This window comes from Desulfonatronum parangueonense (assembly GCF_054656975.1).
In genome coordinates this window covers 2389342-2620027 of sequence record NZ_BAAHXH010000003.1, presented here as the reverse complement: position 1 = coordinate 2620027, position 230686 = coordinate 2389342, and the positions used below count along the sequence as shown (strand labels likewise).

Here is a 230686-nt window from a genome sequence, read left to right as displayed (position 1 = left end):
AAATAGTGATCGTCCGGGACGGTTTCGGGACCGAAATGCACGCGGGTCGGGCCGGGATGGAGCGTCAGGTAGGGTTCTTCGACGCTTTCGCCGTTGATGTACAGGTTTTCGTCCCGAACTTCGACGACATCACCGGGTACCGCCACCACGCGCTTGATAAAGTCCTTGGAGGGGTCTTCAGGATAACGGAAAACGATCACGTCCCCACGTTCCGGGTCCTGCAGGGAGAGGATGCTCCAGTCCGTGAAGGGCGCCTTGATGTCGTAGGCGAATTTGGTCACGAAGAGGCGGTCGCCGATCTGCAGGGTTTCCAGCATCGAGCCGGAGGGAATCTTGAAGGCCTGAATAATGAACGTGCGAATGATCAAGGCCAGAATCAGGGCAATGATCAAAGCTTCGGAATATTCTTTGAGAATTGTCTGCCAACGGGGGTTCATGGATGCTCCTTTTCCTAATCCTTGCGTAGTACGGCCAGAAAGGCTTCCTGGGGGATGTCGATGTTGCCCATGCGTTTCATGCGCCTTTTGCCTTCTTTTTGTTTTTCCAAGAGCTTGCGCTTGCGGGTGATGTCGCCGCCGTAGCATTTGGCGGTCACGTTCTTGCGCATCGGGGCCACGCGTTCCTTGGCGATGATGCGTTGCCCGATGGCGGCCTGAATCACCACCTCGAACAGCTGTCTGGGAATGACGGCCCGGAGACGGCTGGCCAGTTCGCGCCCCTGGGCATAGGCCTTGTCCTTGTGCACGATGATGGACAAGGCGTCCACTGTCTCGGAGTTGATAAGGATGTCCAGCTTGACCAGCTCCGAGGGTCTGAAATCAATGAACTCATAGTCCAGCGAGGCATAGCCGCGGGTTACGGACTTGAGACGGTCGAAGAAATCGTAAACGATTTCCGCGAAGGGCAGTTCGTACGTCACGATGACCCGGGTGGAGGAGAGAAAGCGGAGGTCTTTCTGGGTGCCCCGGCATTCCTCGCACAAGGCCAGCACGGCGCCGAGATAGTCGTTGGGCACGTGGATTTCCATGTGCACATACGGTTCGGCGATATGGTCGATCTTGTTCAGAGGCGGCAGCTTGCTGGGATTGTCCACGGGAAGGGTTTCCCCCTCCAGGGTTTTGACCTGATAGATCACCGAGGGAGCGGTGACCAGCAGGCGGGCCTGGAATTCCCGCTCCAGACGTTCCTGGATGATCTCCATGTGCAGCAGGCCCAGAAAACCGCAGCGGAAGCCGAAACCCAGGGCATGGGAGGTTTCCGGTTCAAAGGTGAACGCTGCGTCATTGAGCTGCAGTTTTTCCAGGGAATGCTTCAATGTGCCGTATTCGTTCGGCTCCACGGGGTACATGCCGCAGAATACCATGGCCGTGATTTTCTTGAATCCGGGAGCGGGGTTGGACGTGGGGTTGTCCGGATCGGTGATGGTGTCGCCGACCCTCGCGTCCGTGAGAATCTTGATGCCGGCACAGAGAAAGCCGACTTCCCCGGGCCCCAATTCTTTCAGGGCAATGGGTTCCGGGGAAAAAACGCCGAGCTTGGTGACCTCGAAGCGGGCCTTGGTGGAGTGGAGCAGAATATCCTGGCCGAGCTTGATCCGTCCGTCCACGACCCGGAACAGGACGACAACGCCCAGATAGGTGTCGTACCAGGAGTCGAAAATCAGGGCTTTCAACGGAGCGTTGACATCCCCCTTGGGCGGCGGCAGGTCCGTGATGATCCGTTCCAGCACAGCGGGCACGCCCTGGCCGGTTTTGGCGCTGATCAGCAGGGCATCCTTGCAGTCCAGGCCGATGATCTCCTCGATTTCCGCCTTGATGCGATCCGGTTCCGCGCTGGGCAGGTCGATTTTGTTCAGAACCGGGATGATTTCCAGGTTGTTTTCCAGGGCCAGATAGGCATTGGCCAAACTTTGCGCCTCAACCCCCTGGGACGCGTCCACCACCAGCAGGGCCCCTTCGCAAGCGACAAGGCTTCGAGAAACTTCATAGCTGAAGTCCACATGGCCGGGGGTATCGATCAGGTTCAGCACGTACTCCGAGCCATCGTTGGCTTTGTAGGGAATCCGGACACTCTGGGCCTTGATGGTTATGCCCCGTTCACGCTCCAGATCGAGGCGGTCCAGATACTGCTCCTTCATCTGTCGGTCGTCCACAAGCCCGGTCGCCTGGAGAATGCGGTCGGCCAAGGTGGATTTCCCGTGATCGATGTGCGCGATGATACAGAAGTTGCGAATGCGTTGCTGGTCAATCATAATGAGTTTGATTCCTTATCGTGCAAAGTCCGCCGGGGCAAGCAGAGTCAGGCCCTTGAGATAATCTTCGGCGATAATAACGTCCAACGAAACCCGTGAACTGCGGCAAAAAGAGGGAGCTTGGGGCTGAAAGAGCCCGGCCAAAGAAAAAGAACAACTATTGTAACTGCTCAGCACTTTCAGGAGAGGACTGAAGTGTTCCGGTTTGTCTCGATTTTTTCGGCATCGCCTGTCTGACTGAGCCGGGATTCGTTCATCGAACCATTGCCGAACGCCCGTAGCGCCGAATGAGATTTTTTCGAGCATGCCGGTGAAGGTCGGCACTGTCGCTACCCAGGTCTTTTCTTTGGCACTGCCGAGCAGTCACGAAAAATTCGTTGCAACACGGAAAAGGCCGCTACCTTCGGCAACGGCCTTTTCCTGGGTATTTCCGGGTTTGTCAAACCTGATCCATCGGTTCCGTGATTTTTTTCAAAACATGGCAGGTGTCAATAGCCTTCCCTTTCGGCAGGGCATTGGTATTGGTGTTGCCCCTTTACTCCTACAGACCCGTACTGGGCAATGGGATGTGCTTTTGAAACCAAATTTCGCTATTCCTGCGACTGCGTTGAGACAATCAAAAGAAAAGGTTCCCGTCCGAAATTTCCGGACGGGAACTGTGAATCGTTTGGTAAACGGCAATAAAGTGAAACAGGCTTTCTTGTCTACGACGTTCCCAATAAAAATCTGATTTCGTCGTCGGTCAGGGCGAACATCACCGAGGGTTTGGGTTTATGTGTTCCCCGCCGATCAGTATGATCCCGGCGATCCTTGCCCGACCGCAAGGTGTAAGGGCAATCCGGGCATATGCCATTGCGGCATTCTTCGGGAAGCTGAAGATCCGGAAAAGCGCGCCGTTCACCCATCTGTCGCCTGTCCAAGCCGCTTCTGCGGTCTGATCTCCGTCTTCTATCCATTCCGGGAGCCTTTCGAGGAGTTTCCTCCATGCCGCAAACCCACAGTGCTGGCTTCTCCATTGCTGATCATCCTATGATTTTTGGGGAAGTTCATTAAAACTTCCCGCATATTGAAGCTGTCAATCAAGGAGATCACCAAGGCGGAAGCCGCTGTCAGGCTAATGCGTATGCGGTTGATGCTCTTCCTTGAGCAGACGTCGGGACAACGGCATCACGTCCGTTGATTGAACACAAAAGATTTCCTCCCGGACTCCGACGGTCAGGGCATGGCACAGGACTTCGTCCATGTGTTCGACGGTAACGATCTCCAGGTCCTTGAGGATGTTTGCCGGAACTTCCTTCAGATCCTTGGCGTTGTCCGCGGGAATGATCACCTTGGAGATCAGGCCGCGGTGGGCCGCCAGAAGCTTTTCACGCAAGCCCCCGATGGGCAGGACACGTCCGCGCAAGGTGATCTCCCCGGTCATGGCCAGATCGTTGCGCACGGGCAGGTTGAGCAGGGCCGAGGTCAGGCTGGTGGCCAGGGTGATGCCCGCGGAGGGACCGTCCTTGGGAGTGGCGCCCTCGGGAACGTGGATATGGATGTCAATTTCCTTGTAGAAATCCGATTTCAGTCCGAACAGGTCGGAACGGGAGCGGACATAGGTCAAAGCGGCCCGTGCCGATTCCTGCATCACATCCCCGAGCTTGCCGGTGATCTCCACCTTGCCGCTGCCGGGCATCAGCGAAACCTCCACCAGCAACAGCTCGCCGCCAAGTTCGGTCCAGGCCAGGCCGGTGGCCACGCCGGGCTGCGACTTCTCCTCCCGCTCCCCGTATCGAAACTTGGGCACGCCGAGATAGGTGGCAACCATGCTTTTGTTCACCAGCACAGGCTTGTCCGAGCGTCCCTCCTCCACGACCTTGCGGGTGACTTTTCGGCAGATGGATGCCATTTCCCGCTCCAGGTTCCGCACGCCTGCCTCGCGGGTATAGCGGCGGATGATTTCCAGGATGGCGCCCTCGGAAAAAGATAAATCAGAATTCTTCAACCCATGCTGCGGCAGCAGACGCGGCATCAGAAAGTCCTTGGCGATTTTCATCTTTTCCACTTCCAGATAGCCGGGCAGACGAATGATCTCCATTCTGTCCTGCAGAGGGCCGGGAATGGAGTGCAGCGTGTTGGCCGTGGTGATGAAGAACACCTTGGATAGGTCATAATCCAGGTCCAGGTAGTGATCGCTGAAGGCATAATTCTGTTCCGGATCAAGAACTTCCAGGAGTGCTGCCGAGGGATCGCCCCGGAAGTCCGTGCTCATCTTGTCCACTTCGTCCAGACAAAAGACCGGATTGTTGTTTTTGACCCGGCGCAAGGACTGAATGATCTTGCCGGGCATGGCCCCGACATATGTTCGCCGGTGGCCGCGAATCTCGGCCTCATCCCGGACGCCGCCTAGCGAAATGCGGACGAATTCACGGCCCATGGCCCTGGCCACGGATTTGGCCAAAGAGGTTTTGCCCACTCCGGGCGGCCCCACAAGGCATAAGATCGGCCCCTTGATCTTCTCCACCAGGCTCTGCACGGCCAGGTACTCCAGGATGCGCTCCTTGGGCTTTTCCAAGGCGTAATGGTCTTCATCGAGGATCTCCTGGGCCGCTTTCAAATCCAGCGTTGTCGGTTCGACGGTGTTCCAGGGCAAATGCAATATCCAGTCCACATAGTTGCGGACAACGGTGAATTCCGCGGAGGAAGGCGGCATCTGGCGCAGTTTTTTGATTTCCTTGGCGCATTTTTCTCTGGCCTCGTCGGGCAGATTCTTAACCTCAAGCTGCTTCAACAGTTCGTCGACTTCCTGGCCTGATTCCTCCTCCCGGCCCATTTCCTTCTGAATGGCCTTGATTTGCTCGTTGAGGTAGAAATCGCGGTGATTGCGTTCAATCTGCTGTTTGACCCGGGACTTGACCTTCTTTTCCAGGGAGACCAAATCAATTTCCTTGAGCAGCAGTTCGTAGGTTTTCTCAAGACGGACGAGAGGATCCGGCTCTTCCAGGGCAGCCTGCTTTTCCGGGAAAGGAACCTTGAGGTGGGGCATCACGCTGTCCGCCAGACGCCCTGGCAGGTTGAGAGATGCGATAGCGGCCATGGTTTCCGGTGCAATTTTTTTGTTCACCTTGGCATATTCATGCAAGGATTCCTGAACCGCGCGAACCAAGGCCATGGCTTCGGGCGATTCATAATCCTCGCTGGGAACGCCCTGCGCCAGAACCATGGGGCAACCGGGATCCACTTCCTGAATGCCGTGCTCACGAGACCACTTGGCACGGTACAGGCCTTCAAAAAGGACCTTGATGGTTCCGTCCGGCAATCGGAGCAGTTGCAGAATGCGGCTGACCGTCCCCAATTCGTAGAGGTCGTCCTGGCTGGGTTGCTCGGCCTCGGGGTTGTTCTGGGTGACCAGGAAAATCTGCTTGTCAAATTTGTTCAAGGCGCGCTCTATGGCCTTGATGGACGTTTCCCTTCCCACGAACAAAGGGACAATGGACCGTGGAAACATGACCACTTCCCGGAGCGACATCATGGGCAGGCGTATTTCTTTCACGAAGAGCGATTGGTCGTGTATTGATTTTTCAGACATGGCTGATCCTTTTCGGATGATTGTATCGGATGAGAGCGGGTTGTATCGAATTGCTCAGAAGAAGGTGTTGCGAGATAGGTAAGATTATCGGGACAACCTGAGCAAAAGGATAGGTAATCTTGAAAAGGAGATAAGCTACGGAAGGGCAATGTCAATGTAGCGGCCGCACAGGCGCGGCCGCTTGTCAGAACTTGAACTCGTCGGCAATGAACGAATTCATTTTAGATGAAGCGGCGATTTCAGGCTGTCTTGGCTTCCTGCTCGTAAATCAACAATGGTTCCGACTCGTTTTCCACCACGGACTTGTTGACCACGCATTCTTTTACACCTTGAAGAGACGGCAGGCGGTAGGATGTGTCCAGCATGATGCCTTCCAGTACGTTGCGCAGTCCGCGGGCTCCCGTCTTTCGTTCGATGGCCTTTCGGGCAATGGCCCGCAAGGAGTCCTGGGTGAACCGCAGCCGAACGTTCTCCATCTCGAACAATTTTTGATATTGCTTGACCAGGGCGTTCTTCGGTTCGGTGAGAATCCGCACCAGATCGTCTTCCTTGAGGTCCTGTAGCGTTGCGAGAATCGGCAACCGGCCAACAAGTTCAGGAATGAAGCCGAACTTGATCAGATCCATGGGTTGCACGTGCTGCAGCAGCGAACAATCCGGAGTTTCGGACTGCTGTGACAGACAGGCGCCGAACCCCATGGCTTTGGTCTGGGTCCGATGCTGGATGATCCGCTCCAGGCCGATGAATGCCCCTCCAACGATGAACAAAATATTGGAGGTGTTCATGCGGATGTATTCCTGCTGCGGGTGTTTACGACCGCCCTTGGGCGGGATGTTCGCTTCCGTTCCTTCGATGATTTTCAACAAGGCCTGCTGAACGCCTTCTCCGGAAACATCCCGAGTAATGGATGGACTGTCCGCTCTTCGGGCGATCTTGTCGATTTCATCGATGTAGATGATTCCCTTGGAAGCGGCTTCAATATCGAAATCCGCGTTCTGGAGCAGCTGGACCAGAATGTTTTCCACATCCTCGCCCACATAGCCGGCTTCCGTAAGGGTGGTGGCGTCGGCGATGGCAAAGGGAACCTTGAGAATGCGGGCCAGGGTTTTGGCAACCAGTGTTTTACCGGAACCCGTGGGACCCATCAACAGGATGTTGCTTTTGTCCAGTTCCACGTCGCTGGACATCTGGGATGCGTAGAAAACCCGTTTGTAATGGTTGTGGACGGCCACGGACAGAATTTTTTTGGCCTGATCCTGGCCGATGACAAATTCATCCAAAAGTTTGTGCAGTTCGGTGGGGGTCAGAAGTTTTTCGTCCGCACCCTCCGTGGACATGTCATCCTGGGTAATGATTTCGCCGCACAAGGTGATGCATTCATCACATATATAGACGTCGGGACCGGCGATAAGCCGGCGCACCTGTTCCTGATTCTTGCCGCAAAAAGAGCAGCACAGTTGCGGATGCAGGTTTTTTTTCTTGGCCATGAATACCTCTCGTTGCAGATATGTAACTGCTCGGCAACATGCCGGGCATGCTGGACCGCGTGGGCTGTGAAACGCGGAGTTCAGTTCAAGCAGAAAAGTATGTGGAGCCCAGTAAGCAGCTACGCGGGTGTCTTCAGTTGGACCCGGGAAGCGAGAACCTTGTCGATCAGGCCATAGGCCACGGCTTCCTCGGCACTCATAAAATAATCGCGTTCCGTGTCGTGGCGAACTTTTTCCATCTCGGCGCCGGTATGGTCGGCCAGAATCTCCGTGAGTTTGGCCTTCAAGCGGATGATCTCCCTGGCCTGGATGTCGATATCCGTGGCCTGTCCCTGAAAGCCGCCCATGGGCTGATGGATGAGGATCCGGCTGTTGGGCAATGCGTACCGCATCCCTTTGGAACCGGCCGCAAGCAGCAGGGCGCCCATGCTCGCTGCCTGGCCGAGGCACAGGGTGGCCACGGGAGAGGAAATATATTGCATGGTATCGTAGATTGCCAGGCCCGCCGTGACGGAACCGCCCGGCGAGTTAATGTACATGTTGATTTCCTTTTCCGGATTTTCCGATTCCAGAAAAAGAAGCTGCGAACACACAAGGTTGGCGACGTTGTCGTCAATGGGCGTTCCCAGAATGAGAATCCTGTCTTTCAAAAGACGGGAGTAGAGGTCGTAGGCTCGCTCGGTCCGCCCTGTTGTTTCTATGACTATCGGCACGCCCATGGGCATGATTTGTCCTCCTGGATTGGAATGGTCTCCCGGAAGTCAAGCCCGGGAAAAAATATGGTCATTGGCATTGAAAGTCAGCTTTTCGAACCGAAGGTAATTAGCAACTAAAATGCCAATGGCAAGCCGGAATGTGCAGATGGGCATGGCGTCCGCCAGATTGGCAGAACTTGCGGATTGGCAGACTGGATCGGATGCCATGCTCCATTGTGTTTTAGACGCGTGGAAGACCAATTGCAGTTGGCCGGAAAGTGGACCCGAAAAGACTATTCCGCGGGCTTTTCTTCGCCGGCATTCGCCTGATCCTGGGCGGGAGTCGCCTCCACTTCCGTAACCTTGGCCTTGGAGTAAATGAATTCGATGGCCTTGTCGGACAGGATGCGATCGGTAACGGCCGGCATCAGGTTGTTCTGTTCGTGAAAATGCTTCAGCCCCTGGAAATCCTGGCCGGTCTTCTGGGCCATATCCCGGAAGAAGGCATCCTGTTCCATGGGAGAAACCCGGAAACCTTCCTTGGTGGCCACGGCAAGCAGAAAAAGCTGTGACTTGACCAGACTTTCGGACTGTGCCCTGAACTGCTCCCGGATCTGCTCCATGGGCATGCCCATGGCCTCGATATTCTTGCCTATCCGCTCCAGACGGTTCTTCATTTCCATGACCATGCGGTCGATCTGGTCGTTGACCATTGATTCGGGCAGTTCAAAATCCACCTGGGAAGTCAGGGTGTCCAGGATCTTCTTCTGGGCCGCGGACTTGTTCACCTGGTTGCGGGTTTCCAGATATGATTTCTGGATGGCCTCCCGCAGCTGTTCCATGGATTCGAATTCGCCCGCCCGCTTGGCAAACAAGGCATCAAACTCGGGAAATTTCTTCTGCTTGATTTCCTTGAGGGTGACATTCATCGTAACGGTCTTTCCGGCAAAAGCTTCATTCAGGAAGTCGGGCGGAAAGGTTATTTCGGACTCCGTGTTCTGGCCAGCCTTCAGTCCCTGGATCATGGACTCAAAGGCCGGCAGGGCGCCTCCCTGTCCCAGTTCGATCTGGAAATTTTCGGCCTTGACTTCGTCAATCGGCACCCCCTGGTCGAAAGCTTGGAAATCCACCACGACCAAATCTCCGTCCTGAGCGGGGCGATCTTCCTCCAGGGGGACGATTTCAGCCATGTTGTTCCGGATGCGATCCAGAACCTTTTGCGTTTCGACGTCGCTGGCAACCGCTTTTTCCTGTTCCACGGCAATGCCTTCATAGGGCGGCAGTTCGAACTGCGGCGCGATTTCAAAACTGATGGTGTATTCAAACGGCTGATCCCGGACAATAAGTTCCGAATCGACGTCGATCCGGGACAACGGCGTAACGCCAAGTTCATTTATCACTTCATTGATATGGCAGTTGATCAGATCATTGGTTGCTTCATCGTAGATCTTTTTCTTGAACATGCCTTCAATAATCGAAGCGGGCACCTTGCCCTTGCGGAATCCCTTGATCTCGGCATCCCTGCGATAGAGAGCAATGGCGACGGCCAGGGCTGAATTGACTTCTTCCGGCGGGGTGACGATCTTCACGGTCCGTTTGACCGATGACGGTTCAAGTACTTCATATTGCATGACTGACTTCCTCCTTGGAGATGAATGGCATGTGGGGCAGATACTGCTGCCGTGCAATGTTTTTATTGCAAAAAATACAGGTATATTTCATGCCTCCTCCAGGGGAAAAGGCATATACCTCGTCGACAGGACGAAAAAGGGCTAATCCATAGCAATTAGTCGAATATATCGCAATGATCAGGTGGAATAACGGGAAATGGGGATTCCGGAGCGGTTTAGGCGGGAGAACCAAATGAGTAACTTCTCGTCATTTTCAGAATAGAACTGGGGTGTTCCGGATTGTTTCGATTTCGGCATCGCCTGTCTGACTGAGCCAGGATTCGTTCATCGAACCATTGCTGAACGCCCGAAGCGCCAGATGAGGTTTATTCGAGCAATGGTTCGATGTTACGAAGCCGGCGCAGGAGTTGCGATGTTGAAAAAAAGAGACAATCCGGAACGCAGCTAAATGGTTACTCAAATGATATGATAATACCTGTGCGCGTGACAGGGAAGAATCAGGTTGCGAGCCTTGTTGCTGGTGCGAGAGGGGGGACTCGAACCCCCACGGATAACCGCCAGATCCTAAGTCTGGTGCGTCTACCAATTCCGCCACCCTCGCAGACAAAAAAAATGCAAAATTAGTCAGGAGAAGGCCCCTATGTCAATGCGTTGGGTGCTGAAGTGTGCTGAAGTTTTCGAGGAACGAACGCATTCACCAAGAAAACGCAAGGCAGATTTGCCGGCCTCACCCATGTCGCGACTGAAGTTGTTCACGTATGCCCGGATGTGGGCTTGCAGGACAACGTCGTCCAGTTCCTGGGCCAGCCCCTGGACAAGGGGCCATACGGCTTCCGGATGGGCCGTTGCATGTTCCAGGCTGAGCTGGATCTGTCGGGCCGCGGCTTCAAGCATGTCCGAGTCCAGATCCTTTCGGGCGAGGATGCATCCCAGCGGCAGAGGCAGGTCGCCGCTGCGATCCTTCCACCATTGCCCCAGGTCCAGCAGGCAAACAAGGCCGTACTCCCGCAGGAGCAGGGCGCTTTCATGGATCAGCAAACCTGCGTCCACACGTCCCCGGCGCACCTGGTCCACGATTTGGTCATAGCGCATTGGAATCAATTGCGCCGGTTCCGGCCATGCCTGACGCAACAGGGCCGCGGCGGTGGTCTGCAGTCCAGGTACGGCAATGGTTTTGGGAACCGTCGGGGCGGATGCGACCAGCTTCGGCCCGTGTTCCAGACCAAACGCACCTCCTGATCGCAATATGGCGTATTGATCCCTCAGCAACAGGGCCTGGGCCGCGGAAACCTTGATCAGATCATATTTTCCCCGTGCCGCGGACTCGTTGAGCTGCTGCACGTCGTCCCAGATGAACGAGGCGTCGCGACCGGTCACGAACTCGCACCGGCCGAGTATCCAGCTGCCAAAGATGAAGGTGTCGTTGGGACAGGGAGATATGCCCACGGTCAAAGGCGGGGTCAACGTCTTCATTCCACTCCGATCCTCTGGAAAAGTATGCGGGAAGTTTCGGCCAGGCGGCGCTTTGCTCCAGGCAGGTCCCAATGACTTGCGGCTCGTGAACCCACCAGATTGGAAATGGTACGCACCTGAACAAATGGCGCCTTGAATCGCCGACAAGCCCAGGCAAGAGCAAATCCTTCCATGTTCTCCACGTCGGCACCATGCCTGGTCCGCAGTGCTTCAGCCCGTTCCACGGTTCCGGAGACTCCGGAGACGGTCAAAGCGGCAACCTTGCTCAGTCCGGCGACATCGAGGCCCATTGCCGCGGCATTCGATTCAGGCTCGAGCTTGAGGCGGTCCCAGACAGGAACGCCATCGGCCTTGCCAAGGGATAAGCCGATCCCCTTGGGATCAATCCCTGATGCGGTCAGCAAACCGTATTCGGGCCAGATTTCCTCGTCCACAAGGACAGCTTTGCCCAGGGGCAGCGTGTCCAGGCAGAAGGCGCCCGCCACGCCCAGGTTCACGACTCCAACCGGCCCGGGCAGGACTCCCAGGAGATGGCCCAGGGAAATTCCGGCATTGATCGGACCGACACCGCAAACCAGAAGAACCAGATTTCCCCAACGCTCTTTCCGCTCCACCCAGCCAAACTCCTCCGGAATGTCGCCGACGCGGTGGGCGAACACGGAGCGCATTTCCATGACCGTGGCGGTAACCACGACCAGGGTTGGTGAGTTGTCATTATCTGGTATGGTCATGTTGGGCATGTACAGATTTGGTAACTGCTCAATAAGGCAGGGCAACCAACCACCGCGGATCCGTGCTGCCTGGATAGCGGACGCGCCGGCCTGCGCCGGTATGACGGAATGGAGTATATCGGTAACGAACTTTCTCGATCGTCACCCCGGCGCAGGCCAGGGTCCAGGTGTTTTTGTATGGTCCACTGCCCAGAGTTATTGAGCAGTTAGCAGATTTGTAACTGTTCACTCTTCAGGCAATTGCTCAATAAGCTGTGGCAAGCGTGGACTGGGTGCCACAAGTTGTGCCAAGCTGCCTCTTTCCGCTCTAAAACTGAGTAGTTACGATTGTCAAATTTTTGTCACCACGAAGGACACGAAGAGAACGAAGAGAACACAGGGAAAAGTATATGGCATCCAGCTTCGCCTCTCTGATTCAACCATTTCATACCCAAAAATAAATCTTCGTGGTCGAAATCTGCCTGCTTCCAATTCTGGAGGCGAACAAATCTGCCCCGTAACCGGGCGTGTCCAACTGGACAAGGAACGGCCCGAGAAGATATCAGCAGTGCATGACCTTCGATCTGAAACTTCTGCTTGCAGCCCTCGGCCTGGCCCTTGTTCTGGAGGGCATACCCTACTTTCTCTGGTCTGAAAAAATGCCCGGATATCTGCGTTTCCTTTCAGAGCAGCCTCCCGCGACCCTGCGCAAGATGGGGTTGGTCGCCATCATTTCCGGTCTTGTATTTCTGGCTCTGGCTCGCCGATATCTCTGATTTCGGTCAGTTGAGAAACTGGGCCGCATCACCCGCTTTTTCCGCGATATGGAGCTGGACGATGCCGAATGTCAGCGGCACGGAATAGACGCGCTCGAACCCGGCAGCGGCTAGTTCCCGGGAGAGGTTCCGGGCCGTGGGAAACTCCTGGATGGATTCGGCCAGGTAGCGATAGGCATGGGGATCTCCAGAAAATATCCGCCCAACCATTGGCAGGATGTGGTTCAAATAGAGATTGTAAAATCCCTGCATGATCTTCTGCCGCCCGGTTCCGAATTCCAGAATGCAGAATCGACCGCCCGGCGTGAGAACCCGAAGCACCTCCTGGTAGGCCGCCTGCCGTGGCTTGATGTTGCGTATTCCAAAGGCAATGGTCACGCAGTCCACGGATTCCGTGAGCACGGGCAGCGCACGGCCATCCGCGACAACAGGCTGGATGCTTGTTTCATGGGCAGCGCGAATCTTTTTCTGGCCGCGGCGCAGCATGGGTTCGGAAAAGTCCACCGCCAGAACCCGCACGTCCGGCATGTGACGGCGTATTTCCCGGGAAACATCCAGCGTGCCCGCAGCCAGATCCAGAACGCGCCTGGTCTGATGCGTCCGTACGCACTGCCGGAGCCGCTTGCGCCAGGTAATATCCCAGCCGAGGCTCAGGAAGTGATTCAAGAAATCATACCAGGGGGCGATTCTTCCAAACAGGCTGACCACCTGCTTGCCGTGGTCTCCATGTTCCGTTTTCATGGAATTCCTCACCCGTTCAAAACGGCAGTTCGGGGTCATCGTCCTCGTCCAATGCTTCCATCCCGTCTTCAAAACGAATGGTGGTCAAGACGGAGCGATAGATTTCCCGAAACTGTTCAGAAAAATTGGTTGGAGAAATCCGGTTGGTTTCAATGAACTTGACCACGATCTCCTTGGCCACTTGCAAGGCCTGCTTCTGCATTTGATCCACGACATCCTCCACGGCAAAATAAAAACCCGCCCTGGGGAAATGGTCTTGACCACCATGATCAAAACCGGGCGGGAAAAAACAGAAAAACCGTCAAGCCCTCCTGTTTTTTAATTTTTGGCGAACTTGTTCAGCATGCATGGATGCTTTCCACAGTTCAAAACGTGCAACTATTCAGCATATACTTTGTGGCCACTCGCCAGAGCTGGATTCCGGCTTTCGCCGGAATGACGTATCATACAACGTCCTTTCCAGTTAGTCATACCGGCGAAGGCCGGTATCCAGTCCGATTTTTCTCGGATGAGCTGAGTGGTTACCAAAACGTAAACATTGAGCAGGCGTAATTGCTCAATCAGATCAGGCAATCTCCCGTCGGAATTCCTTGCTGCCTGGATACCGGCCTGAGCCGGCATGACGGAATGAAAAGCCGCGTTGGCAAGTTCACTCGGCCGTCACCCCGGCGCAGGCCTGGGCCAAGTGTTCTAATGCGGTACACTACCCGGAGTTGTTGAGCTGTTTCGAGAAGGCGCTTGTACGCTAGCTTTCTTCCTGACTCAAGGCCTGGATCTCCTCACGGATGATCTGCGCCGCGGCACCTGGAACGGCCTTGTGGATTTCATCGAGAAGTTCAGCGCGAAGTTCGGTGCGTAATTGTTCAATTCTCGATTCAATGGCCTCAGGGTCCATGTCGTCAGGCTGCTGATCTGATGCCTGGAGCTCTTGAGCCTCTCGCAGAATCGACCACTCTTCCTGCATCGCGTTGAACTTTTCCTGGAGTCTGGTCCAGTAGTTCAAGGAGTTTTCCAGGTCTCCGGCCAGGGTGCTTCTCTGCCCCTCCCACTCCGTCCGCAAGTCCTGGATCTCGCTTCGAACGGTTTCCAGGATGCGACTCTCCTGCTCCTCAAGGCCGCTGTCCGGACTGCCGGGTTCTTCCTCTGAACCCTGGTTCCGGTCCTGGAGCTCTTCCAGTCGTTGGTTCAGCTGGGAAAACTGCGTCTCCACATGGCCGACCAGATACTCCTTGAGTTCGCCCGCGGCTTCTTCGATCCTCTGTGTCATCTCTTCCCGCAAGACCCCAGTGAGCTGTTCAAGGCGCTGTTCCTGGTCTGCCTTCAGCTGCTCCGCCAACTCCTCCAGGCGTTGCGACTCATGGGATAGCCGCGACTCCACCGCCTGATCCGCCTGGCGAAGTTGTTCCAGCTCTTCCAGGGTTTGACTGCCGGTTTGCCGGACCTCCTGCAACAAGGAGTCAAAGCGGGAGTCAGCCTGCCCGCTCACCTGCTCCAGCAACGCGTCCATGTCCGGCTGAACCGGTTCGATCTGTTCCAGGGCCGCCTGTTTCAACTCCAGTTCGTCCAGACGTCGCAGGATCGTTTCCAGCATGGACGGGTCGACAGCTTGGTGGGCGCCGGAATCCCCACCCTCGGGAAAATTGGCCGCTATTGATGCATCATCGGTGAATTTCGGGAGTGAATCCTCCTGCTGATCAGAGGCCGGCTCTCCAGGCCTTGCCGCAAGCTGCTCGTCGGCGATCTCGTCGCTCATCGCTTCGGCAACAAGATCGGTGGATGATTCCGGAGGCAACGATTCCGTATCATGGGGTTCTTCCGTGATTTCCAGGGAAAGTTTGTCGGCGTCATGGACAGCACTCATGGGCTCTTGCGCGGGCTCATTCCGGTCCGTCGGCTGGGCTTCCAGATCGGGATCAGCTTGAAGCTCCTGAGCCTGGGGCGGCTTTTCGGCAAACAAATCTTCGAAATCATCTTGAATTTCGGAAAATTCATCAGCGACTGTATTCTTGTCTGCCGGGGCAACCTGCCCGGCCGGTGCTTTCCCTGGTGCCTCTTGGTCGGCAAAAAGGTCGTCGAGATCCAGCGAGTCAGGGTCCATGGAGCGCGGACTGCCTGACGGCTGGTCATCCTTGGACGGACCTGGGCCGAGATCCGCGAAGATTTGATCTATCTCCCGTTCCAGGTCCAGGTCGTCCAGCATCCCATCGGAATCGCTCGCGGAAGATTTCGACGGTGCAAGGTTGGGTCTTTCTGGGTGACCCTCCTCAATAACGTCGGTCAGGTCAATAATGTCGTTGTGGGCGGATCTGGGCATGCTACCTTCCTTGATTTGGAGATCACGCGGGAACGTGCGGAGTGCTCATTTGCATAAACCAGGAACGTTTGAAAAAACAAGAGGGGTCGCGGCAAACCGCGACCCCTCGAGAATTGCTGATCAGTCTGGAAGGAATTAATCCCTGGGGTGACAACCGACACAAGCGACAGGGCCGGTGGGTTCGTCCTTCTGACGCAGATCGCGGTGACAACCGATGCACTGATCATGATAGGCTTTTTCGAAGAAACGGATGTCCCTGCGCTCTTCCGGGCTTTCCGGATGGATCAGGTCGTGACAACCGGCATCCATACAGCCCTCGGTGACGTCACCGGTGTGGTGACAATGGTAGCAGTCAATGTCTTCGTGCACGGAGTGCGGGAACGGAATTGACTGTACCTTGGGCTCATATCCTTCCGGCTTCGGGATCATGTAGTCGTCTCCAGGAGCGGGAGCCGCGTGCTGGGCTACGCCCATGGTCGGCAGGATAAAGGCGACGATCAAGGCAGCGATGGCCAGTGTCAAAATCATGGACTTTTTCATGGTAATTCACCTCCTTTTAAATGGTTTGTGCAAAAATACACATGGGTGTTGCCATTATGGCAGGAGTGGAAGTGAAGTCAAGGCGGAAAACACCCTTCAAGATGTTCATGCGAGATGTTCATGGTCGAAATGACTCCTGCCGCAGCATGGCGAGGTTGTCCGGAATCGGCGGCGCAAGGTCCAGATTCTACAGCACCTTGATTTTCTCAGAACTCTGAAGGAAGTCATGGCCGGCCTTGTTCAATGCCGATTCTCCGCCCATGACCACAATCCGGCCCTGGGCGCTGAAATGCTCCAGCACGTCGGCCGCCGCTTGGAAGTCCGCGGCGGTAGAGGCCAGGATTTCGTCGCGGATCCGCTGCCGGAATGAGTCGTCCTGGCGGGTCAGGTAGCGGCGCAGGGAAACATGCCCCTTGGCGTCCGGCAGCAGGTGCGCGTCCAGGTCTCCGATGGCCCCAATCACGGCCTTGTTCAATTCTTCGTCCGCGATCCTGGTCTTTCGCAGGTAGCCGGCCGCGGCGTCAAAGGCGTCCAGGGTTCTGGTGATGTGCGGATCCCGGTAGGAGACCATGGTCAGCCCCCTGCTCAAGGCATCGAAGATGCAGAAGGCGCCGTATGCTCCTCCCTTCACGCGAACCTGTTCCCAAAGCCAGTCCATGCGCAGATACCGAAAGACCACCATCAGCGCGCCGAGAGAGCAGGGCAAGGGCTCCTGGACCAGAACCCCCTTGCCGACGTAATTGACCGGGGCCGGGATGAGCAGTCCTTCCTTTTCGCCGTGACGGCGTGGAGACCAGGCGACGTCGCCGGATGAGGACCCCGAAGCGGGAAACAGGGACATGAACTCCTTGATGCGCGGTTCGATCTCCGAGAATATCCGCTGCTCCGTCGTCACGTTGAGCAGGACGGCGCTGTGGTCCATGAGGCGGTTGAGAATGCCCTGCAACCGGGAATGGACCTGGTGCCAGTTTGCCTCGGTCTCCTGCACCAGGGTGCGCAGGAAAAACAAATAACTGACTCCGCCCATCTGTTCCTCGACCCAGCCCGCCAGGGAAAAAACGGATCGCAACCTGGTGTTCACCAGGGAATGCCCCCGTGGAATGAGCATCCGCTCGAAACCGGCTTTCTCTTCCAGCAGGAGTTGCATGAATCGCTGTTGATTGTTCAGGTCCGGAAGGAGCAGCATATCCCGGAAAATGGCCAGCATCTCGTCCAGATCCTGCTCCATGGCCTTGCCCCGCAGAAAAAGCCGTGCAGCGGGATCGTCGCGATCATGGCCGCGTTTGGAGGAAATGAAGGTTTCCGGCCAGATGCCACCGGTCTTGCGGCTGATTCTGGTGGCAAATGTCGCGAAGTCCTCTTTTTTTGTGCCGATTTCCACCAGGGCTTTTCCCAGCATCGCGGCATAGGGCAGATCTTCAAGATCCAGCCGACGCAAGTCGAAGGCCAGTTCGAGATGAACTATGCGGGTGGTGGGCTGATCATGAAACAGAATCTCCGGCCCGTTCCATTCCAGCACGGTCCGGGGAATCAGCTTGTTTTGGGTTTCCAGATCATCCCGGGTCAAACAAGGAATGGCGGCCAGGTCTTGCGGGGAATCGGGCGTCTCCTGCCATTGCCGAAGCTTGGCGGTTTGACTGATCGCGGCATTCATCGCGGAGGTATCCATTTGCCTGCGCACGTCGTCAAGGCGTTGCTCTTCCTCGGCCTGCATTCTGGCCCCGAGTTCCGGATCGGGAAGCAGCAGCAGGGAGCTGTGGTGGGCATTGTTCAGCAGCCGGTTCTGGATAAGTTCCTCGAAGACCCGCTTGCCGGATTGCAGGTCCGCCTTCAGTCGCTCCAACGGGCCTTCGAAGGCCAGAACTTGCAAGGGGTCCGCGTCGTGGAGCCAAAAGGTCAGGGCCTGGAGCATGGCGCCCAGTCCGCGGGGAAACCGGCCGCTGTTTCGTTCGCGGAGCTGGAACTCAACGCTGTTCATGGCGGCTTCCGTCAGGTCCATGGGCACCCCGTCCCGAACAAGAGCTTCCAGGGTTTCCCGGACAAGCCGCTCCACCTGGGGCGCATCCTCGGGTCTGATGCCGCGCAGCCCAGTGGAAAAATAGAGTTGTCGCAATTCCGACTCCAATCCCACTCCGGCCAGATCGTCACCGAATCCGGAATCGATCAGCGCCTTGCGCACGGGCGAGGACGGCATCTCGATGAGCAGATACTCCAGCACCTGCCATGCCAGATTAGAGGACACGTCCAAGGTGTCGCCCACGATCCAGTTCAAAGTCAGCATCGCCTGTCCAGAATCGCTTTCCTGATCGCTGACCGGATAAGACCGGCTCACCCGCTTGGGCTCGGCAAAGAGGGTTTGAACCTGGACGTGGGATTCCACCTCCAGGCGGTCAAAATCCTGAAGGTATCGGCTCATCATTTCCAGGCGCTGTTCAGGATCGTCGTTTCCGGAGAAATAGATGAAGGAGTTGGAAGGATGGTAGTAGCGGCGATGAAAATCGCTGAATTGCTCAAAGGTCAGATTCGGGATGTGGCTCGGATGACCGCCTGAGTCCAGACCGTATGTGTTGTCGGGAAAGAGCGACTGCTGCGAATACTCGGACAGCAGCCCGTCCGGCGAGGCGTAGGCGCCCTTCATCTCGTTGTACACAACCCCCTGAATGGACAATGAGCCGTCCTCGGCGAGTTCATAATGCCATCCCTCCTGACCGAAAACCTCGGGTGTCAGGCGGGGATAAAAAACCGCGTCCAGATAGACGTCGATCAGGTTGTAAAAATCCCTGACATTCTGGCTGGCTACGGGGTAACAGGTTTTGTCCGGATAGGTGAAGGCATTCAAAAACGTCTGCAGTGATCCTTTGAGCAGTTCGACAAAGGGCTCCTTGACGGGATATTTGCGCGATCCGCAGAGAACGGAGTGTTCCAGGATGTGCGCAACGCCAGTGGAATCCGCGGGCGGCGTCCGGAAAGATATGCCGAACACCTTGTTTTCGTCATCGTTGATCAGGGACAGCAACTTTGCTCCTGTCCGCCTATGCCGGTAGAGCCGGGCGGTGGAATTCAATTCCGGGATAACCCGATCTTGAAGAATTTCAAATTCGTGAGACATGGATAGAACCTCTGGGGATGAATTTCTGTCGGGCCGGGCTCGGTGACGCAGCGTCTGAAAACTCGACCGCAACTGGTTTTTTTTGATAATTACTCAGCAGTGCCGGGGAAAAAGCTTGGATAGCGATAGCCGGCCTCATCGGTACGACGAACTCGAAAAAAGGCTTGCTCCGATTCGTCTTTCGGCCAAGGCCGGTAACAGCACCGGGTTGTGACATACGGATGATATGCCGAGTAGTTTCGTTTTTTTCTGACATTGACAGGCGCTGGTGGTCAAGGTATCGGCTTGTAACAATTATCACAAGGAGGATATGCGGCATGAATATTTTGATGTTTGGACCGAATGGCAGCGGAAAAGGCACCCAGGGCTCATTGATCAAGGGAAAATACAATCTGGCTCACATCGAGTCCGGTGGAATTTTCCGGGAACACATCGGGCAGGGTACCGAACTGGGCAAGAAAGCCAAGGAATATATCGATCGCGGCGATCTCGTACCGGACGACGTGACCATCCCCATGGTCCTGGAAACCTTGAAGAGCAAAGGCAAGGACGGCTGGTTGCTGGACGGATTTCCCCGCAACATGGTTCAGGCTCAGAAGCTTTGGGAAGCCTTGCAGGAAGCCGGCATGAAGCTGGATTACGTGGTTGAGATCCTTCTGCCCCGGGAAACGGCGAAGAACCGCATCATGGGCCGCCGCCTCTGCGTCAACGACCCCAATCATCCCAATAACATTTATATTGATGCGATCAAGCCCGACGGCGACAAGTGTCGCGTCTGCGGCGGGGAACTGAAGTCCCGTGCCGACGACCAGGATGAAGGCGCCATCAACAAGCGGCACGACATTTATTACGACACCACCACCGGCACGTTGGCCGCTGCCTATTTCTATAAGGATCTGGCTGCCAAGGGGCAGACCAATTACATTGAGTTGAACGGGGAAGGCAGCATTGACTCCATCAAGCAAACTCTGCTGACCCAGTTGCCCTAGGCGTAGTTCGGAGCCGACTTTGTTGCCAATTTCCTGTCTCAGAGCAACGGGTCGGTTCCCTCAAGTGTTTTTCACGACCTTGCTGCAGATGTGGGCCCAGCGGTTTTATGCTCCGAATCGGACGCATTGACTATTTGAACGTCTGGCCGCTCTTCATGGGCCTGCGATCAAGGCTGGAGCCGGAAGTGCGGGACCAGGTGCGCCTGGTCGCGGGACATCCATCGGAACTGAATGCTGCCCTGGCATCAGGGGAACTGGACATCGCTCCTTCCTCGTCCTTTGAGTATCTGCTCCACGCGCAAAGGTACAATCTGCTGCCGGATTTGAGCATCTGCTCCCACGGACCAGTGCGCAGCGTACTTCTGGCGTGCCCTTTCCCGCCACGGGAAATGCCGGATCGACTTGCCGGAGGACTGCAGGTTGGGCTATCATCCGCTTCTGCCAGTTCCGTTGCGCTATTGCAGATTTTGTGGAGATTTTGCTGGAAATGGCCGGAACCGGAATGGGTGGAACTTCGACCGGGTGAAGGATTGGCTACAGGCAAGCCATTTCTGGAAATCGGCGACCAAGCTTTGCGTTTGAACTGCGAAATGCCCTCAGGATGGCATTTGGTGGACCTGGGGCAGGCATGGAAGGATTTCACGAACCTGCCGTTTGTTTTCGGGGTCTGGATGGTTCGCCGCAATCTGCCTGAGCAAACCGGCCAACTGCTTGACCAACTTGTGAACGCCTTGCATGACGCGGCCAATGACTTTGCCAGGCAGTCATGTGCCGTGGCGACATCAATTGACCGTCCTGCATGGTTGACCGAGAAGAACCTGGAAGATTATTGGCAATGCATCCGGTATTCCTTTGGTCCGCAAGAGCAGGCCGGCCTGATGCTTTTTGGCGATTATATTCGCCGCCTGGGACTGATTCCCGCGGTTCCGGGGCTCTCCTGGAGCGCCCCGATGAAGCGCGACAAACATCTGGTTGCTTGATTCTGACGGAATCTTTGGGTAGTAGCGCAAATACGGCTGCGGACGATCTAACAAACAATGGAAACAGGAGGATTCTCAATGAGTGCTGCGGAACAACATGAAGCCAAGACCGACGCTCAAAAGCCCGGTTACAAGCCTATTGACGAAGAGGTCTTTGAAATGAAATCTGGAAGCGATTTTGGTAAAGTGGCTCTTTTTGTCGCACTGCTGGCCGTGATCTTGATGGTCATACTGTATTTTTCACAACAGCAAAACATCACGGGCATGAGCGACCAGCTGGGTGAAGTGCAGCAGGTAAGACAGGAAATTGTCGTGGTCCAGGATCAGATTGCCTCTCTTGAAGCGGAAATGGAAGCCCTGAAAGGCTTGCCCGCAGAAGCTCGTAAAATCGTTATTTCCAGCCTCCTCAATGAATCCGCGAGCAAGATCAATTACCTGAGCACCCGCATGGAAACCGATGAACAGCAGGCCAAAATGCGGGAGATCCAGAAGATGCTCGAGGAAGTTCAGGCCGGAATCGAATAACTTCCATTTGATTGCTTTCCGATAAAGAATATTAATATATTCGGTTCATCAACCGGCAGATCACATCACTTGATGCTTGCCGTTTGATGAACCGAAAACTCCACACGCCGACGTAGCTCAGTTGGTAGAGCAGCTGATTCGTAATCAGCAGGCCAGGAGTTCAAATCTCCTCGTCGGCTCCAGGAAATCAAGGGTTTACGCTGAAAAGTGTAAGCCCTTTTTTCTTGTATTCAAAAATAGTAGGTATCTGTTCAGCAAATCCACGGAAAAGATCTGGATACCGGCATTCGCCGGTATGACTGGTGTAGATACAGCTTGCTTCGATAAGTCATTCCGGCGAAAGCCGGAATCCAGTGCAAGTGAATGACCATCCCCCGGATGAGCTGAATAGTTACGGTCTTTTCAACATTTTTCGAAACCGATTCCGACCCCGACACCGACCCCGATGTCGGAGGCAGCTCGCACACCATGTACTGAACAGTTACAATAGTAGTAGGTAGCCGAAAGCTGACCGCTTTTCAGCTTATATGCTCACCCGGATCTGCCATGGACACAGCATGCAACACTGACCGATACTTGAAGCAAGTATTTGAGATAATTGCTGCCCACATGAAAGAGCATCCGGCACGCATTTATCTCTTTGGCTCCAGGGCGGCAGGTACCGCAAGAGTTTTTTCCGACTGTGATATTGCCATTGAACCTGTGCGAGACCTGCCTTTGGGGCACTTGAGCCGACTTAAGGAAAAACTTGAAGAAAGCCATGTTCCCTACGTCGTTGAAGTGATCGATCTTTCGCAAACTAGTGAGGAGTTTGCCCGAAAAGTGCGTGATGAAGGTATATTATGGATAAATACCAGCAACGCCTGAAAACCGCGGACGCTGCCTTGCAGACCCTATTTGAGGTCATCGGTTTACGCGAAGTTTCGGTTATTCAAAGGGATGCCGCTATTCAACGTTTTGAATATTCTTTTGAGGCGGTGTGGAAGGCAGCCAGAGCGTATCTGCTTGAAGTCGAGGGAATTGACGCGGCTTCACCTAAAAAGGTTTTGCGCGCTTCCGGGGAAATCGGACTTCTGTCCGAGGAACAGGTCTCCCTTGGTTTGCAAATGGTGGACGACCGCAACCTGACATCTCATACATACCATGAAGGACTGGCGCAGAGAATATATGAAAGACTTCATCCATATGCTGACTTGATGGATCTATGGCTGGCCAAAATGAAATCTTCAATATGACGTGCAAGGTTTTTTGTCCCCCCTCTCGCACTGGATTCCGGCGTTCGTCGGAATGAATTGTCGCAGCAAGCCGTTTCCAGATCGTTCATGCTGGCGAACGTCTCCGCTATCGCTATTCAGGTCTTTTTTTCGAAATTTTGCTGAATAAATCAATACGAGTCGCTTTGACATTCGAGTTTATGAATTCAAGGTGCTTTTGGTCTGGCAAAAACCATGTTTGAGGTATCGCCGGATTCCTGGATAATTCGGCGGACAGAATGGTTGTTGCCGGTTGCCGGGGTTGTGTGACAAGACGGCATGAGATTCAGATCAACTTCAACAGAGTTATATCACGGCATGAAGAACAAGAAACGAATACTTATCGTGGAGGATGACGCCCTGCTGGCCATGGGGGTGGAGGACATGATCACGAGGTTTGGGTACCACGCTCTGCCGCCGGTGGCGACAGGGGCGGAAGCCATTGCCGCTGCGGAATCAAATCGTCCCGACCTGGTGCTCATGGACATCAACCTGGCTGATCAAATAAGCGGGATCAATGCCGCGGAACGCATTCTGAGTTTTGCTGACATCCCCATTGTCTATCTTTCCGGCCATTCCGGCGACGCAATGCTCAACCAAGCCAAATTGACCAAGCCCTACGGGTACCTAGTCAAGCCGGTAACGGAAGCGGAGCTGAAGGCCTGCCTGGAAATGGCTTTGTATCGCCATGCCATGGACAAGAAGCTTCAGCAGAGCGAGGAACGATACAGGAGCATTGTCGAAAACATCAATGATGCGATGATTATTCACGATCATGACGGCAAAATCATTGACACCAACGAAATCGCCTGCCGAATGCTGGGATACCGACGATCGGAATTGATGAAATTCAGCCTGAAGCAGCTTCTCCGGCCGGAGAATGTGGCTTACTACAATGAGCAGATAGCCAAGCTTCGAGATTCTTCCGGAAATGTTTTTGAGATGGAATGCCTGCACAGGGACGGCACGGTATTGTTCTTTGAGATCAGTGCGCGGCTTGTGGTTGATGAATCTGAAGGCGTGATTCAATGTTTTTGCAGGGATATCAGTGAGCGCAAGAAACATCAGGAGGAAATCAACAGAAAGAACGAGGAGCTGCGGGAAATCATCGCCGCGAAAGACAAGTTTTTCTCCATCATTTCCCATGACCTGAAGAGTCCCTTGTCCGGATTCATGATTTTGACCAGGATGTTGTCCGAGGAGTTTACGACCCTGCCCTTGAAAGACCTCCGGGAGATGGCCCGACAACTGGCGCAGTCCACGGAAAATATCGTCAGCCTTCTGGAAAACTTGTTGGAATGGTCACTCCACCAGCAGGGGTTCATGGCCTATGAACCCGTCTCCCTGCCCTTGACCGATCTGGTCCAGCGAAATCTGGATCTGTTTCAATCACTTGCCAGGGATAAGAAAATCATCCTGAGAAGCAATGTATCGCCAAGACTGAGGGTCCATGCAGATAAACTCATGCTCGAAACCATAATCCGGAACCTGCTTTCCAATGCGATCAAGTTCAGCATGAGCGGCGGAAAAGTGGATATTTCCGCTGTTCGTAAAAACGGCCAAGTCACCTTGGCCGTGCAAGACAACGGAATGGGCATTAGCCATGAAGCGTTGGAGGAATTGTTTGTGTTGAATAAGAAGGCATCCAAACAGGGAACGGATGGCGAACTCGGCACCGGCCTGGGGTTGCTGCTGTGCAAGGAATTCGCTCAACAACATGGAGGCAAAATCTGGGTTGAAAGCGCCCTTGGAATCGGAAGCACTTTTTTTGTCTCGCTGCCCGTTGAGCCACGCCTGGCGGCGAAGTAGCCGTCCTCTAGGACCTGGTCAGAATCCTACCGTCTCCGTCAAAAAGCTTATACCGTCTGATCGAACTGACACGAATCCTTCAATGTCTTCCCCTTGACGATGAACATGGTCGTCTCGGCGATATTGGTGGCCATGTCCGCCACTCTTTCCAGCCGTCTGGCGATATTGATGCTTTGCAGGCCGCATTCAATGGATTTAATATCCCGGCTGTCCCTGGTCATATAGTTAATCGTGTCCTTGATCACCGCGGAATTGAGTTCATCCACCTCGAAGTCCATACGGCAGACAATAACGGCCTTTTCTACGTCGGACGAGGAAAAAGCAATGATGGACTCCTGCAGCATGTCATAGCTTTTCTGGCCCATGAGCAGAATTTTGTCGTAGACGTCCAGGGGCGGATTGAGACTCAGAAAAATTATAGCATCAGCGATATTGGCCGCCTCGTCGCCAATCCGCTCCAGATCCACGCTCATGCGCATGCAGCCGAGTATAAGCCTCAGATCCCTGGCCACCGGCTGTTCCAGGGCCAGCAGACGCATGCACATTTCATAGACCTGGACCTCCAGTTCGTTGATCTTCTTGTCGTTGTCCACGACTTCCTGAGCCAGATCCGCGTCCATTCTGGAAAATGCCGTAACCGTCTTGCTCACGGCCTGTTCCGTCTGAACCACCATCTGCATGACCCTCATATTCAGCCTGTCCAATTCTTTCGCCAAGTGCGACATTGATATGCTCCTGATTGATGTTCAGATTAATATGTTACTGCAAGGATTTGCGTAAAGAGAACCAGAAAATGCTTCCTCCGTCGGTGCCGGGTACGGGGCTTTGGACCCAGATTTCTCCACCGAGGTTGCGAATGATGTTTTTGCAAATAGCCAGTCCCAGTCCTGTGCCTTTGATCTTGTTCTTGAACTTCTTGACCCGGTAGAAGCGTTCAAAGATCCGTAGCTGCTCCTCCCTGGGAATCCCGGGTCCGTTATCCTGAACCCCGATCAGCACCCGGTCGTCCTCCCTGCGGCAGATGACCATTATTTCACCATGTTCGGGCACGTACTTGATGCTGTTCTCGAACAGGTTCTGCAGCACCTGCCGCAATGATTCCGCTTCGCCGATCACCTTGAGGCAGTCCGCATGAAGCTCCATGGAAAAACGAATACGCTTTTGGTCCGCATAATGGCCGCAGTTTTTCCATGAATTTTCAATGACGGGCTGCAGGTCAACGCTGCCGAGGACGATTTTTTCAGGTTCCGATTCGATTTTCGAGAGCTGCAGAATATCATCCAGGAGCCTGATCATGTTGTTGGTGTTCTTTGAGATAATCTCCAAAAACTCGGCTCCGCGCTTTTCCAGAAACTCTCTGTTTTCCAGCAATGTTTCGGTGTATCCCTTGATGGATGTCAGAGGAGTCCGCAATTCATGGGAGGCATTGGCCACGAAATCCTTGCGGATGCTTTCCAGGCGCCTGATGTGCGTGATGTCGTGAAACACAAGTATTGCCCCGATCTTTTTGCGATCCTCGGGCGAGACAATATTTACGGCATAGTGTTTCTCTTTGAACTTCATTTCCAGAATCTTGTTGCGTACCGAGTCGCTGGCGATGACCTCGTCGCAGCAATCTTGCAACTCGTTGTTCAAAAACACCTCCAGAGGTCGTTTTCCCAGAAAATTTTCATGATGGTTGAAGTGGGCTGCAAAGGCACGGTTGAAGCTCATGATGCGCCCGTTGTTGTCCAGCGCGACCAGGTCGTCCTTGATGCCGTCCAGGATGGTCCGCAGTTCCGTCTTTTGCGCGGAAACCACCTCCATGTTGTTTTCAATATTCTGGGCCATTTCGTTAATGGATCCAACGAGAGGGTCGAATTCCTTGCCAGGGGAGGAAGTAATTCGTGTTTGGTAATTTCCGCCTCCAATGGCCTGGGTCAGACTGATCATGGGCTGTAGCTTCAACGTCAATCGTCTGACCAGCAAGAACACCAGCAGTCCCGTGAGAATGAGCGAGAGCAGCATCATCTGCCACAGTCCCGTACTGACCCGCATGAAAAACGATTCCATGGTGGCATAGGGGGTGGCCATCCTGAGAATCACCGTTCCAAACGGCGCTAGATCGGTTTTTCTGGCGAAATATATCAGGTGGCGGTCCACGGTCCGGCTGTGCCGGATGCTGTACCCATGGCCGTCCTGAATGGCCTGCAGAAATTCCTCTCTGGAGCCATGATTCTCGATCAGCCGGATTTCATCGAGAGGAACCATTGAATCCACCAGCACCCTGCCGTTGGAATCGATGACGGTAATCCTGTCGACGCTTGTCCGGCCGATTTCCCGGATGACCGCATCCAGTTCCTCCAGGTGTTGGAGATCAGTCCTGGCCAAGGTCCATGCCAGAATGGACATCCGTTCAGCGACGCTCTTGACCATCTCCTGCTTCATTTCCTCTTCCACGGTTTCCAGAAAATAATAGGAAGGGATGGCCAGGGCGATGATCAAGGCAACCCAAAAGGAAAAAATCAGTTTGATCTTGAGGGAGAATCTGTTTTTCTTCACGGTCTCAGGTCTCATCTCCATTCGCTTCAGTCCTGCAGGTCGAAGGTATAACCCAATCCCCTGGACGTGTGGATGTGGTGGGCGTACCGGCCGAGCTTGATCCTGAGCCTGCGGATATGCGTGTCCACCGTCCTGTTGTATCCTTCGAACTTGTAGCCCCAGACGTTGTTCAGGAGGCTTTCCCGGGAGAGCACCTTGCCCTGATTCTGGATGAACTCGGCCAGGAGCTTCAATTCCGTGGCCGTGAGGTTCATGTTTTTTCCGTCCAGCTTGAACTGCATGGCGGAGAAGTCGAACTCCATGCCCTCATGTTTCCAGGTCTTGCCTTCCCCGTTTTCCACCGGCCCATCCCGCCGGATCAGGGCCTTGATCCGCAACAGCAGCTCCCGAATGCTGAAGGGTTTAATGACATAGTCGTCCGCTCCGAGTTCGAAACCGACGATGCGGTCCACTTCTTCGCCTTTGGCCGTGAGCATGAGCACCCTGATCTGTTTCAGCTTTGGATCGCTCTTGAGTCTGCGGCACATCTCCAGACCGTCCATGTGCGGCAGCATCAGATCGAGCAGGATCACCTCGGGAAGTTCTTCCTTGGCAATCTTCAGACCGTCAAAGCCATTGTCCGTCACAAAGACCTTGTAGCCGGCGGACTCAAGATTGAGCAGCAAAAGATTCTGGATATCCTCTTCGTCTTCGATGACCAGCACCTTGTTCGTGAGCATGCCAACCAATCCCCTTCAAAGTTGATGAACCTGGTTTGTGACAAACCGAAATTGCCGATTCAACAGAAGATACTTGTCACCCAGCACTTACCGTACAGCCCTGTCTTCGTCCCCCATCCTCTGCCAGGGAGTATCGGCTGGTGATTACCCGGATTCTCCTACATGTGATGCTGTTACATTCATGTTACATGGACATTAAATTCCAGTGACAGAGTCGGGCATTATTTGCAACAGCCGCTAATGATTTGAAATAACGAATCAAAAACGGTTAATGTTCCTGGGAAGATGGCGGTGTCGCAATGCAAAAGAAATGTCATCTTCCTGTCATATTCCTGTAACATTGTCCTCCTATCTTGCCGTCATGGAAAAGGCGCAAGGCATCGCCATCCCGGCGAGGCGGTTTTGAACCAATATCAGGAGGAGTTTCTGAATGCGCAAGTTTTTAGCAATTATCGCCCTTGTAGGCATGCTGTCCGCGAGCAACGTCTCCGCCCAGACCGGAGTGGATCCGGAACTTCCGGAATACACGCCGGTCAGCGGCATTTCCGGCAACCTGTCCAGCATCGGCTCGGACACCCTGAACAACTTGATGACCCTGTGGGCCGAGGCCTTCCGGGGCTACTATCCCAACGTGAACATCCAGATCCAGGGCGCCGGCTCGAGCACGGCTCCACCGGCCCTGATCGAGGCCACGGCCAACTTCGGTCCCATGAGCCGCCCCATGCGCGCTTCCGAGATCGAGCAGTTCGAGCAGCGCTACGGCTACAAGCCCACGGAAGTGGCCACGGCCATCGACACCATCGCCGTGTACCTGAACAAGGACAATCCGCTGGATTGCCTGTCCATCCCACAGGTTGACGCCATCTTTTCAGCCACCCGCCGTTGCGGCCATGGCGAGGACATCACCCGCTGGGGTCAGTTGGGGCTGACCGGCGCCTGGGCCAACCGGGACTTCACATTGTACAGCCGCAATGCCGTGTCCGGCACCTATGGTTTCTTCAAGGACAACGCCCTGTGCGGCGGCGACTTCAAGCCGACCATCAACGAGCAGCCCGGATCAGCTTCCGTTGTCCAGGGAGTGACGGAGTCCCTGAACGGCATTGGCTACTCCGGCATCGGGTACATCACCTCCGGCGTGAAGGCGGCGGCCCTGTCCAAAGAGACCGACGGAGCCTGTTACGAGCCCAATGCCGAGAATGCCGCGGCCGGTAATTATCCTCTTTCCCGTCTGCTGCTGGTCTACGTGAACAAGCATCCCCAGGAGCCCCTGGCCCCGGTCGAGCGTGAGTTCCTGCGCCTGGTGCTCTCCAGGCAGGGTCAGGAAGTTGTTGTTCGTGACGGCTACATCCCTCTGCCGGAATCCGTTGCCTCCCGTTTTCGTCAGCAGCTCGGGCTGTAGTTCCCAGCCGGCCTGATTTGGCCGCACCGCTCCGTGCAACGGCATGGAGCGGTGTATTTGCCTGACCATTATGTATTACGTCTTCAAAACGGTACCATTTCAGCCCAACTCGACTTGAAATCAGCATCGCAATCGAAATCGAAATCGTAAAAAACAAGTTGCTTGCTGAATGGCTTCGATTTCGATTGCATGCCGGCTTTTGTGCCATGCTTAAAGCAAAGCGAGAACAGGCTCGGGCGATTAAACGTTACTGAACACCTTCATCTTACGTACAGGACGTCCCATGAACAACGGTTCTTCATCCTCCTCTGAATCCGCTACCGCCCTGGGCAAATTGTTCGGGGCCATGCCGGATGCCCGGACGCGGGCCTCTCTGCGCAAAGTCCGCGCCTTCAAGGATGGATTGGCCAAATATTTTATCAGTTCCAGCGGGCTCGCCGTTGTCTTTGCCCTGGCACTGATCTTCATCTTCCTGTTCATAGAGCTGGCACCCATTTTCGCGCCGGCGGACATGGAGCAAAGGACCTCGTTCAGCGCCCCTGGCGGGTCTGATGCCGAAACGCTGCTTCTGGACATGGATCGGTATCAGGAGCTGGGTGTACGGTACAAGAGCGACGGAGCGGTCGTATTTTTCAATCTGAACACTGGAGAAACGTCCTGGCGGGAGATGATCGAGTTGCCTCCGGACGTGACGATCACCTCCTTCGCTTTCGGTGAACCGCGTTCCAACCTGGTGGTCTTGGGGCTGTCCAATGGAACGGCCATCGCGGCAAGGCACGATTTCGATCAGGATTGGACCGGAGGAGCGCGGGTCATAGTTCCCCGTCTGGAATTCCCCCTGGGTGAGGAGCCGATTCCGGTGGATTCCCAGTCGCGTCCGCTGAGGCAAGTGGCCGTCCAGCGCGGCGCGGGCGGCGCCATTCTGGCCGCGATTACGGATGACAACCGAATTCTGCTGTCACTGCTGAGCACTCGAGTGAATTTCATGACCGGGGAAACCGAAGTCTCCGCCTCCCAGCACGATCTCGGGCCAGCTCCGGCAGAGGGCAAGCGGGTGCTCATCTCATCGAACATGAGCAATCTGTTCGTGGCCGATGCCCAAGGCATGCTGCACTACTACGATGTCCGACGTCCGGCCCAGGCACGGCTGGCGCACAGCCTGGCCGTGGTGCCGGATGCCTCCGTATCCGTCACGGCGCTGGATTTCCTGCTGGGCACGGTGTCCATCATCGTCGGCCGTTCAGATGGTTCCTTGAGCCAGTATTTCCTGGTCCGTGATGCTGACAATGAAAACTTCATCACCCACATCCGCGACTTCCTTCCCCATCCCGCGGCTGTCACCATGCTGGCCTCGGAGTATACGCGCAAGGGGTTCGCCTCAGCGGACGCTTCCGGCGGTATCGGCCTGCATTATCCCACGTCCCACCGCACTGTCCTGCAGATGCCGGTGACGTCCAGCCCGATTCGGACCCTGGCCTTCTCGCCCACGAATCGGGCCCTGCTGGCCGAGGATGAACAGCGGGTCGTGCACCTGCTGGACGTGGCCAATCCGCATCCCGAGGCCTCCTTCAAATCCCTGGGGCAGCGGGTCTGGTACGAGGGTCGGTCCGAACCGGCCTTTGTCTGGCAGTCGTCCTCGGCTTCGGATGAGTTCGAGCCCAAATTCAGCCAGGTGCCCATCACCATCGGCACGCTGAAAGCCGCCTTCTACGCCATGCTTTTCGCCATGCCCCTGGCCGTGCTCGGAGCCATCTACGCCGCCTACTTCATGAGCCCCAAGCTGCGTGCCGTGGTAAAGCCGTCCATCGAGGTCATGGAGGCTTTGCCCACGGTTATTCTCGGATTTCTGGCCGGACTGTGGCTGGCGCCGTTCATGGAGGACAATCTCCCGGCAGTTTTTTCGATCATCTTGCTCATGCCGCCAATGATGATTCTTACTGCCTTCGCCTGGTCCAGACTGCCGAGCAGGCTTCGGATGCTGGCGCCGGACGGATGGGAAGCAGCGATTCTGGTGCCGGTGCTCATCGGGTTGGGATGGGCCTGCATTGCGATCAGTCCCTACATCGAGATCTGGTTCTTCGGCGGCAGCATGCGCCAGTGGCTGACCGAAGTGGGCATCACCTACGACCAGCGCAACGCCATGGTGGTGGGGCTGGCCATGGGGTTCGCGGTCATTCCGACCATCTTCTCCATTGCGGAGGACGCCATCTTCAACGTGCCCAAGCACCTGACCCAAGGGTCCCTGGCCCTGGGCGCCACCCCTTGGCAGACCGTGACCCGGGTGGTCCTGCTCACGGCCAGTCCGGGCATCTTTTCGGCGGTGATGATCGGCTTCGGCCGGGCCGTGGGCGAAACCATGATCGTGCTCATGGCCACGGGCAACAGCCCGGTGATCAATTTCAACATCTTCGAGGGGATGCGCACCCTGTCCGCGAACATAGCCGTGGAGTTGCCGGAAACCGCCGTGGGGAGCACCCATTACCGGATACTTTTCCTGGCGGCTCTGTTCCTGTTCGCGCTGACTTTCGTGGTGAATACGGCGGCGGAGGTCGTGCGCCAGCGTCTGCGCAGGAAATACAGCTCCCTGTAGTTTGAAAGCTGACTTTGCCTTCAATCAACAATGGAAGAAATTTGGTAACTACTCAGCACACGTTATGTGATCTCCTCCGGCAATCGGGGTCGGGGTCGGTATCGGAATCGGTTTCGAGAAGGTTGTGGCTCCCTCCAAGGATTCGCTTCCGATCCCGATACCGATACCGACCCCGCCTGCGATGCCAAAGTCCGCAGGGCAGCAGCATGCTGAACAGTTACGATTATTTGACAGGGTGAACAGGACACAAATGCGTTGCGAGCGATGCGTCAACATGGGTAATTCCCGGTTATCAAGTTTGAGGATGATGGCATGAACGTACGGCAATGGTTCAAAAGCGGCTCCCCCTGGATCTGGCTGACCGGAGGAATGATCAGCCTGAGCATGATCATGGTGTTCGGGCTGCTGGCCCTGATCGCGGTGCGTGGTCTGGGTCATTTCTGGCCCGCACCGGTGGTGGAATTCGAGTTTCAGGCGGCTCCGGACAGCGTGGTCCGGGTGCTGGGTAACCCGGTCCGTTCCCAGAGCGTGGCCGGAAGCGTGCTGCGGGAGAGTGGACACCCCATTCCCGAAGACGTGGATCTGACGCAGCGATTCCTGATCAAGCAAGGCAACCGGGATCTGACGGGCCGCGATTTCGTCTGGTATCCGGAACCCCAGATCGTTTCCGAATGGACTACGCCCCGGGAGGCCATGGTCCTGGAGCGGCGGGAGTGGGGGAACTTCTTCGGCTTTCTGCGCGAGGTGCGGGAATCCGGGCAGGTTGTGGCCGAGGGATTCGCGGCACGAGCGGAACTGATCCCGCGCGTGGAGCGGGCCAATACCCTGGCCAAGGAAATCACCCGCATCGAGCGCCATGAAATCGGCGGGCTGAACCGGCAGATCGAGCGCATCCGCCTGGCGGAACGGCGCATCGAACTGGATCGGGAACTGGACGAGGCCACCCGACAGGAGCGGATGGCGGAATTTCGTGAGCAGCGGGATGAGCTGAATCGGCAATACGAGGTGATCAATACGCGCCGTCTGGAACTGGTGGCGGAAATGCGCCGTGATTCACTCCTGGCAGAGGCAGGCGACGGCAGAATTGTCGAGATCCCCGTGGCCAACGTGGTACACGCTTTCTGGCCCAACGACATGTCGCTCGCGCAGAAGGCGCATCATTATGTGACCATGATCTGGGAGTTCCTGAGCGGGTATCCGCGGGAGGCCAATACCGAGGGCGGCATTTTTCCGGCGATTTTCGGCACCGTGCTGATGGTCATTTTGATGTCCATCGTAGTTACGCCCATGGGAGTCCTGGCCGCGATCTATCTGCGGGAATACGCAAAGCAGGGTCTGCTGGTGCGCATCGTGCGCATTTCGGTGAACAATCTGGCCGGGGTGCCGTCTATTGTTTTCGGCGTGTTCGGTCTGGCGTTCTTCGTCTATTTCATCGGCGGCAATCTGGACAGAATGTTCTATGAGGAATCCCTGCCCTCGCCGACCTTCGGCACGCCGGGACTGCTCTGGGCCTCCCTGACCCTGGCCCTGCTCACCCTGCCCGTGGTCATCGTTTCCACCGAGGAGGGCCTGGCGCGGATTCCGAGTACCATCCGCCATGGCAGCCTGGCCCTGGGCGCAACCAAGGCCGAGACCCTCTGGCGGACGGTGATCCCGTTGTCCACTCCGGCCATGATGACCGGTTTGATTCTGGCCGTGGCCAGGGCTGCCGGGGAAGTCGCGCCGCTGATGCTGGTGGGCGTGGTCAAGCTGGCGCCCAACTTGCCCGTGGACGGCTATTTTCCCTACCTGCATCTGGAACGCAAGTTCATGCACCTGGGCTTTCATATCTTCGACGTGGGGTTCCAGAGCCCCAACGTGGAAGCATCACGACCCCTGGTCTATGCCACGGCCCTGACCCTGGTCGTGATCATCATTACCCTGAACCTGACGGCCATCACCATTCGGAACTACCTGCGCGAGAAGTATCGCAGTGAAAGTGATTGATTTCTGCTCGGGCGATCCAACACCTGACGGAAGGAAGACATGTACCCTCGGCAGCCTTCAACATTTGGAAAGAAAATGAACGCGACAAACAATACGACAAAAACCCATGGCATCATGAACGGTTTCTTCGCGGAGTCGGACCAGAAGAAACTGGATTTCAGCTCGGAGAGCATCGCCCTGGAAGTGGACAACCTGCAACTCTACTACGGCAAGGTCCATGCGTTAAAAAACATCAACATCAAGATCCCCAGCCGCCGCGTCACGGCGTTCATCGGACCCAGCGGGTGCGGCAAGTCCACCTTGTTGCGCTGCTTCAACCGGATGAACGATCTGATCGACATCTGCCGGATCGAGGGCAGCATCAACCTGGACGGCCGCAACATTTACGACCGCGGCGTGGACGTGACCGAATTGCGGCGTCGGGTGGGCATGGTCTTTCAGAAGCCGAATCCGTTTCCCAAATCCATTTACGAAAACGTGGCCTATGGGTTGCGGCTGCAAGGGGTGAAGGAGAGGAAAAAGCTGGACCAGGTCGTGGAGCACGCCCTGCGCGGCGCTGCCCTGTGGGACGAGGTCAAGGACCGGCTCCATGAAAACGCCTTCGGCCTCTCCGGAGGACAGCAGCAGCGCCTGGTGGTGGCCCGGGCCGTGGCCATCGAGCCGGAGGTGATCCTCCTGGACGAACCCTGTTCGGCCCTGGATCCCATTTCCACGGCCAAGATCGAGGAACTGATCTTCACGCTCAAAGAAAAATATACCATCGTCATCGTCACCCACAACATGCAGCAGGCGGCCCGGGTTTCCGACTACACCGCCTACATGTATCTCGGCGAACTCATCGAATACATGGACACGGTCTCCCTGTTCACCCAGCCCAAGGAAAAAGCCACGGAAGACTACATCACCGGCCGCTTCGGCTGATTCCAGGCTGCGTGAAACACCGTCCCGATGCGTCAGCCGGCCGCAAGGACAGAAACCCGGTATCTCAGCAAATCAGCAGAGTACGAAGCTTGCTCTAATCACTCAGCAACCTTTGCATCACAGGATGGTCATGAGCGCTCACGTTGATTGTTTCATGCCGCAAAAAGATTTGATTCCCAAGGACATTATTTCTTCCGCGGAAGGCGGCAAGGCCTTGTGCATGTCGGAGCTTCCGGACAAAACCACCCCCCGGGCCTGCGTGTTGATGCGTCATGTTCCCTGTGTCGCTCCGGACACCACGTTGACGGACGTCTATGACATCTTCCGGAAACACCAGAGCCTGATGGTCCTGCCCGTGGTCCGGGACGGTAAGCCGGTGGGTTTGATCAACAGGAACAAGCTCAACGAGATGTACAGCCTGCCGTTCACCAGGGAACTGCATGGACGAAAACCTATCAAGGCATACATGGTCGGCAATCCGGTGATTGTGGACAAGGACGTTTCTATCGACGACCTGGCCCGCATCATTATTGATGCCGGCATGCAGCACATGTACGACGGGTTTATTCTGACCGAAAACGGGAAATATGTCGGCATCGGCAACGGGCATGATCTGCTGAGCGCCATCACCGAACGCAAGCAGGCCCACCTGTATTATCTTGCTCATTATGACGCCCTGACCGGTCTGCCCAATCGGCTCCTGTTCAGGGACCGTCTGCTCCAGGCCTGCAACAGCGCGGATCGCAACGGGCATATGGTCGCGCTCCTGTTTCTGGACCTGGATCGGTTCAAGCTGATCAATGATACTTTGGGTCACGGGGTGGGCGACCTGTTGCTCAAAAAGGTGGCTGCCCTCCTGCGCGAATCGATCCGCAAGAAGGATACCGTGGCGCGACTGGGAGGGGATGAATTCACGATCATCCTGGATGATGTCGACTCCATGCAGAACGTGGCCCTGGTGGCCCAAAAAATTCTGCATTTCATCGCCCAGCCGTTTATCCTGGAAGGCAATGAGGTCGTGGTCACCACAAGCATCGGCTTGGCATTTTATCCCACGGATGCGCGGGATGCCGAGGAGCTGCAGAAGAACGCCGACGCGGCCATGTATCATGCCAAGGGAAGCGGAAAGAACAACTTTCAGTTCTACACGGCAAAGATGAATGAACTGATCGCCAACCGCCTGAGCCTGGAAAACAAGCTCCGCAGGGCCGTGGAAGAGAACCAGCTCCTTCTGCATTACCAGCCCCAGGTCGAACTCTCCACGGGTCGGGTTGTCGGCGTGGAAGCGCTTTTGCGATGGAATCATCCCGTCGAAGGATTTATTCCGCCGTTAGCGTTCATCCCCCTGGCCGAGGAACTGGGGCTGATGGCCTCCATCGGAGAATTTGTGCTCCGGGAGGCCTGCATGCAGAACAAGCGGTGGCAGGATCAGGGCATCTATGTCTGCATGGCGGTGAATCTGGCCGGCTGGCAGCTGGAACAGCCGGACTTCGCGGAAACCGTGGGCCGCATCCTGCGGGATACCGGTCTGGACCCCCGCTGCCTGGAACTGGAACTGACCGAGAAGGTGCTCATGAAGAACATCGATCAGGCCCTGCGGACCTTGAACGAACTGGGGAAGATGGGCGTGCTGGCGGCCATCGATGATTTCGGTACGGGATACTCATCCCTGAGCTATCTGCTCAACCTGCCCATCGACACATTGAAAATCGACAAATGTTTCATCCAGAGCATCGGCCGCCAGGAAGACGGGGCAACCATCGCCACGGCGGTCATCGCCCTGGCACGCAGCCTGAAGCTCAGCGTGGTGGCCGAGGGCGTGGAAACCGAGGAGCAGCGTCAGTTTCTCAGCGAGCAGGGCTGTGACTTCATCCAGGGATACCTCTTCAGCCGCCCCATGGCCGCCCCCGACCTCACCCCGCTGCTTCTCAAACACGCCTCCCTCCCCACTCAACGCAAACTGAACTGCTCCGCCGAAACGATCAACCCATGAGCATGACGCGGCTTATGAAATGCCCGCGTATCCCGCCTGGGCTTTCGGCCGATTTTAATGACCAGCTTGGGTCTGAGTCCACTATATGCCCGGCCGGAAATGAGATCAGGCTCTCAAAAGTCTTCGTTCTAGTAATGTCAGCATGTCGCGACGGCAGTCGGAAATTTTTTAATGGTTGCGTAATCAATGTCTCTGTTTTATCTGAATTGACAGTTGGTTAAATGGAAGTCTGAGGTACTCGGTGAACCGTTATCCGACGATTTCTGGAAAAGCGCTGATAGACTTCAGCACCTGAGTCTTGGAGTTGTCCGGAACTTTAGAATCAATTGTTAAGGACACTCCATATCCTTGAGGAGATCATCATGGAACTTTCAGCTATATTGACACCCGCTCCGGAGGGGGGCTACGTGGCCTTCAACCCCGAAACCGGCACCACCACACAGGGTGAAACTGTCGAGGAAGCATTGAACAATCTTCGCGAGGCAACAGAGCTTTACCTGGAGGAATTTCCGCTTTCCATCAGCGGACGTCCCTTGCTGACCACCTTCCAAGTATCGGCGTATGCCTAAGCTGCCCGTCGTCTCAGGTGCAGATGCTATTCGTGCGTTGGAGCGCCTGGGCTTCGTGGCAGTACGCCAGCGTGGCAGCCATATTGTCATGCGCCGCGGTTCTTCAGGCTGCGTTGTGTCCAACCACAACGAGTTGAAAGTCGGCACCCTCCTCGGCTTGCTCAAATAGGCGGGCGTATCCCCCGACGAGTTCATCAAGTCGCTCCATGCCTAACCTATTGCTCCTCAACCACACCACCTTCCCCACAACGCAAGCTGAACTGCTCTGCTGAAACGAGCACAATTGCGGCATGATCGCCGATGATGCTCTGGTCCCTGTCCGTCCCAATGTGATGCCCCTGGAATTCCAATACTCCACATAACCCATTCCGCTGACTCATCCCCATAAATCCCATCGCCTATAGCCCATAGCCCTCAACCCGCATCTCGTTACAAAAAATCAACACGACTGTAACACAACCGAGTTGATTCCAATGCACCAATCCAAATAAGTTCAACAGTGACGATTATGTATCGTCACTGTTGAACATCATCATTAAAGGAGCAATGGAATGAAAATGAAGTTGTACATCAAGTTGGGGATCGCCTCTCTTCTTGCGCTGTTCATCTGCGTGAGCATGCTTTCTACGAATGTCCAGGCAGATGAGATCACCGTCTACACCTCGTACGAGGAAGACGAAGCCGCGGCGTTTCTGGCCGCGATGCAGCGCGATCTGCCGGATCTGAAAGTGAACATGCTGCGCCTTTCCACGGGGGATCTGCATGCCCGGATGCTCGCCGAGGCCGCGAATCCGCGCCATGACGTGATTTGGGGCTGGGCCGTGACGAACATGGTTGATCCCCGGATTCTGGACATGCTGGAGCCCTATGAGCCAAAGGGGATTGAGCGCGTTCCGGCCCGGTTTCGGGATCCGGAGAACCGCTGGTTCGCCAAGACCGGTTACATGGCCGCCTTTTGCGTGAACAACGAGGTCCTGGCCCGCAAGAACCTGCCCATGCCCACGTCCTGGGAGGATCTGTTGAAGCCCGAGTTCAAGGGGGAAGTGGTCATGCCCAACCCGGCGAGTTCCGGCACCGGATACCTGCAGATCGCCTCGATTCTGCAAATGAAGGGCGAGGAAGATGGCTGGCAATACCTGGAAGGATTGGACAAGAACATCGCGCAGTACATCAAAAGCGGTTCCCGGCCCTGCAACATGGCCAGCGCCGGGGAGTTCGCCGTGGGAGCTTCCTTCGCCCTGCGCGCCATTAAGAATATCGGTGAAGGATATCCCATCACCATGGTCATTCCCGCCGAAGGCGCCGGCAATGAACTGGAAGCCACCGGACTGATGAAATCCTCGCGGAACAAGGAGGCGGCCAAGCGATTTATCGACTGGACCCTCTCCGATGCAGCGGTGCAGGAGTATTACAACTGGAAAGAGATCGTCACAGTCAGCGGCGGAACCATGCCGGAATCTTTCCGCAAGGCAGGGCTGCCCGAAGACATCGGTTCGGTGATGGTGGACATGGACTTCGGCTGGTCCGCAGCCAATCGCGACCGCATTCTACAGGAATGGCAGACGAGATTGGAGCGCTGATCTGTTTGTCCGCGAGCTCCCGATCCGGAGCGGGAACGCAAGAATGGATGCACGGCCGCCGCGATGCGACGGCCGCACATCCTGAAACACGAGCAACTATTCAGTATGCGACTGGTGTTGCCGAGTTGGGCATCGGAGTCGGGATCGCTATCGAGATCGGTATCGATAATGAATTCAGGGGGCATTGGACATCTCGAAACGATTTCAAACCGATTTCGATACCGATACCGATACCGACCCCGACCCCGATTTACGTGGGGTATCCCACAAAACGTGCTGAGCAGTGATAAACACGATTGCAAAGGTGATAGCATGTCCCTGGAAATTCGCAATGTTACCAAGATGTTCGGCGAGCTGAAGGCGTTGGACGATGTCTCCATTTCCATCGAACTCGGCTCTCTGGTTTGCTTTCTCGGACCGTCAGGATGCGGGAAGACGACGTTGCTGCGGGTGATTGCCGGACTTGAACGCCAGGACCGGGGTGAATTGGCCCTGAACGGAGAGGATTTGTCCCTGGTTCCAGCTCGCGATCGCAATTTCGGCGTTGTTTTTCAGTCCTATTCCCTCTTCCCGAACATGACCGTTGCGGCCAACGTCGCCTATGGCCTGGAATGCCGCAATTGGGCGAAAGACCCTATCTCCCGGCGGGTGAAGGAAATGCTCAACCTGGTGCATCTCAATGATCAGGCCGCCAAATTCCCCCACCAACTTTCAGGCGGCCAGCAGCAACGCGTTGCCCTGGCCCTGCCCTTTACCCACAATTAATTCGCCGACGTTTTCCTGTTCCATTAACCATACCCCGTAGCACATGGCTTGCATTTTTTCGTAGCCCTTCCAGAGAATTTGATGGCCAGGAGGCGGATCGTTTTTTCGACCGAGGTATCCGCCAAGATTTGCAACCAACTGAACTGCATTAAACACGCAGTGAGGAGGATTTAAGAAGTTTTTTTTGAAAAAGCTTCAAGAACTCGCAGCTCCAAGCTGGAGAACAGGATATCCGCCAGCAAGTCCGGGGTCTCACGGCCAAGCAGGGTCATGAGCATGATTCGCCAAGCAATGACCATTTTGATGGCAATGGCCCGACGCAGTCGTTCGGCTGTCTCGTGAGCGAGATCTTCAATGCGGCAACCGGACTTGAGGACGCGATGCCAGTCCTCGATGCGCCAACGCAACTGGTACCAATTCAAGCATATTTTTGCATCATCGAAGGATGCGACCGCAATGGTCGTCAAAAGAAACCATTCGACCCGGTCGTCGTTGGCCGGCGGATGTTTCTCCCGTATATGCACCACCCAGATGTCCACCGGCAGTTTCTCGAGATTGGAGCCAGGAGGCCGAATTTGAACGGGCATGGCGCGCAGTTCCAGAACCGCCTTACGTTCACCTCTTTTCGCCCGGGCCTTTTGCTTGGACTTTTTGGGCCGCGCACTTTGACGCGGCACGGAGATTTCAATCCTGCCCAAAGCTTTTTGTTCGGCAACGGTTGCAAACAGTTTGCCGGGTTCACCGCCGATGTTGCGATCATGCTTAGCCCGTACCAGGAGATCCACGCTTGAGTTGGCACGTTGCTCGTCGAATAGCTCGAAGAAATCCGCCTCACGGTCGCAGACATGAATCAGACGTGTACCAGGCAGCTGTTCTTTTATTTCGACAAGGTCACGATGGTGCTCAATCCAATCAAATGTTTTCTTTTCCTCGATGGGCACTGTACTGGATGGCCGTTTTTTTTCTTCCGGGGACAAGGGTTCCGGAGCCTTGCACGAGCCTTTCAAAATACCCAAGGGAAGGCCTTGCGTATTCACCACATACGTCGAGCACATTCTCAAACCTCGTGTCTGCGCACCGGTCTGGTTGCACCCTATAACCCCCAATCCCTGGCATTTGGACAGATTGTTGTAGTTCAGGTCCGACTTGTCCGTGATGCACAAGACGACCTGCTCCGCCTGCATGCGCCGTATCGTCCGCTCCCGATGCGGCAAGAGAATGTTTTCCATCGTCATCGCGGAGTCGTCAGGCTGGTCGATCATACGGTAATACCCCTTGGTCGCCGCCCAGTCTCCCTTGGCAACTCCGCTGTACGAACTGCCTGGTTTGTCAGAAAATTCTTTTGCACAGCGCACGAGCCTTTTGCGCAATCGGGCATCCCCAATCGGAGCGTTTGCGAATTCGTTTTGCGCCCATTGATCCGCATCCAGGCCGTCAGTAAGCTCAAGGGGGCCAGGAACCTCTTTCGGCGCGACTCCCATGTGCTCCCGAAAATCTTGGTCGAGCGCAAAGACGTAAATGTCCTTGATGTTGAGAGCTGGATCACGATGATTATCTTGCCTACCGCGCCCTTTTGTGCACCCAACATGGACCCAGTTCGCTGCCCGAAAACACGTTCCTGTGCTCGATTCCACGAATGTTTCTACAAGCAATGGGTTGTAATTATATGCATATTTAAAATCCTGGGCCATTGCCGCCAGCCCCATGCTCAACACTTTTGAGGCCAAATTGCGGCAATGGACACCAGGACGGATCAAAAAACGATTCAAACCAATGATATAATGCAAATACGCTCGACGCTGTTCGTAGCTCCAGCCGATCCATGCGTCGCGATCAGCCAAATGCAAGGCCGCGGCGGCAAAACCCAAACCGCCTAGCAATCCATGATCAGATTTGACCAGATATCGCAATTGTCGCCCAACAAGAGGCCCAGCGCCATGAGGATGGTAGGTAATCATCATTTCGTTCCAGGTGCGCATCTGCATGTCTGTGCGTACCAAGGTAAGCTGCAAGCCCTTCAGATCCTGAGCCTGACAAGGAACGTTAAGTGGCTCGGGAAGAGGTGCATGTAAGCGGCGGGGCGTTCGAATCTGCGGTTGTTTTTTCCCCGCTGGCAAGACAAAATGCCCTGCCCTTTCCAATTCGCGCAATGCCTTGATGCATCCTCCAGTCTGCTCCAACCCACGCGTGTCGAAAAAGTCGAAGTGCTGACAAACGGCTGACGCTAGAGAATTTCTGGTTGAATGTTCCTGCTTCCCAATCATCCCGCGCAAATATTTCAAGTTGGCAGGCTGGGCCAAAATCCGCTTGAGTTGGTTTTGTGTCTCCATGCGTAGAGCATAAACAACTTTGTTTCCGTTGTTCCGTTTTTTCTATGGGTAAAGGGCAGAGCTAGGCGACGGATCTGCATGATTTGGTTGCGAAGCTGAAGAAGTTGTAAGCCGAAATGAATGAATATTTTGTCAGATCACTGGGAAACGTGAATCCGGAGAAAAAGCTGCGATCCATTGTTGAGGCTGCCAATGGGTAACTCGACTGGGAAGTACGCCGCGACGACATCCTCCGGTCTCGCAACGCCGGATCATTTCGCGGATTCAGGCTCCGTGCTTATTGTTGACGACGATCCTGTTTTTGCCTGGATACCAGAAAAAATCCTCACCAACGCCGGGTATCGCGTTTTCAAGGCTGAAACCGGAACTGCCGGACTGGATTCCATTCGCCGGATGCGTCCCCATCTCGTCCTGTTGGACGTCATGCTTCCTGACGGCAGCGGGGCTTCCTGGAAGATGCTGCCCAAGGAAGCCAATGGAGGGGCGGCGGCCCTGACCGCCATGGATGCATCCCACCAGGCGGGTGAACCCTTTGGCCTGGTGTTGATCGACATGCACATGCCGGACATGGATGGCGCGGCACTGGGCAGCGCCGTCAAAGCCGACCAGAGGTTCTCGGATATCGCCTTGATCCTGATCACCGCCCTGGGAGCGCCTGGAGATGCCCGACGATTCGCCGAACTTGGCTTTGCCGCCTTTTTGAACAAGCCCGTACGCCAATCAGAACTGCTCGACACCATTCTCTTCGTCCTGAACAACCCGAGGGTGAAATCCGCGAAAAATCCCATCGTTACGCGGCACATGGCCCGAGAAAGACTTCGCCGGAGTCTTCCCCGGCCCAGTTTCTCCGGCAAGGTGCTTGTGGTTGACGACAACCAGGTGAATCAGCAGGTCGCTTTGGGCATCCTTCAAAAAATGGGTCTAGACGTCGCAACGGCATCCAATGGACGGGAAGCGCTGGAAGCTCTGTCCAGCACGAAGTTCAATCTTGTATTCATGGACGTCCAAATGCCGGAGATGGACCGGCTCGAGGCAACCAAACTGATAAGGAGTCAGGAATCGGAAAACGAAAGTCGGGAGCCGGAAATCAGAGGCCGGATCTCGGATGTTGGAAGAATTCCGATCATCGCCATGACCGCCGGCGCCATGCAACATGATCGGGAAATGTGCCTGGAGGCCGGCATGGACGATTATGTGGCCAAGCCCGTGAATCCCTCGACCTTGGCCAACATCATGGAAAAATTCCTGCCTGTTTCTCCAGGTCGGCCGGATGGAAACGATTCTGTTCGGCGGGACGCTGCCTCGACTCCATGGCAATCAACACCGCCTCCTGATTCAGGTCAGACACCCCATGGCGAAAACCTGCCGATCTTTGACTAGGGTCAGTTGCTGCACCGGGTGATGAACGATCACGACCTGGCACAAGAGGTGTTGAGTGCGTTTATCGGGGATACGCCACAGAGATTGGAAACGTTGCGGGAATGCGTCAGAGTCGGCGACATTCTGAGAGTCCGGGCAGAAGCCCATACCCTCAAGGGGTCAGCTCAGAACGCCGCATGTCCATCTCTGGCCGCCGCGGCCAGGAAACTGGAACAAGTCGCTCAGGGAGACAATATCCGCTTGATGGCCGAACTACTGCACGAAATAGAGAAACAGTTTGCTGCACTCAAAGACCTTCAGGGTCAAAGGCAGCCAGGATATTTTTGACCGGGCCTTCTGTGGACGACACGGCTAACCGGATCTGCTGCAACAACCGGGCATTCCTGTGCAAAGATTACAACTTATGCGGAGTTTGATGATCTTGCTCCTGAGTCCACGCTCCAGCCGAAAACTGGGCTCTATGCATTACACCGCTGCCGCACCGGGCTGCGGAACTCGCAGGATTTATTCTCATTGTTGCCCAAGTTATTGAGCAGTTCCGCTTTATGAAAGACTGGTATTCAGTAAACAGGATTGGAAATTCTGAATTCATAGGAAAGCCGGAATCCGTTCGAGTGAGAAAACAATGAGACGTAAAGATCGAGCAGTAGACATTGAGGAGGCAAGAAGCCTCCTCGGAACAGCGGAATTCGGCATCTTGTCCATGGCGTCCCTGAATGGCGCACCCTACGGCATTCCTCTGAACTTCGCCTTTGATGGCGACTGCATCTACTTCCACTGCGCTCCGGAGGGAAAGAAGATCGAGTTGCTTTCCGTCAACGGAAAAGTCTCGTTTTGCGTGGTCGGCAAGACAGAGGTGCTGCCTGAAAAGTTCGGAACAAAATACGAAAACGTTGTTGCCGCGGGGATAGCGGAAGAGCTTTTCGATGAGGAAAAAAAGGAAGGACTGGTCTTGCTCGTCAGGAAATATTCACCCGACTACTTCAAGGAAGGGCTCGAATACATGGACAGATTCTTCTCCAAGACCAAGGTTTTCAGGATCCGCCTGGAGACGATTACGGGCAAGGCCCACAGATGAGGGACACCTGAAGCAGGTCGCACAATGATGCTGCTGCGAGGAGAGTGGAAAGACGGGGTCGTGCCACCTTGTGACACTTGGGTCACATCCAGTGGACTGACATGCTTCAGATAACTATATCTTCATAAAAAAGGTGACTGCTCAAAAAATTATGGCAATCAACGAAAAATTCCGGGAGCGCCGCACCCCAGTGCGACCGCGGTGTATCGCGATCAGGACAAAGTTCCGACTGGAGCACAACCCCAGTCGCTGAATCACGAAACTCCATTCCGGAGCACTCCTTGCACGGTAAATCTCATCGCCCAACCTTTGAGCAGTTACTAAAAAAGGAGATGAAGCCATGAAACCATTTTCCTTCTTGCCCGTTATTTACTCGAAGCTGTCTCGTTCCGGGGCCATGCTTGTCTTGACTGTAACTCTGGTCTTCATGCCGGCATGCGGCAATGCCGAACAGGCAGCCTATCACGTCGTCACGGTCGCCGAGGGGCTGGACACGCCCTGGGCCATGACCTTCTTGCCGGGCGACGGTCGCATTCTGGTAACCGAGCGTGGCGGGAGGCTGCGGATCGTCGATCCGGGCAGCGGCGATATCGACGAGCTGACAGGCGTGCCGGAGGTCGATGCGCGCAACCAGGGAGGGCTCCTGGACATCGCCGTTCATCCCGCCTTTCCCGAGGAGGCCTGGATCTACCTGACCTGGGCGGGTGAGGACCAGGGCCGCACCGCCACCCATCTGGGCCGAGCCATGCTCGATCTGGACGCGCTTGCGCTCTCGGACCTCGAAGTGCTGTATGTCGCCGATCCGTTTTTTGACTCGACGGCGCATTACGGTTCACGCATCGTGTTTCGCGACGGCTATGTCTTCGTCGGCTTCGGCGACCGCAACTTCAAGAACTTCGGCCCCGAGCACATCTCCCAGGATCTCTCCAACGCCAATGGCGCAACCATCCGTCTGACCCTGGACGGCTCGGTGCCGGAGGACAACCCCTTTGTCGATCAGCCGGACGCGGATCCGGCCATCTGGTCCTACGGGCACCGCAATATCCAGGCCATGACGGTTCATCCGGAAACCGGCGCGATCTGGCTGGCGGAGCACGGCGAGTCGGGCGGCGACGAGATCAACATCGTGACCCGGGGCGGCAACTATGGCTGGCCCCTGGCCAGCTACGGCGTGGACTATCGCACAGGCCAACCTTTCGCCATTCCCCATGACGAGACCGACGAGTTCATCGCGCCGGTCTTCCACTGGGGCCCGGGCCGCACGGACCACTTCCCGCCCTCGGGCATGACCTTCTACATCGGCGAGGCCTTTGCCCAATGGCAGGGCCATCTGCTTGTGGGCAACCTCTTTCACCGTTACCTGGGCCTTTTTGCCGTGGATGGGGAATCCGTCTCGCCTCCGGAACGGCTTCTCGAAGGCGAGGGCTTGCGGATCCGCGACGTGGCCGTGGGCCCGGACGACGGCTTCATCTACGTGATAGCCGACGACGGTGACTCCCCGCTGCTGCGCCTCGAGCCGGTTGCCAACGACACTCGGCAGTAATGGAATAACCTCACAATTACGGGCATGAACTTCAAATTCATGCCCGAACTTCAACTTGCTTCATGCGTCCGGCAATGGTTCGATGAACGAATCCTGGTACAGTCAGACAGGCGATGCCAAAAAATCGAGACAAGCCGGAACAATCCTTGTCTTGTTGCGAGATGTTCCGAGTAGTTACGAAGCATCAAGCATCCTGTAGGCACGGCTTACGAAAGCATGGCCAGGGGGTGATGTCCCAGGAACAAATCGGCTGGCGGACCATGATGCTCACTGACGAATACGACAAGCCCATCCTGGACAATACCGAGAATTCGGACATCGTCCTCGACATGCGCGATAGAACGAACCCAGGCCTCCAAATGCGTCCACCGCGCTTCATGCCGGAACATGCGTCATCACCCCGTCCCGACGTCCTGAATAACTGCAGTCGCGGTCATTTTCCATGACCGGCCCCTCTCCCTCCCTCGCATGCGCCTGCCGTTGTCGACATGACCACTTCAAGAAGACTCCCTATGGGTTTCAGGGGGTGATCAAAATACAATGTGGCAGAGTTCTTTCTCTCTAAACTGCAGGACGGTGCTGTTTTCTTGGGCACCCCTTCTGGCTGCTGCCATAATGCTCGGCGTGTTCTCCCCATTGGAAAACTCTCCCTGGCTGGCCTGTGTTCTGCTTGCGCCACTGATTCATATGCTGCGGCATGGCGGACAAACGGGAATCTTGAAGGGATTGATTGCCGGATGGATCTTTGGAACCCTCAGTTGGGCTTCCGGTACCCTTTGGCTGCTGAATGCCATGGAAACCCTGATGAATCTCCCTCTCTGGCAATCCGGGCTATCCCTGGTCGGCATCTGGCTTTACCAGGGGATCCCCTTTGCCCTGTTCGGGGCGGTCTGCGGCTGGATGAATCAGAGGGGGGCTCCGGGAGTCCGCTTTTCTGCGCCTGTCTTTTGACCTTACTGATTTATCTGCGTCCTGCTTTATTCCCGGTTTCTTGGGCGGTAACGGCGGCCTTATGGCCTGAGTTCATCCAGATTGCCGATCTTGGCGGAGAGCTGCTGGTCTGTTTTTGTCTGATCTGGGCCAACTGCCTGACATCGGATCTCTTTTCCGGGATCAGGCAGCGTGATGTTAAGGCCTTCGGGGTGAGTTTCCTTTGCCTTTTCATTCTTCTGGCTGCGGTTCTCGGATACGGAGTCTGGCAAATTTCCACTCTTCACGGCGATGCACAGAAAGTCGAAGGACAGAGCCTGAGTGTGGCTTCGGTGCAGCCGGTTGTTCCCGTTCGCTGGGATGAGAAAGGATTGGAGAACTTCAGAACCGATGAGGCTCTGACCCTGCAGGCGCTGATCAAGAACCGGGATCTTGTTCGGGGCGCGGATCTCCTTGTGTTTCCAGAGCTTCCTCGGTTTGACTGCCGCTCAGAGGAATTTGAAGACAGCGGACTTAAGGCAGAATTAGAGCGCCTTCTCGTTCCGGTTCTACTGCATGGGCACGAGGAGATTTTGGCCCTGGAGGCTCCCGTGATACAGAGAGCGGATGCGGATGATCGCATGATTGTTGAACAGAGAATTGATGCCCGGTACAGCACTGTTTTCCACTTGGCCCCCGGGAAAGAATGCGCTCCGGCCTATAGAAAAAGGATTCCGGTTCCTTTTTCAGAAACCAGCCTGTATGCATATTTCTTTCCGGAAAAAGAAGTGAAACCGGTTCGAAAACTTTGGTTGTCCAGAGGCGAGAGCCCCGGCCTTGTTCATATAGGGTCATTTGCGGTCCAGCCCTTGATCTGTTTTGAAAGCGGCTTTGCAAGCCTTGTCCGGGAAGGTGTTGCCCAGGGAGCCAATCTTTTGGTGGAAGTTTCCAATGATGGCTGGTTTTTCAGCCGGAGAGCGGAAATGAAGCATTTGGGTATGGCGGTTTTTCGTGCAGTGGAGTTTCGGCGTCCCCTGGTCCGGTGCAGCAATTCAGGAAGCGGCGCCCATGTCAAGGCAACCGGCGAGATTATGACTGGCTCTTTGACGCCCCATGGCAAGGTCGTTGTCACTCGGGAAACGCTCTTCTTTCCTGATGTTCTGACAGTGTTTGCACGGTGGGGAAATGTCTGGCTGTGGGGTGCATTTTTGATCGTCATCTGGCAGTTTCGAGGTGCAATTGGCCCGAGCAGGAAGAGCTGACGATTTTGTTGATTCTCTTCAGAAGTGAGCAGTAATCTTATTGAACTGAAGTCTTGACGGATGGCATGATTTGCTATTTAGAAATTCATGCGTGCTCACTTCAAAAGGAGAAATCAATGTTTCGTAAAAAGCCCCTGCTCTTTTGTGTCTTGATGTTGATGCTTCCGCAGTTTGTCCTGGCTACTGGCGGGGTCAACGAGGATAACTGCAAAGCCGTCGGTTCCGTGGTGGTCAAGTGCTATGACTGCCAAGCCGGCGCGCAGCGTTATCTGGGCAATGTGGCTGTCCTGACAGGCTATGAAGAGGCCCAAGGCAAAAAATTCTGTGTGGTGTCAGCTGAAGCGATACAGGCATGCTCCCGGGCATTTGGGGTTCCTGAGTATAACATTGGATACTACACCAAGTTCAAAATCGGGATCGATATCAAGGAAGAGACTTACAGAACATCTTGCGTTGAAGCTGTAGGTAATAGGACAAAAGGAATCAAGCACTGCATCACCCTGGAAGTACGTTCGTCCCTCTCGGCGGTGGGTTTCCTGGCGCTGATCACGACCCGCCTTGCCCGCGCGGGCATCAGCGTCAATCCGCTTTCGGCCTTCCATCATGATCACCTGTTCGTCCCCTGAGAAATGAAAGAGCGCGCCCTGGCGGAACTCTTTGAGCTGAGCCGTTCGCGTTGAAATCACTCTTGTGCAGCCAGCAATTGGAGGCAATTACATCGCCGGTGACTCCGGGCAGGATTCGGCAGATGAGTTTGCTGGTCTACGATTTCCTGATGTTGACTACATTTGACATGCTGTCCGATTTTGATACCTTTTTCGGACTGGAGGTAAGTAAATGAATATTACAAATGATATCAAACCGGTAACTTTTCTGAAATCCCGAGCGGCCGATCTACTGAATCAAATTAATGAGACACGTCGGCCTGTCATAATAACCCAAAACGGTGAGCCCAGGGCAGTATTACAGGATCCCAAAAGCTATGAAAACATGCGCAACGCTATTGGCATCTTGAAGCTTATATCCGAAGGTGAATCCGATGCCAGAGAAGGGCGAGTTAAAAGCCAGGAAGATGTTTTCAATAGTATTGAGAATGGATTGCGGGAAAGTAGTTAATGAACGAGAAATATCAAGTTGTTTGGGCTGAAATAGCGCAAAATGACTTGAAAATAATCATTGATTATATTGCACTGGATAGTCCTGAAGATGCCAAACGAATTCTTCAAAAGATCAGGCAAACGACATCGACGCTCTATATAATGCCGGATCGTGGCCGAATTGTTCCCGAATTAAAAGAACAGGGAATAAATGTATACCGTGAGTTGATTGTTGCCCCCTGGCGAGTGATATACAGAGCATCAGATACAAAAGTTATTGTGTTATCAGTTATTGATTCGAGACGAAATGTTGAAGATGTTTTACTGGATCTATTTTACAGATAATTGTATTACTAGCCAAACCGCTGTAGGTGACAGTGTAATTGCATGCTGAGCAGCACGTTCGATTTTCCCGTCGTCAGTGTATAATTGCTTGGCTTGTCAATTTTTCAGCGGTCCGGCACAACCTTCACCGCGACTCTTCCCATTGCTTCGTCCCTCCATTCCTTCGGCATTTTTTCGATTGCATAGCGCAAGGCGGTCCTGGGCATGATTGCTTTTCTGGCGAGAACATACTCGAAGACTTCTTTTTGATGCACCTGCCCGGCTGACTTCAGCATCCATCCGTACCCCTTCCGAACCAGGTCGTCTGCGTCCATGAGCACGATGTCGGCCATTGCAAACACTTCCTTCAGGAATTTTCCCCGCCTGGCCGGAATGATCAGGGACACCGCGGAGGCGCGGCGCATCCAGCGGTTGGGGGATATGGCCCAGGTTTGCAGATTGGGCAGGCTTTCCGGATACATTTCGAGAAACGAGCCCACGGTATGGTTGCAGAGTGTGTCACAGGAAGCCCAGTTGGCGACGTAGCGGTTGACCCATCTTTCAAAGACCAGAAAATCGCCGGGTTCGTAATGTTTCCGCAGGGCATGGGACCAGTTGCAGGCAATGAAGCTTTCTTCCAGATATCCCGATTGCCACAGCTCTTCACAAAGATCGAAAATCGTCTCCTTGCCCGATTTGCTGATCTCCTTGAAATACTTCTTCGCGATCCTGGTCACGACGGCCGTTCTGACCCCGTAGAGCTGGACCTGTTCCCGAAAGAACCGCTGTCCGCTGGTTTTCGTTTGCGGATCCGCTTCCTGCTCCAGCTCCGCTCGTATTCTCCGGACAATGTCGCTCATATATTGCTCCTTGCGTGTTTCCTGCATGTTTGAACATCTGCATCCGCAGGAAAAACATCGACAAGTCGCCTGTCATGTAAAAAATCCTGCGGAGAGAGTATGAAAATTCACCATGGAACCTCTTTTGCAATGACACAACATGCTCAACGGGGCCGGAACGAGCCGGAGTATGAAGGAGTTCAGGAAGGCAATCGAAGGGCGGGAACAGCCGCATGATGTGGGCAAGGACGAAATGGGGGTTCTAAGGCAAAATACAGTCTGTTTTGGGAAGCAAATATGGAAAATACAAGAGATTAGCTCTGTCCCTGCTCCCGAAAGCTGCCTTGGTCATGGATAAACTACCTTGTAAATTCATCACGTGATGGATAAATTGCAAGGACGCATCCTCCTTTCATCCAGTCGGCTCTGAAACGTCAATCCGCGGTGGCCCTGATCGGGCCGCGTCAGGTGGGGAAAACCACGCTGGCCTTGGCCAACGGCAATGACCTTCCATCGCTGTATCTTGACCTCGAAAGTCCCGGAGATCGTCAGAAGTTGGCGGAACCGGTTCTTTTCCTGAGCAGGTATGAGGACCGCCTGGTCATCCTTGACGAGATACACCGTGTGCCGGAACTGTTTCAGTCCTTGCGAGGCATCATCGACCAGGGACGAAACCGTGGACGGCGTGTCGGCCGGTTTCTGCTTCTCGGCTCCGCTTCCATTGAGTTGCTCAGGCAGTCGGGCGAAAGCCTTGCCGGTCGGATCGCTTATGTGGATATGGGGCCGTTCGATGTGCTGGAGGTTGCGGATGTTCCATCGAAACAGTTCGACCTCTGGGTTCGTGGCGGTTTCCCGGACAGTTTTCTCGCTGAAGACGACCCGACAAGCCTGGCCCTGCGAAAGGATTTCATCCGGACCTATCTGGAGCGGGATGTTCCGATGTTCGGTCCGCGCCTGCCCGCGGAGACGATGCAACGATTATGGACCATGCTTGCGTACGGGCAAGGCACGCTCCTGAACGCCTCCCGCATTGCGGCGAGCCTTGGGGTCAGCGCTCAAACCATAACGCGGTATATCGACCTGCTCGTGGACCTGCTGCTGGTGCGCAGGCTATCGCCTTTCCATGTCAATCTGGGCAAGCGACTCGTCAAGTCACCAAAAATCTATGTGCGCGACAGCGGCCTGCTGCACGCACTACTGGACATCACGGACCATAATGAACTTGCCGGGCATCCCGTGGCCGGCGCGAGCTGGGAGGGATTCGTGATCGAGAATCTCCTGGCCGCGGCCCCGGTTCGGACCCGGGCGAACTTCTTTCGTACGGCAGCGGGCGCCGAAATCGACCTGCTGCTGAGACTTCCCGGTGGCGAACTCTGGGCCGTCGAAATCAAGAACAGCCTTTCCCCCAGACCTGAAAAAGGATTCCATCTCGCCCTTACGGACGTGAATCCTTCCAGGGCATTCGTCGTCTATCCGGGCGAAGAACGGTATCCGATCAGTGAAACCACGGAAGTCGTCAGCCTCAATGAAATGTGCATGATACTGGCGGCAGGGTAAGCTGGAATGCATTCGTCGCTTTCGGCGGTCGGCTTCCCGGCGCTGATCACGACCCCCTGGCTATCGAAAAATTGGAGGTAAGCCATGGCGGCAAAGAATGATAAATAATACGTATCGGGTTACCTGGTCCGAGGATGATAGCGAGTATGTGGGCCTGTGCGCCGAATTCCCCAGCTTAAGCTGGCTGACTGAAACACCGGAAAAGGCTTTGAAGGGAGTCCGGAATCTTGTAGCGGATATACTGCTGGACATGAACAATGCTGGCGAGCCGATTCCAGAACCAATCGCAAGCAAGCAATTCAGCGGAAAATTCATGGTCCGGGTACCGCCCGAGGTTCATAGGAAACTGGCCATTCAAGCCGCTGAAGGCGGCGTAAGCCTGAATCGCATTGCCAGCTCCAAATTGAGCCAATAATCCGCGCACGCAGTAGGGGGGCGCGCGGTGACCCAGGCGTTCCTGAAGATGAAGAAGTTCGACCTGGCAAAGCTCAAGCAGGCCTACGAACAGTTCCAGCAGCAGCCCGATCCGTTCCGCCGATTCACGACATCACAACGAATAACCGCCTTAATCAAAATCGGTTTGACGGCCGGATTTGGACTCGATGATGAGCGGTTCCAGGAATCGGGGGGATGGCCTTGAGCGAGCATCTTTTGGAAAACAGCATGCCAGTCCGTTGAAAAATCCCCAATTGCTGCGTCTCTTCAAAAATTCAAACTCTCACGTATGACAAAATACGCTTCGTTCTTGAACTTTTTTTGCTCCTTGCACTTGGGGTTTTTGAACGGACTGTGGATTAGGACTTTTCAATATTCAGTTACGAATCGGTTTTCCCATGGGCTTGTCGCAAGGTCTTTTCATCGTTGACCCAGGCATGGATAATGATTTTAGCGGTGGAGTCGTAACGGAAGAACAGACGAAAGCGTCTGCCGATCTTGGCCCTGCGCCAGTGGCGATGGGCCTTGCCCAGGGTTGTGCCCTGACGATAGACCGAGCGGCTTGGGTCGCTTGGAATGGTTTCCAGTATCAGCCGCGAAAGGGCATGAAAAAGTTTGGCGTTGGCATTGCTCTGCCAGTCTGAGGGAGTCGCCGCCCTGGCCCGTTCACAGGCCTCGGAAAGCCGTTCCAGTTGCCGGAGCAGGCAGTCATGAAAGAGCAATGTCCACCCGTGGCGCTGCATTACAGGGCCACGTTCCCGGAGATTTCCTGATCAAGGTCTTGGTCATGTTCACATGCCGCGACCAGACTTTTGACAAGGTCGTCCGGGAGAGTGGAAACATGGCGGCCATGGGCGATGTCCTGTTCCAGCAGATTCAGGAAAGATTCCAGGGCCGGATCGGTGTGCTCATCCTCCCCGGTGATCACAATTTCATCACCGCACAGGGTGAAGGCCAGCTTGGAACCGGCATCAAGGCCCAAGGCCTGACGAATTGATTTGGGCAGGGTGACTTGGCCCTTGGAAGTCATGGTGGCCACTTCGCGGATTGTCGTCATGCTCTCTTCTCCATCTTTTTGCTCGCGGTAAGAATTTCTCCTTACACGGTCAAGCTGACGCATTCATTCTTGCCAATGTAAAAGGACATGGCTCTACCCATAGTATCTATTCAGTAAATCCGTGAAAAAGATCTGGATACCGGCATTCTCCGGTATGACCGATGTATATACGGCTTGCTTCGATAAGTCATTCTGGCGAAAGCCGGAATCCAGTGCAGGTTATATCAAAAAAGAATGAAATACCTCATAAAGCAAGACCTGAACCCAAGTGGGCGCTGGTTCAGATTGTTGATGCGTAGAGTCTGCGTGCCAGGGGATGTGTGAGTTGGTCGAGCCGGTGGGTTTCCATCGTTTCGATGATCCTTCCTTGGTGGAGAACGGCCATTCTCCGGGCGCACCGGGCCGCGGCCTTGAGGTCGTGGGTGATCAGGAGCATGGCTACGGACAGCTCACTGGACAGGCTTTGGAGCAGGGTGAGCAGTTTTTCCTGGAGCAGAACGTCCAGGCCTGAAGTCGGTTCATCCAACACCAGAAATTCCGGTTGTACGGCCATGGCCCGGGCGATGCAGACGCGTTGCTTCTGCCCGCCGCTGAGCGACCCCACGGGTACGGCCAGCAGGTCCTGGGGCAGGCCGACCTTGTCCGCTGATTCCTTGACCCGTTCTCGGCGTTGTCCGCGGGTCAAGGCGGTCAGGTGGACCAGCGGTTCGGCGATGGCTTGTGCCGCGCTCCAGGACGGGTCCGCTGATTCCGAGGTGCTTTGAAAGACCATCTGGATATGCGGGTAGAGGGTGCGCATCGGACCCCAGTCGGCATAGGGCCGGCCGCGGAAGTGCAGCGTCCCGGCGTCCGGCCGCTCCAAACCCAGGGCAAGGCGGGCCAGCGTGCTTTTGCCGGACCCGCTTTCCCCCACCAGGGCCACGATTTCCCCCGCTTCCACGGCCAGGTCGATTTTGTCCAGGGCCATGTGCGACTTTTTCCCGGACCCCCGGTAGTTTTTACGGATCGCCCGGGCTTCCCAAAGCGTGGTCACACGCCCCCTCCATTTGTCAGTGCGTCCAGGGTCGCCAATCGGCCCCGGTCCATGACCACCAGATCATCCGCATACCGGCGGACCAGATCCAGGTCGTGGCTGATGAAGAGCACGCCCATGCCCTCGACGGTCCATTGCCGGATCAGATCCAGCAGATCCTTGCGCAGTCCGGCATCCAGGGCCGTGGTCGGCTCATCGGCCACCAGCAGGCTGGGCGCGCCGGCAACGGCCATGGCCAGAACAACCCGTTGGGCCATGCCGCCGCTGAGTTCGTGGGGGTAGGCGTCCAGCACCCTTTCGGGATCGTCAAGCCGGACCTTGTCCAGCAGGGCCAGGCATCGCGCCCTGGCCTGGGCGCGGGACGATTTTGTCCCGTGGCGCAGCGCTTCGACCAGTTGCGAACCGACCCGGCGCACCGGGTTCATGGCCGCCACCGGGCTTTGGGGAACAAAGCCGATCTCTCTGCCGAGCAGGGAGCGAACTCCGGTCGGATCCAGCTCCCTGCCCTTGAAAAACACCCGGCCCGAGGTCAGCTCGACACCCTGGCGCAACAGCCCGAGTACGCCGCGTACCAAGGTCGTCTTTCCGCTTCCGCTGTGGCCCACGAGCCCGGCGAAACGCCCGTGGGCCACATCCAGGGAAACGTCCCGGACGGCCTGAAATGCGCCACGCGACGTTGCATAGGCGATGCTCAGGTTCTCGAGGGCAAAGAGGCTTAGGGGGCGCATTGGGGATGGATTCCGTTCAGGGCTTGGCCAGATCGCGGTACAGCTGCCACGTGCCCACGGAGACCGTGAAATCGGCAAAGTCCCTGGGAACCGCGATGATGTTGTTGCGATGAAAGAGCACCCAGGCCGGCATCGCAAGGCCCAGGCCGTCCTGAATGCCGTGGTGCAGGTCCAGGCGACGTTCCCGGTCCGCGGTGGTCTCCAGCTCATCGATGAGCGCCGTGATTTCCGGGGAGGTGTAGACCTTGTAGGTCGAATTGTCGTGATAATACCCGAATCGGTAATGGGTGAAGGGCTCGTTGTGGGGGATCAGCCATTGCCCAAGCATCAGCAGGTCGTAGTTCCCGTTGCGGAATTGCTCGGTAATCGCGGCGGATTCCACGGGATTGAGCACCACCTCGCAACCCACGGCCTTCAAGGCATGTTGGATCGCCGCGGCCAGGAGCATGTTTTCGGCATTATTGGCCACCACTGTCAGGGACAGTTTCATGGGGGAACCGTCCTTTTCCATGACCCCGCGCGGACCGGCTTTCCATCCGGCTTCGGCCAGCAATGTCTTGGCCTGATCCAGGTCAAAGCGCGGCATGTACGGCGTGGGCGAAACGAAGGCTCCGAAGCCGGAGGCGAAGAAGGTTCGGCCCGGTTCGGCGGTTTCGCCCAACAGCTCCGGAATCATGGTTTCCAGGTCCAGGGCCTTGGCCAGGGCGCGGCGGACCAGGGGATCGGAAAGCAGAGGACGCCGGGTGTTCAGGTAGATGTTTTCCGAGGTCTGGCCGGTCCGTTTCAGGATGGTGAACGACTCGTTTTTTTCAAGCCGCTGGACCGCGGTCAGGGCCCCCCGGAGACTGACCAGGTTCACGTCCCCGCTTTCAAAGGCCATGACCCGGGCGTCCGGATCGCGGATGATCCGGAAGATCACCTGGTCGATGCGCGGCTTCCCGCCCCAATAGCTGGGATTGGCCCTGAGCACGCACTCCCTGCCCTTTTGCCAGGACTCCACCGTGAACGGTCCCGTGCCGATGGCCGCAATCACCTTGCCTTGGTCATCCACAGCGGCGGGACCGACAATGGACAGGAAGGGCGGAGTCAGGTGGGAGTCGAAAATGAATGTCGGCGCGTTCATCCGGAACACCACGGTTGCCTCGTCCGGCACGCTGATCTCCTCTATCCCGGAAAGCCAGCTTTTTTGGGCGCCTTCCCGAAGGCGCTCGAAATTCATCTTGACCACCTCGGCGGTCAAGGGCGATCCGTCGTGGAAGACCACGTCCGGACGCAGGAAAAAGGTCCAGGTCAGCCCGTCCGGGCTCGCTTCCCAGTGGGTGGCCAGGCCCGGCGTGATCTTGAAATCCAGGTCCAGCTCCACCAGCGTGTTGTAGACCAGCGGGCGAAATGCCCATGGGGATTCATTCAGCGCGGGATCGAAACCGGCAATGTCCACATCCTCGCCGATGATCACCGGGTTCATGGCGGCCTGGGCCGTTTGGTTCCAAACCGACGCAAGGCCCAAGGTCAAAACAAGGGCCAAGACCAGAGCCAAGGCCAGGGGCTGGGTCTGAAAGGCCCTGCCCGACCGTCTGACGCAAGCGTTCATGTGCTCCTCCGTGTTGTTGCGGACTTTACGGTGAAGTCCTGGTTTTACAGATAGCCCTTGCGGGACAGATCCAGTTTCTTTTGCAGGCCCATGCCCATCAGCTGCCCACCCAAAACGGCCAGGAAGATGCAGAACCCCGGCAGGAAGAACAGATACGGCGCGGATTGCATGTAGGTTTTGCTCTCGCTGAGCATGGCCCCCCACTCCGGAGCGGGGGGGGTGGCGCCCAGGCCGAGAAACGAGAGAGATGAAACGCTGAGTACGATTCTGCCCATTTGCAGTGTCGCGAGAACGGCGACCGAAGGCAGGAGTTTGGGCAGAACGTGGCCGATCATGATCGCCCAGGTTCCTGCTCCGGAAATAATCGCGGCCTGGACGTAGGCCCGCTCCTTCAGGCTGACCGTCATGCTCCGGGCCAGCCGGAAAAAACGGACCCACTGCACCCCGCACAGGGCCAGGATCACGCTGGAAAGGCCGGGCCCGAGGATCCCGGCGATGGCCAGGGCCAGGATCAGTCCGGGAAAGGCCATGACCCCGTCGGTGAACCTGGTCAGCAGGCCGTCGACCCAGGCCGAACCCTGACCGGCCAGGCAGCCCAGCAGGGTTCCGGAGACAACCGTGAACGAGAGAATGGCGAAGACCGCGGTGAAGGTGATCCTGGCGCCGTGCAACAGGCGGGACAGGACGCACCTGCCCAGCTGGTCCGTGCCCAGGAGAGCGGAGCCTTCAAAAGGAGGGATCAGGCGCTGGGACAGGTTGACGTCAGTGGGATCGGCCGGGGCGATCAGGGGCGCGAGAAGGGCCAGGCCGGCCAGAGTCCCCAGCAGCAGAGCGCCGCAACTCAGGGTCACCGTGCCCTGCTTGTGGCGAAATAAACCGCAGCTCACCGCGCCTCCAGGCGCACTCTGGGGTCTATCCAGGCGCAGAGCAGGTCAGCGGCCAGATTCACCAGGGTGAAAACTCCTGCCATGGCCAGGACGTAGCCCATGACCACGGGAAAGTCCCGGTTGAAGACCGCCTCCACGGCCAGCACTCCCATTCCGGGCAGGGCGAAGATGTTTTCCACCAGGACGGTCCCGGCCAGGAGCATGCCCACGGTTACGCTCAGCGAGGCGATCAAGGGAATCAGGCTCGGCTTGAGGCGATGAAGCAGCAGAATCCGGGTTTCGGACAACCCCTTGGACCGGGCAAACAGGACGTATTCCTCGTCGTCCGTTTCCTGGATGCACGCGGCGAACAGGCGGGCGTTGTACAGCGCGGGGCCCAAGGCCAGGGTCAGGGTCGGCAGAACCATGGACCAGGGCCGCCCCAGGCCGACGGCCGGAAAATAGCCGAGCTGGACCGCGAAGATCCACATCAACAGCAGCCCGAGCCAGAAGGATGGGACCGCGCTGCCGAAGACCGCGCCGGCCCTGGTCAGATAGTCCCAGAACCCACCTTCCCTGGCGGACGCGAGGCCCAAGACCAAAGATACCAACAGGGTCGCCAACAGGGCTCCAATGGTCAGGTTCAGGGTTACCGGGAAAGCCCGCTTGATCTCATCGCCGACGCGAGCACTGGTATAGTAGGACCCGCCCAAGTCGCCCCGGACGATTTGCGAAAGCCAGACCGCATACTGGACAAGAAAGGGTCGATCGAGGCCCAGTGCCTGTCGCGCTTCAGCCAGCGAGGCCTCATCCGCGACGGATTCCTGCTGCTGGAGCAGAATCAAGGCCGGATCACCCGGCGCGGCCTTGAGCAGGCAAAAGGTCAGGAAGGTGACGAACAGGGCCGTGATGAACACGCCAAAAAGTCGCCTAGTCGCGAAACGGAGCATGAGTGGCCTCTGTCCGGGGATCAGGAGTGAACGTTCGTGAATGCAGTCAGGGCATGTATTAGCCAAAGAAACTTCACTCATTATACCGTTGGAGCAATTATTACAACAAAGAAGCGCGATAGCATTAATCGTGTTACCATTGTGGGTGGGAAATGTTACTCTTTGGGTAACTATTCAGCTGCGTTCCGGATGGTCTCGATTTCGGCATCGCAACTCCTTCGCCGGCTTCGTAACATCGAACCATTGCTCGAATAAACCTCATCTGGCGCTTTGGGCTTCGGCAATGGTTCGATGAACGAATCCCGGCTCAGTCAAACAGGCGATGCCGAAAAAACGAGACAATCCGGAACACTCCAGTACTATCCTGAAAATGCTGAGTAGTTACCTCTTTGGCCATAAGGCAGGCCGACGTTGGGACGTCAGTCCCATGCGTGCTGACGGAAATCGTTTTGAAGATCGGATAATCGTGCCTTTTACTCAGCTGGTCCGTCACGGCGGGATAGATTGTGAAGCTTGGCTCCGGCAGGTGGACGGTCTTTGGTTTCCGAAATATCCATATGCGGGATGGACTGAGAGGTGGAAAGTGGAGGATGACTGCCAATCCATCTCCAAATCGTGGCCGGTGAGAGTAACGATAGTTCAGCGCCGCCCCCGCCAATTTTCAAGCGAACACGGCAATAGCATCGGCATCAGTGGTCCTTGGAAGGGTTGATCCCCATCAGCACCCTCGCGTTCTCCCGAAAAACGTCCAGCAGTTCCATGCCCGGAGCGGGAAAGTTGATCACGCGGACCAGCGCGGCGTTTGCCGCCTCGGCAATGGGCGCTCCGGCGGGCATGTGGGCATTGTCCAGGACGATGTCCGGCTTTTGGGCCGACAGACGCAGCAGTGCACCGGGTTGAAGCAGCCCGGGACCGAAGGTTCCCGCCAATTCCAGCCCCGCGAAATCAGCCCATACGGCCATGAATACCTGAGCAACGGCCCGGTTGCCTTGGGTTGCGAAGTGTTCTCGCAGGGTCGTGTTCAGCCTGGCGTATTCCGTGTCGAATTCCAGGAGAAATTGTTCAGCCTTGTCCCGGGTGCCGAAGAGTTCGCCCAGGCGGAGGACTTCCTTGTGGATGACCACGGGGCTGTTTTCCAGGTGCGCTTCCACGAGTCGGGCCCGGCTTCCGGCGGCGTCGCGCAGGCGCTGGGCGAAGCCCTCGAAGCCGCCCAGGATGATGTAATCCGCGTCTTTGAGACGCAGCAGATCAGAAGGTTTGGGATCGTAGTCCGGCGGGTGCTGCAGGGCTTCCGGGGCGATGACCAGGACGTCTTCGGCCCCGGCAGCCCTGGCCAGAGCCGCGGCCCAGCCCGTGGCCGCGGCGACTGTCGGAGACGCGGCAGGGACCGGGGATGCCGAAAGCAAAAAAAAGAGCAACAGCAGCGGAGTCGCAAGCGTTGTCATGGAAATCGTCAGGCGGTTCATGAGCGTTGTCCTTTCAGGGCGTTGATTGCGTAAGTAGCCAAGGTGACGGCCCCGGCCGTGAGCACCAGGACCGGGCCCAGGGGCTGGTCCAGGAACACGGCGATGAGAAAACCGGCCAGGTTGCCGAAAAAGCCGAATACCAGGGCCCAGACCGCGATGGAGGTCAGGCTTGTGCCGATGTTGCGCGCGGCCAGGGCCGGGAGAATGGTCACCGCGTCCACCAACAGTGCCCCGGTCAGGCGGATGGTCCCGGCTATGGCCACGGCGATGAGCACGTACAGGGCGATGGTCAGGCCGCGTACGGGCACCCCGGAGCACCAGGCCATTTCCTGGTCAAAGAGCAGCAGGGCCAGGTGTCGGCGCTTCCAGAAAAAGAGCAGTACCAGGGTCAGGCAGATTACGGCCAGGAAGACCACGTCCAGCGGTCGTACGGCCAGGATGGAGCCCCAGAGCAGTTCAAAGGCTGCATTGGCGTGCACCCCGCCCAGGGAAAGCACTAGAAAGGCCAGGGCAATGGAGACGACCATGAAAAAACCCATGGCTCCGGGCGCGCCGGCCGGCCGGTTCGCGAAGGAGGCCAGTAACCGTCCGGTCAAGGCGCAGAGCACCAGGGCCAGAAGCAGCGGGTCCAGGCCGAAGACCTGGCCCACGGCCACGGCCAACAGGGCCACGTGCATGATGGTGAAGCGCAGGGGATAGATGTTCAGGCCGACGATGAACACGCCAACCAAAGGTAGGCCCAGTCCGGAGATGAGCAGGGCGATGAAGCCGCGCTGGACCGGGGCCAGGCTGAGCAGGTCCATGAAATCGGCGACGTTCATCCGCGCACCTCCCTTGTACAACAAAGCGCCTCATGTTTTGAGGAATATTCGCGGATCCGGCCCTGGGCCATGCGCAGGACGCGGTGGCATTTCGCGGCCAGGTCCATATCGTGGGTCACCAGGAGCAAAGTCGCGGGCAGGGTCGCGAGCAGGGCCGCCACTTGTTCCTGGCCAGAAAAATCCAGGGCCGCGGTGGGTTCGTCCGCCAGGAGCAGCCCGGCCCCTCCGGCCAAAGCGCCCAGCGCCCTGGCCAGGTAGGCCCGTTGGAGCTGGCCCCCGGACAAGGCGGTCAAGGGACGGTGCAGAAGTTCCTGGATGCCCAGTTCGCGAGCCGCGTTCAGGGCGGCTTGCGCTTTGTTCCCCGCTGTATTTCCGGCGGCCAGCAGTTCACGCACGGTAAAGGGGAACTGGCCCCTGGGCTGGCGCTGCGGCATCCAGGCCATGTCGGGATGCGCGGACATCGGGCCGGGCGGCAACGGCTTTCCGTTCAGCAGGATCGTCCCCCGGAAGTTCCGGTGCAGACCCATCACGGTGCGGAGCAACGTGGTCTTGCCCGAACCGTTGCCGCCGATCACGGCCACGTGTTCGCCGGGCGCGACATGCAGCGACACGTCCTGAACCACCGGAGCCGTGCCGAAACGACAGGTCAGTTCATGAATGTCCAAACGTGTCGGGGTCATCTGGAGTAGGATTTGCGTGCCCTGGCCAGATAGCGGCCCGGCTGGTCCACGACCTCGGGCACGTCCAGTCCTGCGGTCTGAAACAGATGGCGCATGCCCGGCGCGTCTGGCAGGACGTCGTCGGCCACGGTCTCATGGGTGCCGTGGTGCCGGGCCAGTTCTTCCCGGCTGAGCAGATGGGCGATGACCACCTCGCCGCCGCGTTTGGCGACACGGGCCATTTCCCGCAGTGCCTGTTCCGGATCGGGGAAATGGGGAAAGGCCGCGAAACAGATCACATGGTCGAAGCGTTCCGGATGCAGGGGAAGGTGCAGCGCATCGCCTTGAAAGAACATATCCAGCGGGGAGAGTTCCTTCTTGCGGGCTTGGCGGAGCATGTTTTCGGAGATGTCGAAGGCCAGCAGGATGCCTTGCGGTCCGATCATGGGCCGCAGATAGGGCTGGAGCACCCCGGATCCGGCACCCATGTCCAGGACACGGGCGCCGGGTCGGATCTGAAAATCGCAAATGAGTTTTTCCAGGCGCTCCCGGACTGGCGGCGGGTAGCATTTGTCCTCCCACTGCTCGGCTCGGCTGTTGAAGAATTGCCGTTGGCTTTCCATACCTTCTAGAACTTCAGGGCCATGCCGACCATGCCGTTGATCCCGGGCATGGGGTAGCCGGGCAGGTATTCGTATTTGGCGTTGGTCAGGTTCTCTCCGGCGATGAACAGCTCGGCGTCCATGTTCCAGGAATCCAACCGTACCAGGTAGCTGAGCTTGCCATTGAGCAGGGCGTAGCTGTCCACTTCCGTGTCGTTGGCCGCGCCGTCGCGTCGGGCCTGGGAGGTAACGTGCATGTCCGAGACATACTGTCCGTCCAGGCTGAGTTGGAAGTTGCCCAGAAAGCGCCAGTTCAGTCCCGCGCTGAGGGTGGTCTTGGGGGCGTAGGGCAGGTCGCCGGGATCGGTGTCCAGGAAGGTCGCGCCGACGAACAGGGACAGGTCGTCCAAGGGGATGTAACTCACGGTGGCCTCGACACCCTGGGTGCGGTAGTCCCCGATGTTGGCGAATACCGGAGGCGGAGGCGGCGGTGGGACAATCACGTAGCGATCCTTGCCCTTATCCCGGAAAAAGGTCAGGTCCGCGCGCAGCCTGTCCCAGGAGTGGCTGACGCCGATCTCGTAATGGTCCATGGTCTCGGCCTGGAGATCCTTCCAGGACCGGCCCAGCATGGGGTTGGCATATTCGGACAAAACCACCGTATCCAAGCCCGGATAGAGCACGCCCCTGGAGTATCCGGCATGGATCTGGGTATTCTTGTACCCCAGCACCAGCCCGGCATGAGGCGCGGTTTTGGCATCGAACTCGTTGTGATTGTAGTGGCGCACCCCTGCCGAAGGGATGGCATGAAACCCGTCCAGGTCGCCGATGAGTTGACTGACGGCGACATACGGGGAGAGGATGCGCATGGTCGGGCCGTCCCAGTTGGCTCTGACCCCGGCGGCGTTCTTGGCCTCAAGCTTGCCGTCGATCACGTCCCAGTCCACCCCGGCGATGATTTCGCCGCCGCTCCAAGGCCGGACGATCTCCCGGGCGCGGACCCCGGAAAAGATGAACTCGTTCCAGAGATCCTTGCTGGGCGGAAGCTGGTCGTACCAGTCGCCCTTGCCCGAATTGGCGAAAACCTTGAGCGATCCCTCGAACATCTCGTAGGCGTGGCTCAGGGTGACGTGGCCCAGCCAGGCGTTGGTCTCGTATTTCCCCTGACGTGTCGCGGCTTCCCGGCCTTCGATGCCGGGGTCGCGAGCGAAGTTGTCCGTGTGCAGGCCAAATGCGGTGACGTCCCAATACTCGCCCAATTCCATGCCCACTCTGCCGAAATAATTGGTCAGCCTGCCGTCGCTGTTGTCCCTGTGACCGCTGGAGCGGCGGAAACTCTGGCCCAGATAGTAGTCGAACCTGCCGACCTTGCCGCCGTGTTCGGCTGTCTCAATGAAAGTGGAATAGCTGCCTCCGGCTGCCTTCAGGTTCGTGCGGAACCCTTCCGCGCGCATCCGCTTGGGATCGATGTTGATCACGGCAAAGGCATTGCCGAAGTGCTGCGGCTGCGGACTTTTATAGACCTCAATGGACGACGCCGGGTCGATGGAGAGCAGGTCCAGGAGCGGGTGATTCCAGACGCTCATGTACATGGGGACCCCGTCGATGAAGGTCTTGATCTCCGACCCAGGACGGCTGGAGCCCATGCCCCGGATGAACACACCGCCGCCCTCGGCCCCGCCGAAGGAGCCGATGGGGTTGTAACGGGAAATGTTCACGCCCGGAGTGCGGCGCAAAGCCGTTCCCAGATCCTGGGCGTTCAGGTCGCTGATCTGGTCTTCGGTCACCACCGTTGCACTGGCCCCGTAGCGGTCCACCTGGTTGCCCTCGATGATGGGTGTGGACACGACGACGATGTCCTCCAGTTCATGGGTTTGGGCAAAACCAAGCCCGTAGGGAAAAAGCCCGGACAGACACCAAGTCAGTCCGAAGACCAAAATGATGATTTTGAGCGCGTGCTGCATGACAAAACCTCGCATAGAATTGGCTGGTTGCAAGTGGGCAGTCAAAGATTTGTATACCTTTGAACAAAAGAGATATGTATAATTAAAATAGTAATAAAAATATTACAAGAAAAATTAATTTTTTTCAAAATAGTAGCACGATCAAGGGTAGATAGTGTTACCCGTGCAATGCCAAGGATGCCCCTGCCAAGCATCCTCACGGTCGTTGCGCATCTCCCCGCAACAGCAAGGGTGCTGCTCGGGGCAATGGGTTGACGTTCCCGACTGTTCGAGGCGTGACCAAGATCTTCAACAAAACCTACCGCAACCACTTGGCGACATCACGGGGCATCGAGCTGCGTGAGCAGGGTTTGATTGCGCCTTTGGACCAGCGGGCATCATAGGAGTCAGGTCTTGTATTTCGATTTCTTGCGAGGTTAGCTGAATACATAGTCAGTAAGCGTCAAAACAACTACTTCTTACATCATGCCTCTATTTCTGCCATAGGATTCTTCTCATCAACCTTTGAGGAGGAATCACAATGGCAATCAGCAATCGTAGGTCAGATCCCGAGAAGGCCAATTTCTGGCGCGAGCATGTAGCCAAGTGGCGGGCAAGCGGTTTTTCTCAGGCGGAGTACTGTCGGCAGAACTGCGTTTCCATCAAATCACTGGGATATTGGAAGCGCCGGTTCGAACGTGACCGACAGCCTTCTTTGCCTCCTGTCATCGTTCCCGTCCCACGGCAGCACCTCGTCCCGCCCAGCCCTCGGCAAGGTGAGGGGGCTTTGCGTGTCCACCTTGGTCATCGCTTCACGGTGGAGATCTGCGGAGACTTTAGCGTGCCAGTACTGAGAGCATAGGGTTGTTTTTACTTGCGTGGCGCAAATATTCACGTTTAACTTCCGTTTCACCAAATCTTTTTCATCCAAGGGAGGCAATCATGGGACGCATAGCCAGGTTTGTCCGAAATGACCGCTCCACCATCTACCATATCATGTCCAGGACAGCCCTGGAGGGCTTTCCTTTACAGGACATCGAGAAAGACCATCTGATGACCATTGTCGCCAGGTTGAGCAAGTTCTATTTTGTTGATTTGTTGGGGTTCTGCTTGATGGGCAATCATTTTCATCTAGTGGTGCGGATGCACACGGAAGAGGCAGCCTCGGATGAAGAGATTGGGAAGCGTTACCGGAAACAGTTCGGCGACGATGCCGTGATCATGCCGCATCAGGTACAGGACTATCGCCGGCGTCTGGTCAACCTGGGTGCATTCGTGAAGGACATCAAGCAGGGCTTTACGCGGTTCTTCAACAAACGTCGTAACAGAAAAGGCTTTTTCTGGGGCGACCGGTTCAAAAGCATTATCGTTCAGGAGGGAACCAGCCTGGTCAACCTGCTGGCGTATGTGGACCTCAATCCGGTGCGGGCCGGTCTGGTTCAGAAGCCCGAAGATTATCGCTGGTCCGGCCTCGGCTATCTGTTACAGACCGGCAATCGGCTTGGGCTTTTGGATTTGGACCTGGGGCTGAAGGAGTGGAATGAATTCGTTCCCAAGGAGATCATCCGCAAGTATCGGCAGTTCGTCTATGAAACCGCAGCCATGGACACCGGGAAAGGCAAACGGATGAAAAGGGAAGTGGTTGAAAAGGAGCGCAAGAAAAACTACCGCCTCAGCCGCGTCGACGTATTCCGCCACCGCTGCCGATACTTCACGGATAGCGGCATCATCGGCTCAAAAGAGTTCGTGACCGAGGTGTTCGGCGGGGTGAAACACCTGCTGGATTCCAAGGATGAACGGAGGTTTACGCCGGTTGGGGGTGTGGAGGGGGTGTATTCGATGAAACGGCTATCGGCTGTTGTCGGCTAATTGTTATTGCTGTCCAGTTTTTGGGTGGAGAAGCCGGCTTGGAGAGAAGCTGGCGCGTGAATTGGGAGTTGTCTTGCTGAATGAATTACATTCGCCTTTGGTAAAGCAAAGTAAAAACGATTACTTACCCTCCTTCCGATAGAGCCTGGCCAAGACATGAACGGGCACGCCGCAGGCGAAGCCAAGGATCATGAGCTGGTTGATCAGCGTGGTTCGCAGCAGGCCGAGGTTGTGCCAGCGGCGGGATGACGTCAGGACCGGCTCCGGCAGCGTGATGATCCGGCCGCGGCGGCGGAGGCGGCGCATCAATTCGAAGTCTTCCATGATGGGCAGGAGTGAAAAACCGCCCAACTCCTGAAACACCCTCTTTTACATATGTGACCCTTGGATGCAGGATGTGTAGGATGTGCATAAACCCGGGCGCGGCTCGTGCTCGGCCCCACCTTAGACGGCTCCATCCTCCCAAACCGAGACGCAAACTCCAGTTGACACCCTCTCGATCGTTAACTCCAGTTTACACATGATAGAAGTCCGTACAACCGCCCAGTTTAGAAAATGGTTCGATTCCCTCAAGGATCGTAAGGCGAGAGCCCGGATTCAGGCTAGAATCGACAGAGTGGAGATGGGCCATTTTGGAGACATTGCACCTGTTGGTGATGGCATAAGCGGAATTGCGCATTTTCTATGGCCCGGGTTACCGAGTGTACTTTGTGCAAAGAGATGCTGTTGTCGTGATACTTCTATCTGGTGGCGACAAAAGCTCTCAGCAAGCTGATATCGCCAAAGCCAAAGAAATCGCCAAACAATTAGAGGTATAGGCTATGGGTATCAAGACAACTCGATGGGATTCCGCTGAACATCTTAAAACTGATGAAGACATTCAGCTTTATCTTGAGGCTTGTATCGAGGAAGCTGGTGATGATCCAGCGTTCATTGTTCATGCCCTGGGCGTCATTGCTCGCGCCAAAAACATGAGCCAATTGGCAAGGGATACTGGCTTGACTCGTGAAGGGCTGTACAAGGCATTTTCCCCGGATGGCAATCCTACATTTACTACAGTAGCAAAAGTCGCGAAGGCGCTTGGATTGCAGATTACAGTGCAGATGTCATCCAAAAAGCCTTCTAACCAGCAATTCCACGCGACCAGCAGAGCTGGCGCGTGAATTGGGAGTTGTCTTGCTGAATGAATTACATTCGCCTTTGGTAAAGCAAAGTAAAAACGATTACTTACCCTCCCTCCGATAGAGCCTGGCCAAGACATGAACGGGCACGCCGCAGGCGAAGCCCAGGATCATGAGTTGATTGATCAGCGTGGTTCGCAGTAGGCCGAGGTTGCGCCAGCGGCGGGATGACGTCAGGACCGACTCCGGCAGCGTGACGATCCGGCCGCGGCGGCGGAGGCGGCGGACCAGTTCGAAGTCTTCCATGATGGGCTGGGATGTAAATCCGCCCAACTCCTGAAACACCCTCTTTTCCATGAACAGCCCCTGATCACCATAGGGGTATTGCCATGCCGAGGAGCGCAGGTTCGCCACACACTCGATCAGGCGCATGGCCGGACGCGGGCTGTCCGTGCGCAGACTGAATGCGCCGGCAATCACGGCCGGATCGTCCAGGGCTTGGCGGATCAAGCGGGTAAATCCGGCTGGCGGCAACGTGTCCGCGTGCAGGAAGAGCAGCAGGCGGCCCGAGGCGCGGGCGGCGCCGATGTTCTGTTGGGCCGCGCGGCCGGCTTGTGATTGCAGGACCAGCGCGCCGCGGCGGGCCGCGATTTCGCGCGTGGCATCCCGGCTGCCGCCGTCCACCACGATCACCTCGAGATTCTCGTCCTGGTCAGCGTTTTTGAAGACGTGTTCCAGAGTTCGGGGCAGGGACTGGGCTTCGTTGAGGCAGGGGATGATGACGGAAATCCTGCTTTGGCCCGTAAATGCGTCCGCGAACCGCGGATCATGGCGCAGGGCGTCCAGGTCCTCCGGCCTGTCCACGTCCTGCAGCTCGGGGAGGGTCGTAATTGTCAGTCCCAGTCGTTTCGCCGCGTCCATGGTTTGGGCGAAAACCGACGACGAGCCCCAGTCCATGTTCTGGAACAGCTCGGGATGCGGGCGGTGCATCCCGATGAGGTAGTAGCCCCCGTCCTCGGCCGGGCCGATGACCAGGTCGCTGCTTTCCAATGCGGACAGCGCCTGGTCCAGAATGGCCTTGTCCAGGCAGGGCACGTCCGTACCGATGACCAGCACCGGCCCCATGCCGGGGGTTGTTCGAAAGACCGCTTCCAGGCCATGATGCATTCGCCGGCCGAGATCATCCCCGTTCTGCTGAAGATACCGCAAATCATGGCCCAGCCAGGACCGGAACTTTTTGAGCGGCGCGCCCGTGAAGCCCACATGGATGTTGACGCCGCCGTTTCCGGCCAAGCCGCGGGCCACGGTCACGACATGCTCGGTCATGCGCCGGTGCAGCCGGGCCGCTGTTTCAGGCCCCAGGGCCGGGATGAGCCTGGTCTTGACCCGGCCCGGGACAGGATAGCGGGTGAAGATCAGAATATTGGCCGGGCTGGGCATGGTTGACGCGTCCATGATCCAATCCTAACGCAAAACATGAATCCGATAAACCAGATGACATGGCGAGCATGCCTCCGTTTCCCCGCAAGGCGATGCAACGGTCCGAGGAGCCGCAACAGGTGCACTGAAGACGCCCAGTGGACACGTTCAGAACTGGTTATAAGTTTAAGGGGATGGTCCTGCCCCTTTCCAGGAACGTCCCAACCCTTGAAGCTGGGCCATTTCATCATTGACAATCCTTCGATCCGGTCACCCGGCAAAAGGAATTAGATTGCCGCGGTGACCGGTTTCCATAACGTCAGTCACACCCTGGAGGAAAGCGAAATGACGACCCGAACCCTGGACCTGATCATCATCGGCGGCGGCCCCGGTGGCCTGACTGCAGGCATCTATTCCCAACGTGCGGCCCTGCAAACGGTTCTCGTGGAGAAAGGCGTACCCGGTGGACAACTGAACAATACGGACATCGTGGAAAACTGGCCGGGTACCGAGTCCATCTCCGGTGCGGATCTGGCCGCGGCCATGACCAGCCACGCCAAGTCCTGCGGCCTGGAAATCCTGGCCCGGGAAGTGGTGGAGCTCGAACCGGGGCTGGAAGAACATATCGTGCGCCTGGACAACGGCGACGAACTGTACGCTCCGGCCGTGATCCTGGCCTGCGGGGGGCAGCCCCGCCGGCTGGGCATACCCGGCGAGCTTGAAAATTACGGCAAGGGTGTTTCCTACTGCGCGGTGTGCGACGGTTTCTTCTTTCGGAACAAGCGCGTGGTGGTGATCGGCGGCGGGGACACCGCGTTGGAGGATGCACTGTTTCTTTCCAAGGTTGCATCCAGCGTTCATCTCGTGCATCGCCGGAACGCCTTTCGCGGCGGCATGATTCTGCAAAAACGTGTTCTGGCCGAACCGAAAATCCAGGTGGTCTGGGACAGCGTGGTCACGGCCCTGCACGCCGACGCTTCCGGCGTGCATGCGGTGGACATCCGCAATGTCAAAACCGATGAGGAACAAGTCCTGCCCGCGGATGGCGTGTTCATCTTCATCGGTTTTGAGTCCGACAACCGCCTCGTGCCCGCCGGGATGAAGATGAATCCTCAAGGGTTCGTTGTCACCGACGAGAAATGCGAATCGAGCATCAGCGGCATCTTCGTCATCGGCGATCTGCGGGAAAAGTTCATCAAACAGATCGTCACCGCCGCGGCAGAAGGATGCATCGCGGCCCAGGCCGTGGCTCATTTCGTTGAGGAAAAAATGGGAAAGGCGGCTTCCTGCGCGGTGTGACGTCTCTTGCGCAGCCGCACAACCGAATGCGCGATTGATGTGTTTCTTCCTCCGGGTCAGATTCAGTGAATGTGGCGCCAATTTCCGGTTGTGATCTTGCCAAAGCGGACGAGGAATATTACTATCGAATTTCGATAACGAAGATGGAGGTATTCGTGGAACATGATTTGATGCAGGAGCATCATGACCTGCTCTCCGGCCTGGTTCGGCTGCATGTGCTGCATCATGCCGCGCTCCAGGAAATCTACGGCCAGTGGATGATCGAGGAGCTGGCCGAACATGGATATCGGCTGAGCCCGGGAACCCTCTATCCAATGCTGCATGCCATGGAACGCAAGGGATACCTAGTCTCCCGCAAGGAGCAGGACGGGCGGGTGTGGCGGAAATATTACCGGATCACGGAGAAAGGCCTGGAAGGTCTGGCTGTGGCCAAACGCCATCTCGGGGAATTGATCAAGGAAACAATGGACCGGAATCCACAGGGGGATCCGATATGATGTCCGAATCGAACAAAGCGCACAGGGTCTGGGAGGTTTTCAAGGCTTTTCTAGGCATGGGGCTGACGTCCTTCGGCGGGCCAATCGCCCATCTCGGGTATTTTCGTACGGAGTTCGTGGCTCGTCGAAAATGGCTGGATGAAAAAAGCTATGCCGATCTGGTGGCCATGTGCCAGTTTCTGCCCGGCCCGGCCAGCAGCCAGGTGGGATTCGCCCTGGGGCTGATGCGGGGCGGGCCTTTGGGCGCTGCCGCGGCCTGGGCCGCATTCACCCTGCCGTCGGCCCTCATCTTGATCCTGTTCGCGTATGGCGCCTCCTTCATGGAAGGACCGGCGGGCGCGGGCGTCATTCACGGCCTGAAGGTCGTCGCGGTGGCCATTGTCGCGCATGCGGTATGGGGCATGGCCAAGAACCTCTGTCCGGACCGGGAGCGGGCCACCATCGCACTGGGCGCGGTCCTGATCGTCCTGCTGACCGGGGGTGCGCTGGGGCAGATCTCGGCGATCATTGTCGGAGCCCTTGCCGGGTTGTGGATCTGCAGGGGGCAGAGCGACTACTGCGTCAGCCGTGCACATTTTCCTGTTTCACGTCTGGCCGGGTTCATCGCCGCGGGGATCTTCGCGATCCTGCTGTTCGGATTGCCCCTCCTGGTCATTGCCACGACCTCCCAGGGGCTGGCGCTTTTTGAATCCTTTTTCAGGGCCGGAGCTTTGGTGTTCGGGGGCGGCCATGTTGTCCTGCCGCTTCTGGAAGCCGGGCTTGTCCAGCCTGGGTGGGTCACTCCGGACGAGTTTCTGGCGGGATATGGCGCGGCGCAAGCCGTTCCCGGACCGTTGTTCACCTTTGCGGCCTATCTCGGCGTTGTGGTGGATCCGTCTCCGAACGGAATACTCGGCGCCGTCATCGCCCTGATCGGGATTTTCGCTCCGGGTTTTCTGCTGCTGGTGGCTGTTTTGCCGTTCTGGAACACCTTTTGTCGATCAGAAGGAGCACAGGCTCTGATGCGCGGAGCCAACGCCGCTGTGGTCGGCATTCTGGGAGCGGCCCTGTACCACCCGGTCTGGACGAGCGCCATTCTTGGCTCCTACGAATTTGCCCTGGCCCTGACCTGTTTCGTGCTTTTAGAGAAATGGAAGGTTCCTTCATGGGCCGTGGTGGTTGTCGCCGGGCTGGGCGGGTTGAGCATCAGTCTCCTCGGACAGGCTTAAAAAGCAAGTCAACAGGATAGGAAACAGCAAACGAAGAATGCGGGAGATGAATGTGAAGCCATTGTTTGAATTCTTGGACGTGAAGTACCTCGACGTGCTGGATCTGCCCAGTCTGCGCATCGACGAAGGACGGATCACGGCCCTGGTCGGCGCCAGCGGCAGCGGCAAGACCACGGTTTTGCGCATGCTCAACAAGATGATTTCGCCCACCAGCGGCCGGATTCTGTACCAGGGGCGGGATCTCACGCAGGAGAACTCGGTGACCCATCGCCGGGACGTGGTCATGCTGTCCCAGACCCCGGCGCTGTTCGGGGCGACGGTTCGGGAGAACCTTGTGGCCGGGCTGCGCTTTCAGGAGCGGGAGGAGCCGGAAGACCAGGTGCTCACGCATATGCTGGAACAGGTCCGGCTGGCCAAGGCGTTGCAGGAGCCCGCGGACAAGCTGTCCGGCGGAGAACGCCAGAGGCTGGCTTTGGCTCGGGTGCTGCTCATGAAGCCGCGGGTCTATCTGCTGGATGAACCGTCCTCGGCCCTGGACGAGGAGACCGCGCAGCTGATCTTCGAGATGCTCACGAGCCATGCCCGGAACGACGGCAAAACCATTGTCATGGTCACCCATTCCAAGGCCGCGGCGCGGGACCATGCAAACGTGATCATCGAAATGTCCGGCGGCAGATGCCTGAACAGGGGGTGCGAGGCATGAATGATATTATCGATCTGACCATCTTTCAGGTCGCCCTGGCGTATGTCTTTATCCTGATCGTGCTGGCCATTGTCCGCATCCGGGGCATCCGACGCGAAAAGGAGATCGTGATCTCTTCCCTGCGCATGACATTGCAGCTCGTGCTGGTCGGGTACATCCTCGTCTACGTCTTTGCCAATCCCAGTCCGATCATTACCGCTGCGATCGTGGTGGTGATGACGGCCTTCGCGATCCACACTGTCTTTCGAAAGTTCCGGGCCGTGTTGACCGCACCCATGCGCCGGGTCGTGGCCTTTTCCATTTGTTTCGGCACGCTCTCCTGCATCGCCTATTTCCTGCTGGTGGTGGTGCGCATCACGCCATGGTATGATCCGCAATATTTCGTGCCCATCGCCGGGATGATCATCGGCAACTCCATGACCGGAATTTCCCTGGGCGTGAAATCCCTGCTGGACGGCATGACTGCGCGCAGGCATCTGGTGGAGGAGGCCCTGATTCTCGGCGCAACGCCCAAGGCGGCCACCAGGGAGATCGTCAATAGCAGCTTCGATTCGGCCATCATGCCCACCATCAATTCCATGATCGGCATGGGCATCGTCTTTCTGCCGGGCATGATGACCGGGCAGATTCTCTCGGGTACGGACCCCACCACGGCCATCGCCTATCAGATCGCCATCATGCTCGGCATCCTCGGGGCAGTGGCGCTTTCGATCATCACCATGCTCCAGCTGGGCTATCGGACGTTTTTCAACACGGAAGATCAACTGCGCTGATTATAGCAAGATTTTAACCGCAGATTACGCAGATTGGCGCAGATTTAAATTTGGAATGATAGGGGGATTCGTGGATATTCTCATCGTCTGCATCGCGGCCTTGATTGCCGCGGCTTTGACCTTGTTTTCCGGTTTCGGCATGGGTACGCTGCTCATGCCGGTTTTCGCGATCTTTTTCCCGGTGCCCGTGGCCGTGGCCCAGACTGCGGTGGTGCACCTGCTGAACAACATCTTCAAGGCCGCCATGTTCGGACGCAACGCGGACAAGGGCGTGCTCCTGCGTTTCGGAGCCCCGGCCTTGATCACAAGCTTTCTCGGGGCCTGGGTGCTGCTCTCCCTGGCCGAGGCATCGCCTTTGTTCTCCTACACCCTGGGTGGCCGGGAATTCCATGTCCAGCCGGCCAAGCTGACCATCGCCATACTCATGGCCGGTTTTGCCGTTCTCGAAATCTGGCCCTGGTTCCAGAAATTGTCCTTTGGCCGCAAGTACCTGCCCCTGGGCGGCATGCTCAGCGGCTTCTTCGGCGGCCTGTCCGGCCATCAGGGCGCCATGCGCAGCGCCTTCCTGATCAAGAGCGGACTGAGCAAGGAGGCTTTCATCGGCACCGGAGTCATGCTGGCCGTAATTGTGGATATTTCCAGGATGACCGTCTATGCGGGCATGCTCGCTTCCGCCGATTTTCTGAACAATCCGGAAACAGTGATTGCCGCCACTTTTGCCGCTTTTGTGGGCACATTTCTGGGCGCGCGTTTGGTCAAGAAGGTGACCATCAAGTTCCTGCAGGCGATCGTATCCGTGATGCTGTTCATCGTGGCCGTGGGACTGGGTTCCGGCTTGCTGTAAATGAACGAAAAACACACCCTTTTTGATCCCCTGGTATCACACAAGGGGATCACTTTTTTTTGTTTGTTCCTGTTGCCTTGACGTAAGTGAAGGCAATCTTACATCTGACGTTTCGTCAATAAATTTGCCGCTGCCGCTTCTTGGGAAACCTGAATCAATTATCTTAAAATGAACCGCTTTCAGGTGAGCGTGAAGACCGCGGATCAACGCCTGGAGCTTAAACTTGACGAATCCAAAACGGATTTTAATCACTGAAGACGACGGATTACTCGCCATGGCCCTGGAAAGCCTGCTGATCAATCTGGGGCATGTCGTTGTAAAAGCCGTCGCCACGGGTGAAGATGCCATTGCCGCGGTCAAGGATACGCAGCCTGAGCTGGTACTCATGGATATCAATCTGGCTGGGAGAATGAATGGAGTTACCGCTGCCGAGCATATCCGAACCTTTTCCGACATCCCCATCGTCTATTTGACCGCGCATTCAGAAGAAGCGATCGTTCGAGAGGCGAAAAAAACAAACCCGCATGGTTTCCTGCTCAAGCCTATACTGAAAAAGCAACTCAAAGCTTGTTTAGATAGTTTGTAAGCCTGTTCACCTGATCGGTTCTTTCGGCCGATTTGCCTCCTTTACTCCCGCAAAATCCCTTCAATGCCCATTGTTGAACCTTTACAATAATGTTAAAGGGTTTTCTTTGACGTTGGGCAAGCGAGAAACCACTGCCATCCAATCTCACAACAGACGGGATGCCAACAATAACGGCGTCCTGCTTTTTCGTTGAACAGATGAAGTTGATCAAAAGTAGATGCCTGTATTTCCTCAAAAATCGGCCAAGCCCGAGCGCATGGCGAAAAGTTACGCCGAATGTCTTGAGGAGATTTCAGTAGCGTGCGAGTGACTTTATGCAAAATGAATTATCACATGACCGCGCGGATCAAAGTGAACAGACGATGCATCAGCAAGATGAGAAACGGAAGTTGAAATGGATTTTTGTGTTCTTTGCAGGATTCTGGACAATTCTCGTCATTCTGCTGGTGGAAGTGAACTACCGCCATGCCCATTCCACATCCGTTCAAATGGTGAATGCCAGTGCCCGGGACATGTATATCCGGGATTCCGTATATCGCCGGTGGGCAGCTGCTCAGGGCGGCTTCTACGTGCCCATCACACCTGAAATGCCTCCAAATCCTTACCTTGAACATATTCCGGACAGAGATTTCACCACACCCTCCGGAAAAATGTTGACTCTGGTAAACCCTGCCTACATGACTCGTCAGGTCCATGAAATGGGACAGAAGGAATACGGCCTGCGCGTCAAGATCACCAGCCTCAATCCTCTCAGGCCGGAGAATGAGCCGGATGAATGGGAGGCAAAGGCTTTGTCGGATCTTGAGGAAGGTGCTCCAGAGGTATTTTCTCTCGACACACAAAACAATGAGCCTCATTATCGTTTCATGAAGCCCATGGTTGCGGAAGAGGGATGTTTAAAGTGCCATGCGGAACAAGGTTTTGTACTCGGCGATGTTCACGGAGGAATCAGTGTGTCTGTTCCTTGGGAGCCTTTCAGAAATAGTCTGCGCGCACTCCAACGCACGGACTTGTTTGCGTATGGCGCAATCTGGGCCTTTGGCTTTCTGGGGCTCGTGATTGCCCGGCAACGCATCCATCTTCATCTTTCCGAACGTCGGCAGGCGGAAGATTCGCTGAGGGCGTCTCTCAAGGAAAAAGAGATGTTGCTTCGCGAAGTGCATCACCGGGTGAAGAACAATCTGGCGGTTGTTTCCGCCTTGTTGAACATGCAGCGCCAGACCGTGGAGGATCCGGTCGGCGCTGCGGCATTGAAGGATCTGGATGGACGGATCAAGACCATCGCCCTGGTTCACGAGCGGCTCTATCGCAAGGGGAATCTGGCGGAAATCGATTTTCAGGATTATCTGGATTCACTGCTGAGGGAAATTCACGCTTCCATCGGCCTCAATGACGACATCCGCTGCGTCGCCAAGGCCCACGGCATTATCCTGGGAATCGACGTCGCCGTGCCCTGCGGCATGATTGTCAACGAACTGGTGACCAATGCATTCAAGCATGCATTTCGCGACCAAACGTTCCGCGGCGATTCTCGGACAAAGGAAATCAGCGTCTCCATGCAGGAGGACGACAAGGGCTGCGTGCTCGTCATTGCCGACAATGGCATGGGAATGCCCGGAGAAATTGATCTTCAGTCAACAGGTTCGTATGGTTTGCGGATCGCCAGGATGATCGCGACGCACCAGCTGCGTGGCAGCATTGACCTGGATCGGTCAAATGGCGCTCGTTTCGTCATCACCTTTGATTTCAGCCAAAAAGAAGCCTAGATTTGGCTTTGCAACAGGAAAACCGAGCATAGCACCGTTGGGGCTTCTTTTCGAGTTGATCGGCTCATAAAACGGGATCAGCGCAGAATAATGTACAGGATGCCCATGAACAGGGGCTGGTGGAGCAGGTAGACGGCTAGGCTGTTACGGCCCAGCCAGGAAACGGGTGCCAGGACAGAAGGCAACCTGGAAACGCTCTGGATTGACAACCGGCCTTGCGCAATCATTTTTCCGAGTGGAATGCCCAACAGCAGAACACCGAACCACGGCAGCACCGGGACGTAATCTTCCGTGAATGGCTTGTGCGTCATCATGCCCAGCCAGTGCAGCCAGGGATGGTTGAATACCGGGTGTTCGAGAAATAGTCCCGCAAGCAGGAAGAGCAGGGCAAAAAGCAGGTTCATTGCGTGGAAACGCAAGAAAAACAGTGCTAACATTCTGCCGACAAAGATGAAGTGCAGGATTCCGAAAACAACCCAGGTTGCGGGGAACAGCAGGTACGTGCTCAGGGAAACCATGGCTGCCGCTGCTCCCAGGATTGCCTGTCTGCGGACGAAACGCCACGGCTTGAGGCCGTTGCGGGTGGACAGGGCCAGGCTGACGCCCACGGCCAGCACGAAACCGCTTACAATGACCGCGCGAAAAATCAGCCAGAATGGATCAGACTGAAAATTGAAGCGTACAATGCCGAAATACTGCAGGTCAAAACAGAAATGGTAGACCAGCATGAGCAGCACTGCGCTGCCGCGGAACATGTCCAGGAGGGATATCCGGGATGGTGTTGAATCGGCGGGCATAGTAATTGAAAGATCATGTTTGAGGCACGCATGACACTTACCCGGATTTTCCGGAATAGCAAACAGGGGATTTGGCTCCTGGCAGTCCTTACGCTGCTGGCCGTCGTCCAGGGTTGCGCTCCCGTCAGACAGGTCGCCACGCCTGCTCCCATCCATGTTCTCACCGAAGCTGCGCCTTTCGGCGCGACCATGACGCTGGAGGAACTGATCCGGCAAACTCTTGCCCATCAGTATCCTTCACCTGGAATCGATTTTCCCGTACCCGAAAAGACCGGCCGGTACTTCATCGAACTGGCTCACGAGCCGGTGATGCTGCAACTCGCAGCCGGGGTAACGACGTTTCAGGCTGGTCCGCGAGCCGAAGCCGCCCCGCGAACCGGTAATCCCACTGCCGTTGGTTTGGCCGCCGGTCTGCAAAATGGAGACATTCGCATCTGGAGTTCCTGGCCATGCCCGTTATTGACCTTGCCCAGGGAAACACCGGTTTCACTGCTGGCCTGGGACGGATCGGGGCCGTATCTTGGCGCCGTGGGAGAGATTTCCAAAGATGAACTGCATATCTTTGATCTGCGACACTGCGCCCATGTGGCGACTGTTTCCAGTGAACGTGCGCTCCGTGCCGCGGCCCTGTCCTCTTCGCTGACCTGGGTCGCATTGGTGGATGCGGGCCGGCGACTGCATGCCGGGTCACCAGAGAAACCGCTTGAATATCTGGGTACCCTGCGCTACCCGCCCCTGGCCGTGCAGTTCAGTCCGCGGGAAGGTCTTCTCCAAATCGTTGATCAGGCCGGGTGGCTGCTGATCTGGACCTTGCCGGGCCTTGACCTGCTGGACCAAAAACGTATTCCGGGTGGTCCCTTTGAAGCCGCGATGTTTCATGACGGACGCCTTGCTTTGCGCGTTGTGGAAAGAGACGAGGATTTTCAACAACTGTCCGAATTTCCGCCCGGTGAGCGAACCGTTGTCTGGGACGTTCCGGAAGGGCGCATGTTTTCCGGGGATGTATTCACGGATTCGCAATCCGTCGATTCCGATGGTCCATTCATCCTGCTGGAACAACTCGATCTGGAATCGGGAATCCTGATCTTTCGCACACAGGACGAGCACTGGCTGCGCAAGCTGCATTTTGGCTCACCACAAATGGAAGTTCAAGTCGCACCTGATGCGGGCTTGCTGCGAATCCGCGACATCGACCATGTTCACCGCTGGTATTCGTTGCGGGATGGGTCGCTCACAGCACCCCCCGAACCCGCGCCCGCTGAATTGCGGCCGCTCCCGGTGGATGTCGACGCAACAGTTCGCTGGCGCGGTCAGGAATACGTTTTTGCCGATCCGGTGCTGGCTCGTGACGGATACCTGCTCCTGGCCCGGCATGTTCCAGACAAACGCTTCTTCCTGTGGTGGGTGGCCATGGAATCGGACTTCACAGGTTCGCTTCCCGGAAACGGGCTTCTCCCGATCCGGGAGAGCCTGCGCCCGGATTTGCCTCCGCGTTGGATTTCACTTCCAGGCAGTCATACAGTTCCACGCCTGGGATCCGGCTCTCCTTGATCTTGCGGCCTTGCTGCTCAGACACATTACCGACCTCAGCATGGAGGAGATTGATGAAACATAGTCCAGGCTTCAGCCTGATCGAACTGATGATCGTTGTGGTCATTCTTGGATTGATGGCCACGCTGCTGGTACCCCGAATCATGGATCGTCCGGAGGAAGCCAGGGTGGCCAAGGCCCGCATGGACATCCGGACCCTGGAATCCGCCTTGCGTCTTTACCGCTTGGACAACGGGGTCTATCCGACCACGGAGCAGGGGCTGGCCGCATTGATCACGAAACCGGAAAGAGGCGCCCCGCCCTGGAACTATCGCCCGGGTGGGTATCTGGAAGCCTCTTCCGTACCCCGGGACCCTTGGGGCAATGAATACCGATACCGATCTCCGGGACAGCAGGGCCGGGATTATGAAATTACCAGTCTGGGGTCCGACGGCAAGGAGGGCGGTACCGGCTTTGCCAGAGACATCAACAGTTGGGAACTGGACGAGTGACGACCGCGAGGCGCAACTGTAACGCAACCCGGCAGACAGGCCTGACCCTGATAGAACTGCTTATAGTGTTGCTCATCGTGAGCCTGGGCTGGTTCACCCTGCTGCCCAGACTTGATCCCACGGCCCCCCGCCGTGCAGACGCTCCCTTGCACGAGTTGAACGTTTTTCTGGATCAGGTTCGCCATGCGGCATTTTTTTCAGGACGATTTCAGGAGGTCCGCCTGGATCATGTCCAGGGGCGCTTTGTTTGGAACGAGGCCTCGCACCGCATGCATCAGCCGGTAACCCGCTGCACCATCAACGCGGCGCCTTGTCCGCGTACGGAGGCATTGCTGCGCATCTATCCCGCGGGCTATATGGATCCTCTGGTTCTTGTATTCGCCAACGGTGAACAATGGCGGACCAGCGAACTTGACGTGCGGTTGCTGGCTTCGGAGCGTCAATGAAACTCACCCAGCCACAAAATAGTGCCGCGGGATTTTCCCTGGTGGAGGTTCTGGTAGCCCTGGTCGTGGCCGCGACCATGGCTTCAGGCCTGCTCGCACTCCAGCATCACGGCCTGAACCAGGCCAGGGAAGCCGACCTGCTCTGGGACCACCTGGGTATGGCCCAGGAAGCGCTCATGGGCGTGGAATTGGCCCGTGCCGAAACACAGACCATGCCGAACTGGCACGTCGGCCTGACGCCTGCCGCGCCGGAGCGGCCCACACCCTGGTTTTTTCTGATCACCCGCACTGCCGGGCGTGAAATGAACTGGTCCTGGCCCTCTGGCGCACCATGATTTTCAAGTCCCTGCCCCTTGATTCCATGCCCCCTCGGCGCTTTGGCCTGCACCGGCTCCCAGAGGTCAGGGCAAGTCGCGGCTGTGGGGTTTTCGGCTTCACCCTTCTGGAAGTTCTTGTCGCTCTTGCCGCCGCCGGTCTGCTTGTGACCATGGTTGCTTCTGTTCTCATGCGCGGAGCCGTGGCATCGTCGGCTCTGGAGCAGGCGGCGGAGGCGCAGCGCGCGCGAGGCGTGCTGCATCGACTGCTGAGCATGGACCTGCGCTATGTTCTTCCGGATACGGAAATCACCTTCACGGAGCACGGTTTTTCACTGGAAACAGGACATAACCATCTTCTCCCCGGCCCCATGCCGATGACGGTAACCTGGTTGTTCTCAAACCAGGGCCTGCGACGCGACGAGGAACAACTGGATCTGACATATGTCCGATCAAAGGTCATCATGCCGGAGATGGAGAGCTGGGCTCTTGCGCTTTACGATTTAAGTGAATCCAGATGGATCGATCTGCGGTCATGGCTGCGTGCCGGAGACAGGCCGTCTCCGGCAGGCATGCGGCTGGATTTGCAGGCTCCCGGGCATGCCCCCTGGCGGTTCGTTTTCCGTCTGCCACTGCACCATGAACCCGCGCTCTAGAGACGACAATCCGCGAGCCTTGCAGCCGCAGGGGGCCATTCTGGTTCTGGTCCTGGCGACCTTGCTTCTTTTCAGTACGCTTGTTCTTCAGGTCACCCAGCGCGCCGCTCATGTCGTCGAAGATCACGTTTTTCTGGTCCAAACGCTTCAGGCGGAACTGCAGGCCGAAGCGGCCCTGACAAAGGCCCTCGGATTGCTTGGGCAGGTCAATGCGGCAGGTTCAGGCCACGCCGGACGACCTGAATTGTTGACCTGGCAGGAAGACGGCATCCGGATCATGGTCATGCCGGTCAATGCAAAGTTGAACCTGAATGCTTTGCATCCACCAAGTCTTCACCCCCAGGGCATGCAACGCCTGCATGACGCCTTGTCCCGAATTCTGCGTGACGCGGCTCTTGAAGCGGAGGTTCAGGACATCCTGCTCTGGCTTGGCCTGGGATACGATCCGGACAAGCCGGGGTCCGAACGTTGGGCGGACATGCCCTATGCCGATGTTCAGCCGAACTATCGCCCCAGAAAGGGAGCCATGGAGCGGCCGGAGGAGCTGCTGCTGGTACGTGGATTCAACAGGCTTGATCCGGATTGGGTGCGGGACCGGTTCACGGTGTGGGGCCGGGACGGCCGGGTCAACCTCAACTTTGCCGCGTCCGACGTCCTGCTGGCTGTGGCACCGGAACTGGAAGCCTACTGGCCGGCTATTGACCGGCACCGGACAGAGCGGGGATTCAGGAGCACCGACGAACTGATGTCCCAAATCAGGCTGCCCATGGACCTTTATCAGCGTGTGCTGCCCCTTCTTGCCCTGGAATCGGACATTCTCGAGATCTCTGTTGAGGTCCGTCAACCTGCATGGTATGAATTGCACCGCGTGATCGTGGAACATTCCACCATCCTGGTGGAAACTCCGCCCCGCATCCTTGCCAGGGACATCCTGGAATCCAGACCTCTGGACATTGCTCCGAGAAGAGACGTCCAAACTGGAACGATGTGACCGGCGGCTCGGTCTTTGGATCACCAACTTGCGACACTGAATTTCACGGTTTGAACGGCGAGCTGAATTTGCCTCCAGTCCTTTCTTCCAACACTCCTTTTTATCTGGTCCGGTTCATCAATGACGTTCCCGTTTGGGAACATTTTGACGGACAGGCCCTCCATCCCGCGCAACCGGCCCGCTCGACGCGGACCATGCCGATTCTGGTCCTGCTGCCGGATCGTTTCTTTTTCTTTTTCCAGCCGGACATTGCCGATCATGCCGGAAGTCATCGTCAGCTGACCGCTGCCGCCAAGTTGCAGATCGAGCAATTGTTTCCGGCCGCCCCTTCTTCGAGCAACGGCTCCGGGATTCTGTCTGATGCCGAAAAAAAACATTTTCTGGGGTATTTTCATCATCCTGCATTGGAGGCTTTTACCCGCCGCCATCATGACACGATTCGAAAGGCCAATGCCGTAACCACGCCACTTTTTCTGGCCTGGAACGCCGGTTTTCTCCACGGCGTCCGGGACTGGGTATGGGAAAATCCGGAAGAGAAGACATTTGCGTTCCTGCGGGGCAATGTCCTGAATTGTTTCCATGGCGATGAGACGGAACTGCGGGAAAGACTCGCTGTTCCGCCATTGGACGGCAAAAATGCCTCCGCCGCATCCGCACCCAGGCGATGGCAATTCAACGACCTGCTTCATGTTGCTCCCGTTGTCGGCTGGTCGACCCTGCGCCTTCCGTTGCCGACGGAGAACGGCAACAGGGCCGATTTACGCAAACTCGCGGGATTTTGTATCGCGGCGGCGCTTCTTGGCGGGCTTTTTTCTTTCGGCCAGGCATTGCGACTTTCAACACAGATGTCGCAACTCTCGCACCTGGAGCAGGCGACGAACATCTTGTATGCCGAAGTACTTGCCCCTCCTCTCGGCGACGACCCGTTCGGACGCCTGCTTTTCCGCCTCAGCCAGCTTCAGGGCTCTGACCGGACGGGTCCAGACCCCTTGTCCATGCTCGGAGTTCTTAGCTCTTCAGCTCCTCCAGGCTTCCACGTGGAAAGCTTCTCCATGGGACCGAACACCGGAACCGTCAGGGCAAGATTAGCGGATTACGAACAGCTGGAGGCCCTGCTTCGTGCCCTGGAGGGCCAGGGGAACCTGCGGTTTGACCTGGACCAGGCTTCCAGTCTGGAGGCCGGTATTCTCGTGACGCTGCGAATCAGTTATTGAACTGCGGCGGATCAGAAGAGGTGAGTACGACTGCCCCGCATCACTATCAGTAGATATTTCAAAGCAGGAAGCATGTTTGCATCGACGATTCAACAAGTGACATACTGGCGGGATTGGCCACCGGAGCGGCAACGCGGTGCGCTTTATCTGCTGATGACGCTCAGTGTATTGATCTTTTTTTTCCTCTGGATCTGGCTGCATGCCTGGACCATGCGTACTGAGGAACAAGGTCAAATGGCACTGGAGCGTCATGCGCGGGTTCTGGAAATGGTTCAGGAAATTCGCGGCTTGGAGCGAGAGCACGGCCGACCGCTGGCCGACATGCCTGTACTGGTCGCCGTGCGGCAGGTCAGCAGGGACATTGGTCTGGAGGACAAGCTCATTTCGGTCAGGCCGGCTTTGCAAGCCACTGGCCGAGACGGAGTCCAGCTCTACTACGAGCGATTGAATCTGCCGGATCTGCTCGCGCTCCTGGAGGCCCTGGGCCATGGTGCCGGGCTGCGAACCTCAACCTTGACCTTTAACCGGCGCATGGACAATCCGTCCCTGGCCGATCTGCAATTGGTACTTTTCCGATGACCTCCGAAAAATCAACGCAAGCCGCCGCTGACGCGGTCAGTGCGGAACCCGGTTTTTTCAAACGCCTGGGAGTAACCGGGACCATATTCTTTATCGGGTTGCTCCTTGGTCTGCTTTTTTTTCTGTCCCGCGAGATCCTTTGGAGTCAGGTGCTCAGGAACACTCTTGGGAATCTGCCCCAGACGACCTGGTCCTGGCAGACAGTTGGCGCCCGTGGCTTGACGCATATAACGTACGGCGGATTCGACATGATGATGAATCAGAACCGCCTCTATTTTTCTGAGTTGACGATCAATCTGGGAACATCCAGACCGGTGACCCTGGAAGCCTCCACCGGTCCGGTGCTGTTTGCCGGACTCGGATGGGACAGGAACTTAAATCTTTCCGGAGCAGTGAATATTCAACAGATGCTTCCGGAGTTGCGGGTTCAAGGTATTCTGGAAACGGAAGGCTTTCTGCAATGGCGAACCTGGAATGAACCGCCTTACCAGGGCGAACTCCAGATCCATGCCCCCGGACTGCTGGTGCTCGCTCCGGGAATCATGACCATCAACCTGCAAGGTCATGCTTTCCTTGATGGCAATCATCTGCGCCTGACCTCCATCCGGGCCGACGGCCCCATTGCCCTTGTCGCGGAGGCGGAAGCCTTCCTGGACTGGGACAACCTTAAAAATTCCACCTACACCATTTCCGGCACCCTGCTCGGACTTGGCAACATGCCGTTCTCCGCTTCAGGACGGCTGGGCAGCATCTGGTAAGAATCAGGAGACGGACAGTTTCAGCCCAATTGACGATAATACCGGACTGAAACACTGCCATGCACTCATGGCGCGAAGTGTCTTCCCCAGCCATGTCGACTGGGTAAAAGTCCGTCTTTGGCAATACTCTGTGACGCCCAGTTGTTTCAGGCCAACAAAAAACGGCCGGGCCGCAATAAGCAGCCCGGCCGGTTGTTTGGAATTCAGTGGTTGTTTATTTGCTGGCTAATCTGGAGCCGGTGAATTCCGGATAGGCCTCCAATCCACATTCGGCCACATCCATGCCCTGGTATTCCATCTCCTCATCCACCCGGATTCCGATGGTCAGCTTGAGGACCAACCACAACAGCAGGCTGGCAATAAAGACAAATCCGAAAATGCAGACGATCCCGGCAAGCTGTCCGAAGAAGGTAGCATCATTATTGGACAAGAGAACCGCCAGCAATCCCCAGATACCGACAACGCCGTGAACGGAAATGGCGCCCACAGGGTCGTCAATGCGCAACTTGTCCAGGGCGACGATGGAAAACACCACAATCACGCCGCCGACAGCACCAATGAAGACTGCCAGGATCATGGACGGTGTATCAGGACCAGCGGTGATAGCCACGAGTCCAGCCAAGGCCCCGTTCAAACCCATCGTCAAATCCGCTTTGCCGAACATCAGCTGAGCCGTGATCAATCCAGCCACCACTCCGGCGGCAGCCGCAAGGTTGGTGTTGGCAAAGACCATGGCGACGGCATTGGCTGATTCCACATCAGATACTTTCAGCTCAGAGCCGCCGTTGAATCCGAACCATCCCATCCACAAGATGAAGGTTCCCAGGGTGGCCAATGGCATGTTGGCGCCTGGAATGGGATTGATCTGACCATCAGGACCGTATTTCCCTTTTCTGGCTCCCAGCAGAAGCACTGCCGCCAAAGCCGCTGATGCCCCGGCCATATGCACGATGCCTGACCCAGCATAGTCGGAGTAGCCAAGTTCATCCAAAAATCCGCCGCCCCAACTCCAGTATCCCTGAATTGGATAAATGAAGCCGGTCAGAACGATGGCGAAAATAAAGAACGACCACAATTTCATCCGTTCGGCCACGGCGCCGGAGATGATGGACATGGCTGTGGCGACGAAGACAACCTGGAAAAAGAAGTCCGCGATATTTGAATAATACGGTGCGTCCTCCCCGCCACCGAGAACATCCGCCACGGTATTGTCGCCACCTACCAGAAATCCGATTCCGGGGATGATGGAACTGTTGGAATCTCCGTACATGATGTTGTAGCCCACGATCAGATACATTATGCAGGCGATGGAATACAGGCCAATATTTTTCGTCAGAATTTCAACTGTATTTTTTGAGCGAACCAAGCCTGATTCAAGCATTGTGAACCCGGCGGCCATCCACATGACCAGCATTCCGGACATGAGAAAATAAAATGTATCCAGAGCATAACTAATTTCAAGCAACTGTTCCACGACGCTGTTCCTCCATAAGATGGTGACGTTGGATTACGTTTTCTTTACCAGTAGCGGACTCTGCTAAAGTGCTTCAGGTCCGCTTTCGCTTGTCCGGATGCGCACGCATTTTTCCAAATTGTAGACAAATATTTTGCCGTCACCGATTTTTCCCGTATATGCAGCGGACTGAATAACCTGCACGACCTTGTCTTCCATATCGTCAGCTATCGCCGCTTCCAGTTTCAGCTTTGGTCTGAAGTCGACAACATATTCAGCGCCGCGATAGACTTCCGTGTGCCCTTTCTGTCTTCCAAAGCCTCTGACCTCCGTCACCGTCAGTCCCTGAACACCCGCTTCCATCAATGCTGTGCGCACGTCATCCAGCTTGAACGGCTTGATTATCGCAGTAATCATTTTCATTAATTGTGCCTCCTTTTGGGTTGTTGTTGAGTTTGAATTAGAAAAATCAGGTGTTTCTCCAGTATCTCACCATATTGCAAATCCTGGAAATTGTGGATTCACAAGATGATCTTGTACGTGAAATCTTTGCAGTAGCACCTGTGGATCCCTTCGATCATTGATAAGTTGCATGAGAAATCTCCTCCCGGCTTGAATTGGTGTTGAACAGTACAAAGCAAGTGTTGCGCCATTCAAGATAAAATGTTGGAATTAAAGAACTAAATTAGTCCGCACCATTTCGGCTTACATATTTTTTTTCAAAAATGTAAATATATGTCAGTAAAAAAATGCCATTTTAAATAAAAATTACATTTATGAAACATAGTGTTTTTTAATTTGGAGCAAGGTGTTGTGCTCATGAATCGTATTTTTGTCATGAGTGAACAAGCTCCATCAGCAACTGGCTAATAATGATCGTGTGGGGATGATTCGGAAAAAAGGAGAGAGCGAAGTGAGTGGAGGGGTGAGGGGGGAGGGGGGAGGAGACTGGTTGGGACTGGCGGAGGTTTGAAGTTCTCCGCCTTGGGAAAGACTTGGAGGCAAACGCGGAATTCAGGACTTGCTGACAATTGTCGCGAAGTGCTCAACTGTTCCGGCTTGGGAAATCATCAGGCAAATACACGGCAAGCTCGAATAAGGGGGGATGGATGCCGGCATGGGGCGGTATGACTGTAACTACTCAATAACTCCGGGCAGTGAACCATAGAAAAAACACCTGGACCCCGGCCTGCGCCGGGGTGACGACCGAGAGAACTCGCTTTCGAGGTACTCCACTCCGTCATACCGGCGCAGGCCGGTATCCAGGCAGCACGGATCCGCGGTGGTTGGTTGCCCTGCCTTATTGAGCAGTTACGTATGACTCTGGGAGGCATCGAGCAAGAACGTCATTCCGGCAAAAGCCGGGATCCAGCGCTGATGAACGATCATGCACCGTAAGTGCTGAGGAGTTACTTCATCGGTAACATTCAGCATAAGCTGCCGTTGCCCAGTTCAGCTCGCTGTCGGTATCGCTATCGGGATCGGTATCGGGATCGTGATCGCAAGCAAAGCCGTGCGGAAGGAGCCTCAACGTTCTCGAAACCGATTTCAACCCCAATTGCCGGAGGTAGATCACATAACGTGTGCTGAGGAGTTACATCATCGAAGCAGTTCTTCGCGTTCCTTGAAAGTTTCGCGAATTTTTTTCAGTTCGGATTGTTGCTCGGTTGAACGGGCATGTTCTTCAGCGCGAGTCATATGGAAGCCAGCCTGTTTTTTGTCACCGGAATAGATGGCAGCATAGGCGAGATGAGTGTGTGCGGTAAAAAGCTGTCCGGTCTGACCCAAGACACGGCCCAGAAGAGCATGGACAGATGCTTGTTCCGGCAGGTGCTTCAAAATTCGCTCCAGGAGTTTGATTGCCTCATCATCCTGGTTCAGGGCAATCTGAAGCCGGGCATAGTGAAAAAGGGCCATCAAATCCCGGGGGTTGCGCAAAACTGCTTCCTGAAGCCTGCGACCTGACTCAGCAAAATTTCCTTGTCGCAGAAAAAAAACTCCGGCCTCGCGCAAGGTAAGTGGATCGTGTGGAGAACATGCCAAGGCCTTCTCGAAAGCAGCCTGGGCTTGGGCTATTTTGTTGACGCGGTTCAGGGCAATGGCAAGTCCAAGGTCATCCAGGCAGGATCCAAGCTCTTGTCCTTGAAAAAAAGCCAAGGCCTGGTCCGGTTCGGTGTACCTGGCCATGACCAGCATTCGGGCACGCTGATAATTATCGTTATTTTCTTCACGTTCCCGGATGTGGGCCGGTAAACGGTCCACCCTGTCCCTCATGGAAGAAATCCGTTCGTCGATCCCTGGATGGGTACTCAGATACAAAGGAGCGGAACCACCCAGCCAGCGCAGCTTACGGATCGCCTCAAATGACTGAACCATGCCCTGGGGCCGAAAACCCGATGCGACAAGATAGTTCATGCCGACTTGATCGGCCTCACGCTCGTCTTCCCTACTGTAGGAGAGCATGGCGCTCTGTCCTGCGGCAACCGAGCCGTAAAGCAAGGCGGACTGGGCATCGCCGCCCAGAAAGACGCTGGCCAGGACGCCAAGCAGCGTAGCCAGATTGACAAGCTGCGCCTTTTCAATGCGACTGGCGATATGCCGTTGCGATACGTGGGCCAACTCATGGGCCACCACCCCGGCAAACTCAGATTCGTTCTCCAGGTGCTGCAAAAGCCCGGTATGCACGAAAATATGTCCGCCAGGCCCGGCAAAAGCATTCAGCGCGCCATGACGAATCACTCCAATCTGAATAGGAAATGGTTGCGGCGGCATCTCCTGCTTCAGGCGCTCCAGAATACCTTGAACATATTCCAGAATTTCCGGATCTTCCACCATGGGCATGCGGGAACGGATCAGGATGTTGAATTTCCTGCCGAGTTCGACTTCATCGGAAATGGTAAACCGGCCCAGAGAGAGCTGCGCTTTTGCGGGTGAGGGAAAAAGAATGGTGAAGATCAGGAACGTGAGTGCCAGCGTGAGGAAAAATTTTCGCAAAAATAGAAATTGCGAAAATTTTTTGAAAGGCTGGCGCTCATTACGTGGCAGGCGGCAAGTGGCGTAGAAGAGTTGCCAAAAACGATCTTGTTTCGTCATCTCCAGTTTATAGTGACTGCGGGACAATAGGCAAGCAGGACTCATTTCAGGAGCACCAAAAGCCCGCACCTCGCCTATCCGCTACTTGTTCATCATATCAAGAAATTCACGGTTGGCTTTTGTCCCCCGCATCTTGCCCAAAAGAAAATCCATGGAATCATGCGAATTCATCGAAGACAATATTTTGCGCATTATCCAGACCCTGTTCAATACGTCCTCGTCAAGAAGAAGCTCTTCCTTGCGTGTACCGGAACGATTGATGTCAATCGCGGGATAGAGTCGCTTGTCCGCCAGGTGTCTGTCGAGGTAGATCTCCATGTTGCCGGTACCCTTGAACTCTTCAAAAATGACTTCATCCATCCGGGACCCCGTATCAATCAGCGCCGTGGCAATAATGCTCAGACTTCCGCCCTGTTCAATATTCCGGGCTGCGCCGAAGAAGCGCTTGGGACGCTGAAGAGCGTTGGCGTCCAGTCCGCCGGAAAGAACCCGGCCCGAAGACGGTGTAACCGTATTATAGGCGCGACCAAGTCGGGTTATGCTGTCAAGGAGAATAACCACGTCGTACTTGCGTTCCACAAGGCGTTTAGCCTTCTCCAGCACCATTTCCGCAACCTGGACGTGGCGCGTCGGGGGTTCATCAAAGGTGGAACTGACAACTTCGGCATTGACGGTCCGCGCCATGTCCGTAACCTCTTCCGGACGTTCATCGATGAGTAAAACAATCAGGTATACGTTGGGGTGATTGGCATTGATCGAGTTGGCAATGGTCTGCAAAAGCACGGTTTTACCGGTGCGGGGAGGAGCAACGATCAATCCGCGTTGTCCCATGCCGATGGGGGTCAACAAGTCAATAATCCTGGAAGAATAGTTTTCCTTGCCATTCTCTATGACAAAGCGCTTGTCCGGATAAATCGGTGTAAGATTGTCAAACAGGACAAGTTGTTTGGATTTTTCCGGAGGGGCGAAACCGATTTCCTTGACCTTGAGAAGCGCGAAATAACGTTCCCCATCCTTGGGCGGCCGGATCTGTCCGGAAATGACGTCTCCGGTTCGCAAGCCGAAACGTCGTATCTGTGACGGAGATATGTAAATGTCGTCAGGTCCAGGCATGTAGCTGTACATCTGAGATCTGAGAAAGCCAAATCCATCCGGAAGAATCTCGAGCACTCCTTCTCCGAAAATGGATCCATTCTGTGAGGCGCATGCCTGAAGCAATGCAAAAATGAGTTCCTGCTTGCGGAGGTTGCTTGGATTTTCCACCTTGAACTGGTTTGCCAGTTCCGTCAGTTCATACATGGATTTGGTTTTCAATTCAGACAGATTCATAGTGCGTACCTTCGGTCTTTTCTCCTAAGATTGTTAAAGGAAAGGTGTCTGTTCAGCGATTCTGATCCAGCACGGCAACTGGCTTGGCGTGTAAGATCTGCTCCTGTATAAAGAGCAGGATGAATTGTGTACGATGCAGTCCACGTGAACACTGATACCGTATTCAATGGTATTGCTTCAAGAATGTTAGTCGTCAGGAGGTTACGTGGTCGTGAATGTCATCAGAAAAAGCGAGCCTAAAGAAGTGAATTTGATATGAGGCGTCGTGACATTATAAGATACACTGTATCTTGACATGCATGATTTGTTGACTGTCGTCAACATATTCAATCGAAAGGGAGCGTTTGCCAAGGAGATTAACGACAGTCAGACTTGAATCATGCAAGGTATATTAATGGATATTGCAGGTTCGCAACAAGGAATCGGAGGATGCTTCAAGATTTTGAAGGTAAAGTTGTTTCATATATGGAAATGTTAGAAAAGACAAGGAAAAGAGATAAATTCTCGTATAGGATTACACCGAGTCAATACATGAGATAACATAACCGGTGAAACGTAACTGTTCAGCAAATTCAGATACAAATGAGTCGGCAGCGTCGGCCTTCACCGGCATGACTGACGTGAAAACAGGTTCTTCACTAAATTATTCCAGGGATTGCCGGAACCAGTGCGGATTTATGATCAAACGGATGATATGCTGAGTAGTTGCGAACAAACATAAAGGAGAAACGGGCGTTTGTTCAAGGCGTAACAGATAAGCCGGAATATCCCTCACAAAAAACTACTCCGCAACACTTTCCTCTTCAGCTGGCTTGAAAATGTCATCAAAAAAAGAATAAATTCTGGTCCGTATATCCGCGGGAGTACTTGAAAGACAAAATGCAAGTTCAGTCGTGATAAGATGCAATGCCTGTTCCAGAAGGCGTCTTTCGCCAAAAGATAGCTCTTTGTCTTTACCGATGAGGATCAATTCCTTGAGGACATAAGCGACATCCTGAAGGTTTTCACTTTTCAGCTTTTCGGAGTATTCTCGATACCGTCTATTCCAGTTTTGGCCGGTATATCCGGTAAAGTCAGACCGATCCTGGATGTATTCCAGCATGGCCTCGCCCTGGTCAGGCGTGCAAAGAGGCCGCAGTCCGACATTGTTCGCATTTTGAACCGGCACCATGACCATCACGTTGTTATTCAGAATGCGGATAACGTAGAGATTAGTCTGGCATCCACCGATGTCCTGGCTTTCGACCTTCTCGATCTTTCCAACACCTTGTGCCGGATAAACAACTAAATCATTAACCGAGAACACATTCACCACTCCTGATAGAGGTACCGAAACGGGCTGAATTTTCCCAAATGCCTTTTTTCACAATATCCTGAAGTTTGTGAAGAGTCCATGGTTTTCTTGATGAGCTATCGAGGTAACTACTCAACCGCGTTCGGGCTGTCTTGATTATGCGGTTTCGCCTGTGACTGTGCCGACGAAAGTGGTTTGGGTTTGCTGTGATATTCCATCATGGCCGCTGGTAGTCCTTTGGTGCAAAAAGTCGTGAGCGCACTGGCGGATTTGTCGAGAACGTCCGAGTACACGGCGGTAAGTTCGGGCTGGATGTTTCGCAAGACATATCCGGCGGGGTCATGTCCCTTGGGCGGCCTGCCGATGCCAAGACGCAGGCGGGCGAATTCATTGGTCCCCAGTGCGGTGGCAATGGAAAGGATTCCCTTATGGCCCGCCGCTCCACCACCCATTTTGAAACGCAGCATGCCCGGCTGAAGATCCAGGTCGTCATGAACGACAATAAGATCTTCCGGACCAAGCCGGTACCAGCGGATAAGAGGACCCACGGCGTCTCCGCTTCGATTCATGAAAGTCAGCGGCTTGAGAGCAAGCCAAGTCTCTCCTTCAAAATCGCCGCGCCAAAGTTCGCAGTTGGCGACAGGGGAACTGATGTTTCGCCAGAAGGAATCTTTTGAAGCAAAAAGTGCATCCAGGGCCAGAAAACCGAGATTATGTGGTGTTCGGTGATATGCAGCGCCCGGGTTGCCGAGGCCAACTATGAGGCCACGAAATCCTTGTTTCATCATGGATTGTTTGAAGTGAAGCGCGATTCCTGCTGAATGTGGAACCTGGTGCTGCTGTTAATCCGAATGTGGGAGTGGATATTCTGCCGTCTATTGGAAAGGGGAAAAGCTGTTGTTGAAGTCGGCTGGAGTAAAGTCTGACCAAGCCCGTGGGATATGTCTTTGCCCAAGGGCTTGGTCAGTCCGTAAGTGTCTATTCAGCCTTCTCAGCTTCGCCTCCCTCGGCCCCAGCTTCACTTGTCGAAGGACTTGTCACGCCGACAACAGCGAAATTGTCGTCGAAAATGAATTCAACGCCTTCAGGAAGTTTCAAATCCTGAATATGAATATTCTGATTGATTTCCAAAGTAGTTACATCAATCACAATTTTTTCCGGAATGGACATGGGAAGCCCTACGACTTCGAGTTCATCACGAAACACCTGCAGTACGCCGCCAAGGATAATGCCTTTCGCTTTCCCGGTAACTTCAACAGGAATGTAGACGGTGATCTTCTTCGTCAGGTCGACACCAAAAAAATCGACGTGACTGATGGTTCCCTTGACGGGGTGAAACTGAATGTCACGAATGATGGCAGGTTGTTGCTGGGTCTGACCATTTTCACGAATCTCCAGTTCAAAGACCTGCGACAGACCGACCTTGTTGAAAAGTTTTTGGAGCGGCGTCCGCTCAGCGGCAAAAAGAAGATTCACGCCTTGAGCGTTGTAAAAGACCCCGGGAACGGCAGACTTGTCCCGCAGACGACGGCAAGGGCCACTGCCTGTTTCCGAGCGCACGGCCACACTGAGAGTTGATTGACTCGACATGGATATATCTCCTTGGAAAATTTATTTAGACAAATAATACACTGACGGATGATTCGGTGTGGATATTGTGGACAGCCTTGGCCAAAATGCTCGCGACGGACAGCGCGTGAATCTTGGAGCAGGCCAGAGCTTCATTTTTCAAAGGAATGGTGTCCGTGACAAGAATTTGGCTGAAAGCGGAGTCCTGCAAACGCTGGACGGCCGGTCCGGAGAGCACGCCATGGGTTGCGCAGGCGACAACACTTTTTGCGCCTTTTTGCATAAGCACTTTGGCAGCCTGTACCATGGTGCCTGCGGTATCGATCATATCATCGAGGACCACGGCCACTTTATCCTCCACATCGCCGATGACGTTCATGGCTTCAGCCTGGTTCGGACAGAGGCGACGTTTGTCAATGATGGCCAAGCTGGCACATAAGCGTTTGGCGTATGCTCGGGCCCGCTCCGTCCCCCCGGCATCCGGAGAGACGATCACCAGTTCGCTCGGGTCGGTGATCAGGGATTTGATGTGCTGAAGCAGCACTGGCGCGGCATAAAGATTGTCCACGGGGATATTGAAAAACCCCTGGATTTGACCAGCATGCAGATCGATGGTCAACAGCCTGTGCACCCCAGCGACAGTTAGAAAATCGGCAACCAGTTTGGCGCTGATCGGTGCCCGAGGAACAACCTTTCGGTCCTGACGCGCATATCCATAGTAGGGGATTACTGCGGTAACACGCTTGGCGCTGGCTCGTTTGAGGGCGTCAAGAACCAAGCAGAGTTCCATTAAGTTGTAGTTGACTGGTGCGCATGTCGGCTGGACAACGAAAACGTCGTCTCCGCGGACATTGTCGCCGATCTCGATCCGGATCTCGCCATCACTGAATGTTTCAACAAGGCACGGCGTCAGCAGGCATCCAAGATGGTCGCAAATTGCCTTGGCTAGTGATGGATTGGCTGAACCGGAAAGTATCTTGAGTTCACCGTGAAGTGCCATGAGGGAAGATCCTTGATGAGTGGCTGGGGTGGGAGGATTCGAACCTCCGAGTGCGGATTCCAAAGACCCGTGCCTTACCGCTTGGCGACACCCCAATAATCAGTGAGGAATTCACATTGCTCAGAATGTGTATTGATATGTCGGAACATCCATCTGCCGTAGCTGTTCCAAAACCCTTGGCGTTGCGGCCTGGTCTCGAAACAGGGCAAATACGCTTGCTCCGCTTCCGCTGAGCACGGCACCGTCGGCACCGTGGCTCAGCAGCAGTTCTTTCACAACACGTAATTGCGAATATTTTTGAAATACCGGGAGTTCAAAGCTGTTGTGAAAGACGAAATTTGACAAAGCAGAAATACTATCTGGTATCATGACAGGTGTCAATGAAAAGGGAGGGGGGGATTTGCGGGACTGATGGTCATCCCAGGCCTTGTACGCCCAAGCCGTGGAAACGGAAATTTTTGGGCAGGCCAGGATCATGGTCAGCCCTTTCATGGGAAGCTGAACAGGCGTCAATTGGTCGCCCCGACCGGTAGCTATTGTCGGCTGGTTCGTCAGAAAGAAAGGAACATCCGCTCCGAGATCTGATGCCATGAGGCGCAGGGCAGGTTGATCAAGACCGTGATCGCCAGCGAAATTGTTCAGGAACAAGAGAAACGATGCCGCATCACTGCTGCCTCCGCCAAGCCCGGCGCCCATGGGAATGAATTTTTCAAGATAAACCTGAATGTCCGGGGCAAACCCCGTGGCGGAGGAAAAGGCATGGTAGCTATGAAAAAGAATGTTTTGATTGACTGGAACTGAAGGATCTGAACAGCGCAGTTGGAGGCCGGCACCTGGTTGGCCGGGCCAGATGGTCAGGATGTCGTGCGGTGTCGGCAATGGGAAAAATATGGTCAGTAGATCATGGTATCCGTCTGCACGTCGACGGACAATGTCCAGAAAAAGATTGACCTTGCAGCCCGGGTGCAGGGTAACAAGCCAGTTGTTGTAAGGATTTATGAAAGACATACAGCGTCGCGGGCAGGAGCAGCGACTATCATGTTTGGGTTGGGAATAAAGATCAAACAGGGCGGAGCAGTACTCTCCGCCCTGTTTGACATGTGATGATACTTATTCGAAGGGAATTGTTCGAAAAATTGTTTGGGTATGACGTCGGATCAGGAGCATGATGACCCCTCTCTCGGTCGCTTCCTCCAATATCGACTCAAAGGCGTCCACGCTGTTCACTGGCTTTTGGTTCGCCTCGATAATTATGTCACCGGCACGGACATCACTGCGGGCGGCCTGGCTGTTGGCCTCAACCTCGGAGACCAGCAAACCCTGAGGGCGTGACATGCCCATGGCCTGAGCTTCCCGTTCGGAGATGGGACGCAAAGTTATACCCAATGCTGTTGCCTGATCTTCAGTTTGTGGCGCCGGACGGTCCCGCTGAGCCAGACGCTCTGTATCTCTGGTTCCCAAGGTTACATTGAAATTCTGTTCCTTGCCGCCCCGAATCGCGACGACCCGAACTTCCTTACCCGGTTCTTGCTGGGCAACAACGCGCAACAGCGAACTGGAGTCCACGACATCCTGCCCATTGACGGAAACAATAACGTCGCCGGAACGCAATCCAGCCCGATCGGCAGGTTCACCGGGAATGGCCTCGGCAACCAATGCGCCGTTGGTAGTGGGCAAACCAAGCGCCTTGGCCGTATTTTCGTCCAGATCCTGAATGGTCACGCCCAGCCAGCCGCGCTGGACGGTTTTGTGGTCCTGAAGGTGGCTAATGATTTCATTGCCGATGTTGCTGGGAATGGCAAAACCAATGCCCTGACCCGTGGCGACAATGGCCGTGTTGATGCCGATGACTCGGCCTTCCATGTCAAGCAGAGGACCACCGCTGTTTCCGGGGTTGATAGAGGCATCCGTCTGAATGAAATCATCGTAAGGTCCTGTGCCGATAATTCGTCCCTTGGCGCTGATGATGCCGGCCGTCACCGTGTGGGAAAGCCCGAAGGGATTGCCGATCGCAACCACCCACTGCCCTACTCTGGCCTGATCGGAATCACCGAACTGCAAAGTTGGCAACTCCCTTTCGGTTTCAATTTTAAGCAAGGCCAGATCCGTTTCGGCGTCCCGCCCGACGACTTCCGCTGTGTACGACCTGTCATTGTCCAGAAGATTTACGGTAATTTCCGTGGCATCCCTAATGACATGGTTGTTGGTTACGATGAATCCGTCAGGGGAAATGATGAAACCGGACCCGAGAGATTGGGTCCTGCGAGTGGGAGCCTGATCGCCGAAGAAACGCTCAAACTGCTCGAAGAAGTCATCAAATGGGGTTCCCCGGCGCTGGAAGGGCGAGAAAAACCTTCGCAGATCCTCGCCACCGGTAACAACCCGCACTGTGCTTATATTGACGACAGCCGGGGCTGCCATTTCGGCCAGGTCGGTGAATTCGGGCAGCCGAGCCTGAGCTGAAAGGGTAAATAAGAAAAAAAACAGAGCGGCGAAAAAAGCGTTGCGAAGCAAAATCATGAAATTACCTCCTAATTTGCGACAAAAAAAGTTGTTGCCGGTTCGACACATTACGCATTGAAAGTAGTGTCGAATTGCCGGGGGGCAAGAAAGAGGTAGACCTTTGATTACCGGGCTGCATGGCTAGTAGTCCGTAATACTAAAGGTTTACAGGTGTCAGGTGACATAAAGCCTTTGATTCCGAAATATTCGCTCATAGCCATGAGTAAAATGTTGGATGAGATGCTTTACTGGCACAGAACGGCGCCAATCCGCCCACTCTCCTCCTGGTAGCAAAAGGAAAATGAGTCCAAGGCATTCATCAGCAGGAGGGGAAGTAGGTGGACTTCCGCCGACCTGTACTAGAAACTTGGCTTGATATTTTGAGGCCTTTAAAAAAAGAGCTTGGAGGAAAATCAGGATCTAGGCCCCACGATTGTGGATACTGAAATGCCGCCGGCGCTGGCCCAGACTCTGGCTCCTTGGCCCGCGGCGAGATTGACGAGCAAAGCCTCAGCAATTCCCGCATTATCAGTTGTGACTGTATTTGGGCTTAGCGTGCCGTTGTTGGTGCTAAAATTCACGGTGATCCCGGGCGCTGGAAATCCCCTGGTGTCCGTGACGGTTGCTCGGATCCGCCACCCGGAGGACGCTTCATCTGTAGCCCCCAGGCTGAAGGCCTGAAGTTGAATATCCCCAATAACAACTCCGTCACCGATTCTGATAGTGGTCGTGGTGCGCGCACCACTGGCAAAGGAAGCTTCTACAATATCGACCCCTTGTCTGGGGCCGGCATGAAAGATGGCTTTGGCTGAGCCATTTGCATCGAGACGATCGGTTACGACATCCAGATAAGAACCACTTTCATTATGTCGAATTGAAAAAGTTACCTTTTCCCCCAACGTGTTACCCGCAACACTGTCATCAGCTCTTGCCGTAACCTCTGTTCTTCCCCCCACCGGGACATTGTTATCCGCCGCTGTCAAAGAAACAGCTGTCACCGTGCTTCCGCCACCACAAGAAAGCAGAAACAGTGAAACAACAAGGATTAAACATTTAAGTTGGAGATAAAATTTCATGGTTTGACCTTTTGCTTGAATCTCGACAGTTGATTGAACAGAGGGATTGGTCAGGAGAAAAGTGATCAAAAAATGAACGCGGCTGTTACAGTTCGCATATTTTTTGAAAATGAAAATTTAAATTTTAGGCTGGATGATGTCAATATTTAAAATATTTACAAAATGAATCAATCGGATGGTGAAGCATTTCTTTGGCAAGCGATTATGATTGTCAGGGGGGAGCAAAATAAGGTAGAAAAAAATTTCCTATATAAGAATGCTAAAATTGATAAACGGAGCGTGCCGTGCGGATATCAAAAACATTTTTTCTCTGGTCAATCGTAGGCTTGCTTGTTCTGGGGTGTAATCAGGGGGTGAACGATGAGCCGGCGCCTTATGACGTGCCGGGGGTGAGCGATTCGGAGATTTTGATCGGCTCTTCCCTGGCCTTGAGCGGGCATGCGAGTTTTCTGGGGACGCAAACGTTGCGCGGAGCACTTTCGTACATCAATCATGTCAATGAGACGGGAGGGGTGCACGGGCGGAAGATTCGGATTATCGCCTACGACGATGGGTACGACCCACCGCGTTGCCTTGCGAACACGCAAAAATTAATCGTCGAGGATCAGGTCTTTTCCCTGTTCAGCTATGTCGGCACGCCAACCACTGTCAAGATCCTCCCCCTCATCGAACAGGCCCAGATTCCATTGCTGGGCATCTTCAGCGGGGCAAATGCTTTTCGGGAGCCTTTTAACAGGAATATCATCAACATCCGGGCCTCGTACTATCAGGAAACACGGGAAGTGGTGCGGCATTTCGTTGAGGATCTCGAACTCACGAAGATCGCGGTCTTCTATCAATACGACGCGTATGGTTTCGACGGCCTGCGAGGAACGGAACTGGCCCTGCGCAACTACGACCTGGCGCCGGTGGCCAGGGGCAGCTATACCAGGGGTACCCAGGACATCAAGGAAGGATTGGACGCCATTGCGGAGTCGCAGGCCGAAGCCGTCATCATGGTCGGTACCTATGATGCATGCGCAAAGTTCATCAAGCAGGCACACGCCAGAGGATTTTCCCCGATTTTCCATAACGTCTCGTTTGTGGGCTCCGAGGAACTGGCTCGCATACTCGGCAAGGAAGGCGAAGGCGTGATCATCACCCAGGTCGTTCCGCCGCCGGACTCCTTGGAATCCCAAGCGTTGCTGTGGGGAGTCGTGGAATACCTTGAGCGGCACAAGCGGGCGTTTCCCGAGGACCAGCCGAATCTGGTCGCCCTGGAAGGATACATCAACGCCAAAGTGCTCGTGGAGGGTCTGCGTCGGGCCGGCAGGAACCTAAGCCGAGCCAAATTTATTGACGCCATTCAGTCCATCCAGAATTTTTCATTGGGCATCGCCAATACCTTGTCGTTCAGCCCAACCAACCATCAGGGTCTGGAGCGAGTCTATTTCACGATCATTCGAAACGGTCGACTGGTGATTCTCACGGACTGGAAAAAGTTGCGCCCCCAAGCGGCTGATCCAGAGGAAGACGTGCGAGAACAGGACGACGAACCTGTTGAAAATGGTATTTAATCCGGGACAGCCTTGATTTTCCCGCATGATGGAGTCTTATGATTTCCTTCAAAGAAATCAGTTTGAAAAACAAGATATTCTTCTCGACCCTGGCCATGGTCCTGGTCATCAGCGCGGCCATTGCCCTGCTGGCCAGATGGATTCTGATTTCCAGTCTGGTCAATGAACTTACCGCGCGCGGCATCGCCATCGCGCAAAGCATCGCTGATCAAGGCAGAGGATACGTTTTGACACGAGACCACGCCAACCTGGTCAGCCTGATCTTCGACGCGGCACAGCTTGGGGAACGCAGAATGCTGGTGGAGTATATCTTCATCGTGGACGATGAGCAAAATGTCCTGGCGAACACATTGATCCGTCCATTCCCGGAAGAACTGCGCTTTGCCAATCCCATTCCCTTGGACCGCAACTACAGCATTGCCCGGCTGACCATTGATGACGCCTCAGTCTACGATATCGCCGTTCCGGTTTGGGAGGGCATCTACGCTATTGGTACCGTTCATGTCGGGTTGAAGCAGCGTCATATCGATCAACTGATCGGCAAGCTGCGGATTACCTTTCTCGGCTTTATTTTTGCCATTTTCATCATTATTTTTTTGATCAGCCACAAGTTTTCCAAGTATGTGACAAAATCTCTGACCCAACTTACCAAACTCGCCGACGACATCACCCAGGGCAACCTGGATATGAAGCCCCTGGGAACCAGCGAGATGGACAAGGAGGAGCATTGCCCGGCCTACCACAATACGGACCTGCCCTGTTGGTATGTGGACAAGACATTGGGCAGGGTCAGCCTTGATTATGCTCCCGAGAAACCGGCCTACTGCACGGACTGCCTGGTCAAGAAAAAGAAGTCCGGCGATGAGGTGCAGCAGTTGGCGGACTCCTTCAAGCACATGGTCCGCAGCATCAAACTCTACCGCAACCGGGTCCGTGAATCCGAAGAGAAGTATCGATCCTTGTTCCGTAGCGGTCCGACGCCGATTTTTGTGCTCAGCATCAGGACATTCAGGATCCTGGACGCGAATCCCAGCGCATTGGCCACATACGATTACACGAAAGAGGAGATGCTGAAGACCTCCTTTTTGGAGTTGGCCCCTGAATTCAAGTCCAAATTCTCCATTTTTTTCAACGAGAATCCAGCTGCCGAGAGTTTTATCTATCCCAAGGCCATGCATTTCAAAAAAGGCGAGGTGCCGTTCTACGTAAATGTGGTTGCCTGCAAGACAAGATATCTGGATCGGAATGCAATCATTGTCTCCACATCGGACATCACGGAAATGCTGGAAAAAGACGCCCAGCTCATTCAGGCCAGTAAAATGACCAGCCTGGGTCAGTTGTCGGCCGGCATTGCTCATGAATTGAACCAGCCGCTGAACATGATCAAGATGGGCAGCGAGTTCCTGGACATGGCCGTGAACGAGCAGACTCCGCTTTCAGATGAGAGTCTGCGCCAGATCAGCAACGAGATGAGCGCCCAGGTGGACAGGGCCACGGAAATTATCAACCATCTTCGTGAATTTGGTCGCAAGTCCGACTTTTCCAAGGAACCCATCGACATCAACAAGCCCGTTCGGGGCGTACTGTCGATCATGATGCACCAATTGAGCCTGCAAAACATTGTCGTTACACTGGACCTGAACGAAAGCCTGCCGCCAATACTGGCCCACGTGAACAGGCTGGAGCAGGTTCTCTTCAACCTGGTGACCAATGCCCGTGACGCCATCATGGACAAGTACGTCTCTCTTGAAGAAGACGGACTCCGGGAGATCACGATCCGTTCTTTTCAGGAACATGATCGGATTTGTCTCAGCGTGACTGATTCGGGCTGCGGCATGAGCGACAAGATCGCGAAGAAGATATTCGACCCGTTCTTCACGACAAAGCAGACGGGCATGGGCATGGGACTGGGGCTGTCGATCTCTTACGGGATCATCAAGGATTACGACGGAACCATTGACATCAAAAGCGAAGAAGGCAGTGGGACCACATTCACTTTGAAGTTTCCCGTTGCGGATCAATAATGGAGGCTCGCAAATGCGAAAAATTCTGGTGATAGATGATGAAAAGCCGACCCTGTCCATGTTTCGACTTTTCCTGAACGCGTATGGCTTTACGGTATTCACTGCCGAGAATGGCGAGGAAGGGCTGGAAGTCTTTCAGAAGGAAGAACCCGCCATCGTCATCACCGATATCAAAATGCCGGGGATGGACGGCCTCGAGGTCCTGAAGCGAATCAAGGAATTGAACCCGTTAGCCGAGGTGATCATCATTACCGGCCACGGCGACCTGGATCTGGCAATTCGTGCCTTGAACATGAATGCCACGGACTTCATCAACAAGCCCATTCAAAAGTCCGCTCTGGACCAAGCCTTGCGCCGGGCCGAAGAACGCCTGGCCATGGCTGAAAACGAGGAAAAAGACATCTCATGGGATCAGGATGGAGAGTTGGCATGCATCGATATCCGCGGCAATGTGAACGCCGCCTCCGAACCGTTGCTTTTGGAAACCTACGGGCAGATAAGCGAGGGCAACCTGCGCAAGATCCTGTTTCGGTTCAGCGAAAACGCGTCCATCAACGGTGCGGGTATCGCCGTGCTCATTCAGCTGCTGACCGAATGCAAGAACCGGGGGCAAGCGGTGATCATGACCGGCTTGGCCGAAAATTTCCGAAAGGTGTTCGAGATGGTCGGAGTCACCAAGTTGGCCCGGATCATGATTGACGAGTCGGAAGCGCGCAAGCAGTTGAAAAAGATGTAGACAGCTCTTCCGCGGAGTGCACATGTAACAGGTTTTACCGACCTTGACTTGGAGGGTACAGATGTTTCTCACAAAAATTTTTTCATCCATCGCCATGGGGTGCCTGTTGCTCTGCCTGACGGTAAATTCCGCCGCGGCCAAAAATACGCCCCAAGTGGGCGATCGGCTTGAAGATGCCATGGCGTACAGCCTTCCCGCTCCGGGGCCCGACGAACACAAAGCCTATCTGGGCCTTGAGCCGGACCAGGACAGCATGTCGCTCCAGGAATTGGAGAAACCATACATACTGGTGGAGGTCGTCGGCGTTTATTGTCCGGTTTGTCATACGCAGGCCCCGGACATGGTCCGCCTTTTCCATCGGATTCAACGGGATGCGGATCTCTCCGGGAAGCTGGTCATGGTGGCTTTGGCCGCCGGAGCCACGCCCATGGAGGTGGAGCATTTGCTCAGAACATGGCGGCTTCCTTTTCCGATTCTCCAGGACGGCGACTACAGCCTGCACAAACTCCTTGGCGAGCCGGACACACCGTTTACCCTTCTTGTCGATGGCGAGGGAACTGTCCTCTATGCGCATCTTGGCCGCATCAATCCCGACAACCTGTTCCACGAGCTCCAGAAACTCCCATAGCTCCCAACTGACCATACCAGCGAGATCAACGCGAGGCACCCCCCCTCCCAAGGTGAGCCATGGACCATTCGCATGAGATGAACGTATCAGCGCCCGTGAATGAAGAGCGTCGCGCCTTTCAGCTCAATGTCCTGTTCGAGACGGTTCTCGAGTTGAGTCAATTGACCGATCCGTCTGATGTCATGGAGGCTTTCATTTTGCTGAGCATGGGCTCTTTGGGCACGGCCCAGGCTCTACTCGCCGCCAGGGGTGAGCAATCGTCACACAAGAAAGTTATACTGCGCGGTTTCTTAACGGATTGCCAGGATGCGCTTGATGATCTGCTGACGGCCTTGGCCGGAAAGGTTTCCGCCGGGGAGGAAGTACTGCCGCATCAGGTCCGGGTCGTGGCGATGAATGAACCGGCCAAGAATGAAGGGCTGCCCGACTCGTTGCGCATTCTGGTCGAGTGGTACGTGGACAAACATTGTTTTGGGGTGCTGGGGTACGGACCGAAGGTCAGCGGGGAACCCTATGATCATCAGGACGAGGAGTTCCTGTTGCAGCTGACATCAGCGTTCATGGACGCCGTGAAAGTCGCCGCTGTCAGCGAGACCATCCGCCGGTTGAACGAGGAGTTGCAGATCAGGAACGAAAACCTGCACCAGGCGTTACTGATTTCCCAGGAGACGCAAGCGCGCCTGGATCAGCGCTATTTTCACTTCAGAACAGTCTGCGACACCACCCGGGAACTGAGCGGCAACCTGGACAAGGACAGCCTGCTTTCCTCATTCCTGCTTTCGGTCATGGGCGCTTTCAGTGCCCAACAGGGATTCATCGTCTTATGGAACCGGGAAGACCAAAGTATTTCTTCGATGCATCGAGGGTATCCCACCGAGGCAGTCCCGGATTTCGACGCCCAGCGACTGAATCAGATTTTCAGAGCCTTGCTGCATCCCCCGTTTGTTCCGAGCCAAGGGGAAAAGCATTACCAGGTGCTGGACCGTGATTTACTATTGTCTCTGGGCCTGGACGACACCTCGCAACTCGCTGCCGCGTATTTGATTGATTCCAATTGCTATGGCCTGATTGGAGTCGGAAATTGCCTGTCTCAGCAAAAAGACGGGTTGTCGGACCAGGAACTGTTTCCAACTCTGCTGCAGGGGTTTCTTGTCAGCCTGGGGAATGCATTGGCCTTTGAAACCATCCAAAAGTTGAACAGCGACCTCCTGCAAAAAAACGCGGAGCTACGGCAGACCCTCGAAGAACTTCAACAAAGTCGACAGACGATCAGTTTGCTGGAAGCCGCGGCCAATCGGATCAATTCCCTGCTCATGACGGAAACCCTGCGCATAAAGCGGGTCACCCTGGTGGACTGCGTGGCGCTGTTCGTGATCAGCCTGTTGTTGGGGCTGATTTTCAATATAACCAGCCCTGGAGGGATACCCATTCGCCCTGAAACATGGGGGCTGCCGCCGCCGAATCTCATTGATGTTTCCTGGGCTCGGCTGAAGCATGAATCCCGGGCTGCCTTGTTTCTGGACGCCCGGCCTGTCGAGTTCTACAACCAGAGTCATGTAGCCGGAGCGGAAAGCCTGCCGTCCAATCTGTTCGACTTTGTCTACTCCATGCGCTTTGCTCACCTTGATCCGCAGACGGATATCGTAGTTTACGGTCGAAATATCAGCAGGCGTTACGATGAAATGGTGGCCGCAAAACTTATGGAGCGGGGCATGGTCAATGTGCGAGTCATGGACGGCGGCCTGCGGCAATGGCAACGACAAGGGCTTCCGGTGGGACCATGAGCAAGAACGTTCTGATCCGGGTTCTGACCCATGAATATGTAGCCTTGGCTCTTCGAGTGTACATCGGGGGACTGTTCATCTATGCCAGCATGTATAAAATCAACTATCCCGCCGAGTTCGCGGAGAACATCGCCAGTTACCAACTGGCGCCTTACTGGTCGGTCAACTTTCTTGCCGTGTTCATGCCCTGGTTGGAACTCGTCTGCGGCGTGTTGCTGGTCGTCGGATTTCGAGCAAAATCGGCGGTGACGATTATCGGGGGCATGCTGGTCATGTTCACCGTTGCGGTGACAATCAACCTTCTGCGCGGTTCACCCATATCTTGCGGTTGCTTTACCAGCGTGGAGGACCCCATTTCCTGGTGGACCGTGATTCGGGATCTGATCTGGGTCGCCATGGCGGTCCATATTTATCATTTTGACAAAATCCTGCACCTGGAAAACCACTTCACGTCAAGACTCGAGAGAATGGCATAAATTGTTGCTGAGAACGGCGTAAAGCTGTTCTCTCGTCGCTCATGCGAGGTGTAACATGCACAGGTCGTGTTCTTGGTTTGCCGCTATGGCACTTGTCGCGATACTCTGTGGGGCCTGCGCGGAACCTTCCTTGCTGGAGGGAAAATATGAAAGCGCATCGGATGCCCCGTTGTTTGTCTTCCTGGACCTGCAACCCTCCGGGCAAGGAACCTGGGAGACTGACATGGACATGGTCGCTTTTCGCTGGCAACAACGAAATGGGGAGATTTGGCTGCATACCCAGACGGGCGGAGTCGTGATCGGAACGGTTGTGGACAAGTCTAAGCTGCGGATATCTCTTCCCGGGGTTGGTCCGATTACTTTCGAAAGGGTCCCCTGACAGACCGATTTGATCCTGCCGAAATGTTGGTCGTTTGCTCAGGAAAAACGGACCGGGTAAGTGCGGTGCTGCGCTACGGACAACCTTCGGCTTGAAGTAGAAAATATAATGGTAACTACTCAGCTGAGGTCCGGGTTGCTTTGATTTTGCGGCCTCGCCAACTTCTTCGCCGGCTTCGTAACACCGAACCATTGCATGAATAAACAACACTCGTGCTCCAGGAGTCCGGCAATGGTTCAGTGAACGAATCCTGACTCAGTCAAACAGGCGAGACCGTAAAATCAAAGCAACCCGGGCCATCCCTGCTTCAACTGCTGAATAGTTACATATAATGTTGCTTGCTGCGGAAACAAAAAGGCCGGAACCCTCAGGGTTCCGGCCTTTTTGTTGAACGTTAGTCGTTGCGGGACCGCGAAGCGATCCCGCGATGATTACATGATTATCCGAATATCCGTTTTGCCGGTGCAGCGACTTTGGCCAAGGCGGCTTGGCGGCTGAAGACCGGAACGTCCGCTGAGGCCACGGCATACCTGTGGTATGCGCGCGGGGCTTCCTCGAACAGGAAAACCACCCGCAGATCCTGCGCATCGCCGAGGACCGCCTCTGGCCTGTACTTGCGGACGACTTCCAGGCGCTTGTTCGCCATTTCCATCATCGCGTCCCGATCGCCGAAGTTCATGGTCCCTGTGGGACAGCTCAGGACGCAGGCCGGCAGCCTGCCGTTCTGGACCCTGTCGAAGCACATGTCGCACTTGCTCTGGATCAATGATTCCTGGTCCAGGCGCGGAATGTCGTAGGGACAGGACATCCTGATTTCCTCGAAATCCAGATTACGGGTATGTTCCGTGAACAGCACGGCGCCGGTTTCCGGATCCTGCAGGATGGCCTTCTCGTCATACATGTCCCCGACCATCTTGCATGGCGGATAGATGCAATGGCGGCACTGATCCGGGAAGAAATACCACTGCCTGAATTTGTCCCCTTCCATGACTTCGGTAAAGCGGACCAGCTTGTAGGTGTTGAAGGTCAGATCCTTGGGGTTCTGAAAGGAACCCCAGTTCCGGGTTTCTTCTGCCGGCAACCTCTTCCACTGCTTGCAGGCAACTTGGCAGCCCCGGCACGCAGTGCACAAGGTCGTATCGATAAAGAATGTCTTTCCTTGCATCGTGCACTCCTCCTTAGGCCTTTCTGATGTTGACCATGAATGTTTTGGTCTCAGGGATGAAGGTGTTTGGGTCGCCAACGGCTGGTGTCAGCAGGTTTGATGAATCTCCGCCGTCTATAGGATGGACCCAGCCGTAGTGCCAGGTGGTGCCAACCATGTGGATGGTCTGGCCCATGACCTTCATCGGTTGCAGCCGGGGAGTGACAATGGCCACGGCCTCAATCTGGCCGCGCATGTTTTCGACGATGACCTTGTCGCCGCTTTCAATGCCGCGCAGCCTGCCCAGTTCGGGGTCAATTTCCACGAAGTTCTGGGGCATTTGTTCAACCAGCCACGGCGTCCAGCGGGTCAAAACCCCGCTCTGCCAGTGTTCGGTGACCCGGTAGGTCGTGCCGACAAATGGGTAGCGCGGATCGCAGACGGCACGCTTGACGGCCTCCCCGGTGAATTCGAGGGCGGTCGGGTTGTGCAGCCGACTGGAGAAGGGATGCTCCTCAAAGGGGCATTCCATTGCTTCGAAGTGTTCCGGGAACGGACCGTCGGCCAGTCCAGGTCCGAAGAGTCGACCATAGCCTTCCGCGGTCATGATGAAGGGATGCCGTTCGCCGGGCGCCCAGCCACCGTCCGGAACGTCGCCGACCCATTTGGAGCCGTCCCACTCAATAACCGCCTTATGTGGAGCGTACGGTTTGCCTTGCGGATCGCAGGAGGCCCGGTTGTAGGCGACCCTGCGGTTCATGGGCCAGGCCCATGACCAGTTCGGGAACAGGCCGATATTGGCCTGCATCTCGGTCTGGGTCTTGTCTCTGCGGGCCATGTTGTTGCCGGCCTCGGTCCAGGCTCCGGAGTAGACCCAGTTGCCGCAGGCCGTGGAGCCGTCGTCCTGGAGCATGGCAAAGCCGGGCACCTGGGTGCCGGCCTTGTAGGTGGTGTCGCCGATGGTCACGTCCTTGACAAAGTAGCCGTTCATCATCTTGGCCACCCGTTGCGGATCGAAGTTGTGCGGGAAATTCTTGTCCGGATCAGCGACGTCCTTGGTGTTCAGGTTGATGATCGGATCCGGGAATTTGCCGCCTTCCTTGGCGTACAGGGCGCGAACCCGGCGCAACAGTTCCAGGGCTATGGCGCCGTCGCGGACGCAGTCTCCCATGGGCTCGGGCCCGGCGTAGCGCCACTGGACCCAGCGGCCGGAGTTGGTCACGGAGCCTTCTTTTTCACAGAACACGGCGGGCGGCAGGATGAAGACCTCGGTCTTGACCTCGGCGGGATTCATGCCCGGTCCTCTCCAGAAGGAGGCGGTTTCGTTGTCGAAGACATTTGCCACCACCAGCCAGTCCAGCGTGGCCAAGGCATCCCTGGTTTTCTGGGAGTCCGCGCCGCTCGCGGCCGGGTTCTGGCCCCAGGCGAAGTAGCCCTGGAATTGGCCCTGGTGCATGTGGTCGAAGAGTACCAGCCATGAGCAGTTCTGGCCCGGATCCAGCTTGGGCAGGTAGTTGTAGCTCGCGGCGGGTTCCTGGTCCGGGTACATGGCCTTGAGCAGGCTGGCGATGTACTTGGGCCGGTTCTGCCACCAGTTGGCGCTCTTGGGGTCGGCGCTTTTGGGCGTGGTGGCGTTGTAGGCCTCCAGGCTGTCCAGGTTGGCCCTGGGTGCGGGCATGTAGGCCGGGATGATGTGGAACAGCAGGGCCTGGTCCGTGGAACCCTGCACATTGGACTCGCCTCGCAGGGCGTTCACCCCGCCGCCGGCATTGCCCACGTTGCCCAGCAGGAGCTGGATCATGGCCATGGCCCGGATGATCTGCACGCCAGTGGTGTGCTGGGTCCAGCCCATGGCGTACATGATTGTCCCGGACTTGTCCGGAGCGCCAGTGGCCGTGTAGAGCTTGTAGAATTCCTCGAGCTTGTCCTTGGGTGACCCTGCTGTTTCACTGACCAGGTCGATGGTGTAGCGCTCGAAGTGTTTCTTCATCAACTGGAACACGCAGTTGGGATCCTGCAGAGTGGGATCCTTTTTGGCGATGCCCTGGTCGTCCATCTGGAAGGACCACGTGGTCTTGTCGTAGCTCGCTGTCTCCGGATTGAATCCGGTGAACAAACCGTCATCAAACCCAAAGTCCTGGTTCACCAGAAAGCTGGCGTTGGTGTAATTGACGACGTAGTCCTTGAAATAAAGATCATTGTCCAGGATGTACTTGATCATGCCGCCCAGGATCGGGATGTCCGTGCCCGAGCGCATGTCCATGAAAAAGTCCGACCTGGCGGAGGTCCTGGTGAAGCGTGGGTCAACGCTGATCAGGGTGGCCCCTTTTTCCTTGGCTTTCATGACCCATTTGAAGGAGATGGGATGGTTTTCCGCCGGGTTGGCGCCCATCATCAGGATGCAATCACTGTTCATCAGGTCGATGTAGTGATTGGTCATAATGCCGCGTCCGAACGACTCTCCCAGAGCCGCTACAGTGGCGCTGTGTCAGATCCGGGCCTGGTGCTCGATGTAGGTCAGCCCCAGGGTGCGCATCAATGAAGAGATCAACCAGTTTTCTTCGGTGTCCAGGGCCGCGGAACCTGTGTGACAGATGCCGGTGGTCCGATTGACGATCTGGCCTTGGTCGTTTTTTTCCACAAACGTGGCGTCTCGGGTGTCCTTGACCTTGCGGGCGATCTGGTCCAGGGCCCAGTCCCAGGTTCTTTCCTCAAACTTGTCGGAGTTGGGGGCGCGGTAGAGGACCTTGGTGAACCGGTCTTCGTTCTCGACCAGTTGCCACAGAGACGCGCCCTTGGCGCACAGGGAGCCTTCGTTGATGGGATGGTCCGGGTCGCCTTCAATGTTCACGGCCCGGCCCTGGTTGGGACCGCTTTGGGCCGTGTGCACGATCAGCCCACAACCCAGGGAACAGTAACAACAGATCGAGGTTGTTTCCTTGGCATCCTGCAGTTTCAGCAACTGCGCCCTGGCCACGGTGGGTTTGAGATCAAATCCCAAACCACCGAAGGCCAGCGCCGAGCCGGCCACGGCTGAGAATTTTAAAAAGTTTCTGCGGGTAATCTGCATACAGCCTCCTTACCTGGTACGGTTGACGGAAGAACTCACTGACCACGTATTTCCCGAGCCTGAAAAACCAAAAGATCGTATCCATATGCCTGGCATAAGATCGTATTCCGTTTGCCGGCCAACCGACAATGGAGCAGAACACTTCGACAGGCCCGCAAGAAAGCATTGCGAAGCCGAACCATTGTCCGCACCAACAGCGGTTTAAGCTGAAAGCCGAGCCCAAAAAATGGCAGGGTTGATGCAAGAGACTGGTTCAGGAACATAGCGTTTCAATCCAGGCTGTATATGGTTTCGATCATGTAGCCAATTAATGGATTGAAATGAGTTGCAGGTCAACAAATATCCGATTACGCAAATTTTGGCACAAATCGGCAAAGCAGGCTCGCGGTCATTTCGAAGATGTCCTGGTCCCGGTTGTTGTAACGGGCCTCCAGTTCCTTGACGTACAGGGGGAATTTTTCCGGCGACAGCCCTCGATAGCGGCGAATGTTGTCCAGGAGGTAACCCAAAAACTCAGGTGTCTTGCCTGCTTCGCCATGCTCCGGCGTCAGGCCGAACTCCATGAACCTTGGAGGAGGTTGGTGTGAACAGAACAGCAAGGCATGATAGCGTTGGTACGGTGCGCTGAAGTATGTTTTTCCCCAGTGGCCTAAACGCAGGCCGAAGTTCTGGTGAAAATGAAACACGGTTTCCGGATGCAAACCCGATACAAGGTCGACAAAAGCCATGCCGGAGTGTTCAATGACACCGAAAACCGGAGTCGTGAGATTGCTGCAGGGCTTGACGGACAGAACTCTTCCCGAGGTTTTGAGTTCGATGCTGCGTTCAGCGCCGAAAAAATCCCGAGCGTCGATGGCATTGGCCGCAATGGCGCACCGGATCGTTGTTATGGCCTTGTAGACGGTATTGTAGGCCAGACCCATTTCTTTGGTCATGGCCAGGACAGTCAGGTCGAGCTCGAACAGTTTGATCAGCCGTAGCCACTCCCGGCATTTCAAGTCGCAATTGTTGATCCAGCGGCCGGTAAAGTCATGGTAAGTATACGCGCATTGGGCGCAACGGCGTCGGCCGTCAGTTAAAGGATAATTCCGGCGTTGTCTGCAGCGGGGGCAGAAGCGCTGGTGGTTTTTCCAGCAGAACTTCAACAAATACCGCCGAGCATTGTTCTCGGAGAGGATAAGCTTTTCGTAATCGACGATACACATGACCGGTTTCCATTTTTTTTGAAAACGACCAATATGGCGGCTTTCTGCATGAATTGTAACCATTCAGCAAACACGGTGTATGGGCCATTCTCCAGCACTGGATTCCGGCTTTCGCCGGAATGACATCGCGTATCATGTCGTTTTGTGTCAGTCATACCGGCGAAGGCCGGTATCCAGTCCGAATATTCGCGGATAAGCTGAGTAGTTACCATGAATCAAGAAAAATTTCGGTTACGCTTGCAGTTCCCCGCTTGCGGTCCGCATTGTCCCGCCTCGCTTCCCTTGCAGCATTTTTTGGCCGGATACTTGAAAGTGCGAGCGTTTTTCGGCAATGGGAAGAGAAACAATTTTGCATGATGACAGAACGTCAATATCGATGCCCCAAACGGGGTGCAAGGTCGAGGACGATTGGGGCATCACTTCTTTTCGCTGCAATGTGCGTTAGTTTTGAAGCTTTTTCAATATGTTTGAGTTCAAAAAATGAAATCAAACCAAACCAAACGGTATTCGGGCGTATCTGGTTACGGCGATCAGTGGCGCGTGAATCGTCTATGCCGGCAAGACATCCACAACGAAAAACATAGACATTGTTGGCAAATCCACGCATTATCCGCTTGAGGTAATTCAGTATGGAGTCAAATTAAAGCTATCTTCAGCAAGATTTGTTTTCTCATTCCGGGCGGCGACTCAGCGGGACTTGGCCTTCCATTTACTTTAACTGATGAATCCCCAGAGGCTCCTGCGGAAACTGCCCACCAGAAACAGATCATTTGAAACGAGTATGCTGCCATACGTATTCCAGGTCCGCATCTAACGCAGGAGGTAATGGTGATGGTAGAGATGAAAAAAATTCTTTGCGCCATTGATTTTTCTGAAGTCAGTCCCATGGTGGCGGAGTATGCGCATTCCCTGTCCAAGGCCTTTGGCGCTGAAGTGATTTTGTTGTACTCGGCCCCGTCATTGAACCAATACGTCAGCTTCCATGTTCCTCCAAACTCCATCGAGACCTTTGTCGGCGAAATAGTCACCGGCGCCGAGCAGAGCATGGAGGCGTTCATTTCCCAGCACCTTCCGGATGTAAACGTGACCGGCCGTGTGGTCAGTGGCTATGCCGCGGAGGAAATCGTCAAATGCGCGGACGAGGAAAACGTGGACATGATCGTCATGGGCACCCACGGCCGCAAGGGCATTGACCGAATCCTCTTCGGTTCCGTCGCGGAGAAAGTCGTCAAGGCCGCCAATTGTCCCGTTTTGACCTTGCGACCTTTCTGTGCCGTCCATTTCCCGAGCAAGTGATCCCGCGAGGCATTCGCACGCAAGACAAGTTTTGGAGTAACATTTCTTGGCAATTACCATTGAGTTTCGAAAAAAAGGTCCTCCTCCCGGCGTGGACCTCGGCAGCGGCTGGATCAAGGTTGTTGCTTTGGGTCTGCGCCGCAAAAAACCGCAATTGAGCCGGATCGGCCGCCTGCCGCTGGCTGTCGGCGACATGGACAAGGGAGAAAAGGCCGCGGACAGACTGGCTGATCTTTGGCGCAATCTGGAGATCCGGGAGAAAAGCGTGGTTTCTGCGATGACCGGGCATGCGGTGATCGTCAAGAAAGTGAGCATTTCCACCGAGGCCGCGACCAACATGGAACTCTTTTTGGCCAAGGAAGCCAAGCAATACATTCCCTTCGATCTTCAGGACGTCTATCTGGACCATCAAAATCTCGGCCCGGGCTCAAAGGAAGGGACAACGGACATTCTCCTGGTGGCCAGCAAGAAGCGTGAGGTGGAAGAGCGCCTTCTCATCCTGACCAAGGCCGGACTGGAAGTCCGAGTGATGGATGTGGACGCCTTTGCGTTGAGCAATTGCTTTGAATTCAATTACCCTGAATATGCCGATGAGCCCCAATATCTTCTTGATATCGGCGGTCATTTAAGCGTGTTCTGCGTCGTTTGGAAAAACCAGTTGGTTTTTCATCGTGAGTTGAGCGTTGGTGGACAGCAGTTGACGGACCGGCTGGCTAAGTTGCTGAACCGCACCAAGACGGAATGTGAAAAGCTGAAAATCAATGGCCCCGGCGAGCTGCCGGCAACAGAAACGGCTGCCATGGAAGACGAACTGGACGAGGTCGTCGCGTCCTGGGCATCCGAGGTTCGCCGGTTGATTGGGTTCTATCTTGGATCGTCACCCGGTTCCAAACCTGCCGCAATTTTGTTTCTGGCGGGCGGCGGAAGCCTGCTTTCCGGATTGCGGGACAAGCTGGCCAGGGATCTGGAAATGGATGTGCAGTATCTTGATCCCTGGCGCAAACTCGAACCGGATGTCTCCCGATTTGATCCAGCCTATTTGCGGGCCGTGGGGCCTCAATACGCCGTGGCCACCGGGCTGGCGCTACGGGAGGCCGTGCAATGATCCGCATCAACTTGTTGCCCCCGGAAAAGCGACCCAGGATATCCACCCTGCGCCTTGATCTGGGAGCCCTGGTCTTCGCCCTGGTCCTGGTGAGCGGCGCTATCCTCTTGTCCCATCTTTGGGTCGATGCCAAGCTGTCCGATCTCGAGAGAGTGCACGAAGCAAAACAGGCCGAGAACAGGGCGCTGACAGCTGAAGTCGCTCAGGTTCGGCGGATGGAGAGTGAGATCAAGGCTGTTGCCTCCAAAATAGAAATCATCACCGGCATCCGGAGAATTCAAACGCTTCCGGTTCGATATATCGACGCCTTGATCTCACTGCTTCCCGAGGACCGGATTTGGTTTGAGACCTTCCAGCTGGACCGCAACGGCGTGCTCCAGCTCAAGGGCGTGGCCATGGATAACCAGTCCTTTGCGGCGTACGTCGAGATTTTACGCACCTCCGACTTCGTGCGGAGTGTCGTTACCGAGCGGACTCTGCGCCGAGAAGTGCAGGGGCTGACCTTGGTGGAGTTTCACTTTCGGGTCACCTTTGGACCGCCGCCTGACGAGTATTTTCAACGGGAGGCCGCGTATGGATAGCCAGGCTTTGACGCAACGCCTGGAAACCCTGAGCAGGCTCCACAAGCTGTTGATCCTGATCGTCCTGGTGGTCGTTACTCTCGGCGGTTATGCCTTTTTCTCCTTCATGCCCAAGCTGGAACGGATAACGCAGCTGGAACAGGAGATCGAGACGCTGGAAGCCTCCATAACGGCCAATCGGCGACTGGCCGCACGGTTGCCGGAACTGGAGGAGGAAATGGCTGCCCGCGAGTACGAGTTGCTGCTGGCCAAAATGCTGCTGCCCGAAGACGCCCAGGAACGCGAGCGGCTCCTGGCGGCCATCGAGCGTCTGGGGATGGACGTGGGAGTTGAGTTCCTGCTGTTTCAGCCGGGAAACGAGGTGGCGCATGATTTCTATGCATCCCGGGAGGTTCAACTGCGGATGCGGGGTGAATTTCATAACCTGATCACTTTTTTTGATCGCATGTCGCGCCTGGACCGGCTGGTCAGTCTGGATCGCCTGCGACTGCAGCCGGTGGCCGCAGCCGGCGCCGGGCCAGTGGTTCTGAATGCGGAGAGCAGCATTCAAGTCTACCGCGCATTAACCGAGCAGGAGATCAAGGCCGCCGAGGAACGCGCAGCCCAACAACAGCAAGGTCGACGACGACGTTAACCCAGGTTTATTGCGTTAATGCTCCCGCTCCTTAATCAGGACACTTCGGACCAAATCCTGAATCACGATGAGTAATGACAAACTTTTTTATTAAATCCACTTTTTCTTCGATTCTTCACGAAAATTTTCCACTGATCATTGCGCTGCTTGCCATATTCATGGCTGTTTCGCAGGTACATGCCCAGCCGTTGGGTGATGCGGATGATTTCACCAGCGAAACGGAAGCCGGCTTGATGGGCACAGCCTTGGAGTTGCCGCCCTGGTTGCGGACCCCGGACGGGTACTGGTACAGGCCGGATGGCAAGCCGGACCCATTTCGACCCTTTGTTCGCCCCACTCCCCCCGAGGAAACCTTTCGCCCGCAGATCCCGCAGCGAGCCCTAACTCCCTTGGAACGCGTGGAGGCGACCCAGTTGCGGGTTGTGGGCATCCTCTGGGATGAACTGTTCCCGGAGCGGGGACTGGCCATGGTCGAAATGCCCGACGGCAAGGGATATGTTCTTCGGCAAGGAATGTCGGTGGGACGATATGGCGGCGCTGTTCAACAGATAACGGAGGGTGAGGTTGTCATCGTGGAACAAGGTCGGGATATCGCCGGGCGGGAGCAGTCCAGGGAAGTCATACTCAGGTTGAATCCAAGCCGGGGAGATGGTCATGATTCGTAGTTTCGACAGGGCTCCGCTTCTTGCCGATAATCGCGCCTCGGCATTTCTTTTCCTGGCGATGGCAGCAATACTGTTTCTGGTCGCGACTTTGACGGGCTGTACCGCAAAAACGCAACCTGCACCTACTTCCTCTGCCCACAACGAGATGATTGTGCCTGAGGGAGCCGGAACAGCTTTGACTCCTGAATTTTCTTTCGTTGGCCGGGATTTCTTGCCTGATTCCGATTCAATGCCGCAAAAAGTGGCATCGGCCGTCGATCCGTCGCGCAATCAGCTGCGACGAGTGAATTTCTTTCAGGATGATGACGCGATAATCGGAGTCGTCCTTGAAACTTCACGTGAGCCGGCCTGGCGACTGGCACCGGCCCGACCCGGGCAGATCAGGATTGTTCTTCCGGATCTCGTCAGCCCTCCCGCATTGACCAAGCTGCATCAACTGCATGGATTCGCCCATCCGGTAAAAAGCGCCCTGCTCCGCAACACCGTGGAAGGTCTTGAATTGCTGCTGACTGCCACCAGCCCTGTTGCCATTGAATCGGATACATTGCCTGAAAGGGTGGTCCTGCGATTTGTCGATGAGACGCAGCCTGAACCTCCCGCAAGAGGTCCTGCGCCCGCCGTGCCGACACCTCCTGGTCAACAGCGGGGGGCGCTGCAACCAGACATGGCTGCTGGTGCGACTCCAGCGCGGGAGGAAACCCTCTTTCCCGGCATGCGGGAAGAGTATGTCGGAGAGCCCATATCCATTGATCTGCAAAACGCGGAGGTGGAGCATGTCCTGCGGCTGATCGGGGAGGTGGCCGGATACAACCTGATCCTGGACTCCGGAGTCGGCGGGCGGATCTCCATGAAGCTGGACAACGTGCCCTGGGACCAGGTCCTGGATCTGGTGCTTGTCCAGAGAAATCTGGGCATGGTGGTTCGCGGCAATATCCTGCGCATCAGTCCGATACAGCAGCTGGAAGCCGAGCGGGAACAGCTGCGCCGCGCCCGGGAAGCAGCCTTGCAGGCCGAGGAAACCATCCAGCGCCTGGAGCCGCTGCAAACATCCTACATTCAGATCAATTACGCCACGGCCGCCGAGATGGACGTCCGCACCCGCCCGTTCCTCAGCGAACGAGGACGACTGAACTTTGATCCGCGGACCAACACCCTGATCGTGACGGACACACCTTCCCAGATCAGGCAGATTCAGGGTATGGTCAATCGTCTGGACAGGCCCGAGCGCCAGGTGTTGATCGAAGCCCGAGTGGTCTATGCCACCGATGACTTTCAACGAGGTCTTGGGGTCCAATGGGGCGGCGGAATCGAGGGCGTCACCACGGAATATTATCGTGGAGTGTACGGTACCTTGGGAGGATTGGATGTGCCCGGTGCGGGCGTGGCCCAGACCGGATACCTGGTCAATACCCCTATGGCCGCCGGAACTCCCACGTTCGGAATCGGCGGCTTCATTTCCAAGCTCATGGGTCCGGACATGTTCACCCTGGATGTCCAATTGCAGTTGGCGGAGCTGAAGAATACCGCCCAGACCATATCTTCGCCTCGGGTCGTCACATTGAACAATCAACGTGCTCAAATCGAGCAGGGTACGCGCCTGGCCATCCAGGTGCCGGATGAACGCGGCACCCGGACCGATTATGTGGACGCGGTGCTGATGCTCTCCGTCCTGCCGCAGATCACTCCGGACAACAAGTTAATTCTGGACCTGGAAATCAGAGACGACAATCCCGTGGGGAACGACATTGATACCAAGACGACGCGCACGCGGTTGATGGTGGATAACGGCCAGACACTTGTCCTTGGAGGAGTGCTCAAGAGCAGTGAAGATCGGCTGGAAAACCGCGTTCCGGGATTCGCGGATCTTCCCGGTTTGGGATGGCTCTTCAAAAGTCGCGCCGATCGATCAAGAAGTCAGGAGTTGTTGATTTTCATCCGACCGAGTATTTTGTAATCCGGACGAGCCATGCAAGAGAGCGAATTCGCTCATTTTTTCCAATGGAGTCTGTCAGCAGGCTCCATTGGTCATTTTTATGGAGAATAATGTGCAACCCGACACCTTTGTTCGCCCCGAAATCAAAGACTTCAGCCCCTACAGTCCAGGACTGTCCATCGACGAGATTCGATCGAAATACCACTTACAGCGCGTAATCAAGATGGCCAGCAACGAGAATCCCCTGGGCGTTTCTCCCCTGGTGCAAAATACGTTGGCCAAGCATATCGGCGGCGTGTTCCGCTATCCGCGTTCGGGCAGTCCGGAGTTGCGCGCGGCCCTGGCCCGTCACCTGGACGTGCCGGAGGAATGGATCGTGGCCGGCAATGGCTCGGATGAGATCATTGATCTGCTGATCCGGGTCAAGGCCCGGCCGGGCAGGGACCATGTCCTGCTTTTCGAGCCCAGCTTCAGCATGTATCGCCTTCTTGCCAGATTGTGCGGCGTGGAAGTGCGAAGCATACCGCTGGATGACGATTTCCAATTCCCATGGGTCCGAATGCTGCAAAGCGTGACGGATGAAACAGCCATGGTTTTCGTGACCACTCCGGACAATCCCACCGGATATGCGCCAAAGGTCCAGGAACTGGAAAGCATTGCCGGGCAGCTGCCCCCCCATGCCTTGCTGATCGTTGATGAAGCGTACATGGATTTTGCTCAACCCATGGACGAATATTCCCTGTTGCCGCGTCTGAAAGAAATGCCCAACGTGGTCGTGCTTCGAACCTTTTCCAAGTTGTACGGATTGGCCGGGCTGCGTCTGGGATACGGGGTCATGCCGCCCTGGCTGGCGGATGCCCTGATCCGCGTCAAGCCTCCCTTCAGCGTGAACAGTCTCGCCGAAGTCGCGGGAATGGCCGCGTTACAGGATCATCATTTCGTTAGGGCCACCTTGGAATGCGTGATATCAGGTAGGATATATCTGTCTGCGGAGTTGGAACGACTGGGATGCCGTGTCTTTCCCTCCCAAGCCAATTTTCTGCTCTTCAAGCCGGGTCGAGACGGTCGCAAGAAGCTGTCGGCCCAGGATGTCTTTCAGGAATTGCTGCGCCGGGGAGTGATCATCAGGCCTCTGAAAAGCTACGGTCTGGATGAATATCTGCGGGTGAGCATTGGGACTGAAGAGGAAAATCAGATTTTTATCCGGGAACTGGAGGCCGTGCTCCATGGCTGAACAATCCCGCGAACAATCTTTGGCCCAACCTCTGATCGTCACCCTGGATGGACCTGCCGGTTCGGGCAAAACCACGGTGGCCAAGATGGTCGCGGCTCGATTGGGCATTGCCTATCTGGACAGCGGAGCCATGTTCCGGGCCTTTGCCCTGCACCTGGGGCCCCAAAGCTGGACCTGGAGCGAAGATCGTCTGCGAAACGGTCTTGCCGGGCTGGAGTTCCTCCTGCAAGGACGGGGCGGGGAGTCGGTATTGCTGCTCAACGGGGAGCCCTTGGGCGAGGAGATCCGGCAGGAGGAGGTGGGGATGTGGGCCTCCAATCTGGCCCGGTTGGATGTGGTTCGGGCGATATTGAAGCAGGCCCAGCAGCGTCTGGGAGCTGAAACCTCCTTGGTGGCCGAGGGACGAGACATGGGCAGCGTGGTTTTTCCCCAGGCTCGCTTCAAGTTTTTCCTGGAAGCAACACCCGAGGAACGGGCCAGACGGCGCTGGCTGCAGCTCAAGGAAATGGGTGTGGAGGAGGATCTGGACGTGTTGACCGCCAATTTGCGCCGGCGCGACGATCAGGACCGCAACCGGGCCATCGCCCCGCTCAAACCCGCGGCTGATGCCGTGCTCATCGACACGGCGGGCTTGAATCCGGAGGAAGTCGCCGAAAGGATCTTCGAACTTGTATCGCTCGGTGCGACGTTCTATGCTGAAAATACGCCATAGTGATAATCAACCTTACAGACAAATCAACGAGTACAATCACCCATGCAAGGCAATATACCAGATTCGATCGACTTTGTTCGCTTGTTGAAAGACTCCCTCGCCGAGATCCTGCGACATGAAGATCCCTCTCGCTTCATGACCTGGGCTCGCCGGGTTTTTCCAGACTATCTCGGCCAAGATGTTTCCCTGGCTCAAATTGACGCCAAGACTAAGGATCAAATGGCGACAATATTTGCCCGAACAATCTGGAACTCCACCCCCTTGCCGGGGAATGACTTCCGTCCCAGGCCGCTGCCCGTACAACGCCGGAATGATCGCTGCGATTGCGGATCGGGGAAGAAGTTCAAGCAGTGTTGTGCAGTAATGAACCCGAACATTGAGATCTTAAGTGAGGAGGAAGCCTGGCATATCATGGTGGATATCATGCCGGACCAGCTCCTGACCGAGGCCCTTGAGCGCAAGCGGGTGCCCCGCAACGCCATCATTTCCATTGCGCAACATTTCCTGAACAACAGGCAGGTAGAGAAGGCCACAACCATTTTGGAGTCGGTGTTTTCCGGCAAGCTGAACCGTCTCGACCCGGACATGGCGGAATACGCCTTTGATCTGCTGATGGAAGCGTATGATCGACGTCTTCAAATTAACCGCAAGCTGGCCTTCATTGAGAGTATTCTGAACAATGCCCCTCGTGGGCCGTTGCGTTCCGTGGCCCTGCAACGCAAGGCCACCATCCTGGCCGATCAGGGAGACTTGCCTGAAGCCTGGGAGGCGTTTGGTCAGGCCATGCGGGAAGACCCGGAATCGCTTTCCTTAAGCATTCTTGAACTGCAACTGCTGATGATCGAATCCCGCTTTCAGCAGGCCAAGGACCGTGCCGCATTCTGGCATGCCAAAATTTCCAAAGTGTCGGGCAAGCTGGAAGAACCACAAAAAATTTTGAATTTCCTGCAATCCGTCATGGATGATCCCCAGGCGGTGAGAAAATCGATGTTGGCCGTTCCCGGCATGCACTTGGATGATGACAATGTCGAGGACGAGAATGAAATAGACGTCGAAATCATGGGTCGGGTTCAGAGGTTGCAGAGATGGATCGCCAGTTATGAAGACCAGCCAGCGCCATGGTACCGTTTGTACCCACTTGAGCATTTCGGCAAGGACAGGGAAGACGGGCACAAGACTCTGCTTTTGCGATATTTTGCAAGCGCCGGCCTGTCTGACGACGTGGCAGAGGAAATCGTCGTCGAGACAATGCAGGCTTTGCGAGACGAGGCCCGTGATCCGGAATCCCTAATCACCCAGATGGACCTGGACACCTGCCGGGTAATCCAGCCGGAAGATGAAGGTCTTGTGGAACTGGAGCAGTCCTGGGAAGAGGTATTTCCCATGCTGAACCGCCCGGGTGTCGTGAACGGTGATCAAGAAGAAGTGACTCTCGTCTGGGAGGCAGACGCCTTTGACGAATGGATGGAGCTGCTTGAAGAGCATCCTGAAGCCATTGGAAGTTTCAATATCCTGGACGACCTGCATACCGCCATGCTCTATCTGCCCCAGGAAGGCATACCTGTTCGGTCGATATCCGGATCAGTCGCCATGCTGACGAAAAGAGCCTGTGAAATCATTTGGCAGGTGAAGTTCAAACCGGAAGAGAAACTGCCCTGGCTCCTTCCCCAAAATCGCCCCATGCTCCGCTGCTTGACCAAATCCATTGAAATGCATCTTGCTCTTGAAGATTTGGATGAAGTGGAGCGGTCCGCCAATCTTTATCTCAAGCTTAACCCTACGGACGAAGAGAACGTTGTCTCGCTGCTGTGCTCAGCGATGCTGCGACTTGGCAAAGATGATCAGGTTTTGCGTCTTGCGGAGAATGATCCGGAAAATGATCGTCCTGAACTGGCCTTTAGTCGGGCCATCGTTCTTTTCCGGCAAGCTCGCCTGGATATGGGCGAATCAGCCATGATGGAAGCCATGGAGTCTTTCCCCATGGTTCCCGAATATCTGTTCGAGCCGGAGATCGACGCACCGGATGAGGACGACTACGAAGGCGATGAAGAAGATGGATTCACTTTCGAAGACGCGATGGTGGCCTGGGATTATGTCCGAATGAACCGGGATGTATGGGAATCCGTACCCGGGCTGATGAAATGGGCGGAGGAGCTGTTTGATCGGATGGTGGGGGAAGAAGAATAATGCTTGGAACAGCGCGACATCATGTGTTTCGTTTTTCGTCTTTCTTCGAATCCTTTGCCCCCATGGCGATAAAAAAATTGATATGAACCGACTCATCGGGTTTCGCGCTTCGTAACTATTCAGCAGTTGAAGCAGGGATGGTCCGGGTTGCTTTGATTTTGCGGTCTCGCCTGTTTGACTGAGCCAGGATTCGTTCACCGAACCATTGCCGGACTCCTGAAGCACGAGTGTTGTTTATTCAAGCAATGGTTCGGTGTTACGAAGCCGGCGAAGGAGTTGGCGAGGCCGCAAAATCAAAGCAACCCGGACCTCAGCTAGAGTAGTTACCGCGCTTCTTCATTTCAGTGTCGCAAATGATCACTGATCCCCGGTCTTGTCCACGCGGTGCGACATGGCTTCGCTGAGCCGCTGGGCCATGTCCTCGCGGCGGACGTCGATTTTTTCCTGGACTCGGCACCGGAACAGCAGTTTCTTGAGATCCTTGGACAGTTTTTCCAGTTCTTCCACGGTCAGCTTTGCACACAGATTCAGGATTTCATCAATTCTTGCCTGATTCATGATTTTTCACCTCGCTCCAGAGCGCATTCCAGGCATCCAGATCCAGGCCTTCCAGGTCGATTCCCTTGGCTTCGGCCAATAGCGCCAGTTGCTCAAAGCGGCGCAGGAATTTTCGGTTGGCGCGGTCCAGGGCCTCGTTGGCCTTGAGTCCCTTGCGCCGCCCGTATTCCACCAGGGTGAACAGATAATCCCCGTATTCTTCCAACTCCTTGTCCGCTCCGCCCTCCGCTCCATTGGTCCCCTGATGCTCCGCGGCATGCCATTCCCGCCACTCCTGATCCAGTTGTTCCCGAACCCCTGCTTCGTCCTGCCAGGAAAAGCCCAGACGCGCGGCTTTGGAATGGATTCTGTACGCCCGCAGCAAGGGCGGTAATGCGGTGGGGATGCCTTCAAATGGTCCTCGTCCGGTTTTTTCTTTTTTCTTTTCCTTTTCCCAGTTGGCCCATAGCGCATCCAGATCAGCGAATTCTGCATCCGCGAAGACGTGAGGATGGCGACGAATCATTTTCGCCGCGGATTGATCCAACACCTCGCTCAAGGTGAACCGACCCTGTCGTTCCATCCATGTGGTCACGAACAGCAGCAGGAACCATACATCTCCCAGTTCTTCGCGCATGTCTTCGGAATTGTGCGACCGGATCGCATCCACCAGTTCATGGACTTCTTCCACCAGATAATCGGCCAGTGTCTGCGGAGTCTGATCCCGGTCCCATGGGCAACCGCCGGGGCCCAGAAGCCGTTCCAGAACGTCGCGCAGGCGTTGCAGGGCGAGATGATCAGCATTCATGGCTATTGTTCCGGGGCGCGGGTCAAACGCTGCTGTACGTTTTCACGCCATTTCTGGCGCAGAGGCTGACTTTTATCCTCGAACTGGCGACGCATCTCAGCAGGCAAAAGATCCGCCAGAATGGTGGAAAAGCGGTTAATCTGAGGGGCCAAACGGGATTCAACCAGGATATCGGCCTTGGGAGAAAGAAATGTCGTCAGCAGCAGGACCAGAAGAACGCAGATCAGCCCACCCTTGAGCAAACCGATCACGCCGCCCGCGAACCGGTCCACCCAGCCCAGCAGAACGACCCTGAGCAGATGCCGCAATACCGCGGCGATCATGAGCACGCCCACGAGGCCGGTGCAGAAAACCAGAGCATAACTGAGCAATTGGGCTGTGCCCGGGTCGGGGATTATGCTTTCGACGAGGGGTGTGAGCTGGGAATAATACCTGTTCGCGAGGACGAAACCGACTATGAGTCCGATTACGGAGGAAATCTCGCCGATAAAGCCGCGAAAAAGCCCACGAATCAAGGTGAATCCCAGAATGACAAGGATCAGGATGTCCAGTGTGTTCATATCGGTTGTCGGCATTTGGTTTCCATGAAAGACGTTGGTGTTCAGTTGCTGAAATTGCCGGAATCAAGAAGAATTGAGGATCATCAAAACATGATTTGAACTTATCAGCATAATTGCTGTTGCTGAGTTGGCTCGGTCTCGAGCTGGATTCAGTACCGGTTATCGGGGTCGGTATCGCTATCGCTATCGGTATCGGTATCGAAACAAGGTCAAGTTGGGGTTAACATTTCTCGATTCCTACCCCGAACCCCGATTCCGCAGGAAGCGCACCCAACACGTGCTGAAGTAGTTACCATGATTGGATCAAGCTGGTTGGGGTCGGGTAATGACCCTTCTCAACCTGCCATTACTCCTGATTCTGGGCAACATGTCCGAATTTCGAAGTAGACATGAAAGGTTGAAAAGGTCAGGTCAATGGCACATGACCGATCTGAAGATGAACGCAGAAGCCCTTGCCATCTTGTTGTCGGTTGATTTCCGCCTTTGACCTAAAAACAGGTGTCTTGTCAAAACATCTCAAATAATAAAATGATGACGCAACATAAAAAAATAAAGTTATCCTCAAAACAAGAGAGCTTGCCGCGTGTTCTCCAAGAAAGCCCCGCAAAGCCACACGCTCAATTCCGGAGTTGTTCTGGATTTCCTCAGGAACACACTTCCGTTCAATGAATTGTCAGGAGAAGCTCTGGAGGAGCTGGCCAAGGACGCGGCCTTGGACTTTTTTCCCAAGGGCTCCGTCATCCTGACCCAGGGAGTCTCGGAAGTCACGCATCTCTACTTGATCCAGAAAGGCGGAGTGAAGCTTTACCTGCAGGACGAGTCCGGTGATGCAACACTGAAGGACTTTCGGGGCGAAGGGAACGTTTTCGGTGCGCTGGGCATCATCCGGGGCGCCCCGGCCAGCATGACGGTGGAGACGGTGGAGGACACCTTCTGCTTCCTGTTGAACAAAAATTCTTTCCTGGCCCTGGTTCAGAATGATATCCGAATTGCGCAATACTACTTAAAGTCTTTTTCCGAAAACTACATCCATAAATCCTTTTCCGAACTGCGCCGCCAGCGCCTGACGCCCAAGGGCGAGGGATCGCTGATGCTGTTCAGCGTTCCGGTGACGGACCTGATCAAGCGCGACGTGGAAGCCACACCGGGAACCTATTCGGTGCAAAAGGCCGCGGAGTACATGGCCCGGCAGCGCATCGGCTCCCTGCTGGTGGAGGATGCCAAAGGCGTGGTGCGCGGAATCATTACGGACAAGGATCTGCGGTCCAAAGTGGTGGCGAAAGGATTGGAGTACCGGACGCCGGTGCGTGAGATCATGAGTTCGCCGGTGCGGACGATCCCGGCCGATGCGGTCTGTTTCGACGCATTGCTGTTCATGATGACCCACCAAATCCACCATTTGGCCGTGGAAGACGGCGGCAAGATCGTCGGCGTGATCACCAGCCACGACATCATGGTTCTGCAGGGGCAGTCGCCGCTTTATCTGTTCAGAGAAATACTCGGCCAGCGCACCTTTGAGGGGCTGCACGAGGTTTCCAGGCACGTCCCGATGGTTGTTCGACCGCTGATCGAGGAAGGCGGCAAGGCCAACAACATTACCCGGGTGATCACCGTGCTCAACGACATGATCCTGGATCGCCTGTTGACCATGTTGCAGGAAAAGCTCGGTCCCCCGCCGGTCCCATTTTGCTGGCTGCTCATGGGCAGCGAGGGCCGCAGGGAGCAGACCTTTCGCACGGACCAGGACAATGCCTTGATTTACGCCGATCCGCGGGATGCTCAGGAAGCGGAGAAGGCTGAACAGTATTTCGAGAAATTTTCGGAACTGGCCATTGAACACCTCGTGGCCTGCGGATTTCCCCGTTGTCTGGGTGAGATCATGGCGTCAAATCCGAAATGGCGGCTGCCGTATTCGGCCTGGCGAGCCAATTTTGACCGCTGGGTGAGCGTCCCGGAGCCCCAGGAAGTGCTGCACTCGACCATCTTCTTCGATTTCAGGGCTGGATACGGCGACAAGTCGCTGGCGGAGCGGCTGCGTGACCATCTGACGAGTTCGCTGAAGGGCAAGGAACTGTTCTTTCGGCATCTGGCCCAGGACTGCGTCACCTCGCGCGCTCCGCTGTCTTTTTTCCGCAGCTTCATCGTAGAGCGCGACGGCGAGCACAAGAACAGGCTGGACCTGAAGGCACGCGGGCTGGTTCCATTCTGGGACTTTGCCCGACTGATGGCCCTGCGCCATGGCGTTCGGGAGACAAACACGCTTCAACGGCTCAAGGCATTGGCCGACGGCGGGCACATTCCCAATGAACTCCACGGCAAGTCCAAAGAGGCATATGAGTTCTTGATGCAGATGCGCCTCGTTCATCAATTGAAGTTGATGGAAAGCGGAGCTGTTCCGAACAACCATCTGGACCCGGCGAAGCTTTCCGAGTTGGAAAAACAGACTCTTAAGGGCGCTTTCTCGGTCATTACCAGCCTGCAGAATTATCTGAAATCGTCCTTCAAGTTGCATGTATGAGGGAAGCGGAAATGGTGGAGTTACAAAACCGGCACAATGCGTTGCGCAAATTGCCTTGAAGCACAGTGCTGTCCTCGTCTTACACCAACGTGTTCGTGAGAATATGAAGATGACCCCGATCCTGTCCGTGTTTTCCCCACTGCAGGGCCTGATACCCAACTGGCAGCCCTGGTCGTGGAGCAGGCCCGAGGAGCACCCGTTGCTCAAGGCCAATCGGGAGCATTTTGCCGCCTTCAGTCAGGACAAGCCCTTAACGGAATATGAGTTTATCGTTTTTGATACGGAACTGACCGGCTTGCATGAACGCCGGGACGAGATCGTCTCCATCGGAGCGGTGCGGATTCGGGAAATGCGCATTGATCTTCAAAACTGCTTCTACACCTGCGTTCAGCCGGATCAGTGCGTGCCCAAAAGCAGTACGCTGATTCACCGCATCACTCCCGGCCAGACGGATGACGCACCGAAGCTGGAAAAGGTGCTTCCGGAGTTTGTTTCCTTTTGCGGCCAGGCATTGCTGGTGGGTCACAATATCGGCCTGGACATCGGTTTCGTGAACCGATCCTTGATGAAGCACATGGGCGGCATCTTGCGCAATCCTTGTCTGGATACCATGCGTCTGGCCATGCAATACAAGGAATCGCAATGGGAAAACTACTATGATCGCTACAATTTAAGCGTTTCCTACACCCTCGGTGATTTGAGCAGGGAGTACGGCCTGCCATTGTTCTCCGAGCACAACGCGCTTCAGGACGCCATGCAGACAGCCTATCTCTTTCTGTTTTTCGTGCACAAGCTGCACGGCGGGAAGATCAAGACCCTGAAGGATCTGTATCTGGCCGGACGAAGCTGGCGGTGGTTGTAAAACCCTTCGACCACCTGCCCCTGGTCGCATGATCGGACCGCGACCAAGACAAATGAGCGGCGCCCTGCGGAGGAAAAGGCAATGGGGTCTTTTCCAGGCAGTTTCCATATCCAACCATAAATCCTCGGGAGGGGTAAAGATGAAAACACGTATGGATGAGTATTGGGGAAAGAATTTGCGCCTGATCGGCATTCTTCTGGGGATTTGGGGACTTGTAAGCTTCGGGTTCGGCGTTCTCCTGGTAAACCTACTGAACAAGATTTCCATTGGCGGGTTCCCCCTGGGGTTCTGGTTCGCCCAGCAGGGATCGATCTATGTCTTTGTCGTACTCATTTTTGTCTATTGCCGATTGATGAACAAAATGGACAAGGAATACGACGTTCAGGAATAGGATCACAATAATCTCATCGGGAGACGCTGACGGCTTCCCGTGAGAACAGGAGAGTGCCATGTCTATCTTAGCTTGGACCTACATAATGGTTGGTTTGACCTTCGGACTGTATTTGACCATCGCATGGCGTTCGCGGGTGAAAGACACGAAGGGATTTTACGTCGCCGGAGGCGGGATTCCGCCCTTGGCCAATGGTCTGGCCACCGCGGCGGACTGGATGAGCGCCGCATCATTCATTTCCATGGCCGGAATGATTTCCTTTCTCGGCTACACCGGCGCCGTGTACCTGATGGGCTGGACCGGCGGGTACGTGCTGCTGGCCTTGCTGCTGGCCCCGTATTTACGCAAGTTCGGCAAGTTTACCGTGCCGGATTTCGTGGGCGATCGCTTCTATTCGGACACGGCTCGACTGGTTGCCTTGATCTGCGCCATTTTCGTTTCTCTGACCTATGTGGCCGGGCAGATGCGCGGCGTGGGCATCGTCTTCAGCCGATTTTTGGAAGTGGAAGTGAACACGGGGGTCATGATCGGCATGGCCATCGTCTTTTTCTACGCCGCCCTGGGCGGGATGAAAGGCATTACCTGGACTCAGGTGGCCCAGTACTGCGTGCTGATCACGGCGTTCGTGATCACCGCGGTGGCCATTTCCATCAAGGTCACCGGAAATCCCATTCCCCAGATCGGTTTCGGCTCCACCATCGCCGAAGGCCAGTACGCCGGTCAATATCTGCTCACGGCTCTTGACGACATTGCCACGGACCTGGGGTTCCGGGAGTACACCTCGGCCTTTGGCGAAGGGAACATGAGCATGCTCTCGGTTTTCTGCATCACCATGGCCTTGATGGTGGGCACGGCGGGTCTGCCCCACGTGATCATCCGTTTCTACACCGTGCCCAGTGTGAAAGCCGCACGGATCAGCGCCGGATACGCCCTGCTGTTCATCGCCATCCTGTACACCACGGCTCCGGCTGTGGCGGCTTTCGCTCGGTACAACATCATCGACACCTTGAACGAGCAGCCGTACGCCGAAGCGCCAAGCTGGTTCCTGAACTGGGAACGCACCGGACTGGTGGCCTGGATCGACAAGAACAACGACGGCATCATGCAGTTTCGCGCTGGAGCGGCATTTGAAGGAGCTCCGCGATTCACTGATGAAAGAGGTGAATACGGGCAGAGAATTGTCGCCAATCAGCCCACACCCAACGACAATGAACTGTATATCGACCGCGACATCATCGTTTTGGCCAACCCAGAGATCGCCAACCTGCCGAACTGGGTTATTGCCCTGGTGGCCGCCGGAGGACTGGCCGCGGCCTTGTCCACGGCCTCAGGGCTTTTGATCGTCATCTCTTCATCCGTTTCCCACGACCTGTACTACCGGATGATCAATCGGCAGGCGTCAGAAAAACAACGCATGCTTATCGGTCGGATCATGATCGGCATAGCCGTGCTCATGGCCGGGTATTTCGGGATCAATCCGCCAGGGTTCGTGGCCCAGATCGTGGCTTTTGCCTTCGGACTGGCCGCCTCGTCCTTCTTCCCGGTGATCATCCTGGGAATCTTTTCCAAGCGGATGAACAAGGAAGGGGCCATTGCCGGCATGATCGCCGGGATCGGATTCACCATGTTCTATATCATCCAGACTCGATTCTTCGGTGTTGATCCATGGTTCTTCGGGATCACCGCCGAAGGCATCGGTACCGTGGGCATGGTCCTGAACTTCCTCGTGGCAATCGCCGTGTCCTCGGTAACCAAGGCCCCGCCTCAAGAAATCCAGGATCTGGTGGAATCCATCCGCTCGCCCCGGGGAGCCGGAGCAGCCGTGGATCATTAACCGCAGCGTCAAAAGAAAGCCATTCGCCCCTGGTCCATGTTACAACATGGGCCAGGGGCTTTTTTTGTAACTGCTCAAAAACTTGTGGCAATCAACGATTAAACCCAGGGAGCGCCGCACCCCGGTGCGACAGCGGTGTAACGCATACAGGAAAAGTTCCGTCTGGAGCGTGGCCCCAGTAGCTGAATCACGAAACTCCATCCCGGAGACACTCCTTCACGGTAAACCTCACCGCCCGACTTTTTTGAGCAGTTACCTTTTTTGTCATCATCAGTTTGTCCCGTTCAGCACTCTCTTGGCAACCTCCGCGAAACGTGCACAAGTTGAGCAGTTTACTCTGATCGTATATCGAAACCATTTCATGCCGCGTTGAGATTGTGCCGTGCAGCAACTTCCGGTATTCACCGTCGACAAAATGGCTTGTGTCAATAAAATGACAAATCGTTTCGCATGATGTTCGTCAAGTCCTGGGCTGCTGCATGGTTGTAAGCAAAAAGTAGTATTCAGTGGATATAGCTCCAAACAATACCGCGACACAAATGATAACGGATACGCTTGTTGAGACGTCTCCATTCCAAAAACCACCCTGATGACGCAAATATTCATGGTCTTGCGTCAAGAAGGATGTATTTTTGCTGTCGCCTCACTATGGATTCCGGATTTGCGAAGGAAATTCCCCTTCAAGTGAGATGAAAACCGTCTGTTGCGGACTAAACTGCGGCCATTTGATCCGCATGAAGCTTGTGCGGGACCCAAGGCAGAGTCGTCCGGCTCTTGGTATGGCTTTTGATTAAGCGGCGGCTCATCGGCCAGGAATACATGGTTGGGACGGTGGCCCGCACCCAGCACGTTCCACCATGACTTGTAAGGTTTTGACACTCAATTTGGGGATATTCATGAAGTTTACCAGCCTGTGGAAACCGGAAGGCGAATCCGGAACTCAAACTGCCTGGACGTGCAGATACGTCACGCGTGTTGTCGTGATCATGCTGCTCGCCGTGTGGATGGGCTCCGCCACAAGTCCGGCTTGCGCTGAATCCCAATTTCTCAAGCTGCCGCGATTTCCCTCCATCAGCCCGGACGGTTCGGAGATCGTCTTCAGCGCCGGCGGAAATCTCTGGCTGGCGCCTGTCAACGGCGGCGAAGCAAAGCGGTTGACCAGCCATCACCTTGATGATCTGTACTCAAGCTGGAGCCCAGACGGGCAGTCCATCGTCTTCACCTCCATGCGCGACGGGTACATGAACCTTTGGCGGATCCATCGCGACGGCACCCGATCAACCCAGCTCTCCTACAGCGATCGCTTCATCTACAATCCGGATTGGACGCGAGACCAGGAGGACCGTGAGGTGATCACGTTTTCCAGCCTGCTCGAGGCTGATGTCTATCGCGACCAGCGGCCCTACCGGATATCTCCGCAAGGCGGGGAGCACGAGCGCCTCCACGGCGCCTTTGGTTCCGATCCACGATTTTCTCCAAACGGCAAACGGATCGCCTTTACGCGCGGCGGGCACTATCACGACTGGAACCGGCGGCATTACCGGGGACCGGATGCCATGAACGTCTGGATTCACGATCTGGTAAACGACCGTTTTGAGGCACTCACCGATTGGGAGGGCGACGACGGCAACGCCAGGTGGGTGGACGACAACACGTTGATCTTCATGTCGGACCGCCAGCTCGACACGGTGAACCTTTACCTCATCCGCCTTGACGATGATGCTCGGGAGGCAAAACGGCTGACGAGCTTTACAGGACGGGATGTTCATCATTTTGACGTTTCCCGGGATGGCGGCACAGCCGTCCTTCAGGTGTGGGATCGCCTCTATTCCCTGGATCTGGGCGATCCCAACGCGGAACCCACGCCCATCGCCCTGCGAATCGGGGATGATGGTTGGGATGGCCACGCACTGCGCTGGATCAACCGCGACGTGACCGAGGCGGCATTGAGTCCGGACGGAAAGATGATGGCCTTTATCGCCTACGGGAGGGTCTATGTTCGCCATGTGGATGCATATAGCCCCACCCGGGCAGTGACGCCGGATTCCCATGCGCGTCATCAGGATATCGCCTGGTCACCGGATGGATTGGATTTGTATTTTTCCAGTGATGAGGACGGCACGTCTTCAATCTACAGGGCCGTGGTGGAACTGACCCGCGAGGAAATCCAGCTTGCCTACAAAAGTCGGCAGACTGAAGCCCTCAAGATCGCGGAAGAAATCGCGGAAGAAGCTCGGAACGCGGCCGAAGCATTCGTACCGCTCCATGTTTCGCCGGACCCGCAGTACATGTATGCGAGCCTTGACAGCACCATGGTCGAGGATCCCTTTACTCCAGTAGGGCCAAACGATCCCCTGGATCCCGTCGACCCGGATCCGGGCCAGGATCTGCCCGAGGATGAATCTTCGGAGCCGGAAGAGAATTCGACGCCGGATCAGTGCCCTCAGGCTTCCGGGCAACAGGAACCGGCCCGTTGGCATGACGCCGTGCAGTTCAGCGTTCTGCCGGTTGTGGCCGAGCAAACTAATGACCGCAATGCCTCTCCTTCCCCGGACGGCAATTCCATCGCCTTTCGCCGCGGCCGCGGCGATCTTGTGATCATGGATATTGCCACGGGCGACAAGCGTACCCTTGTCAGGGGCTGGGACAGCAACCTGGAGTGGCGCTGGTCTCCGGATGGACGCCATATCGCTTATGCCCAGAACGATCTGAATTTCAGCACGAACATCTTTATCGTGCCGGCCGACGGGTCAAAGGAACCTGTGAACATCACCCGTCACCCACGCAACGACTTCAGCCCAAGGTGGTCGGCGGACGGCCGAAAGCTGACCTTCGTCTCCAATCGAACTGGCGACAGCTATGATCTATACAGGGTCTACCTTGATCCGGACATGGACAACTGGACTCGGGCCGAAATGAACAATTACTACCGGCAAGCGCAACAAGCCGCTGAAAAGCGTCGTCCCCTGCCGGTTCGCAAGCCCGGCACAAGGCTTTCCATTTCCCAACCCGAATGGCAGGTTTCCCGTGGACTGGAACTGGAAAACGCCTGGCGCCGGGTGGAGCGGGTCACCTTCTCTCCCGCAAACCAGTTCGGCAACGAAATGACGCCCAGCGGGGACCGCTACGTTTTCAACAATGGCAGTGAGGGGCTGGTGGTGGTGAACTGGGACGGCAGCGACCGCAAGCGTCTGGGTCCTCGCGCACTGGTCCAGCACCTGAACGTTGTCGGCGACCGAGTGGTCTACATTGTCGACGGCCGAGTCAGCGTCGCGACGCTGAACGGACGAACGAACACGCGAGTGGACATTTCCGATCGCATTCGAATCGATCTCCGCCAGCAGTCCTTGCAGAAGTTCCGGGAAGCTGCACGGGTGATCGAGGAAGCGTTCTACCGTCCCGACCTGAAAGGCCTGGACTGGAAGGCGCTCGTGGCGGAGTACGAGGAACTGGTCGTCCGGGCTCGGACCGCCGGCGAGTTCAGCGACATCACGAACCGTTTGCTGGGAGAGTTGGCGGCCTCGCATATGGGACTCCACAATCCTGGGCCCGGCTCGGCGCTGCGTGAACCCTCAGGGCGTCTGGGCATTGACTATGAACAAGTAGCCCTGGAGAACGGGCGGAAAGGCTACCGGATCACTGAAATCATCCCCGGCGGACCCGCGGATCGCGGTCCGGTCCGCATGCAGCAAGGCGACATCGTCACGAGTATCGACATGCGGGACTTTGAGGAATCCGACACGTTGCTGGCTCGCTTGCGGGGAAAAGTGGATCAGGAAATCATCATCGGCTTCGAACGGCCGGTGGGCAACAGGCGGCTTGCGTACCAGAAAATTCTTACGCCGATTTCATACCATGAATTCGCGCACCTCCGGTATGAAGCCTTTCAGGAAGAAAGCCGTCGTCGCGTCTCCGAACTGTCCGGAGGACGTATCGGGTACATTCATATCCAGGCCATGAACGAGGCGTCGCTGGAACGGTTTCAGGCCTATCTGTATGCCGCGGCGGAAGGCAAGGACGGGCTGATTATCGATGTGCGCAACAATGGCGGCGGGCATACCTCCGACCGGATCCTGACGTCCATCATGGCCTCAGAGCACGCCTACACCATCCCGGCGGGAGCCGAGCCCTACAGGTACGGCCGCTATCCTCAGGATCGGCTTGATGCCCCACGGTACACCCTGCCGATCAACATGCTGGCCAATGAAAAGAGTTTTTCCAATTCGGAAATCCTGGCCCATGCCTTCCGCACGCTCGGCCGCGGCACCCTCGTGGGCCGGCAGACCTACGGCGGCGTGATCTCCACCGGAAGCTATTCATTGATCGACGGGGCCACGGTGCGTACGCCCTTCCGGGGCTGGTACCTGCCTTGCGGCACCGACATGGAGCACAACGGCGCCATGCCCGACCTGATCGTCGACAATACGCCGGAGGATGAAATCGCAGGCCGCGACCGCCAGCTGGAGGCGGCCGTTCGGGATATGCTGCAAAAGCTGCCGCTCCATGCCGCGGCAACGCGGCCATGATGCAGTTCGGTGATGCAGTCTCTGGTGGAGAGTGAAGTCAGCCACCATGAATACGGTGCATTCATGATCTAGACTCACACACACTCTTTTAACTTCAACAATCCAAACGTCTCAAAAAAATACCCCCTCCCATCGCCTCACGGCATGGGTGGGGGTATTTTTTTGATGAAACCGAAATCAAAAATTAAGTTTATGTTGTGATTTTATTTATTCCTGAAGGGACTCATAGACCTTGCCCACCAGTTTTTCCGACGGGGTGAGGGTCTTGGCGCCTTTGGTCCACTTGGCCGGACAGGCTTCCTGGGGATTTTCCCGAAGGTGGATGTTGGCCTCCATCTTGCGGTGCAACTCGTCGCAGTTTCGTCCCACGTTGTAGAAATTGATTTCCGAAGAGACCAAGACCCCGTCGGGATTGATGATGAACGTCCCCCGCAGGTCCAGACCTGTTTCACAGTCATATACCCCGAAGTATCGGGACAGTGCGGCATTGGGATCCGCGGCCATGACGTATTTGACGTTCTCCAGAAGCTTCTCGCTGTTGCGCCAAGCCAAGTGCGCGAATTTCGTGTCCGTGGATACGGCAATCACTTCACATCCCAATTGTTCAAGCGCCTGGTGCTTCTCGGCCAGATCGGCCAGCTCCGTGGGGCAGACAAAAGTGAAGTCAGCCGGATAGAAAAAAAGGATGGTCCACTTTCCGTCCTGCTGGAGCTTTTCCAGATTGATCGTGCCAAACGAACCTTCACGGGGATCATACGTTTCCAGCGTGAAATCACAAACCTTTCGGCCGATCTTGGCATGTTCGATGGGATGGTGGTGATGGTGGGCGTTGACTTCGCAGCTCATGACAATACCTCCTGGGATAAAGGTGACCACGGGAGTGGAAACAGTCTTCAAAAATGAATGATTCATATTATCAGCAAGGACTCGCTTTTGTCAACAAGTCGGTGTTACTTCTCAGGACATTTTTCGTCGAACAACCTGAAATGCCTTAGGTTGGTTGTAACTACTCAGCACGCTGGGCGGCGTTGATCAAGAATCGTTGCCTTGAATGGCTTCCGCGGACCAAAGAATGGAAGGAGGAAACGGCATGTCTTCGACTCTGATCATCTTGATTTCCATTCTGGCTGGAGGTGTTGTTTTCGGCCTGCTTGTCCGGAAGAAAGGCGCGAATTGCCTGCCGTGACTGTTCATCTACGGCCCGCTGGGAGCGGGCTTGCTTACCTATTATCTATTGTCTAGGATTTTTTGACGCCTTCCATAAATACACACCTGCATCGGACGGTCAATGCCCAAGGAAAACACCCATCTCTGGTTCGCACAGCGTCTTGTGACACGCTTGCAAACTGACGACCTCCCCCATTCCTCGACCAAGCTGATTTTGAGCCAGCCTCAACTTTTCTCACTGGGATCAATTATTCCGGATGCGTTTTTCTACCACAGCCGCGTTCGCGGCCGACGCATGGCCAGGATTCTGCATGGGTCCGATCCTGGCATGCGGGCCGAGGCCTTCAGTTCCATGGTCGTCCAGGCCGGCGAAGACGCTTCCGGGAGGGATCAGGCCTTTGTCCTGGGGTACCTGTCCCATGTCGCTCTGGATGCGACCTTCCATCCGGTGATTCACGCCCTTTCCGGGAGACGTCCCGGCCAGCCTTCCACAGGCGCCACCAGATCTTTGCACCGCCTTCTGGAAACCGGTCTCGACCGGCTCGTCAACCCGACAAGCCATTATCCGAACATCATTGCGCCATTTTTGGCCGACCGGGTCCAGGTTCTGCACATTCTGACCGGGCAATCCGGTCTGCGATCCAGCGACGTTCGCACCGCTCTGAGCAACCAGTTGCTGGTAAACCGGCTTGTGATGGGCCGTTTTGCACACAGGCTGCTGAGCTTGTGCCATTGGCCTCCGGCATTGAATCTCTCGGCTCTTCGAAATTTATGCTATGTTCAACTGGACGAGGAAGCCGGTTTTCTTCCAGGCGAGGCAGCCGCGATACCCACAGTCTGGACTGCCTTTCACAAGGTGAACAGGGAACGTCTTTTTGAGCGGGCTGAAAATCTCGCAATGAAGCTGTTCGGTCTTTGCTCAGATCACTGGGCGAAGCGACTGGACTTTGCCGAGTTGAGGCAGGCCTTTCCCCAGAAGGCCTGTGATTGATGCAGAAGAGATGAACTGTAACTGCTCAAAAACTTGTGGCAATCAACGGTTAAATCCAGGGAGCGCCGCACCCCAGTGCGGCAGCGGTGTAACGCACTCAGGACATAGTTCCGACCGGAGCGTGGCCCCAGTAGCTGAATCACGAAACTTCATCCCAATGCAACTCCTTGCACGGTGAATCTCATCGTCCGACCTTTGAGCAGTTACGATGAAGTGAATTCCGCCTTGATAGATTCCGGGAGAGTACCTATTCATCACCTTGCGGTTGCCGAGTTTGTCATCAAAATCGGTATCGGAAGCGAAGTCATATACAGTTTTGGAAACCGTTTTCGACCCCGATGCCGATAACCGGAGGAAGTGCGTAAAACAGAACGTGTGCTGAGTCGTTTACCAGGAGATTCCAGTCAACCATGTATACCACAGTTTCCATCGCCGTTGTCGCGGTTTTGCTCTATCTGGGGCTGACAGGACTGGTGTATCTGCGCCAGGATGCGCTGATTTATTATCCTGTTGCCGAAATCACACAGAATCCGGCGGACCACGGCTGGGAATTCGACGACCTGACCCTGCGCACGCAGGACGGCGTGAACATTCACGCCTGGTTCGTTCCCGTGGAAAACGCCCGGGGCGTGGTCTTATTCTGCCACGGCAACGCCGGAAACATCGGACACCGGCTGGATTCCATCCGAATCTTCCGCGACCTGGGGCTATCCGTGCTGATCTTTGACTACCGGGGCTTCGGCCGGAGCGAAGGTCAACCCAGTGAAAGCGGCACATATCAGGATGTCCGGGCTGCCTGGAAGTTTCTTCTTGCGGAAAAGGGTGTTGCTCCGGAACGGATTATCATTTTCGGACGATCCCTGGGCGGGGCCGTGGCCACCTATCTGGCCTCCAGCCAACCTGTGGGGGCATTGATCATCGAATCCGCCTTTACCTCGTTGCCGGACATGGCCGCCAGACTCTACCCGTTCCTGCCGGTGCGCTGGCTGGCGAAATACAACTACAATTCCCTGGCTCGAGTAAGCGATGTGCGGGCGCCCGTGCTGGTGGTGCACAGTCCCGAGGATGAATTGATCCCCTTCGCCCATGGGCAGGCCTTGTACGCAGCCGCACCGGAACCGAAGATGTTTTTGGAAATCTCCGGGGGCCACAACAGGGGCTTTCTGAGCTCCGGAGCGGTGTACGTGGAAGGGCTGCGATCGTTCCTGGAGCAATATGTTCTCGAATAAAGACATTGTCCATCTTGACAGCCCCTGGCCTCCACCCAGATTTTCCAACCGAATGACTGGGCACAAGGTCCCTCGTCTCCCACTGAATGAACATGCGTTCGGCGAAATTCGGTCAGAACAGACTGAAGACCCGGCGTAGCGCTTGATCAAACTGCTCCATGACCTCCATGGCAAGTTCACACCGAATCGCTACCGAACTTGATTTTGAGGTTCGCCGTTGATATTGTTTGCCTAAAGGTCATTATGACCATTTTGAGGAGGTATTAATTATGCCGGAAGTGTCTGTGGCTGAAATAAAAGGTCATCTGTCGGAATTTATCGCCAAAAGTGCCTATGCCGGGGAGCGCTTCATCATTACCAAAAGAAACAAACCTGTTGCCGCCCTGGTCAGTCTCGAAGACCTGCGTGTCATCGAACAGCACGAACAACGTGAAGGGCTCGCGTCCATTGCCGGCAAATGGAAGGATTTCGAGGAGGTGGGGGAGCAGATCGAAGACCTGCACCAGGTGCGAAACGATTCAGGAACACGAACCGATGTTTCTCTTTGACACCGACGTCATCACCAATGTCCTGAAAAAACACCCCTCTCAAATCTTGCTCCAACGCCTTGCCGTGGTGCCGAGGAACCAACAATACATTTCCAGCGTAACCGTGACGGAGATCGTTTACGGCGCGATGAAGAGCACTCGACCCGCATACCACCTTGGCAATCTGGAGAAAGTCCTGTTGCCTTCCGTGAATGTCGTCAATTTTGACGCAAAGGCCGCTTATGTTTGCGGACGCATCCGGGCGGAACTGGAGCGCATAGGCCAACCGCTGGATCTTGCGGACCTCCAGATCGCCGCGACGGCCATTGCGGAGGATTTCACCCTGATAACCGGAAACACAAGACATTTCATCAGGATCAGGGAGTTGAACGCCGAAAACTGGCTGTGACGGGCAAGGGTTGTTTACTGTGGTCGTTTTACAGCAACCGTTGACAAGCCCGGCGTTTTGAACAACTTCAAAAACTCGTTCGAAGCAGCAACTTGGTCACCTCCCCTCCTTTTCGCCCTCAAACAGGAGAATCGTCATGTCCAATTCGTTGATCGTGGTGCTGGTCGTACTCGTCGTACTTGTCGCCCTTGGATTCCTGATCGTCGGCATCTACAACCGGCTGGTCACCTTGCGAAACCGGTACAAGAACGCCTTTGCCCAGATCGATGTGCAGCTCAAGCGACGCTACGATTTGATCCCAAATCTGGTGGAAACGGCCAAGGCGTATCTGGCGCATGAACGGGGCACCCTGGAAGCGGTGATCATGGCGCGCAATCAGGCTCATGGGGCCATGCAAGCCGCGGCGGCCAATCCCGGACAGGCCACGGCCATGGCCGGTCTGGCCGGAGCGGAAGGCATGCTCTCCGGAGCGCTTGGACGACTGTTCGCCCTGGTGGAGAACTATCCGGACCTGAAGGCCAACCAGAACATGATGCAGCTGACCGAGGAGCTGACCAGCACGGAAAACAAGGTGGCCTTCGCCCGCCAGGCTTTCAATGACAATGTGATGACCTACAATATCTACCGGGAATCATTTCCGCAGAACATGTTCGCCGGAATGTTCGGCTTTGAGCGCGCCGCCCTGCTGGAGTTTGATGGCAGTGAATTCCGTGAAGCGCCGAAAGTGCAGTTCTAGCGTCAATTGTATCGAAACCCATATTTCCGACAAAGTCATGGATTTCTTCGAGAGCCAGGAAAGGGCCCGCCGTAGAAGCGGCTTGATGGTCGTGCTGTTTATTGTGGCTACGGCAGGAATCGTGCTCACGGTCTACCTGCTGGTGTTTCTGCTGCTGATGGTCGAGGCGCCGACAGTGGCTGCGGCATGGCGGGATTTTCTCGGCATGATCGAATTCCTGATCCTGCTGGGCGTGATCATCCTTTTCATCATCGGATCCGGCACCCTGTTCAAGATGGCCCAGTTGCGCCGGGGCGGAGCAGCCGTTGCCGAATTGCTGGGCGGTCGCCTCCTCGCCCCGGACAGCCGCAATCCGGATGAACGCAAGGTCCTGAACGTGGTTGAGGAGATGGCCATTGCTTCCGGCGTGCCGGTTCCACCGGTCTATTTTCTCGACCAGGAAAGCGGCATCAACGCCTTTGCCGCGGGGCAGACGCCCGGAGACGCCGTTATCGGGCTGACCAACGGCAGCGCCAGGCTCTTGAGCCGTTCGGAACTGCAGGCCGTGATCGGCCACGAGTTCAGCCATATCCTGAACGGCGACATGCGATTGAACATTCGTTTGATGAGCGTGATCCACGGCCTGATCATTCTCGGTCTGGCCGGACGGATGATGCTGCGCATGGCCGTTTATAGCGGAGGGCGTTCCAGGGATCGCAAGGCGTCCGCATTGCCCCTGTTGGCCGGCGTTGGGTTCATCATTGCCGGTTCCCTGGGCATGTTTTTCGGCAGCATGATCAAGGCTGCGATTTCCAGGCAGCGTGAGTACCTCGCCGACGCCTCGGCCGTGCAGTTCACCAGGGATGCCCAGGCCATGGCCGGCGTGCTGAAAAAGATCGGCGCCCTGTCTCAGGGATCGCGGCTGGAACACCAAAATGCGGCCCAGGCCAGCCACATGTTTTTCGCCCAGGGCGTGGGAGGGTTCATGAATTCCCTGTTCGCCACCCATCCACCCCTGGAGGAACGCATCCGGCGGGTGGATCCGCGCTGGGATGGGACATATCCGGTCCTGACCGAGCATGTTTCACCGGATGCCCGGAACGACCGGCATGCACAGCGAGAGGATTTCGCCTTCTCCGGTTTGGCCCCGGCCGCCTCCGCCGATCCGGCAGACGCGGCCAGAACTCCCCGAGCCGCGGAATTGACCGCCACGGTGGGGCAGTTGGACGAGGCCCATGTGGTCCACGCCCAACTGCTTAAACGCCGAATTCCTCCGCATCTTGTGGAAGCCGCTCACGATCCGGTCCACGTCTTCGCTGTTGTATTTGCGCTGCTCCTGGACAAGAACCAAGTCGTGGTCGAAAAGCAGCTGGATGCCATTGGAGCCGGATTCGGAACGGTCCTCAAACAGGACGTCCTCAATTTCGCTGCCGCGAATGTACGGCCGGAACTGCGTTTGCCGCTGCTGGACCTGTGCTTCCCCGCCCTGCGCCGGATGCCTTTTGATCGTTACCCCGTCTTCCAGAACACGCTGCAGGCGATGATCAGGGCCGATGGGCGGGTGGGGCTTTTTGAATGGGCCGTGCACCATGCCGTGCTGCGCCATCTTGAACCCTCCTTTGAAAACCGGAAGTCGCACGTGTTCGGCCATGTGGCCCTGCATCAGGCGGCATTCGAAATATCGCTGATTCTCTCGGCCCTGGCCCATGTGGGCGCCAAGCCTGAAGACGTGGCCATGGCCTTTGCCAAGGGAACAGAGGAACTGCGCCTGCCCGGCCTCGAACTGCGATCCAGGAAAGAATGCGGCATCCAAGCTCTGGACCGGGCCCTGGAAAAACTGAACCGACTCCGGGAATCATCCAAGCGGGATCTGATCACGGCCTGCTCCGAAGTGATCGTGGCGGACGGGATGGTCAGCATCCCCCAGGCGGAAGTGCTGCGAGCCGTCTGCGACGCTCTGGAATGCCCGATGCCGCCGCTGCTGCCGGGGCAGACGGCTCAGCCTTCCCCCCATGATTCGTGACACTAGAATTCGGTATCTGACGGTATCTGGCGTTATCTGAGCATGTCTCCGCAACGATTGGCAGGCGTTTCCAATTATGCGTGAAATTCCTGAGCCAATCCGGGACAAATCTGACGCATCCGGAACATAAAATCGGCTCGACCCGTAAAGTGGATCGTTTGCAAGCCCAGACCAGCGGCCCGTTGCACATGCCCTGCGTTGTCGTCCACAAACAGGGTGCGTTCTGGAGCCAGATCGAGTTCCGCCAGGACGCGCTGGAAGGTTTCCGGTCGGTACTTGCTCAGCCCCAGCCGGTAACTGTTGAAAACCTGCTCGAAGAACTGATAAAATCCATACCGCTGATCCAACTCCTCCAGCCAGTTGGTCTGGTCGCTGAGGATGGCCACCCGGATCCCGGAGGCATCAAGAAGCCGTACGATTTGAAGCATCCAGGGCCGTGGGACGAACCGCTCCAGAATGTTTTTCCTGATCGTGTCTACCGGCGCGGGCAAGCCGACGCGAGCCTCGAGAGCAATCCAGAATGCCGCCTCGTCGATGCGTCCCTCAAGATAGCCCGATTCAAAAATAGCTTGACTGACCTGGCCGAAAAAATCCATCCCGTTTCGGCCGTTTTCCTCGGCAACGGCGCACAATCCCTGAAAAAAACCTTCCTCAGCCAGCACCCCGCCGAAATCAAAGAGCACCCCATCCACCCCGCACGGCAACGTCATCATCCATCCTCCTGCATGTTCGACGTCAAGACGTCAATAGCAAATATCTCGTTATTTTCGAGCCTGACCATTGGGAAAAGTCTCAACGGCACAGCCTTCATCAGTATTATTCCAGCTTGTTGCCGCTACACCATGGCTCATCCAAATGAATACTTCATGTTGTCACCGTGACGATTGTGCATCGAAGATTCCACGTCATCTTGCTCCTGACGGGAATTGCTCCTAAAGTCCAACAATCTGCGCGGGACATGTCCGCGATCTTCATCTATTCGACATCTTTAATTGATCATGGGCATGAGCAGGAAGTCGTCATCCCTCAGCCGCTTCGGCCAAGGAGCTTCCATGGAAAAGTTCTTCAATACATCCGGCCCCATCAAGCCCGAACACCATTACAACATTCCGCCCCTGCACCGGGTGGACTGGGATGAAGTCAACCACCTGATCCGCTCGGAACGCTATTTCGTCCTACACGCACCGCGTCAGACCGGCAAGACGAGTACGCTTTTGGCCATCATGGCCGAGTTGAACCGGGAAGGTCGCTTTGACTGCACCTACGCCAACATCGAGGGGGCCCAGGCAGCCCGGGGGGACGAGACCAAGGGGATTGTCACAGCCTGCAGCGCCATAGCCGGGTCTATCCGTCTTTATCTGAACCAGCCCGAAGTCTTTGACTGGTTGAATTCCACGGGTCGCGAGCAACCGGCCCCCGATCTCTTGCGCCAGATGCTGGAGCGTTGGTCGCAAATCTCGTCCAAGCCGGTGGTCCTGCTCCTGGACGAGGTGGACGCCCTGATCGGCAATACCCTGATCTCCCTGCTGCGGCAGATCCGGGCCGGATACGCCCAGCGTCCCGCCGCCTTCCCCCAGAGCATCGTTCTTTGCGGGGTGCGAGACGTACGCGATTACCGGATGCACGGCGCGGGGGAAGAGATCATCACAGGCGGCAGCGCCTTCAACATCAAGGCAAAATCTTTGCGCATGGGCAATTTCATTCAGGAGGAAGTCGTGGCCTTGTGGCAACAGCACATGGAAGCCACGGGTCAGGTATTTGCTCCGGAGATTTTCGACGAACTGTGGCTGGACACCATGGGCCAACCCTGGCTGGTCAACGCCCTGGGTTATGAAGTGACCTGGGAAAACAGGGAAGCCCGGGACCGGACGCGCGCCATCACACTGGAGGACTACCGGGCCGGCCGGGAGCGACTGATCCTGTCCCGGGCCACGCATCTGGATCAGTTGGCGGACAAGCTCAAGGAACCGCGGGTACGGGCAGTCATTTCTCCCTTCCTTCAGGGTCGCTCCGAAGAGGGGATGCAGCCCGACGACGTGGATTACGTGTTGGACCTGGGCCTGCTGCGCCGGGAGATCAATGGTCGATTGGAGATTTCCAACGCCATCTACCGGGAGGTTATCCCCCGGGAGCTGTCCTGGGGCAGCCAGATGGTCATCGAGCAGAACCGGGCCTGGTATGTGGGGCCGGATCACCGGCTGGACATGGATGGGCTCCTGGCCGCATTTCAGCGTTTCTTCCGGGAGAACTCCGACATCTGGCTGGAGCGTTTCAACTACAAAGAGGCCGGTCCGCAACTGCTGATGCAGGCCTTTCTGCAGCGCATCGTCAACGGCGGGGGGCGGCTGAGCCGGGAGTACGGCCTGGGACGCCGCCGCACGGACCTGTTTTTGGAATGGCCCCTGGACGAAGCCGCCGGCTTATTCGGGCCCGTGCAGCGGGTGGTCATCGAACTGAAACTGCTCCATGCCCGGAAAAGTCTGGAAACCACTCTCGCCGAGGGCCTGGAGCAGACCGCCGACTACGCCGACCGGGTCGGCTCGGAAGAAGCCCACCTGGTCATCTTTCACCGCGACCCGGAGATGAGCTGGGAAGAGCGGATCTGGAAGCGGCGGGAACGGCATGGAGCATGGGAGATCGAGGTCTGGGGGTGTTAGGGATGCTGGAATGCTGGGATGGTGAATCGTTCGCACTCTCAAGCGAGGAGGTATCGGGCGTTCCAGCCTTCTCAGGAATGGATCGAGCATGGCATTCTGTCCCATTCCATGCCTGTTGCGGTCCACATGAAATCAGTCAACAACTGTCCCTCAGCCGCCTCGGCCAAGGAGCACTCATGGAAAAATTCTTCAACACATCCGGACCCATCGACCCTGCCGATCACTATTCCCTGCCCCCGCTCCACCGCGTGGATTGGCAAGAAGTCAATCACTTGATCCGGACCAAGCGCTATTTCGTCCTCCACGCTCCGCGTCAGACAGGCAAGACAAGTACACTTTTGGCCATCATGTCCGAATTGAATCAGGAAGGTCGGTTTGACTGCTCCTACGCAAACATCGAGGGGGCCCAGGCCGCGCGGGGTGACGAGACCAAGGGGATTCCGGCGGTGTGCAGCGCAATTTCACGGGGTGTACACAACCACCTGAAGGATGAGCGAATCAAGGATTGGCTTGAGGGAGAGGGCCGGAACACGGTGGTCCATGACCAACTCACGAGCCTGCTGGAGCATTGGTCGCAAATTTCATCCAAGCCAGTGGTTCTTCTCTTGGACGAGGTGGATGCCCTGATCGGCGACACCCTGATCTCTCTGCTGCGGCAGATTCGGGCCGGATACGCCCAGCGTCCCGCCGCCTTTCCCCAGAGCATCGTTCTTTGCGGGGTGCGGGACGTACGGGATTACCGAATGCATGGCACGGGAAAGGAGATTATCACCGGCGGCAGTGCCTTCAACATCAAGGCCGAGTCACTTCGCATGGGCAATTTCACGGAGGAGGAAGTCCGGACCTTGTGGCGACAGCATACCGAGGCCACGGGCCAGATCTTTGCTCCGGAAATTTTCGAGGAATTGTGGCTGGACACCCGTGGCCAGCCTTGGCTGGTCAACGCCCTGGGGCACGAGACGACCTGGAAGGACAAGTCCGCCCGGGATCGGACTCGCACCATCACCCTGGAGGACTACCGCGCCGGTCGGGAGCGGCTGATTCTGTCCCGAGCCACGCACCTGGATCAGTTGGCTGACAAGCTCAAGGAGCCGCGGGTGCGCACCGTGGTCGCGGCCCTGCTCTCCACGGAACAGACCGGGATGCAGATGCCCGACGACGATTTGCAGTATGTCGAAGACCTGGGACTGATCCGCATTCGTCCCCATCTCGCCGTCAGCAATCGCATTTACCAGGAGATCATCCCCCGCGAGCTGACCTGGTCCACCCAAACCATGATCGCCAATCAGGAACTGGCCTGGTACCTGACTCCGGATCACCGTCTGGACATGGGCAAGCTCCTTGCCGCGTTTCAGCAGTTTTTCCGTGAAAATGGCGAAAGCTGGGTGGAGCGTTTCGAGTACAAGGAGGCCGGCCCGCAACTGCTGCTCCAGGCGTTCCTGCAGCGCATCCTCAACGGTGGCGGTCGGTTGAACCGGGAATTCGGCTTGGGTCGTCGCCGCACGGATCTGTTTCTGGAATGGCCCCTGGACAAAGCCGCCGGCTTTTTCGGCCCTGTGCAGCGGGTGGTCATTGAACTGAAACTGCTCCATGCCCGGAAAAGCCTGGAATCCACTCTGGCCGAGGGCCTGGAGCAGACCGCTGACTACGCGGACAAGGTTGGCTCGGAAGAAGCCCACCTGGTCATCTTTCACCGCGACCCGGACATGAGCTGGGAAGAACGGATCTGGAAGCGGCGGGAGCGGTATGGAGGATGGGAGATCGAGGTTTGGGGATGTTGAAGGATGGTTTCAGCCTCATGATAATCTTGGCTGCAAAGTTGCGGCCACTCGCAACAACATTCCCCGTAACCAGGAAAGGTAGGCAAGCAGCACGGGCACGTCCGCCTCGGCCCAATCCTGGCCGGGCAGTTCTTCTGGCAGCAGCTAGGCCGCCTGGTCATGCTCGGTCAACGTGAATCGGCTCGATCCAACGGTAGCAGATATAGGGATGAAGGGTCACCCCAAAGAAGGTGTAGCGATGGCTCACCGGAGGAAGGGCCGTGTTGATCGTCACGACCATATCCAGTTCCTCTTGGACTTCCCGAAGCAGGCAGGTCCGCTGGTCTTCTTCAGGGCTGATCTTGCCCCCAGGAAACTCCCACTTCAGAGGCAGACGCATGAACAACCCGCGCCTGGCCGCCAGAACCAGACCGCCATGCTCGATGATGGCGCAGGAAACGTGGATATGGTTGCTTTTTTCTTTTCGCACCCAGTCTACGCCTCATCGCCGGTTTCGTTGACGAGACGGGTATCCCGGCTGATCCAGTGGCTGCACCTGCGGATCAGTTCTTTCACGACAAGCTCCCTGTTCAGCCCTTCACTCCATTTCGGAAACATCCCCAAAACCATATCGATCTTTTCCGAGATCAGATCGGAATTGATGGCTGTCCTGTCTTCCTCATCAAGCAGGAGTTCCTGGGCGATCTTGATGACCTTTTGACCATGATCGAAATTTGTGCCTTCATTGACCATCTCCTCGAGGGTTACGCTCCAAATCATGATTTCCGCCCTCTTCGGGGCAGGAGTGGATCAGTCAAATCGATGATCAGGACATCGTAGCCGACTCGAACCGTGTCCGAAATAGCCTGAACATCCTGGGCAGGGTCAAAAGGGATCAATTCGATTCTGGCGGATCGTAGCTGCACAGGCTCACAGAGAGCGAGCCGCTGCCTAAATCCATCTCCAGCATGTGAATCCGGCCACCGGGCCATTAAGTGTTCTATAGAACTGGGTATGTCTTAACGGCGCGGCTGGAGCCGACAAAGCGAAAGTCGCGGCTGGACGTATTACGTTTGGACCGATCGAAGACCGTACGTCCAGCCTTTTTCGCCACACGGTCTCTCATTCCAGTTGCTATTGAATTGCCACACGACCACCATCATTCTGTAATATTGCCGGGCATACCTGGACGGCATTGCTTTTCCGGATCATTGATCCCCTGGCCCCGCCCCCTCCGCCCTCCCCATCATCCTGTCAGCGGGGTGGCCTTGAGCTCCTCCAGCTTCGACTATCGTTTCGACAGCAGCAAGATCGAATCTGCATTCGGCCTGCAAGCGACGCCCTACCGGGAGGGGATCAGAGCGACACTTTTCGTGCTGTAACGCACATCTGGGGAATGCTGAAACCGGTTGTCCGGCCTTGGGCGTCTACGCTGAAGACAAGAGTGCCATTAAAGTCTCCTCTGAAGAGAAATTCATCCTGCGCCACCGGATACAGATCCATTCGTCCCGATCCATCGGCATGAGCCAATCGGAGCATCAGGCCGGAATCTTCCAGGTAAACCTGAAAATCCATGTCAATGGCCTCATTGCCCGTGGGTCTGTACGTGCCAACATACGTTCCGACATATGACAGCAGGGTCGCTCGTGGCACATCCACGAGCTGTGCTTCCTCGGGTTCCTCAATGTCCGGCCAGCCGTACGCCCTGGCGACGCTTCTCACGATCTCGAACACCAGCGAGGTACCGCTTTCACCGTTGGTCATCACGACCACGCCCTGCCCCCGATCCCGCCAACCCATGAAATAGGTTCTATATCCCCGGTTGCCGCCGGTATGCTTGAAGACCAGGTCGTCGGCCCTGGTCTCGACTTTAAAGCCCAGGCCGAACTCCGAGTTCGGCCTCAGGGTCAGGATGTTCATCGCTGTCTTCTGTTCCAATGCGATCCCATGCCCCCTGGCCGCGTTGATCATTTCAACGAGCAGAAGACCAAGGTCGGATGGCGTGGTCCAGAGGCCGGCGGCAACGAGTTCGGGATACGTATTCCATCCTCCAGGAACGACGCTCCCGTCCCCGTCGTGGCCTTTGGCCGCGTTGGTTGCCAACGGACCTTCCAGGGGTTGCGCGAAGTCGCTCCTGGACATGCCCAGGGGGGTGAACAGATGACGCTGCATATATTCACGCAAAGGCATCCCGGTCACCTCCTGGGTCATCAAATGCAGCACTTCCATTCCCCCACCCGAGTAGGAACCTTTCGTTCCCGGAACGTAGACCACTTCAACGGGCTGGCTGTTGGAGGGTGAAATGCCCTGGAGAATCTGCAAAATCGTCGGTAACGCCTCGCCGGGCGCATATCCGTCGAATCCTCCGACGCTCGTCCCCCCGGTATGCGACATCAGCCGCTCCACCGTGGCCTTCTCTCTGATTGTGTGGACAGTATCGGGAAGAATCCAGGAGGTGAGGTAGTCGTTCACGTTGCGGGTGATGTCCAGGGTCCTGGACTGCGCGAGCAGCATGATCCCGGTCACGGCAACGGGTTTGCTGATCGAACAGGCCTGGAAAACGGTGTGCCAGTTGACCGCCCTGCTTCCTCCGGCCTCGAGCACCCCATACCCCTTGGCCCATTCGACAACCCCGTTGTTGACCACGGCGATTCCAACTCCGGGAACCCTGAAATGTCGCATCCTGTCTTCCAGGTGCAGCAGGGGCGATTCCTCGCCGGCCTTGATCACGGCGGGTATCAGGGAATTCTCAACGGCGGCGACGTGTCCGGACTCTTCTCCGCTCCCACCTCCGCAGCCGGTGATCAGCACGATGATGAAGATCAAGAGGGAAAAAGTACGGATTGATTTTCTCATGGGGGTTTTCCTCACGAAAGCGATGACGACATTTCCCTGGCCGCCTCAGTTCCCGACGCCCCCCCCGGCGGCATTCAGGAAGACGCTCCGGCGAGGCAAAAAAGTACACGGAATCGTCTACGTAAAGCGGAATTTTTATGTCGTCCATAACCTGGAGAGCATCTTCTTGGCAATAGCGAACAAGGAAGAGCATTCGCTTGATTGTTACGGAAGCGGAAGATAATTTGTGCGAGACAGATATCAGGATGGATTCGAGCGGGTTGACGCACCTGGTGGCAATCAGAAGAAGATCCCAACCATCGCGTGCAATTGGATATACTACCTCTGGCCCGGCACCACGCCAGTAATTTCGTTAGAGCACTGCGTATGAGAAAAACACGATAGATCACAAGATATGAGGGATGGTGAATCAGGGTGAACGTTAAGGTTCAGGTGGAATTATGCGCATCCACAACAGGTACAGACAAAGAGGAGATGCACGGGGCTGCACGGCACCTTACGAACAATAAAGAAAGTGTGGTCGTGTATGCTTCAGATGATAAACCCGACACCATAGTGGCTGAGTTTACAATCAATAAGGCAAGGCAAATGGAAGTGGTCGATAGAATCGCCAGAGAGTTCAAATTCAGGATAAGCCACTACAGCCAGTCAACCATATCCTTTCCAGAAGCTTCCTCAAGGTGTACTCCAAATTCGAAAAGCCGCTACACGCGCAAACAGGGTCAGTATCTGGCTTTCATATACTACTACACCAAGCTCAACGGCTATCCACCGGCAGAGGCCGACATGCAAAGGTATTTCAAGACCACGCCTCCCGCCATCCATGGCATGGTGGTGCAGCTTGCGAAAAAAGGCTTCATCGAGAAGAAGCCCAACGAACCACGCAGCATAAGGCTCCTTCTGTCACGGGAGGAACTTCCAGACCTGGAATAGCCGGCCATGCTGCACCTGCCCGTGGGCATCAACACCTTTTCCACCATCCGCTCCACCTTGTCCCTTGGAAAAATTGCATTTACGTTCAACCTCAAGCCACAATCACCAGCCTCCACGAGGCGACCATGCAGTTCCCCTACGGCATCAGCAATTTTCGCGATATCGCCACCAACGGCTATTTCTATGTTGACCGCACGGATCGGATTCCCCTGCTGGAACGCGGGAAATACCAGCTTTTCATCCGGCCCCGGCGCTTTGGCAAGAGCCTGCTCCTGTCCACCCTTTTCAGCTATTACGATTTGGCTTCGGCCCATCTTTTTGACGTGATGTTCGGCCACCTGGCCATCGGCCGGAATCCAACCCCGTTGCGCAACAACTCGTTCATGCTGCAGCTGGACTTTTCCTGCGTGGACCCCACGGGAACGGTGGACCAGATCAGGCGGGCGTTGCATGATCATGTCAATATTCGGATCGAAAGTTTTTTGAAGTACTATCAGGATCATGGCGTCCACGGAGTGAACATTGACCCGGATAACGCCCTCAGCTCACTGGAATCACTCGCATCCTCAGTCCAGGCAAGCGACCGGCCGCTCTTTCTGCTCATTGACGAATACGACAACTTTGCCGACGAAGTCATGATGAGCGCCCAGAGGGACTCCCAGCGGCGCTACGAGGCCCTGGTCTTTGAGGAAGGACCGTTGCGCACCTTGTTCAAGGCCGTGAAATCCCTGGCCGGACAGGGCCTGATCGACCGGATCTTCATCACCGGGGTTTCGCCGGTGGTCATGAGCGATATCACCAGCGGGTTCAATATCGCTGAAAACATCTATCAACGCCGGCAACTTAACGATCTCTGCGGGTTCAGGGAAGAAGAAATCGCTCGGGGCATGGATATTGTCGCGGAAGCCTGCGAGCTGGATGCGGCAGCGCGAAAGCAGGCTCTGGAAATGATGCGGACGTGGTACAACGGATATCGGTTTTCCCCGGATGATGACGGCAAACTGTATAACCCTACCCTGGCCCTGTATTTCTACAAAATATTTTCCTTGGACTGTAACTATCCCAGAGAGATGTTGGACGATAATCTGGCCACGGACCGGTCCAAGCTGGAATACCTGGCCCAACTCCCCGGTGGCGGGCAGTTGTTGCTGGATCTCCTGGCTGAGAGCGCCCAGGTCCAGGTGGAGCGCCTGGCCAATCGCTTCGGGATGCGGGACATGCTCCGGGACCAGAGCAAGGACAACACCTTCATGGCTTCCCTGCTGTACTACTTCGGCGTACTTTCCCTGGAGGGCCAGACTCCTGACGGTGAGCTGCTCCTCCGGGTGCCCAACTTGGTGATGCGCAAGCTTTACGTGGAACAGATCGCAGAAATGCTCCTGCCTGATCCCATGCTTCGTGACGAGGGCAAGGACGCCGCCAAGCAACTCTATCAAAAGGGCGACATGGCCCCGCTGTGCTCTTATGTGGAAGAAAAGTATTTCAAGGTCTTCCACACCGCGGACTACCGCTGGGCCAACGAGCTGACGGTGAAGACGGCCTTTTTGACCCTGCTGTACAATGACATCCTCTACGTCATGGACTCGGAGCCGGAACTGCAACGCCGCCGGGCAGACCTGACCATGATTATCCGACCTGATGCCAGGCGGTTCACGATTCTGGATATCCTCATCGAGTTCAAGTTCGTGACCCTCAAGGATGCCGGAATCAGCGGTGAGCGGGCTTTGGGGATGAATGCCGAGGATCTGCGCGGTCTGCGGTTGATGCGCCAAGCCATGGACGAAGCCCGGGACCAGGTAGGGCGGAACATGGAGATATTGAACCAGCGGTATGGGAATTTGCGGCTGCGCGGGTATGCGGTGGTCAGTTTGGGGTTTGAGCGGATTTGGTGGGAGGAGATTGACATGGAGTGAAGGGGAAACAATGGAATTGTGGTCCCCAAAACCGGACAGCAATGTTCCCATGAAAATCTGGATTATCAATCCTGATTTTCATGGTCAACGATGATCTCCGGTGGACCGGGGGTCATATCTGCTGTTGACCCGCAAGCCCCATCGCCCGCTACGCCAGATACCGCTCCACCCAGTGCCGCATCAGCGGATCGAACAGGGCGTTTTTGAATCGATGGCTACGATATTGACTATGACCACCTTTGAAGCCTAGTTTACCTGAAGAAGAGGCCGCATGGCATGAGGCAAATGGTTCATGCCCAGATAACTGGCTTCCGACTTCGCAAGTTTTGACTGATCAGGCCGCGGCTGCATACGCTCGGTGGCAGCCCATACGCCTGCATATCTTACTCTCAAATATGTCGCCCATCAGCAACACCATCCCACATGCACCTTCTCTTCTGCTCGTCATCCTGCTTGCATTGACCCTGGCAGGGGCACCCGTTGCCTTCACCGCCGTCTCCTCCGGTCTTTACGATGGTTACGACGAGTGCTGCTCTCCCGAGGCCGATTCAGAGGGATTATCAAAGAGCAGTCCCTGCATCCTTGTTTTCTGCCCATGCGGCTTGTGCGCGCCGGTGGTCATGGCAGGCAAGGCGACGAGCATCATCATTACTCCGCGCAAAGAAGCGGCACCGGACCCTTTTCCGGATATCCGCCGCAAGGGCATCTCGATGCTCATCGAGCGCCCTCCTGAACCCGCCTGATTCTCCTTCCTGAACACCCACGTTCCGCGGCAACCTTCGAACCGCTCCGCCTGACCCTCCACCCATGTCCAGACATGACCGGTGTTGGATCGAGCCTCATTCCGAGACGAAGACCTGGAAGCGGTTATTTGCCGGCATGGCTGCCGTGGAAATGACTTGCCGCAGCAGGTCATTCCGGCGAAAGACGGTCTCCGGCGCCTGTGGATGACCAACCCGAACCTGCTGAATATGAACAAGTAATTTTTATCCCAACAAGGAAAATCTCCATGCGAAAATACGTACTCGTTTTTGCGCTGATATCCATCAGCGTCATCGGGCTTGCGGTCTTCAACCCAACACCCAGCCCCGCACTCAACGTGAACGACGTTGCTTTTGATCCCCTGGCCTACACCGGGAGCATCACCATTCGCGGCGTAAAGGCCGCCGTATCCGATCAGGACCCGAACATCTTCGGCATAATGGACATGAAGGAACTTCGATGCACGGTTCAGGGTTGCGAGAAGGTCTTCCTGCCGATCAGATACGCGGGCAAGAAACCCGCCATGGGAGACGAGGTCGTTGTCGAGGGCAGCTTTATCGAAAGCCAAGGCAGCCTGTTTTTCGACGCCAGCTCCGTCAAGGTTGTCCGCAACCACAACCTGGGAGGCTAAATGACCATCTCCAAGTTTGTGGCCCGCAATATCGTTCGGCGGCAAGGGAGATTCGTCTTCACCCTCCTCGGGATCACCATCGGCATAGCCTCCTATGTCACCTTTCTGTCCATGGGCGGCAGCTTGAAGAGCGAAATCCACCGGGAAACCGCCGCCCTGGGCGCGAACCTCATCGTCATTCCCAAAGGTTCGTGCGGATATGAACAGCTTTCCATTCTGACCGGCGACCAGATGCCGACCAACATCACTTCGGAAGAGGTCGCCAGGATCGAGGCCATCGAAGGACTGACCGTGATCCCATTCCTCGTCCAGCGAACTGCCGTCAACAATGTGCCGATTACGGTCAACGGCATCCTGCCCGAGGAAGTCATGCGCTCCAGAGGCCTGGAGGTCGAGCTGGGTAGGAATTTTACTTCTCCCGACGAAACCGGGGCCGTGATCGGCTCCGAAGTCGCCTCGCGGTTCAATTTTTCACCCGGAAGCACCTTGACTCTCAGAGGCGAACAAATTCCGGTGCAGGGCATTCTCAAGGCCTCGGGCGGCAAGGACGACGTGACCATCTTCCTGCCCATGCAGCTTGCCCAGAACGTCTTCAATTCCGTGAACCTCTATTCCTATGTCGCCATCGCCTTCGACGACCCGGCTCTTACAGAGAGTTACAGCGACCAGATCAGGGCGGCCACGGGGCTCGGCGTGGTCTCGGACCAGCAGATGCTCAGTTCCGTGCTTGCCATTGTCGGTTCGGTGAACGTCACGCTGCAGCTCATTGCTGCGGTGGCGATTCTGGCGGCTGCCTTCGGCATCATCAACACGATGATGACCGCCACCTATGAGCGAAAGCGCGAAATCGGCATTCTGCAGGCTCTTGGGGCCACACGGAAAATGATTTTCTCCGTATTCGTCATGGAATCGGGCCTTTATGGATTTTTCGGCGGAATCTGCGGAGTTGCGGGAGGCTTGCTGGCTTCGGTGATCGTGACGCCCTACATCAGCGAGAACGCCTTCACGACCCTGATGAAAGGATCCGGCAGCGGCAATGTTTTTGATGTCACGGTGATCCTTGGCGCCATGGCGCTCTCCATTCTGGTTTCGATAGTCGCCGGGGTCTATCCGGCCTGGCGGGCGGCGCGGCTCTCCCCGGTGGAGGCCATCAGCCATGGATAACATCATCCTGCGCACCATGGACGTTTTCAAGACCTACGGCAGAGGGGAGGCCGCCACCTTGGCCCTGCGCGGCATCACCCTGGATATTCCCCGCGGATCGTTTACCTGCATTGTCGGCCCTTCGGGTCATGGCAAAAGCACCCTGATGCACCTGCTCGGGGGGCTGGACCGTCCCTCAAGCGGCACGGTCCTGCTCGACGGTACCGACATCGGCGACCTGAGCAGCAGCGAACTGGCCCGACTTCGGGGCCGCAAGATCGGTTTCGTCTTTCAGTTCTTCAATCTCCTGCAAGGGCTTACGGCCATTGAGAACGTTGAGACGGCCATGATGCTGGCGGGAACGCCTGAGCGGGATCAAACCGAAAGGGCTTTGCATCTGCTGGAGTCACTGGGGCTTGGCGACAAGACCGGCTCAAGGCCTTCGGAGCTTTCCGGCGGTCAGCAACAGAGAGTCGCCATTGCCAGAGCGCTGGCCAACGATCCGGATATCCTCATGATGGACGAACCCACGGGCAATCTCGATTCATCCGCGGAGGCGGAAGTCATGTCCATTCTGCATTCCCTGCACGACCAGGGAAAAACCATCGTCATCGTAAGCCACAACAATGAGATAGCAAAGGCCTCCCAACGCATCATCCGGGTCAAGGACGGCATGATCGAAGCGGCGGAACAGAGAGAAACAACTCAAAGAGCTCAGTGAAGGTCGGCCGAGGCAAGTCGGAAGTGGCGGTTCCATAATGCGATGCGGTAATTCAGACAAGCACATGCCCTGGCAACGTCCCGCGCGAAAAGATTCCCGTTGTGCCCGTGGCCAGGGCATTTACGTTTCAAGACGAGGAAGGGTCTTGCCCTCGTAGGCTGGATCTCTGAAGCCAGCAATCACCAATTATCAGTATTACCAAGGAAAGTGTTATCAGGAGCGTGACGCTCTTCTTCCCAATTTTCAAGGCGCAGCCCCCGAATTCTTTCGAACTCTCGAGTGTTGCGGGTAATCAGAATGCTGTCGCGGGAAAGGGCTTGACCCGCGATGAGGACATCATAAGGACCGATTGGCCTGCCCTCGGTTGCGAGCATGGCCCGGATTTCTCCAGAACAGCGGGCGTCTTCAGGGCTGAACAACAACGCTTCAAATTGCAGAGCCTCGATGCGTGCAATGTTTTCCTTACGGCGCATGCTCTTGTATGCCCCGAAATAGAGTTCGTGCATGACAACGGTGGGGATGCCGAAGTCGCGGGGTTCATGCCGGCGCAATTGCTCAAGCATGCAGGCATGACCCTTGAATATCGCGATGATCGCATTTGCATCGAACAGGTATTTCATTTGAAATAATCCAGTTCCGGGCGGACCTGTTCATCCGGTTGCTCGGAAACAGCCTGTTCGAAATCCGAATCCACCGGCCCGACGATGTTATTCAGCCAGTCCCAATCCTTGGCAATGGGCTCGAGAATAACCGCATTGCCGCTACGGCGAATGCGCACTTCCTCTGCGTCGAAACGATAGTCCTTTGGCAGGCGCACGGCTTGCGAGCGACCGGTCCAGAACACTTTTGCCGTTTCCATGGCTTTTCCTCCTCAATATCCGATATATAGCAAAAAGATATATCAAGAAAATCAGATCCGCAAGACATGGCTTCGAAATTATCCAGGATGATGGTGAATTCGTCCCCTCCGAGCCGCGCACTTCCCTTCAATGACCGATGTGAGGAATCAGCCGAAACGGCCGGTGATGTAGTCTTCGGTGGCTTTTTCCTTGGGCTGGGTGAACAGGGAGATCGTGTCCTTGTATTCGATCAGTTCGCCGAGATACATGTACGCGGTGTAGTCGGAGACCCGGGCCGCCTGCTGCATGTTGTGGGTGACGATGGTGTAGTTTTCCTTGAGCGTGAAGATCAGCTCCTCGATCTTGGCCGTGGAAATGGGATCCAGGGCCGAACAGGGTTCGTCCAGGAGGATCACCTCCGGCTCGATGGCCACGGCCCGCGCCACCACCAGGCGCTGCTGCTGTCCTCCGGAGAGGCCGAAGGCGTTTTCATGGAGCCGGTCCTTGACCTCGTCCCACAGGGCAGCGCCGCGCAGGGCGTGCTCCACGACCTGGTCCAGCTTTTTCCTCTCCTTCACCCCTTGCAGCCGTAACCCATAGGCCACGTTTTCATAAATGGATTTGGGAAACGGATTCGGCTTCTGAAAGACCATGCCCACCCGACGCCGCAGTTCGGTCACGTCTACGCCGCAACCATGGGGTCAGGTCTTGCTTTTTGATGTATTTCGTTTTTTTTGATGATCCTGCTGACAGTGGCATAATGAAGTCCGAGATGCGCGGCAATAGACTGCTGGGAGTAGACGTGCTCAATGTGTCCTGCTGCAATGGCCTTGTCTCGGTGCGGCTTTGACTGCCCTCCCGGGAAAAGCTTCTCCAGTGGAGGTCGCAGCGCAATACGTTGCCCCCTTGGGATTTCGGTGAATCCGGTTTTTTTCTGGAGAAATGGAAAGAGCTTTTCCAGGAAAGGTTCCTCCCCCAAGAGACATTGCCCAACGAGCTTCTTCCAGGGCGCCTCCTCGCTGATCCCCGCAAGAACGAACCTCCGGTACTCCAGTTGCGCTTGCTTCCGGTCATTTCCTAATTGGGCAAGAATCCAGTCCGTTGAGAGGAAGTCCGACTTCTTCTTCAACCCGGCGGTGGCGCAATAACTGGACCAGGGGTACTCCTTGGGATGCCGCGCCATCCCGGCCCGAACCGGATTAAGGACGACATAGCGGCACAACTCCAACAGGTGGGAGTTCTTGGGCGCTGCTCGGGAGGCCCATCAATGAGGTGGTGCTAACGGCTACCCGCTACGCGGTTAGCCGTTAGCACCACCGATTTGTTCTGCCTTCAGCCTTTCAGACAGCCATACCTTAACGATGGACTGTCTCGTAACTCCGATTCTCCGAGCTTGCGTATCTAACTGATCGATCATCCAAACAGGAAGATCTACATTCACTCTTTTCTGTTCCCATCCTGGGCGGAAACCTTTACTCACTTCCAGATGTTCACTAACGTCTTCACCCGCATCAAATTTGGCGTCCAACTCCTCAGCGCTGATTGTAGATTTTCTTTTCACCATCTCGTGATCTCCTTGCCGATATGATTCGGATTCTTCCGTTTCTAAAAGTGAAGATACAGGTCCAGATTTTATCCTCAAATTTCCCAATGAGGGCAAAACGGTCCTCTCCTGTATTCCGAGCAGGGATGAAAAATCTATCCTCATCCTTCCAAAGCCTCTTCGCTTCTTCAAAATCAATACCATGCTTTTTCTTGTTTTGAAGTGACTTTTCTGGATCATACTCGAAATCCATAAAATAGCCTTTAGGTATAATTTTTACTCAGTCAACTTTTTCCTGCAGAACGGCAACCATCACCGACGCGCGCCTTTGGCGCGTCCGAACTTCGCTGGGGTCAGGTCTTGCTTTTTGATGTATTTCGTTCTTTTTTGATGATCCTGCTGACAGTGGCATAATGAAGTCCGAGATGCGCGGCAATAGACTGCTGGAGTAGCCGTGCTCAATGTGCCCTGCTGTAATGGCCTTGTCTCGGTGCGGCTTTGACTGCCCTTCCGGGAAAAGCTTCTCCAGTGGAGGTAGCAGCGCAAAACGTTGAACCCTTGGGATTTACTCTCAAGGCTCCCATTATTCCTTTCAAGCGATCAGGAACTTTGCAGTCACGGCCGTGGGAACTGTGGGTTTGGCGGAAATCTGGTTCTCTGTTCTATCCTTAGGGATTGAACGGTTTTTCCTCATTTACATCCTCCCTGCAGATCGACCAAAATCAAATCGTGCTTACTTAAATCCTGAGAAAATAATTTTTTTCTGACGCGGCAATTTGCGTTCAACGGACTGCCAACCGGAAAATCCGAACGAAACAGCTGGACATTGGGCTGCCGAACCTCGGCTCCGGCGCGACGGTCGGGTCTGTCGGCTCCCATGGGGAGCAAATCCAGAAATTTCAGAAGCCGGGAGCAACGCTTTGGTCTGACTTTGCATGCTGGGAGTGGATTCATGAGTGATGGAGGAAGCAGGCTTCGGAGCACCGGGTTGTGGCTCGAGTGGGGCGTCCTGTTCATCGGATTTCCAATGATCGTCTTCCTCGAATGGTTTCAGGTGAACAAATTCCTGATTCTTGCGATTCCGCTCATGTATGCCTTGGCAATTTCCATCTGCTTTTCACGCAAGGATGAAAAGAACCAAACCCGGTCGCCACAATCAAATAAATCCACACCATGGAACGGATTGATCCCGCGGATGATCGGGATCACCGGTCTGCTTGTCCTTTACACATGGCTTCACTACCCCGAACAGTTTTTTATTCTACCACGGAACGAACCCGGACGCTGGCTGATGATCCTGGTGTTGTACCCGTTGGCTTCCGTCCTGCCGCAGGAATTCCTGTACCGGAAATTTTACGTCCAACGCTACATGGGGGTCCTGTTCCACAGCAGGACAACACTGCTGGTGGTCAACGCATTAGTATTCTCCTTCCTGCACATCATGTACGAAAACATCACCGCGATTGTTTTCACCTTTTTTGGCGGGCTGCTGTTCATGTCGACCTATCTGAGGTCAGAACGGCTCGTCTTGCCGTGGCTGGAGCACAGCGTCTACGGTCTCGTCATTTTCAGCGTTGGGCTGGGCTGCTTTTTTGCAAGCCGGTAGGCAGTTAGTGTCCAATGCTGTGAAAGGATCAGTTCAGTTTGCCATGTCCGTCTTGGGTCCGCTCCCCAATCAAAAAAAAACAGAACTGATTACGAACATCCTCAAACGATTGCAGATGGTTCTAAACGAGCACCCTTGAAGAATGGATATACCGGGATTTTGTTTCTTGTCGAAGCGCATCGGATTCAGATTTGTAGCTCAAGCACTGGAGGAAGAAGCTTAAACTCACTGTGCATCCAAATTGAAATGTCACGCGATCTTCTTGATATCGTCATTGTCGGTCACCTTCCCATCATCATTTCGTCACCTGTTGCCTTTACCATCCCGACAATACCAGGGAGGTGAATCATGGAACCGACGACCAGAGCCGATCTGCACGTGCATTCGAAGTCTTCCAAACGACCGTCGCAATGGGTGCTGCAAAAAATCGGGTGCGCGGAGAGCTACACCGAACCGTCGCACATCCACCGCACATTGCGGGAGAAGGGCATGGACCTGATCACCATCACGGATCACAACACCATCGAGGGCAGCCTGGAGATCGCTCATCTTCCGGATACCTTCATCAGCGAGGAGATCACGGCCTATTTTCCCGAGGATCGGTGCAAGGTCCATGTTCTGGCCTACGACATCACCGAGGCCCAGCATCGAGAAATCCAGAAATACCGCGACAATGTCTTCGAATTGGCCGGATACCTCCACCAAGACGACATTTGTCACGTCCTGGCCCACCCCCTGTTTTCGGTCAACAACAAGCTGACCAAACACCACTTCGAGCAGTTGCTGCTGCTGTTCAAGCATTTTGAAATCAACGGCGCCCGGGATGAACATCTGAACACCAACCTGCTGTGCATCCTCGAGATGCTCGCACCGGAGGACATCCAGCGCCTGGAGAACGTGCATGACCGCGCCGCCTTGCCCGAAAAACCATGGGTGAAGCATCTGACCGGCGGCTCGGACGACCACAGTTCACTGAACATCGCCAGGACCTACACCATGATGCCCGGCCGCCGCGACCCGGCAGCGTTTCTGCAAGGCATCAGGGACGGAGATGCGCGGTTTATCGGCAAATCCTCTTCACCCCAAACGTTGGGTCACAATCTCTACAGCATCGCCTACCAATTCTATAAGCAGAAGTTTCAACTTGGGAAGCACGTCAACAAGGACATCCTGCTCAAGTTCATCGACCGCAACCTGGACCCGGGCCGGGAGAACCAAAGCGGTTTTCTGGGTTCCCTGCACGCGCTCTGGTCACAGAAAATCCGACCCAGAATCGGTTCCCGACCCCGTGGAAACGTGCCGGAACAGCTTCAGGATCTGTTGCGGCACGAAACCGCGCGCCTGATCTGGAACAATCCAGACCTGATGAACATCGTCCGGTCCAGCGGCAACGGGCGGGAAGGTCAGGGAAAAACCTGGTTCACCTTCGTCAACCAGGCCGCCAACCAGGTCCTGAAGCATTCCGCGGACCACATGCTGCGCAAGATAGCCCAGGGCAACATCTTCGACATCTTCCATTCACTGGGTTCTGCCGGGGCATTGTATGCCCTGCTGATGCCCTACTTCCTGTCCTACTCGCTCTTTGCCCATGACCGAAAATTCAGCCGCGAGGTCCGGGAATCCTTCGCCAAGGACAAGGGACTGCCCGGGGCGGCGGACGCCCCGAGACCGCGGGTGGCCCATTTCACGGACACCTACTACGAAGTCAACGGCGTGGCGCTGACCCTTCAGCAGCAACTGTCCTTGGCCCTGGCCACCAGCAAGGACATGACCATTATCACCTGCGCTCCCGACGAAGCGGTTCCGGCAACGGACGGCGTGCGAAACTTCTCGCCCATCGGCGTCTTCGAACTGCCTGAATACCCCGAACTGAAGCTCTTTTATCCACCGGTACTGGAAATGATGCGTTTCTGCTTTGAAAAGGAAATCAGCCACATCCATTCCGCGACCCCGGGTCCCATCGGACTGGCCGCCCTGGCCGTGGCCAAGCTGATGCACCTGCCCATCTACGGCACCTACCACACATCCCTGCCCCAATACACGCAGTGCCTGACCCAGGACTCCGCCATGGAAGAAATGATGTGGCGGTTCACGCTCTGGTACTACGACCAGATGGACGTCGTCTTCGCGCCGTCCCGCAGTACCGCCGACGAATTGACCGCCAAGGGGCTGAACCCGGAAAAGGTCCGGGTCTATCCCCGGGGCATCGACATCGTGCGCTTCCACCCCTCCAAGCGCAACGGCTTTTATGAAAAGCGCTTCCAACTGCGCAACGAAACCAAGCTGCTCTATGTGGGTCGGGTTTCCAGGGAAAAGAATCTGCACATCCTGGAGCAGGCCTTCCGGGAACTGGCCCGGGAAAGAAACGACGTGCGGCTGATCATCGTGGGCGACGGCCCGTATCGGGAGGAGATGGAGCGCAACCTGAGCGGCACGCCCGCGGTGTTCACGGGCTATCTGGACGGGGAGGCTCTGGCCCAGGCCTATGCCTCGGCGGACATCTTCGTCTTTCCCAGCACCACGGACACCTTCGGCAACGTGGTCCTGGAAGCCCAGGCCTCCGGGCTGCCGGTGATCGTCTCCTCAGAGGGCGGACCAAGGGAAAACCTGATTCCAGGTCGGACCGGATTCATCGTCGCCGCCGCCACCGCCGAGGCCTACCGCCAGGCCGTGGCCACCCTGCTGGACGATCCGGCCCTGCTGCGCAACATGCAGTCTCAAGCCAGGGACTACATGGAAAATCGTTCCTTCGACCAGTCCTTCGATCAAGTTTGGGCGTTTTAAGGAAAGACGGGGTGAAACGTTTTATGCCGTCTCCGGATTAGTCCTACCCGCGAAGGTGAGTATCCAGCCCGGTTCTACTCGGATGAGCTGGAGTAGTTTCAAATACTGAAATTATTCAGCAAATTCTGATGCAGACACTGGTTTTTTTATTTCATCTCAATTTACCACCACGAAGGGCACGAAGAGCACGAAGGAAGACAGGAAAGGAAACACCTATTGCCGCACTGCCATTCACAATTATCGCCATAAATCCACCCTTCATGTCCTTCGTGCTCTTCGTGGTTAATCATCTTGAACATGGATTAGCTGAGTAGTTACATCAAATTTTTATATTCGCTAAGCCGAAAATCTCCCCGCCCAAGCTGCTGTCTCGATCTTGCCCCCGCCGCTCCAACTCCACACACCTACACTCAACTCCAACCTTTCTTGCCAGAAGTATTCGTCATACCGTAATCTTCACAGAAAAAACATTGTGGTTTACGGTATGGCTTGATATATTTTTTATGAGGAGTGAAGAATGTGATCAAACGAGAAACCTACATTAACAGGGTCAGGGCTTTTATCGACAAGGATGTGGTTAAAGTCTTCACCGGTATCCGCCGTTCTGGCAAGTCTACTCTGTTGAAACTTGTTCAACAGGAGTTGATCGGCCATGGCGTTTCGGAACATCAATTCATAACGATCAATTTCGAGAGCATGGCGTATGCTGATCGAGATTTGATGAGTATTTATCAGGAACTGAAGAGGTTTAGCGAAACCCTCGGCAAAAAGGCATATGTATTTCTCGATGAAATCCAGGAACTGACGAGTTGGGAAAAAATGGTCAACTCACTGAAAGTCGATCTGGATTGTGACCTCTACATCACAGGGTCGAACTCAAAATTGCTGTCCGGTGAGCTGGCCACCTATCTCGCGGGCCGTTATATCGAGATCTCAGTCTATCCCTTTTCATTTCGGGAAATGATGAACATAAAGAAAGAGAAGCAGTCGAATCTGTCCACCGAAGAAGCATTCAATATTTACCTCAGGTTTGGCGGCATGCCTTTTCTGTATGAAAACAATCTCGGCGCAACCGCCGCACTCGACTATTTGCGGGACATCTACAATTCCATTCTGCTGAAAGATATCATCGCAAGGTATTCCATTCGAGACGTCGAGCTTTTTGAACGAGTCCTCTCCTATCTCCTCGCTAATGTCGCAAATTCCTTTTCAGCATCAAATATCTTGAAATACCTGAAACATGAGAAGAGAACGGTTTCCCTGGAGACATTGTACAACTACATTGCTCATGCCAAGGAGGCATGCCTTCTTTACCTGGCGCCACGTGAAGACGTGCAAGGTAAAAGAATCCTGAAGTTTCAGGAAAAAATTTTCCTGGCCGACCACGGCATCCGCGAAGCCATCTATGGGAACAACCAAAGAGATATCAACCAGATACTGGAAAACATTGTGTACATTGAGCTTCTGCGAAGAGGGTACAAGGTGCGCATTGGGAAATCGAATGCCAGGGAGATCGACTTTGTCGCGGAACAAATGTCGCAAAAAATCTATATCCAGGTTGCATACCTGATTCCTGACCAAGCCGTCGCGGAACGGGAATTTGGAGCACTCCTCGAGATCCGGGACAACTATCCCAAGATGGTCTTGAGCCTTGATAAATTCGATTTCAGCCGGGAAGGCATCATCCACAAAAATCTCATTGACTTTCTGCTGGATCAGGATTGGCCGGCGTAGCCGTCCTGTCCCGAGAGTCTTTCAAGAAAGGCGATCATCTCCACCTCGCGACAAACCTTGGACATCATCATGGACGCACACCGATCATCACCCATTGTTTTTCTCTTTGGCCCCCCGGGCTCCGGCAAGAGCAGCCTGGGTAAAACGGCTTGCGGGTCCATTGGCCTGCGCTTTCTCGATCTTTCCACTCCAGCCGTGAACCGGCTTCCTCTTGAAACCCAGCAGGCAATTTTAACCGAAGCCCTGGAGAAAGAGGGCGGTGAGGTCATCGCGCTGCCGTGGACCCTGCAACGGGATGTCAAATTGCACGCTTGGCTGAGGCGCTCCGGAAGGTTGCTGGCCTTGTGGGCCCATCCCCTTGAAATGCAGGAGCGTTCAGGCCGCTCGCAACCGTTGTTTACCCCGTCCCGACGACTCAAGGACCGCTCTGGATTCGGGAGGGGCGGGACAAGCTGCCTGGAATTTCGAATGCTCGATCGGTCCGTGGATGCCATCCTGAAACTTGTGCGGACTCCTTTTGACGAAGCCTGCCACGCCCTGCGGAACAGCCTGGAACGGATGCGCAAGAAACCCGCCGAGCCTCCGGTAATCCAGGTTGGAATTTCGTTTTGGGTCGATAACTGGAGTAGCGATTACTCTATCAACAAGGATGTCACGTATCTGATCGTTGACGCAATGGCCCGCTATATTTTGCACCTTCGAGCCGAAGGCAAGTCGACCCGGGTCATTTCAGAGGTCTTGAGCGACCTCCAGATCGCCGGCCTTTTTCTCGTGAAGTACGAGGCACCGAAACAATCAAAGCATCTCAACCTGCCCAAGCTGTTCGCCTTCCCTCCCAATACGATAGAGTTCAAGAGAACCTTCAACGATTCGCCCAGCGCCCTGGATCGCTATGAGTCCAACCTGAAGGGTTTCGTGGATTTTCTCAAGGAAAACGCCAGGATGGCGGCTGAACAGGATGACTTGCGAGCCGAAACAATCTAAAGCGGGATATCGGATCGTTTCGGAGTATCACAAAACAAATCAGCATGTTGGTTCGGTCCAGCCCCGTCTGCAAGTTGCCCGACAGCGACAATCTCATGGCCCATCAGCCCCGGGCCGTTCAGTCGGATAAGGAGGAAAGATGGAGGAGGAAATCCTTGGCGCAAGCAGGTTCATCCGAGACTCGGCGTTCAAGTCCGTTCAGGCCAAAGACCTTGATCTGACCGAAGCCAGAGAGGCTTGAAACGCCTGCCCGCCCTGATTTCATTTCGCCACAGACGGCTGCCTCATCCTCAATGACACGGAAAAGTGTCATGGCCGTCTGGTTTTCCTCATCGAGCTGTAATGCGTCTGCGACCGGCAAGATCCCGGACTTTGAAGGGTTCTTGTTCAGAGAATTCAGAGAAGGCGGATGTGTTCGTCCTTGATGTACATTCAAATTGCTTTTGGTCGCCCTTCCCAGACAAGTCACTAGTATCTTGCAAAACATCACGTCTCTCCAGGCTATTCCTGGCCACCTCTTCAAGCCCGCAAGAAGAGTTCAGCCCCGTAAGAGATCCGACAATCGCCTTCATGACAGGTGGACAGACACCGTTACCGAGAAGGCGTACCTTGTCCCGCCGTGACCCCTTGTCCAGGGTGAATCCAGGGTCAAAGCCCATTGCCCGCTGCAGTTCCGGTACCTGGAGCATGCGCAGCATGGGTGTATCCCCCTTCCAGGTGACCAGACCGAAGCGGTCCAGGGTTGTCAGGGTGCGCAGTGGGCGATCAAGGGGCTGCCATCCTCCAGACCCGTCTGTTCCATAATAGACAAGCAGAAAAGGCACCCTTCTTCCCAGGGCATGGATTGCCTTTTCTGCCCTTTGAAGTGTGCCTTTGGCCCTCCGCCCATTATCGAGGGGACCGCATTTCCATGTTCCGACAGGATCGAGAATACTTTTTGCGGAGGCGGGTGCCTTGCCTGTCAGCCTTACGGCCTTCGGCATCTGTTTGCGGTCGCAAAGGACAAAAAGCCTTTTTCTGGTCTGTGGGACTCCGAAATCCGAGGAATCAAGCTTCTGGGTCAAAACGTTGTAGCCAAGCGATTCAATATCAACGACAAGGTGGCTGAAGCCGTGCCAGTTTTGCATATGGATAACATTTTCCAGCACGATCCACCGAGGTTGCAGCTCGCGAGCGAAATTGATGATGTATCTTGCGGTCAGCCTGCTCTGTTCATCCCTGGGACGGCCTCCCTTGGCACATGTATGGTTTGTGCACTCCGGGGAAGCCAGGATCATGTCAATATCTGATTTCAACCCAACATCGTCCGGTCCGGAATCCATATCGAGGGTCAAATTGACAACATGGGCCTCAGGAAAATTTGTTCTGAATGTGTCTGTGGCTATTCCCCAGGCATCAACCCCACACACAATTTGCGCCCCGGCTGCCCTGGCCCCCCAGCTGCTGCCTCCGCCGCCACAAAAAAGATCGAGTGTCCTGATGTGCATGGGACAGTCTCTACCAGGTTGCACCATGTTTGGCCATGATTTTATTGGAGTCTCTCAGGTCGCTTTCATTCACAACACCAAGGGCATCGAGAACCCGTTCCAAGCATTTTGCCTGGTTCTCCTTGATTTGATGCTCCCATAGCCTAACGACCTTCCAGCCCGCTCTTCGCAGACGTCGGTGGTTTTTCGTGTCCCGGTGCCGAGTTGCTTCTATCTTCGCTTCCCATTTTTCCGTCAGCTTGTCCCGCCATTGATGGAACCGCCAACCATGCCAGAAGTCCCCGTCAACGAAAACAGCCACTTTTTCCTGTCGAAAGACAAAATCAGGTCTTCCCGGAAGATCACGCGCCTGTTCTTCCCAGGACAGGCCCTTCGAGGCAAATGCTACCTCCATTTTCTTTTCCGGTCCTGTACCACGCCCCTTGATACGGGACATCACCGCACTGCGCTTTTCGGGTGACATGATGTCCCCGCGGTGGCGTCTTGGTTTTGGATTGAGTTCTGAAGACATGGAATCAGCTTGTTGAGCTTGCTTCACGAAGTTCAAGGATATCACCAGCAGGAGGAGTATACCTTCCGCCCCTGACTGCAACCCAGCATTCGGGTTTCTTGGCCCATTCCGATATCATCCGCCCTTCAGAAGTGTCATGAAGGACATCGTTGACTTCCCTGGCCCAGGATTGGATCAGGCTCTTGAATGCGGGCGAGAGATCCTGATTCAGCCAGATCTTGTCAAGATCAAGCCGAACACCCAATCGGTTTGCCACAAGGGATACGGTATACGTGGCAATATTGGCCTGGAACGCGGGGAACATCCGCCGGATCAGCTTCTGGGTTGTCTTGAACAGTATTGCCTTGGCAATCATTCGCTTGAAATCAGGAACATCCGGAAGGTAGCCGAGGGAATCATTGTCTTCATTGCCGCCAATCCGATCCATGAAGCGCATGAAATTCTTTTGGGCACCGAAGCTTACGGAATCCGGCAACTGGTCCCAGGCGTTGAGGTACTTCGCCAAGTCGGTCTTGGTAATCTTGCGCGCGGACGGAATCGCCTGCTTCAGTTTTCGCAGTCTGGCGGGAGTAGTCCCCTCCCTTGCCAGCATGGTTGTGTAGCTGCCTGCGGCCCTTTCGTAGAACCAGCGTCCGACGCCGTCCGGGCAATAGGTGGACATGGCCAATTTCTCCACCTCGACATGGAACGGCTTGTTGGCGGAAAGGTCCGACTGCCGGACTGAATTCTGGCTGTTGGCATATTTTGAAATATCTGAAATTAAGGCCTCTTCCTCGACAGGATCCTGCGATTTCAGGACTATCACCTTGGCCGGTACGCGGACCCGCCTCAAATCAATCTCTGGACTTCTTTTCTTTGTGAAGTAGATGGATGCTGTCGTCTGTCCCCCATTCACGATTTGCATTCCCTTCAGCCACAGGATGGCCGGTGCACCTTCGTCAGTTCGAGCATGTTCCAGTTCATCGGCGACGATGACAATCCCGTTGTTGTAGGCCATGAACCGTTGTGGATCCTTCTTCAGGGTGTCCCGAATGCCCCGGTTCACCTTTCCTGTCATGCTCAGGAAGGAACGGACATTTGCCTCAAGAAGCCTTGCACCGTACTTCTCGTACACGAACCGCAGCGCCTCTCCGGGAATAACCGTCAAGGCATAATCGTATTCCTCCATGTCTCCAGGGATGTAGATGCAGGGAAGAGGGGTGCCCGCAATCTCCTGGAAATTGACCACAAGCTCGTCGCGAGGCTTGCCTGCCGACCAGTGCCTATGGAGGCGCTCGATGTCCATTACCTCAAGCTTCACGGTTTTGCCATTGATTTCCCTGGGCTTGAAGTTCTTGGCCTTGGCCTGCCTGTCCGTCAGGACATAGACCCTGATCTGGTCAAGGGCGGCATAGGTGTCTTGGATGGTCAGGGCCAGCGGATAGGCATCATTCGACTGGTCCATGGTTGACGCAAGACGGCCCTGTGCACATTTGACCAGGAACTTCAGGCACTGTTCGGCGGCCAGCTTGGTTTGAGAATCCGGAACAGCGGTCACCTCGTCAACGCCGTCATACAGACTGACAAACAGATCGAGCTGGTCAGCTTCCTCGGAAATGGCGTAACCGCTCAAGCGCAGATTGGCATTGCCCACCTTCGCCGTATAGTGACAAACTACAGGGTCGAAGGTCATGCCGATCTCTGACATGTGCTGCATCACCACTTCGGCGAAAACCGATTCGGGATAGGGGTACGTTTCCTCGGATGAGCCAAGGCGCTCGCCGATTTCCGATCGGACCTCGGCTTGCGTCTGGGCAAGAAAATCAATGAGTTCCATAAACTGCCACTCCAAGTTCCTCCAGTACCATATCTACAGCGATATCGGGAACGGACACCAGATCGAGATCCAGTACATACCGGACCGCCTTGATTGATTGATCAACATCAGCGCGTGTGAGGGAAGGGAATTCGTGGTCAACCTTCATGAACCTCGTATCGGAATGTAAAAACCTTCGCGAGTACCTGTCCGAAAAAGCACGCAGGTAGCCCCATCTCAAAATAAGGGTTTCGAACCTTCCTGCCGCTTCCGTATTTTCACCGAGGCTGATGCTGAGGTCATCGACGATCTCAGGCAAGCTCTCGCCGTCTTCTCCCAACAAAAATCGCATTCCTGCCAAAAAAAGTGGGCAGGCAAGAGATGGGTCAAGCTGCTCAAGTGAACCAATTGTGGCCGGAAAACCATGCCTAGCGATCGTGCTTTTCACCTCGATTGCCCCGGTGCCCAAAAGGAAATCATGCAGCCCGTCATGCGGTCCCTGCCAGGCATCAAGTACCATCGCAGGGGGGAGTCCCTTGTTCAGAAGCTGTCGAAGCAACCACAACTCTCCGAACAGTCCGATTTCAGCCTCGTGGCCCAGGAACTCGCCCCTTGCCTGATGCATGAACTCCTGCCATGCCTTGATCCTGCCGAGAAAGAGTTGCAAGAGCTGCCGATCATTGACATGCCCATAGTCGGAAAACATGCTGATGATGTTTTCCGACATTCGCGTGAACATGTCCAGACTGCCGGCAGGCCGACGGGAGAGCGCAATCCACAGCTTCGCATCACCAGGAACCCTGTGCTTGACATTAACAACCCGGAATCCATGACCTTGAGGAAGATTTTTGTCTTCCGGTGCCTGAACAAGGTTGAAACCAACCAGGATTGCCTCCTCGTTGCCCGGAAAATGACGACCGGCCAACAGTTGGCGGGGGCCAGCAGGATTGATTGGGATCGTCCTCCAACCTCCCTCGCTGTCCTCGCCAGCCAGTGCACGCCATGCGGTCTGCAAGCGGTTGAACTCACTCTGCTGAGCCATATTCGTGCTCCCAGAGAACATTGTTGACCTTGTATTCGACCTTGGTACCGGAATTGCTGCCCGGAAAACTGATGGCAAAGGCTAGAACGGGTGGTGTGCCTTCAGAGAAACCTGCGTCTGCCATGTGAGGATCAAGACCATACAGGAACAAGACTCCGCGCTCTGGATGGGCCTCTACTCCTGGTGCGCCGAAGCCCCTCACCTTCCTGATGGCCGGACCATTCGGCGTTTCGGGTTCAGACGTGTCTCCGGTTCTGCCGGGATCGGCATGCCATGCAACACGGGTCATTTCAAGAGCGGCCATCCAGGCGTTCTCATCAAGATCGATGGCTTCGTCTCGCGGTGACATAAGCCTCCCGATTGAATAACGATCCTCGCCTGTCCCCTTCATTTTGCGTTTCATCATCTTGATCTCGACGTCATCACGGAGCTTCAAGTGTACACCCTCTCCACCGCCAATCAGTGCCACGGTCCAGCTGGTCAGTTCTCCCTGGATTGTCATGGTTTCAATGAATTCCGCCAGCAGCATGCTGTTGACCTTGTGGGCATCGGGATGCGTTTTGTAGCCAATCAGAAAATCAGTGATGGTGGAAGCGTCAACCTCCCTCCAGAGAAAGCTGCCCCTCCATTTCTGCATTATTCCGTTGCGTATCAGCTCCGGATCCACTTCGGGTTGGCCCAGAACCGACAAGAGTTTCCGTGCGGCTGCCAGATTCCGCTCAAGCACATCCCCTGTTCTGTAAAGGGCCACTGTCTCAAGCAGTTGTCCACTGAAGGACAGCATCAGATTTCTGGCAGTTCTCATCTTCAGTCTCGAAGTGACCATCAGTACCGGGTGTGACTGAACCTTGAGGCCGTATTCCCTGGGCGTCGCACCTGTGGCGGCCATGATGTCGAACTCCTCGCGAAGTTCTTCGGCGGCATCCGTGATGTGTCCGAACCATTCCGCAAGATCGGATGTGGTGTAGAGACGGCAGAGATCAAGATACCCCGGTCTGTAGCCGAACCAGCGTCCCATTTGCATGAGCGTGTCGTACATGCGTGACGAGCGAAGAAAGTAGCTGACGCACAGTCCTTCCAGGGTCAGCCCCCTGGCCAGCTTGTCACCCCCTACGGCAATCACCTTCAGGCCGACTCCTTGATGGTCTGCGTAGTCCAGGGCATCCTTGGCCGTTCCATTGATCATTCTCACCTGAATGTCCGAAACCAATTCAGGCAGTCGGGAGGACACATCCTCCCAATCGGGCATTTCCATTGATCCAAGGTCTGGATTGTTGGTGCTGATTTCTTGCGAGGTCGGGAGGAAATCTCTTTCCCACAATGACTTCAGATCGGCGATAACCTGTTCATGGCCGATACTGCGGGTCAGCCTCTGACGAAGATGACGAATCTGTTCCGAAACCTGGTGATGGATGTGCTGTTGCACTGAAGTGTAGCGGGTCACATGAACCAGCATGGAGACATGTTCGTGTTCCTGACCTCGCACTTGGCGAACTGCGCAGGATAGAAGAAACGCGTTGATTGCTTCAACAAGAGAAGGAGGCGGGGCATCCACGCCATTGTAGAGAGGAATGTGCCCGTTTCTGTGCCTTCTGGGCATCCAGCCATTCAAGCCATCGTCTGTTGAGTGGTCATCTATTGTCCGTACCAGGTCGATAGGGTCGCGGCCCTCTTCATCCTTCCATTTTTTGAATATTCTCGCAGGTCCTATGTAGTTCGAAGGTGCCGCTAGGTTGATGATGAACGCGGAAGGGAAGAGATCCGGTCCTTCTTTCTGGGTTTCGCCCCTTTCGTGAATGAAGATGTTCGCGAAAGGGGTGGCCGTGTAACCGACATAGGCAGACCTTGAAAACGAGTACAGGATGCGCCTGACCAGACGATTGATGGTTGTCGGCTGATGCTCTGCATCCGGTTGGCCGTCAGCATTGAAAACCTGTTCGCCGGTGTCCACACTGGCATGATCCGCCTCGTCATCTATGACCAGCAAGGGCAACTTGGTCACGATCATTCGACCGCTTTTCTGGTCATTAAAATCGGCAACGTGATTCCTGATCCAACCAAGGAGTCGCTTGAGGACGGTCTTGTTCTTTTTGACCACAAACAGCCAGGGCCTCTGCTCCGGTGAGATGCCGAGGTTCCTTGCAACTTTTGTCGTGAAGTCTCCGTTGTTCGTGCGGTTTGTTGCGAAATTCGGGCGTATGGCCGGATCTCCATCAATCTCACCCACCCCGATGACCTTGATGTCGTCATGGGAAGGTCTGGTCTCGTAGCCCAGAAAACCCTCGTCCAGTCGCATCTGGGTTTGCGACCGAAGATTGTTGTGAAGACCAGCGAGGACGATCACGATCTTGTATCCGGCATCCGCTGCCTTGCATATCAGGCCAGTATAGTGACCAGTCTTGCCAGACTGGACATGTCCCACCACCAGGCCTCGCCGATCCCATGTGCCAAGGCGCTGGGGATCTTCAAGCAGCCCAAGCACCATATCCGTTGATTCGTTGATTCCCTCTACAGCCTTGTAGGATAGCTTGCGTTCGAGCCATTCTCTGTATCGCTGCCAATACCTCCACTCACGTTTTCTTGCCGTATCAAGCCAAGCCTCATGGCCGGCTTCACTCGCGAGTACGGTATCCCGGCCGATCCAGAGGCTGAACCTGCGGATCAACTCATCCACAACACTGACATGATCTAGTCCCTCGCCCCATTTCGGATTCATTCGCAAGACCATATCGATCTTTTCCGAGATCAGTTCGGGAGTGATAGATGTCTTGTCCTGCTCGTCAAGCAGAAGTTCCTGGACAAACTTAATGACCTTTTGTCCGTGATCGGATTTTGTGTCACTCATTGCCGCGTCTCCTCGGCGGTTGCGTCCCCGTCTGGCAGGGCGGCCACCAGATCAGGATAGTTCTGAAAGGGTTCCGTATGCAGGAGCTGTTCCCTGGCGTAGGTTGGATTCAGGCCTTTTCTCTCGACCATGTTGCGAAACATGGTCTGAAGAATGGTTTTGACCTCATCGGCAGGCTCACCTGCGAATCCCGTGCGCGGCGTTTCCTTCCCCTCGGTGGTGTCGAGCCAGATTCTCTGAACGGGGATCGTCTCCTCGATGATTCGGAGCATGGTCCTGACCTGGGCTGTCAAGACACCGGACTCGTCGAGAACCGCCCTGACAGCAGGATGTTCCAGGTCGATCCGGTAACGCATTCCACCCTGGAAATGCTCGGCATGCCAGACCGAGGCCACCGGCCTAGTGTCGCCAAGCCTGACTGGCTTTCCGCGGTGAGCGAAAACCCTCCGCGCGCGGGATCGAGTGTCTTCGGCCAGTTTGGTCAACACTGGGCGAACCTGTACAGGTGGTCTCGCTGTTGATTTCCGGACATCTATCTTCCAATCCATGTCCGCGGAATTCGGGATATCCAGCCTTATCCTTGCAAGGCGATGCGCCTCCTCCTTGGTCCAGGAACGGCCCTGACCCAGCCCCAGCCAGCTACCGGCGACCAGCAACCGCTGGTTGCGATATACGTAAAAGCCCTGCTGGGCTGTCCAGCCGTCAGGCCCGGCCGCAAGCTCGAACGCATTCTCTGAAAGGCGATCCTTGTGCGGCAGGACATGCCCTTGCATCTCTATTGTGCCTCTACCGGTTTCCAGAGGGACGGGCGGCGATGTCCAGGTTGCAGGATGGCCGGACAGGAAAGGATCCCATGGCATGATCGGCTGGCCGTTCAAACGGATGCACAGTCGCGATTGCGGGCCTGACAGGTATCGATGGAAAACCATGGCCAAGTGACGTTCAACAGTGTCAACCAGATCGAGAAAAGTCTGTTCCGTAAATCCTGGGGTCACGATCCGGTCAAGTCGTTCCCAGATAACCAGTGTTCCCGTGGCGGCATGCAGAGGGGCAAGCAAGGCCAGGGAGGAGTCTTCCGGCCCTTCAAGAAGAAGCCAGCCGTCATCCGCGCTTGCGGCAAGAACATCAAGATCCCAGCACAGGCACGAGACATTCTCGCCACACTGTCTGCTTGCCACCGTCAATCGGCGGCACTGCGAGAAGGATGCCGTCTTCAAGCCGATGCCAAAGCGTCCGAGATCGGCCTCGCTTCTGTTGTCGAGAGGGCTCTTCTCGCCAAGCCGCATTGCGCGGTCGAGCCCGGCATCATCCATGCCGCAACCATCATCAAGTATCGTTATCAGGCTCTCCACTCCCGCCCATACGAACCCGACTTCGACGTTGCGAGCCTCCGCGGCAATGCTGTTGTCGATGATGTCGGCGATGGCCGTGGCGGTCGAATAGCCGAGGCCTCTCAACGCCTCTATCATTGCGCCGGCCCTGGGCGGGGCATGCCGGAATTTCCTGTTCGTCGTCGTCATTGTTCAGGGGCTACAGATCTGCAAGCCTATTGGAGAAAGAGCTTGAGCTTGTTTATACGAGCACGGTGCGCCAATTTGCGGAATGCCTTGGCCTCGATCTGCCGGATACGTTCCCTCGTGACCCCATAGACCTGCCCAATCTGTTCGAGAGTATGATCCTTGTCGCCAGCAAGTCCGAAACGGAGCCTCATGACATCGGCTTCTTTTTCGGTAAGGCATTGAAGAGATTCATCCAGGGCTTCCTTCAGGCTTGCATGCATGGCAAGATCTTCCGGATTCGTCATGGCCGAGTCCGCAATAACTGCTGCGATGGATGATTCCAACTCGCCAGCTGACGGCATTGAGATCGGATCTTCAGGAATTTCCTGTATCCGACAAACAATGTGCTCCTGGATGCCCGCCTCGAGCGCCAATTCTTCTGGCGTAGGATCGCGTTGCAATCTCCCGGTAAGAGAATTGGAGGCCGATTGGATCTTTCTTTTGGCCTCGACAGTATGAACCGGAAGCCGAATGAGTCGATCCTGGTCTGCCACGGCCCTCAGGATGGACTGGCGAATCCACCAGACGGCATAGGTCGAGAACCTTGCCCCGTATGATGGATCAAAACGATCTATGGCCTTCAAAAGACCTATATTGCCTTCCTGGATCCTATCGATATACGTCATGCCCCCATACTTCCGGGCGACCCACATGACCAGCTTGAGGTTGGCCAGTGCAAACATGTTTTTGGCCGTTCGGGCGCGTTTCAGGCCACGTGCCAGTATTTCTCTCGCCTGACGACTTGCCTCGTCCGACTCTACCATCCCCCAAAGATGCTCCATGAAATTCGAGGAGATTCCCAGGCCATGAATCTCATCCCTCAACCTTGCCGCCAGCGATTCCCGTTCAGTGATCGACTGGGCACGTGCCATTTCCCGGTGAAGCGCCCGAATCGAGTCGAACTTGTCACGCAGGTCGGAGGGGATGCCTGATACGGATTTGGCCTCCGCGGAAGACCCTGCCTCGATGACGTGGACATCTTCATCGTCGCATTCATCATCTTTGACGAGATTCAAGGATTCCTCGCCAATTGCATCTTCATCCGTATTGTCTTTGCTGCAAATGATCGACTTGATGGGGACGAGTTCCTGTTCCACATTCTTGAGCCCGTCCAGAAGTTCTTCCATGGCAACTGATGACCGGGGAATACTCCCAAGCGCTTCCCTGGTTCCCGCGGAAATCTCGAATGCCAGATCGATCTCCTCTTCCCTCGAAAGCGGCTTGGCTGCCCCAATGTCCCTTGCATACCATGTCAGTGGATCATTGGTGGTGGAGAGGAGGCTGGAAAGAAAGGCGAGTGCCTCATCGGCCACTGCTTCGAGAGGATCTTCGGGGTCCGCGAGCTCGTCGGACATGGTTTCCGGCTCAAGCGATGCGGGTACGAATGCTTCAGGGGCGTCCAGCACCAAAACGTCCATGTCGCCCAGAACAACCCTCACGGAAGACAGGTATTCCTGGTCAGGGACATCCCGGTCCTCTTCATCCGCTGGTACTGAGCGGACAAGCTCATCTTCCCTCACCCAGCCGTTGCGGATTCCAGCAAGGAACAATCGCCTAGCCGCATTCAGCCAGTCCGTGTCCTCTTCCCAACGTCTTCGCCTCCCGCGGCTGAATTCCAGCAACTCGGGCAGGTCAATATCGACGTCAGACCAGTCTTCGTCAGCATCGACAGGTTGATGGCTGGAAATCTGTTCCTGCAGCCGCCGGGCATCAGTGACGCAGGTTTTGTCTCCTTCAGGTCGGGGAGCTTCCGTCTCCTCCTCCCAACACGAGGGATCGAAGGCGTCGTCGAACAGTCTCTCTTCGCCGCCGTATATTGGTGCGTTTTCGAAAGATGATGACGTATCAGGATGGGAAGGAGGTGCATTTGCGGAAGTGGGGGTTACCAGGGGCGATCCGGTGCTGGGCGGATTCAGGTATTGCCTCAGAAGGGTCTCGACATCAGCCAGACCATGCTTGATGGCAATGGAAAGGGGATCATTCCCTCTGACATCACACAATGCAGGATTGGCACCGAACTCAAGTAGTATCCGACATATTTCACCATGCCCCTTTTCAACAGCCAGGGTGAGTGCGGACCTTCCAATGTCATCCACTGCATTTACGTCAGTTCCACGCTGAAGTTGGAGCAGCACGGCGTCCTTGGCGCCATGCGTGACAGCCATTCTAAAAAGTGGTGACAGTAAAGCCAAGAGTAGTCCCGGTTCTTCGTAGAGTTGACAGCCGTGTTAAGGGGCTCAAGGGATATGGCCAGAACGCCACTTGGATGCGCTCCTGGGTCGGGCCCCTGATGATTAGTAGAACCAAAATGGAAACATCAAAACGGGAGGTGCCGTGATTTTGGTTCATTCACTCGCTGGCCTGCTTGGCCTGCTTTACAAAAAATCGCGCTGGGCAGGACTTCCTGCTGCAGTGTCCTGGTTGTAGAAGGAATCTTTCCAGAAAAGATCCCCTTCGGTTTCTCCAAAGGAAATCCGGTTGCACTGAATCCCATTGGATTTAACGCAGCGCAATCCGGCCACCGGGTTCTTCGCCAATCATAAGTTCCCAACGACCTTCCCGGAGTCGTTCAGGAAGACGCTTCGGGGAGGTAAAAAATACACGAAATCGTCCACGTGACGCGGATTTTTTGCCACCCATAACCTGGAGAGCATCTTCTAGGCAACAGCGAATGAGGAGCTGACCTCACCTGGCCGCCGATGTCTTCCAATATCCAAAATCCACCAAGTTCAAAATCGTGCCATCTGGCGTATTGCACATGTAACGTTGCGGGTTACATTGCGGGACATGATCAAGAGCTTTCGCCATCGCGGCCTGGAGCGCTACTTCCTGAAGGGTAACAGCCCCGGTATTCAGGCCAGGCATGAAAAACGAATCCGCTTGATTCTTGCCCGATTAAACGTATCGACCAGCACGCGGGATATGAACCTGCCCGGACTTCGTTTGCACGAACTGACCGGCATCCGGAAGGGAACGTGGTCGGTAAGCGTAAGCGGCAACTGGCGCATCACATTTTAGTTTGAAGGCGAAGATGCGCTTGTCGTTGATTACGAAGATTATCACTAGCGCGAGGACGATGATGAGAATGCATAACCCACCACATCCCGGCGAGGTTCTCCGCGAACTGTGCATGGAGCCGCTCGGCATATCGGTTACGGATGCCGCACATGCCCTTGGCGTGAGTCGGAAAACGCTTTCCGCAATCCTGAACGGCCGTTCCGGCATCAGCCCGGAAATGGCGCTTCGTTTGGCCAAGACCTTTGATACCACCCCGGAGAGCTGGCTGAATCAGCAGATTCAGTATGATCTGTGGGAAGTTGAGCAGCAAGGCAAGAATCTCAAGGTGCGAAGGCTCTCGAGACTGTAGCTAGACGCCGCAACTCGTAGTCCCTGTTCGCTGCTGGTTATGCCGCCACCAATGGATAGGGACTTTTTCAGCACTCGGATAGCTGGGATGCCGTCCATGTGACATTTACACCACGCGGCCCCACATGCCGGGTTCGGCTTAATCGCCACAATACCATCATGTTTCCGTAACATTGACAGGGCATACTTGACGTCGTTGCTTTCAGGCCCTTGAAGCGCCGAAAAAGTCCCGAAAAATGACGGTCAAAACCATGATCACCTCTTGATTGGCCCCTTTCTGAATCCCAATTCAGCCGGCCACGAGGAAGGAGAACATGCGCATCGCCCTGATCACCGACGTCTGGCCCCCGCTGATCAACGGCGTGGTCACCACCCTGGAAAACACGGTCCGCATCCTTCGGGAAAAGGGCCACGTGGTCCTGGTGCTCAGTCCGGATCTTTTTCCCGGCATCCCCTGCCCCACGTATCCGGAAATCCGCTTGGCCCTGCTCCCCTGGCGCAAAGTGGGCCGCATTCTGAACGACTATCGCCCGGACGCGGTGCATATCGCCAATGAGGGCCCCATGGGCTGGGCTGGGCGGATCGCCTGCGGGCTTAGCCGCAAAGGGTTTACTTCCGCCTACCATACCCGTTTGCCGGAATACATCCGGCTTCGATTCCCCGTTCCCCTTCAGGCGTCCTACGCCTTCTTCCGCTGGTTCCACAAACCGTCCAAGGCCGTGATGACCGCGTCCCCGTTGCTGATGGAGGAATTGCGCGGTCGCGGCTTCACCAACCTGAGGCTCTGGTCCCGGGGCGTGGATACGCGGCTGTTTCGTCCCCGAAGCAAGGATTTTCTGGATGCGCCGCGCCCGATTTCCATGTTCGTGGGCCGGGTGGCGGTGGAGAAAAACATCGAGGATTTTCTACGACTTTCCATGCCGGGTACGAAATACGTGGTCGGCGACGGTCCGGCGCTGGGGGAGCTGAACACAAAATATCCGTATGTCCGCTTCTTCGGAGCCAAGCGGGGCGAGGATCTGGCCCGACACCTTGCGGCGGCGGACGTCTTCGTCTTCCCGAGCACCACGGACACCTTCGGCCTGGTGCTCCTGGAAGCCATGGCCAGCGGGATCCCCGTGGCCGCCTACCCGGTCACCGGCCCCCAAAGCGTGGTGATCCACGGCCGCATCGGCTGGCTGTCCGACAACCTGACCGAGGCCGCAACCAAGGCCCTGACCCTTTCCCCCCAGGCCTGCCGCAAGCACACCAAAACCTACTCCTGGGAACGCTGCACCGAGCAGTTCCTGAACAACCTGCACGTCTTGAAGCCACATCACTGTTAAATTCAAGGTTTGCCGAGGGCCGGAATATTATCCGGGCCAAGTTTTTCGTCAGCCAAGTCGACTGGAGAATAGTCCTTTCTTGCCTGCTCTTTTCCCTTTAGTGGTCAAAACCGGACAGCAGGTTCCTTTTGGGGCAATGGGCGAAAAATCCAAAAATGATTATTTGGAGTACATCGCCAGAACATCCAGCATTGGCTCGATCCGGCCTGAACAATAAGTCTTGCTTCAACTTCCTTGACACTACTGACCAGCCTGACTAGTCTGTTTCCAATTTTTACCATCGTCGAGGTGCATCCATGCAAACGTGGCAGCTTCAGGAAGCCAAGGCCAGATTCAGCGAAGTGGTCAAGAAGGCCCATGATGAAGGGCCGCAGGAAGTCACGGTGCGCGGCGAGCCTTCCGTGGTCGTGCTGGCCAGGGAAGAATACGATCGTCTTGTACGCCCCAGGCCGTCCCTCGTCGCGTTCATGCAGGCATCGCCCATGGTCGGCGTGGACTTGAACCTGGATCGCGACCAGTCGCCTGTCCGGGACGTGTCGTTGTGAGCTGGCTTCTGGACACCTGCGTACTCTCGGAACTGGCCCGCCCAAAGCCCGATGCACGCGTCGTGCGTTGGTTTGCGGGCGTGCCTGACAGGGCCTTGCACATCAGCGTGCTGACCTTGGGGGAGATTCGCAAGGGCGTCGAAGGGTTGGCCTTTGGAAACAAAAAAGAACGCTTGCGACTTTGGCTGGAACATGACCTGCCGGCCTGGTTTGAAGATCGGGTCCTTGCCGTGGACGCGCATGTGGCTGACCGTTGGGGACGCCTCGTATTCGAGGCTGGACGTCCTGTCCCGGCCATCGACAGCCTGTTGGCGGCCACGGCCATACAGCACGGTCTGCGCCTTGTGACCCGCAACCAACAGGTTTTTGCCTTTCCCGGTCTGGTCGTGGTCAATCCATTTCTGGAAGGCTTCTGAAGCCGGGCGTTCTCCCCTCTGGTTCTCGCTTCAATGCAATCAAGCCTCGCATTGAGTAAAATAACTTCAACATCAACGCAACCAAGCACTTATACCATGATTCAGAGCTACGCGACTGCCTCCAGCCAAGCTGGGGTGACGGCGGGTTCCGATTTCATTGCCGCTTGCATTGCGCAGCGCATTGAGTAAAATTACTCAACATGAAGCGCAAAACACAGACTCCCTACCAACGCCCCCAGGTTGCCGAGCTGGCCCGCAGGCTGGCGGAGCCTCGGCGTTATATACAGGTGGTCACCGGGGCGCGGCAGGTCGGAAAGACCACCCTGGTGCAGCAGGTCATCCAAGGCTTGGAGCGGCCGGTGCGCTTTGTCAGCGCCGACGAGCCGACACTGCGCGATGGCGCGTGGCTGCGTCAGCAGTGGGAAGCGGCGCGGGTGGAGACAGGCTCCGAAGGCGGTTTGCTGGTGGTGGACGAGGTGCAGAAGGTCGAGCACTGGTCGGAAACCGTCAAACACCTGTGGGACGAGGACACACGCCATGGTCGAACGCTGCGGGTCGTGCTGCTGGGCTCGGCGCCGCTGATGATCGAGCGCGGGCTCACCGAGAGCCTGGCTGGACGCTTCGAGAGCCTGCATCTGCCGCACTGGTCTTTGGCGGAGATGCGCACGGCATTCAGCTACAGTCTCGAGGACTATCTTTTTTTTGGCGGCTACCCCGGCGCTGCGCCGCTTATCGCCGAACCGGCCCGCTGGCGGCGCTACGTGCTGGACTCGCTGATCGAAACCAGCATCGCGCGCGACGTGCTGCTGCTCACCCGCGTGGACAAACCGGCGCTGCTGCGCCGCCTGTTCGAGCTGGGCTGCCGTTACTCCGGGCAGATCCTGTCCTTTACCAAGATGCTGGGCCAGCTGCAGGACGCCGGCAACACCACCACCCTGGCCCATTATCTCGACCTGCTGGAGGCAGCGGGGATGCTCACCGGCGTGCAAAAGTTCGCCGGCCAAGCCGTGCGCCAACGCGCCTCCAGCCCCAAGCTGCAAGTCCTGAACACGGCCCTGATGACGGCCATGGAGGGGTTGTCTCCCGAGGAAGCCCGAGCGGATCGATCTTTCTACGGTCGGCTGGTGGAATCCGCGGTCGGCGCGCATCTGGCCAACACAGCGCAACGCGGCGACTGCGAGCTGTTCTACTGGCGGGACAGGAACCGCGAAGTCGATTTCGTGGTCCGTGCTGGCAGGCGGTTGCTGGCCGTCGAGATCAAAAGCGGTCGCCGCCGCGACGTCCTGCCCGGCATGGCCGCCTTCGTCGAAGCATTCCAGCCGGACCGCACCCTGCTGGTCGGCGGCGACGGCATCGAGCTGGAAGCCTTTCTCTCACGTCCAGTTATGGAGTGGGTGCAGGCGTGAGTGCTTTGAGTCCTACCGAGCAATTCGTTGAGAACGTCGCTCCATAACGCGGCGATCGACGAGCAAGGTGGCAACCAGTTCAGCCCCGTGATCAAGCGTCTTGCCTTGGACGGCGCGACAGATATCGGGCAGGTCGAACCCTTCACCGATTCGGTCGACTCTACATGGCTAGAGTCACGGCTAGCTAGGGCTGTGATCTGGCCGAACGGCTCTACAAACTGTTTTTCGCGCCATGCTGGATGAGGAAGCTCATGGGTATTTTCGTTCCAGTGCTTCGCGAAAACGAAGAAATGATGTATCAGCTGGACTTCGACTATCATTTCGACAGCAGCAAGATCGAATCCGCATACGGGCCTGCAAGCGACGCCATACCAAGAGGGGATCAGCGCGACATTGGATTGGCAAGCCGGAGTCATGGGTAGCCGATATCCCGACTTTAATGACATTTCCGGGTCCTCCTTTCCCCTCCACATTCCTTCGAAAAACAAAACCTCCCGCCAGCGCGGTCAGAGGGGCCACGGTGACGAGGCCAATGCTGCCGAGGATGGTGTTCAGGAATTCGGCGGCGATATAGTTCAGGTTGAGCATGTTGGCCATGGGAATGCCCTGGGCCATGAAGACCATCAGTAATGAGATGTAGCTGCTGGAATAGGCCAGCAAAAGCGTCGTGGTCATGGTTCCGACCACGACCCGACCGACCCGGAATCCGGAGAGCACGAGCTCCTTTCCGGATATTTTCGGATTGTGCTCCACCACTTCCTGCATGCTGGCGGAGACGTCCATGGCCAGATCCATCACCGCTCCGGAAGCGGCCAGAAAGATGGTGGCCAGAAATATTCGGGTCAGGTCCAGGTGGGCGTAACCAGTGTAGAGGAGGGTTTCGGAAAAAGGCTTCACTGCGCCGTGCAGCCTGAACTCCGGGGCCACCAGCAGTGCCAGGGCGCAGGTGACGCCCAGGCCGAGCATGGCCCCGCAAAAGGCCGTGAGTCCTTTACGGTTCAGTCCGGCAACGAGAAACAGGATCGCTGCCGTCATCAGGGCCACCACGCCCAGGGAGGTCAGGATCGGATCCCAGCCCTTCAGAAATCCTGGAACCAGCACCTTCCAGAGCATCAACGCCGCGAAGGCAAAGGAAAGCAACGCCTTCAAACCGGTCCACCCGGCGAACGCCACCAGCAGCAGCACGAAGCCCGCCACCAGCCAGCCCTGCATGTGCAAGCGATAGTGATCCATGGCCTGGGCATGGATGATCTTGCCGTCGCGAATTGTCAGGACCATCAGGACACGGTCTCCCTCCTGAAAAAGCTTGTCCAGATCCAGCTTGCCCAGCAGGTGGTTTGGTGAGGGCACCACAGCATCGGCGTACGGCCCGCTGGTGATGCGCACGCTCAATTCCTGACTTCCGGTATTGATCAGCCCGAACCGATGCACCAGGGCATTGTCCACCTCCAACACCACGCCGCGAGCGCGGATCGAGCCGCGATCCATGCGATCTTCGAATCCAGTGGGCAGATAATAAAGACCAATGGTCGCCAGGGCGAAAAAAAGAACCAGGAATACTTCACGGCCATGCGTCGCGACAGGTCCGGTCATGGGTCACCTCCAGAATGAAAAGCGGCGCGGTCTAATGGACCGCGCCGTCAGTTCCGCCTTACATCGATTCTTCAGTACAGATCGAAGTGCATTTCTCTACTGGTTGGCCGCCAGGCGAATATCCGCGACTTCTCCAGCCTCGGCCGCATGTTGCGGGCTGAACCCGTACACCGACATCAGCTTCCGACCCAGGTCGGTCTGGTGATAATAGCCATTGAAGATTTCATGTCCCACGCCCCAGGCGGAGGTGACCACCGGCGCGCCGGTGTGCGAATAGGACGCCCAGGCAATGCCGGCCTTCTGGTTCAGGATGTGGGAGACCTTGATGGTCAAGGGATCATAATCGCCATAGAGCAAATATTCCTCCCCAACGCCCTTTTCCCGCAGTCCGGCCATGCTTCGGGTAAAGGCCTCCCGCAGGGCTCGCAGTTCATGCTCCTTGAGCGTCATGTGTTCATCGCCGTCGAACAGCAATCCGAAGTTCTCCGTGATGATCGGCTTCATGTCTTCAAATGAAGCATTGCCTTTGTTTGTCTCGCGATATTCCTTGACCATGCCTTCAAATATCTTGAAGGAGATCTTCTGTCCCTTGAGTACCTCGTAGGCGGTCTCGTACTGCGTTCCGGCAAATCCCAGTGACATGCCCCCGCACTCATGGTCTCCGGTGACAACGATCAACGTGTCCTCGGGATGTTTGCACGCGAATTCCAAAGCCACCTGAATTGCTTCGTCAAACGCCAGCGTATCCAGGATGGTGGCCACGGCGTCATTGGCATGGCTGGCCCAGTCGATTTTGCCGCCTTCGACCATCATGAAGAAGCCCTTGGGATTGTCGAGCAGTTCAATGCCCTTGGCCGTGAACTCGGCCAGAGTCACATCGTCGTCCGTTGTGTCCATGGCATAGGGCAGAGCTTTTCCGTCGGGCAGGTTGGCATTGAAGGCGATGATCTTGGCACCCGGCTTGAGCGCCAGAATTTCCTCGCGGGTATTGACGATGGAGTAGCCGTTATTCCGGGCCACCTCGAAAGCATCTCCTCTAGTAGTTCGTTTCATTAAAATATTTATAATTAAGCAATGCCCAGATCAAACTTCTTCCATCGGAACACCACTGGTGACTCATTCATCTCCTGTATTCCTTTCATGATGCGTTCTTTTAGTTCCTCTTTGGAAGCCACCCGGATATGCCTTAAGAAAGAACGAGCCATCTTCGAGAATGCCATTTCAACTAGGTTGAGCCAGGAGCCGTGCTTGGGAGTGTGTACATATTCAAAGCGATTTGGCCTTGAGGCAAGATAGCTCATGGTTTCCTTTGAAACATGAGATGAATGGTTGTCGAGGACAAGACGAATAGTGCTTTCTTCAGGATACTTTTTATCAAGCTCTTTCAACAGTTCAATAAATTCTCGGCTACGATGTCGGTCGTGCACTTGCGCTGTCATTTTTCCATCATGAAGATCAAGTGCCGCCAGTATGGAAACCGTCCCATGACGTTTGTATTCATAGTCACGGCTTGTACAGCAGTGTTTCCCAGGTGACGGAGGAAGGTCTGGAGCAACAAGCCCCAACGCTTGCACACCAGGTTTTTCATCAACCGATACAGTTATTATTTTCAGAGGTTCTGTCGATCTGGATGCTTCGGCGTTTCTATTTTGAAGATTAACCTCTTGATAGACAACGAGCACTTCTTGCATTTTTTGCTCAAAATCAGGGTCCCTTCTTTCAAGATAATATTTGATTTTGTGTGGACGAATATCATGCTCAGAAAGAATACGCCAAATGGTGGCCTTGGCCGCGTTAGACAGACAGTGATGGCCATCTGCCGGGGCCTGATTCCGTGTAAACTTGGCAAGTTCACTATATGTCCAAAGTTCAGCTGCAAGACCGTGGTCTTTCGGTTTGGTACATGCAAGATTGACAACCCAGGCCTTGGCAGCATCGTCAATTATAGGTTCAAACGGCCTGTGGTAGTAATCCTTTAACCCGGCTTCAGGTCCGGCAGCCAAGGCTTTTTCAATGCACTTGTAAATGGTTGGTCTGCTTGCCTTAGCCAAATCCTGAATTTTCGTAATTGAGTGTCCGTCGTTATGCAGCAATATTATTGAAGCTCTTTGTACTTCTCGAAAAGGAGCAGTTCTGGATTTGCTGATGGATTCAAGTTTGTTGCGATGCTCCTCAGTCATGTTGACTTTTGGAAGGCTGGTTTTTCTGGCCATGGCTACCTCCTGTTTGATTTCGATTCAGAGATAGCCGAAAAACTTCAGAACGTAAATATATTATTGAAACGAACTACTAGGTTCCTTGGAACGGTTGCCCTCGGGATCACGAAATCCGCCGCCACCGAAAAAGTCGAAACCGCTGTTGGCCAAGTCGTGGGCGATTTCATGATACATGCTGCGATGGGGTTGATGGGCGTAAAATGCCGCCGGGGTGGCATGGTCGATGGACACGCTGGAAACGATCCCCACGCGCTTGCCGTTTGCCTTGGCCATCTGGGCAATGGTCCGCACCGGGCGCAGTTCCGAGTCCATGCCGATATGACCAATGTTGGAGATGAACCCGCTGGACAGAACCGTGCCAGAGGCCGCGGAGCCGATGATGAACCGATTGTTGGCATAGGTTGTGGTGATGCCCTGGGCGGGGAACGTGTTCATGGTCATCTTCACGTCGCCGTACTGCTTGCCTTCCTTGGCGGCCAGAAAGATTTCCGGAGCCTGGCGATGTGGAATGCCCATCCCGTCACCGATAAACAAAAAAACGTACTTGGCTGGATTACCTGTGTACAGACCTTCCTTGGCCACGGCCTCTCCGCCGACCATGAAAGCGACCACCAACGCCGCAAATAAAACATGCCGCGCTCTTCTTCGAAACAACTGAACAACTGTAAACATTACTCCTCCTGAATAGTTACACTTTATATCTCATCCTCCTTCCGCCCGCGGTCACCCATCAAGTACCCCAGATCCTGGAAGACTTCGGAGAATGGCAAAAGGTAATCGATGAAGTTACCAATCTACACGAATTTCAACATAATCCTTGCGTAATCTTTCGTTCCTATTCTTGAGAAACTCGCTGAACTCTCGACGTTGTTTTTGTCCGGTCATTCTGATTTCAGCCAATTCCTGCCGCCGTTTCTGATAATCACTGTAGATGTTTTCCAGGTTGCTCATGGCTCCTCCTTTCAAGGTTGATTACAAATACTCATATCTGAACGACAATGGACCTATATCGCGTGACCAGATGGCCTGCATCGCAAATTGATGACGATGCGATAGCAATTTGGCGACGGAGTTGGATTTACCCTGAGCTGAAATGGAGTATTTCTACATGATAGAAGCCAGTTAGCGGCAATTTGGACAAGAAGCCCTCCCGTTTTTGATTTGCGTACTCAAGCCCTCCTCTGCGTGCCTTCCTTCCCGCCTCGTTATTTTAATGCCTTTCCGGCGACTCGTCTCTGCAAAATGTCGCTTTCGCGACATCACTTCGTCACATAGTGTCGTCATATTGTACCTCTAAAAAACAGGAGGAACAGCATGACTCACGACCAACTTTACGTATTTCGAAAAGCTCTGGAGGAGTTGCTTGAGAAAGTCCGAAGCAAGGGAAAATTGACCGCTGAATCCATCAGTGAAAGCTTTCAGACCTGCCCGGATCTCATGGACCGGGCTTCACTGGAGTCGCACCGGCAAATGCTGATCATTCTCGGCCAACGGGATGGATTCCATGCACGTCAGATCGCAGCCGCTCTGCATCGTATTGACGACGGATGCTATGGCATCTGCAGGGAATGCAGCGAGGCTATCCCGCTCAACCGCCTGAAATTTCAACCCACATCAACTCTGTGCGTCTGTTGTCAGGAGGAGATGGAAACAGCTGCCAGGATAGCGAATCATGCCTACGCATGATACACAAGCATGCCGGCTGAGCGGAATATCCTCCCGAAATGCAGCGCAATTTTCCTTATCACTCCGAAATTAAAGCCTTGCTTTTCGACAAGGACGGCACCTTGTTCGACTTTCACGAAACATGGCGGCCGGTCATGGATAGGGCGGCCGCCTATGCTTCCGGGGGCGATGAAACTCTTGCCGAAGCGCTGCTGGCGGCGGGCGGCTATGACCCGGCAAGCCGTCGTTTCCTGCCCGATTCAATAATAGCCTCGGGCCACGCCGGGGAGTTGGCAGATCTTTGGAGGCGCTTGGGCGCTGTTTTCGACACGGACACGTTGCGTTGCGGACTGGATCGGATTTTCGCAGCCGAAAGCCTGCACAGGGCCGTGCCCGTGACCGATCTGCGCCGGTTGTTCGCTGGCCTTTCCCGGCAAGGTTTTCTTCTGGGCATTGCCACGAACGACAGCCTAGCGTCGGCCTCGGCCGCCGTGCAGCGGTTTGGTCTGGAGGACGTGGTACGATTCGTCGCCGGATACGACAGCGGATACGGGGCCAAGCCCGGACCGGGTATGGCTTCTGCATTTTGCGCGGCTGTTGGGTTGCCGCCACGGAACGTGGCCATCGTGGGGGACAGTGAGCACGACATGGCCATGGGACGATCCGCCGGGCTGGGCGCCTGCATCGGCGTGCTCACCGGCGCAGGCACCATGGCTACCTTGTCGCAATGCGCTGACATGGTGCTAAAAGACGTCAGTGAATTGGCGGAACGTGATAGTGAGCGGAATTGACGTGACGAGTACGCACGCTGATCAGGTGTAATGTTTCGGAAATTAAGGCTGTTCCGGGACATTTTCCTTGGACTTCACCTGTTGGAATCGAAAATATTGGACTCCGTCGTATCAACTGATGTGACGATCGATTTCGATTTCGACAATAACTACGGTAGAGCATCGCGTGCAAGGTTTCCCTGCATCATCCTGAAGACAATCAACGGATCAACGAAATGTGTCTGTATCCGTACAGATTGAGAGCCAGCCTGGCCAACAGGAGAACGAGGACCACGACCCCCATGATGCACACTGAAAAGGCGGCGGCCTGATTTACGGCGCCGCGGTCTTCCAGGAGCAGGACGGATACCGCGGCCACCTGTGTGGACGGCGTAATCAGAAAGATGACCGCGGAAAGGGTCACCATGCTGCGCATGAAGAAGAACACGGCTATCCCGACCAATGTCGGGCACATCAGGGGCAAGGTCACTTTGCGCATGGTACGCAGAAAGGTCGCGCCCAGAGTGGACGAAGCTTCGTCATAGGTATGGCTGATCTGCTTCATGCTGGTGGAGGCGATCAGAAAGCCCTGGGCATGGTAATAGTAGACGTTGCAGAGGGCTATCAGCAACAATGTTCCGTACAACGGGTAGACTGGGTTTCCCGGCGCATTGAAGGCCAGAATGTAACCCAACCCCAGAACCATTCCGGGCACGGCGGCCGGCATGAGGCACAGAAGATACAGGGGGGAATCCAGGAACGTCCGGAATTTCTCGGTCACGTAAGCCGCCAGGGCCGTAACCACCACTCCGATTCCGGCTGCCATCAGGCCGATCTTGATGCTGTTCCACAACGGCTGAATGCCGTTCTGGACGTCAAACCGGTAGTGTCGCAGCGAAAACTCCATCCGGTACGGCCAAAGATGCGTGAAGCTGGCGAAGATCACGATGCCCACCACAGCCAGAATGGCCGAACAGATGAGCAAGGCGTAACCGATAAAGACAACGTCGCGCGTCTTGTTCGCCTGCACGCTCAGTGGCTGGGAACCTTCGGATATCAGGGCGTAGCTGCGCCGATTGATCCATTTTTCAGCCGTCACGGCCACGGCTACTGGGACCAGAAGGACCATGCCGATCACCGTGCCCAGTTCGAAATTGGCCTGACCGATCACCTGATTGTAGACCTCCGTGGCCAGAACGCTGTAGTCGCCTCCGACCACCATGGGATTGCCGAAATCGGTGATCACCAGGGTGAAGACCACGAAGATCGAAGCCATCAGTGCAAAACGGGTCGAAGGCAAGGTCACTGTCAGGAAGGTGCGCAGGGGACCGGCGCCAAGAATCCTTGATGATTCATACAGCCGGTTGTCCGCTAGGGCCAGAGAAGCGGAGATGATCAGGAAAGCATAGGGAAATACGTACAGAACGCTGGAAATGACGATGCCCCAGTATCCGTAGATGGAGAAATCCGTTCCGAAGGTTCTGTTGATCAGACCGTTGCGGCCCAGCATCAGGACCAGCCCTTGCGCCTGGACCAGGGACGGGGCAAACAGCGGGACCAGGGCGATGAGCCGAAACAGGTTCTTGAACGGCATGCGGGTTCGCTGCACGCCATAGGCAAAGCCGTAGGCCAAAACAACGGCAATCAGGGTTGTGGGAATGGTGACTTCCAGGCTGTTGTACACCAGCCTCATGAACCGCTGATTCCCGATGACCGTGGCATAGTTGGCCAACCCCAGGCCGTCCGCCGTCTGAAAGCTGCGTCCCAGAATATGCACCATGGGATAGAGCACGAAAACCAGCAGCGGGACGGCAATGGCGGCAGCCACGAGGATCTTGAGCAGGGGCTCCAGGTCGAGCCGTCTCATGGAGACGGAGGCGACGGTCTTCACTGCCATTCCAGAACGCGTACCGACTCGGGCGCAACGGCAATGGACCGGGCCATGCCCACTTCCAATTCCTCGCCAAGGCCAGGGATCTCGGCCACCAGACGCACGAAGTCATTGTCCCCATGGCCATTCCCGCCGGACGCGGACATGATATTATTTGATTTTTCGCCCTGCAGCCCTGGGGAATGGGGCGCGCCGTTATCGGGAAGGCGCAGGGTGACCCGGGTCAGATTGCCCAGTCGAACTATCTGATCGATCACTGCCTGGGGGTGGTTTCGAGCGTCGTGTTCCGCAAGGAGACGAACATCCTCGGGCCGGATGCCGACAATCCTGGGCCGCATGTGCGTCGATCCGCCATTTTCAGCCGTGGGGATGCCGACAGTGCTCGGCACGATGTTCATCAAGCCGATGAATTCGGCCACAAAACGGTTTGCCGGCTTGCGGTAGAGGTCCATGGGCGTACCGGACTGCATGACCTTCCCGTCCTTCATGACCACGATATCGTCGGCCATGGTCAGAGCTTCTTCCTGATCATGGGTGACCATGATCGTGGTGATGTTCAAACGTTGCTGCAACATTCGGATCTCCACCCGCAGTTCTTCACGCACCTTGGCGTCCAGTGCGGAAAGGGGCTCGTCCAGGAGGATCACCGCTGGATTGGGCGCCAGAGCCCGGGCTAGGGCTGCCCTTTACCCATAGAAAAAACGGAACAACGGAAACAAAGTTGTTTATGCTCTCCGCATGGAGACACAAAACCAACTCAAGCGGATTTTGGCCCAGCCTGCCAACTTGAAATATTTGCGCGGGATGATTGGGAAGCAGGAACATTCAACCAGAAATTCTCTAGCGTCAGCCGTTTGTCAGCACTTCGACTTTTTCGACACGCGTGGGTTGGAGCAGACTGGAGGATGCATCAAGGCATTGCGCGAATTGGAAAGGGCAGGGCATTTTGTCTTGCCAGCGGGGAAAAAACAACCGCAGGTTCGAACGCCCCGCCGCTTACATGCACCTCTTCCCGAGCCACTTAACGTTCCTTGTCAGGCTCAGGATCTGAAGGGCTTGCAGCTTACCTTGGTACGCACAGACATGCAGATGCGCACCTGGAACGAAATGATGATTACCTACCATCCTCATGGCGCTGGGCCTCTTGTTGGGCGACAATTGCGATATCTGGTCAAATCTGATCATGGATTGCTAGGCGGTTTGGGTTTTGCCGCCGCGGCCTTGCATTTGGCTGATCGCGACGCATGGATCGGCTGGAGCTACGAACAGCGTCGAGCGTATTTGCATTATATCATTGGTTTGAATCGTTTTTTGATCCGTCCTGGTGTCCATTGCCGCAATTTGGCCTCAAAAGTGTTGAGCATGGGGCTGGCGGCAATGGCCCAGGATTTTAAATATGCATATAATTACAACCCATTGCTTGTAGAAACATTCGTGGAATCGAGCACAGGAACGTGTTTTCGGGCAGCGAACTGGGTCCATGTTGGGTGCACAAAAGGGCGCGGTAGGCAAGATAATCATCGTGATCCAGCTCTCAACATCAAGGACATTTACGTCTTTGCGCTCGACCAAGATTTTCGGGAGCACATGGGAGTCGCGCCGAAAGAGGTTCCTGGCCCCCTTGAGCTTACTGACGGCCTGGATGCGGATCAATGGGCGCAAAACGAATTCGCAAACGCTCCGATTGGGGATGCCCGATTGCGCAAAAGGCTCGTGCGCTGTGCAAAAGAATTTTCTGACAAACCAGGCAGTTCGTACAGCGGAGTTGCCAAGGGAGACTGGGCGGCGACCAAGGGGTATTACCGTATGATCGACCAGCCTGACGACTCCGCGATGACGATGGAAAACATTCTCTTGCCGCATCGGGAGCGGACGATACGGCGCATGCAGGCGGAGCAGGTCGTCTTGTGCATCACGGACAAGTCGGACCTGAACTACAACAATCTGTCCAAATGCCAGGGATTGGGGGTTATAGGGTGCAACCAGACCGGTGCGCAGACACGAGGTTTGAGAATGTGCTCGACGTATGTGGTGAATACGCAAGGCCTTCCCTTGGGTATTTTGAAAGGCTCGTGCAAGGCTCCGGAACCCTTGTCCCCGGAAGAAAAAAAACGGCCATCCAGTACAGTGCCCATCGAGGAAAAGAAAACATTTGATTGGATTGAGCACCATCGTGACCTTGTCGAAATAAAAGAACAGCTGCCTGGTACACGTCTGATTCATGTCTGCGACCGTGAGGCGGATTTCTTCGAGCTATTCGACGAGCAACGTGCCAACTCAAGCGTGGATCTCCTGGTACGGGCTAAGCATGACCGCAACATCGGCGGTGAACCCGGCAAACTGTTTGCAACCGTTGCCGAACAAAAAGCTTTGGGCAGGATTGAAATCTCCGTGCCGCGTCAAAGTGCGCGGCCCAAAAAGTCCAAGCAAAAGGCCCGGGCGAAAAGAGGTGAACGTAAGGCGGTTCTGGAACTGCGCGCCATGCCCGTTCAAATCCGGCCTCCAGGCTCCAATCTCGAGAAACTGCCGGTGGACATCTGGGTGGTGCATATACGGGAGAAACATCCGCCGGCCAACGACGACCGGGTCGAATGGTTTCTTTTGACGACCATTGCGGTCGCATCCTTCGATGATGCAAAAATATGCTTGAATTGGTACCAGTTGCGTTGGCGCATCGAGGACTGGCATCGCGTCCTCAAGTCCGGTTGCCGCATTGAAGATCTCGCTCACGAGACAGCCGAACGACTGCGTCGGGCCATTGCCATCAAAATGGTCATTGCTTGGCGAATCATGCTCATGACCCTGCTTGGCCGTGAGACCCCGGACTTGCTGGCGGATATCCTGTTCTCCAGCTTGGAGCTGCGAGTTCTTGAAGCTTTTTCAAAAAAAACTTCTTAAATCCTCCTCGCTGCGTGTTTAATGCAGTTCAGTTGGTTGCAAATCTTGGCGGATACCTCGGTCGAAAAAACGATCCGCCTCCTGGCCATCAAATTCTCTGGAAGGGCTACGAAAAAATGCAAGCCATGTGCTACGGGGTATGGTTAATGGAACAGGAAAACGTCGGCGAATTAATTGTGGGTAAAGGGCAGGCCTAGCTGGTCAGTTTGGCGAGGATGTCTCTGACTGGGACATCAATTCGCTGGTTTCGGATGAAATTCGCGCAATCACATCCACGCTGCGACTGACGCTTTCGCTGGCAGTTGACTGTTCATACGTTGCGTGGCGATGGACCGCACCCGATCAGCGGCTTCCTCTGGCGTTCGGATTTCATAGTCCATGTTGGTCTGGAACTTCAAGTTAAACTGAGCGGCGAGTTCGGCGGTTATGGTTGGACGGCAGGGACATGAAAATTGTACGACTCTGAAGCGAGCAATGTTCCCGGTCTTGGGCCATGGCGCCGGCGATCATGGCGATGATCGGAATCCTGGACCGCGGGCTGTCTCCGGCCGCGGCTCTCCGGGTTGTTTCACAGGATCTGATTTCCCATGTAGCGCCCAGTCCATCCTTGCCCGGCATCTACACATCCATGAGGATTGCTTTGGAAATCTTCGTTTGACACGTTCCACGGCTTGTGCACGGGGCTGTAGTCCAGCCTTTGGCTGTCCCGCCCCGGCGTGGGAGCTGGTCTCAGATGTCCTGGGAGCGAAGCAAAATGCAGCCATGCTGCACAACCTGCAGGGTTGATTTTCGGATGCGGGAAAGAGGGAGGTTGTGGATCAGGAAGGGGCTTGCGCCCCTTTCCTTGTTGCCGATTGAACCGCGAATTAACCGAGAATGGCCTTCAGATCCTCGTCCGGGGTGGTGATGGGTTTGATGTTGAAGGTGTCCACCAGGACCTGGAGCACGTTGGGCGAAGTGAAGGCCGGCAGTGAGGGTCCGAGGCGGATGTCCTGAATGCCCAGGTGGAGCAAGGTCAGCAGGATGGCTACGGCCTTTTGCTCGTACCAGGACAGGACCAGGGACAAGGGCAACTCGTTTACACTCACGCCAAAGGCCTTGGACAGGGCCACGGCCACCTGAATGGCCGAGTAGGCGTCGTTGCACTGGCCCATGTCCAGCAGCCGGGGCAGACCTTCAATGGCCCCCAGGTCCTTGTCGAAGAAACGGAACTTGCCGCAGGCCAGGGTCAGCACCACGCAGTCCGCGGGGACCTTTTCGACGAACTCGGTGTAGTAGTTCCGCCCGGGCTTGGCGCCGTCGCAGCCGGCCACCAGGAAGAAGTGGCGGATCTTCTTGTTCTTGACCAGGTCGATAACCTTGTCCGCCGCGGAGAGCACCGCGTTGCGTGCAAATCCGGTCATCACGGTCTTGCCGGGAACATCCTCGGCAAAGCCGGGCATCTCCTGGGCCATGGCGATCACCGGGCCGAACTCGCCGTTCCTGACGTGCCGGACTCCGGGAAAGCCCACCAAGCCGGTGGTGAAAATATTGCCCTTGTAGCTTTCCTGTGGGCGCTGAATGCAGTTGGTGGTCATCAGGATGGCCCCGGGGAAAGCGCCGAATTCCTTGTGCTGGTTCTGCCAAGCCGTGCCGTAGTGGCCGTAAAAGTGCGGGTAGGCCTTCAACTTGGGATAACCGTGGGCCGGAAGCATTTCTCCGTGGGTGTAGATGTTGATGCCCTTGCCTTCGGTCTGTTTGAGCAGTTCTTCCAGATCTTTCAGGTCGTGCCCGGACACCAGGATGGCCTTGCCCTTTTTCGCCCCCAGGGGCACGGAAGTGGGCGTCGGGTCGCCGTAGGCTCCGGTATTGGCCGCGTCCAGAATTTCCATGGTTCTCAGATTGACCTCGCCGCAACGCAACGCCAGTCCCAGCCAGTCTTGCAGTTCCAGATCCTTACGGGTCATGGCCGCCAGCGCTTCATGAATGAAGGCGTAAACGGAGTCGTCCGTCTGGCCCAGAATCCGGGCGTGATCGGCATAGGCGGCAACGCCTTTGATTCCGAACAGCAGGGTGTGCTTCAGGGATCGCTTGTCCGGGTCGGTCACCTTGTCGTTGTGCAAACCGTGCTCTTCGCCCTGGCGGACCATTCCATCCATGGTCGGAGCAGGCTCGAAGGTCGCTTCCGGGACATCGAAATCCGCAATCCCGCCGGCGGCCTTGACCTTGGCCCGCAGTTCCTCGCGGTAGGTTACGGCTTGTTTGATCATGGACACGAACCGCTCCGGGTCGAAATCCACATTGGTCAACGTGGAAAACAGGGCTTCGCAAGCAAAGGAGTCAATTTCCGCGCTCTTTACGCCCGCCTCGCGGCCTTCATGGGCCACCAGCCCCATGCCTTGCACTGCGTACACCAGCAGATCCTGCAACGCTGAAACATCCGGCTGCTTGCCGCACACGCCGACTTTTTCGCATCCCTGTCCCTTGGCCGTCTGTTCACACTGGTAACAAAACATGGTCATGATCCGTCTCCTCTTGTTTTATGGTTTGCTGAAAAGGGTTTTCCGTCGAACACGGTTCCGTTCTACAGCACTTACCAGGCCGCGCCTTGATCTAAGTCAAATATTTCTCACGACGGCGGGGAGACAGGTGAATGTTTTAGAAATAACAAAGGCCCATGGCAGCTTGGCTGCCATGGGCCTTCGACTCGACAAGATCTGTGAGCCTACTCGGGTTGCGCATTCACCCGGCGATTGAGATCCCAGACCAGGTCCGCCTCCGGCAGCAAGGGCAGATAGCCCAGCCAGGTGTGGGAATCGAGGTGTTCCTGGCTTTGCTGTAGTTTGCGGCTGTGTTCCTTGATCGGAGGAACGATGTCCTTGATGTCTCCCTCGAGATACGGCGCAATGCCGTACATGGTGGCCTGCATGGCGTAATTCACCGCCTGCTGGCTGTACTGTTGCGAGCGGGCCAGGGTTTCCAGGGCCTTGGTCGGATTGTGGAACCCGGCGCTGTTTTCCGCGGAGACAAAATCCCAGAACATCGCGCCCTTGCGGATGCGTTCCCGGGCGTTGATCATCAACTGACTGAAGTTGGCATGCCTGGGGCCCTCGTACTCAGAGGCCAGACGAACGGCTTCATGAGCCCTGACCGAAATTTCCTGTGCGACCAGCAACTGATCCCAGGTGCGCTCCTGGTGGTAGATCACCCGCCCGCGCAGATATTCCGGATTCTTGTCCGTATGGCACTGCCCGCAGGCGCGCTGGATGCCGTCGGTGGTCTTCAGGGGGGAAGTCCACAGGTGCGACGAAATCTTCCGGTTACCATCCAGACGTCGGTACGGCATGTGGCAGTCAGCGCAGGAAACCCCGGCGGCGCCATGGAAACCGTCATAGCTCATTTCGTATTCCGGATGCTGAATCTTGATCATGGGCGTATCGGAGACGGCATGGGTCCAATCGATGAAATGGTTTTCAAAACCCTCCCGATCCGTATAGCCGTGGTCCTTGTAGTATTCATAGATGTTCTCGGGATCCATGCCCAGGGCCCAGGGAAAAATGGGCTTGCCCGGAGGCCCGTGGGCCTTGTCCTGGAAATAGTACTCCACATGGCACTGTGCGCAGACCAGGGAGCGCATCTCGTTGCGCGAGGCATCGCGCCAATCCCTGCCCTGTTGTTTCAAGGCTTCGTCCAAGGGAACGCTTGTAATGCGCAGTTCCATGTTTCTGGGATCATGGCAATTGGCGCAGCCCACCGTATGATCGTGCAGGTCCATCTCTTCCCGGAATTGATGAAATTCCATGGCCCAGAAATCGTCACCGTATTCATTCACCCAGTCGATCATCTTCGCGGACTTGCAGTTGTAGCACGTGGTGGGCAATCCGGCCTGCTCGCTGTAGCGATTGATCCTGTCGATATCCAACAGGTCGTGCAGGGCGTAGGTATGGCCCCGGGCCCGGTTGTATTCGAAACTGAAAGGGTAGCCCATCCAGAGGTTCTTCAGATATGGCTGGCAATATTTCCAGCCGCGAGGAAGATCCTCGCAAAGATGCTTTTCATGGGGCACGGAACCGCCATATTCGGTCATCTGGGTATCGTCGTTATTTTCCAGATAGGTCTGATAATGAATGGGAAAGAATGGTTCAAATTGACTGTTTCTGACTTCCGTTACCGACAAAGTGGTTTCGTATGTCGGCGTTACCGGCTCCGGCAGTTCGGTGCAGCCCAGCAGGAACATGGAGCTCAGAACCAGCCCCATACCAAGAATGAACAACAATAGCCTACTCATCCGCCACCCTCCTTTCTGATATCGGCAATCTGGACATGTGCGGCAACGACCGGTGACAGTCCGTACAGTATTCCTTGGCCTCGGAAATTTTTCCGGAGACATTGCGGATTGTCGTGGAATGACACCTGATGCAGCTGTCGTTGACCACCTGCCTGGTATTGTCCGTCACGTGAATAACGTCGAAGACATCGCCGAAGGTGTTCTGATAGATGTCCTTGGCTCCGGCTCGGGTCTTGAATATGAGCTTGGGAATGGCCGCATCGGGCGCATGGCACTCGTTGCAGCTCAGATTGGCATGGGCCGACATTTGGTGCGTTCGGACAGCCTCATACATCACATGGCAACTTCCGCAAAACTCCGGCTGATCCGTCGCTCGCACGGAGTACGCCGCGCCCGCAAAGAGCACGGCTCCCAGAACCAGCAGCAACAGAACGGTCACCTTTCCTCTACCCGGGTTTTTCACCATGTTTCACCTCCTAGGCTGATGGTGAGTATTGTCCGGTTATTCATGAACGTCTTTATGAACATGATAAGCATGCAAGGAAGGGCGAGGTCAAGGGCGATGTTCTTCGGAAAATAAACTCGCCGATGACGAGTTCCGAAGCCAATAACCTTTTGAAAAGAGGGAAAATTATGGGAGGATGGCGAGCAGGAAGAGAAGTTTCGGCTGGCGGCGGACCGGTACTTGCAATTTCGAAATCGGTTTGAGCGCACCGACAAGCGCTTCGAGTCCGTCAGAACGCCGAGAACTGTCGTCGGCGTTCTGAGCCTGTGTGGGAATTCAGTCGGCATCAGTCATGGTTCAACCATGCTCAGCCGCAGGACAGATCGGATTGCGGTCCGGATTTTTTCACGGTCGCCCAGGTTGCCCTCGAGCATCATGCTGTTATTGTTGGCTGATATCAGAAGAGTGGGCGTTACAAGAATGCCGTGACTCACGGCTGCGGCTAAATCCTTTAGAATGTCAACAACTTGCATGGTGCAGCATCCGACCAGTTCGGCTTGATGCATTGCGGTGAGATTCTTGCGGGCGAGACGAGAGTTCACGCCATATCCGGCTATAAACAGGGTTAAATGGCAAGGGGTGGTAATGGGGCTCAAATACCGGTTCTTGACATTCTTTCTGTTCGGTTCAGCCAGGGAAGGACTGGACATGATCACGTTGTTCATGCGCATTCAATACTCCTTAACGGCAGTGTCGCGAGGTCTGAGAATCCCGAGCCGCCAAGACGGAGCCCGGGGCCTTATTGATCGCCAAGACGGGAAACAGCGTCAAAACCGGACCATCAATCGTGTCCTGTTTTGGTGGAGATTGTCGAGAAAACTGCGAACGTCTTCGACCAGCCATTCGAATCTGGCCTTTGAATCATAAACGCCGAGAAAGTGCTCCGGATACTGCTGGCGCATTTTATCAAATTTTTTCGCATGAATGGAAACCATGTCCATTTCCGAATCGCCAAAGACGAAGACGGCCTTTGGAGTCCTGGAATTCTGGATGCTGATCAGCAATGTGCCGACCCGCATGGAAATTTCGGAGGAGGATTGGCCATCAACCGACAACAAGCCACTCTGATTCATTTTCATCTCCCTTCTGAAAGGCAATTCAACAGAGAACCGCATCATTCCATGTCAGGTCCGCCTTGGGGGCGAACCTTTTCGACCACGACAAGCAGGGCAAGTTTTTTGGGGGATCATTTTGTTGTGGATTATAACTCGAGTGCACAGTCCTGGATGAACTCTCTTCGCTGAAACGGATTCCGGGATATGCCTCTTTCAGGAAAGATTTGGCCGCGGGCGAAGACAACTGATCCGAAATGTCCCTGTCATCCAGCAACATTTTGGTAACGAGTTCTCCATTCAAAGGATTGGCCGGGGTGGGTGTTGAGTTCTGGGAATTGCAGATGGATCCGAGAATATTGCAGCTGAGTTTGATTTTCAGGGATCGATAGAGAGACGACAGGTGGTCCTCGAAGGAAATAATAAATTGGGAGTTTTCGTAGAAATCTTTTATTTCATCCACATTGGCCCGCAAAGCCACCGCGGGAGCGTTCACCATCGGATAGAACTTCTCTTTGCCGAACATCTTGAACGGAGAAGACTTGATGTAAAAACCCGCATGTTTTGGATTGACCATGATGCATATATCGTTGATATTTTGAAATGTGCTGTAAAGGAACACAAGTCGTATAAAATTCATCACAACGCCTTGCCATTCCGTGGCCATGACACTTGCCAATGAAGATACTTCCAGGATTTTTCGATCCTTGTTTCGCAAAGCATCAAGTTCTTCATGATACAGGTGATCCATGGGCAACCCGAACAATTGAGAATCATACACTAATGTCGCTGTCGCCAATGTTTGCGATTCATGTTTTGCTGTAAAAACAGTAGATTGTGGAAGCAGGTGATATTTTGTATAGAAAAGTTTATTTTTTCTTTCAGAAATATATCCTGCATGACGGTATTGATCATAAATCAACCTGAAAGACTGCCACAGCTCATCGCAAGAAGAGGCAATTTTGAAGACGTGTCCTCGTTCGTCAAAATCTAGATTCGCTTGTGTACATGATTCCGCACGATCAGGGAATCTCAACCATCTCTTGTTGAATGAAGACATGTTTCCTCCACATGAAAATTGATAAAAAAATCACAAGATGGAAGGTCGTTGTGTGTCGAAAACTGCTCTGGAAACCTCCATTGAGCCACCACATGCTGTAGTTCGTATCCGACGGATGTGAAATTCCTTGCGTTCGCGACCCAGACCCTCTCCCTGAAAGCAGAGATCATGCCATCGGTTAATATGTTGATTTTTATAAGTTTTATTTTCAGGTGTCGTCTCCGTGGTTACCTTTTGGTTCTCGTGGTTTCATTTTTTGCGCTCTTGCAGCTTTTCGAAGTTGAATCTGGCTAATGAATAGCTTATGGTTCTTTTTGCGGAGAAGAAGACCATATTGGGATCCTGATGACCATTGCCCGGCAGCCATGCTTCATGCTCCGGTCCCTGTGGCCTGCTGATCCGTATCAATTTGCCGTTCTGAGGCGTGGCTGGGTGCCGGTTTTGCGGCATAATCCTTTTGGAGCGATTGCTTCATTTTTTGTAACTACTCAGCACTTTTCATGATAACTTGGATTGTTCCGGCTTGTCTCGATTTTTTGGCATCACCTGTCTGACTGAGCCAGGATTCGTTCATCGAACCATTGCCAAACGCCTGAAGTGCGATGGATGTTTATTCGAGCAATGGTTCGATGTTACGAAGTCGGCGAAGGAGTCGCGAGGCCGAAAAATCGAGACAAGCCGGAACGAAGCTGAATAGTTACCATTTTTTTTGCCCATCTCGATTGCGCCATGCCGACATTGGAGTGCTATGCCTTTCATTGCCAATCGGTTCCATTTTGGAATAACCAAGAAGCTGCTTGCCTGGTGTCTTGTTCTGATCACCATTTTTTACGTCATTACCATCTATCTGTTTCTGGGTATCCGGGACGTGGTCGCCACGTCAGAGCGCATTGTTGACGAGGACTTTGCCATGATCGCCTTGACCGAAGAGATCATGGACACTTTGCTCATGTATCTCGAGAACATGCGCAAATATGAGATTCTCGGTCGTGAAGAGTATATGACCGCATCCCAGGAACACCTCAGCAGGCTTATCACCCTGACCACAAGCAGACACAATCAACGCAGCGGGTTCTCGCCGGGTCTGTCCGATCTCCGGGTGAGCCTTGCGTCGTTCGACATTGATGAGAATATTTCCTCGATGCCTGACGAAGAAATTATTGCCAGCTGGATTGATACCGTTTCCCGGGACAGGCTTCATTATCTGGATCAGATCAATCGGCGGGTTCAGGGGATATACGCCCGGGGAGCCGAAGCACAAAAAAGAGGTCTTCTGGGTCTTGTGGCCGTAACTTTTTTCGGAGTCGCGGCGAGTTCAGGAATCGCGCTTTACCTGAATCGGTCCTTACGCGAAATTCGCAGGGGCATTATTCGAATATCCAAGGATGAAGCATTCCAGCCAATACGAATACGATCCTCTGATGAACTCGGGGAGTTGGCAAAGGCCTTCAACGAGATGGGAACACGTCTTCGAGCCGAGGAGCAAATGCGGGCCGAATTCATCACCATGCTCAGCCATGAAATCCGGACTCCGCTGACAAGTATCCGCGAGTCCATCAGTCTGGTTCAGGAGGGCATACTTGGCGAAGTAAGGCCCCGCCAGGCCGCGTATTTGGATATAGCTCAAAATGAAAGCCGCAGGTTGTCCGATCTTTTGACCCGGTTGATGCAGATTTCTTATCTCGGATCGAATCGTTTGGAGCTTAATTTGCAGAGTATTTCGTTGCAGGACCTTGTGGCGGAATCCATCCAAAGAATCCGTCCTGTGGCCGATAAAAAAAATATCGCCACCCGCATTCATTCTCCTCATTCATTGGTCACGGTTCTTGCCGACAAGGACCATATCCAGCAGGTGCTTTTCAATCTTTTGGGAAATGCCGTGAAGTTTGCTCCCCCTGACTCCACGGTTTATGTCTGCGTCACGTATCCCGACAAACCGCAAATGGCTCAGATCTGCGTGACCGATCAGGGGCCGGGTATTCCGAAAGACGAAATACAATACGTTTTTCAGCGCTATTATCGTGGCAAGGACGCCAAACAGATCACCGACGGCGCCGGACTCGGACTGAGCATTTCGCGACACATCATTGAAGCGCATCACGGCCGAATTTGGCTGGACTGTTCTTCTTTCAAGGGCAGCACATTTTGTTTCACCCTGCCCTTGGCCACGCAGAATCGGAAGGATCAGGAACATGCATCCACGTAATATCTGGACCATATGTCTTCTGTTTATGACCCTGCTGGCAATGGGAACCTGGAGTTGCACTCTCCACGATTTTCCCAAGAGGTTTTCCTGGAGCGAGCATCTTGAAGACAGTGACAAGCCTGATCCGGAGGAGGCGGATGAATTCCGTGTCTCCACGCAACAAGCAATCCAGAACGACGGCAAGAACCGTGTCCTGGACAGATTCCAGCAGGCAATGGCGTCCTACAGAAAACATCATTACAGCAAGGCATATGAGCGATTTGTCCAGGTTTTCCTGGAGGCGGACGATCTGCAAGTGCGGGATAAGGCTCTGCTTGGCGCGGCCCTTTCGGATTTGCTCCTGGCACAAGCCAATGAAGACATCACCCACAGGCTGCCGGATCTGGAGAGGCTTTTTTCGATCACTAAAGGATCGCAAGATAGTCTCTGCTACGGACTTCTGGAGCCGTTTCTGTTGAAATTGGTCGAACTGCGGCAACAAACCTTAAGCTATGAATCCTTGCGCATCGAATCCCGCTCGCAATCCGAAAAAATCACTTCCCTGAAGGAAGAAACATCCAGGTTGCAGCAGCAGGTTGAGGAACTTGAAGCCCTGTTTCAGCAACTGGAACAGCAAAAACGTCAACCCCTGACGTCTGGAGCAACCAATTGACCCCCGACGAGATCTCTCTTACGCACAACATTCTGGTGGTTGACGACGATCCGACCATACTCCACCTGCTGCAAACCCGGTTGAGTTCCGCGGGATATCGGGTTCTTGCCGCCAGCAACGGCGAGCAGGCACTGGAAAAGCTGATCGAACAGCCCGTGGACCTGGTGCTTTCGGATGTCAAGATGCCCGGCATGAATGGCACGGAGTTATTGCAGGAAGTCAAGTCCTCATGGCCGCACACGCCGGTCATTCTGCTCACGGCCTACGGACGCATTCCGGAAGCCGTGGCCATGGTTCAGCAAGGCGCCGCCGATTACCTGACCAAACCCTTTGACGGGCGGGAACTGGTCGCGAAAGTCAATGCCCTGCTGGTTCGCAATGGCGCTCCCGCGGATCCCGTCGCCAGTCCCGAAATATGTCAGGTAGGACTGGTTGCCGGAAAAAGCCCGGCAATGGCCTCCCTCCTGGCTCTGGTCAAGCGCGTCGCGCCCAGTGAAATAACGATATTGATCGAAGGCGAGTCCGGCACCGGCAAGGAGCTTGTGGCCAGAATGCTGCATCACTTGAGCAGCCGCGCCAAGGGGCCCCTTGTTGTCGTGGATTGTGGCACCACCCAGGCATCACTTCTCGAAAGCGAGCTCTTCGGTCACGTCAAGGGCGCTTTCACCCATGCCGTGCAGGAAAAGCAGGGCCTGATCCAGGCTGCCGAGGGCGGCACTCTTTTTCTGGACGAAATCGGCAATATTTCCCAGGAAATGCAGACTAGGCTGCTGCGTTTCCTGCAGGAACGCACAGTACGGAAGCTGGGTGAAACCCGCACCTCCACTGTTGACTGCAGAGTGATCGCGGCGACCAATGCCGACCTGCTGTCCATGGTTCGCCAGGGAACCTTTCGCGAGGATCTGTACTATCGCCTGAAAGTGGTCCGCCTGCATGTCCCGCCGTTGCGGGAGCGCCGGGAGGACATTCCTCTTCTTGCGGATTATTTTCTGCATGCGTTCTGCGAAAAATCGGGCATCAGGTGTCCCAGTCTTTCCAGCGAGGCAACACGGCGCCTGACGAACCATTCCTGGCCGGGGAATGTCCGGGAATTGCGGCATGTGATGGAAGCCAGCGCCCTGCTGTCCGACCGTAGCGTGCTCGAACCTGAAGACATTCAACTGGAAAACGAACCGCCGACGCATGTCATCGACACCCCGCTCTCTCTTGACGAGAGCGAGCGCAAAACGATCATGCGCGCCCTGGAGCAGATGAACTGGGTGCAGAAGGACGCCGCGGAACTTCTTGGCATCAGCCGGCGGGCAATGCATTACAAGGTCCGCAAGTACGGCATCGAGATCCCCCTTCGGGGAGAGAGATTCCAGGAATGACGGCAGGATGGAATTGCTTCGATAACTGCTTCGCAACTACTCAGTTCTTCCGCTATTAAAAGGCCTGAATACCCGTCTTTTTCCTGCTCAAGCCAAGGTTCCACCAATTTCAACTGTGGGATTCTCTTTCGAGATCGATATCAATATCGGTATTGGGGTCGGGGTCGGGGTCGGTATCGGAATCGGGGTCGTTTTCAAGTCATAGGAACTCAAGCGATTCGATTGCGATTTCGATTGCGATTTCGATAATTGATTTGGATTTCGAAGAGGAACTGCGTTTTATGAAGCCAGTAATGCATTGATCTTGCCCTCCAGTATCCGCAGCTCCTGTTCTCCGTATATCCGAGAGTCCACCACGTGAATGGTCAGATGGACCCGCCTTTCCAGATTAATGCTCGCGGTGCCGGGCATCAGGCTGATCATCCAGGTCATCAGAACCACTCCCGCTTCATTGTCCAGCCTGCTCTCCATCCGGATCAGGTCCGGCCGCAGCGGCATGGCCGGGGAGACGGCCCTGTAGGCGATGTCTAATCCTCCTTTCAGGGAGGAGCGGATAAAATAGATGACCAACCCCGGCAAAACCCGCCAATTCAGCCGCAACAGCCGTCCCGGCCAGAGATGCAGGCTGAAAAGCGTTGCCGCGCCGATTCCGGCGACCGCCAGAAAAGGATATCGAAAGATTCCTTCATTCAAGACCATCCAAAGCAGGAGGAAGAGGGTGAAGCGCTTGAAAAACGCGATCATCTCAACCTCCCACCCGGATGGCGAGCACTTCCGGGATCTCGGCGGAAAAAAAGGAAGCCGCCATTCCCGCCAACGCCATGACCAGAGCCGTCGCCCCCATGTATTGCAGCCCGCGGCTGTTGTCGGAACGATTTCCTCCCGCGCCGCGAAAGGCACTTCTCACGGCGACAAAGGTGTAGGCCGCCGCAAGCAGCATCCCCGCGCCGACGACGACAGCCCACCACCACTGTCCATGTTCGAGAGCCATGGTGATCATTTTTCCCTTGGCTCCGCCCCCGGGAGCAATTCCGGCCAGACCGGCGCCGGAGACGACCAGGGCCGCCACGGCAAAAGGCATGGATCGTACCGCCCCGCGATGATCCCTGAGCAGGTCGGAATCCATGGATTTCATCAGCACTCCGGCAGCGAGAAACATGGCGGCCTTGGACAGCCCGTGGGAAATCACCTGATATACCGCGACGGATATGGACTCCTCGCCCGCGCCCTCGGCCATGGGAAAGACCAGAAAAAGATATCCCATCTGGGCGACAGTGGAATAGGCCACGAGCATTTTCAGGCGCTTCTGGCGCAGCGCCTGCCATGACCCCCAGACCACGGCCACGGAACCGAGCAGCGCCACGAGCTGGCTGCCCATGCCCGGAATGCTTTGCTGGTAGATCTCGAACCAGATGCGCAGAATAACGTAGAATCCGGCCTTGACCACCAGAGCCGACAAGACCGCGCTGACCGGCGTTGGAGCCGTGGAATGCGCCGGCGGCAGCCAGAAATGGAGCGGGAACAAGGCGCTTTTCAGGGCCAGCCCGCCAATCAGCAGGGCCAGTGCGAGCATGCCCAGATACCCGTCCGGCGATGCCGCGGCCAATCCCATGAAATCGAGGGTGCTGTGCTCGGAATAGAGCAGGGTCACGCCCAGCAGATAGAAGAGCGCCGCGGCCGTGGCCGCGATCAGATATCTGTAGGAGGCGATCAGGGCTTCATGGGATCCCTTGAGCGCCGCCAGGGCCACCGCGGCAAGCAGAGTCAGTTCCAGGAGCAGATAGACGTTGAAGATGTCCCCGGATACGAAAAGACAATTCAACCCCCCCCAGAGAAACAACCACAACGGCCAGAAAAAAACCACTTCGTGCGGCGAGTTGTCGGTATCGGCAAAGTACAGTGCCGCATAAATGCTGGTCGGCAGGCTGACCGCGGCGGTCAAGGACAGCATCAGCAGGGCCAGCCCGTCGCAACGCAGGTTGATCCCCAAAGGCGTCGACCAGCCGCCCAGGAGATACTGCGCCGCTCCTGTTTCAAGGACATGCAGCGCCAGCACGATCACCGCCCCGGAAGTAGCCGCGCCGGTAATCAGCCCAAGGGCTTGCTGCGCCCGGCGTCCCGCCACAAAAGCGAAAGCCGCGCCGGTAAAAGGAATAAGAAATACGGCGACGATTGCCGTATTCATTGCTCCCCCTGTCCGGCCTGCGTCTCCTGTTCCGCCGTGGAAAGTTCGCTGGCGCCGGTTTCCCGGTAGATGCGCCGGGCCAGAGCCATGGCAAACGCACTGATGCTTACGGCAACAACGATGCCTGTCAGGACCATGGCTTGGGGCACGGGATCGGCAAATTCCCGCGCGTCCCGGCGGGCAATGCTGATCAACAGCAGGAACACTCCGGAGGACATGACGTTTACGGCGATGATCTGCCGCAACAGATGCGCCGCGGCCAGCAGGGCCGCCAGGCCGAAAACGAACAGAATCACCGCTGCGGCGGCATAGATCTGATGCTGCTCAACGGAGATCATCCGTTATTGTCCTTCTCTTCTCCGCCCGCCGGACTGCGATCAAAAGCGTCCCAGCCGGGATGCTGGCCGACGAACAACCCGGCAAGGCATGCACCGATGGAAACGGCCGCTGCCGCCTCGATGGCCACGATGAAATAATGTCTGTGGTCCGCGGGGAATTGCAGCATCCAACTGGAAATGAACAATGTGATCAAGCCGGCAAGACAAAACATGGCGAAACCAAGCATCATCAGCATCTTCCACATCCATTGCCGCAAGGAATGGATCGAGGAATGCCCGCTGAGCCAGAGCAGCATGCCAACGGCGCCCAGGACCACGCCGGACTGAAACGCCCCTCCGGCGGAAAAGGTGCCCAACCACAGAAAGTAGGCCGCTGTGAGCATGGCCAGCGGGGTCAGAAGCTGGACAACTCCCTCCAGGATCGGATCACGGGGCGGCTTCAGCAAGGAGGCCTGAAGCCCATGCCGCTCCCGGGCCGTGAGCATTCCCAGCACGGCCAAAAGCAGAATTCCCATTTCCAGCCAGGTGTCCAGACCACGAAAGACCAACAGCACGGCTGTGACCGGATTTTCAAGATCCTGCATCCGCTGTGCCGCCTCTCCGGCCAGCCCGGGACGGGATTCACCCATCTGCCCCACGGCGCCAAGCAGCAGCAGGCCGATGAGAAACGTGACCCCGGAAAAACCGATCTTCATCCACAGGCTCGGCGGTTCTCCACTCCGGCGGGAGCGGAGCCATTTTCTGCTGAACGTGCTTTTCTCCCATTCCATGTGCCGAATGGCGTCCATCAGCAGTACTCCGGTCACGCCGGCGCCGATGGCCGCTTCAGCCAGGGCGATGTCCGGCGCTCCCAGCCTGACCCATGTCAGGGCCGTAAAGAGCCCGAATGCGATGAAAAGTATCGAGGACTGCAAGAAATTGTCCCTGGTCAGCAGGATCACGGCCATGACCAGAAGCGATCCGGCCAGAGTGAGATCAATGGCCAAAGCCGCGACAGTCACTCTTCCTGCTCCTTTTCATGACGCAGGGCCCAACGGCCGATCATGTAACAGGCATTGCTGCCCACGAGCATGGCCAGCAGCCAGATCAACATCAACTTTGCGGCGATGAAGATCGATTCGCTCCGGACGGCCAGGGACAGCACGATCAGGCCAAGACCGAGATTGTCCGCCTTGGTTATCGCATGCAGGCGCATGTAGGTGTCCGGAAAACGGAGCAGTCCGATCGTGCCTGCAATAAAAAAAGCACCGCCGACAAGGGATAGCACGATGGCAAGCATGTCGCGCGCCACGTCCATCATGACGACTCCTCCGTGTCCGCCTCGGGAGGAATGCGTTCAACGAAGGCGATCAGGGCCAGCAGCGCAAGCAGGACAAAGGCGAGGGCCACATTGCGCAGCGAATCGCTGCCGCCGGCCTCCCCCATGAGGAGCAGCACGGCAACTCCGGTGGTTCCAAACAACTGGGCGCCCAGAATCCTGTCCGCGGGCTTCGGTCCGACAATCACCCGGACCAACCCCGCCAGCATGGTTACCAGGAGAATCAGCGCCAGCCAGAGGAAATACGTTGCCATAAGATATGGGTCCTTATTGCATTTTTTCCAGCAAATCCTGCCAGGGTTTCAGCAGTTCGGTGCGGCCGGAGAGGCTGCCTTGCGCCTTTTGCCTGGACGACCAGAGTCCACTGGCGTTGAAACTGAAAACCGGTAAAAGGTCCTTTCGTTGTGACGCCGCAAGAATACAATCGATGGAGTTGTCGAGAATCAACGGTTCGGATTTGGGGGTTTCGTAATACGCCAACACCATATGCGAACTCCCACACCGAAGAGACTTGACGTACATGATGTTCAGACGATCTTCCTTCACGCCCATGGCCTTGAGGGTAAAATACTTGGCAATGGCGAAATCTTCGCAATCCCCGGCGCTTCTGCTCAGAAACTCAAACGGTGTTGCCCAATAATCCTCGACGCCCCAGAGATCCATATCGGCGACGTACATCATCCGTGTGTTGAAAAACTGGTTCACCTTCTCAAGTTTATTCAAATCCGTCTTGTTTCGGTCCGTGGCACGGATCATCTCTTCCCATTTCAGCAACTTGGTCACCGCTCTCTCACCATATTTGATTTCGGCCTGTTTCAAATGATTCCGGCTGATCCTGAAATTCTCGTCAGCGGAAACTTCAGCGAAAACAGTTGCAACGATCAGAACCGTCAACATCCAAACATGCAGAGGTTGTCGGATTATCAAACTCGAAACCACGGGTAGTTCTCCTGTGAAGCGAGGAGGATCAGATTTTATTCATGCCATCAAGCAGATCTCTCACCATAAACCTGAAAAGCTGAAGCAGATATAAGGTTGATACCCGAAAAGAAATGAGAATTTACTGTATCTCGTCCCGGAAGCCTGCGAACAGATCAGCATAAGGGCAACATTTTGATCGAATCTTCATTTAATAATTATAATGTTTGTTTGAGCATATGAGGCAAATACATTGTTTTTAAGCCGTCTCTTCATAAATTTCCCCATAGGAATGACGGGCGCATGTGTAAAACTGAGCCAATCATTGCAGGGTCGCTGTACCCGGTGGAGATTCAACTTCCAAACATATTCGAGGAGGCCAGACATGAACGAGCATCAAAAGAAGCAGCCTGATCAGGTCAAAATTGACGAGAACAGCAAGAATGAACAGCTGGAAAAGTTCCGGGAGGACTCAGACGGCCAGTTTCTGACAACGGACCAGGGGGTGCGGGTCAGCCACACGGACGATTCATTGAAGGCCGGGGATCGTGGCCCCACCCTGATGGAAGATTTTCATTTTCGGGAGAAAATGACCCATTTCGACCATGAACCCATTCCGGAGCGGGTGGTCCATGCCCGCGGCTCCGGGGCGCACGGCTACTTCCAGGTCTACGAGTCCCAGGCCGACGTGACCATGGCCAGGTTTCTCCAGGACCCGGCGGTGAAGACGCCGGTGTTCGTCCGCTTTTCCCAGGTCGTGGGCAGCAAGGGTTCCGCGGATACGGTGCGGGACGTGCGGGGCTTTGCCACGAAGTTCTACACCGAGGAAGGCAATTACGATCTGGTGGGCAACAACATTCCGATCTTTTTCATTCAGGACGCCATCAAGTTCCCGGACCTGGTCCATTCCATCAAGCCCGAGCCGCATCACGAAATGCCTCAGGCTTCGGCGGCCCACGACAATTTCTGGGATTTCATCTCCCTGATGCCCGAATCCGCGCACATGATCCTCTGGCTGCTGTCCGACCGGGGCATCGCCCGCAGCTACCGGATGATGGACGGTTTCGGCGTCAACACCTACCGCTTCATCAACAAGGAAGGCAAAGCGCATTTCGTCAAGTTCCACTGGAAACCGCTGCTGGGCGTGCATTCGCTGGTCTGGGACGAGGCCCAGAAGCTCGGAGGAAAGGATGCCGACTTCCTGCGACGCGATCTCTGGGAAGCCATCGACATGGGCGACTACCCGGAATACGAATTCGGCGTGCAGTTGATTCCGGAAGAGGATGAATTCAAGTTCGACTTCGACGTCCTGGATCCGACCAAGATCTGGCCGGAGGAGGACGTTCCGGTGAAGATCATCGGCAAGATGGTTCTCAACCGCAATCCGGACAATTTCTTCGCCGAAACCGAACAGGTGGCCTTTCATCCGGGCAACGTGGTTCCCGGCATCGATTTTTCCAACGATCCTCTGCTCCAGGGCCGCCTGTTCTCCTATCTCGACACCCAGATCATTCGTCTGGGCGGGCCCAACTTCACCGAGATTCCCATCAACCAGCCCCTGGCGCCGGTGCACAACAATCAACGCAAGGCCTATCACCGCATGACCATCAACAAGGGCCGCGTCAATTATTTCCCCAATTCCCTGGGCGGCGGCCATCCCAAACCGGCCACGCGGGAAGAGGGCGGATACGTCCATCACATGGAAAAGGTCGAGGGTCAGAAAGTCCGCAACCGCAGCGAGAGCTTCCGGGACTTTTTCAGCCAGGCCACCATGTTCTGGAACAGCCAGTCGGATGCGGAAAAGAAGCACCTGATCAAGGCCTTCCATTTCGAACTGGGCAAGGTTGAATCCAAGGAAGTCCGGGAACGGATGATCGATCTGCTGAACAACGTGGACGGCGATCTGGCAACCATGGCCGCCGAAGGCATCGGTGTCGCCCCTCCGGCCACGAAAGGCGGGACCGGCGTGACCAAAAGTTCCCCGGCCGTGAGCATGGCCAGTACAGTGAAAGACACCATCAAGAGCCGCAAGATCGCCGTTCTGGTGTCTGAGGGATACAGCCATGAACAGCTCTCCCAGGTCATGGACGCCCTGAAGAGCAAGGGCGCGCACTGCAAGGTCGTCTGCAAGCACATGGGGATGATCAAGAGCGCCGACGGCAACGAGGTGCAGGCGGTGAAAAACTACGAAACCTCGGCCTCGGTCATGTTCGACGCAATCTTTGTCCCAGGAGGCTCAAAGAGCATCGAGGCCCTGAAGATGCAGGGAGATGCTGTCAACTTCATCAACGAGGCCTACCGGCACTGCAAGGCCATCGGCGCCACGGGCGAGGGCCTGGACCTGCTCATGGAGTCGGACATCTTCAAGAAAGGCTCCCTCTCGGATTCGCCGCCCGAGGAACTGATGAACGACAAGGGCGTGGTCACCGTGCGCAACGCATCGAGCCTGTCCAGCTTCAACGAGGAATTCATCAAGGCCATTGCCGCCCATCGGCATTGGGACAGGCCTGACAAGGACAAGGTCCCGGCCTGATCCGCATCGATCGGCAACCAATCGTGCCCACTATGAACCCCACCTCCCGGACGTGACGAAACTTGATTCGTTCGTCCGGGAGGATCAACCAGCTTCGCGGATGGCTTCCAGGAGTTCTCCGCGGCTCATGGCGCTTCTTCCGGAAATGCCGAGTTCTTTGGCCTTGGCGTACAGCTCGGACTTGTTCAATTTCTCGTGTGAGTCCGCGTCTGTCGCCTCCCGGTCTGAGCTTTTCTCCATCTCCACGCTGCGTTTCAGGAACTGCATCAGGTCGATGATCTTGCCGTCATCGCCTTCGTCATCATAGGGCTCCGCTTCCATCTCGAAAGGTTCAACAAGATCCCGGCCTGCCGCACGTTTCCGTTCGGCCAGGGCGACAAGCTGCTCGGCATATTCGTCCTTCAGTTCGTCCAGATCGAGGCCGTCGGCGGAAGCGACCTGAATTTTGGAGATCATGGCATTAATCCTGTTTTCAGATATTTCCTTGTTCGCATCCACGTCGCCGACGATGTCCTTCGGCCTGATCTCATCCGCAAATCGCAAGGTTTGCGCCATCAAGATCCCGTTTTTGGCCATTATGGCCACTAGGTATTCCCGGGAGCGCATCACAAAGGTGGCAATTCCGGCCTTGCCTGATTTCTCCATGGTTTCGGTCAGCAGCCGGTAGGCCTTGCGGGAATCGCCCATGGGGGTCAGGAAGTAGGGACGCTCCAGGTATTGGGGATCGATCTGCTCCACCGGCACAAAGCGTCGCAGATCAATCTCCCGGCTTTTTTGCGGTTGCAGGGATTCCAGTTCTTCATCCGTGACCGTGACGAACCTGCCTTCTTCCACTTCATACCCGCGGACGATTTCCTCCCGCTCGATCAGTCGTTCCTCTTTCGGACAATAATACCGCCGGGCCAGCGGTACGCCGTCCGGCGCCAGCATGCGAAGCCTCACCCGTTGCGAGCGCCGGGCCGGCAGCAGGGCCACTGGAATGCTGACCAGTCCGAAGGTCACGGTGCCGTACCAGATGGACCGACGGCGGATTTCACTGTCATTGGGCTCAGGCACTTTTCCGCTTCCTTGCCTGATTCAGGCTTTGCTCAAGGGTCTCGGCGAGGGATGCCTTTTTGAGGTGGTGCTGCTTCGGCTTTTCAAACTTGAATACATTCCCCGCGGCCTTCACCTGGATCAGTTCCAGGACCCGTTGCCGGTATTCGTCGTGATAATCCTCCGGATGGAAATCTCCGGCCAGGGCCTCGATCAGTTGCTCGGCCATCCGCAACTCCAGCGGCTCGAAGGCGCGTCCTGCGGGTCTGGGAATTGCCTCGACATCGATTATTTCTTCCGCAAAGCGCAGGGTGACCAGCTTCATGCGGCCGCCCTCGCCATGAAGTGAACCGTAGTATCGCTTCTTGCGCATGGTCCAGCGAGCAATCCCTTCCCGCTGTCCCTGGGCCAACGCCGCTGCCAGGGCATGGTAATCTTCATCGCCGCCGTCCGGGCCGAGATAATAGGGCCGGTCATACCACTGCGAACTGATCCTGCCTCGTGGTACAAATCGGGTGATCTCGATATCCCTGGAAGCCTCGGGAACCAGCTCTTCCAGCTCTGTCGGCGTGACCATGACGATTTCACCGCTGTCCATCTCCAGGCCGCGACGGATTTCCTCCGGAGGCACGGCCTTCCCCGTCCTTGGATCGACCATGCGCTGCTCCACCGGAGCAAGATCCGGCTCGTGCAGCAGCCGAAAATGAACCCTGTTGTCCTGGACGGCGGAAAACAGCTTCACGGCCACGGAAATGTCTTCGAAGCGAATCACTCCTTTCCAGATGGATCGCGCGGTTCCGGTCATGGCTGATCCACCTCAGACTTGTTCCCGCAGCCACCATGACAGCGGGGACAAACCAACGTTCTGTTCGAAACGGACATCACGCACATGGGGCAGACGGCCTCGTCGCATTCCGTGCATCGATACTGCATCTCACAGCTGTACTCCTGAAAGCAGAAAGCACAGGTTTCCGTTTCCATCCAGCAATATACATATGGTGCTCTTCTACCGTGGGCTGAAAATGTGTTGTCGCCGTTCACCCATTCCGTCCTTTTTCTTCAAGATATTGGAGCACAAACAATATTGTGCGCGTTCAAACGATTGCAATGGGCCATTTTAAGTACCGGATGCTCCGGAAAAGGGTATTTCATGACGCATCATGCCTGACATGGCAGGACATGAAGAAGTTGAAGTCCGGCACCTAAGTACGGGACAAAAACATAAATTGTTCAATAATTCTGGTAATTTTTTTCTTGACACCTAGGCCTTGCAAGGGAGGCTATGCGGGATGTCAATTTTTTTAGAGTGCAAGTATTCCGGTCCTATTGATTTGTTGCACAAAATCTTAATAATCTCTTGATATTCGAAAATATATTTCAATCTGTAGAGGAGAATACGGTGAAGATGATCAAGCCCTACCTTGAATACGCTTTTTTCCTTTCGGCCATGGCTTTTGATCATAATCGGCTGTTTTTTACACTCCAGTTCGCCGGAAAGGTAGGCCCAGGTAAATCCTATAGCTACTATCCCTAGAAGATTATTAACTCTTTCTGTGTGCGTTAAATGTGTATCTTCTAGATTGAAGCCACTTTTCTTAAAACATTTAAAAAGACTCTCAATTTCCCATCGAATAGCATAATCACTCAAAGCGGAATAAGCTTCATCATCTGTGATTACAATTACAAGTTCGCCAAGAGGAGATTTGACACATGCAATAAATACATGATGGCCCCACAGAATTCTTCTGCCTTCAAGTATTTTTTCTTGCCCCGGACCAATGCTCCTAAAGAAATTTTTTAGTGGTGCGAGTTGCCCGTTTTTTTTGTTTATGATTTCTTTTTCTTTAACCCTGATTCTAAAGTTAATTTTTGCAACATTTTTTAGATAATATACCCAGTCTTTACCAATGAATTCCCTGTCACAGAGAATGCTTTTAATTATTTCTTTGCCAAAAACACCAATGAATCTTTCAACAATTTGAATTCTGTCATTAGTATTTGATGATCCTCCATTGTTGTCTAGCATTTTCCACATTACAGGAAACGCAATTCCATCATAAGTAATAGATAGCATTAAAATATTAATATCAATTTTTCCGAGCTTCCAGTTTGTTCTGTCTATCGCAAGAATTACATTTTTCTTGTCACCTGGATATAAACGGAATAAAAATTTTGAAAGCATTATAAAATCAAATTTAAAATCTTTGAAAAATCTTTGACATCTTTTATATCTTGAATCTTTGTTTGCTTTAACATCCATAGCGTTAGAAATTCTAGTCAATTTTACAGTCTGCACGATAAAAAGAGACGTCATAAAATCTACAATAAATTTAGCTCTGGAAAGATTTATGCCAAGTGAACTCTTTAAAATGGACTTCAAATCATTTTCGCTAAGCACAGAAGACCTCCTTTTTCTTCTGCTATAGCATAGCGATATTACAAAATGGAATATTTTTAATCTACACAACTCTCTCTATGTCTTCATTTTATACATAATGCATGCTCATATTGCACCCTGTAAGCCATTTTATAAGAAATAATGAGATCAACCTTATCTCTGAAACACTCTGTAATTAGATTAAAATTGTGCAAATTGAGTATTGCATAGTAGATTTCTTTATAGAACAAATCAAAAAAGATAATGAATGCCGTTATTAAATATTTTTTGTCCTGTACTTAGGTCCGGCACGACTCCTTTACGGTCATCCAGCAGAAATATGTGCGTAACATGTGCCGGAATCATTGAGGATAATGCTCCTGCCCATGGAAATACCTGACCTTGTGGAATCAAATACAGAGTATCCTCCATATAAATCCCCAAGCCATTTTCAAACAATGACCCTCAGTAGGATTCTCCTTGAAGAAGCGAATGGGCTTCCGGCCCCTGACTGAGGAATATCTCTCGGGATCATGCTGCCTATCATGATCACCTAAATGGGAACCAAAAATGAAGCTCGAGGAATATCGGAACAAAAGGAACTTTCAGGTCACTCCGGAACCGGAGGGGCGCGAGGAGGCCTCCGCTTCGGGACGCCGCTTCCTGATCCAGAAGCATGCCGCCAGCAGGCTGCATTACGATCTGCGGCTCGAACTCGGCGGCGTTCTCAAAAGCTGGGCCCTGCCCAAGGGGCCGAGCCTCGATCCCGGTCAAAAACGGCTGGCGGTGCATGTGGAAGACCACCCCCTGGATTACGGAACCTTCGAGGGAACCATTCCCAAACAGGAATACGGCGGCGGCACCGTGATGCTCTGGGACGAGGGGGTCTGGATCCCGGACGGGGACCCGGAAGAAGAGTACCGGCAGGGCCGGATGCATTTCGAGATCCGGGGCGAGAAGCTGCATGGAAAATGGATCCTGTTCCGGATGGGCGGCCGGAAAGCGGAGAACAACAAGAACTGGCTCTTTGTAAAATCCAAGGACGGTTACGCCGACTTGGCGTCACCGGACAAATTGCTCGAAATGGACCGCAGCGTTTCCACCGGCAGATCCATGGAACAGATCACTGCTCATTCGCGACCTGACCCGGATCAGCCTGAAAATGATTCTTCTTCCTCCCACTCATCGATCCTCCCAAAAGCTCCCAAGGCCGCTATGCCGGAAACGATTCATCCCCAGCTGCCCACTCTGGTCGATGTTCCGCCCGAAGGCGACCATTGGTTTCATGAAATCAAATATGACGGATATCGCATCATAGCCTTTCTCAAATCGGGATCAATCCGCCTGGTCAGCCGCAACGGCAAGGATTGGACGTCCAGGCTGCCGACGCTGGTCCGATCTCTGTCCGACTTTCCCGCAAAGGTTGCCGTTCTCGACGGGGAGGTCGTCATCCAGCTGGCCGATGGGACCACGAGTTTCCAGGCCCTGCAGAACTCCTTCGAGGGCGTAAAAACCGGCATGCTGCTCTACTACGTTTTCGATATTCTGCATGAAGGGGAATCCGACCTCACAAAATCGCCTCTGCATGAGCGCAAGAACCGGCTGAGAGAACTTTGCGACAAGATGCCCTCGGGATCGGCTGTCCGGTTCAGCGACCATGTCGCGGGCTCGGGTCGACTGGTTTACGAGCATGCCTGCCGGATCGCCCTGGAAGGGATCATTTCCAAGGACAGCCTGAGCCCTTACCAGCAGAAACGTTCCCGGCGCTGGCTCAAGGTCAAGTGCCAGCAGCGCCAGGAGTTCGTCATCGGCGGATTTACGGATCCGGCCGGCTCCCGGATCGCCTTCGGCGCCCTGCTTCTGGGCGTCTATGATGAGCAGAAGCATTTTCGCTACTGCGGCAAGGTCGGTACGGGATTCAATCAGAGGGAACTGCTTTCGCTGCAAAAGAGAATGTCCGGCCTGGAGCGGGAAAGATCGCCCTTCGTCAACCCGCCTAAAGGCGCGGAAGCCCATAATGTTCACTGGATCGCCCCAAAGTTGATCGCTGAAGTGTCTTTCACGGGATGGACCCAGGAAGGGCTGTTGCGCCATCCGGCATACAAGGGCTTGCGCGAGGACAAATCTCCCCTGGAAATACGGAGGGAAACGCAAATACCCCGGGATGCCGTGTTGGACGCTGAATCCAGAGATGAACAATCCAGCCAAAGCCGTCCCGCCGCAACGGCATCCCGCCGCGCCTCCCCGGATCAGGTCCGGCTGACAAATGCGGAGCGCGTCTACTATCCCGAGCTGGGAATCACCAAGGCTGACCTGGCGGGCTACTATCAGCGCATCTCCGATCATATCCTGCCCTATCTGATCCGGCGGCCGTTGTCTCTGCTGCGCTGTCCCCGGGGCAGGGAACATGAGTGCTTCTATCAAAAGCATTTCTCGGCGGAATCCCTCCCGAAGCATGTCCGGGAAATCCTGATCCGGGAAAAGAAGTCCACGGAACCCTATATCGTGATTCACGACATTCAGGGACTTGTCAGTCTGGTCCAACTGGGGGTGCTGGAGTTTCATCCCTGGAACGCCAGGGAAGATCAGATCGAGAAACCGGACCTGATGATCATGGATCTCGATCCGGCTCCCGGAGTCGAACTGGAGCAGGTTGTGGAAGGCACCCTGCTGTTGCGCGGTTATCTTGAATCCATCGGCCTGAAGAGCTTTCTGAAGACCTCCGGGGGCAAGGGTTTTCACGTTGTGGTTCCCCTGGTCCGCCGATCAGGCTGGGACGAGGTGAAGACCTTTGCCCGCGATGTGGCCTTGCGCATGACCCGGATGCATCCGGAACGCTTCGTGGCCACGCTGAGCAAAAAGAAACGGGAAGGAAAGATGTTCATCGATTACCTGCGCAATGGCAGGGGAGCGACCTCCATTGCCCCCTACTCGACCCGGGCCAAGCCCGGAGCTCCGATTTCCGCCCCGTTGCGCTGGGAAGAGCTGACCCCCCAGACCAGGCCGGACAAGTACCGGATCGACAACATCGAAAAACGTCTTGCCGGACTGAAACGAGATCCCTGGGAGAACTACTTCAAGACAACCCAGTCCATAACGAAGTCAATGTTGAAAAAAATAGAGTCATAGCAGGCCGACTGCCGGTTTGATCATAGGGAAACCATCCGGCAATTCAAGATCAGGCAAAACCGATAAAAAATATTGGGGAGGAAAAATGAAAGCGCTGGTATGGCACGGCAAACGGGATGTCCGGGTGGATAACGTACCGGATCCCAAGATCATCGAGGACACGGACGCCGTGATCCGCGTCACCACCACGGCGATTTGCGGATCTGACCTGCATCTCTACGAAGTCCTCGGAGCGTTCATGACACCGGGGGACATCATGGGCCACGAACCCATGGGTTATGTGGAGGAGGTCGGCAAAGGGGTTTCCCACATCAAGCCCGGAGACCGGGTGGTCATTCCCTTCAACATCAGTTGCGGCACGTGCTTCATGTGTGACCAAGGCCTGCAGTCGCAATGCGAAACCACGCAGGTTCGGGATCAGGGCGCCGGGGCCGCGATCTACGGATATTCCAAGCTGTATGGCCAGGTGGCCGGAGGCCAGGCCGAGTACCTGCGCGTTCCGCAGGCTCATTACGGTCCGATCAAGGTTCCGGAAGGTCCACCCGATGAGACGTTCATCTATCTGGCGGACGTCCTGCCCACGGCCTGGCAGGCCGTGGAGTACGCCAACATCCCCAGGGGCGGCACCGTTGTCGTTTTCGGAATGGGCCCCATCGGCCAGATGTGCGCCCGGATCGCCAGAGTGCAAGGAGCACGGGTGATCGGCGTGGATCTTATTCCGCAGAGATTGAAAATGGCGCGCCGGCATTTTGTGGAGGTCCTCAACCTCAACGACCACAAGGACATTGCCGAAACCATCAGGGAAATGACGTCCGGACGCGGACCGGATTCGGTGATTGATGCCGTAGGCATGGAGTCGCATGGAGCGCCAATGGGAAAGCTGGCCCAGCAGATGACCTCCATGCTGCCCAACACAATGGCCGAAACGATGATGAAAAAGGCCGGCGTGGACAGGCTGAGCGCCTTGTACGCCAGCATCGACACGGTGCGCCGTGGCGGGACTGTTTCCGTCATCGGCGTGTACGGCGGCACGGCAGATCCATTGCCCATGCTGAAACTGTTCGACAAGCAGATCCAGTTGCGCATGGGCCAGGCCAACGTCAAACGCTGGGTCAGCGACATCATGCCCTATTTGACGGATGAGAAAGATCCCCTGGGCGTCCACCATCTCGCCACCCACACTCTGCCGCTGGATGATGGTCCCAGGGGGTACGAGATGTTCCAGAAGAAATGGGATGGAGTCGTCAAGGTGCTTTTGAAGCCATGGACAACACCAGATCGTGTTCCTTTGGCGTAATCGCGGTGATGCATCAGAATACACTGCTGTTGCCGAATGTGGCATTGCTGTCGATGTCGGTATCCGGATCGGATCGGTATCAGGTCGGAAGCAAGGCCGTGCGGAGGGAGTTTCAACGTTCCCGAAACCGATACCGACCCCGACCCCGATTGTCGGAGGCAGGCCACATCCCTGCTGAATAGTTAAATTTTTAACAAGGAGAGCGACAATGAACAGCGAAGGAATGCCCAAACAGAAGCAGGAGAAACAACCCGGAGTACGGCATGAGATGGATCCCGTGCCGCAGGACGAGAATCCGAACTATCGACCAAGCGACAAACTCAAGGGAAAGGTTGCGCTGATCACCGGTGGCGACAGCGGCATCGGGCGGGCCACCGCCATCCTCTTTGCCAAGGAAGGTTGCGACGTATCCATTGTCTATCTGGATGAACACCAGGACGCGAGAGAGACATGCGAGAAGATCGAAAAAATCGGGAGAAAATGCATGCTCTTGGCCGGAGACGTCGGCGATCCGGAGTTTTGTCGCCAGACTGTTGAAAAAACCGTCAACGAGTTCGGCAAGCTGGACATCCTGATCAACAACGCCGCGGAACAGCACCTGTGCGACAGCCTGCTCGACATCAGCGACGAGCAGATGGAGCGCACTTTCAGGACGAACATCTTTTCGATGTTCTACCTGACCAAGGCGGTCCTGCCTCACCTCAAGGAAGGTGCGACAATCATCAACGACACGTCCATCGTCGCCTATCAGGGGCACCCGAAGCTTATCGATTACGCCTGCACCAAGGGCGCGATTCTGGCGTTCACCCGCTCCCTTTCCTCGAGCCTGATCGGGAAGGGCATCCGAGTCAATGCCGTGGCACCGGGCCCCATCTGGACCCCGCTGATCCCGGCCAGCTTCACCGAGGAAAAAACCGCGAAGCATGGCTTGAGTTCGCCGATGCAACGCGTGGGACAGCCCTACGAGGTCGCCACGTGCTTTCTGTTCCTTGCTTCCGAGGATTCATCCTACATCAGCGGCCAGACCCTGCACCCCAACGGCGGATCCATTGTCAACGGGTGACGACCGTGAAGCATATCAACGAAAACATACCCCCATCGAAAATGAAAAGGAGTCCGAAATGGCAAAAGACCATGGCCCACAAATCAAGGACGATGAGCAATACGAAGCATTGCGGTCCCAGGGTATGGGCAAGGAGAAGGCAGCCCGAATCGCGAACACTCCGCGCTCAGAAGCAGGCAAACGCGGCGGCGCAGCCACGCGTTACGAGGACAGGACCAAGAAGGAACTCTACCAGCGGGCCAAGGAACTCGGCATTCCACGCATTTCCGGCCTGACCAAGGAAGAGTTGATCGAAACATTGCGTAGTCGTTGAAGGCTACATACACACGGGAGATATTCCAATGAAACGCATTATCACCATAACCTTGCTTGTCCTCTGCGGGGTCAGCATTCCGGCCATGGCCCAGGATGTGGTCTCCATCTATCAGCTTACGGCGTCCAACTTTTTCGTGGCCGTGGTCGCCGGCGTGGTTCTCGCCGCGGCATTTCAGCTGTTCCTGACCAACCTTTCCGCCGCGGCCGGTCTCTCTGCGGCCAAGGTCATGACCGCGGATTCCGACGACAGGAAATCAAAAAAAGAGGAGAAGAGCGGACATGGTTCCGATAAGAATCCTCATGGTCCGACCGCCTTCTCGGACTATGCCGACGGCGTGCACACCACCATGCGGCAGGTCAGCACCGGGTTCGGCGTCATGACCATGATCACCGCGAGCATTTCCCTTTTCCTGGCCACATGGCTGGCCCTGGCGATCATCAGTCCCTTGAACGCCATGTATGCCGTGGGCGTGGCTCTGGTCATCTGGGGGTTGTCCTACCTGATCACGTTCATGCTGGAACTGCGCATCGGCACGACCATGATCGGGGCTATTGCCAAAATGGCCAGGCAAGGCTTTCAGTCCGTTGCCCAGGCCGGAACACAGCTCATGCAAAGGTCCGAAGGACGCCGTTACGAGGATCAGGCCCGCTCGATCACCAAAGCCGTCCATTCCGAACTCTTCGGCCACATCGACCTCCAGCAGCAGATCAAGGATTACATCAACGAACTCAAACGCGAAGCTTCGCCCCGCATGTTTCGCGACGAACTCGAAAATCTGATCAATGAACTGCGGATCGAGGAATACGTCAGTCCTGACGGCGGACCCGGCGGCACTCCGGAAATCATCCGTCAGATCCGCACCTCCGGCAAGCGCATGAGCCGAGAAGAAGCCAAAAGTGCCGCCTCACGGTTACGGGATATTGCGGCACGGACCAAGGAGGAAACCCATTCCGACAAGCCGCGTCACGAAAAGGCGGCGGACAGCGCATTGCGGGCCATGGGACTCAGCCATGAGGAAGCGGAGCAAACGCGCAAGAAATTCGAGGAGTTCCTGCGCAGCACCGGCAAGGAACAGCTCGATCCCGACGGCATTAAGCGCGACCTGGAGAAGCTCTTCCAGGACCGATCCGAAGGGGCAGACGCCCTGTCACGCCGGCTCTCCTCCATCGACCGGGATACCGTCGAGACGCTCATTGCCAAGCGCCAGGACATGAGCAAGGACGAGGTCCATCAGTATGTGGATAGAATCTGGGGGGTTGTGGAAAACTATACCGGCAAGGCGCGACAGCGCACCTCAGACATGCAGACAGAAATGCAGGGAGACAAGTTTACCGGTAGGACGATAGACATGGATGAAGGTAAAACAGGTGCGGTATCAAATAAGGAACGGATCCTGAACCGCATAGAGGAGTACATCGCGTCGCTGGAACGCCCGAATCTGGACGCCGAAGCCATTCGCCACGACCTGGAACTCATGTTCAGCGACCCGCGCTTCGCGGCCGAGGATCTCTACCATCGGGCAAAGGGTCTGAACAGGCAGGATGTCCTGGCCATTGTGACCAGCAGCCGCTATGTTTCCGAGGAAGATGTGGACAAGATGGTGGACCAGATCATGAAGATCCGGGACGAGACCGTGATCCGCGTCGAGCGGATGAAGCTGGAAGTCAAGAACCGCGTCGAACAGGCGCGGCAGGAAGTCATCCATCAGGCTGACGAGATGCGCAAAACCGCCGCCAACGCGACATGGTGGGTGTTCATCACTGCGACGGCCAGCGGTGTGGCGGCGATCTTCGGCGGATTATTGGCCGCATGAGGCGTCAAGGGAAGATGAAGAAATCGAACCGCCTGCTTTCGTTGGTTGAAGGACAAAGGACGCCGGGAAGATTTTTTTCCGCTCCCTGGATATGTATTCCTGCGAACCCGGCACCTTGAGGGAGCGGGCGGTTCATGATGATTGAATTATCCATAACCTCAGCTCACCCTCTATGGACACAGGAGTGGAATGGATACTCGCCTGCACGAGTATGACTGCCTTGGTAACGGCATTGAAAAACAAGTCATTCCCGCGAAGGCGGGAATCCAGATCACGCTTGCCACAAGTTAGTAACCTTTTTCTGCTTTGGAAGCTGAATTATGAATTATTGTATTTATTCATCTTTTCCGTAGATGGTCATAATTCTGCACTGGATTCCGGCTTTCGCCGGAATGACTTGTTGCAGAAACTGTTTTCATGTTCATTCATGCCGGTGAACGCGGCATCCAGTCCGAAGGATTTCGGCTGAGCTGAAAAATTTCGAAATCTCAGCGAGGTGAATCTCGCCTGAGCCGTCACTCCAACCCCCTATCCCCCTGCAGTTCCATTCGGGCGGTCAGGTAGCCCAGGATGTCCTTCAAGGAGATGATTCCCAGCAGTCGCTCGTTTTCCATGACCATCATCCGGCTCAGACCTGTGGCGTTCATGGTCCGCAGCACCTCGGCCACGTCTTCGTCAGGCCCCACGCTGTTGCTCACGGAACAGGGGATCATGATCTCCCGAACCTGGGTTCGCGGCCATTCCTCTCTTCCCAGTTCCCCCACCTGTTTGGTGGTGATGCATCCTTCAACGCGATCCTTTCCGTCCTGCACCGGAAAGAACTTGTGATGATAACGATAAACATAGTCTTCCACCATCTCCTGCAATGATATGGAACTGGGAATGGTCACCGGGTTTTTCATGAGGGTCCGGACCCGCTCCCCGGCGAGAGCGTGTTTCACGGCCAGCTGCTGGTAGGAATTGCGGGCCGCATAGCGGATAAACATGCCGATCAGGGAGTACCAGAGTCCGCCGACGATGTTTCCGGTGAGGATATTCAATAAACCGAGGCCGATCAGCACAAGTCCGAAGACCATGCCGAAATTGGTGGAAATCCTGGTGGCCCAGCGCTGATCCTTCTTGATGCTCCAAAGCACGGACCGCAGAATCCGTCCGCCATCCATGGGAAAGGCCGGAATCAGATTGAAGATCGCCAGAATCAGATTGATCAGGGCCACATACATGAACACGCTGCTCACGGCCTCATCCATGCCGAACCGAAAGCCGAAATCGTAGACAAGGTAGAACACCAGCGCCAGAAACAGGCTGGCCGCGGGACCGGCAATGGCAATCCAGAACTCACTTTTCGGCGACTTCGGTTCCTGGGGCATCTCGGCAACGCCGCCGAAAATGAAAAGAGTGATGCCGCTGACCTCCACCCCGAATTTTCGTGCGACCATGGAATGCCAGAACTCATGGAACAGGATCGAAAAAAACAGGCCCAGGGCCCCGACCACGGCCAGCTTCCAGTAATCCAGCGGCTCCAGCCCCTCGATGACATGGGGAAAAAAGCCCACGGCCAGGGACCATGTGACCAGGGCGGCAATGATGATCCAACTGGGATCGACCTTGAACTGAAAGCCGAACACCTTGAACAGCTTGATACCTTTTCCAAACATGGGACACCTTCCTTTATGATTTCTGTTCAGAAAACTGATCAGAAATGGTCTTTCCCGGGGCAAACTCGATTTGCAACACTTCCCTGACCTGGGCGAAACAGGCTTCCATTTCCGGCAGCAAGCCTGCAGCCTGCGAAAGGTTGCCATTGTCGGCGGTCTGTTCCAACTTGTCCACGATTTGGCTCAAGCCGGTGCAACCCATGCTCTGGGCACTGCCCTTCAATTTATGGGCGATTTTTTTGACGGATGCGGCATCGCTTCCTTGGAAAGCCTTGCGCAGGCTGCTCAACTGTTCGGGAACGTCGGCAAGAAATATTTTCGTCATTTTGCGTGCCAATTCGAGATCATGGTCAATCCGACGCAACAGATCCCTACGGTCAAATACAGTTGCATCCACAGCGGATAAATTCTCCCATTCATCGGCGTCGGCACGTTTCGGCATAATTGAGTCATTTGAACCTTCTGTTCGTTCAGGATTTTTCAGAAGTTTTGGATCTGGCAGCCACTTTTCCAAGATGTTCGCCAAAGTTGTTGGATGAAGGGGCTTGGTCAGGTAATCGTTCATTCCGGCCTTGATGCAGACTTCACGATCGCCCTGCATCGCATGGGCTGTGAGCGCAATCACGGGGATTCCAATGTTTTCGGGGTGCAGGGATTGAAAATCCGAGCTTCGCATTGCGTCCGCAGGCCCTCGGTCATGCTCTCCCGTTTCAAGCACCCTGATGCGCTTCACGGCCTCCAGCCCGTCCATGACCGGCATCTGGAGGTCCATAAGCACCAGATCATAAGGCTGTTTGGCCAGGGCATCGAGAGCCTCTCGGCCGTTGACCGCGACATCCGCCCGGTATCCCAGACGTTCCAGAATCTTCAGGGCAACAAGCTGATTGACCTGGTTGTCCTCGGCCAGCAGGATTCGTTTTTTCCCCTGGCCCGAAGCTTTTTCAGATATTGGTCGAAGCGAGGCGATCTTCGGTACCTTGCTTGTGCTGTCGGAATCCGCATGGGGAGTTCGCGTGGAAGCCGCTTCACCCAAAACAATGGTAAAACTGAACGTGCTCCCCTGCCCGAGAGTGCTCTCCGCCTCCATGGTTCCGCCCATCATTTCCACCAGCCGCTTGGAGATTGGCAATCCCAGGCCGGTGCCGCCATAGTTGCGGGTAGTGGAGGCATCCACCTGATGAAATGGTTCAAATATCGCGGGAAGCATTTCTTGGGGAATCCCGATCCCGGTGTCTCTGACCGTGAATCGAAGCAAATAGCGTTCCCGAAGCTTTTGTTCCAGAGTGACAATGGTCTCCACCTCGCCGACGGAGGTGAACTTGATGGCATTGCCCCAGAGATTCAAGAGTATCTGGCGCAGCCGGGTAGGGTCTCCCCGGAGATGTTTCGGAATTTCCCTGGCTATCCGGAAACTCATTCTCAAGCCTTTTTCTGCGGCCCTGCGCTCCAAGAGATGAGTTGTCTCGTTCATGATTTTTCGCAAATCAAAATCCAATTCCTCCAGGCTCAGTTTGTCGGCCTCAACCTTTGAGAGATCCAGAATGTCGTTGATCAGCGCCAGCAGGCTTTCACCACTGGTCTTGATGCCTTCCGCAAAGGAGCGCTGTTCCTCCGTCAGCTCCGTATCCAACAGCAACCCGGTCATGCCGATGACGCCGTTCATGGGCGTTCTGATCTCGTGGCTCATGTTCGCCAGGAATTGGCTCTTGGCAACATTCGCCGCCTGCGCGGCCACGGCCATACGCCTGGTTTGCTCAACGGATTCTTCGAGTTGTCGATTGCTGCGCTCCAATTCCTCTTGCGCTTTTCGGCGCTCGGTGATGTCGTAATTTATACCTAAGGCCCGGACTGCATTCCCCAGGGCATCCCGACTGACGAAACCGGAACCTGCAAGGTACCGGACAGCCTGATCTTCCGGCCCCGATCCCTGACACATGATCCGGAATTCCAGGGAAAAGGCGCTGCCGTCGTCCAATGCGGAACGGAAAATCTCCGTCGCCTGTTCCACGTCATCAGGGTGAACCCTACGGCTCCAATCATCAAAGGAACCGGAGAAATCCTCACGTTGAATTTCAAACAGGCGCAACATTTGATCATCCCATTCCAGGCGATCGTCCTTGGCCGAATAATCCCAAATTCCGATGCCCGTGCCACTTGTCGCCAGTGCCAGTCTTTCCTGGCTTTCCTGCAAGGCAAGCTCGGCATTTTTTCGATCCGTGACGTCCATGTCGTACTGGATCACCTGGACGACCTCTCCCAAATCATTGAACACCGGGTGCGCATGCACGTCCACGATACGGTCATTGCCCTGCCGGTCATGGTGGAGGTGCTCCACGACCGTTGGTTGTCCGGTTCGCTTGACGATCCGCACCGGGCAGGGGTGCCCCATGTCCATGCAAGGAACATCAGAACCATGGGCCAATGAATGGCAGGTCATGCCTTCCTGGGGTATCCCCCCGGCCATGGCCGCCTTGTTGGCGAGTTCGATGGTGTAGGTGTTGGCGTTGACGACGTAGAAAGGATAATCCAGGGAGTTGATGACGGTGTTCAAAAAGCCGACCTGGTCATTCAGAGCCCGCACGGCCTGTTTTCGACGTCGTGAAAGATGAACGAGCCAGCCGATGATCGCCAGAAGTACGCCAAAAGCCAGGGCCAGCACCCACATGAAAATGCGTGTCCGCTGCTCCACGGATTGCGCCAGCATTCTCTCCGCGGTGATATCCTGCACAATGGAGAAGAGAACGGTTTCGTCGCCATACTGGATCGGCCAGGAAGTCACTTCAACAGTTCGGGTTTCTCCGTCCGCCAGGCGATGTTCAAAGACAAAGTAGTTGCGCTCCTGGCGGGTTGCAGCCTCCATCTCTCTGCGGATCTCTTCGGGAGAAAATATGTTGATCTGCTGGATGGACATGGATCGCAGTTGCGCTCGGGAGTACCCGTAGAAGTCCGATGCGGCTTCATTGGCATCGATGATCTCGCCGGTTTGCTCCTCGATGAGCAGCATGATCGATCCGTGCCTGACGAACATTTCATAACCAAAGGAAGGGAATCCGGTCTGTTTTTTTTCATCGGCGAAAACCATCGGCTGCATGCAGATCAAGAGCAAAATGATACCCAGTATCCATCGCCAAAATTTCCGTGTCTGTTTCATCATTATCCCAGGCTCGTGGCCCTGAACGTTCCTCGCAAAATATCACACAACACAACATCCCAATAATAACAACTGAATCAATGAATGGAAGTGACGATCTCCACGCCGCCACTTGTCGCTATTCTGCCGAAAAAGCACTAACCCCCATCGTAACTAGTCAGCACATACTCTATTGTTGACTTGCCGGCACTGGATCCGGCTTTCGCCGGAATGACATATCGTGCCACGTCCTTCCCCAGTTTAGTCATGCCGACGAAGGCTGGTATCCAGCCCCGTTTTTCTCGGATGAACTGAGTAGTTACACCCATCTCCCGGAGCTCATAAGCAGTTGCCGACAGAAGCCGAACACATTGAGTATCTACAAAAAAAAGCCCCGACTTTCGCCGAGGCTTTGCATTCATCGACAAAAAGCCGAACAAAACGCTTATGGGACCGGGATTATACGGCTCTTCGCTCTGAACGGCCACGGGACCTGTCGGTGCGGCCATGCACAGGGCGTGCGGAGCGGGGTCGGCCGGCTTCGCGTTCTCGTTCCGGTTCGACCCGCCCTGGAGCCTCGTAATCGAACCCTTCCAGGGTCCTGCGTTCAATGCGGCCGCCGAATTTGCGCTCGATGGCGCGAACCTGTTCATCGTCGTCTCGGCAGATCAGAGAGAGGGCTTCCCCGGTCTGCTGGGCCCGGCCCGTGCGTCCGATGCGATGGGTGTAGCATTCCGTGGTGTCCGGGATGTCGAAGTTGATTACATGGCTGATTCGGAGACAATCAATGCCCCGGGAGGCGATGTCCGTAGCCACCATGATCTTGTATTTGCCTGAGCGCAGTCCGGCCATGGCCTCCTGACGCCGATTCTGGGACATGTTTCCCTGCAGGAAGGTGGCGGCCCAGCCCTTGTTCTCCAGCTTTTTGGCCAATGATTTGGCCTTGTGCTTGGTCCTGGTGAAAATGAGCATGGTTTCGTGTTCCGTGGTGCGCAGCAGCTCTTCCAGCAATTGGGCCTTGAGATGCGCCGGAACGGGGTAGAATGCCTGGGAAATAGCCGGCGCCTGCCCGGTTGTTTCGGCTTTCACCTCCACAGGATGATGCAAATACTCCCGAGTCAATTTGCGGATCTCTTCCGGCATGGTTGCGGAAAAAAGCATGGTTTGGCGCTGTCGGGGAAGGCGGGAAACGATCCGGCGAATATCCGGAGCAAAACCCATGTCCAGCATCCGATCCGCCTCGTCCAACACCAGGGTATCCACCCTCGACAGATCCACCAGTCCCTGATTCATCAGGTCCAGCAAACGACCAGGGCAGGCCACAACGATAGTGGCCTGACGCAGGTTCTTGACTTGAGGATTCTGCCCCACGCCGCCGAAAACCGCTGCGCTGCGCAAGCCGGTTTCGCCGCCCAGTTCCACAAAATTCTCATGAATCTGCAGGGCCAGTTCCCGGGTCGGCGCCAGCACCAGAACGCGCACGGGACCGCGCTTGGGCGCGTCCAGGTTCAACAATTTCTGCAGAATCGGGAGTGCGAAGGCTGCTGTCTTGCCGGTACCAGTCTGCGCCAGCCCCAGGACGTCTCGTCCTGCGAGCAGCGGTGGAATCGCCTGTTCCTGAATGGGTGTCGGCACAAGGTAACCGGCTCGAGACACGCCCGCCATGATGCGCTTGTCCAGCGCAAAGGAATCAAAATTCATTAAATCTCCTGAAGTGTATTCGCAGAATGGCGTGATCACGAGACTGCGGGCCGATGTGTCGGCAAAAGGTAAAGGCTCTGGGAGGTCGAGGGATCTGTCGGGCTGGCGGCGAAAAGCCGAAGTGAGGCGTCGAAAGAAGGGACTCAATTCCAATCACGCGGGAGCAAGGCGATAGATAGCCATTTCTCTAAAAATGTAAAGGATGCCATAAACTCAGATCGAGTTTCTACATCGGGATTCGGATGGGTATTGGAGTTCGGACCGGCTTTATCCGGTTATTCTGTATGGTTTTTCAGTTGAAAGGACCAGCTGACCTAGAAGCAAGTTACAGGAATAATTATATTCTGCTTTCTTGTTGCAAAAAGGTGGAAGGCATGATGGTTGCAAGAATTAAGGCTTTGGAAATCTCAGAGCAACGTCCATCACTATATTTGTCGGCTACGGATAACTCCCCTTTAAAAACCTCAGTACAAAACAATAAGGCCTTTATTTTATAAATTATTTTTTGATATTCTGACCCAAAACCAAACTTTTTAGATGAGGATATTCCGTCTCTGGACATGGCTCCGGCGAACCTACGCCGGAGAACGATCAGAGATTTTTTTTCTTGAAAAAGTGGAATTTTAGTTAAGAAATAACGAGTCCAGCATGTCTGGAAGACCGATTTTTTGAATAGCAGGAGGAGTTTGTCATGTTTCGCCACCCTTTTTCGGTGATAATCATCATACTCGCGCAATTATACGCCATATCCGCGATGGCCGGCAGCTCTGTCGAAATGACCGTGGAAGCATTTTCGGAAATTGTTTGCATTGATGAGCAGAAACAGGAATTGCAGAAAGCTCAGGAGGAGATTACCGTCTTGAAGGCGATCCTTGAGGCCTATCACAAGGCGAACACCCATTATCTTCGGTTATCCGCCTATACGGCCCGGAAGGAAGAATGCAACGACGACATCGAGAACACGGCAATCATGCAGCGGCCCAAACCCGGGTGGACCGTGGCCGTATCCCGTGACCTTCGGGGATGGCTTGGTAAAAGAGTATATGTTGAAGGCTTCGGCATCAGGATGGTCAGCGATCTGATGAACTCCAGGTACACGAAAGCAATTGACATTCTTGTTCCGGATGTCGACGAGGCCCTGGAGATCGGAGTTCGGGAGAATGTTTTCGTGACCCTCATCGAGCCCTTGGCCCAAAGTGAAAAAGGCATCAACCAGGAGTGCCTGCACTTCACATCTCACGCCGAGCCTTGAACGGATGACTTGCAGTCCTCAACACGGCGGTGACGTCAAGCACTGGTCCGTGGTGCAAACAAGACCTCTCCTCACCCCCTTCCTCTTCAGCTTCAGACTTCAATAGCTGCAAGACTCCTTATTCGTGCCACCTGCGGATGTTGTCAAAGCAGTTTCCGACCAATTCCCAATCATACGTCTTGGCTTTCTGGCTGTGCCAATAATGTTCAGGGGAACAAACCGAGACAGCTCGACGCGACGCGAGATTCTCCTGATTGGCCATGAAACGGGCGTTTGCCTTTTCGAATTTTCCAAATCCTTGGCGCATCCTCTCCATGCACTGGTTAATGAGAAGAAGGTCAGCCCGGCATAATTTGAGGTCCTCGGCATCCTCGCAAATCTTCTCCTGGCACAATAATACCGCCTCCCGCTCATTCCAAACAAATTTCGGTTCAACACTGCGTACGGAATTGAAAGACAAGAGACCAATAAAAAAGACAATAGAGACGAGGGCGATGTTTCTCATCAACAGATCGCTCATGCTGACTTCTCCTTTAGCATGATGTTGCGCGACAGGGTAGTGCGGAACAAGCCGGATCTACGACCTTAGCTCTTGCGACAATCAATCGCTTTCAAGGGTGGCGCTCATTTTCCTTTAGCAACTGCCGTTCCAGAGGGTAACTGTATGAGTTTGCGCTAATTTACAAAAAGATCAACTCAGGAAGTGACAAACAAGTTGGCAGTTCCATAGGCAACTGCCAAAATTGTTGGCAGCCAAGAATACGGCAGGTCCAAAAATTCAATGTGCAGAGGATCTGGTTAGGAAAATTTTCTATCCGTAAGTCCTATTTCACGGGGATGGGTAAATCACGCTACACAAATTTTCCGCAATTGCAATAGGCATATTGAGCATCTTGGCAATAACGAATCTGAACATGGACTTACGTTACGTTTATTGACCAACGAATAAAAAAAACGCCATATTTCTGTCCGCTCATGTTAATATCCCTGAATATGATTTCAATTCGCTGGGCAATGCAACAATAGGCCATTGCACTGATCGACGGCACACCTGCCATGTTGGTCACAACAACTGGGGCAAGATTCGCTCATCAGATCATTGCCGGAACTTGAATCATCATGTGTCCATCGATCACGAATGGGAATGTTGGTGCGCGTACGTCCTGTCCGCTACTGTTCTAGCTAGTTAATGTCGCTGTAATGATAGTATGAAAGTAACCATTCAGCTACGTTCCGGATTGTCTCGATTTCTCGGCATCGCAACTTCTCGCCGGCTTCGCGACCTCGAAAACTGCTCGAAAAAGCCTCATCTGGCGCTTCGGGAGTTCGACAATGGTTTGATGAACGAAACCTGGCTCAGTAAGACAGGCGATGCCGAAAAATCGAGACAATCCGGAACACTCCTCCTATTCTGAAAGCGTTGAGTGGTTGCGTATCAAAAAAAACCGAAGCAGACGTCTGCTTCGGGTTTTGTATTAGATCTGACAAAACTCAAAAAGGTGATCACTCGAAGCCATGCATTTACGGTCAATCCGGGCTTCACCGCGGGTTTATCTTGAACCTGGTCACGTCAGATTCGCAGGTGGTTAAAGGAGGTGGTTCGCCGAGACCATGTCTATAGTCACGACCTTGGTTCGACAAGCCGAAGTTGGCGCAATTATGAATGGACGTCACAAAATCATTGAAAGTGTCCAAATTTGGCGATACGGTCCGATCCGACCGTTGTTTGCTTATGCATCGCCGATGCTGTTGCTCTCGCGCTCAATCTTGAGAATCTTATCATTCCACTTCGAAACCCAGAACCACTTCAGCAACGCCATGTCACACCTTGCGCCCGCGGATAATAACCTCAAGCGAATCTTCGTCGTGACGCTTATCGGCACGACAATCAATTTCTTTTTGGGCATCATAAAGATTTTCGTCGGTCTGCGTTTCCATGTCGACGCGGTTCTGGCGGACGGCATCCAGTCCTTGGCCGATATGATCAGCGATGTTTTGCTGCTCGTTGCGGTGACGTTTTCTTATAAGCCCCGCAGTCGAGCACAACCCTTCGGCCACCGCAGACTGGAAACGCTGGTCACGTTGTGTATTGCCATGGTCTTGATATTGACGGCTTACGGCTTGGCCCGCAGAGCTTTTTACGCTCCAGACTCTGAGAATTTCACGTTGCTCCCGGCATTGATCATTTCCGTGGTTGCGGCTGTCATCAAGGAGTTGCTGTTCCATTATACCATCCGGAAAGGCAAGAAGTTGAAGAGCCCGGCCGTTGTCGCCAACAGTTGGAGTCATCGGGCGGACGCCATGTCCTCTGCGGCAGTGGCCGTCTGTATCATATTGGGTATGCTTTTCGGTAATTTCCCCCTGTGGGATAAAATTGGCGTTGTCATTGTGTGTATCCTGATCCTTAAGGCCGCATGGAACATCGGGCGGGACGGTCTGGCCGAACTTCTGGATCACGCCCCATCCGAGGACCTGATGATTCAGGTTGAAAACCTGATCGATCAGGATCCGGATGTGGTGTTCGTGCATAACGTCCGGGTCCGTTCCGTGGCCGGGACTCTCGATATTTCATGCACCATCGAAATCAACGGAAATTTGACGGTAAATCAAGGCGCGGACATAGCCCGGCGGGTCGAAGAGCGGCTCTTCTCCGGCTTTGAAGGCGTGGCCGGAGTAATGATTCGGATCATGCCCGCTGGGAATTTCGCGGCCAAGGCCTTGCGCCGAGGCATTGAGAACGTGCCCCGGGAGGATCTGGTTTGAGCAGGACAGTTCCGATTTTTTTCGTGTACACTTGTTGAGAAGTTGCGATTTCTGAGTCGAAGGAAGGATATGCATGACATCCTGATCGGCAAAGGGACTGCGCAGGCATATTTACACGGAGGTACGCCAACCGGCATGGAATGACTGCCGGGGCCACGGAAACGGGAAAGAGTGTGTCCCTGATGGTGCTGGCCGAAGGTTTTTCACGTCTTGGGGTGTCGGTGTTCGTGGCGGACATCAAGGGAGATATGGCCGGACTGGTCATGCCGGGAACCTTGACCGAACGGATCAGCTTCCGACTGAAAGATGATGGGCTTACTGATTACGCCAATCAGGCGAACCCAGCTATCTTTTGGGCCATTTTCTGTGAGCAGGGCCATCCATCATAGTCATGCTCCTATCGGAAGTATCCATTTCCTTTTGATTGATCCCGCCAGCCAATGATGCTCTGGAGGCATTTGCCCTGGTCGGCTTTCCGTCTCTGCTTTGGCTTGACGCAGAACCTCCCAGATATGCGCGTC

At 55.4% G+C, this 230686-nt stretch carries 210 protein-coding genes, 3 tRNA genes and 2 pseudogenes (2 of these 215 running past the window's edge); 113 read left to right on the top strand and 102 right to left on the bottom strand.

Going from position 1 to position 230686, the window contains the following annotated elements; translation table 11 throughout:
• Positions 1–437, bottom strand: the 5' portion of a protein-coding gene (lepB, locus tag ACYQ15_RS12055) for a signal peptidase I (RefSeq protein ID WP_459937758.1). 163 nt of this gene lie to the left of the window's left edge; the window shows 437 of its 600 coding nt (coding positions 1–437); the start codon lies at positions 435–437; the stop codon falls past the left edge of the window.
• A gap of 14 nt (positions 438–451) precedes the next feature.
• Positions 452–2251 (bottom strand): translation elongation factor 4, encoded by a 1800-nt coding sequence (gene lepA, locus ACYQ15_RS12050; RefSeq protein WP_459937757.1) that lies wholly within the window; start codon positions 2249–2251, stop codon positions 452–454.
• 304 nt (positions 2252–2555) lie between these two features.
• On the opposite strand from lepA, the gene ACYQ15_RS12045 reads away from it, so the two are divergent.
• Positions 2556–2981 carry a hypothetical protein gene (locus ACYQ15_RS12045; protein ID WP_459937756.1) on the top strand — a complete coding sequence of 142 codons (426 nt, stop codon included), beginning with the start codon at positions 2556–2558 and terminating at the stop codon, positions 2979–2981.
• 384 nt (positions 2982–3365) lie between these two features.
• Here the strand turns inward: ACYQ15_RS12045 and lon are convergent, their stop codons facing one another.
• The 7 genes from lon to mqnB all read right to left on the bottom strand — a co-directional run bounded on the left by lon (position 3366) and on the right by mqnB (position 11848).
• The gene (gene lon / locus ACYQ15_RS12040; RefSeq protein WP_459937755.1) at positions 3366–5822 is read right to left on the bottom strand and encodes an endopeptidase La; all 2457 of its coding nucleotides are present in this window, start codon (positions 5820–5822) and stop codon (positions 3366–3368) included.
• A 239-nt stretch (positions 5823–6061) separates the two neighbouring features.
• Positions 6062–7309, bottom strand: a complete 1248-nt coding sequence (gene clpX, locus ACYQ15_RS12035; RefSeq protein WP_459937754.1) for an ATP-dependent Clp protease ATP-binding subunit ClpX — start codon at positions 7307–7309, stop codon at positions 6062–6064.
• Positions 7310–7428: 119 nt separating this feature from the next.
• A complete protein-coding gene (clpP, locus tag ACYQ15_RS12030; protein ID WP_459939581.1) occupies positions 7429–8028 on the bottom strand; it encodes an ATP-dependent Clp endopeptidase proteolytic subunit ClpP in 600 nt (199 codons plus the stop codon).
• A gap of 269 nt (positions 8029–8297) precedes the next feature.
• Positions 8298–9635: a trigger factor gene (tig, locus tag ACYQ15_RS12025; protein WP_459937753.1), complete on the bottom strand. Its 1338-nt coding sequence runs from the start codon at positions 9633–9635 to the stop codon at positions 8298–8300.
• A 518-nt stretch (positions 9636–10153) separates the two neighbouring features.
• Positions 10154–10236 (bottom strand) — tRNA-Leu (locus ACYQ15_RS12020).
• Positions 10237–10259: 23 nt separating this feature from the next.
• The gene (locus tag ACYQ15_RS12015) at positions 10260–11108 is read right to left on the bottom strand and encodes a 1,4-dihydroxy-6-naphtoate synthase (RefSeq protein ID WP_459937752.1); all 849 of its coding nucleotides are present in this window, start codon (positions 11106–11108) and stop codon (positions 10260–10262) included.
• A complete protein-coding gene (gene mqnB / locus ACYQ15_RS12010; protein ID WP_459937751.1) occupies positions 11105–11848 on the bottom strand; it encodes a futalosine hydrolase in 744 nt (247 codons plus the stop codon). Before mqnB ends, ACYQ15_RS12015 begins: the two co-directional genes overlap by 4 nt.
• 542 nt (positions 11849–12390) lie before the next feature.
• On the opposite strand from mqnB, the gene ACYQ15_RS12005 reads away from it, so the two are divergent.
• A complete protein-coding gene (locus ACYQ15_RS12005) occupies positions 12391–12594 on the top strand; it encodes a DUF2065 domain-containing protein (RefSeq protein WP_459937750.1) in 204 nt (67 codons plus the stop codon).
• A gap of 6 nt (positions 12595–12600) precedes the next feature.
• Here ACYQ15_RS12005 and ubiE read toward each other — a convergent pair whose 3' ends face one another.
• The 5 genes from ubiE to ACYQ15_RS11980 all read right to left on the bottom strand — a co-directional run bounded on the left by ubiE (position 12601) and on the right by ACYQ15_RS11980 (position 19298).
• A complete protein-coding gene (ubiE, locus tag ACYQ15_RS12000) occupies positions 12601–13335 on the bottom strand; it encodes a bifunctional demethylmenaquinone methyltransferase/2-methoxy-6-polyprenyl-1,4-benzoquinol methylase UbiE (protein ID WP_459937749.1) in 735 nt (244 codons plus the stop codon).
• A 16-nt stretch (positions 13336–13351) separates the two neighbouring features.
• Positions 13352–13546, bottom strand: coding sequence for a hypothetical protein (locus tag ACYQ15_RS11995; RefSeq protein WP_459937748.1), 195 nt, complete (start codon positions 13544–13546; stop codon positions 13352–13354).
• Between the two features lie 534 nt (positions 13547–14080).
• Complete coding sequence (locus ACYQ15_RS11990) at positions 14081–15649, bottom strand: hypothetical protein (RefSeq protein WP_459937747.1); 1569 nt, start codon at positions 15647–15649, stop codon at positions 14081–14083.
• A gap of 135 nt (positions 15650–15784) precedes the next feature.
• Positions 15785–16189 (bottom strand): cytochrome c3 family protein, encoded by a 405-nt coding sequence (locus ACYQ15_RS11985; RefSeq protein ID WP_459937746.1) that lies wholly within the window; start codon positions 16187–16189, stop codon positions 15785–15787.
• Positions 16190–16376: 187 nt separating this feature from the next.
• The gene (locus ACYQ15_RS11980; RefSeq protein ID WP_459937745.1) at positions 16377–19298 is read right to left on the bottom strand and encodes an insulinase family protein; all 2922 of its coding nucleotides are present in this window, start codon (positions 19296–19298) and stop codon (positions 16377–16379) included.
• Between the two features lie 317 nt (positions 19299–19615).
• Here ACYQ15_RS11980 and ACYQ15_RS11975 point away from each other — a divergent pair, with 317 nt between their 5' ends.
• From ACYQ15_RS11975 to ACYQ15_RS11945, 7 genes are all read left to right on the top strand, one after another.
• Positions 19616–20287 carry an adenylate kinase gene (locus ACYQ15_RS11975; protein ID WP_459937744.1) on the top strand — a complete coding sequence of 224 codons (672 nt, stop codon included), beginning with the start codon at positions 19616–19618 and terminating at the stop codon, positions 20285–20287.
• A gap of 107 nt (positions 20288–20394) precedes the next feature.
• Positions 20395–21267, top strand: coding sequence for a menaquinone biosynthetic enzyme MqnA/MqnD family protein (locus ACYQ15_RS11970; protein ID WP_459937743.1), 873 nt, complete (start codon positions 20395–20397; stop codon positions 21265–21267).
• Between the two features lie 78 nt (positions 21268–21345).
• A complete protein-coding gene (locus ACYQ15_RS11965; RefSeq protein WP_459937742.1) occupies positions 21346–21792 on the top strand; it encodes a hypothetical protein in 447 nt (148 codons plus the stop codon).
• A 106-nt stretch (positions 21793–21898) separates the two neighbouring features.
• A tRNA-Thr gene (locus tag ACYQ15_RS11960) sits at positions 21899–21974 on the top strand.
• 364 nt (positions 21975–22338) lie between these two features.
• A complete protein-coding gene (locus ACYQ15_RS11955; protein WP_459937741.1) occupies positions 22339–22659 on the top strand; it encodes a nucleotidyltransferase family protein in 321 nt (106 codons plus the stop codon).
• A complete protein-coding gene (locus ACYQ15_RS11950) occupies positions 22635–23027 on the top strand; it encodes an HI0074 family nucleotidyltransferase substrate-binding subunit (RefSeq protein ID WP_459937740.1) in 393 nt (130 codons plus the stop codon). Before ACYQ15_RS11955 ends, ACYQ15_RS11950 begins: the two co-directional genes overlap by 25 nt.
• A 336-nt stretch (positions 23028–23363) precedes the next feature.
• Positions 23364–24854, top strand: coding sequence for a sensor histidine kinase (locus ACYQ15_RS11945; RefSeq protein WP_459937739.1), 1491 nt, complete (start codon positions 23364–23366; stop codon positions 24852–24854).
• A 47-nt stretch (positions 24855–24901) separates the two neighbouring features.
• Here the strand turns inward: ACYQ15_RS11945 and phoU are convergent, their stop codons facing one another.
• The 3 genes from phoU to ACYQ15_RS11930 are packed head-to-tail and all read right to left on the bottom strand — an operon-like array spanning position 24902 to position 28114.
• The gene (gene phoU / locus ACYQ15_RS11940) at positions 24902–25579 is read right to left on the bottom strand and encodes a phosphate signaling complex protein PhoU (RefSeq protein WP_459937738.1); all 678 of its coding nucleotides are present in this window, start codon (positions 25577–25579) and stop codon (positions 24902–24904) included.
• Positions 25580–25613: 34 nt separating this feature from the next.
• A complete protein-coding gene (locus ACYQ15_RS11935; RefSeq protein WP_459937737.1) occupies positions 25614–27395 on the bottom strand; it encodes a sensor histidine kinase in 1782 nt (593 codons plus the stop codon).
• A gap of 26 nt (positions 27396–27421) precedes the next feature.
• A complete protein-coding gene (locus ACYQ15_RS11930; RefSeq protein WP_459937736.1) occupies positions 27422–28114 on the bottom strand; it encodes a response regulator in 693 nt (230 codons plus the stop codon).
• Between the two features lie 430 nt (positions 28115–28544).
• On the opposite strand from ACYQ15_RS11930, the gene ACYQ15_RS11925 reads away from it, so the two are divergent.
• The 9 genes from ACYQ15_RS11925 (at position 28545) to ACYQ15_RS11885 (ending at position 39917) form a co-directional block, all read left to right on the top strand.
• Positions 28545–29513 carry a PstS family phosphate ABC transporter substrate-binding protein gene (locus tag ACYQ15_RS11925; RefSeq protein ID WP_459937735.1) on the top strand — a complete coding sequence of 323 codons (969 nt, stop codon included), beginning with the start codon at positions 28545–28547 and terminating at the stop codon, positions 29511–29513.
• Positions 29514–29796: 283 nt separating this feature from the next.
• Positions 29797–32103, top strand: a complete 2307-nt coding sequence (locus ACYQ15_RS11920) for an ABC transporter permease subunit (RefSeq protein WP_459937734.1) — start codon at positions 29797–29799, stop codon at positions 32101–32103.
• 312 nt (positions 32104–32415) lie between these two features.
• Positions 32416–34089 (top strand): phosphate ABC transporter permease PstA, encoded by a 1674-nt coding sequence (gene pstA / locus ACYQ15_RS11915; protein ID WP_459937733.1) that lies wholly within the window; start codon positions 32416–32418, stop codon positions 34087–34089.
• Between the two features lie 114 nt (positions 34090–34203).
• Entirely contained in the window at positions 34204–35010 is an 807-nt protein-coding gene (gene pstB, locus ACYQ15_RS11910) for a phosphate ABC transporter ATP-binding protein PstB (protein WP_459939580.1), read from the top strand.
• 130 nt (positions 35011–35140) lie between these two features.
• On the top strand, positions 35141–37003 hold the full coding sequence (locus ACYQ15_RS11905) for an EAL domain-containing protein (protein ID WP_459937732.1): 1863 nt from the start codon (positions 35141–35143) through the stop codon (positions 37001–37003).
• Between the two features lie 362 nt (positions 37004–37365).
• Complete coding sequence (locus ACYQ15_RS11900; RefSeq protein WP_459937731.1) at positions 37366–37572, top strand: hypothetical protein; 207 nt, start codon at positions 37366–37368, stop codon at positions 37570–37572.
• Positions 37565–37741, top strand: coding sequence for a type II toxin-antitoxin system HicA family toxin (locus tag ACYQ15_RS11895; protein WP_459937730.1), 177 nt, complete (start codon positions 37565–37567; stop codon positions 37739–37741). Before ACYQ15_RS11900 ends, ACYQ15_RS11895 begins: the two co-directional genes overlap by 8 nt.
• A 382-nt stretch (positions 37742–38123) precedes the next feature.
• A complete protein-coding gene (locus ACYQ15_RS11890; protein ID WP_459937729.1) occupies positions 38124–39152 on the top strand; it encodes an ABC transporter substrate-binding protein in 1029 nt (342 codons plus the stop codon).
• Between the two features lie 312 nt (positions 39153–39464).
• Positions 39465–39917, top strand: coding sequence for an ABC transporter ATP-binding protein (locus tag ACYQ15_RS11885; RefSeq protein ID WP_459937728.1), 453 nt, complete (start codon positions 39465–39467; stop codon positions 39915–39917).
• Between the two features lie 170 nt (positions 39918–40087).
• Here ACYQ15_RS11885 and ACYQ15_RS11880 read toward each other — a convergent pair whose 3' ends face one another.
• Positions 40088–42067, bottom strand: coding sequence for an IS4 family transposase (locus tag ACYQ15_RS11880; RefSeq protein ID WP_459937727.1), 1980 nt, complete (start codon positions 42065–42067; stop codon positions 40088–40090).
• Positions 42068–42439: 372 nt separating this feature from the next.
• Here ACYQ15_RS11880 and ACYQ15_RS11875 point away from each other — a divergent pair, with 372 nt between their 5' ends.
• The 10 genes from ACYQ15_RS11875 to ACYQ15_RS11830 all read left to right on the top strand — a co-directional run bounded on the left by ACYQ15_RS11875 (position 42440) and on the right by ACYQ15_RS11830 (position 49861).
• Positions 42440–43627 (top strand): response regulator, encoded by a 1188-nt coding sequence (locus ACYQ15_RS11875; protein ID WP_459937726.1) that lies wholly within the window; start codon positions 42440–42442, stop codon positions 43625–43627.
• Positions 43628–43648: 21 nt separating this feature from the next.
• Positions 43649–43954 carry an Hpt domain-containing protein gene (locus ACYQ15_RS11870; protein WP_459937725.1) on the top strand — a complete coding sequence of 102 codons (306 nt, stop codon included), beginning with the start codon at positions 43649–43651 and terminating at the stop codon, positions 43952–43954.
• A gap of 298 nt (positions 43955–44252) precedes the next feature.
• Positions 44253–44705: a pyridoxamine 5'-phosphate oxidase family protein gene (locus ACYQ15_RS11865; RefSeq protein ID WP_459937724.1), complete on the top strand. Its 453-nt coding sequence runs from the start codon at positions 44253–44255 to the stop codon at positions 44703–44705.
• A gap of 340 nt (positions 44706–45045) precedes the next feature.
• On the top strand, positions 45046–46248 hold the full coding sequence (locus ACYQ15_RS11860; protein ID WP_459937723.1) for a PQQ-dependent sugar dehydrogenase: 1203 nt from the start codon (positions 45046–45048) through the stop codon (positions 46246–46248).
• A 230-nt stretch (positions 46249–46478) separates the two neighbouring features.
• Entirely contained in the window at positions 46479–46694 is a 216-nt protein-coding gene (locus ACYQ15_RS11855) for a hypothetical protein (protein WP_459937722.1), read from the top strand.
• Positions 46695–46863: 169 nt separating this feature from the next.
• The gene (locus tag ACYQ15_RS11850; protein WP_459937721.1) at positions 46864–47199 is read left to right on the top strand and encodes a hypothetical protein; all 336 of its coding nucleotides are present in this window, start codon (positions 46864–46866) and stop codon (positions 47197–47199) included.
• The gene (gene lnt / locus ACYQ15_RS11845; protein WP_459937720.1) at positions 47196–48419 is read left to right on the top strand and encodes an apolipoprotein N-acyltransferase; all 1224 of its coding nucleotides are present in this window, start codon (positions 47196–47198) and stop codon (positions 48417–48419) included. The genes ACYQ15_RS11850 and lnt overlap by 4 nt, the downstream gene beginning before the upstream one ends.
• Positions 48420–48484: 65 nt before the next feature.
• The gene (locus tag ACYQ15_RS11840; protein ID WP_459937719.1) at positions 48485–49045 is read left to right on the top strand and encodes an ACT domain-containing protein; all 561 of its coding nucleotides are present in this window, start codon (positions 48485–48487) and stop codon (positions 49043–49045) included.
• Between the two features lie 211 nt (positions 49046–49256).
• Positions 49257–49535: a type II toxin-antitoxin system Phd/YefM family antitoxin gene (locus tag ACYQ15_RS11835; protein WP_459937718.1), complete on the top strand. Its 279-nt coding sequence runs from the start codon at positions 49257–49259 to the stop codon at positions 49533–49535.
• On the top strand, positions 49535–49861 hold the full coding sequence (locus ACYQ15_RS11830; protein WP_459937717.1) for a type II toxin-antitoxin system RelE/ParE family toxin: 327 nt from the start codon (positions 49535–49537) through the stop codon (positions 49859–49861). The genes ACYQ15_RS11835 and ACYQ15_RS11830 overlap by 1 nt, the downstream gene beginning before the upstream one ends.
• Before the next feature lie 104 nt (positions 49862–49965).
• On the opposite strand, the gene ACYQ15_RS11825 is transcribed toward ACYQ15_RS11830, so the two are convergent.
• Positions 49966–50700, bottom strand: coding sequence for a DNA alkylation repair protein (locus tag ACYQ15_RS11825; RefSeq protein ID WP_459937716.1), 735 nt, complete (start codon positions 50698–50700; stop codon positions 49966–49968).
• A 423-nt stretch (positions 50701–51123) separates the two neighbouring features.
• On the opposite strand from ACYQ15_RS11825, the gene ACYQ15_RS11820 reads away from it, so the two are divergent.
• The 3 genes from ACYQ15_RS11820 (at position 51124) to ACYQ15_RS11810 (ending at position 52876) form a co-directional block, all read left to right on the top strand.
• Positions 51124–52236, top strand: a complete 1113-nt coding sequence (locus ACYQ15_RS11820) for an ATP-binding protein (RefSeq protein ID WP_459937715.1) — start codon at positions 51124–51126, stop codon at positions 52234–52236.
• Between the two features lie 97 nt (positions 52237–52333).
• Positions 52334–52651, top strand: coding sequence for a type II toxin-antitoxin system HicB family antitoxin (locus tag ACYQ15_RS11815; RefSeq protein ID WP_459937714.1), 318 nt, complete (start codon positions 52334–52336; stop codon positions 52649–52651).
• Positions 52652–52678: 27 nt separating this feature from the next.
• Complete coding sequence (locus ACYQ15_RS11810) at positions 52679–52876, top strand: hypothetical protein (protein ID WP_459937713.1); 198 nt, start codon at positions 52679–52681, stop codon at positions 52874–52876.
• Between the two features lie 175 nt (positions 52877–53051).
• Here ACYQ15_RS11810 and ACYQ15_RS11805 read toward each other — a convergent pair whose 3' ends face one another.
• The 12 genes from ACYQ15_RS11805 to ACYQ15_RS11750 form a co-directional block, all read right to left on the bottom strand.
• Positions 53052–53414 carry a type II toxin-antitoxin system YhaV family toxin gene (locus tag ACYQ15_RS11805; RefSeq protein WP_459937712.1) on the bottom strand — a complete coding sequence of 121 codons (363 nt, stop codon included), beginning with the start codon at positions 53412–53414 and terminating at the stop codon, positions 53052–53054.
• Positions 53414–53728, bottom strand: coding sequence for a type II toxin-antitoxin system PrlF family antitoxin (locus tag ACYQ15_RS11800; RefSeq protein WP_459937711.1), 315 nt, complete (start codon positions 53726–53728; stop codon positions 53414–53416). The genes ACYQ15_RS11805 and ACYQ15_RS11800 overlap by 1 nt, the downstream gene beginning before the upstream one ends.
• A gap of 280 nt (positions 53729–54008) precedes the next feature.
• Complete coding sequence (locus ACYQ15_RS11795; protein WP_459937710.1) at positions 54009–54761, bottom strand: ATP-binding cassette domain-containing protein; 753 nt, start codon at positions 54759–54761, stop codon at positions 54009–54011.
• On the bottom strand, positions 54758–55489 hold the full coding sequence (locus ACYQ15_RS11790; protein WP_459937709.1) for an ATP-binding cassette domain-containing protein: 732 nt from the start codon (positions 55487–55489) through the stop codon (positions 54758–54760). Before ACYQ15_RS11790 ends, ACYQ15_RS11795 begins: the two co-directional genes overlap by 4 nt.
• A 16-nt stretch (positions 55490–55505) precedes the next feature.
• Positions 55506–57080 (bottom strand): ABC transporter substrate-binding protein, encoded by a 1575-nt coding sequence (locus ACYQ15_RS11785; RefSeq protein ID WP_459937708.1) that lies wholly within the window; start codon positions 57078–57080, stop codon positions 55506–55508.
• A 44-nt stretch (positions 57081–57124) separates the two neighbouring features.
• Positions 57125–57967, bottom strand: a complete 843-nt coding sequence (locus tag ACYQ15_RS11780; RefSeq protein WP_459937707.1) for an ABC transporter permease — start codon at positions 57965–57967, stop codon at positions 57125–57127.
• Positions 57964–58896 carry an ABC transporter permease gene (locus ACYQ15_RS11775; protein ID WP_459937706.1) on the bottom strand — a complete coding sequence of 311 codons (933 nt, stop codon included), beginning with the start codon at positions 58894–58896 and terminating at the stop codon, positions 57964–57966. The genes ACYQ15_RS11780 and ACYQ15_RS11775 overlap by 4 nt, the downstream gene beginning before the upstream one ends.
• A gap of 689 nt (positions 58897–59585) precedes the next feature.
• The gene (locus ACYQ15_RS11770) at positions 59586–60362 is read right to left on the bottom strand and encodes a TroA family protein (protein ID WP_459937705.1); all 777 of its coding nucleotides are present in this window, start codon (positions 60360–60362) and stop codon (positions 59586–59588) included.
• On the bottom strand, positions 60359–61183 hold the full coding sequence (locus ACYQ15_RS11765) for a metal ABC transporter permease (protein WP_459937704.1): 825 nt from the start codon (positions 61181–61183) through the stop codon (positions 60359–60361). Before ACYQ15_RS11765 ends, ACYQ15_RS11770 begins: the two co-directional genes overlap by 4 nt.
• Entirely contained in the window at positions 61180–61863 is a 684-nt protein-coding gene (locus tag ACYQ15_RS11760; protein ID WP_459937703.1) for an ATP-binding cassette domain-containing protein, read from the bottom strand. The genes ACYQ15_RS11765 and ACYQ15_RS11760 overlap by 4 nt, the downstream gene beginning before the upstream one ends.
• The gene (locus tag ACYQ15_RS11755; protein WP_459937702.1) at positions 61860–62465 is read right to left on the bottom strand and encodes a class I SAM-dependent methyltransferase; all 606 of its coding nucleotides are present in this window, start codon (positions 62463–62465) and stop codon (positions 61860–61862) included. Before ACYQ15_RS11755 ends, ACYQ15_RS11760 begins: the two co-directional genes overlap by 4 nt.
• Before the next feature lie 5 nt (positions 62466–62470).
• A complete protein-coding gene (locus tag ACYQ15_RS11750) occupies positions 62471–64408 on the bottom strand; it encodes a TonB-dependent receptor (RefSeq protein WP_459937701.1) in 1938 nt (645 codons plus the stop codon).
• 251 nt (positions 64409–64659) lie between these two features.
• Between ACYQ15_RS11750 and ACYQ15_RS11745 the strand changes: the two genes are divergently transcribed.
• The 3 genes from ACYQ15_RS11745 to ACYQ15_RS11735 all read left to right on the top strand — a co-directional run bounded on the left by ACYQ15_RS11745 (position 64660) and on the right by ACYQ15_RS11735 (position 66256).
• Complete coding sequence (locus ACYQ15_RS11745; RefSeq protein WP_459937700.1) at positions 64660–64791, top strand: hypothetical protein; 132 nt, start codon at positions 64660–64662, stop codon at positions 64789–64791.
• 137 nt (positions 64792–64928) lie between these two features.
• Positions 64929–65249: an IS66 family insertion sequence element accessory protein TnpA gene (gene tnpA, locus ACYQ15_RS11740; RefSeq protein ID WP_459937699.1), complete on the top strand. Its 321-nt coding sequence runs from the start codon at positions 64929–64931 to the stop codon at positions 65247–65249.
• Positions 65250–65329: 80 nt separating this feature from the next.
• Complete coding sequence (locus ACYQ15_RS11735; RefSeq protein WP_459937698.1) at positions 65330–66256, top strand: transposase; 927 nt, start codon at positions 65330–65332, stop codon at positions 66254–66256.
• Positions 66257–66376: 120 nt separating this feature from the next.
• On the opposite strand, the gene ACYQ15_RS11730 is transcribed toward ACYQ15_RS11735, so the two are convergent.
• Positions 66377–66619: a hypothetical protein gene (locus ACYQ15_RS11730; RefSeq protein ID WP_459937697.1), complete on the bottom strand. Its 243-nt coding sequence runs from the start codon at positions 66617–66619 to the stop codon at positions 66377–66379.
• A 338-nt stretch (positions 66620–66957) separates the two neighbouring features.
• Between ACYQ15_RS11730 and ACYQ15_RS11725 the strand changes: the two genes are divergently transcribed.
• Both ACYQ15_RS11725 and ACYQ15_RS11720 read left to right on the top strand, forming a co-directional pair.
• Complete coding sequence (locus ACYQ15_RS11725) at positions 66958–67074, top strand: hypothetical protein (RefSeq protein ID WP_459939579.1); 117 nt, start codon at positions 66958–66960, stop codon at positions 67072–67074.
• A gap of 3 nt (positions 67075–67077) precedes the next feature.
• Positions 67078–67419 (top strand): addiction module antidote protein, encoded by a 342-nt coding sequence (locus tag ACYQ15_RS11720; RefSeq protein WP_459937696.1) that lies wholly within the window; start codon positions 67078–67080, stop codon positions 67417–67419.
• Positions 67420–67479: 60 nt separating this feature from the next.
• Here ACYQ15_RS11720 and ACYQ15_RS11715 read toward each other — a convergent pair whose 3' ends face one another.
• Positions 67480–68832: a TIGR04283 family arsenosugar biosynthesis glycosyltransferase gene (locus tag ACYQ15_RS11715; RefSeq protein WP_459937695.1), complete on the bottom strand. Its 1353-nt coding sequence runs from the start codon at positions 68830–68832 to the stop codon at positions 67480–67482.
• Positions 68833–69141: 309 nt separating this feature from the next.
• On the opposite strand from ACYQ15_RS11715, the gene trxB reads away from it, so the two are divergent.
• The 8 genes from trxB (at position 69142) to ACYQ15_RS11675 (ending at position 76472) form a co-directional block, all read left to right on the top strand.
• A complete protein-coding gene (gene trxB, locus ACYQ15_RS11710; RefSeq protein WP_459937694.1) occupies positions 69142–70095 on the top strand; it encodes a thioredoxin-disulfide reductase in 954 nt (317 codons plus the stop codon).
• Between the two features lie 155 nt (positions 70096–70250).
• Positions 70251–70592 (top strand): PadR family transcriptional regulator, encoded by a 342-nt coding sequence (locus ACYQ15_RS11705; protein WP_459937693.1) that lies wholly within the window; start codon positions 70251–70253, stop codon positions 70590–70592.
• Entirely contained in the window at positions 70589–71800 is a 1212-nt protein-coding gene (gene chrA, locus ACYQ15_RS11700; RefSeq protein ID WP_459937692.1) for a chromate efflux transporter, read from the top strand. Before ACYQ15_RS11705 ends, chrA begins: the two co-directional genes overlap by 4 nt.
• A 52-nt stretch (positions 71801–71852) precedes the next feature.
• Positions 71853–72503, top strand: coding sequence for an ABC transporter ATP-binding protein (locus ACYQ15_RS11695; RefSeq protein WP_459937691.1), 651 nt, complete (start codon positions 71853–71855; stop codon positions 72501–72503).
• Entirely contained in the window at positions 72500–73276 is a 777-nt protein-coding gene (locus ACYQ15_RS11690; RefSeq protein WP_459937690.1) for an ABC transporter permease, read from the top strand. The genes ACYQ15_RS11695 and ACYQ15_RS11690 overlap by 4 nt, the downstream gene beginning before the upstream one ends.
• A gap of 70 nt (positions 73277–73346) precedes the next feature.
• Complete coding sequence (locus tag ACYQ15_RS11685) at positions 73347–74120, top strand: sulfite exporter TauE/SafE family protein (protein WP_459937689.1); 774 nt, start codon at positions 73347–73349, stop codon at positions 74118–74120.
• A gap of 223 nt (positions 74121–74343) precedes the next feature.
• On the top strand, positions 74344–74706 hold the full coding sequence (locus ACYQ15_RS11680) for a response regulator (protein ID WP_459937688.1): 363 nt from the start codon (positions 74344–74346) through the stop codon (positions 74704–74706).
• A gap of 389 nt (positions 74707–75095) precedes the next feature.
• Complete coding sequence (locus ACYQ15_RS11675; protein ID WP_459937687.1) at positions 75096–76472, top strand: histidine kinase dimerization/phosphoacceptor domain -containing protein; 1377 nt, start codon at positions 75096–75098, stop codon at positions 76470–76472.
• A 77-nt stretch (positions 76473–76549) separates the two neighbouring features.
• On the opposite strand, the gene ACYQ15_RS11670 is transcribed toward ACYQ15_RS11675, so the two are convergent.
• Positions 76550–77269, bottom strand: coding sequence for a heparan-alpha-glucosaminide N-acetyltransferase (locus ACYQ15_RS11670; RefSeq protein WP_459937686.1), 720 nt, complete (start codon positions 77267–77269; stop codon positions 76550–76552).
• A gap of 30 nt (positions 77270–77299) precedes the next feature.
• Between ACYQ15_RS11670 and ACYQ15_RS11665 the strand changes: the two genes are divergently transcribed.
• The 9 genes from ACYQ15_RS11665 to ACYQ15_RS11625 all read left to right on the top strand — a co-directional run bounded on the left by ACYQ15_RS11665 (position 77300) and on the right by ACYQ15_RS11625 (position 84269).
• Positions 77300–78820 (top strand): hypothetical protein, encoded by a 1521-nt coding sequence (locus tag ACYQ15_RS11665; protein WP_459937685.1) that lies wholly within the window; start codon positions 77300–77302, stop codon positions 78818–78820.
• A gap of 53 nt (positions 78821–78873) precedes the next feature.
• The gene (gene gspG, locus ACYQ15_RS11660) at positions 78874–79311 is read left to right on the top strand and encodes a type II secretion system major pseudopilin GspG (RefSeq protein ID WP_459937684.1); all 438 of its coding nucleotides are present in this window, start codon (positions 78874–78876) and stop codon (positions 79309–79311) included.
• The gene (locus ACYQ15_RS11655) at positions 79308–79757 is read left to right on the top strand and encodes a prepilin-type N-terminal cleavage/methylation domain-containing protein (RefSeq protein ID WP_459937683.1); all 450 of its coding nucleotides are present in this window, start codon (positions 79308–79310) and stop codon (positions 79755–79757) included. The genes gspG and ACYQ15_RS11655 overlap by 4 nt, the downstream gene beginning before the upstream one ends.
• Complete coding sequence (locus ACYQ15_RS11650) at positions 79754–80092, top strand: prepilin-type N-terminal cleavage/methylation domain-containing protein (RefSeq protein WP_459937682.1); 339 nt, start codon at positions 79754–79756, stop codon at positions 80090–80092. The genes ACYQ15_RS11655 and ACYQ15_RS11650 overlap by 4 nt, the downstream gene beginning before the upstream one ends.
• Positions 80089–80727 carry a prepilin-type N-terminal cleavage/methylation domain-containing protein gene (locus ACYQ15_RS11645; RefSeq protein WP_459937681.1) on the top strand — a complete coding sequence of 213 codons (639 nt, stop codon included), beginning with the start codon at positions 80089–80091 and terminating at the stop codon, positions 80725–80727. Before ACYQ15_RS11650 ends, ACYQ15_RS11645 begins: the two co-directional genes overlap by 4 nt.
• Positions 80672–81718 (top strand): hypothetical protein, encoded by a 1047-nt coding sequence (locus tag ACYQ15_RS11640; protein ID WP_459937680.1) that lies wholly within the window; start codon positions 80672–80674, stop codon positions 81716–81718. Before ACYQ15_RS11645 ends, ACYQ15_RS11640 begins: the two co-directional genes overlap by 56 nt.
• A 68-nt stretch (positions 81719–81786) precedes the next feature.
• Positions 81787–82932 carry a hypothetical protein gene (locus ACYQ15_RS11635; RefSeq protein ID WP_459937679.1) on the top strand — a complete coding sequence of 382 codons (1146 nt, stop codon included), beginning with the start codon at positions 81787–81789 and terminating at the stop codon, positions 82930–82932.
• A 72-nt stretch (positions 82933–83004) separates the two neighbouring features.
• Entirely contained in the window at positions 83005–83511 is a 507-nt protein-coding gene (gene gspM / locus ACYQ15_RS11630; RefSeq protein WP_459937678.1) for a type II secretion system protein M, read from the top strand.
• Positions 83508–84269, top strand: a complete 762-nt coding sequence (locus ACYQ15_RS11625; protein WP_459937677.1) for a hypothetical protein — start codon at positions 83508–83510, stop codon at positions 84267–84269. Before gspM ends, ACYQ15_RS11625 begins: the two co-directional genes overlap by 4 nt.
• A gap of 214 nt (positions 84270–84483) precedes the next feature.
• On the opposite strand, the gene ACYQ15_RS11620 is transcribed toward ACYQ15_RS11625, so the two are convergent.
• From ACYQ15_RS11620 to ACYQ15_RS11565, 12 genes are all read right to left on the bottom strand, one after another.
• Positions 84484–85743 (bottom strand): ammonium transporter, encoded by a 1260-nt coding sequence (locus ACYQ15_RS11620; RefSeq protein ID WP_459937676.1) that lies wholly within the window; start codon positions 85741–85743, stop codon positions 84484–84486.
• Positions 85744–85806: 63 nt separating this feature from the next.
• The gene (locus tag ACYQ15_RS11615) at positions 85807–86145 is read right to left on the bottom strand and encodes a P-II family nitrogen regulator (protein WP_459937675.1); all 339 of its coding nucleotides are present in this window, start codon (positions 86143–86145) and stop codon (positions 85807–85809) included.
• Between the two features lie 1176 nt (positions 86146–87321).
• Complete coding sequence (locus tag ACYQ15_RS11610) at positions 87322–88716, bottom strand: beta-barrel assembly-enhancing protease (protein WP_459937674.1); 1395 nt, start codon at positions 88714–88716, stop codon at positions 87322–87324.
• Positions 88717–88896: 180 nt separating this feature from the next.
• The gene (gene rho / locus ACYQ15_RS11605; RefSeq protein WP_459937673.1) at positions 88897–90144 is read right to left on the bottom strand and encodes a transcription termination factor Rho; all 1248 of its coding nucleotides are present in this window, start codon (positions 90142–90144) and stop codon (positions 88897–88899) included.
• 781 nt (positions 90145–90925) lie between these two features.
• Positions 90926–91450, bottom strand: coding sequence for a CarD family transcriptional regulator (locus tag ACYQ15_RS11600; RefSeq protein ID WP_459937672.1), 525 nt, complete (start codon positions 91448–91450; stop codon positions 90926–90928).
• Between the two features lie 116 nt (positions 91451–91566).
• Positions 91567–92226, bottom strand: coding sequence for an aminoacyl-tRNA hydrolase (gene pth, locus ACYQ15_RS11595; RefSeq protein ID WP_459937671.1), 660 nt, complete (start codon positions 92224–92226; stop codon positions 91567–91569).
• Between the two features lie 190 nt (positions 92227–92416).
• Positions 92417–93028 (bottom strand): 50S ribosomal protein L25/general stress protein Ctc, encoded by a 612-nt coding sequence (locus ACYQ15_RS11590; RefSeq protein WP_459937670.1) that lies wholly within the window; start codon positions 93026–93028, stop codon positions 92417–92419.
• Positions 93029–93053: 25 nt separating this feature from the next.
• Entirely contained in the window at positions 93054–94007 is a 954-nt protein-coding gene (locus ACYQ15_RS11585) for a ribose-phosphate diphosphokinase (protein WP_459937669.1), read from the bottom strand.
• 20 nt (positions 94008–94027) lie between these two features.
• Positions 94028–94102: transfer RNA gene (locus ACYQ15_RS11580), tRNA-Gln, on the bottom strand.
• 25 nt (positions 94103–94127) lie between these two features.
• Positions 94128–95015: a 4-(cytidine 5'-diphospho)-2-C-methyl-D-erythritol kinase gene (gene ispE / locus ACYQ15_RS11575; protein ID WP_459937668.1), complete on the bottom strand. Its 888-nt coding sequence runs from the start codon at positions 95013–95015 to the stop codon at positions 94128–94130.
• Positions 95016–95117: 102 nt separating this feature from the next.
• Positions 95118–96527 carry a DegQ family serine endoprotease gene (locus ACYQ15_RS11570; protein WP_459937667.1) on the bottom strand — a complete coding sequence of 470 codons (1410 nt, stop codon included), beginning with the start codon at positions 96525–96527 and terminating at the stop codon, positions 95118–95120.
• A 395-nt stretch (positions 96528–96922) separates the two neighbouring features.
• The gene (locus ACYQ15_RS11565; RefSeq protein ID WP_459937666.1) at positions 96923–97654 is read right to left on the bottom strand and encodes an Ig-like domain-containing protein; all 732 of its coding nucleotides are present in this window, start codon (positions 97652–97654) and stop codon (positions 96923–96925) included.
• A 215-nt stretch (positions 97655–97869) separates the two neighbouring features.
• Between ACYQ15_RS11565 and ACYQ15_RS11560 the strand changes: the two genes are divergently transcribed.
• The 6 genes from ACYQ15_RS11560 (at position 97870) to ACYQ15_RS11535 (ending at position 104789) form a co-directional block, all read left to right on the top strand.
• Positions 97870–99141: an ABC transporter substrate-binding protein gene (locus tag ACYQ15_RS11560; RefSeq protein ID WP_459937665.1), complete on the top strand. Its 1272-nt coding sequence runs from the start codon at positions 97870–97872 to the stop codon at positions 99139–99141.
• A 38-nt stretch (positions 99142–99179) separates the two neighbouring features.
• Positions 99180–101165 carry an ATP-binding protein gene (locus ACYQ15_RS11555; protein ID WP_459937664.1) on the top strand — a complete coding sequence of 662 codons (1986 nt, stop codon included), beginning with the start codon at positions 99180–99182 and terminating at the stop codon, positions 101163–101165.
• A gap of 13 nt (positions 101166–101178) precedes the next feature.
• Entirely contained in the window at positions 101179–101901 is a 723-nt protein-coding gene (locus ACYQ15_RS11550; protein WP_459937663.1) for an STAS domain-containing protein, read from the top strand.
• Between the two features lie 61 nt (positions 101902–101962).
• Complete coding sequence (locus ACYQ15_RS11545; RefSeq protein ID WP_459937662.1) at positions 101963–102529, top strand: TlpA family protein disulfide reductase; 567 nt, start codon at positions 101963–101965, stop codon at positions 102527–102529.
• Positions 102530–102588: 59 nt separating this feature from the next.
• A complete protein-coding gene (locus tag ACYQ15_RS11540; RefSeq protein WP_459937661.1) occupies positions 102589–104313 on the top strand; it encodes a rhodanese-like domain-containing protein in 1725 nt (574 codons plus the stop codon).
• Positions 104310–104789: a MauE/DoxX family redox-associated membrane protein gene (locus ACYQ15_RS11535; protein WP_459937660.1), complete on the top strand. Its 480-nt coding sequence runs from the start codon at positions 104310–104312 to the stop codon at positions 104787–104789. Before ACYQ15_RS11540 ends, ACYQ15_RS11535 begins: the two co-directional genes overlap by 4 nt.
• An 818-nt stretch (positions 104790–105607) precedes the next feature.
• Here the strand turns inward: ACYQ15_RS11535 and ACYQ15_RS11530 are convergent.
• The 4 genes from ACYQ15_RS11530 to ACYQ15_RS11515 form a co-directional block, all read right to left on the bottom strand.
• Positions 105608–106333, bottom strand: a complete 726-nt coding sequence (locus tag ACYQ15_RS11530) for a 4Fe-4S dicluster domain-containing protein (RefSeq protein ID WP_459937659.1) — start codon at positions 106331–106333, stop codon at positions 105608–105610.
• Positions 106334–106346: 13 nt separating this feature from the next.
• The gene (gene fdnG / locus ACYQ15_RS11525) at positions 106347–109382 is read right to left on the bottom strand and encodes a formate dehydrogenase-N subunit alpha (RefSeq protein WP_459937658.1); all 3036 of its coding nucleotides are present in this window, start codon (positions 109380–109382) and stop codon (positions 106347–106349) included.
• A gap of 347 nt (positions 109383–109729) precedes the next feature.
• Positions 109730–110587, bottom strand: coding sequence for a transposase (locus tag ACYQ15_RS11520; protein WP_459937657.1), 858 nt, complete (start codon positions 110585–110587; stop codon positions 109730–109732).
• 367 nt (positions 110588–110954) lie between these two features.
• On the bottom strand, positions 110955–111194 hold the full coding sequence (locus ACYQ15_RS11515) for a hypothetical protein (RefSeq protein WP_459937656.1): 240 nt from the start codon (positions 111192–111194) through the stop codon (positions 110955–110957).
• A gap of 224 nt (positions 111195–111418) precedes the next feature.
• Between ACYQ15_RS11515 and ACYQ15_RS11510 the strand changes: the two genes are divergently transcribed.
• From ACYQ15_RS11510 to ACYQ15_RS11470, 9 genes are all read left to right on the top strand, one after another.
• A complete protein-coding gene (locus ACYQ15_RS11510; RefSeq protein WP_459937655.1) occupies positions 111419–111883 on the top strand; it encodes a universal stress protein in 465 nt (154 codons plus the stop codon).
• A 46-nt stretch (positions 111884–111929) separates the two neighbouring features.
• Entirely contained in the window at positions 111930–112988 is a 1059-nt protein-coding gene (gene pilM, locus ACYQ15_RS11505; RefSeq protein ID WP_459937654.1) for a type IV pilus assembly protein PilM, read from the top strand.
• The gene (locus tag ACYQ15_RS11500) at positions 112985–113569 is read left to right on the top strand and encodes a PilN domain-containing protein (protein WP_459937653.1); all 585 of its coding nucleotides are present in this window, start codon (positions 112985–112987) and stop codon (positions 113567–113569) included. Before pilM ends, ACYQ15_RS11500 begins: the two co-directional genes overlap by 4 nt.
• Positions 113562–114203, top strand: coding sequence for a type IV pilus inner membrane component PilO (locus ACYQ15_RS11495; protein WP_459937652.1), 642 nt, complete (start codon positions 113562–113564; stop codon positions 114201–114203). The genes ACYQ15_RS11500 and ACYQ15_RS11495 overlap by 8 nt, the downstream gene beginning before the upstream one ends.
• A gap of 74 nt (positions 114204–114277) precedes the next feature.
• Positions 114278–114868, top strand: coding sequence for a pilus assembly protein PilP (locus tag ACYQ15_RS11490; protein WP_459937651.1), 591 nt, complete (start codon positions 114278–114280; stop codon positions 114866–114868).
• A gap of 229 nt (positions 114869–115097) precedes the next feature.
• Positions 115098–116822: a type IV pilus secretin PilQ gene (locus ACYQ15_RS11485; protein WP_459937650.1), complete on the top strand. Its 1725-nt coding sequence runs from the start codon at positions 115098–115100 to the stop codon at positions 116820–116822.
• A 91-nt stretch (positions 116823–116913) separates the two neighbouring features.
• Positions 116914–118035, top strand: coding sequence for a histidinol-phosphate transaminase (gene hisC, locus ACYQ15_RS11480; protein ID WP_459937649.1), 1122 nt, complete (start codon positions 116914–116916; stop codon positions 118033–118035).
• Positions 118028–118747 carry a (d)CMP kinase gene (gene cmk / locus ACYQ15_RS11475; protein ID WP_459937648.1) on the top strand — a complete coding sequence of 240 codons (720 nt, stop codon included), beginning with the start codon at positions 118028–118030 and terminating at the stop codon, positions 118745–118747. Before hisC ends, cmk begins: the two co-directional genes overlap by 8 nt.
• 135 nt (positions 118748–118882) lie before the next feature.
• Complete coding sequence (locus tag ACYQ15_RS11470) at positions 118883–120934, top strand: SEC-C metal-binding domain-containing protein (RefSeq protein WP_459937647.1); 2052 nt, start codon at positions 118883–118885, stop codon at positions 120932–120934.
• Between the two features lie 357 nt (positions 120935–121291).
• Here ACYQ15_RS11470 and ACYQ15_RS11465 read toward each other — a convergent pair whose 3' ends face one another.
• From ACYQ15_RS11465 to ACYQ15_RS11455, 3 genes are read right to left on the bottom strand one after another with little or no spacing between them, the layout of a single operon-like run.
• On the bottom strand, positions 121292–121492 hold the full coding sequence (locus ACYQ15_RS11465; protein ID WP_459937646.1) for a hypothetical protein: 201 nt from the start codon (positions 121490–121492) through the stop codon (positions 121292–121294).
• Positions 121473–122279, bottom strand: coding sequence for a nucleoside triphosphate pyrophosphohydrolase (gene mazG, locus ACYQ15_RS11460; protein ID WP_459937645.1), 807 nt, complete (start codon positions 122277–122279; stop codon positions 121473–121475). Before mazG ends, ACYQ15_RS11465 begins: the two co-directional genes overlap by 20 nt.
• 2 nt (positions 122280–122281) lie before the next feature.
• A complete protein-coding gene (locus ACYQ15_RS11455) occupies positions 122282–122854 on the bottom strand; it encodes a CvpA family protein (protein WP_459937644.1) in 573 nt (190 codons plus the stop codon).
• 568 nt (positions 122855–123422) lie between these two features.
• Between ACYQ15_RS11455 and ACYQ15_RS11450 the strand changes: the two genes are divergently transcribed.
• From ACYQ15_RS11450 to ACYQ15_RS11430, 5 genes are all read left to right on the top strand, one after another.
• Positions 123423–125357, top strand: a complete 1935-nt coding sequence (locus ACYQ15_RS11450) for a DUF294 nucleotidyltransferase-like domain-containing protein (RefSeq protein WP_459937643.1) — start codon at positions 123423–123425, stop codon at positions 125355–125357.
• Between the two features lie 103 nt (positions 125358–125460).
• Complete coding sequence (locus ACYQ15_RS11445; RefSeq protein ID WP_459937642.1) at positions 125461–126219, top strand: 3'-5' exonuclease; 759 nt, start codon at positions 125461–125463, stop codon at positions 126217–126219.
• 139 nt (positions 126220–126358) lie between these two features.
• Positions 126359–126610: a DUF4212 domain-containing protein gene (locus ACYQ15_RS11440; protein ID WP_459937641.1), complete on the top strand. Its 252-nt coding sequence runs from the start codon at positions 126359–126361 to the stop codon at positions 126608–126610.
• Between the two features lie 58 nt (positions 126611–126668).
• Complete coding sequence (locus tag ACYQ15_RS11435; protein ID WP_459937640.1) at positions 126669–128444, top strand: sodium:solute symporter family protein; 1776 nt, start codon at positions 126669–126671, stop codon at positions 128442–128444.
• Positions 128445–129340: 896 nt separating this feature from the next.
• Positions 129341–132970, top strand: coding sequence for a S41 family peptidase (locus tag ACYQ15_RS11430; protein ID WP_459937639.1), 3630 nt, complete (start codon positions 129341–129343; stop codon positions 132968–132970).
• A 207-nt stretch (positions 132971–133177) separates the two neighbouring features.
• Here ACYQ15_RS11430 and ACYQ15_RS11425 read toward each other — a convergent pair whose 3' ends face one another.
• Entirely contained in the window at positions 133178–133816 is a 639-nt protein-coding gene (locus ACYQ15_RS11425) for a peroxiredoxin (protein WP_459937638.1), read from the bottom strand.
• 442 nt (positions 133817–134258) lie between these two features.
• Here ACYQ15_RS11425 and ACYQ15_RS11420 point away from each other — a divergent pair, with 442 nt between their 5' ends.
• The 6 genes from ACYQ15_RS11420 to ACYQ15_RS11395 all read left to right on the top strand — a co-directional run bounded on the left by ACYQ15_RS11420 (position 134259) and on the right by ACYQ15_RS11395 (position 140031).
• The gene (locus ACYQ15_RS11420) at positions 134259–135128 is read left to right on the top strand and encodes a zinc dependent phospholipase C family protein (RefSeq protein ID WP_459937637.1); all 870 of its coding nucleotides are present in this window, start codon (positions 134259–134261) and stop codon (positions 135126–135128) included.
• A gap of 410 nt (positions 135129–135538) precedes the next feature.
• A complete protein-coding gene (locus tag ACYQ15_RS11415; protein WP_459937636.1) occupies positions 135539–136357 on the top strand; it encodes an alpha/beta hydrolase in 819 nt (272 codons plus the stop codon).
• Between the two features lie 269 nt (positions 136358–136626).
• Positions 136627–136905, top strand: coding sequence for a type II toxin-antitoxin system Phd/YefM family antitoxin (locus ACYQ15_RS11410; RefSeq protein WP_459937635.1), 279 nt, complete (start codon positions 136627–136629; stop codon positions 136903–136905).
• Positions 136892–137293, top strand: a complete 402-nt coding sequence (locus tag ACYQ15_RS11405; protein ID WP_459937634.1) for a type II toxin-antitoxin system VapC family toxin — start codon at positions 136892–136894, stop codon at positions 137291–137293. The genes ACYQ15_RS11410 and ACYQ15_RS11405 overlap by 14 nt, the downstream gene beginning before the upstream one ends.
• A gap of 136 nt (positions 137294–137429) precedes the next feature.
• A complete protein-coding gene (locus tag ACYQ15_RS11400) occupies positions 137430–138029 on the top strand; it encodes a LemA family protein (RefSeq protein ID WP_459937633.1) in 600 nt (199 codons plus the stop codon).
• 37 nt (positions 138030–138066) lie between these two features.
• Positions 138067–140031: a M48 family metallopeptidase gene (locus tag ACYQ15_RS11395; RefSeq protein WP_459937632.1), complete on the top strand. Its 1965-nt coding sequence runs from the start codon at positions 138067–138069 to the stop codon at positions 140029–140031.
• 74 nt (positions 140032–140105) lie between these two features.
• On the opposite strand, the gene ACYQ15_RS11390 is transcribed toward ACYQ15_RS11395, so the two are convergent.
• Entirely contained in the window at positions 140106–140744 is a 639-nt protein-coding gene (locus ACYQ15_RS11390) for an HAD family hydrolase (protein ID WP_459937631.1), read from the bottom strand.
• 339 nt (positions 140745–141083) lie between these two features.
• Here ACYQ15_RS11390 and ACYQ15_RS11385 point away from each other — a divergent pair, with 339 nt between their 5' ends.
• A complete protein-coding gene (locus tag ACYQ15_RS11385) occupies positions 141084–142688 on the top strand; it encodes an AAA family ATPase (RefSeq protein ID WP_459937630.1) in 1605 nt (534 codons plus the stop codon).
• Positions 142689–142864: 176 nt separating this feature from the next.
• Positions 142865–144469, top strand: coding sequence for an AAA family ATPase (locus tag ACYQ15_RS11380; protein WP_459937629.1), 1605 nt, complete (start codon positions 142865–142867; stop codon positions 144467–144469).
• A 157-nt stretch (positions 144470–144626) separates the two neighbouring features.
• Here the strand turns inward: ACYQ15_RS11380 and ACYQ15_RS11375 are convergent, their stop codons facing one another.
• The 3 genes from ACYQ15_RS11375 to ACYQ15_RS11365 all read right to left on the bottom strand — a co-directional run bounded on the left by ACYQ15_RS11375 (position 144627) and on the right by ACYQ15_RS11365 (position 147304).
• On the bottom strand, positions 144627–144938 hold the full coding sequence (locus tag ACYQ15_RS11375; protein ID WP_459937628.1) for an NUDIX domain-containing protein: 312 nt from the start codon (positions 144936–144938) through the stop codon (positions 144627–144629).
• A 5-nt stretch (positions 144939–144943) separates the two neighbouring features.
• Positions 144944–145228: a hypothetical protein gene (locus ACYQ15_RS11370; protein ID WP_459937627.1), complete on the bottom strand. Its 285-nt coding sequence runs from the start codon at positions 145226–145228 to the stop codon at positions 144944–144946.
• A 576-nt stretch (positions 145229–145804) separates the two neighbouring features.
• A complete protein-coding gene (locus tag ACYQ15_RS11365) occupies positions 145805–147304 on the bottom strand; it encodes a serine hydrolase (protein WP_459937626.1) in 1500 nt (499 codons plus the stop codon).
• A gap of 414 nt (positions 147305–147718) precedes the next feature.
• On the opposite strand from ACYQ15_RS11365, the gene ACYQ15_RS11360 reads away from it, so the two are divergent.
• The 6 genes from ACYQ15_RS11360 to ACYQ15_RS11335 all read left to right on the top strand — a co-directional run bounded on the left by ACYQ15_RS11360 (position 147719) and on the right by ACYQ15_RS11335 (position 153407).
• Positions 147719–148237 carry a LexA family protein gene (locus ACYQ15_RS11360; RefSeq protein WP_459937625.1) on the top strand — a complete coding sequence of 173 codons (519 nt, stop codon included), beginning with the start codon at positions 147719–147721 and terminating at the stop codon, positions 148235–148237.
• A gap of 125 nt (positions 148238–148362) precedes the next feature.
• Positions 148363–150150, top strand: a complete 1788-nt coding sequence (locus ACYQ15_RS11355) for an AAA family ATPase (protein ID WP_459937624.1) — start codon at positions 148363–148365, stop codon at positions 150148–150150.
• 395 nt (positions 150151–150545) lie between these two features.
• Positions 150546–150893 carry a hypothetical protein gene (locus ACYQ15_RS11350; RefSeq protein WP_459937623.1) on the top strand — a complete coding sequence of 116 codons (348 nt, stop codon included), beginning with the start codon at positions 150546–150548 and terminating at the stop codon, positions 150891–150893.
• Between the two features lie 266 nt (positions 150894–151159).
• Positions 151160–151543: a hypothetical protein gene (locus tag ACYQ15_RS11345; RefSeq protein WP_459937622.1), complete on the top strand. Its 384-nt coding sequence runs from the start codon at positions 151160–151162 to the stop codon at positions 151541–151543.
• Positions 151544–152707 (top strand): ABC transporter permease, encoded by a 1164-nt coding sequence (locus ACYQ15_RS11340; RefSeq protein WP_459937621.1) that lies wholly within the window; start codon positions 151544–151546, stop codon positions 152705–152707. It abuts the gene before it with no gap.
• Positions 152700–153407, top strand: a complete 708-nt coding sequence (locus tag ACYQ15_RS11335) for an ABC transporter ATP-binding protein (RefSeq protein WP_459937620.1) — start codon at positions 152700–152702, stop codon at positions 153405–153407. Before ACYQ15_RS11340 ends, ACYQ15_RS11335 begins: the two co-directional genes overlap by 8 nt.
• A 179-nt stretch (positions 153408–153586) precedes the next feature.
• Here ACYQ15_RS11335 and ACYQ15_RS11330 read toward each other — a convergent pair whose 3' ends face one another.
• From ACYQ15_RS11330 to ACYQ15_RS11305, 6 genes and pseudogenes are all read right to left on the bottom strand, one after another.
• Positions 153587–154027: a type II toxin-antitoxin system VapC family toxin gene (locus tag ACYQ15_RS11330; RefSeq protein ID WP_459937619.1), complete on the bottom strand. Its 441-nt coding sequence runs from the start codon at positions 154025–154027 to the stop codon at positions 153587–153589.
• Positions 154024–154266 (bottom strand): antitoxin, encoded by a 243-nt coding sequence (locus ACYQ15_RS11325; protein WP_459937618.1) that lies wholly within the window; start codon positions 154264–154266, stop codon positions 154024–154026. Before ACYQ15_RS11325 ends, ACYQ15_RS11330 begins: the two co-directional genes overlap by 4 nt.
• Positions 154267–154413: 147 nt before the next feature.
• Positions 154414–154932 (bottom strand): annotated as a pseudogene (locus tag ACYQ15_RS11320) (phosphate ABC transporter ATP-binding protein); the annotation flags it as partial.
• A complete protein-coding gene (locus ACYQ15_RS11315) occupies positions 154929–155429 on the bottom strand; it encodes a hypothetical protein (protein ID WP_459937617.1) in 501 nt (166 codons plus the stop codon). The gene ACYQ15_RS11315 and the pseudogene ACYQ15_RS11320, both read right to left, overlap by 4 nt.
• A 117-nt stretch (positions 155430–155546) precedes the next feature.
• Positions 155547–155810: a type II toxin-antitoxin system BrnA family antitoxin gene (gene brnA / locus ACYQ15_RS11310; protein ID WP_459937616.1), complete on the bottom strand. Its 264-nt coding sequence runs from the start codon at positions 155808–155810 to the stop codon at positions 155547–155549.
• Positions 155779–156042, bottom strand: a complete 264-nt coding sequence (locus ACYQ15_RS11305; protein WP_459937615.1) for a BrnT family toxin — start codon at positions 156040–156042, stop codon at positions 155779–155781. Before ACYQ15_RS11305 ends, brnA begins: the two co-directional genes overlap by 32 nt.
• Before the next feature lie 699 nt (positions 156043–156741).
• Between ACYQ15_RS11305 and ACYQ15_RS11300 the strand changes: the two genes are divergently transcribed.
• From ACYQ15_RS11300 to ACYQ15_RS11285, 4 genes are all read left to right on the top strand, one after another.
• Positions 156742–157395: a CPBP family glutamic-type intramembrane protease gene (locus tag ACYQ15_RS11300; protein WP_459937614.1), complete on the top strand. Its 654-nt coding sequence runs from the start codon at positions 156742–156744 to the stop codon at positions 157393–157395.
• 348 nt (positions 157396–157743) lie between these two features.
• Positions 157744–160179 (top strand): glycosyltransferase, encoded by a 2436-nt coding sequence (locus tag ACYQ15_RS11295; protein WP_459937613.1) that lies wholly within the window; start codon positions 157744–157746, stop codon positions 160177–160179.
• 519 nt (positions 160180–160698) lie between these two features.
• Entirely contained in the window at positions 160699–161913 is a 1215-nt protein-coding gene (locus ACYQ15_RS11290; protein WP_459937612.1) for an ATP-binding protein, read from the top strand.
• A gap of 69 nt (positions 161914–161982) precedes the next feature.
• Positions 161983–162897, top strand: coding sequence for a hypothetical protein (locus ACYQ15_RS11285; protein WP_459937611.1), 915 nt, complete (start codon positions 161983–161985; stop codon positions 162895–162897).
• Positions 162898–163226: 329 nt separating this feature from the next.
• Here ACYQ15_RS11285 and ACYQ15_RS11280 read toward each other — a convergent pair whose 3' ends face one another.
• The 8 genes and pseudogenes from ACYQ15_RS11280 to ACYQ15_RS11245 all read right to left on the bottom strand — a co-directional run bounded on the left by ACYQ15_RS11280 (position 163227) and on the right by ACYQ15_RS11245 (position 174301).
• Positions 163227–163721, bottom strand: a complete 495-nt coding sequence (locus tag ACYQ15_RS11280; protein WP_459939639.1) for a hypothetical protein — start codon at positions 163719–163721, stop codon at positions 163227–163229.
• 159 nt (positions 163722–163880) lie between these two features.
• Positions 163881–164384 (bottom strand): annotated as a pseudogene (locus tag ACYQ15_RS11275) (DNA cytosine methyltransferase); the annotation flags it as partial.
• A gap of 10 nt (positions 164385–164394) precedes the next feature.
• Positions 164395–164922, bottom strand: coding sequence for a very short patch repair endonuclease (locus tag ACYQ15_RS11270; protein ID WP_459939578.1), 528 nt, complete (start codon positions 164920–164922; stop codon positions 164395–164397).
• The gene (locus ACYQ15_RS11265) at positions 164900–166711 is read right to left on the bottom strand and encodes an AIPR family protein (protein ID WP_459937610.1); all 1812 of its coding nucleotides are present in this window, start codon (positions 166709–166711) and stop codon (positions 164900–164902) included. The genes ACYQ15_RS11270 and ACYQ15_RS11265 overlap by 23 nt, the downstream gene beginning before the upstream one ends.
• Positions 166698–167732, bottom strand: coding sequence for a PD-(D/E)XK motif protein (locus ACYQ15_RS11260; protein WP_459937609.1), 1035 nt, complete (start codon positions 167730–167732; stop codon positions 166698–166700). Before ACYQ15_RS11260 ends, ACYQ15_RS11265 begins: the two co-directional genes overlap by 14 nt.
• Positions 167716–170577, bottom strand: a complete 2862-nt coding sequence (locus tag ACYQ15_RS11255) for a Z1 domain-containing protein (protein WP_459937608.1) — start codon at positions 170575–170577, stop codon at positions 167716–167718. Before ACYQ15_RS11255 ends, ACYQ15_RS11260 begins: the two co-directional genes overlap by 17 nt.
• The gene (locus ACYQ15_RS11250; RefSeq protein WP_459937607.1) at positions 170574–172097 is read right to left on the bottom strand and encodes an ATP-binding protein; all 1524 of its coding nucleotides are present in this window, start codon (positions 172095–172097) and stop codon (positions 170574–170576) included. The genes ACYQ15_RS11255 and ACYQ15_RS11250 overlap by 4 nt, the downstream gene beginning before the upstream one ends.
• Before the next feature lie 26 nt (positions 172098–172123).
• Positions 172124–174301, bottom strand: coding sequence for a sigma-70 family RNA polymerase sigma factor (locus tag ACYQ15_RS11245; protein WP_459937606.1), 2178 nt, complete (start codon positions 174299–174301; stop codon positions 172124–172126).
• Between the two features lie 622 nt (positions 174302–174923).
• On the opposite strand from ACYQ15_RS11245, the gene ACYQ15_RS11240 reads away from it, so the two are divergent.
• From ACYQ15_RS11240 to ACYQ15_RS11215, 6 genes are all read left to right on the top strand, one after another.
• Positions 174924–175154, top strand: a complete 231-nt coding sequence (locus tag ACYQ15_RS11240; protein ID WP_459937605.1) for a type II toxin-antitoxin system RelE/ParE family toxin — start codon at positions 174924–174926, stop codon at positions 175152–175154.
• Positions 175155–175221: 67 nt separating this feature from the next.
• The gene (locus tag ACYQ15_RS11235; RefSeq protein WP_459937604.1) at positions 175222–175503 is read left to right on the top strand and encodes a HigA family addiction module antitoxin; all 282 of its coding nucleotides are present in this window, start codon (positions 175222–175224) and stop codon (positions 175501–175503) included.
• 313 nt (positions 175504–175816) lie between these two features.
• On the top strand, positions 175817–176827 hold the full coding sequence (locus ACYQ15_RS11230; RefSeq protein ID WP_459937603.1) for a glycosyltransferase family 4 protein: 1011 nt from the start codon (positions 175817–175819) through the stop codon (positions 176825–176827).
• 296 nt (positions 176828–177123) lie between these two features.
• Complete coding sequence (locus tag ACYQ15_RS11225; protein WP_459937602.1) at positions 177124–177372, top strand: type II toxin-antitoxin system Phd/YefM family antitoxin; 249 nt, start codon at positions 177124–177126, stop codon at positions 177370–177372.
• Positions 177369–177788, top strand: a complete 420-nt coding sequence (locus tag ACYQ15_RS11220) for a type II toxin-antitoxin system VapC family toxin (RefSeq protein ID WP_459937601.1) — start codon at positions 177369–177371, stop codon at positions 177786–177788. The genes ACYQ15_RS11225 and ACYQ15_RS11220 overlap by 4 nt, the downstream gene beginning before the upstream one ends.
• Positions 177789–177988: 200 nt before the next feature.
• A complete protein-coding gene (locus ACYQ15_RS11215) occupies positions 177989–179194 on the top strand; it encodes an ATP-binding protein (RefSeq protein WP_459937600.1) in 1206 nt (401 codons plus the stop codon).
• 249 nt (positions 179195–179443) lie between these two features.
• On the opposite strand, the gene ACYQ15_RS11210 is transcribed toward ACYQ15_RS11215, so the two are convergent.
• The 5 genes from ACYQ15_RS11210 to ACYQ15_RS11190 all read right to left on the bottom strand — a co-directional run bounded on the left by ACYQ15_RS11210 (position 179444) and on the right by ACYQ15_RS11190 (position 183954).
• Complete coding sequence (locus ACYQ15_RS11210; RefSeq protein WP_459937599.1) at positions 179444–180787, bottom strand: YibE/F family protein; 1344 nt, start codon at positions 180785–180787, stop codon at positions 179444–179446.
• A gap of 96 nt (positions 180788–180883) precedes the next feature.
• Positions 180884–181807, bottom strand: a complete 924-nt coding sequence (locus tag ACYQ15_RS11205; RefSeq protein ID WP_459937598.1) for an alkaline phosphatase — start codon at positions 181805–181807, stop codon at positions 180884–180886.
• Between the two features lie 47 nt (positions 181808–181854).
• The gene (locus ACYQ15_RS11200; RefSeq protein ID WP_459937597.1) at positions 181855–183000 is read right to left on the bottom strand and encodes an IS630 family transposase; all 1146 of its coding nucleotides are present in this window, start codon (positions 182998–183000) and stop codon (positions 181855–181857) included.
• Positions 183001–183060: 60 nt separating this feature from the next.
• On the bottom strand, positions 183061–183675 hold the full coding sequence (locus tag ACYQ15_RS11195; protein ID WP_459937596.1) for an alkaline phosphatase: 615 nt from the start codon (positions 183673–183675) through the stop codon (positions 183061–183063).
• Between the two features lie 114 nt (positions 183676–183789).
• A complete protein-coding gene (locus ACYQ15_RS11190; protein WP_459937595.1) occupies positions 183790–183954 on the bottom strand; it encodes a hypothetical protein in 165 nt (54 codons plus the stop codon).
• A 363-nt stretch (positions 183955–184317) separates the two neighbouring features.
• On the opposite strand from ACYQ15_RS11190, the gene ACYQ15_RS11185 reads away from it, so the two are divergent.
• Positions 184318–184689: a TraR/DksA family transcriptional regulator gene (locus ACYQ15_RS11185; RefSeq protein ID WP_459937594.1), complete on the top strand. Its 372-nt coding sequence runs from the start codon at positions 184318–184320 to the stop codon at positions 184687–184689.
• Positions 184690–184727: 38 nt separating this feature from the next.
• The gene (locus ACYQ15_RS11180) at positions 184728–185459 is read left to right on the top strand and encodes an HAD family hydrolase (RefSeq protein ID WP_459937593.1); all 732 of its coding nucleotides are present in this window, start codon (positions 184728–184730) and stop codon (positions 185457–185459) included.
• 199 nt (positions 185460–185658) lie between these two features.
• On the opposite strand, the gene ACYQ15_RS11175 is transcribed toward ACYQ15_RS11180, so the two are convergent.
• Complete coding sequence (locus tag ACYQ15_RS11175; RefSeq protein WP_459937592.1) at positions 185659–187329, bottom strand: ABC transporter permease subunit; 1671 nt, start codon at positions 187327–187329, stop codon at positions 185659–185661.
• Entirely contained in the window at positions 187326–187976 is a 651-nt protein-coding gene (locus ACYQ15_RS11170) for an ABC transporter ATP-binding protein (RefSeq protein WP_459937591.1), read from the bottom strand. Before ACYQ15_RS11170 ends, ACYQ15_RS11175 begins: the two co-directional genes overlap by 4 nt.
• A 139-nt stretch (positions 187977–188115) precedes the next feature.
• On the opposite strand from ACYQ15_RS11170, the gene ACYQ15_RS11165 reads away from it, so the two are divergent.
• Both ACYQ15_RS11165 and ACYQ15_RS11160 read left to right on the top strand, forming a co-directional pair.
• Positions 188116–190227, top strand: coding sequence for an IS4 family transposase (locus ACYQ15_RS11165; protein WP_459937590.1), 2112 nt, complete (start codon positions 188116–188118; stop codon positions 190225–190227).
• A gap of 508 nt (positions 190228–190735) precedes the next feature.
• A complete protein-coding gene (locus ACYQ15_RS11160; protein ID WP_459937589.1) occupies positions 190736–190885 on the top strand; it encodes a hypothetical protein in 150 nt (49 codons plus the stop codon).
• A 208-nt stretch (positions 190886–191093) separates the two neighbouring features.
• Here ACYQ15_RS11160 and hcp read toward each other — a convergent pair whose 3' ends face one another.
• The 6 genes from hcp to ACYQ15_RS11130 form a co-directional block, all read right to left on the bottom strand.
• The gene (gene hcp / locus ACYQ15_RS11155; RefSeq protein WP_459939577.1) at positions 191094–192722 is read right to left on the bottom strand and encodes a hydroxylamine reductase; all 1629 of its coding nucleotides are present in this window, start codon (positions 192720–192722) and stop codon (positions 191094–191096) included.
• A 209-nt stretch (positions 192723–192931) separates the two neighbouring features.
• Positions 192932–194494: an ammonia-forming cytochrome c nitrite reductase subunit c552 gene (locus tag ACYQ15_RS11150; RefSeq protein WP_459937588.1), complete on the bottom strand. Its 1563-nt coding sequence runs from the start codon at positions 194492–194494 to the stop codon at positions 192932–192934.
• Positions 194487–194960, bottom strand: a complete 474-nt coding sequence (locus tag ACYQ15_RS11145; RefSeq protein ID WP_459937587.1) for a cytochrome c3 family protein — start codon at positions 194958–194960, stop codon at positions 194487–194489. The genes ACYQ15_RS11150 and ACYQ15_RS11145 overlap by 8 nt, the downstream gene beginning before the upstream one ends.
• 329 nt (positions 194961–195289) lie before the next feature.
• A complete protein-coding gene (locus ACYQ15_RS11140; RefSeq protein WP_459937586.1) occupies positions 195290–195670 on the bottom strand; it encodes a thioredoxin domain-containing protein in 381 nt (126 codons plus the stop codon).
• Between the two features lie 96 nt (positions 195671–195766).
• On the bottom strand, positions 195767–196072 hold the full coding sequence (locus tag ACYQ15_RS11135; protein ID WP_459937585.1) for a hypothetical protein: 306 nt from the start codon (positions 196070–196072) through the stop codon (positions 195767–195769).
• Between the two features lie 25 nt (positions 196073–196097).
• The gene (locus ACYQ15_RS11130) at positions 196098–197111 is read right to left on the bottom strand and encodes an N-acyl amino acid synthase FeeM domain-containing protein (protein WP_459937584.1); all 1014 of its coding nucleotides are present in this window, start codon (positions 197109–197111) and stop codon (positions 196098–196100) included.
• A gap of 748 nt (positions 197112–197859) precedes the next feature.
• Between ACYQ15_RS11130 and ACYQ15_RS11125 the strand changes: the two genes are divergently transcribed.
• Genes ACYQ15_RS11125 through ACYQ15_RS11115 form a run of 3 tightly spaced genes read left to right on the top strand, consistent with a single transcriptional unit; the run spans position 197860 to position 201339 of the window.
• Positions 197860–199317 (top strand): ATP-binding protein, encoded by a 1458-nt coding sequence (locus ACYQ15_RS11125; protein WP_459937583.1) that lies wholly within the window; start codon positions 197860–197862, stop codon positions 199315–199317.
• Positions 199304–199969: a hypothetical protein gene (locus ACYQ15_RS11120; protein WP_459937582.1), complete on the top strand. Its 666-nt coding sequence runs from the start codon at positions 199304–199306 to the stop codon at positions 199967–199969. The genes ACYQ15_RS11125 and ACYQ15_RS11120 overlap by 14 nt, the downstream gene beginning before the upstream one ends.
• On the top strand, positions 199966–201339 hold the full coding sequence (locus ACYQ15_RS11115) for a sigma-54-dependent transcriptional regulator (RefSeq protein ID WP_459937581.1): 1374 nt from the start codon (positions 199966–199968) through the stop codon (positions 201337–201339). Before ACYQ15_RS11120 ends, ACYQ15_RS11115 begins: the two co-directional genes overlap by 4 nt.
• A 279-nt stretch (positions 201340–201618) precedes the next feature.
• Here the strand turns inward: ACYQ15_RS11115 and ACYQ15_RS11110 are convergent, their stop codons facing one another.
• The 7 genes from ACYQ15_RS11110 to ACYQ15_RS11080 are packed head-to-tail and all read right to left on the bottom strand — an operon-like array spanning position 201619 to position 206077.
• Entirely contained in the window at positions 201619–202083 is a 465-nt protein-coding gene (locus ACYQ15_RS11110) for a Na+/H+ antiporter subunit E (RefSeq protein ID WP_459937580.1), read from the bottom strand.
• Position 202084: 1 nt separating this feature from the next.
• On the bottom strand, positions 202085–203524 hold the full coding sequence (locus ACYQ15_RS11105) for a complex I subunit 5 family protein (protein WP_459937579.1): 1440 nt from the start codon (positions 203522–203524) through the stop codon (positions 202085–202087).
• A complete protein-coding gene (locus ACYQ15_RS11100; protein WP_459937578.1) occupies positions 203521–203862 on the bottom strand; it encodes a sodium:proton antiporter in 342 nt (113 codons plus the stop codon). The genes ACYQ15_RS11105 and ACYQ15_RS11100 overlap by 4 nt, the downstream gene beginning before the upstream one ends.
• A complete protein-coding gene (locus ACYQ15_RS11095) occupies positions 203859–204863 on the bottom strand; it encodes a hydrogenase subunit MbhD domain-containing protein (RefSeq protein WP_459937577.1) in 1005 nt (334 codons plus the stop codon). Before ACYQ15_RS11095 ends, ACYQ15_RS11100 begins: the two co-directional genes overlap by 4 nt.
• Positions 204860–205162 (bottom strand): cation:proton antiporter, encoded by a 303-nt coding sequence (locus tag ACYQ15_RS11090; RefSeq protein ID WP_459937576.1) that lies wholly within the window; start codon positions 205160–205162, stop codon positions 204860–204862. The genes ACYQ15_RS11095 and ACYQ15_RS11090 overlap by 4 nt, the downstream gene beginning before the upstream one ends.
• Positions 205159–205434, bottom strand: a complete 276-nt coding sequence (locus ACYQ15_RS11085; RefSeq protein WP_459937575.1) for an MrpF/PhaF family protein — start codon at positions 205432–205434, stop codon at positions 205159–205161. The genes ACYQ15_RS11090 and ACYQ15_RS11085 overlap by 4 nt, the downstream gene beginning before the upstream one ends.
• Before the next feature lie 13 nt (positions 205435–205447).
• Positions 205448–206077 (bottom strand): transglutaminase-like cysteine peptidase, encoded by a 630-nt coding sequence (locus ACYQ15_RS11080; RefSeq protein WP_459937574.1) that lies wholly within the window; start codon positions 206075–206077, stop codon positions 205448–205450.
• Positions 206078–206483: 406 nt separating this feature from the next.
• On the opposite strand from ACYQ15_RS11080, the gene ACYQ15_RS11075 reads away from it, so the two are divergent.
• Positions 206484–208631, top strand: a complete 2148-nt coding sequence (locus tag ACYQ15_RS11075) for a catalase (protein ID WP_459937573.1) — start codon at positions 206484–206486, stop codon at positions 208629–208631.
• An 84-nt stretch (positions 208632–208715) separates the two neighbouring features.
• Here the strand turns inward: ACYQ15_RS11075 and ku (ACYQ15_RS11070) are convergent, their stop codons facing one another.
• From ku (ACYQ15_RS11070) to ACYQ15_RS11055, 4 genes are all read right to left on the bottom strand, one after another.
• The gene (ku, locus tag ACYQ15_RS11070; protein WP_459937572.1) at positions 208716–209687 is read right to left on the bottom strand and encodes a non-homologous end joining protein Ku; all 972 of its coding nucleotides are present in this window, start codon (positions 209685–209687) and stop codon (positions 208716–208718) included.
• Positions 209680–210471 (bottom strand): non-homologous end joining protein Ku, encoded by a 792-nt coding sequence (gene ku / locus ACYQ15_RS11065; RefSeq protein WP_459937571.1) that lies wholly within the window; start codon positions 210469–210471, stop codon positions 209680–209682. The genes ku (ACYQ15_RS11070) and ku (ACYQ15_RS11065) overlap by 8 nt, the downstream gene beginning before the upstream one ends.
• Before the next feature lie 456 nt (positions 210472–210927).
• Positions 210928–212064, bottom strand: a complete 1137-nt coding sequence (locus tag ACYQ15_RS11060; RefSeq protein WP_459937570.1) for an IS4 family transposase — start codon at positions 212062–212064, stop codon at positions 210928–210930.
• Between the two features lie 231 nt (positions 212065–212295).
• Positions 212296–212502 carry a hypothetical protein gene (locus ACYQ15_RS11055; protein WP_459937569.1) on the bottom strand — a complete coding sequence of 69 codons (207 nt, stop codon included), beginning with the start codon at positions 212500–212502 and terminating at the stop codon, positions 212296–212298.
• A 111-nt stretch (positions 212503–212613) separates the two neighbouring features.
• Between ACYQ15_RS11055 and ligD the strand changes: the two genes are divergently transcribed.
• From ligD to ACYQ15_RS11030, 5 genes are all read left to right on the top strand, one after another.
• A complete protein-coding gene (gene ligD / locus ACYQ15_RS11050) occupies positions 212614–215172 on the top strand; it encodes a DNA ligase D (protein ID WP_459937568.1) in 2559 nt (852 codons plus the stop codon).
• An 85-nt stretch (positions 215173–215257) separates the two neighbouring features.
• Positions 215258–216469, top strand: coding sequence for a zinc-dependent alcohol dehydrogenase (locus ACYQ15_RS11045; RefSeq protein ID WP_459937567.1), 1212 nt, complete (start codon positions 215258–215260; stop codon positions 216467–216469).
• Positions 216470–216677: 208 nt separating this feature from the next.
• Positions 216678–217532: an SDR family oxidoreductase gene (locus tag ACYQ15_RS11040; protein ID WP_459937566.1), complete on the top strand. Its 855-nt coding sequence runs from the start codon at positions 216678–216680 to the stop codon at positions 217530–217532.
• A gap of 58 nt (positions 217533–217590) precedes the next feature.
• Positions 217591–217845 carry a DUF7218 family protein gene (locus tag ACYQ15_RS11035; RefSeq protein ID WP_459937565.1) on the top strand — a complete coding sequence of 85 codons (255 nt, stop codon included), beginning with the start codon at positions 217591–217593 and terminating at the stop codon, positions 217843–217845.
• Between the two features lie 28 nt (positions 217846–217873).
• A complete protein-coding gene (locus tag ACYQ15_RS11030; protein WP_459937564.1) occupies positions 217874–219661 on the top strand; it encodes a coiled-coil domain-containing protein in 1788 nt (595 codons plus the stop codon).
• A 515-nt stretch (positions 219662–220176) separates the two neighbouring features.
• Here the strand turns inward: ACYQ15_RS11030 and ACYQ15_RS11025 are convergent.
• The 4 genes from ACYQ15_RS11025 to ACYQ15_RS11010 all read right to left on the bottom strand — a co-directional run bounded on the left by ACYQ15_RS11025 (position 220177) and on the right by ACYQ15_RS11010 (position 226712).
• A complete protein-coding gene (locus tag ACYQ15_RS11025) occupies positions 220177–221319 on the bottom strand; it encodes a site-2 protease family protein (protein ID WP_459937563.1) in 1143 nt (380 codons plus the stop codon).
• 13 nt (positions 221320–221332) lie between these two features.
• Positions 221333–224473 carry an ATP-binding protein gene (locus ACYQ15_RS11020; RefSeq protein ID WP_459937562.1) on the bottom strand — a complete coding sequence of 1047 codons (3141 nt, stop codon included), beginning with the start codon at positions 224471–224473 and terminating at the stop codon, positions 221333–221335.
• A gap of 435 nt (positions 224474–224908) precedes the next feature.
• Positions 224909–226150: a DEAD/DEAH box helicase gene (locus ACYQ15_RS11015; RefSeq protein WP_459937561.1), complete on the bottom strand. Its 1242-nt coding sequence runs from the start codon at positions 226148–226150 to the stop codon at positions 224909–224911.
• 337 nt (positions 226151–226487) lie between these two features.
• Positions 226488–226712 (bottom strand): hypothetical protein, encoded by a 225-nt coding sequence (locus ACYQ15_RS11010; protein ID WP_459937560.1) that lies wholly within the window; start codon positions 226710–226712, stop codon positions 226488–226490.
• A gap of 129 nt (positions 226713–226841) precedes the next feature.
• Between ACYQ15_RS11010 and ACYQ15_RS11005 the strand changes: the two genes are divergently transcribed.
• Positions 226842–227402: a 3D domain-containing protein gene (locus ACYQ15_RS11005; RefSeq protein WP_459937559.1), complete on the top strand. Its 561-nt coding sequence runs from the start codon at positions 226842–226844 to the stop codon at positions 227400–227402.
• Between the two features lie 118 nt (positions 227403–227520).
• Here the strand turns inward: ACYQ15_RS11005 and ACYQ15_RS11000 are convergent, their stop codons facing one another.
• Positions 227521–227922, bottom strand: a complete 402-nt coding sequence (locus tag ACYQ15_RS11000) for a hypothetical protein (protein ID WP_459937558.1) — start codon at positions 227920–227922, stop codon at positions 227521–227523.
• A 1091-nt stretch (positions 227923–229013) separates the two neighbouring features.
• On the opposite strand from ACYQ15_RS11000, the gene ACYQ15_RS10995 reads away from it, so the two are divergent.
• Both ACYQ15_RS10995 and ACYQ15_RS10990 read left to right on the top strand, forming a co-directional pair.
• Positions 229014–230165 carry a cation diffusion facilitator family transporter gene (locus ACYQ15_RS10995; RefSeq protein ID WP_459937557.1) on the top strand — a complete coding sequence of 384 codons (1152 nt, stop codon included), beginning with the start codon at positions 229014–229016 and terminating at the stop codon, positions 230163–230165.
• Positions 230166–230272: 107 nt separating this feature from the next.
• Positions 230273–230554, top strand: a complete 282-nt coding sequence (locus tag ACYQ15_RS10990) for a helicase HerA-like domain-containing protein (protein ID WP_459939576.1) — start codon at positions 230273–230275, stop codon at positions 230552–230554.
• On the opposite strand, the gene yqeC is transcribed toward ACYQ15_RS10990, so the two are convergent.
• Positions 230555–230686, bottom strand: partial view of a selenium cofactor biosynthesis protein YqeC gene (yqeC, locus tag ACYQ15_RS10985; protein WP_459937556.1) — the end only. The gene runs 675 nt beyond the window's last position; the window shows 132 of its 807 coding nt (coding positions 676–807); its start codon lies off the right edge, out of view; it ends in the stop codon at positions 230555–230557.

What these genes read in the sequence shown, in the direction of transcription:
- lepA (WP_459937757.1), bottom strand. Translation starts at nt 2,251, where the DNA reads ATGATTGACCAGCAACGCATTCGCAACTTCTGTATCATCGCGCACATC.
- ACYQ15_RS12045 (WP_459937756.1), top strand. Translation starts at nt 2,556, where the DNA reads ATGCCGGTGAAGGTCGGCACTGTCGCTACCCAGGTCTTTTCTTTGGCA.
- lon (WP_459937755.1), bottom strand. Translation starts at nt 5,822, where the DNA reads ATGTCTGAAAAATCAATACACGACCAATCGCTCTTCGTGAAAGAAATA.
- clpX (WP_459937754.1), bottom strand. Translation starts at nt 7,309, where the DNA reads ATGGCCAAGAAAAAAAACCTGCATCCGCAACTGTGCTGCTCTTTTTGC.
- clpP (WP_459939581.1), bottom strand. Translation starts at nt 8,028, where the DNA reads ATGGGCGTGCCGATAGTCATAGAAACAACAGGGCGGACCGAGCGAGCC.
- tig (WP_459937753.1), bottom strand. Translation starts at nt 9,635, where the DNA reads ATGCAATATGAAGTACTTGAACCGTCATCGGTCAAACGGACCGTGAAG.
- ACYQ15_RS12015 (WP_459937752.1), bottom strand. Translation starts at nt 11,108, where the DNA reads ATGAAGACGTTGACCCCGCCTTTGACCGTGGGCATATCTCCCTGTCCC.
- mqnB (WP_459937751.1), bottom strand. Translation starts at nt 11,848, where the DNA reads ATGCCCAACATGACCATACCAGATAATGACAACTCACCAACCCTGGTC.
- ACYQ15_RS12005 (WP_459937750.1), top strand. Translation starts at nt 12,391, where the DNA reads ATGACCTTCGATCTGAAACTTCTGCTTGCAGCCCTCGGCCTGGCCCTT.
- ubiE (WP_459937749.1), bottom strand. Translation starts at nt 13,335, where the DNA reads ATGAAAACGGAACATGGAGACCACGGCAAGCAGGTGGTCAGCCTGTTT.
- ACYQ15_RS11990 (WP_459937747.1), bottom strand. Translation starts at nt 15,649, where the DNA reads ATGCCCAGATCCGCCCACAACGACATTATTGACCTGACCGACGTTATT.
- ACYQ15_RS11985 (WP_459937746.1), bottom strand. Translation starts at nt 16,189, where the DNA reads ATGAAAAAGTCCATGATTTTGACACTGGCCATCGCTGCCTTGATCGTC.
- ACYQ15_RS11980 (WP_459937745.1), bottom strand. Translation starts at nt 19,298, where the DNA reads ATGTCTCACGAATTTGAAATTCTTCAAGATCGGGTTATCCCGGAATTG.
- ACYQ15_RS11975 (WP_459937744.1), top strand. Translation starts at nt 19,616, where the DNA reads ATGAATATTTTGATGTTTGGACCGAATGGCAGCGGAAAAGGCACCCAG.
- ACYQ15_RS11970 (WP_459937743.1), top strand. Translation starts at nt 20,395, where the DNA reads ATGCTCCGAATCGGACGCATTGACTATTTGAACGTCTGGCCGCTCTTC.
- ACYQ15_RS11965 (WP_459937742.1), top strand. Translation starts at nt 21,346, where the DNA reads ATGAGTGCTGCGGAACAACATGAAGCCAAGACCGACGCTCAAAAGCCC.
- ACYQ15_RS11955 (WP_459937741.1), top strand. Translation starts at nt 22,339, where the DNA reads ATGGACACAGCATGCAACACTGACCGATACTTGAAGCAAGTATTTGAG.
- ACYQ15_RS11950 (WP_459937740.1), top strand. Translation starts at nt 22,635, where the DNA reads ATGGATAAATACCAGCAACGCCTGAAAACCGCGGACGCTGCCTTGCAG.
- ACYQ15_RS11945 (WP_459937739.1), top strand. Translation starts at nt 23,364, where the DNA reads ATGAAGAACAAGAAACGAATACTTATCGTGGAGGATGACGCCCTGCTG.
- phoU (WP_459937738.1), bottom strand. Translation starts at nt 25,579, where the DNA reads ATGTCGCACTTGGCGAAAGAATTGGACAGGCTGAATATGAGGGTCATG.
- ACYQ15_RS11930 (WP_459937736.1), bottom strand. Translation starts at nt 28,114, where the DNA reads ATGCTCACGAACAAGGTGCTGGTCATCGAAGACGAAGAGGATATCCAG.
- ACYQ15_RS11925 (WP_459937735.1), top strand. Translation starts at nt 28,545, where the DNA reads ATGCGCAAGTTTTTAGCAATTATCGCCCTTGTAGGCATGCTGTCCGCG.
- ACYQ15_RS11920 (WP_459937734.1), top strand. Translation starts at nt 29,797, where the DNA reads ATGAACAACGGTTCTTCATCCTCCTCTGAATCCGCTACCGCCCTGGGC.
- pstA (WP_459937733.1), top strand. Translation starts at nt 32,416, where the DNA reads ATGAACGTACGGCAATGGTTCAAAAGCGGCTCCCCCTGGATCTGGCTG.
- pstB (WP_459939580.1), top strand. Translation starts at nt 34,204, where the DNA reads ATGAACGGTTTCTTCGCGGAGTCGGACCAGAAGAAACTGGATTTCAGC.
- ACYQ15_RS11905 (WP_459937732.1), top strand. Translation starts at nt 35,141, where the DNA reads ATGAGCGCTCACGTTGATTGTTTCATGCCGCAAAAAGATTTGATTCCC.
- ACYQ15_RS11900 (WP_459937731.1), top strand. Translation starts at nt 37,366, where the DNA reads ATGGAACTTTCAGCTATATTGACACCCGCTCCGGAGGGGGGCTACGTG.
- ACYQ15_RS11895 (WP_459937730.1), top strand. Translation starts at nt 37,565, where the DNA reads ATGCCTAAGCTGCCCGTCGTCTCAGGTGCAGATGCTATTCGTGCGTTG.
- ACYQ15_RS11890 (WP_459937729.1), top strand. Translation starts at nt 38,124, where the DNA reads ATGAAAATGAAGTTGTACATCAAGTTGGGGATCGCCTCTCTTCTTGCG.
- ACYQ15_RS11885 (WP_459937728.1), top strand. Translation starts at nt 39,465, where the DNA reads ATGTCCCTGGAAATTCGCAATGTTACCAAGATGTTCGGCGAGCTGAAG.
- ACYQ15_RS11875 (WP_459937726.1), top strand. Translation starts at nt 42,440, where the DNA reads ATGGGTAACTCGACTGGGAAGTACGCCGCGACGACATCCTCCGGTCTC.
- ACYQ15_RS11870 (WP_459937725.1), top strand. Translation starts at nt 43,649, where the DNA reads ATGAACGATCACGACCTGGCACAAGAGGTGTTGAGTGCGTTTATCGGG.
- ACYQ15_RS11865 (WP_459937724.1), top strand. Translation starts at nt 44,253, where the DNA reads ATGAGACGTAAAGATCGAGCAGTAGACATTGAGGAGGCAAGAAGCCTC.
- ACYQ15_RS11860 (WP_459937723.1), top strand. Translation starts at nt 45,046, where the DNA reads ATGAAACCATTTTCCTTCTTGCCCGTTATTTACTCGAAGCTGTCTCGT.
- ACYQ15_RS11855 (WP_459937722.1), top strand. Translation starts at nt 46,479, where the DNA reads ATGTCCCAGGAACAAATCGGCTGGCGGACCATGATGCTCACTGACGAA.
- ACYQ15_RS11850 (WP_459937721.1), top strand. Translation starts at nt 46,864, where the DNA reads ATGCTCGGCGTGTTCTCCCCATTGGAAAACTCTCCCTGGCTGGCCTGT.
- ACYQ15_RS11840 (WP_459937719.1), top strand. Translation starts at nt 48,485, where the DNA reads ATGATTTGCTATTTAGAAATTCATGCGTGCTCACTTCAAAAGGAGAAA.
- ACYQ15_RS11835 (WP_459937718.1), top strand. Translation starts at nt 49,257, where the DNA reads ATGAATATTACAAATGATATCAAACCGGTAACTTTTCTGAAATCCCGA.
- ACYQ15_RS11830 (WP_459937717.1), top strand. Translation starts at nt 49,535, where the DNA reads ATGAACGAGAAATATCAAGTTGTTTGGGCTGAAATAGCGCAAAATGAC.
- ACYQ15_RS11825 (WP_459937716.1), bottom strand. Translation starts at nt 50,700, where the DNA reads ATGAGCGACATTGTCCGGAGAATACGAGCGGAGCTGGAGCAGGAAGCG.
- ACYQ15_RS11815 (WP_459937714.1), top strand. Translation starts at nt 52,334, where the DNA reads ATGATAAATAATACGTATCGGGTTACCTGGTCCGAGGATGATAGCGAG.
- ACYQ15_RS11805 (WP_459937712.1), bottom strand. Translation starts at nt 53,414, where the DNA reads ATGCAGCGCCACGGGTGGACATTGCTCTTTCATGACTGCCTGCTCCGG.
- ACYQ15_RS11800 (WP_459937711.1), bottom strand. Translation starts at nt 53,728, where the DNA reads ATGACGACAATCCGCGAAGTGGCCACCATGACTTCCAAGGGCCAAGTC.
- ACYQ15_RS11790 (WP_459937709.1), bottom strand. Translation starts at nt 55,489, where the DNA reads ATGCGCCCCCTAAGCCTCTTTGCCCTCGAGAACCTGAGCATCGCCTAT.
- ACYQ15_RS11785 (WP_459937708.1), bottom strand. Translation starts at nt 57,080, where the DNA reads ATGAACGCTTGCGTCAGACGGTCGGGCAGGGCCTTTCAGACCCAGCCC.
- ACYQ15_RS11775 (WP_459937706.1), bottom strand. Translation starts at nt 58,896, where the DNA reads ATGCTCCGTTTCGCGACTAGGCGACTTTTTGGCGTGTTCATCACGGCC.
- ACYQ15_RS11770 (WP_459937705.1), bottom strand. Translation starts at nt 60,362, where the DNA reads ATGAACCGCCTGACGATTTCCATGACAACGCTTGCGACTCCGCTGCTG.
- ACYQ15_RS11765 (WP_459937704.1), bottom strand. Translation starts at nt 61,183, where the DNA reads ATGAACGTCGCCGATTTCATGGACCTGCTCAGCCTGGCCCCGGTCCAG.
- ACYQ15_RS11760 (WP_459937703.1), bottom strand. Translation starts at nt 61,863, where the DNA reads ATGACCCCGACACGTTTGGACATTCATGAACTGACCTGTCGTTTCGGC.
- ACYQ15_RS11755 (WP_459937702.1), bottom strand. Translation starts at nt 62,465, where the DNA reads ATGGAAAGCCAACGGCAATTCTTCAACAGCCGAGCCGAGCAGTGGGAG.
- ACYQ15_RS11750 (WP_459937701.1), bottom strand. Translation starts at nt 64,408, where the DNA reads ATGCAGCACGCGCTCAAAATCATCATTTTGGTCTTCGGACTGACTTGG.
- tnpA (WP_459937699.1), top strand. Translation starts at nt 64,929, where the DNA reads ATGGCAATCAGCAATCGTAGGTCAGATCCCGAGAAGGCCAATTTCTGG.
- ACYQ15_RS11735 (WP_459937698.1), top strand. Translation starts at nt 65,330, where the DNA reads ATGGGACGCATAGCCAGGTTTGTCCGAAATGACCGCTCCACCATCTAC.
- ACYQ15_RS11720 (WP_459937696.1), top strand. Translation starts at nt 67,078, where the DNA reads ATGGGTATCAAGACAACTCGATGGGATTCCGCTGAACATCTTAAAACT.
- ACYQ15_RS11715 (WP_459937695.1), bottom strand. Translation starts at nt 68,832, where the DNA reads ATGGACGCGTCAACCATGCCCAGCCCGGCCAATATTCTGATCTTCACC.
- trxB (WP_459937694.1), top strand. Translation starts at nt 69,142, where the DNA reads ATGACGACCCGAACCCTGGACCTGATCATCATCGGCGGCGGCCCCGGT.
- chrA (WP_459937692.1), top strand. Translation starts at nt 70,589, where the DNA reads ATGATGTCCGAATCGAACAAAGCGCACAGGGTCTGGGAGGTTTTCAAG.
- ACYQ15_RS11690 (WP_459937690.1), top strand. Translation starts at nt 72,500, where the DNA reads ATGAATGATATTATCGATCTGACCATCTTTCAGGTCGCCCTGGCGTAT.
- ACYQ15_RS11670 (WP_459937686.1), bottom strand. Translation starts at nt 77,269, where the DNA reads ATGCCCGCCGATTCAACACCATCCCGGATATCCCTCCTGGACATGTTC.
- ACYQ15_RS11665 (WP_459937685.1), top strand. Translation starts at nt 77,300, where the DNA reads ATGACACTTACCCGGATTTTCCGGAATAGCAAACAGGGGATTTGGCTC.
- gspG (WP_459937684.1), top strand. Translation starts at nt 78,874, where the DNA reads ATGAAACATAGTCCAGGCTTCAGCCTGATCGAACTGATGATCGTTGTG.
- ACYQ15_RS11650 (WP_459937682.1), top strand. Translation starts at nt 79,754, where the DNA reads ATGAAACTCACCCAGCCACAAAATAGTGCCGCGGGATTTTCCCTGGTG.
- ACYQ15_RS11645 (WP_459937681.1), top strand. Translation starts at nt 80,089, where the DNA reads ATGATTTTCAAGTCCCTGCCCCTTGATTCCATGCCCCCTCGGCGCTTT.
- ACYQ15_RS11640 (WP_459937680.1), top strand. Translation starts at nt 80,672, where the DNA reads ATGCCCCCTGGCGGTTCGTTTTCCGTCTGCCACTGCACCATGAACCCG.
- gspM (WP_459937678.1), top strand. Translation starts at nt 83,005, where the DNA reads ATGTTTGCATCGACGATTCAACAAGTGACATACTGGCGGGATTGGCCA.
- ACYQ15_RS11625 (WP_459937677.1), top strand. Translation starts at nt 83,508, where the DNA reads ATGACCTCCGAAAAATCAACGCAAGCCGCCGCTGACGCGGTCAGTGCG.
- ACYQ15_RS11615 (WP_459937675.1), bottom strand. Translation starts at nt 86,145, where the DNA reads ATGAAAATGATTACTGCGATAATCAAGCCGTTCAAGCTGGATGACGTG.
- rho (WP_459937673.1), bottom strand. Translation starts at nt 90,144, where the DNA reads ATGAATCTGTCTGAATTGAAAACCAAATCCATGTATGAACTGACGGAA.
- pth (WP_459937671.1), bottom strand. Translation starts at nt 92,226, where the DNA reads ATGATGAAACAAGGATTTCGTGGCCTCATAGTTGGCCTCGGCAACCCG.
- ACYQ15_RS11590 (WP_459937670.1), bottom strand. Translation starts at nt 93,028, where the DNA reads ATGTCGAGTCAATCAACTCTCAGTGTGGCCGTGCGCTCGGAAACAGGC.
- ACYQ15_RS11585 (WP_459937669.1), bottom strand. Translation starts at nt 94,007, where the DNA reads ATGGCACTTCACGGTGAACTCAAGATACTTTCCGGTTCAGCCAATCCA.
- ispE (WP_459937668.1), bottom strand. Translation starts at nt 95,015, where the DNA reads ATGTCTTTCATAAATCCTTACAACAACTGGCTTGTTACCCTGCACCCG.
- ACYQ15_RS11570 (WP_459937667.1), bottom strand. Translation starts at nt 96,527, where the DNA reads ATGATTTTGCTTCGCAACGCTTTTTTCGCCGCTCTGTTTTTTTTCTTA.
- ACYQ15_RS11555 (WP_459937664.1), top strand. Translation starts at nt 99,180, where the DNA reads ATGATTTCCTTCAAAGAAATCAGTTTGAAAAACAAGATATTCTTCTCG.
- ACYQ15_RS11550 (WP_459937663.1), top strand. Translation starts at nt 101,179, where the DNA reads ATGCGAAAAATTCTGGTGATAGATGATGAAAAGCCGACCCTGTCCATG.
- ACYQ15_RS11545 (WP_459937662.1), top strand. Translation starts at nt 101,963, where the DNA reads ATGTTTCTCACAAAAATTTTTTCATCCATCGCCATGGGGTGCCTGTTG.
- ACYQ15_RS11540 (WP_459937661.1), top strand. Translation starts at nt 102,589, where the DNA reads ATGGACCATTCGCATGAGATGAACGTATCAGCGCCCGTGAATGAAGAG.
- ACYQ15_RS11535 (WP_459937660.1), top strand. Translation starts at nt 104,310, where the DNA reads ATGAGCAAGAACGTTCTGATCCGGGTTCTGACCCATGAATATGTAGCC.
- ACYQ15_RS11530 (WP_459937659.1), bottom strand. Translation starts at nt 106,333, where the DNA reads ATGCAAGGAAAGACATTCTTTATCGATACGACCTTGTGCACTGCGTGC.
- ACYQ15_RS11520 (WP_459937657.1), bottom strand. Translation starts at nt 110,587, where the DNA reads ATGTGTATCGTCGATTACGAAAAGCTTATCCTCTCCGAGAACAATGCT.
- ACYQ15_RS11515 (WP_459937656.1), bottom strand. Translation starts at nt 111,194, where the DNA reads ATGCGTGGATTTGCCAACAATGTCTATGTTTTTCGTTGTGGATGTCTT.
- ACYQ15_RS11510 (WP_459937655.1), top strand. Translation starts at nt 111,419, where the DNA reads ATGGTAGAGATGAAAAAAATTCTTTGCGCCATTGATTTTTCTGAAGTC.
- ACYQ15_RS11500 (WP_459937653.1), top strand. Translation starts at nt 112,985, where the DNA reads ATGATCCGCATCAACTTGTTGCCCCCGGAAAAGCGACCCAGGATATCC.
- ACYQ15_RS11495 (WP_459937652.1), top strand. Translation starts at nt 113,562, where the DNA reads ATGGATAGCCAGGCTTTGACGCAACGCCTGGAAACCCTGAGCAGGCTC.
- ACYQ15_RS11490 (WP_459937651.1), top strand. Translation starts at nt 114,278, where the DNA reads ATGACAAACTTTTTTATTAAATCCACTTTTTCTTCGATTCTTCACGAA.
- ACYQ15_RS11485 (WP_459937650.1), top strand. Translation starts at nt 115,098, where the DNA reads ATGCCGCAAAAAGTGGCATCGGCCGTCGATCCGTCGCGCAATCAGCTG.
- cmk (WP_459937648.1), top strand. Translation starts at nt 118,028, where the DNA reads ATGGCTGAACAATCCCGCGAACAATCTTTGGCCCAACCTCTGATCGTC.
- ACYQ15_RS11470 (WP_459937647.1), top strand. Translation starts at nt 118,883, where the DNA reads ATGACCTGGGCTCGCCGGGTTTTTCCAGACTATCTCGGCCAAGATGTT.
- ACYQ15_RS11465 (WP_459937646.1), bottom strand. Translation starts at nt 121,492, where the DNA reads ATGAATCAGGCAAGAATTGATGAAATCCTGAATCTGTGTGCAAAGCTG.
- mazG (WP_459937645.1), bottom strand. Translation starts at nt 122,279, where the DNA reads ATGAATGCTGATCATCTCGCCCTGCAACGCCTGCGCGACGTTCTGGAA.
- ACYQ15_RS11455 (WP_459937644.1), bottom strand. Translation starts at nt 122,854, where the DNA reads ATGCCGACAACCGATATGAACACACTGGACATCCTGATCCTTGTCATT.
- ACYQ15_RS11445 (WP_459937642.1), top strand. Translation starts at nt 125,461, where the DNA reads ATGAAGATGACCCCGATCCTGTCCGTGTTTTCCCCACTGCAGGGCCTG.
- ACYQ15_RS11440 (WP_459937641.1), top strand. Translation starts at nt 126,359, where the DNA reads ATGAAAACACGTATGGATGAGTATTGGGGAAAGAATTTGCGCCTGATC.
- ACYQ15_RS11435 (WP_459937640.1), top strand. Translation starts at nt 126,669, where the DNA reads ATGTCTATCTTAGCTTGGACCTACATAATGGTTGGTTTGACCTTCGGA.
- ACYQ15_RS11430 (WP_459937639.1), top strand. Translation starts at nt 129,341, where the DNA reads ATGAAGTTTACCAGCCTGTGGAAACCGGAAGGCGAATCCGGAACTCAA.
- ACYQ15_RS11425 (WP_459937638.1), bottom strand. Translation starts at nt 133,816, where the DNA reads ATGAGCTGCGAAGTCAACGCCCACCATCACCACCATCCCATCGAACAT.
- ACYQ15_RS11420 (WP_459937637.1), top strand. Translation starts at nt 134,259, where the DNA reads ATGCCCAAGGAAAACACCCATCTCTGGTTCGCACAGCGTCTTGTGACA.
- ACYQ15_RS11415 (WP_459937636.1), top strand. Translation starts at nt 135,539, where the DNA reads ATGTATACCACAGTTTCCATCGCCGTTGTCGCGGTTTTGCTCTATCTG.
- ACYQ15_RS11410 (WP_459937635.1), top strand. Translation starts at nt 136,627, where the DNA reads ATGCCGGAAGTGTCTGTGGCTGAAATAAAAGGTCATCTGTCGGAATTT.
- ACYQ15_RS11405 (WP_459937634.1), top strand. Translation starts at nt 136,892, where the DNA reads ATGTTTCTCTTTGACACCGACGTCATCACCAATGTCCTGAAAAAACAC.
- ACYQ15_RS11400 (WP_459937633.1), top strand. Translation starts at nt 137,430, where the DNA reads ATGTCCAATTCGTTGATCGTGGTGCTGGTCGTACTCGTCGTACTTGTC.
- ACYQ15_RS11395 (WP_459937632.1), top strand. Translation starts at nt 138,067, where the DNA reads ATGGATTTCTTCGAGAGCCAGGAAAGGGCCCGCCGTAGAAGCGGCTTG.
- ACYQ15_RS11390 (WP_459937631.1), bottom strand. Translation starts at nt 140,744, where the DNA reads ATGATGACGTTGCCGTGCGGGGTGGATGGGGTGCTCTTTGATTTCGGC.
- ACYQ15_RS11385 (WP_459937630.1), top strand. Translation starts at nt 141,084, where the DNA reads ATGGAAAAGTTCTTCAATACATCCGGCCCCATCAAGCCCGAACACCAT.
- ACYQ15_RS11380 (WP_459937629.1), top strand. Translation starts at nt 142,865, where the DNA reads ATGGAAAAATTCTTCAACACATCCGGACCCATCGACCCTGCCGATCAC.
- ACYQ15_RS11370 (WP_459937627.1), bottom strand. Translation starts at nt 145,228, where the DNA reads ATGATTTGGAGCGTAACCCTCGAGGAGATGGTCAATGAAGGCACAAAT.
- ACYQ15_RS11365 (WP_459937626.1), bottom strand. Translation starts at nt 147,304, where the DNA reads ATGAGAAAATCAATCCGTACTTTTTCCCTCTTGATCTTCATCATCGTG.
- ACYQ15_RS11355 (WP_459937624.1), top strand. Translation starts at nt 148,363, where the DNA reads ATGCAGTTCCCCTACGGCATCAGCAATTTTCGCGATATCGCCACCAAC.
- ACYQ15_RS11350 (WP_459937623.1), top strand. Translation starts at nt 150,546, where the DNA reads ATGTCGCCCATCAGCAACACCATCCCACATGCACCTTCTCTTCTGCTC.
- ACYQ15_RS11345 (WP_459937622.1), top strand. Translation starts at nt 151,160, where the DNA reads ATGCGAAAATACGTACTCGTTTTTGCGCTGATATCCATCAGCGTCATC.
- ACYQ15_RS11340 (WP_459937621.1), top strand. Translation starts at nt 151,544, where the DNA reads ATGACCATCTCCAAGTTTGTGGCCCGCAATATCGTTCGGCGGCAAGGG.
- ACYQ15_RS11335 (WP_459937620.1), top strand. Translation starts at nt 152,700, where the DNA reads ATGGATAACATCATCCTGCGCACCATGGACGTTTTCAAGACCTACGGC.
- ACYQ15_RS11330 (WP_459937619.1), bottom strand. Translation starts at nt 154,027, where the DNA reads ATGAAATACCTGTTCGATGCAAATGCGATCATCGCGATATTCAAGGGT.
- ACYQ15_RS11325 (WP_459937618.1), bottom strand. Translation starts at nt 154,266, where the DNA reads ATGGAAACGGCAAAAGTGTTCTGGACCGGTCGCTCGCAAGCCGTGCGC.
- ACYQ15_RS11315 (WP_459937617.1), bottom strand. Translation starts at nt 155,429, where the DNA reads ATGGCGCGGCATCCCAAGGAGTACCCCTGGTCCAGTTATTGCGCCACC.
- brnA (WP_459937616.1), bottom strand. Translation starts at nt 155,810, where the DNA reads ATGGTGAAAAGAAAATCTACAATCAGCGCTGAGGAGTTGGACGCCAAA.
- ACYQ15_RS11305 (WP_459937615.1), bottom strand. Translation starts at nt 156,042, where the DNA reads ATGGATTTCGAGTATGATCCAGAAAAGTCACTTCAAAACAAGAAAAAG.
- ACYQ15_RS11300 (WP_459937614.1), top strand. Translation starts at nt 156,742, where the DNA reads ATGAGTGATGGAGGAAGCAGGCTTCGGAGCACCGGGTTGTGGCTCGAG.
- ACYQ15_RS11295 (WP_459937613.1), top strand. Translation starts at nt 157,744, where the DNA reads ATGGAACCGACGACCAGAGCCGATCTGCACGTGCATTCGAAGTCTTCC.
- ACYQ15_RS11285 (WP_459937611.1), top strand. Translation starts at nt 161,983, where the DNA reads ATGGACGCACACCGATCATCACCCATTGTTTTTCTCTTTGGCCCCCCG.
- ACYQ15_RS11265 (WP_459937610.1), bottom strand. Translation starts at nt 166,711, where the DNA reads ATGGAACTCATTGATTTTCTTGCCCAGACGCAAGCCGAGGTCCGATCG.
- ACYQ15_RS11260 (WP_459937609.1), bottom strand. Translation starts at nt 167,732, where the DNA reads ATGGCTCAGCAGAGTGAGTTCAACCGCTTGCAGACCGCATGGCGTGCA.
- ACYQ15_RS11255 (WP_459937608.1), bottom strand. Translation starts at nt 170,577, where the DNA reads ATGAGTGACACAAAATCCGATCACGGACAAAAGGTCATTAAGTTTGTC.
- ACYQ15_RS11250 (WP_459937607.1), bottom strand. Translation starts at nt 172,097, where the DNA reads ATGACGACGACGAACAGGAAATTCCGGCATGCCCCGCCCAGGGCCGGC.
- ACYQ15_RS11245 (WP_459937606.1), bottom strand. Translation starts at nt 174,301, where the DNA reads ATGGCTGTCACGCATGGCGCCAAGGACGCCGTGCTGCTCCAACTTCAG.
- ACYQ15_RS11240 (WP_459937605.1), top strand. Translation starts at nt 174,924, where the DNA reads ATGATCAAGAGCTTTCGCCATCGCGGCCTGGAGCGCTACTTCCTGAAG.
- ACYQ15_RS11235 (WP_459937604.1), top strand. Translation starts at nt 175,222, where the DNA reads ATGCATAACCCACCACATCCCGGCGAGGTTCTCCGCGAACTGTGCATG.
- ACYQ15_RS11230 (WP_459937603.1), top strand. Translation starts at nt 175,817, where the DNA reads ATGCGCATCGCCCTGATCACCGACGTCTGGCCCCCGCTGATCAACGGC.
- ACYQ15_RS11225 (WP_459937602.1), top strand. Translation starts at nt 177,124, where the DNA reads ATGCAAACGTGGCAGCTTCAGGAAGCCAAGGCCAGATTCAGCGAAGTG.
- ACYQ15_RS11215 (WP_459937600.1), top strand. Translation starts at nt 177,989, where the DNA reads ATGAAGCGCAAAACACAGACTCCCTACCAACGCCCCCAGGTTGCCGAG.
- ACYQ15_RS11210 (WP_459937599.1), bottom strand. Translation starts at nt 180,787, where the DNA reads ATGACCGGACCTGTCGCGACGCATGGCCGTGAAGTATTCCTGGTTCTT.
- ACYQ15_RS11200 (WP_459937597.1), bottom strand. Translation starts at nt 183,000, where the DNA reads ATGGCCAGAAAAACCAGCCTTCCAAAAGTCAACATGACTGAGGAGCAT.
- ACYQ15_RS11195 (WP_459937596.1), bottom strand. Translation starts at nt 183,675, where the DNA reads ATGTTTACAGTTGTTCAGTTGTTTCGAAGAAGAGCGCGGCATGTTTTA.
- ACYQ15_RS11190 (WP_459937595.1), bottom strand. Translation starts at nt 183,954, where the DNA reads ATGAGCAACCTGGAAAACATCTACAGTGATTATCAGAAACGGCGGCAG.
- ACYQ15_RS11185 (WP_459937594.1), top strand. Translation starts at nt 184,318, where the DNA reads ATGACTCACGACCAACTTTACGTATTTCGAAAAGCTCTGGAGGAGTTG.
- ACYQ15_RS11180 (WP_459937593.1), top strand. Translation starts at nt 184,728, where the DNA reads ATGCAGCGCAATTTTCCTTATCACTCCGAAATTAAAGCCTTGCTTTTC.
- ACYQ15_RS11160 (WP_459937589.1), top strand. Translation starts at nt 190,736, where the DNA reads ATGGCGATGATCGGAATCCTGGACCGCGGGCTGTCTCCGGCCGCGGCT.
- hcp (WP_459939577.1), bottom strand. Translation starts at nt 192,722, where the DNA reads ATGTTTTGTTACCAGTGTGAACAGACGGCCAAGGGACAGGGATGCGAA.
- ACYQ15_RS11150 (WP_459937588.1), bottom strand. Translation starts at nt 194,494, where the DNA reads ATGAGTAGGCTATTGTTGTTCATTCTTGGTATGGGGCTGGTTCTGAGC.
- ACYQ15_RS11145 (WP_459937587.1), bottom strand. Translation starts at nt 194,960, where the DNA reads ATGGTGAAAAACCCGGGTAGAGGAAAGGTGACCGTTCTGTTGCTGCTG.
- ACYQ15_RS11140 (WP_459937586.1), bottom strand. Translation starts at nt 195,670, where the DNA reads ATGCGCATGAACAACGTGATCATGTCCAGTCCTTCCCTGGCTGAACCG.
- ACYQ15_RS11135 (WP_459937585.1), bottom strand. Translation starts at nt 196,072, where the DNA reads ATGAATCAGAGTGGCTTGTTGTCGGTTGATGGCCAATCCTCCTCCGAA.
- ACYQ15_RS11130 (WP_459937584.1), bottom strand. Translation starts at nt 197,111, where the DNA reads ATGTCTTCATTCAACAAGAGATGGTTGAGATTCCCTGATCGTGCGGAA.
- ACYQ15_RS11125 (WP_459937583.1), top strand. Translation starts at nt 197,860, where the DNA reads ATGCCTTTCATTGCCAATCGGTTCCATTTTGGAATAACCAAGAAGCTG.
- ACYQ15_RS11120 (WP_459937582.1), top strand. Translation starts at nt 199,304, where the DNA reads ATGCATCCACGTAATATCTGGACCATATGTCTTCTGTTTATGACCCTG.
- ACYQ15_RS11110 (WP_459937580.1), bottom strand. Translation starts at nt 202,083, where the DNA reads ATGATCGCGTTTTTCAAGCGCTTCACCCTCTTCCTCCTGCTTTGGATG.
- ACYQ15_RS11105 (WP_459937579.1), bottom strand. Translation starts at nt 203,524, where the DNA reads ATGAATACGGCAATCGTCGCCGTATTTCTTATTCCTTTTACCGGCGCG.
- ACYQ15_RS11100 (WP_459937578.1), bottom strand. Translation starts at nt 203,862, where the DNA reads ATGATCTCCGTTGAGCAGCATCAGATCTATGCCGCCGCAGCGGTGATT.
- ACYQ15_RS11090 (WP_459937576.1), bottom strand. Translation starts at nt 205,162, where the DNA reads ATGATGGACGTGGCGCGCGACATGCTTGCCATCGTGCTATCCCTTGTC.
- ACYQ15_RS11085 (WP_459937575.1), bottom strand. Translation starts at nt 205,434, where the DNA reads ATGGCAACGTATTTCCTCTGGCTGGCGCTGATTCTCCTGGTAACCATG.
- ACYQ15_RS11080 (WP_459937574.1), bottom strand. Translation starts at nt 206,077, where the DNA reads ATGTTGACGGTTCTGATCGTTGCAACTGTTTTCGCTGAAGTTTCCGCT.
- ACYQ15_RS11075 (WP_459937573.1), top strand. Translation starts at nt 206,484, where the DNA reads ATGAACGAGCATCAAAAGAAGCAGCCTGATCAGGTCAAAATTGACGAG.
- ku (WP_459937571.1), bottom strand. Translation starts at nt 210,471, where the DNA reads ATGACCGGAACCGCGCGATCCATCTGGAAAGGAGTGATTCGCTTCGAA.
- ligD (WP_459937568.1), top strand. Translation starts at nt 212,614, where the DNA reads ATGAAGCTCGAGGAATATCGGAACAAAAGGAACTTTCAGGTCACTCCG.
- ACYQ15_RS11045 (WP_459937567.1), top strand. Translation starts at nt 215,258, where the DNA reads ATGAAAGCGCTGGTATGGCACGGCAAACGGGATGTCCGGGTGGATAAC.
- ACYQ15_RS11040 (WP_459937566.1), top strand. Translation starts at nt 216,678, where the DNA reads ATGAACAGCGAAGGAATGCCCAAACAGAAGCAGGAGAAACAACCCGGA.
- ACYQ15_RS11035 (WP_459937565.1), top strand. Translation starts at nt 217,591, where the DNA reads ATGGCAAAAGACCATGGCCCACAAATCAAGGACGATGAGCAATACGAA.
- ACYQ15_RS11030 (WP_459937564.1), top strand. Translation starts at nt 217,874, where the DNA reads ATGAAACGCATTATCACCATAACCTTGCTTGTCCTCTGCGGGGTCAGC.
- ACYQ15_RS11025 (WP_459937563.1), bottom strand. Translation starts at nt 221,319, where the DNA reads ATGTTTGGAAAAGGTATCAAGCTGTTCAAGGTGTTCGGCTTTCAGTTC.
- ACYQ15_RS11020 (WP_459937562.1), bottom strand. Translation starts at nt 224,473, where the DNA reads ATGATGAAACAGACACGGAAATTTTGGCGATGGATACTGGGTATCATT.
- ACYQ15_RS11015 (WP_459937561.1), bottom strand. Translation starts at nt 226,150, where the DNA reads ATGAATTTTGATTCCTTTGCGCTGGACAAGCGCATCATGGCGGGCGTG.
- ACYQ15_RS11010 (WP_459937560.1), bottom strand. Translation starts at nt 226,712, where the DNA reads ATGTCCAGAGACGGAATATCCTCATCTAAAAAGTTTGGTTTTGGGTCA.
- ACYQ15_RS11005 (WP_459937559.1), top strand. Translation starts at nt 226,842, where the DNA reads ATGTTTCGCCACCCTTTTTCGGTGATAATCATCATACTCGCGCAATTA.
- ACYQ15_RS11000 (WP_459937558.1), bottom strand. Translation starts at nt 227,922, where the DNA reads ATGAGCGATCTGTTGATGAGAAACATCGCCCTCGTCTCTATTGTCTTT.
- ACYQ15_RS10995 (WP_459937557.1), top strand. Translation starts at nt 229,014, where the DNA reads ATGTCTATAGTCACGACCTTGGTTCGACAAGCCGAAGTTGGCGCAATT.